Annotated in this window: 232 protein-coding genes, 11 tRNA genes, 3 rRNA genes and 4 pseudogenes (1 of these 250 only partly in view); 118 read left to right on the forward strand and 132 right to left on the reverse strand. The window is 68.9% G+C overall.

The features are described from left to right. The first annotated feature begins 62 nt into the window (after positions 1-62). From LCY71_RS08695 to LCY71_RS08715, 5 genes are read left to right on the forward strand one after another with little or no spacing between them, the layout of a single operon-like run. A complete protein-coding gene (locus LCY71_RS08695; RefSeq protein ID WP_225332766.1) occupies positions 63-1,295 on the forward strand; it encodes a translation initiation factor IF-2 subunit gamma in 1,233 nt (410 codons plus the stop codon). Continuing rightward, a complete protein-coding gene (locus tag LCY71_RS08700; protein WP_225332767.1) occupies positions 1,292-1,663 on the forward strand; it encodes a PIN domain-containing protein in 372 nt (123 codons plus the stop codon). Before LCY71_RS08695 ends, LCY71_RS08700 begins: the two co-directional genes overlap by 4 nt. Before the next feature lies 1 nt (position 1,664). Beyond that, on the forward strand, positions 1,665-2,243 hold the full coding sequence (locus LCY71_RS08705) for a DNA-directed RNA polymerase (protein ID WP_225332768.1): 579 nt from the start codon (positions 1,665-1,667) through the stop codon (positions 2,241-2,243). Next, on the forward strand, positions 2,240-2,440 hold the full coding sequence (gene spt4 / locus LCY71_RS08710) for a transcription elongation factor subunit Spt4 (RefSeq protein ID WP_373325163.1): 201 nt from the start codon (positions 2,240-2,242) through the stop codon (positions 2,438-2,440). The genes LCY71_RS08705 and spt4 overlap by 4 nt, the downstream gene beginning before the upstream one ends. Position 2,441: 1 nt before the next feature. Continuing rightward, a complete protein-coding gene (locus LCY71_RS08715) occupies positions 2,442-3,038 on the forward strand; it encodes a GTP-dependent dephospho-CoA kinase family protein (protein ID WP_225332770.1) in 597 nt (198 codons plus the stop codon). A 14-nt stretch (positions 3,039-3,052) separates the two neighbouring features. On the opposite strand, the gene LCY71_RS08720 is transcribed toward LCY71_RS08715, so the two are convergent. Both LCY71_RS08720 and LCY71_RS08725 read right to left on the reverse strand, forming a co-directional pair. After that, positions 3,053-3,505: a DUF8071 domain-containing protein gene (locus tag LCY71_RS08720; RefSeq protein ID WP_225332771.1), complete on the reverse strand. Its 453-nt coding sequence runs from the start codon at positions 3,503-3,505 to the stop codon at positions 3,053-3,055. Positions 3,506-3,594: 89 nt separating this feature from the next. After that, on the reverse strand, positions 3,595-4,623 hold the full coding sequence (locus tag LCY71_RS08725; protein WP_225332772.1) for a methyltransferase domain-containing protein: 1,029 nt from the start codon (positions 4,621-4,623) through the stop codon (positions 3,595-3,597). Positions 4,624-4,818: 195 nt separating this feature from the next. On the opposite strand from LCY71_RS08725, the gene LCY71_RS08730 reads away from it, so the two are divergent. After that, on the forward strand, positions 4,819-5,379 hold the full coding sequence (locus LCY71_RS08730; RefSeq protein WP_225332773.1) for a TATA-box-binding protein: 561 nt from the start codon (positions 4,819-4,821) through the stop codon (positions 5,377-5,379). A 64-nt stretch (positions 5,380-5,443) separates the two neighbouring features. Here LCY71_RS08730 and LCY71_RS08735 read toward each other — a convergent pair whose 3' ends face one another. Continuing rightward, positions 5,444-5,584, reverse strand: a complete 141-nt coding sequence (locus tag LCY71_RS08735; protein ID WP_225332774.1) for a rubrerythrin-like domain-containing protein — start codon at positions 5,582-5,584, stop codon at positions 5,444-5,446. A 232-nt stretch (positions 5,585-5,816) separates the two neighbouring features. On the opposite strand from LCY71_RS08735, the gene LCY71_RS08740 reads away from it, so the two are divergent. Continuing rightward, the gene (locus LCY71_RS08740) at positions 5,817-5,933 is read left to right on the forward strand and encodes a rubrerythrin-like domain-containing protein (RefSeq protein WP_225332775.1); all 117 of its coding nucleotides are present in this window, start codon (positions 5,817-5,819) and stop codon (positions 5,931-5,933) included. A 32-nt stretch (positions 5,934-5,965) separates the two neighbouring features. After that, positions 5,966-6,337, forward strand: coding sequence for a DUF7473 family protein (locus LCY71_RS08745; RefSeq protein WP_225332776.1), 372 nt, complete (start codon positions 5,966-5,968; stop codon positions 6,335-6,337). A gap of 35 nt (positions 6,338-6,372) precedes the next feature. Here LCY71_RS08745 and LCY71_RS08750 read toward each other — a convergent pair whose 3' ends face one another. The 5 genes from LCY71_RS08750 to LCY71_RS08770 all read right to left on the reverse strand — a co-directional run bounded on the left by LCY71_RS08750 (position 6,373) and on the right by LCY71_RS08770 (position 12,289). Continuing rightward, positions 6,373-6,831 carry a hypothetical protein gene (locus LCY71_RS08750; RefSeq protein WP_225332777.1) on the reverse strand — a complete coding sequence of 153 codons (459 nt, stop codon included), beginning with the start codon at positions 6,829-6,831 and terminating at the stop codon, positions 6,373-6,375. Positions 6,832-6,960: 129 nt separating this feature from the next. Next, a complete protein-coding gene (locus LCY71_RS08755; RefSeq protein WP_225332778.1) occupies positions 6,961-8,367 on the reverse strand; it encodes an ATP-binding protein in 1,407 nt (468 codons plus the stop codon). Between the two features lie 177 nt (positions 8,368-8,544). Next, a complete protein-coding gene (locus LCY71_RS08760; RefSeq protein ID WP_225332779.1) occupies positions 8,545-10,428 on the reverse strand; it encodes a cation:proton antiporter domain-containing protein in 1,884 nt (627 codons plus the stop codon). 82 nt (positions 10,429-10,510) lie between these two features. Continuing rightward, positions 10,511-11,413: an MBL fold metallo-hydrolase gene (locus tag LCY71_RS08765; protein ID WP_225332780.1), complete on the reverse strand. Its 903-nt coding sequence runs from the start codon at positions 11,411-11,413 to the stop codon at positions 10,511-10,513. Positions 11,414-11,446: 33 nt separating this feature from the next. Beyond that, complete coding sequence (locus tag LCY71_RS08770) at positions 11,447-12,289, reverse strand: alpha/beta fold hydrolase (protein ID WP_225332781.1); 843 nt, start codon at positions 12,287-12,289, stop codon at positions 11,447-11,449. A 151-nt stretch (positions 12,290-12,440) separates the two neighbouring features. On the opposite strand from LCY71_RS08770, the gene serS reads away from it, so the two are divergent. Then, positions 12,441-13,823 carry a serine--tRNA ligase gene (serS, locus tag LCY71_RS08775; RefSeq protein ID WP_225332782.1) on the forward strand — a complete coding sequence of 461 codons (1,383 nt, stop codon included), beginning with the start codon at positions 12,441-12,443 and terminating at the stop codon, positions 13,821-13,823. Positions 13,824-13,826: 3 nt separating this feature from the next. Here the strand turns inward: serS and LCY71_RS08780 are convergent, their stop codons facing one another. From LCY71_RS08780 to LCY71_RS08790, 3 genes are all read right to left on the reverse strand, one after another. Next, positions 13,827-14,120 carry a PRC-barrel domain-containing protein gene (locus LCY71_RS08780; protein ID WP_225332783.1) on the reverse strand — a complete coding sequence of 98 codons (294 nt, stop codon included), beginning with the start codon at positions 14,118-14,120 and terminating at the stop codon, positions 13,827-13,829. 78 nt (positions 14,121-14,198) lie between these two features. After that, a complete protein-coding gene (locus tag LCY71_RS08785; RefSeq protein WP_225335897.1) occupies positions 14,199-14,525 on the reverse strand; it encodes a nuclear transport factor 2 family protein in 327 nt (108 codons plus the stop codon). 37 nt (positions 14,526-14,562) lie between these two features. Further along, positions 14,563-16,398 (reverse strand): redoxin domain-containing protein, encoded by a 1,836-nt coding sequence (locus LCY71_RS08790; RefSeq protein WP_225332784.1) that lies wholly within the window; start codon positions 16,396-16,398, stop codon positions 14,563-14,565. 169 nt (positions 16,399-16,567) lie between these two features. On the opposite strand from LCY71_RS08790, the gene LCY71_RS08795 reads away from it, so the two are divergent. Together LCY71_RS08795 and LCY71_RS08800 are read left to right on the forward strand one after the other, a co-directional pair. Next, a complete protein-coding gene (locus tag LCY71_RS08795; protein WP_225332785.1) occupies positions 16,568-17,077 on the forward strand; it encodes a DUF367 family protein in 510 nt (169 codons plus the stop codon). Positions 17,078-17,191: 114 nt separating this feature from the next. After that, positions 17,192-17,398, forward strand: coding sequence for a hypothetical protein (locus tag LCY71_RS08800; protein WP_225332786.1), 207 nt, complete (start codon positions 17,192-17,194; stop codon positions 17,396-17,398). A gap of 91 nt (positions 17,399-17,489) precedes the next feature. Here LCY71_RS08800 and LCY71_RS08805 read toward each other — a convergent pair whose 3' ends face one another. After that, positions 17,490-17,954: a response regulator gene (locus LCY71_RS08805; RefSeq protein ID WP_225332787.1), complete on the reverse strand. Its 465-nt coding sequence runs from the start codon at positions 17,952-17,954 to the stop codon at positions 17,490-17,492. Between the two features lie 205 nt (positions 17,955-18,159). Further along, positions 18,160-19,203 carry an enolase-like domain-containing protein gene (locus tag LCY71_RS08810; protein WP_225332788.1) on the reverse strand — a complete coding sequence of 348 codons (1,044 nt, stop codon included), beginning with the start codon at positions 19,201-19,203 and terminating at the stop codon, positions 18,160-18,162. A 126-nt stretch (positions 19,204-19,329) separates the two neighbouring features. On the opposite strand from LCY71_RS08810, the gene LCY71_RS08815 reads away from it, so the two are divergent. Then, a complete protein-coding gene (locus LCY71_RS08815) occupies positions 19,330-19,479 on the forward strand; it encodes a 50S ribosomal protein L40e (RefSeq protein WP_225332789.1) in 150 nt (49 codons plus the stop codon). 285 nt (positions 19,480-19,764) lie between these two features. Here LCY71_RS08815 and LCY71_RS08820 read toward each other — a convergent pair whose 3' ends face one another. Then, positions 19,765-20,376 (reverse strand): MBL fold metallo-hydrolase, encoded by a 612-nt coding sequence (locus LCY71_RS08820; protein ID WP_225332790.1) that lies wholly within the window; start codon positions 20,374-20,376, stop codon positions 19,765-19,767. 190 nt (positions 20,377-20,566) lie between these two features. Between LCY71_RS08820 and LCY71_RS08825 the strand changes: the two genes are divergently transcribed. From LCY71_RS08825 to hisH, 4 genes are all read left to right on the forward strand, one after another. Continuing rightward, the gene (locus LCY71_RS08825) at positions 20,567-20,749 is read left to right on the forward strand and encodes a DUF5786 family protein (protein ID WP_225332791.1); all 183 of its coding nucleotides are present in this window, start codon (positions 20,567-20,569) and stop codon (positions 20,747-20,749) included. A gap of 79 nt (positions 20,750-20,828) precedes the next feature. Next, a complete protein-coding gene (locus tag LCY71_RS08830) occupies positions 20,829-21,386 on the forward strand; it encodes an endonuclease dU (RefSeq protein WP_225332792.1) in 558 nt (185 codons plus the stop codon). Positions 21,387-21,465: 79 nt separating this feature from the next. Beyond that, positions 21,466-22,053, forward strand: a complete 588-nt coding sequence (locus LCY71_RS08835) for a uracil-DNA glycosylase (protein WP_225332793.1) — start codon at positions 21,466-21,468, stop codon at positions 22,051-22,053. 66 nt (positions 22,054-22,119) lie between these two features. Further along, on the forward strand, positions 22,120-22,767 hold the full coding sequence (gene hisH, locus LCY71_RS08840; RefSeq protein ID WP_225332794.1) for an imidazole glycerol phosphate synthase subunit HisH: 648 nt from the start codon (positions 22,120-22,122) through the stop codon (positions 22,765-22,767). Positions 22,768-22,872: 105 nt separating this feature from the next. Here the strand turns inward: hisH and LCY71_RS08845 are convergent, their stop codons facing one another. After that, on the reverse strand, positions 22,873-23,091 hold the full coding sequence (locus tag LCY71_RS08845; protein ID WP_225332795.1) for a HalOD1 output domain-containing protein: 219 nt from the start codon (positions 23,089-23,091) through the stop codon (positions 22,873-22,875). 5 nt (positions 23,092-23,096) lie between these two features. After that, complete coding sequence (locus LCY71_RS08850) at positions 23,097-23,279, reverse strand: hypothetical protein (RefSeq protein ID WP_225332796.1); 183 nt, start codon at positions 23,277-23,279, stop codon at positions 23,097-23,099. Positions 23,280-23,483: 204 nt separating this feature from the next. Between LCY71_RS08850 and LCY71_RS08855 the strand changes: the two genes are divergently transcribed. Further along, a complete protein-coding gene (locus LCY71_RS08855; protein WP_225332797.1) occupies positions 23,484-24,146 on the forward strand; it encodes a helix-turn-helix domain-containing protein in 663 nt (220 codons plus the stop codon). Between the two features lie 2 nt (positions 24,147-24,148). On the opposite strand, the gene LCY71_RS08860 is transcribed toward LCY71_RS08855, so the two are convergent. Continuing rightward, the gene (locus LCY71_RS08860; RefSeq protein ID WP_225332798.1) at positions 24,149-24,439 is read right to left on the reverse strand and encodes a DUF7344 domain-containing protein; all 291 of its coding nucleotides are present in this window, start codon (positions 24,437-24,439) and stop codon (positions 24,149-24,151) included. A 94-nt stretch (positions 24,440-24,533) separates the two neighbouring features. Beyond that, positions 24,534-24,881, reverse strand: coding sequence for a hypothetical protein (locus tag LCY71_RS08865; protein WP_225332799.1), 348 nt, complete (start codon positions 24,879-24,881; stop codon positions 24,534-24,536). 140 nt (positions 24,882-25,021) lie between these two features. Here LCY71_RS08865 and LCY71_RS08870 point away from each other — a divergent pair, with 140 nt between their 5' ends. After that, on the forward strand, positions 25,022-25,672 hold the full coding sequence (locus LCY71_RS08870; protein ID WP_225332800.1) for a CRISPR-associated protein Cas4: 651 nt from the start codon (positions 25,022-25,024) through the stop codon (positions 25,670-25,672). A gap of 37 nt (positions 25,673-25,709) precedes the next feature. On the opposite strand, the gene LCY71_RS08875 is transcribed toward LCY71_RS08870, so the two are convergent. From LCY71_RS08875 to LCY71_RS08885, 3 genes are all read right to left on the reverse strand, one after another. Then, complete coding sequence (locus LCY71_RS08875) at positions 25,710-26,306, reverse strand: L-threonylcarbamoyladenylate synthase (RefSeq protein WP_225332801.1); 597 nt, start codon at positions 26,304-26,306, stop codon at positions 25,710-25,712. 61 nt (positions 26,307-26,367) lie between these two features. Beyond that, positions 26,368-26,883 carry a redoxin domain-containing protein gene (locus LCY71_RS08880; RefSeq protein WP_225332802.1) on the reverse strand — a complete coding sequence of 172 codons (516 nt, stop codon included), beginning with the start codon at positions 26,881-26,883 and terminating at the stop codon, positions 26,368-26,370. Beyond that, positions 26,883-27,224 (reverse strand): glutathione S-transferase N-terminal domain-containing protein, encoded by a 342-nt coding sequence (locus LCY71_RS08885; RefSeq protein ID WP_373325125.1) that lies wholly within the window; start codon positions 27,222-27,224, stop codon positions 26,883-26,885. The genes LCY71_RS08880 and LCY71_RS08885 overlap by 1 nt, the downstream gene beginning before the upstream one ends. Before the next feature lie 87 nt (positions 27,225-27,311). Here LCY71_RS08885 and LCY71_RS08890 point away from each other — a divergent pair, with 87 nt between their 5' ends. Together LCY71_RS08890 and LCY71_RS08895 are read left to right on the forward strand one after the other, a co-directional pair. Continuing rightward, a complete protein-coding gene (locus LCY71_RS08890; protein WP_225332803.1) occupies positions 27,312-28,727 on the forward strand; it encodes a hemolysin family protein in 1,416 nt (471 codons plus the stop codon). A gap of 105 nt (positions 28,728-28,832) precedes the next feature. Continuing rightward, positions 28,833-29,201: a cupin domain-containing protein gene (locus tag LCY71_RS08895; protein ID WP_225332804.1), complete on the forward strand. Its 369-nt coding sequence runs from the start codon at positions 28,833-28,835 to the stop codon at positions 29,199-29,201. A gap of 1 nt (position 29,202) precedes the next feature. Here LCY71_RS08895 and LCY71_RS08900 read toward each other — a convergent pair whose 3' ends face one another. Further along, positions 29,203-29,409, reverse strand: a complete 207-nt coding sequence (locus LCY71_RS08900) for a DUF8107 family protein (RefSeq protein WP_225332805.1) — start codon at positions 29,407-29,409, stop codon at positions 29,203-29,205. Further along, entirely contained in the window at positions 29,406-29,972 is a 567-nt protein-coding gene (locus tag LCY71_RS08905; protein ID WP_225332806.1) for a S26 family signal peptidase, read from the reverse strand. Before LCY71_RS08905 ends, LCY71_RS08900 begins: the two co-directional genes overlap by 4 nt. Positions 29,973-30,158: 186 nt before the next feature. Between LCY71_RS08905 and LCY71_RS08910 the strand changes: the two genes are divergently transcribed. Continuing rightward, entirely contained in the window at positions 30,159-30,338 is a 180-nt protein-coding gene (locus LCY71_RS08910) for a DUF7535 family protein (RefSeq protein WP_225332807.1), read from the forward strand. On the opposite strand, the gene LCY71_RS08915 is transcribed toward LCY71_RS08910, so the two are convergent. Beyond that, the gene (locus LCY71_RS08915; protein ID WP_225332808.1) at positions 30,335-31,330 is read right to left on the reverse strand and encodes an ornithine cyclodeaminase family protein; all 996 of its coding nucleotides are present in this window, start codon (positions 31,328-31,330) and stop codon (positions 30,335-30,337) included. The two genes, LCY71_RS08910 and LCY71_RS08915, sit on opposite strands and share 4 nt — an antisense overlap. Positions 31,331-31,452: 122 nt before the next feature. Here LCY71_RS08915 and LCY71_RS08920 point away from each other — a divergent pair, with 122 nt between their 5' ends. After that, positions 31,453-31,968, forward strand: coding sequence for a universal stress protein (locus LCY71_RS08920; protein ID WP_225332809.1), 516 nt, complete (start codon positions 31,453-31,455; stop codon positions 31,966-31,968). 942 nt (positions 31,969-32,910) lie between these two features. Here the strand turns inward: LCY71_RS08920 and thsB are convergent. The 10 genes from thsB to ilvA all read right to left on the reverse strand — a co-directional run bounded on the left by thsB (position 32,911) and on the right by ilvA (position 39,764). Further along, positions 32,911-34,584 (reverse strand): thermosome subunit beta, encoded by a 1,674-nt coding sequence (gene thsB / locus LCY71_RS08925; protein ID WP_373325126.1) that lies wholly within the window; start codon positions 34,582-34,584, stop codon positions 32,911-32,913. Between the two features lie 174 nt (positions 34,585-34,758). After that, positions 34,759-35,151 carry a DUF7383 domain-containing protein gene (locus LCY71_RS08930; RefSeq protein ID WP_225332810.1) on the reverse strand — a complete coding sequence of 131 codons (393 nt, stop codon included), beginning with the start codon at positions 35,149-35,151 and terminating at the stop codon, positions 34,759-34,761. Positions 35,152-35,221: 70 nt separating this feature from the next. Continuing rightward, positions 35,222-35,413 (reverse strand): zinc-ribbon domain-containing protein, encoded by a 192-nt coding sequence (locus LCY71_RS08935; protein WP_225332811.1) that lies wholly within the window; start codon positions 35,411-35,413, stop codon positions 35,222-35,224. Between the two features lie 241 nt (positions 35,414-35,654). Continuing rightward, positions 35,655-35,885, reverse strand: a complete 231-nt coding sequence (locus tag LCY71_RS08940; RefSeq protein WP_225332812.1) for a YgaP family membrane protein — start codon at positions 35,883-35,885, stop codon at positions 35,655-35,657. Between the two features lie 525 nt (positions 35,886-36,410). Further along, positions 36,411-36,492: transfer RNA gene (locus LCY71_RS08945), tRNA-Ser, on the reverse strand. A 28-nt stretch (positions 36,493-36,520) separates the two neighbouring features. Further along, the gene (locus LCY71_RS08950; protein ID WP_225335899.1) at positions 36,521-36,724 is read right to left on the reverse strand and encodes a DUF7981 family protein; all 204 of its coding nucleotides are present in this window, start codon (positions 36,722-36,724) and stop codon (positions 36,521-36,523) included. 239 nt (positions 36,725-36,963) lie between these two features. Beyond that, complete coding sequence (locus tag LCY71_RS08955) at positions 36,964-37,434, reverse strand: hypothetical protein (RefSeq protein ID WP_225332813.1); 471 nt, start codon at positions 37,432-37,434, stop codon at positions 36,964-36,966. Between the two features lie 171 nt (positions 37,435-37,605). Continuing rightward, positions 37,606-37,983: a Rid family detoxifying hydrolase gene (locus LCY71_RS08960; protein ID WP_225332814.1), complete on the reverse strand. Its 378-nt coding sequence runs from the start codon at positions 37,981-37,983 to the stop codon at positions 37,606-37,608. 63 nt (positions 37,984-38,046) lie between these two features. Further along, on the reverse strand, positions 38,047-38,502 hold the full coding sequence (locus LCY71_RS08965) for a DUF8162 family protein (RefSeq protein ID WP_225332815.1): 456 nt from the start codon (positions 38,500-38,502) through the stop codon (positions 38,047-38,049). Positions 38,503-38,552: 50 nt separating this feature from the next. Then, positions 38,553-39,764, reverse strand: coding sequence for a threonine ammonia-lyase (ilvA, locus tag LCY71_RS08970; RefSeq protein ID WP_225332816.1), 1,212 nt, complete (start codon positions 39,762-39,764; stop codon positions 38,553-38,555). 315 nt (positions 39,765-40,079) lie between these two features. Between ilvA and LCY71_RS08975 the strand changes: the two genes are divergently transcribed. Beyond that, entirely contained in the window at positions 40,080-41,714 is a 1,635-nt protein-coding gene (locus tag LCY71_RS08975) for a potassium channel family protein (protein ID WP_225332817.1), read from the forward strand. A 156-nt stretch (positions 41,715-41,870) separates the two neighbouring features. Here LCY71_RS08975 and citZ read toward each other — a convergent pair whose 3' ends face one another. Further along, positions 41,871-43,016 carry a citrate synthase gene (gene citZ, locus LCY71_RS08980; protein ID WP_225332818.1) on the reverse strand — a complete coding sequence of 382 codons (1,146 nt, stop codon included), beginning with the start codon at positions 43,014-43,016 and terminating at the stop codon, positions 41,871-41,873. A gap of 234 nt (positions 43,017-43,250) precedes the next feature. Between citZ and LCY71_RS08985 the strand changes: the two genes are divergently transcribed. Next, positions 43,251-44,453 carry a potassium channel family protein gene (locus tag LCY71_RS08985; protein ID WP_225332819.1) on the forward strand — a complete coding sequence of 401 codons (1,203 nt, stop codon included), beginning with the start codon at positions 43,251-43,253 and terminating at the stop codon, positions 44,451-44,453. Between the two features lies 1 nt (position 44,454). Here the strand turns inward: LCY71_RS08985 and LCY71_RS08990 are convergent, their stop codons facing one another. Continuing rightward, positions 44,455-44,712, reverse strand: a complete 258-nt coding sequence (locus tag LCY71_RS08990) for a DUF7536 family protein (protein WP_373325127.1) — start codon at positions 44,710-44,712, stop codon at positions 44,455-44,457. 262 nt (positions 44,713-44,974) lie between these two features. Between LCY71_RS08990 and LCY71_RS08995 the strand changes: the two genes are divergently transcribed. Then, positions 44,975-45,931 (forward strand): succinylglutamate desuccinylase/aspartoacylase family protein, encoded by a 957-nt coding sequence (locus LCY71_RS08995; protein ID WP_225332820.1) that lies wholly within the window; start codon positions 44,975-44,977, stop codon positions 45,929-45,931. A 193-nt stretch (positions 45,932-46,124) separates the two neighbouring features. Here LCY71_RS08995 and LCY71_RS09000 read toward each other — a convergent pair whose 3' ends face one another. Both LCY71_RS09000 and LCY71_RS09005 read right to left on the reverse strand, forming a co-directional pair. Continuing rightward, positions 46,125-46,346: a DUF7511 domain-containing protein gene (locus LCY71_RS09000; protein WP_225332821.1), complete on the reverse strand. Its 222-nt coding sequence runs from the start codon at positions 46,344-46,346 to the stop codon at positions 46,125-46,127. Between the two features lie 191 nt (positions 46,347-46,537). After that, the gene (locus tag LCY71_RS09005; RefSeq protein ID WP_225332822.1) at positions 46,538-47,803 is read right to left on the reverse strand and encodes a tRNA(Ile)(2)-agmatinylcytidine synthase; all 1,266 of its coding nucleotides are present in this window, start codon (positions 47,801-47,803) and stop codon (positions 46,538-46,540) included. Between the two features lie 1,156 nt (positions 47,804-48,959). On the opposite strand from LCY71_RS09005, the gene LCY71_RS09010 reads away from it, so the two are divergent. Next, positions 48,960-49,925, forward strand: coding sequence for a transcriptional regulator (locus LCY71_RS09010; protein WP_225332823.1), 966 nt, complete (start codon positions 48,960-48,962; stop codon positions 49,923-49,925). 184 nt (positions 49,926-50,109) lie between these two features. Beyond that, the gene (locus LCY71_RS21420) at positions 50,110-50,241 is read left to right on the forward strand and encodes a hypothetical protein (RefSeq protein WP_263653990.1); all 132 of its coding nucleotides are present in this window, start codon (positions 50,110-50,112) and stop codon (positions 50,239-50,241) included. A gap of 134 nt (positions 50,242-50,375) precedes the next feature. Here the strand turns inward: LCY71_RS21420 and LCY71_RS09015 are convergent, their stop codons facing one another. The 6 genes from LCY71_RS09015 to LCY71_RS09040 all read right to left on the reverse strand — a co-directional run bounded on the left by LCY71_RS09015 (position 50,376) and on the right by LCY71_RS09040 (position 56,239). Continuing rightward, the gene (locus LCY71_RS09015) at positions 50,376-50,636 is read right to left on the reverse strand and encodes a glutathione S-transferase N-terminal domain-containing protein (RefSeq protein ID WP_225332824.1); all 261 of its coding nucleotides are present in this window, start codon (positions 50,634-50,636) and stop codon (positions 50,376-50,378) included. Between the two features lie 139 nt (positions 50,637-50,775). Further along, the gene (locus tag LCY71_RS09020) at positions 50,776-52,206 is read right to left on the reverse strand and encodes an arylsulfotransferase family protein (RefSeq protein WP_225332825.1); all 1,431 of its coding nucleotides are present in this window, start codon (positions 52,204-52,206) and stop codon (positions 50,776-50,778) included. 46 nt (positions 52,207-52,252) lie between these two features. Continuing rightward, entirely contained in the window at positions 52,253-53,650 is a 1,398-nt protein-coding gene (locus LCY71_RS09025; RefSeq protein ID WP_225332826.1) for an NCS2 family permease, read from the reverse strand. Positions 53,651-53,716: 66 nt separating this feature from the next. After that, a complete protein-coding gene (gene pyrE, locus LCY71_RS09030) occupies positions 53,717-54,256 on the reverse strand; it encodes an orotate phosphoribosyltransferase (protein ID WP_225332827.1) in 540 nt (179 codons plus the stop codon). 75 nt (positions 54,257-54,331) lie between these two features. Then, positions 54,332-55,426: a saccharopine dehydrogenase family protein gene (locus LCY71_RS09035; protein WP_225332828.1), complete on the reverse strand. Its 1,095-nt coding sequence runs from the start codon at positions 55,424-55,426 to the stop codon at positions 54,332-54,334. 120 nt (positions 55,427-55,546) lie between these two features. After that, a complete protein-coding gene (locus LCY71_RS09040; RefSeq protein ID WP_225332829.1) occupies positions 55,547-56,239 on the reverse strand; it encodes a phosphoribosyltransferase in 693 nt (230 codons plus the stop codon). Between the two features lie 214 nt (positions 56,240-56,453). Here LCY71_RS09040 and glmM point away from each other — a divergent pair, with 214 nt between their 5' ends. Further along, positions 56,454-57,812, forward strand: a complete 1,359-nt coding sequence (gene glmM / locus LCY71_RS09045; protein WP_225332830.1) for a phosphoglucosamine mutase — start codon at positions 56,454-56,456, stop codon at positions 57,810-57,812. On the opposite strand, the gene LCY71_RS09050 is transcribed toward glmM, so the two are convergent. From LCY71_RS09050 to LCY71_RS09080, 7 genes are all read right to left on the reverse strand, one after another. Next, entirely contained in the window at positions 57,809-58,954 is a 1,146-nt protein-coding gene (locus LCY71_RS09050; protein WP_225332831.1) for a DUF7118 family protein, read from the reverse strand. The two genes, glmM and LCY71_RS09050, sit on opposite strands and share 4 nt — an antisense overlap. Continuing rightward, entirely contained in the window at positions 58,938-59,303 is a 366-nt protein-coding gene (gene hisI / locus LCY71_RS09055) for a phosphoribosyl-AMP cyclohydrolase (RefSeq protein WP_225332832.1), read from the reverse strand. Before hisI ends, LCY71_RS09050 begins: the two co-directional genes overlap by 17 nt. Before the next feature lie 56 nt (positions 59,304-59,359). After that, positions 59,360-59,764 (reverse strand): hypothetical protein, encoded by a 405-nt coding sequence (locus LCY71_RS09060; RefSeq protein WP_225332833.1) that lies wholly within the window; start codon positions 59,762-59,764, stop codon positions 59,360-59,362. 368 nt (positions 59,765-60,132) lie between these two features. After that, positions 60,133-61,161, reverse strand: coding sequence for an A24 family peptidase (locus LCY71_RS09065; RefSeq protein WP_225332834.1), 1,029 nt, complete (start codon positions 61,159-61,161; stop codon positions 60,133-60,135). Between the two features lie 299 nt (positions 61,162-61,460). Continuing rightward, entirely contained in the window at positions 61,461-61,850 is a 390-nt protein-coding gene (gene fer, locus LCY71_RS09070; RefSeq protein ID WP_225332835.1) for a ferredoxin Fer, read from the reverse strand. A gap of 71 nt (positions 61,851-61,921) precedes the next feature. Continuing rightward, positions 61,922-63,130, reverse strand: coding sequence for an inorganic phosphate transporter (locus LCY71_RS09075; RefSeq protein ID WP_225332836.1), 1,209 nt, complete (start codon positions 63,128-63,130; stop codon positions 61,922-61,924). 136 nt (positions 63,131-63,266) lie between these two features. Next, positions 63,267-63,758 (reverse strand): hypothetical protein, encoded by a 492-nt coding sequence (locus LCY71_RS09080; RefSeq protein WP_225332837.1) that lies wholly within the window; start codon positions 63,756-63,758, stop codon positions 63,267-63,269. A 429-nt stretch (positions 63,759-64,187) separates the two neighbouring features. Between LCY71_RS09080 and hisA the strand changes: the two genes are divergently transcribed. Continuing rightward, the gene (gene hisA / locus LCY71_RS09085) at positions 64,188-64,955 is read left to right on the forward strand and encodes a 1-(5-phosphoribosyl)-5-[(5-phosphoribosylamino)methylideneamino]imidazole-4-carboxamide isomerase (RefSeq protein WP_225332838.1); all 768 of its coding nucleotides are present in this window, start codon (positions 64,188-64,190) and stop codon (positions 64,953-64,955) included. Between the two features lie 4 nt (positions 64,956-64,959). Here the strand turns inward: hisA and LCY71_RS09090 are convergent, their stop codons facing one another. Continuing rightward, complete coding sequence (locus LCY71_RS09090) at positions 64,960-66,033, reverse strand: TrmB family transcriptional regulator (RefSeq protein ID WP_225332839.1); 1,074 nt, start codon at positions 66,031-66,033, stop codon at positions 64,960-64,962. Between the two features lie 122 nt (positions 66,034-66,155). Between LCY71_RS09090 and LCY71_RS09095 the strand changes: the two genes are divergently transcribed. The 3 genes from LCY71_RS09095 to trpY all read left to right on the forward strand — a co-directional run bounded on the left by LCY71_RS09095 (position 66,156) and on the right by trpY (position 68,682). Next, entirely contained in the window at positions 66,156-67,328 is a 1,173-nt protein-coding gene (locus LCY71_RS09095; RefSeq protein WP_225332840.1) for an MFS transporter, read from the forward strand. Positions 67,329-67,576: 248 nt separating this feature from the next. After that, positions 67,577-68,164: an imidazoleglycerol-phosphate dehydratase HisB gene (hisB, locus tag LCY71_RS09100; protein WP_225332841.1), complete on the forward strand. Its 588-nt coding sequence runs from the start codon at positions 67,577-67,579 to the stop codon at positions 68,162-68,164. Further along, the gene (gene trpY / locus LCY71_RS09105; protein ID WP_225332842.1) at positions 68,161-68,682 is read left to right on the forward strand and encodes a TrpY family transcription regulator; all 522 of its coding nucleotides are present in this window, start codon (positions 68,161-68,163) and stop codon (positions 68,680-68,682) included. The genes hisB and trpY overlap by 4 nt, the downstream gene beginning before the upstream one ends. Before the next feature lie 20 nt (positions 68,683-68,702). On the opposite strand, the gene LCY71_RS09110 is transcribed toward trpY, so the two are convergent. Beyond that, positions 68,703-69,155, reverse strand: a complete 453-nt coding sequence (locus tag LCY71_RS09110; RefSeq protein WP_225332843.1) for a hypothetical protein — start codon at positions 69,153-69,155, stop codon at positions 68,703-68,705. A 117-nt stretch (positions 69,156-69,272) separates the two neighbouring features. Between LCY71_RS09110 and LCY71_RS09115 the strand changes: the two genes are divergently transcribed. After that, positions 69,273-70,349 carry a YihY/virulence factor BrkB family protein gene (locus LCY71_RS09115; RefSeq protein WP_225332844.1) on the forward strand — a complete coding sequence of 359 codons (1,077 nt, stop codon included), beginning with the start codon at positions 69,273-69,275 and terminating at the stop codon, positions 70,347-70,349. Beyond that, the gene (locus tag LCY71_RS09120) at positions 70,342-70,956 is read left to right on the forward strand and encodes an IMPACT family protein (RefSeq protein ID WP_225332845.1); all 615 of its coding nucleotides are present in this window, start codon (positions 70,342-70,344) and stop codon (positions 70,954-70,956) included. Before LCY71_RS09115 ends, LCY71_RS09120 begins: the two co-directional genes overlap by 8 nt. A gap of 128 nt (positions 70,957-71,084) precedes the next feature. Here LCY71_RS09120 and upp read toward each other — a convergent pair whose 3' ends face one another. From upp to LCY71_RS09145, 5 genes are all read right to left on the reverse strand, one after another. Further along, positions 71,085-71,759, reverse strand: coding sequence for a uracil phosphoribosyltransferase (upp, locus tag LCY71_RS09125; protein WP_225332846.1), 675 nt, complete (start codon positions 71,757-71,759; stop codon positions 71,085-71,087). A 114-nt stretch (positions 71,760-71,873) separates the two neighbouring features. After that, positions 71,874-74,555, reverse strand: coding sequence for a TRAP transporter permease (locus LCY71_RS09130; protein ID WP_225332847.1), 2,682 nt, complete (start codon positions 74,553-74,555; stop codon positions 71,874-71,876). Then, positions 74,548-75,042, reverse strand: a complete 495-nt coding sequence (locus LCY71_RS09135; RefSeq protein ID WP_225332848.1) for a DUF1850 domain-containing protein — start codon at positions 75,040-75,042, stop codon at positions 74,548-74,550. Before LCY71_RS09135 ends, LCY71_RS09130 begins: the two co-directional genes overlap by 8 nt. Positions 75,043-75,049: 7 nt before the next feature. Beyond that, positions 75,050-76,123 (reverse strand): TAXI family TRAP transporter solute-binding subunit, encoded by a 1,074-nt coding sequence (locus LCY71_RS09140; RefSeq protein WP_225332849.1) that lies wholly within the window; start codon positions 76,121-76,123, stop codon positions 75,050-75,052. Positions 76,124-76,368: 245 nt separating this feature from the next. Next, positions 76,369-77,004: an IS6 family transposase gene (locus tag LCY71_RS09145; protein WP_225332850.1), complete on the reverse strand. Its 636-nt coding sequence runs from the start codon at positions 77,002-77,004 to the stop codon at positions 76,369-76,371. Between the two features lie 143 nt (positions 77,005-77,147). Between LCY71_RS09145 and LCY71_RS09150 the strand changes: the two genes are divergently transcribed. Continuing rightward, positions 77,148-77,855, forward strand: coding sequence for a DUF5828 family protein (locus tag LCY71_RS09150; protein WP_225332851.1), 708 nt, complete (start codon positions 77,148-77,150; stop codon positions 77,853-77,855). A 256-nt stretch (positions 77,856-78,111) separates the two neighbouring features. Continuing rightward, the gene (locus LCY71_RS09155) at positions 78,112-78,900 is read left to right on the forward strand and encodes a hypothetical protein (protein ID WP_225332852.1); all 789 of its coding nucleotides are present in this window, start codon (positions 78,112-78,114) and stop codon (positions 78,898-78,900) included. Between the two features lie 220 nt (positions 78,901-79,120). Here LCY71_RS09155 and LCY71_RS09160 read toward each other — a convergent pair whose 3' ends face one another. Then, positions 79,121-79,579 carry a ferritin-like domain-containing protein gene (locus tag LCY71_RS09160; RefSeq protein ID WP_225332853.1) on the reverse strand — a complete coding sequence of 153 codons (459 nt, stop codon included), beginning with the start codon at positions 79,577-79,579 and terminating at the stop codon, positions 79,121-79,123. A 185-nt stretch (positions 79,580-79,764) separates the two neighbouring features. Between LCY71_RS09160 and LCY71_RS09165 the strand changes: the two genes are divergently transcribed. After that, positions 79,765-80,964 carry an inorganic phosphate transporter gene (locus LCY71_RS09165; RefSeq protein WP_225332854.1) on the forward strand — a complete coding sequence of 400 codons (1,200 nt, stop codon included), beginning with the start codon at positions 79,765-79,767 and terminating at the stop codon, positions 80,962-80,964. Here the strand turns inward: LCY71_RS09165 and LCY71_RS09170 are convergent. Beyond that, positions 80,961-81,656, reverse strand: coding sequence for a type 1 glutamine amidotransferase domain-containing protein (locus LCY71_RS09170; RefSeq protein ID WP_225332855.1), 696 nt, complete (start codon positions 81,654-81,656; stop codon positions 80,961-80,963). The genes LCY71_RS09165 and LCY71_RS09170 overlap by 4 nt on opposite strands. A gap of 95 nt (positions 81,657-81,751) precedes the next feature. Further along, on the reverse strand, positions 81,752-81,961 hold the full coding sequence (locus LCY71_RS09175) for a DUF8007 family protein (RefSeq protein WP_225332856.1): 210 nt from the start codon (positions 81,959-81,961) through the stop codon (positions 81,752-81,754). A 205-nt stretch (positions 81,962-82,166) separates the two neighbouring features. On the opposite strand from LCY71_RS09175, the gene LCY71_RS09180 reads away from it, so the two are divergent. Continuing rightward, complete coding sequence (locus LCY71_RS09180) at positions 82,167-82,832, forward strand: DUF8052 family protein (RefSeq protein WP_225332857.1); 666 nt, start codon at positions 82,167-82,169, stop codon at positions 82,830-82,832. A 54-nt stretch (positions 82,833-82,886) separates the two neighbouring features. On the opposite strand, the gene LCY71_RS09185 is transcribed toward LCY71_RS09180, so the two are convergent. The 3 genes and pseudogenes from LCY71_RS09185 to LCY71_RS09190 all read right to left on the reverse strand — a co-directional run bounded on the left by LCY71_RS09185 (position 82,887) and on the right by LCY71_RS09190 (position 85,534). Continuing rightward, on the reverse strand, positions 82,887-84,683 hold the full coding sequence (locus tag LCY71_RS09185) for a carbon starvation CstA family protein (RefSeq protein ID WP_373325164.1): 1,797 nt from the start codon (positions 84,681-84,683) through the stop codon (positions 82,887-82,889). Between the two features lie 6 nt (positions 84,684-84,689). Continuing rightward, a pseudogene (locus tag LCY71_RS21685) lies at positions 84,690-85,238 on the reverse strand (ArsA family ATPase); the annotation flags it as partial. Then, positions 85,238-85,534 carry a DUF7990 family protein gene (locus tag LCY71_RS09190; protein ID WP_225332859.1) on the reverse strand — a complete coding sequence of 99 codons (297 nt, stop codon included), beginning with the start codon at positions 85,532-85,534 and terminating at the stop codon, positions 85,238-85,240. The pseudogene LCY71_RS21685 and the gene LCY71_RS09190, both read right to left, overlap by 1 nt. Before the next feature lie 179 nt (positions 85,535-85,713). On the opposite strand from LCY71_RS09190, the gene LCY71_RS09195 reads away from it, so the two are divergent. Then, positions 85,714-87,045 carry a CobW family GTP-binding protein gene (locus LCY71_RS09195; protein WP_225332860.1) on the forward strand — a complete coding sequence of 444 codons (1,332 nt, stop codon included), beginning with the start codon at positions 85,714-85,716 and terminating at the stop codon, positions 87,043-87,045. On the opposite strand, the gene LCY71_RS09200 is transcribed toward LCY71_RS09195, so the two are convergent. The 9 genes from LCY71_RS09200 to LCY71_RS09240 all read right to left on the reverse strand — a co-directional run bounded on the left by LCY71_RS09200 (position 87,042) and on the right by LCY71_RS09240 (position 95,254). Next, positions 87,042-87,248: a hypothetical protein gene (locus LCY71_RS09200; RefSeq protein WP_225332861.1), complete on the reverse strand. Its 207-nt coding sequence runs from the start codon at positions 87,246-87,248 to the stop codon at positions 87,042-87,044. The two genes, LCY71_RS09195 and LCY71_RS09200, sit on opposite strands and share 4 nt — an antisense overlap. A gap of 81 nt (positions 87,249-87,329) precedes the next feature. Beyond that, positions 87,330-87,737 carry an SRPBCC family protein gene (locus tag LCY71_RS09205; protein WP_225332862.1) on the reverse strand — a complete coding sequence of 136 codons (408 nt, stop codon included), beginning with the start codon at positions 87,735-87,737 and terminating at the stop codon, positions 87,330-87,332. A gap of 113 nt (positions 87,738-87,850) precedes the next feature. Next, positions 87,851-88,243 (reverse strand): Hsp20/alpha crystallin family protein, encoded by a 393-nt coding sequence (locus tag LCY71_RS09210; protein ID WP_225332863.1) that lies wholly within the window; start codon positions 88,241-88,243, stop codon positions 87,851-87,853. Between the two features lie 88 nt (positions 88,244-88,331). Further along, positions 88,332-89,144: a prephenate dehydratase gene (pheA, locus tag LCY71_RS09215; RefSeq protein ID WP_225332864.1), complete on the reverse strand. Its 813-nt coding sequence runs from the start codon at positions 89,142-89,144 to the stop codon at positions 88,332-88,334. Between the two features lie 64 nt (positions 89,145-89,208). Continuing rightward, the gene (locus tag LCY71_RS09220) at positions 89,209-89,850 is read right to left on the reverse strand and encodes a hypothetical protein (protein WP_225332865.1); all 642 of its coding nucleotides are present in this window, start codon (positions 89,848-89,850) and stop codon (positions 89,209-89,211) included. 229 nt (positions 89,851-90,079) lie between these two features. Further along, positions 90,080-91,492, reverse strand: coding sequence for a dihydrolipoyl dehydrogenase (lpdA, locus tag LCY71_RS09225; protein WP_225332866.1), 1,413 nt, complete (start codon positions 91,490-91,492; stop codon positions 90,080-90,082). Between the two features lie 47 nt (positions 91,493-91,539). After that, a complete protein-coding gene (locus LCY71_RS09230) occupies positions 91,540-93,024 on the reverse strand; it encodes a dihydrolipoamide acetyltransferase family protein (RefSeq protein WP_225332867.1) in 1,485 nt (494 codons plus the stop codon). A gap of 153 nt (positions 93,025-93,177) precedes the next feature. Continuing rightward, on the reverse strand, positions 93,178-94,101 hold the full coding sequence (gene lipA / locus LCY71_RS09235) for a lipoyl synthase (RefSeq protein WP_225332868.1): 924 nt from the start codon (positions 94,099-94,101) through the stop codon (positions 93,178-93,180). A gap of 82 nt (positions 94,102-94,183) precedes the next feature. Continuing rightward, positions 94,184-95,254, reverse strand: a complete 1,071-nt coding sequence (locus LCY71_RS09240) for a trypsin-like peptidase domain-containing protein (protein ID WP_225332869.1) — start codon at positions 95,252-95,254, stop codon at positions 94,184-94,186. A 313-nt stretch (positions 95,255-95,567) separates the two neighbouring features. Here LCY71_RS09240 and LCY71_RS09245 point away from each other — a divergent pair, with 313 nt between their 5' ends. Both LCY71_RS09245 and LCY71_RS09250 read left to right on the forward strand, forming a co-directional pair. Beyond that, complete coding sequence (locus LCY71_RS09245) at positions 95,568-97,949, forward strand: DEAD/DEAH box helicase (protein ID WP_225332870.1); 2,382 nt, start codon at positions 95,568-95,570, stop codon at positions 97,947-97,949. A 175-nt stretch (positions 97,950-98,124) separates the two neighbouring features. Next, entirely contained in the window at positions 98,125-99,876 is a 1,752-nt protein-coding gene (locus LCY71_RS09250; protein ID WP_225332871.1) for a carbohydrate-binding protein, read from the forward strand. Between the two features lie 11 nt (positions 99,877-99,887). Here LCY71_RS09250 and LCY71_RS09255 read toward each other — a convergent pair whose 3' ends face one another. Next, positions 99,888-100,532, reverse strand: coding sequence for an HAD family hydrolase (locus tag LCY71_RS09255; protein WP_225332872.1), 645 nt, complete (start codon positions 100,530-100,532; stop codon positions 99,888-99,890). A 108-nt stretch (positions 100,533-100,640) separates the two neighbouring features. On the opposite strand from LCY71_RS09255, the gene LCY71_RS09260 reads away from it, so the two are divergent. From LCY71_RS09260 to LCY71_RS09280, 5 genes are all read left to right on the forward strand, one after another. Continuing rightward, positions 100,641-100,895, forward strand: a complete 255-nt coding sequence (locus LCY71_RS09260; RefSeq protein WP_225332873.1) for a DUF8028 family protein — start codon at positions 100,641-100,643, stop codon at positions 100,893-100,895. Between the two features lie 271 nt (positions 100,896-101,166). Further along, positions 101,167-101,406 carry a DUF8028 family protein gene (locus LCY71_RS09265; RefSeq protein WP_225332874.1) on the forward strand — a complete coding sequence of 80 codons (240 nt, stop codon included), beginning with the start codon at positions 101,167-101,169 and terminating at the stop codon, positions 101,404-101,406. A gap of 143 nt (positions 101,407-101,549) precedes the next feature. Continuing rightward, positions 101,550-102,287 carry a topoisomerase DNA-binding C4 zinc finger domain-containing protein gene (locus LCY71_RS09270; RefSeq protein ID WP_225332875.1) on the forward strand — a complete coding sequence of 246 codons (738 nt, stop codon included), beginning with the start codon at positions 101,550-101,552 and terminating at the stop codon, positions 102,285-102,287. 96 nt (positions 102,288-102,383) lie between these two features. Next, a complete protein-coding gene (gene endA / locus LCY71_RS09275) occupies positions 102,384-103,385 on the forward strand; it encodes a tRNA-intron lyase (RefSeq protein WP_225332876.1) in 1,002 nt (333 codons plus the stop codon). A 64-nt stretch (positions 103,386-103,449) separates the two neighbouring features. Continuing rightward, complete coding sequence (locus LCY71_RS09280) at positions 103,450-105,078, forward strand: tryptophan--tRNA ligase (RefSeq protein ID WP_225332877.1); 1,629 nt, start codon at positions 103,450-103,452, stop codon at positions 105,076-105,078. 33 nt (positions 105,079-105,111) lie between these two features. Here LCY71_RS09280 and LCY71_RS09285 read toward each other — a convergent pair whose 3' ends face one another. After that, a complete protein-coding gene (locus tag LCY71_RS09285; RefSeq protein ID WP_225332878.1) occupies positions 105,112-105,642 on the reverse strand; it encodes a hypothetical protein in 531 nt (176 codons plus the stop codon). After that, on the reverse strand, positions 105,639-106,223 hold the full coding sequence (locus tag LCY71_RS09290; RefSeq protein WP_225332879.1) for a DUF7344 domain-containing protein: 585 nt from the start codon (positions 106,221-106,223) through the stop codon (positions 105,639-105,641). Before LCY71_RS09290 ends, LCY71_RS09285 begins: the two co-directional genes overlap by 4 nt. A 459-nt stretch (positions 106,224-106,682) precedes the next feature. On the opposite strand from LCY71_RS09290, the gene LCY71_RS09295 reads away from it, so the two are divergent. The 6 genes from LCY71_RS09295 to LCY71_RS09320 all read left to right on the forward strand — a co-directional run bounded on the left by LCY71_RS09295 (position 106,683) and on the right by LCY71_RS09320 (position 113,216). Continuing rightward, positions 106,683-107,225 carry a DUF1102 domain-containing protein gene (locus LCY71_RS09295; RefSeq protein WP_225332880.1) on the forward strand — a complete coding sequence of 181 codons (543 nt, stop codon included), beginning with the start codon at positions 106,683-106,685 and terminating at the stop codon, positions 107,223-107,225. 2 nt (positions 107,226-107,227) lie between these two features. Further along, a complete protein-coding gene (locus LCY71_RS09300) occupies positions 107,228-107,824 on the forward strand; it encodes a hypothetical protein (RefSeq protein ID WP_225332881.1) in 597 nt (198 codons plus the stop codon). Positions 107,825-108,103: 279 nt separating this feature from the next. Continuing rightward, a complete protein-coding gene (locus LCY71_RS09305; protein WP_225332882.1) occupies positions 108,104-109,246 on the forward strand; it encodes a signal peptidase I in 1,143 nt (380 codons plus the stop codon). Between the two features lie 298 nt (positions 109,247-109,544). After that, positions 109,545-111,056, forward strand: a complete 1,512-nt coding sequence (gene pheS, locus LCY71_RS09310; RefSeq protein WP_225335901.1) for a phenylalanine--tRNA ligase subunit alpha — start codon at positions 109,545-109,547, stop codon at positions 111,054-111,056. Continuing rightward, on the forward strand, positions 111,056-112,795 hold the full coding sequence (gene pheT / locus LCY71_RS09315; protein WP_225332883.1) for a phenylalanine--tRNA ligase subunit beta: 1,740 nt from the start codon (positions 111,056-111,058) through the stop codon (positions 112,793-112,795). Before pheS ends, pheT begins: the two co-directional genes overlap by 1 nt. Positions 112,796-113,024: 229 nt before the next feature. After that, positions 113,025-113,216 carry a hypothetical protein gene (locus LCY71_RS09320; RefSeq protein WP_225332884.1) on the forward strand — a complete coding sequence of 64 codons (192 nt, stop codon included), beginning with the start codon at positions 113,025-113,027 and terminating at the stop codon, positions 113,214-113,216. Positions 113,217-113,240: 24 nt separating this feature from the next. Here LCY71_RS09320 and LCY71_RS09325 read toward each other — a convergent pair whose 3' ends face one another. Together LCY71_RS09325 and LCY71_RS09330 are read right to left on the reverse strand one after the other, a co-directional pair. Continuing rightward, positions 113,241-114,296 carry a quinone-dependent dihydroorotate dehydrogenase gene (locus LCY71_RS09325; protein WP_225332885.1) on the reverse strand — a complete coding sequence of 352 codons (1,056 nt, stop codon included), beginning with the start codon at positions 114,294-114,296 and terminating at the stop codon, positions 113,241-113,243. Between the two features lie 51 nt (positions 114,297-114,347). Then, positions 114,348-114,545 (reverse strand): hypothetical protein, encoded by a 198-nt coding sequence (locus LCY71_RS09330; protein WP_006882158.1) that lies wholly within the window; start codon positions 114,543-114,545, stop codon positions 114,348-114,350. A gap of 223 nt (positions 114,546-114,768) precedes the next feature. Between LCY71_RS09330 and LCY71_RS09335 the strand changes: the two genes are divergently transcribed. The 8 genes from LCY71_RS09335 (at position 114,769) to LCY71_RS09370 (ending at position 122,837) form a co-directional block, all read left to right on the forward strand. After that, positions 114,769-115,080 carry a non-histone chromosomal MC1 family protein gene (locus LCY71_RS09335; RefSeq protein WP_225332886.1) on the forward strand — a complete coding sequence of 104 codons (312 nt, stop codon included), beginning with the start codon at positions 114,769-114,771 and terminating at the stop codon, positions 115,078-115,080. Positions 115,081-115,790: 710 nt separating this feature from the next. After that, positions 115,791-117,263: ribosomal RNA gene (locus LCY71_RS09340) — 16S ribosomal RNA — on the forward strand. 112 nt (positions 117,264-117,375) lie between these two features. After that, positions 117,376-117,447 (forward strand) — tRNA-Ala (locus LCY71_RS09345). A gap of 210 nt (positions 117,448-117,657) precedes the next feature. Further along, positions 117,658-120,578, forward strand: a 23S ribosomal RNA gene (locus LCY71_RS09350). A gap of 171 nt (positions 120,579-120,749) precedes the next feature. After that, positions 120,750-120,871, forward strand: a 5S ribosomal RNA gene (gene rrf / locus LCY71_RS09355). The 16S, 23S and 5S rRNA genes sit together here with 1 tRNA gene alongside, the layout of an rRNA operon. A gap of 212 nt (positions 120,872-121,083) precedes the next feature. After that, entirely contained in the window at positions 121,084-121,341 is a 258-nt protein-coding gene (locus LCY71_RS09360) for a DUF5789 family protein (RefSeq protein WP_225332887.1), read from the forward strand. Between the two features lie 111 nt (positions 121,342-121,452). Continuing rightward, positions 121,453-121,528: transfer RNA gene (locus LCY71_RS09365), tRNA-Cys, on the forward strand. 205 nt (positions 121,529-121,733) lie between these two features. Continuing rightward, positions 121,734-122,837, forward strand: coding sequence for a DUF8231 family protein (locus tag LCY71_RS09370; protein WP_225332888.1), 1,104 nt, complete (start codon positions 121,734-121,736; stop codon positions 122,835-122,837). 85 nt (positions 122,838-122,922) lie between these two features. Here the strand turns inward: LCY71_RS09370 and LCY71_RS09375 are convergent, their stop codons facing one another. From LCY71_RS09375 to LCY71_RS09385, 3 genes are all read right to left on the reverse strand, one after another. Continuing rightward, the gene (locus tag LCY71_RS09375) at positions 122,923-123,135 is read right to left on the reverse strand and encodes a DUF8123 family protein (protein WP_225332889.1); all 213 of its coding nucleotides are present in this window, start codon (positions 123,133-123,135) and stop codon (positions 122,923-122,925) included. Between the two features lie 325 nt (positions 123,136-123,460). After that, positions 123,461-123,534, reverse strand: a tRNA-Lys gene (locus LCY71_RS09380). A 40-nt stretch (positions 123,535-123,574) separates the two neighbouring features. Beyond that, entirely contained in the window at positions 123,575-124,564 is a 990-nt protein-coding gene (locus LCY71_RS09385; protein WP_225332890.1) for an NOG1 family protein, read from the reverse strand. Positions 124,565-124,650: 86 nt separating this feature from the next. Between LCY71_RS09385 and LCY71_RS09390 the strand changes: the two genes are divergently transcribed. Together LCY71_RS09390 and LCY71_RS09395 are read left to right on the forward strand one after the other, a co-directional pair. Continuing rightward, complete coding sequence (locus LCY71_RS09390; RefSeq protein WP_225332891.1) at positions 124,651-124,974, forward strand: ASCH domain-containing protein; 324 nt, start codon at positions 124,651-124,653, stop codon at positions 124,972-124,974. A 67-nt stretch (positions 124,975-125,041) separates the two neighbouring features. Further along, positions 125,042-125,404: a DUF5518 domain-containing protein gene (locus LCY71_RS09395; protein ID WP_225332892.1), complete on the forward strand. Its 363-nt coding sequence runs from the start codon at positions 125,042-125,044 to the stop codon at positions 125,402-125,404. A 17-nt stretch (positions 125,405-125,421) separates the two neighbouring features. Here the strand turns inward: LCY71_RS09395 and hisE are convergent, their stop codons facing one another. From hisE to pdxT, 3 genes and pseudogenes are all read right to left on the reverse strand, one after another. Beyond that, positions 125,422-125,721, reverse strand: coding sequence for a phosphoribosyl-ATP diphosphatase (hisE, locus tag LCY71_RS09400; RefSeq protein WP_225332893.1), 300 nt, complete (start codon positions 125,719-125,721; stop codon positions 125,422-125,424). Positions 125,722-125,781: 60 nt separating this feature from the next. Further along, positions 125,782-125,910 (reverse strand): annotated as a pseudogene (locus LCY71_RS09405) (AbrB/MazE/SpoVT family DNA-binding domain-containing protein); the annotation flags it as partial. Between the two features lie 57 nt (positions 125,911-125,967). Next, positions 125,968-126,561, reverse strand: coding sequence for a pyridoxal 5'-phosphate synthase glutaminase subunit PdxT (gene pdxT, locus LCY71_RS09410; RefSeq protein WP_225332895.1), 594 nt, complete (start codon positions 126,559-126,561; stop codon positions 125,968-125,970). Between the two features lie 132 nt (positions 126,562-126,693). Here pdxT and LCY71_RS09415 point away from each other — a divergent pair, with 132 nt between their 5' ends. Next, entirely contained in the window at positions 126,694-127,701 is a 1,008-nt protein-coding gene (locus LCY71_RS09415) for a PrsW family intramembrane metalloprotease (RefSeq protein WP_225332896.1), read from the forward strand. Here LCY71_RS09415 and LCY71_RS09420 read toward each other — a convergent pair. Beyond that, complete coding sequence (locus tag LCY71_RS09420) at positions 127,698-128,276, reverse strand: riboflavin synthase (RefSeq protein ID WP_225332897.1); 579 nt, start codon at positions 128,274-128,276, stop codon at positions 127,698-127,700. The two genes, LCY71_RS09415 and LCY71_RS09420, sit on opposite strands and share 4 nt — an antisense overlap. A 99-nt stretch (positions 128,277-128,375) precedes the next feature. Between LCY71_RS09420 and LCY71_RS09425 the strand changes: the two genes are divergently transcribed. Further along, complete coding sequence (locus LCY71_RS09425) at positions 128,376-128,612, forward strand: DUF7533 family protein (RefSeq protein WP_225332898.1); 237 nt, start codon at positions 128,376-128,378, stop codon at positions 128,610-128,612. A gap of 140 nt (positions 128,613-128,752) precedes the next feature. Here LCY71_RS09425 and LCY71_RS09430 read toward each other — a convergent pair whose 3' ends face one another. After that, positions 128,753-129,439: an RNA ligase partner protein gene (locus LCY71_RS09430; protein ID WP_225332899.1), complete on the reverse strand. Its 687-nt coding sequence runs from the start codon at positions 129,437-129,439 to the stop codon at positions 128,753-128,755. 165 nt (positions 129,440-129,604) lie between these two features. Between LCY71_RS09430 and LCY71_RS09435 the strand changes: the two genes are divergently transcribed. Continuing rightward, positions 129,605-130,729: an RNA ligase gene (locus LCY71_RS09435; protein ID WP_225332900.1), complete on the forward strand. Its 1,125-nt coding sequence runs from the start codon at positions 129,605-129,607 to the stop codon at positions 130,727-130,729. A gap of 104 nt (positions 130,730-130,833) precedes the next feature. Here LCY71_RS09435 and LCY71_RS09440 read toward each other — a convergent pair whose 3' ends face one another. The 3 genes from LCY71_RS09440 to LCY71_RS09450 form a co-directional block, all read right to left on the reverse strand. Continuing rightward, positions 130,834-132,684, reverse strand: a complete 1,851-nt coding sequence (locus LCY71_RS09440; RefSeq protein WP_225332901.1) for a UvrD-helicase domain-containing protein — start codon at positions 132,682-132,684, stop codon at positions 130,834-130,836. Between the two features lie 282 nt (positions 132,685-132,966). Then, positions 132,967-133,266, reverse strand: coding sequence for a DUF7521 family protein (locus tag LCY71_RS09445; RefSeq protein WP_225332902.1), 300 nt, complete (start codon positions 133,264-133,266; stop codon positions 132,967-132,969). A 30-nt stretch (positions 133,267-133,296) separates the two neighbouring features. Then, positions 133,297-133,647, reverse strand: coding sequence for an ArsR/SmtB family transcription factor (locus tag LCY71_RS09450; protein WP_225332903.1), 351 nt, complete (start codon positions 133,645-133,647; stop codon positions 133,297-133,299). A gap of 296 nt (positions 133,648-133,943) precedes the next feature. On the opposite strand from LCY71_RS09450, the gene LCY71_RS09455 reads away from it, so the two are divergent. Beyond that, complete coding sequence (locus LCY71_RS09455; protein WP_225332904.1) at positions 133,944-134,429, forward strand: PadR family transcriptional regulator; 486 nt, start codon at positions 133,944-133,946, stop codon at positions 134,427-134,429. A 291-nt stretch (positions 134,430-134,720) separates the two neighbouring features. On the opposite strand, the gene LCY71_RS09460 is transcribed toward LCY71_RS09455, so the two are convergent. Both LCY71_RS09460 and LCY71_RS09465 read right to left on the reverse strand, forming a co-directional pair. Then, positions 134,721-134,900: an HVO_0416 family zinc finger protein gene (locus tag LCY71_RS09460; protein WP_225332905.1), complete on the reverse strand. Its 180-nt coding sequence runs from the start codon at positions 134,898-134,900 to the stop codon at positions 134,721-134,723. A gap of 558 nt (positions 134,901-135,458) precedes the next feature. After that, positions 135,459-135,531, reverse strand: a tRNA-Val gene (locus LCY71_RS09465). Between the two features lie 86 nt (positions 135,532-135,617). Between LCY71_RS09465 and LCY71_RS09470 the strand changes: the two genes are divergently transcribed. The 3 genes from LCY71_RS09470 (at position 135,618) to LCY71_RS09480 (ending at position 138,736) form a co-directional block, all read left to right on the forward strand. Then, on the forward strand, positions 135,618-136,112 hold the full coding sequence (locus LCY71_RS09470) for a DUF192 domain-containing protein (protein ID WP_225332906.1): 495 nt from the start codon (positions 135,618-135,620) through the stop codon (positions 136,110-136,112). Positions 136,113-136,207: 95 nt separating this feature from the next. Next, positions 136,208-138,160 carry an ABC transporter ATP-binding protein gene (locus tag LCY71_RS09475; protein WP_225332907.1) on the forward strand — a complete coding sequence of 651 codons (1,953 nt, stop codon included), beginning with the start codon at positions 136,208-136,210 and terminating at the stop codon, positions 138,158-138,160. Positions 138,161-138,310: 150 nt separating this feature from the next. Next, positions 138,311-138,736, forward strand: coding sequence for a hypothetical protein (locus LCY71_RS09480; RefSeq protein WP_225332908.1), 426 nt, complete (start codon positions 138,311-138,313; stop codon positions 138,734-138,736). 4 nt (positions 138,737-138,740) lie between these two features. On the opposite strand, the gene LCY71_RS09485 is transcribed toward LCY71_RS09480, so the two are convergent. From LCY71_RS09485 to coxB, 3 genes are read right to left on the reverse strand one after another with little or no spacing between them, the layout of a single operon-like run. After that, positions 138,741-139,010 (reverse strand): cytochrome C oxidase subunit IV family protein, encoded by a 270-nt coding sequence (locus LCY71_RS09485; protein WP_225332909.1) that lies wholly within the window; start codon positions 139,008-139,010, stop codon positions 138,741-138,743. 2 nt (positions 139,011-139,012) lie between these two features. Further along, a complete protein-coding gene (locus LCY71_RS09490; RefSeq protein WP_225332910.1) occupies positions 139,013-141,628 on the reverse strand; it encodes a cbb3-type cytochrome c oxidase subunit I in 2,616 nt (871 codons plus the stop codon). Continuing rightward, the gene (gene coxB / locus LCY71_RS09495; RefSeq protein ID WP_225332911.1) at positions 141,625-142,344 is read right to left on the reverse strand and encodes a cytochrome c oxidase subunit II; all 720 of its coding nucleotides are present in this window, start codon (positions 142,342-142,344) and stop codon (positions 141,625-141,627) included. The genes LCY71_RS09490 and coxB overlap by 4 nt, the downstream gene beginning before the upstream one ends. A gap of 118 nt (positions 142,345-142,462) precedes the next feature. Here coxB and LCY71_RS09500 point away from each other — a divergent pair, with 118 nt between their 5' ends. Both LCY71_RS09500 and LCY71_RS09505 read left to right on the forward strand, forming a co-directional pair. Further along, positions 142,463-142,963: a DUF6789 family protein gene (locus LCY71_RS09500; protein WP_225332912.1), complete on the forward strand. Its 501-nt coding sequence runs from the start codon at positions 142,463-142,465 to the stop codon at positions 142,961-142,963. A 93-nt stretch (positions 142,964-143,056) separates the two neighbouring features. Next, positions 143,057-143,761, forward strand: coding sequence for a creatininase family protein (locus tag LCY71_RS09505; RefSeq protein ID WP_225332913.1), 705 nt, complete (start codon positions 143,057-143,059; stop codon positions 143,759-143,761). Between the two features lie 24 nt (positions 143,762-143,785). Here the strand turns inward: LCY71_RS09505 and LCY71_RS09510 are convergent, their stop codons facing one another. The 3 genes from LCY71_RS09510 to LCY71_RS09520 form a co-directional block, all read right to left on the reverse strand. After that, a complete protein-coding gene (locus LCY71_RS09510) occupies positions 143,786-144,301 on the reverse strand; it encodes a DUF5790 family protein (protein WP_225332914.1) in 516 nt (171 codons plus the stop codon). A 126-nt stretch (positions 144,302-144,427) separates the two neighbouring features. Beyond that, positions 144,428-145,480, reverse strand: coding sequence for a DUF7544 domain-containing protein (locus LCY71_RS09515; RefSeq protein ID WP_225332915.1), 1,053 nt, complete (start codon positions 145,478-145,480; stop codon positions 144,428-144,430). Between the two features lie 77 nt (positions 145,481-145,557). Continuing rightward, positions 145,558-145,911 (reverse strand): dihydroneopterin aldolase family protein, encoded by a 354-nt coding sequence (locus LCY71_RS09520; RefSeq protein WP_225332916.1) that lies wholly within the window; start codon positions 145,909-145,911, stop codon positions 145,558-145,560. Between the two features lie 84 nt (positions 145,912-145,995). On the opposite strand from LCY71_RS09520, the gene azf reads away from it, so the two are divergent. From azf to LCY71_RS09535, 3 genes are all read left to right on the forward strand, one after another. Further along, entirely contained in the window at positions 145,996-146,769 is a 774-nt protein-coding gene (gene azf, locus LCY71_RS09525) for an NAD-dependent glucose-6-phosphate dehydrogenase Azf (protein ID WP_225332917.1), read from the forward strand. Between the two features lie 603 nt (positions 146,770-147,372). Then, entirely contained in the window at positions 147,373-147,750 is a 378-nt protein-coding gene (locus tag LCY71_RS09530; RefSeq protein ID WP_225332918.1) for a hypothetical protein, read from the forward strand. Positions 147,751-147,754: 4 nt separating this feature from the next. Continuing rightward, a complete protein-coding gene (locus tag LCY71_RS09535) occupies positions 147,755-147,907 on the forward strand; it encodes a hypothetical protein (RefSeq protein WP_225332919.1) in 153 nt (50 codons plus the stop codon). Between the two features lie 135 nt (positions 147,908-148,042). Here the strand turns inward: LCY71_RS09535 and LCY71_RS09540 are convergent, their stop codons facing one another. From LCY71_RS09540 to LCY71_RS09550, 3 genes are all read right to left on the reverse strand, one after another. Beyond that, the gene (locus tag LCY71_RS09540) at positions 148,043-148,708 is read right to left on the reverse strand and encodes a DUF309 domain-containing protein (RefSeq protein WP_225332920.1); all 666 of its coding nucleotides are present in this window, start codon (positions 148,706-148,708) and stop codon (positions 148,043-148,045) included. Positions 148,709-148,739: 31 nt separating this feature from the next. Then, positions 148,740-149,408 (reverse strand): HD domain-containing protein, encoded by a 669-nt coding sequence (locus LCY71_RS09545; protein WP_225332921.1) that lies wholly within the window; start codon positions 149,406-149,408, stop codon positions 148,740-148,742. Positions 149,409-149,665: 257 nt separating this feature from the next. Then, positions 149,666-149,738: transfer RNA gene (locus LCY71_RS09550), tRNA-Arg, on the reverse strand. A gap of 278 nt (positions 149,739-150,016) precedes the next feature. Between LCY71_RS09550 and LCY71_RS09555 the strand changes: the two genes are divergently transcribed. The 3 genes from LCY71_RS09555 to LCY71_RS09565 all read left to right on the forward strand — a co-directional run bounded on the left by LCY71_RS09555 (position 150,017) and on the right by LCY71_RS09565 (position 153,078). After that, positions 150,017-151,477 (forward strand): single-stranded DNA binding protein, encoded by a 1,461-nt coding sequence (locus tag LCY71_RS09555; protein ID WP_225332922.1) that lies wholly within the window; start codon positions 150,017-150,019, stop codon positions 151,475-151,477. A 152-nt stretch (positions 151,478-151,629) separates the two neighbouring features. Then, the gene (locus tag LCY71_RS21600) at positions 151,630-152,067 is read left to right on the forward strand and encodes a histone (RefSeq protein ID WP_225332923.1); all 438 of its coding nucleotides are present in this window, start codon (positions 151,630-151,632) and stop codon (positions 152,065-152,067) included. Next, the gene (locus tag LCY71_RS09565; protein WP_225332924.1) at positions 152,068-153,078 is read left to right on the forward strand and encodes a histone deacetylase family protein; all 1,011 of its coding nucleotides are present in this window, start codon (positions 152,068-152,070) and stop codon (positions 153,076-153,078) included. It begins immediately after the preceding gene. 41 nt (positions 153,079-153,119) lie between these two features. Here LCY71_RS09565 and cca read toward each other — a convergent pair whose 3' ends face one another. Beyond that, positions 153,120-154,469, reverse strand: a complete 1,350-nt coding sequence (gene cca, locus LCY71_RS09570) for a CCA tRNA nucleotidyltransferase (protein ID WP_225332925.1) — start codon at positions 154,467-154,469, stop codon at positions 153,120-153,122. 96 nt (positions 154,470-154,565) lie between these two features. Between cca and LCY71_RS09575 the strand changes: the two genes are divergently transcribed. Further along, positions 154,566-154,638 (forward strand) — tRNA-Asn (locus LCY71_RS09575). 232 nt (positions 154,639-154,870) lie between these two features. Beyond that, positions 154,871-154,946: transfer RNA gene (locus LCY71_RS09580), tRNA-Ile, on the forward strand. Between the two features lie 209 nt (positions 154,947-155,155). Here LCY71_RS09580 and LCY71_RS09585 read toward each other — a convergent pair. Then, positions 155,156-156,823: a glycoside hydrolase family 11 protein gene (locus LCY71_RS09585; protein ID WP_225332926.1), complete on the reverse strand. Its 1,668-nt coding sequence runs from the start codon at positions 156,821-156,823 to the stop codon at positions 155,156-155,158. Between the two features lie 368 nt (positions 156,824-157,191). Here LCY71_RS09585 and LCY71_RS09590 point away from each other — a divergent pair, with 368 nt between their 5' ends. From LCY71_RS09590 to LCY71_RS09620, 7 genes are all read left to right on the forward strand, one after another. Continuing rightward, entirely contained in the window at positions 157,192-157,662 is a 471-nt protein-coding gene (locus LCY71_RS09590; RefSeq protein WP_225332927.1) for a hypothetical protein, read from the forward strand. 233 nt (positions 157,663-157,895) lie between these two features. Next, positions 157,896-160,115, forward strand: coding sequence for an AAA domain-containing protein (locus LCY71_RS09595; RefSeq protein ID WP_225332928.1), 2,220 nt, complete (start codon positions 157,896-157,898; stop codon positions 160,113-160,115). Between the two features lie 3 nt (positions 160,116-160,118). Continuing rightward, entirely contained in the window at positions 160,119-160,499 is a 381-nt protein-coding gene (locus LCY71_RS09600; RefSeq protein ID WP_225332929.1) for a hypothetical protein, read from the forward strand. A gap of 89 nt (positions 160,500-160,588) precedes the next feature. Further along, positions 160,589-161,563, forward strand: coding sequence for an endo-1,4-beta-xylanase (locus tag LCY71_RS09605; RefSeq protein WP_225332930.1), 975 nt, complete (start codon positions 160,589-160,591; stop codon positions 161,561-161,563). A 27-nt stretch (positions 161,564-161,590) separates the two neighbouring features. Beyond that, on the forward strand, positions 161,591-162,604 hold the full coding sequence (locus tag LCY71_RS09610) for an alcohol dehydrogenase catalytic domain-containing protein (RefSeq protein ID WP_225332931.1): 1,014 nt from the start codon (positions 161,591-161,593) through the stop codon (positions 162,602-162,604). A 351-nt stretch (positions 162,605-162,955) separates the two neighbouring features. Then, on the forward strand, positions 162,956-163,453 hold the full coding sequence (locus LCY71_RS09615; protein WP_225332932.1) for a GNAT family N-acetyltransferase: 498 nt from the start codon (positions 162,956-162,958) through the stop codon (positions 163,451-163,453). 56 nt (positions 163,454-163,509) lie between these two features. Beyond that, a tRNA-Phe gene (locus LCY71_RS09620) sits at positions 163,510-163,583 on the forward strand. Between the two features lie 215 nt (positions 163,584-163,798). On the opposite strand, the gene LCY71_RS09625 is transcribed toward LCY71_RS09620, so the two are convergent. Next, on the reverse strand, positions 163,799-164,485 hold the full coding sequence (locus LCY71_RS09625) for an SOUL family heme-binding protein (protein WP_225332933.1): 687 nt from the start codon (positions 164,483-164,485) through the stop codon (positions 163,799-163,801). A gap of 181 nt (positions 164,486-164,666) precedes the next feature. On the opposite strand from LCY71_RS09625, the gene LCY71_RS09630 reads away from it, so the two are divergent. Beyond that, on the forward strand, positions 164,667-165,638 hold the full coding sequence (locus tag LCY71_RS09630; RefSeq protein ID WP_225332934.1) for an aldo/keto reductase: 972 nt from the start codon (positions 164,667-164,669) through the stop codon (positions 165,636-165,638). Positions 165,639-165,688: 50 nt separating this feature from the next. On the opposite strand, the gene LCY71_RS09635 is transcribed toward LCY71_RS09630, so the two are convergent. Continuing rightward, the gene (locus LCY71_RS09635) at positions 165,689-165,928 is read right to left on the reverse strand and encodes a hypothetical protein (protein WP_225332935.1); all 240 of its coding nucleotides are present in this window, start codon (positions 165,926-165,928) and stop codon (positions 165,689-165,691) included. Between the two features lie 150 nt (positions 165,929-166,078). Between LCY71_RS09635 and LCY71_RS09640 the strand changes: the two genes are divergently transcribed. Then, entirely contained in the window at positions 166,079-167,893 is a 1,815-nt protein-coding gene (locus tag LCY71_RS09640) for a formate/nitrite transporter family protein (RefSeq protein ID WP_225332936.1), read from the forward strand. 73 nt (positions 167,894-167,966) lie between these two features. Further along, a complete protein-coding gene (locus LCY71_RS09645) occupies positions 167,967-168,662 on the forward strand; it encodes an amphi-Trp domain-containing protein (protein ID WP_225332937.1) in 696 nt (231 codons plus the stop codon). A gap of 242 nt (positions 168,663-168,904) precedes the next feature. Here LCY71_RS09645 and LCY71_RS09650 read toward each other — a convergent pair whose 3' ends face one another. The 5 genes from LCY71_RS09650 to LCY71_RS09670 all read right to left on the reverse strand — a co-directional run bounded on the left by LCY71_RS09650 (position 168,905) and on the right by LCY71_RS09670 (position 174,517). Next, the gene (locus LCY71_RS09650) at positions 168,905-170,332 is read right to left on the reverse strand and encodes a DUF4397 domain-containing protein (RefSeq protein ID WP_225332938.1); all 1,428 of its coding nucleotides are present in this window, start codon (positions 170,330-170,332) and stop codon (positions 168,905-168,907) included. A 381-nt stretch (positions 170,333-170,713) separates the two neighbouring features. Continuing rightward, complete coding sequence (locus LCY71_RS09655; protein WP_225332939.1) at positions 170,714-171,625, reverse strand: universal stress protein; 912 nt, start codon at positions 171,623-171,625, stop codon at positions 170,714-170,716. Positions 171,626-171,787: 162 nt separating this feature from the next. Further along, the gene (locus LCY71_RS09660) at positions 171,788-171,961 is read right to left on the reverse strand and encodes a hypothetical protein (RefSeq protein WP_225332940.1); all 174 of its coding nucleotides are present in this window, start codon (positions 171,959-171,961) and stop codon (positions 171,788-171,790) included. Between the two features lie 102 nt (positions 171,962-172,063). Next, the gene (otsB, locus tag LCY71_RS09665) at positions 172,064-172,906 is read right to left on the reverse strand and encodes a trehalose-phosphatase (protein WP_225332941.1); all 843 of its coding nucleotides are present in this window, start codon (positions 172,904-172,906) and stop codon (positions 172,064-172,066) included. A 39-nt stretch (positions 172,907-172,945) separates the two neighbouring features. Further along, the gene (locus tag LCY71_RS09670) at positions 172,946-174,517 is read right to left on the reverse strand and encodes an alpha,alpha-trehalose-phosphate synthase (UDP-forming) (protein ID WP_225332942.1); all 1,572 of its coding nucleotides are present in this window, start codon (positions 174,515-174,517) and stop codon (positions 172,946-172,948) included. Between the two features lie 306 nt (positions 174,518-174,823). On the opposite strand from LCY71_RS09670, the gene LCY71_RS09675 reads away from it, so the two are divergent. The 5 genes from LCY71_RS09675 (at position 174,824) to LCY71_RS09695 (ending at position 178,608) form a co-directional block, all read left to right on the forward strand. Further along, complete coding sequence (locus tag LCY71_RS09675; protein ID WP_225332943.1) at positions 174,824-175,606, forward strand: lamin tail domain-containing protein; 783 nt, start codon at positions 174,824-174,826, stop codon at positions 175,604-175,606. A 118-nt stretch (positions 175,607-175,724) separates the two neighbouring features. Beyond that, positions 175,725-176,306, forward strand: coding sequence for a hypothetical protein (locus tag LCY71_RS09680; RefSeq protein ID WP_225332944.1), 582 nt, complete (start codon positions 175,725-175,727; stop codon positions 176,304-176,306). Beyond that, positions 176,303-176,935, forward strand: coding sequence for a DUF2238 domain-containing protein (locus LCY71_RS09685; protein WP_225332945.1), 633 nt, complete (start codon positions 176,303-176,305; stop codon positions 176,933-176,935). Before LCY71_RS09680 ends, LCY71_RS09685 begins: the two co-directional genes overlap by 4 nt. 145 nt (positions 176,936-177,080) lie before the next feature. Next, positions 177,081-177,350 carry a hypothetical protein gene (locus LCY71_RS09690; protein ID WP_225332946.1) on the forward strand — a complete coding sequence of 90 codons (270 nt, stop codon included), beginning with the start codon at positions 177,081-177,083 and terminating at the stop codon, positions 177,348-177,350. Between the two features lie 529 nt (positions 177,351-177,879). Continuing rightward, entirely contained in the window at positions 177,880-178,608 is a 729-nt protein-coding gene (locus LCY71_RS09695; RefSeq protein ID WP_225332947.1) for a mechanosensitive ion channel family protein, read from the forward strand. Between the two features lie 51 nt (positions 178,609-178,659). Here the strand turns inward: LCY71_RS09695 and LCY71_RS09700 are convergent, their stop codons facing one another. From LCY71_RS09700 to LCY71_RS09720, 6 genes and pseudogenes are all read right to left on the reverse strand, one after another. Next, positions 178,660-179,580, reverse strand: a complete 921-nt coding sequence (locus LCY71_RS09700; protein WP_263653994.1) for a cation:proton antiporter domain-containing protein — start codon at positions 179,578-179,580, stop codon at positions 178,660-178,662. Next, positions 179,523-179,900, reverse strand: a pseudogene (locus LCY71_RS21435) (cation:proton antiporter); the annotation flags it as partial. The pseudogene LCY71_RS21435 and the gene LCY71_RS09700, both read right to left, overlap by 58 nt. Before the next feature lie 48 nt (positions 179,901-179,948). Continuing rightward, positions 179,949-180,506: a hypothetical protein gene (locus tag LCY71_RS09705; protein WP_225332948.1), complete on the reverse strand. Its 558-nt coding sequence runs from the start codon at positions 180,504-180,506 to the stop codon at positions 179,949-179,951. A gap of 72 nt (positions 180,507-180,578) precedes the next feature. Continuing rightward, positions 180,579-181,334, reverse strand: coding sequence for a hypothetical protein (locus tag LCY71_RS09710; RefSeq protein ID WP_225332949.1), 756 nt, complete (start codon positions 181,332-181,334; stop codon positions 180,579-180,581). A 57-nt stretch (positions 181,335-181,391) separates the two neighbouring features. After that, positions 181,392-182,636, reverse strand: a complete 1,245-nt coding sequence (locus LCY71_RS09715) for a hypothetical protein (protein WP_225332950.1) — start codon at positions 182,634-182,636, stop codon at positions 181,392-181,394. Between the two features lie 71 nt (positions 182,637-182,707). Further along, positions 182,708-183,424, reverse strand: a complete 717-nt coding sequence (locus tag LCY71_RS09720; protein ID WP_225332951.1) for an SDR family NAD(P)-dependent oxidoreductase — start codon at positions 183,422-183,424, stop codon at positions 182,708-182,710. Between the two features lie 101 nt (positions 183,425-183,525). Here LCY71_RS09720 and LCY71_RS09725 point away from each other — a divergent pair, with 101 nt between their 5' ends. Continuing rightward, positions 183,526-185,124 (forward strand): spermidine synthase, encoded by a 1,599-nt coding sequence (locus LCY71_RS09725; protein ID WP_225332952.1) that lies wholly within the window; start codon positions 183,526-183,528, stop codon positions 185,122-185,124. A 98-nt stretch (positions 185,125-185,222) separates the two neighbouring features. Beyond that, positions 185,223-186,209 carry a DUF7972 family membrane protein gene (locus LCY71_RS09730; RefSeq protein ID WP_225332953.1) on the forward strand — a complete coding sequence of 329 codons (987 nt, stop codon included), beginning with the start codon at positions 185,223-185,225 and terminating at the stop codon, positions 186,207-186,209. A 44-nt stretch (positions 186,210-186,253) separates the two neighbouring features. Here the strand turns inward: LCY71_RS09730 and LCY71_RS09735 are convergent, their stop codons facing one another. Beyond that, positions 186,254-187,114: a hypothetical protein gene (locus LCY71_RS09735; protein WP_225332954.1), complete on the reverse strand. Its 861-nt coding sequence runs from the start codon at positions 187,112-187,114 to the stop codon at positions 186,254-186,256. A 51-nt stretch (positions 187,115-187,165) separates the two neighbouring features. Continuing rightward, positions 187,166-187,975 carry an aldo/keto reductase gene (locus LCY71_RS09740; protein WP_225332955.1) on the reverse strand — a complete coding sequence of 270 codons (810 nt, stop codon included), beginning with the start codon at positions 187,973-187,975 and terminating at the stop codon, positions 187,166-187,168. A 114-nt stretch (positions 187,976-188,089) separates the two neighbouring features. Here LCY71_RS09740 and LCY71_RS09745 point away from each other — a divergent pair, with 114 nt between their 5' ends. Continuing rightward, positions 188,090-189,295 carry a hypothetical protein gene (locus LCY71_RS09745; protein WP_225332956.1) on the forward strand — a complete coding sequence of 402 codons (1,206 nt, stop codon included), beginning with the start codon at positions 188,090-188,092 and terminating at the stop codon, positions 189,293-189,295. Positions 189,296-189,307: 12 nt separating this feature from the next. On the opposite strand, the gene LCY71_RS09750 is transcribed toward LCY71_RS09745, so the two are convergent. After that, the gene (locus LCY71_RS09750; protein WP_225332957.1) at positions 189,308-190,072 is read right to left on the reverse strand and encodes a DUF429 domain-containing protein; all 765 of its coding nucleotides are present in this window, start codon (positions 190,070-190,072) and stop codon (positions 189,308-189,310) included. Positions 190,073-190,233: 161 nt separating this feature from the next. On the opposite strand from LCY71_RS09750, the gene LCY71_RS09755 reads away from it, so the two are divergent. Both LCY71_RS09755 and LCY71_RS09760 read left to right on the forward strand, forming a co-directional pair. Next, the gene (locus LCY71_RS09755) at positions 190,234-190,428 is read left to right on the forward strand and encodes a cold-shock protein (RefSeq protein ID WP_225332958.1); all 195 of its coding nucleotides are present in this window, start codon (positions 190,234-190,236) and stop codon (positions 190,426-190,428) included. After that, on the forward strand, positions 190,428-190,622 hold the full coding sequence (locus tag LCY71_RS09760; RefSeq protein ID WP_225332959.1) for a cold-shock protein: 195 nt from the start codon (positions 190,428-190,430) through the stop codon (positions 190,620-190,622). Before LCY71_RS09755 ends, LCY71_RS09760 begins: the two co-directional genes overlap by 1 nt. Positions 190,623-191,146: 524 nt before the next feature. Here LCY71_RS09760 and LCY71_RS09765 read toward each other — a convergent pair. Further along, positions 191,147-192,145 carry a glutathione S-transferase family protein gene (locus LCY71_RS09765; protein ID WP_225332960.1) on the reverse strand — a complete coding sequence of 333 codons (999 nt, stop codon included), beginning with the start codon at positions 192,143-192,145 and terminating at the stop codon, positions 191,147-191,149. 184 nt (positions 192,146-192,329) lie between these two features. On the opposite strand from LCY71_RS09765, the gene LCY71_RS09770 reads away from it, so the two are divergent. The 5 genes from LCY71_RS09770 (at position 192,330) to LCY71_RS09790 (ending at position 195,684) form a co-directional block, all read left to right on the forward strand. Then, complete coding sequence (locus LCY71_RS09770; protein ID WP_225332961.1) at positions 192,330-192,860, forward strand: 50S ribosomal protein L16; 531 nt, start codon at positions 192,330-192,332, stop codon at positions 192,858-192,860. Positions 192,861-193,064: 204 nt separating this feature from the next. Next, positions 193,065-193,928, forward strand: coding sequence for an ATP-grasp domain-containing protein (locus LCY71_RS09775; RefSeq protein WP_225332962.1), 864 nt, complete (start codon positions 193,065-193,067; stop codon positions 193,926-193,928). Between the two features lie 59 nt (positions 193,929-193,987). Next, a complete protein-coding gene (locus LCY71_RS09780) occupies positions 193,988-194,386 on the forward strand; it encodes a hypothetical protein (protein ID WP_225332963.1) in 399 nt (132 codons plus the stop codon). Between the two features lie 73 nt (positions 194,387-194,459). Further along, entirely contained in the window at positions 194,460-194,936 is a 477-nt protein-coding gene (locus LCY71_RS09785; protein WP_225332964.1) for a DUF5683 domain-containing protein, read from the forward strand. A 46-nt stretch (positions 194,937-194,982) separates the two neighbouring features. Beyond that, positions 194,983-195,684, forward strand: a complete 702-nt coding sequence (locus tag LCY71_RS09790) for a hypothetical protein (protein WP_225332965.1) — start codon at positions 194,983-194,985, stop codon at positions 195,682-195,684. A 124-nt stretch (positions 195,685-195,808) separates the two neighbouring features. Here LCY71_RS09790 and LCY71_RS09795 read toward each other — a convergent pair whose 3' ends face one another. Next, entirely contained in the window at positions 195,809-196,204 is a 396-nt protein-coding gene (locus tag LCY71_RS09795; RefSeq protein WP_225332966.1) for an Hsp20/alpha crystallin family protein, read from the reverse strand. A gap of 175 nt (positions 196,205-196,379) precedes the next feature. Here LCY71_RS09795 and gap point away from each other — a divergent pair, with 175 nt between their 5' ends. Both gap and LCY71_RS09805 read left to right on the forward strand, forming a co-directional pair. Further along, a complete protein-coding gene (gap, locus tag LCY71_RS09800) occupies positions 196,380-197,390 on the forward strand; it encodes a type I glyceraldehyde-3-phosphate dehydrogenase (protein WP_225332967.1) in 1,011 nt (336 codons plus the stop codon). 125 nt (positions 197,391-197,515) lie between these two features. Continuing rightward, positions 197,516-198,727 (forward strand): phosphoglycerate kinase, encoded by a 1,212-nt coding sequence (locus LCY71_RS09805; RefSeq protein ID WP_225332968.1) that lies wholly within the window; start codon positions 197,516-197,518, stop codon positions 198,725-198,727. A gap of 17 nt (positions 198,728-198,744) precedes the next feature. On the opposite strand, the gene LCY71_RS09810 is transcribed toward LCY71_RS09805, so the two are convergent. Beyond that, a complete protein-coding gene (locus LCY71_RS09810; protein ID WP_225332969.1) occupies positions 198,745-198,900 on the reverse strand; it encodes a hypothetical protein in 156 nt (51 codons plus the stop codon). 174 nt (positions 198,901-199,074) lie between these two features. On the opposite strand from LCY71_RS09810, the gene LCY71_RS09815 reads away from it, so the two are divergent. After that, positions 199,075-199,563, forward strand: a complete 489-nt coding sequence (locus tag LCY71_RS09815; protein WP_225332970.1) for a metallophosphoesterase — start codon at positions 199,075-199,077, stop codon at positions 199,561-199,563. 141 nt (positions 199,564-199,704) lie between these two features. On the opposite strand, the gene LCY71_RS09820 is transcribed toward LCY71_RS09815, so the two are convergent. Then, positions 199,705-200,775 (reverse strand): type II glyceraldehyde-3-phosphate dehydrogenase, encoded by a 1,071-nt coding sequence (locus LCY71_RS09820; protein ID WP_225332971.1) that lies wholly within the window; start codon positions 200,773-200,775, stop codon positions 199,705-199,707. A 192-nt stretch (positions 200,776-200,967) separates the two neighbouring features. Between LCY71_RS09820 and LCY71_RS09825 the strand changes: the two genes are divergently transcribed. Further along, positions 200,968-201,960 carry an aminopeptidase gene (locus tag LCY71_RS09825; protein ID WP_225332972.1) on the forward strand — a complete coding sequence of 331 codons (993 nt, stop codon included), beginning with the start codon at positions 200,968-200,970 and terminating at the stop codon, positions 201,958-201,960. A gap of 33 nt (positions 201,961-201,993) precedes the next feature. Here LCY71_RS09825 and LCY71_RS09830 read toward each other — a convergent pair whose 3' ends face one another. Then, positions 201,994-203,184, reverse strand: a complete 1,191-nt coding sequence (locus LCY71_RS09830) for a hypothetical protein (RefSeq protein WP_225332973.1) — start codon at positions 203,182-203,184, stop codon at positions 201,994-201,996. Between the two features lie 98 nt (positions 203,185-203,282). Next, a complete protein-coding gene (locus tag LCY71_RS09835; protein ID WP_225332974.1) occupies positions 203,283-204,719 on the reverse strand; it encodes an ArnT family glycosyltransferase in 1,437 nt (478 codons plus the stop codon). Between the two features lie 102 nt (positions 204,720-204,821). On the opposite strand from LCY71_RS09835, the gene LCY71_RS09840 reads away from it, so the two are divergent. Together LCY71_RS09840 and LCY71_RS09845 are read left to right on the forward strand one after the other, a co-directional pair. Then, the gene (locus LCY71_RS09840; protein ID WP_225332975.1) at positions 204,822-205,475 is read left to right on the forward strand and encodes an HVO_0476 family zinc finger protein; all 654 of its coding nucleotides are present in this window, start codon (positions 204,822-204,824) and stop codon (positions 205,473-205,475) included. Beyond that, complete coding sequence (locus tag LCY71_RS09845) at positions 205,475-206,095, forward strand: protein-L-isoaspartate(D-aspartate) O-methyltransferase (protein WP_225332976.1); 621 nt, start codon at positions 205,475-205,477, stop codon at positions 206,093-206,095. The genes LCY71_RS09840 and LCY71_RS09845 overlap by 1 nt, the downstream gene beginning before the upstream one ends. A gap of 12 nt (positions 206,096-206,107) precedes the next feature. Here the strand turns inward: LCY71_RS09845 and LCY71_RS09850 are convergent, their stop codons facing one another. Continuing rightward, positions 206,108-206,275 (reverse strand): hypothetical protein, encoded by a 168-nt coding sequence (locus LCY71_RS09850; RefSeq protein ID WP_225332977.1) that lies wholly within the window; start codon positions 206,273-206,275, stop codon positions 206,108-206,110. A gap of 399 nt (positions 206,276-206,674) precedes the next feature. On the opposite strand from LCY71_RS09850, the gene LCY71_RS09855 reads away from it, so the two are divergent. Then, complete coding sequence (locus tag LCY71_RS09855; protein ID WP_225332978.1) at positions 206,675-207,412, forward strand: protein-L-isoaspartate O-methyltransferase family protein; 738 nt, start codon at positions 206,675-206,677, stop codon at positions 207,410-207,412. Between the two features lie 46 nt (positions 207,413-207,458). On the opposite strand, the gene LCY71_RS09860 is transcribed toward LCY71_RS09855, so the two are convergent. After that, positions 207,459-208,637, reverse strand: a complete 1,179-nt coding sequence (locus LCY71_RS09860) for a tubulin/FtsZ family protein (RefSeq protein ID WP_225332979.1) — start codon at positions 208,635-208,637, stop codon at positions 207,459-207,461. 104 nt (positions 208,638-208,741) lie between these two features. Next, positions 208,742-209,184 (reverse strand): annotated as a pseudogene (locus LCY71_RS09865) (DUF7382 domain-containing protein). A gap of 75 nt (positions 209,185-209,259) precedes the next feature. Between LCY71_RS09865 and LCY71_RS09870 the strand changes: the two are divergent. The 4 genes from LCY71_RS09870 to LCY71_RS09885 all read left to right on the forward strand — a co-directional run bounded on the left by LCY71_RS09870 (position 209,260) and on the right by LCY71_RS09885 (position 212,228). Continuing rightward, positions 209,260-210,297, forward strand: a complete 1,038-nt coding sequence (locus LCY71_RS09870; RefSeq protein ID WP_225332981.1) for an ATP-binding protein — start codon at positions 209,260-209,262, stop codon at positions 210,295-210,297. 63 nt (positions 210,298-210,360) lie between these two features. After that, entirely contained in the window at positions 210,361-210,738 is a 378-nt protein-coding gene (locus tag LCY71_RS09875) for a fluoride efflux transporter FluC (RefSeq protein WP_225332982.1), read from the forward strand. Next, on the forward strand, positions 210,735-211,094 hold the full coding sequence (locus LCY71_RS09880) for a fluoride efflux transporter FluC (RefSeq protein WP_225332983.1): 360 nt from the start codon (positions 210,735-210,737) through the stop codon (positions 211,092-211,094). The genes LCY71_RS09875 and LCY71_RS09880 overlap by 4 nt, the downstream gene beginning before the upstream one ends. Before the next feature lie 30 nt (positions 211,095-211,124). Then, positions 211,125-212,228: an aminotransferase class V-fold PLP-dependent enzyme gene (locus tag LCY71_RS09885; protein WP_225332984.1), complete on the forward strand. Its 1,104-nt coding sequence runs from the start codon at positions 211,125-211,127 to the stop codon at positions 212,226-212,228. An 81-nt stretch (positions 212,229-212,309) separates the two neighbouring features. Here the strand turns inward: LCY71_RS09885 and LCY71_RS09890 are convergent, their stop codons facing one another. The 5 genes from LCY71_RS09890 to LCY71_RS09910 all read right to left on the reverse strand — a co-directional run bounded on the left by LCY71_RS09890 (position 212,310) and on the right by LCY71_RS09910 (position 215,705). Beyond that, positions 212,310-212,615, reverse strand: coding sequence for a helix-turn-helix domain-containing protein (locus LCY71_RS09890; RefSeq protein WP_225332985.1), 306 nt, complete (start codon positions 212,613-212,615; stop codon positions 212,310-212,312). Between the two features lie 81 nt (positions 212,616-212,696). Beyond that, on the reverse strand, positions 212,697-213,347 hold the full coding sequence (locus LCY71_RS09895) for a hypothetical protein (protein WP_225332986.1): 651 nt from the start codon (positions 213,345-213,347) through the stop codon (positions 212,697-212,699). Positions 213,348-213,509: 162 nt separating this feature from the next. Then, positions 213,510-213,582 (reverse strand) — tRNA-Asp (locus LCY71_RS09900). Between the two features lie 41 nt (positions 213,583-213,623). Next, positions 213,624-213,696, reverse strand: a tRNA-Asp gene (locus tag LCY71_RS09905). Between the two features lie 254 nt (positions 213,697-213,950). Further along, positions 213,951-215,705, reverse strand: a complete 1,755-nt coding sequence (locus tag LCY71_RS09910; RefSeq protein WP_225332987.1) for an ABC transporter substrate-binding protein — start codon at positions 215,703-215,705, stop codon at positions 213,951-213,953. 415 nt (positions 215,706-216,120) lie between these two features. On the opposite strand from LCY71_RS09910, the gene LCY71_RS09915 reads away from it, so the two are divergent. The 3 genes in view from LCY71_RS09915 to rpoB are tightly spaced (at most 2 nt apart) and all read left to right on the forward strand, a layout consistent with a single transcriptional unit that may run on beyond the window. Next, on the forward strand, positions 216,121-216,348 hold the full coding sequence (locus LCY71_RS09915) for a DNA-directed RNA polymerase subunit H (protein ID WP_225332988.1): 228 nt from the start codon (positions 216,121-216,123) through the stop codon (positions 216,346-216,348). Further along, positions 216,348-217,910: a DNA-directed RNA polymerase subunit B'' gene (locus LCY71_RS09920; RefSeq protein ID WP_225332989.1), complete on the forward strand. Its 1,563-nt coding sequence runs from the start codon at positions 216,348-216,350 to the stop codon at positions 217,908-217,910. Before LCY71_RS09915 ends, LCY71_RS09920 begins: the two co-directional genes overlap by 1 nt. A gap of 2 nt (positions 217,911-217,912) precedes the next feature. After that, on the forward strand, positions 217,913-218,671 hold the start of the coding sequence (rpoB, locus tag LCY71_RS09925; RefSeq protein WP_225332990.1) for a DNA-directed RNA polymerase subunit B. Its footprint extends 1,092 nt past the window's final position; the window shows 759 of its 1,851 coding nt (coding positions 1-759); it begins with the start codon at positions 217,913-217,915; its stop codon lies beyond the right edge, outside the window.

Consider the following 218,671-nt stretch of genomic DNA (forward strand, 5'->3'; position numbering starts at 1 on the left):
GAGGCAGGAACAGTAGGTTTATCAGGCGCACGGGGCGAAAATCTACCAAGATTACTCTCGAGATGACATCGCACAACCAACCGGAGGTGAACATCGGGCTCGTCGGCCACGTCGACCACGGGAAGACCACGCTGGTCCAGGCCCTGTCGGGCGACTGGACGGACCAGCACTCCGAGGAGATGAAACGCGGCATCTCCATCCGTCTCGGCTACGCGGACGCCACGTTCCGTCGCTGTCCCGAGGCAGAGGAACCGGAGGCGTTCACGGTCGAGGAGACCTGCGGCGAGCACGACGTCGACACCGACGTGCTGCGGACGGTGTCGTTCGTCGACGCGCCCGGCCACGAGACGCTGATGGCGACGATGCTGTCCGGCGCCTCGATCATGGACGGCGCCGTCCTCGTGGTCTCGGCCTCCGAGCCGGTGCCCCAGGCCCAGACCGAAGAGCATCTGATGGCACTGGACATCATCGGCATCGACAACATCGTGATCGCCCAGAACAAGGTCGACCTGGTCGACCAGGAACGGGCCCGCGAGAACTACCAGCAGATCCAGGAGTTCGTCGAGGGGACCGTCGCCGAGGACGCGCCGATCGTCCCGGTCAGTGCCCAGCAGGGCGTCAACATGGACCTCCTGATCGACGCCATCGAGCGGGAGATCCCCACGCCCGACCGGGACCCCGAGGCCGACCCCGAGATGCTCGTCGCCCGCAGCTTCGACATCAACCGTCCGGGCACGACCTGGGAGGACCTCCAGGGCGGCGTGCTGGGCGGATCGCTCACGCAGGGCGTCCTCGAGGCCGACGACGAGATCGAACTCCGCCCCGGCCGCGAGGTCGAGGAGGGCGGCCAGAGCGAGTGGCGCCCCGTCACGACCACCGTCAGGTCGCTGCAGGCCGGCGGCGAGTTCGTCGACGAGGCGACCCCCGGCGGCCTGCTCGGCGTCGGCACCGGCCTCGACCCCTCGATCACGAAGGGCGACGCCCTGGCCGGCCAGGTCGCCGGCCCGCCGGGCACGCTCCCGCCGGTCCACCAGCAGTTCGAGATGGACGTCGAACTGCTCGAGCGGATCGTCGGCGAGGACGGCGGCGAGGTCGAGGAGATCTCCACCGGCGAACCCCTGATGCTGACGATCGGTACCGCGACGACGGTCGGGTCGGTTACCTCCGCGCGCGGCGGCGAGTGCGAGGTCGCGCTCAAGCGGCCGGTCTGCGCCCGCGAGGGTGCCAAGATCGCCATCAACCGGCGCGTCGGCGCCCGCTGGCGGCTCATCGGCGTCGGCACGCTGCGGGGATGATCGTCCTGGACACGAACGCGCTCATGATGCCCGTCGAATGCGACGTCCGCGTGTTCGAGGAACTCCAGCGGCTGGGGTTCTCGGACTACGTGATTCCATCGGCCGTCGAGGCCGAACTCGAGAAGCTCGCCGACGGTGCGGGGGAGGAAGCCGTCGCCGCGAGCGTCGGTCTGGATCTCGCGGATCGCTGTGCCGTCCGGGAGACCGCAGCCGACTACGCGGACGACGCCGTCCTGGAACTGGCGACGGGCACCGACGTCTCCCACGCCGTCACGAACGACCAGCCCCTCAGAGACCGCCTGCTGGATCGTGGCGTTCCAGTAATTGGTTTAAGGGGCCAGAACAAACTCGCCACCACTCAACCATAGCATGTACAAACGGGTACGACTTCGCGACACGGTCGAGGTGCCGCCGGAGCACCTCGCTGACGTGACGCCTGATCTCGTCAAGAAGCTACTGCAGGACAAACTCGAGGGCCGCATGGACGAGGACGTCGGCTCCGTCGTGAGCGTCATCGACGTCCACGACATCGGCGAGGGCGCCGTCCTCCCCGGGGAGGAGGGCGTCTACTTCGACGCCGAGTTCGACGCGCTGACCTTCGACCCCAAGATGCAGGAGGTCGTCGACGGCGAGGTCGTCGAGGTGGTCAACTTCGGCGCCTTCGTGGGCATCGGCCCCGTCGACGGGCTGTTGCACGTCTCGCAGATCTCCGACGAGTACCTCGCCTACGACGAGGAGGGCCAGCAGCTGGCCTCCCGGGAGTCCAACCGGACCCTGGGGGTCGGCGACGCGGTCCGCACGCGCATCGTGACCAAGAGCATCGACGAGCGCAACCCCCGCGACTCGAAGATCGGCCTCACGGCCAAGCAGGTCGGCCTCGGCAAGCACGGCTGGCTCCAGGAGGAGCGCGAGCGGCGCCAGGCCCAGGCGGAAGCCGGTGATACCTGATGGCGAACCGACTGGTCTGTCGCGACTGTCACCGCGTGCAGGACGCTGACGAGGAGGAGGCCTGCGTCGCCTGCGGGTCGACCTCGCTGACGGAGGACTGGGCCGGCTACGTCGTCATCGCCCATCCCGAGGAGTCGGAGATCGCCAGCGAGATGGAAGTCACCGAACCGGGCCAGTACGCGCTGAAAGTCCGCTAACGTGTCCGACGTCGTCCTGGAACTGCCGGGGGAGCTCCGCTCCGAGCTGAAGGCGCCCTTCGGTCCGATCTACACCGACGCCGACGCGCTGCTCGCTGACGCCGGCGAGCCCCTCGTCGCCGTCGGCGACATCGTCACCTACCACCTGCTGGAGGCGGGCCGCGTCCCGTCGGTCGCGTTCGTCGACGAGCGGACCAAGCGGGCAGACGTCGATCCGGAGGTCCGCGAGGCCATCGAGGCCCGGCGGAGCGGAACGAGCGCGAGCGCGGGAGACGACAGGCAAGAGCCGTTCGGCTTCGAGCGCGAGCGAACCGTCGACAACCCGCCGGCGACGCTGACCGCCGACCTGCTCGCGGCGCTCGCCGACGGACTGGCCGAGGGCGACAGGACGCTGATCCGCGTCGACGGCGAGGAGGACCTCGCGACGCTGCCGGCGGTGCTCGCCGTCCCCGAGGGCGGCAGCGTCGTCTACGGCCAGCCCGACGAGGGCATGGTACTCGTCACCGTCGACGCGGAGATCCGCGAGCGCGTCCGGTCGATCGTCGAGCGGATGGACGGGGAGCCGGGCCGCGCGACGGCGATTCTCGACGGATCCTGAGTTCCTATCGGGCGTCAGACCGGTAGCGGCGTCTCGCGCCGCGGCGGCGCCACCGCCCGGAGACCGGCTCCGAGGAGGAAGCCGAGCCCGCCGAAGAGGCCCCCGTACAGGAACGCCATCTCGAGGGGAAACGTGGCCGAGTAGTGGAGCTCGATCGGCGCCGTCGCGTGGTTGACCGCCCAGCCGGCGACCGGGCCGCCGGCCAGGAGCAGCGTCGGTACCAGACCGGCGTCGACGGCCGCGCTCGCGACCGCGAGGCCGACGAGCGCGCCGCCGAAGAGGTAGAACGCGGCGCCCAGCGACCCGTCGTAGGTCGGGAGCGCCTGCTCGATCTCCAGGTACGCGTTCGTCGCCGCCACCCAGCGAGCACTGGCAATTGTCGCCAGCGCGGCGGCGACCACTGCCGGAATCGCCCGCGAGGGGCGGCCGACGAGTAGCGAACGGACGTCTGTTGCGTTCGGTAGCATGCGTGTGACGCGTAGACAGGATGGGAGAAAAGCCTATAGAACGGTCAAACAGCGGTTTCATCGACCGGTCTGACAGCAGTGCGCCGGACTCACCTGAGCACGTGCACGTGCCTGACCAGCGACCGGTGGACCCGGCGCTCGAAGCGGGACTCGACCGTCCAGCCCGCCGCTTCGGCGGCCTCGGTCCAGTTGCGGTCGGCCACGAGGACGCCCCGCGGCGCGACCCTGGCGGCCTCCGCGAGCGCGCCGGCGACGACGTCTGCCAGGTCCCCCTCGATGCGGGACTGGCGACCGTAGGGGGCGTCGAAGACGACGGCGTCGGCCGCGCCGTCGCGCAGCGGGAGGGCGGTGGCGTCGGCCCGCGCGACGTGGAAGTCGTCCACGTACGCGTCGAGGTTCTCGCGTGACCCGCGGACCATCTTCCACTGGGCGTCGGTGCCGACGACGCTGGCGCCGACGAGGCCCGCCTCGACGAGGACGCCGCCGGTGCCGCACATCGGGTCGACGACGCGGCGGCCCTCGCGCGCGCCGGCCACGTTGACCAGCGCGCGGGCCTCCATCGGGTCCATGCTGCCGGGCTGGAAGAAGGGTCGCTCGGTGGGGGCCGGCGCGAAGTCCCGGCGGGTCTCGGCGGCGAGCCAGCCCAGGGCGCAGATGCCGTCGGCGTCGTCGGGGACGTCGCTGGCGTCGCGGACGTCGTCGACCGCGTCCGCTCCGGTGTTCGGGGCGTCGCCCGCGGCGAACAGCGCGCGCAGCTCGTGGTCGGGATCGTCGAGGTCCACGTCGAAGCCGCGGTCGACCAGGACGCTCCCGAGTTCGCGCTCGACGCGCTGGGTGTCGACACCGGCCGTCGAGCGGACGTCGACGGCTCGCACCGCGACGGTGCCCGCGCGGTCGACGGCGGCGGCGTCGAGCGCCGCGCGCGCGCTCGCGACGTCGGAGTCGCAGGTGGCGACGAGTTCGCTCGCGCGGTGGACGTACGCGAGCCGCGGGAACCGCTCCGAGAGGCCGCGTGCCGTCGCCAGACCCGATGCCAGCGCGGTCACGTCGCTGGCGGCGCTCTCGGCTTCCCGGACCGCGAAGGCGTCGTCCTGACCGGCAAGTTCGAGGACGTACACACCCGTGGTGGGGGTGTCGAGGGGTTTCAGCGTGCCGGTGGCCGACGGCGAGACCCCCGTTCGGCCGGCGGCGACCGCCGGGCGCTCCGGCCCCCTCGATCGACGGACGCCGGCGGTGCGACGCCACAGTTTGCCGACCTGTCAGCACGTGCCATCAACCTTTATAAACCTTAAATACGTGCTTTAAGTCGAGACATGGTTGACCCCAAGGAGACAATTAATATCGAAAACGTCGTCGCCTCGACCGGCATCGGCCAGGAACTCGATCTGCAGAGCGTGGCCATGGACCTGGAGGGGGCCGACTACGATCCCGAGCAGTTCCCCGGACTCGTCTACCGCACGCAGGACCCGAAGTCTGCCGCTCTCATCTTCCGCTCCGGCAAGATCGTCTGCACGGGTGCCAAGAGCACCGACGACGTCCACGAGAGCCTGCGGATCGTCTTCGACAAGCTCCGCGATCTGAACATCCAGGTCGACGAGGATCCTGAAATCGTCGTCCAGAACATCGTCACCTCCGCCGACCTGGGGCGGACGCTCAACCTCAACGCCATCGCCATCGGGCTGGGGCTGGAGAACATCGAGTACGAACCCGAGCAGTTCCCCGGACTCGTCTACCGGCTCGACGAGCCGGACGTCGTCGCGCTGCTGTTCGGCTCGGGCAAGCTGGTCATCACGGGCGGGAAGAAGCCCGAGGACGCCGAGGAGGCCGTCGACAAGATCGTCTCCCGGCTCGAGGACCTGGGCCTGCTGGAGTAGTTCCCGGGCGTCCACGCCTCGTCTCTGTTCGACCGTACAGCGCCGCTGCGGGCTCCCCGGCCGTCTAGAGGTCCCGCGAGTCCGTCAGGTTCCTGACTTCCCCGCCGCAGTCCGGGCACACCCGATCGCTCGGCGAGGTGACGCGGGTGCCGCAGCCGACACATTCGAACTCCTCTGACGCCGGACCGTCGACGTTCGATCGCATATCCGATCCGCCGTTCACTGTTCTTCCTGTCAACTTCGGTCCTTGTACACGAAGTACTGTATTATCGAACGATCGTCCACACGACTGCCCTCGTGCGATTCCGGCCTGCGACGCTTTTGAGGGCCGCCGGAGCCGTTCCCGACGCGACTGACGATTTCTGAAATACGGGTGGGAATCTGGACGAACGTGGGAGTTAGATACAGGTAACCCGCCCTCGTATTGGGTGATGACGATGATCGAGTACGAATGCCGGAACTGCGGTGGCGTGACCGAGCGGGGACCGCTGTCGGTGACCTGTCCCAGGTGCGGCGGCCCGCTGCGGCGGCGCGCCGGCGGTGCAGAAGGATAACGGACAAATCGGGGGCCGTCGAAGGCCCGGCCATGGTCGCGCCCCTGCAGGCCGGGCTTCCGGGCCCCGGACTCGTCGCCCTCGTCGTCACGGCGCTGGTCACCTGGCTGTTCTACGCCGTCACGCTCCACCTGGCGGCCACATTCTTCATCGGCGACGTACCGACTCAGCCGGCCGCCGCCGCCGCGGTAGCCCCGGCCGTCGTCTCCCTGCTGCTCCAGCAGTACGCCGGCAGCGGGCTCCTGATCCTCGTGTCCGTCGTGGCGACGGTAGCGGTGGACTTCGCCGCCGTGAGCTACGCGTACCGGCTCGAGTGGCGCTCGACGGCCCCGCTGGTTGCGCTGCATGTCGCGTTCGCGACGATTCTGGGGTACGCGCTGAACAACATCTTCGGGTTCGTCTAGGGCCGGGGGACTGGACGGCGTCGAGCGCGACTCTGTCACCGACGCGCCAGCGCGAGACCGGCGAACGCGACGACCGCCAGCCGTACGCCGACGGCGACGCCGGAGCCGGCCGTCACCGCGACGCCGACGAGCGGGTTCTGGCGGGCGCCGAGGGCGAACACCGCGGCGGCGCTCCCGGCGACGAAGGCGGTCGCGGCCGTCGCGCCGGCCACTGCGGCCGCCCGCACGTCGCCGTCCGGATCGCCGCTGTGCTTCCCCGCCCGGTAGGCGACGCCGAACAGTACTCCGTAGGTGAGGGCGAAGGCGGCGAACCGGCCGCCCAGAGTAGCCTGCGTGAGAACCTGTGGCGACGCCGCGTCCGGGGCGATCTCCAGCACGAGGGGAGAGACGCGCCGCGTGACGCTCGTCGCGAGCGCCACGAGGCCGGCGACGGCCGCGAGACCCGGTATCGGGGCGGTGGTTCCGGCCGACGCACCGTCGGACGGGGCCGTCACACGTATCGCCTCCCGGCGGCGCTGAGAGCGACGCGTCTGGCAGCTATCTGGACGAGGACCATGTGCACCCGCTCAGGTGGGCGCGAAATGAACGTTCCGGCCGGAGAGCTGACGGCCCCGCCGGCCTGGTCAGTGGTCGTGGTCGTGTCCACCGTCGGGCGTCCCGCCCGACGAGGGTCGGCTCGCGCCGCTCGCCTCACCACCGTCGGAGGCGGCCTCCGAGTCGCCCGCGCCGGAGATGTCGCCGCCGGCGACCAGCGCGTCGTGGTCGCCCTCGATCATGTCCATGTTCTTGAGGTTGTCCCGCTCCTCGAAGTCGGCGACGGCGTCCCGGAGGTCCTGCTGGGTGAGCGTGGTCCGCTCCTCGGTCAGGGCGTCGAGCACGGCCTCCCGGAGCACCAGCCGGAGGTCGGAGCCGGTCAGCCCCTCAGTGATCTCGGCCAGTTCCTGGGGCTCGAAGTCGACGATGTCCATCTCCTGGGTGACGACGCGGAGGATGTCCGCGCGCATGTTCCGGTCGGGCTTGGGGAAGTTGACGATCTCGTCGAAGCGGCGCCAGACGGCGGCGTCCAGCTGATCGGGGTGGTTGGTGGCGCCGATCAGGAGCACGTCGTCCTGAATCAGGCTGACCTCGTCGATGGACTTCAGCAGGGTGTTGACGGCGCGCTTGATCGCGGCGTGCTCGTCGGACGAGCGGGTCTTCGCGACGAAGTCGAACTCGTCCATGAAGAGGATGCAGGGCGAGAGCCGCTTGGCCACCTCGAAGGTCTTCTCGACGTTCTTGGCCGTCTCGCCGAGGTACTGCGAGGTGATCATCGACAGCTTCACCTCGACGAACGGGAGGTCGAGGTCGTGGGCCAGCGCGCGGGCGACGCTGGTCTTGCCAGTGCCCGGCGGGCCGACGAACAGGAGCTTGCCGATCTCCCGCAGGCCGATGTCGGCGAGGTAGTCGCGGTGCTCGATGGCCTTGACGATCTTGTGGATCTCGGCCTCCTGGTCGGCCGTGAGGACGAGGTGGTCCATCGTCATCTCGACCTCCTCGGGGGCGCGCACGTCGACGAGGTCGAGCATGCCCTCCTCCTCTTCCTCCTCGTCGAAGGCCTCGTTCAGCAGCGAGTCGATCAGCGCGCGGTCGGCCCGCGCCGGCCGGTTGCGCTCGCGGGCGAGTTCGTAGTCGACGTCCTCGAACTCGTCCCCGTACTCGGCGGCCAGCGCAGGGTTGTCCATCAGGCGATCGGCGTCGGTCCGCTTGAGATACCACTCCTCGGCCATGTCCCGATCGGTGAACTGCAGCGTGCCGGAGAAGTCGTCGCGGTCCGTGAACATCAGCCCCGAGATGGCCTCCCAGGGGCGTTCGAGGCCCGTCGCCTCGGTCGCCGCCGACGCGGTCGGCGACAGCGGCCGCTCGATCTCTCCGTCGCTCCAGAACGCCGCCCGGTAGGCCGGCGGCAGGTCGTCGGGGTCGAGCTCGCGACGCTCGGAGTACACCTGCGTCGTGAGCAGAAACTCGACGACTGCTAGCTCCGGATCACTCATCCCCACATGTGTACTCCCGCAAACGGGATAAGTGACTCGAAGCGTTTCCCGGGACGGAGGCTGCGTGGATTTCCGTCTGCGACCCCGTCCGCAGCCGCCGGTCCCGGTCGACGAGGCCACTCCGTTCCGCGCCGCGGTCGCTCCTCCGAAGGGCGACGCGGCTCCGGCCCGCCGCAGTCAGTCGTTCTCCGGGTTGATCATGGCCATCCCGTCGCGGACGGACTGGCGGCGTCCCAGCAGCGTCACCGTGTCGCCGAGTTCGAGCATCATGTCGGCGGTGGGGACCTCCGTCTGGCCGTCACGGGTGACCAGCGCGACGATGCACGCGTCGGGCAGCTGCGGCCCGAGTTCGCTGATCGGGACGCCGGCCACTTCCGCGTTGGTGACCTCGATCTCCTGGACGTCGCCGGTCCGCCCGACGTCCGTCATCCAGTTGGCGATGGCGGGGCGCTCGATCTGGTTGTCGATGGCCCAGGCCGTCGCCATCGCCGAGGAGATGGTGCTGACGCCGAGGTCCTCGAACGCCTCGACGTTGTCGGGGTTATTCGCCCGGGCGATGATGCGCTCGATGTCGAACTTGGAGTTCGCGAGCTGGGCGACCAGGAGGTTCGCGTCGTCGTCGCCGGTCGCGGCGGCGACGACCTTGGCGTTCTCGGCACCGGCCGACTGCAACACCTCGGTGTCGGTGCCGTCCCCGTGGTGAACGGTGAAGCCCGCGTTGCGGGCGCTCTCTACCACGTCCTCACGCTCTTCGACGATGACGACGTTCTCTCCGCGGTCCTCGAGGCGTTCGGCGAGCGCGCGGCCCACCTTCCCGCCTCCAACGATTATCGTTCGCATTGGTATCACGTCCAGTCGTTCGGCAACGTATCGCGCCAGGCCGCCCTGGAAGACGGCTGTCAGCAGGATCGCGAGGAAGACAGTCCCGAGCAGGATGTTCGCGTGCTCGACCAGTATCGGTTCGTTCAGCTCCTCGGCGGCGGCCTGCAGTTCGACCGCGAACAGCGTCGCGACCGACGCCGGGATGATCCCGCGCGGGCCCATGAAGCTCATGAACGCCCGCTCCTGACGGGTGAACCGGTCACCGACGGTCGAGAGGAAGACGAGAATCGGCCGGAGCACCAGTGCCATCACGGCGACGACGACCAGTCCCGGGATGCCGACCTCGCGGAGAGCCGCGACGTCGAGCAGCGCCGCCAGCGCGATGAAGACGAACGAGAGGACGATCAGGGTGATGTCTCCCTTGAAGTCCTCGATGTCGTCCTCGTAGGGGATGTCGGCGTTCCCGAGCAGGAACCCGGCGACCGCGGCGGCGGCGACGCCGGCCTCGGTGGCCTGTGAGTTCGCCACCGCGTAGGCGACCAGCGCGCCGGCGAACGCCAGTAGCCGGGCGTTGCGCGGGGCGTCGCCCGGCGAGAGGTCGACGTAGCGAAGTAGGTAGTAGACGATAGCCGCCACCATGACGCCGACGAGCAGTCCGACGCCCATCCGCCTGAGGAAGGCGGACACGAACCCCTCGGCGACGGCCTCCGGGTTGACGGTCTTGAAGAAGACGATGGCCATGACCGCCGCGGTGACGTCGTTGACGATGCCTTCCGTCTCCAGCGCGGCGGCGACCCGGTCGCGGACCGGGACGACCGCGAGGATCGGCGTGACCACGGTCGGGCCCGTCGCGACCAGCAGCGCACCGATCGTAAACGAGAGGTTCCACGTGACGTCGAACGCGAACCGGACAGTGACCGCCGTCCCGACGAGCGCGATGACGGCCCCCAGGGTCACCAGGCGGATCGCCGCGGCCGGCGCCTCGCGGATGCGCTCGACCCGCAGGTGGAAGGCCCCCTCGAAGACGATGATCGCGACCGCGAGACCGACGATGGTCTGGAGGCCGACGATCCCGAAGGTGTCGACGGTCACTATCTCCAGTCCGGGTTCTCCCAGAACCAGGCCGGCGGCGATGTAGAAGATGATGCTCGGCGTCCGCAGTCGGGTGGCGACGATCTGCGCCAGAACGCCGATGGCAATGATCCCGGCCACGAGCAACAACAGACTGGTCTCCGCCATCGCGTAGTCCGTAGACCCCCTCCCCAAAAAAGGGCCCCCTCTGCGATCCGTCCGAGCGACACACCGCCCGGTCGCCGCCCGCTCACCCCTCGTCGAGGTAGCGCAGGACTCCGCGGACGTTCAGGGCAACCTCAGCGCGGCCCTTGCGCTCGCCCCAGGCGTCGGGCGTCTCGACCGTCTCCTCGAAGTGCTCGAAGACGTCCTCGTCGTCGTCGAACTCGGTGTGCTTGGCGGTGACGGCTTCGACCCACTCCGTCAGGACGGACTCGTACTCGTCCAGGCGGTCGTCGGTCCGCGCGGGCCCGAAGTGGCCGTACAGCAGCCACTCCGGGTCCATCTCCCGGAGGTCGTGGACGTCGGCCAGCGCCCGGTCGAGGTCGAAGTCCGGCGGCGGGCTCGTCGGGTGCAGCTCGTCGACCGAGGGCGCGTAGATGCCGGCCGCGTCGGCCGTGAAGACGGCGTCCATCCAGGGGGCCTCGAAGACGACCTGGTGGGGCGCGTGGCCCGGCGCGCGGTGGACCACCAGCTCGCGGTCGCCCAGATCGATCCGGTCGCCGTCCTCGAGTTCGACGATGCGGTCCTCGGGGACGGGTCGGGGTTCGGTGTAGAACTCGATCTGGTCGCCCACGGCGGCCTCCGTGCCCTCCCAGAGCCGCGACGGGTCCGCGAGGTGCGGGGCACCGATCCCGTGGACGTACACCGTGGCGTTCGGGCACGCGTCGACGAGAAAGCCCGCGCCGCCGGCGTGGTCGAGGTGGACATGGGTCACCGCCAGCACCTCGATATCGGCCGGATCGAGGCCGACCTCGTCCAGCGCCGCCAGCACGCGCTCGTGGTCGGTCCCGATACCGGTGTCCACGAGCGCCGGCCGCTCGGCGTCGATCACGTACACCGATCCGTACTCCGGGACGTCGTACATTCCGGTGTCGACGTAGTGGAGGTCCGGATCGACTTCCTCGGCCTGGTACACGTCGCCGATTCCCATGTCCCCGGAGAGGGCGGGCGCGGAGAAAAAAGGTCAGGGCGCGACCGCCGTCAGGATCGACTCCGCCTCCTCGACCAGCGTCGAGTAGTGGCCGGCGTCGACGACCGTCAGGTCGGGCTCCGGTAGCTCGCGGACGAACGCTTCCGCGGCGGCGAGGTCGACCGAGGAATCCCGGCGGCCGTGCCACAGGACGGGATCGGCGTCGCCGGGGTCGAACGGCCACTCCTGGGCCAGCAGCGGGTACTCGTGGGCCGGCCCCTTGCCGCCCTGCCGGAACGCCTCCGCGGCGTCCGTGAGGAGCACGTCCCCGGTCAGCGACTCCAGCAGTTCGCGGTCGGGCTCGGAGGCGCCGCGCTCGATGGCGGCCCGGAACCGCGAGCGCCAGTTGCGCGCGAGCCACCCCGTCGCGCCGAACAGTCCGCGCGAGACGCCCGGATACCGCGTCGCGGCCGCCATGCGCCGGTGGCCGTCCGTTGAGTGTTCCAGCGTCGGCGGCGGCCCCGGGCTGCTGACCAGCGCCGTCTCGGCCATCCGGTCGGGTAGCTCCGCGCCGCAGACCGCGGCGTGGGGGCCGCCCGCCGAGAAGCCGACGACGCCGAACCGGTCGATCCCCAGTTCCCGGGCCAGTTCGCAGACGTCGTCGGCCCAGTCGAGCAGATCCCTGTCGGGGTGAAAGTCCGAGCGGCCGAAGCCCGGCCGATCGGGCGCGACGAGCCGCAGGTCCCGCCCCTGTGCGACGTCGTCGAACAGCGACCACAGCAGCCGCGAGCCGGGGTTACCGTGGAAGCAGAACACCGGCCGGCCGTCGGTCCGCCCGTACTCCTCGTAGGCGAGTCGACGGCCGTCCGGGAGCGTCACCGTCCGTGGCTCTGTCACTGGTGTGCGTTCACCTGCCGTCGGCAAATGGGTGTTGGCTCTATCGTGCGGGGACGCTCCCCGCGATCGCCGGTGCCACGGTACGCCGCCGTGTGCGAGACGGCCACGGGGTATCGACACGTTAACCTCGCGCCGTCGAGAACGCTCGCCCATGCTAAGTAGGCAGTTCGTCCGGGAGAACCCCGAGACGGTCCGCGACGCCATCGAGGCCAAGGGCGTCACGGGCGTGGACCTCGACGGGATCCTCGAGATCGACGAGGAGTGGCGCGAGCTGAAGGCGGAGGGCGACGACCTGCGCCACCAGCGCAACGAGGTCTCCAGCCAGATCGGCGAGTACAAGCGCGAGGGCGAGGAGGAGAAGGCCCAGGAGGCCATCGAGCGTTCCCAGGAACTCAAGGAGGAACTCCAGCGGGTCGAGGACCGCGCGGACGAACTGGAGGCCGAACTGGAGGAGCGCCTGCTGGAGATCCCCAACGTTCCCCACGAGTCGGTCCCCTACGGCGAGGGCGAGGCGGACAACGTCGAGCGCTACCGCGAGGGGTTCGACGACCTGCGGGTCGACCCCGACGACGTGATCCCCCACTACGACCTCGGGGAGGAACTGGACGTGCTGGACTTCGAGCGCGGCGCCAAGGTCACCGGCGGCGGCTTCCAGTTCGTCAAGGGCGAGGGCGCGCGCCTGGAGCACGCCCTGATCCAGTTCATGCTGGACGTCCACCGCGAGCAGGACTACGTCGACGTGTTCCCGCCGATCCCCGTCAACAGCGAGTCCATGCGCGGCACCGGCCAGCTCCCGAAGTTCGCCGAGGACGCCTACCGCGTCGGCGACCGGCAGGAGGACGACTACGACGACGACGACCTGTGGCTCTTGCCGACGGCGGAGGTGCCCGTCACCAACATGTACCGCGACGAGATCCTGCTGGACGACGACCTCCCGATCAAACACCAGGCGTTCAGCCCCAACTTCCGCCGGGAGGCCGGCGAGCACGGCACGGAGACCCGCGGCTACGTCCGCGTCCACCAGTTCAACAAGGTCGAACTGGTCAACTTCGTCCGCCCGGAGGAGAGCTACGACCGACTGGAGGGCCTGCTCGACGAGGCGACCGAAGTCCTCGACCGCCTCGAACTGCCCTACCGCGTGCTGGACATGTGCACCGGCGACATGGGTTTCACGCAGGCCAAGAAGTACGACGTCGAGGTGTGGGCCCCCGCCGACGACATGGAGGACGGCCCCGACGTCGGCGGCCGCTGGCTGGAGGTCTCCAGCGTCTCCAACTTCGAGGACTTCCAGGCCCGCCGCGCCGGCATCCACTACCGGCCCGAACAGCACGAGTCGGCCGAGTACCTCCACACGCTCAACGGCTCCGGACTGGCCGTCCCGCGCGTGCTGGTGGCCATCATGGAGTACTACCAGAACGACGACGGCACGATCACCGTCCCCGAGGCGCTGCGCCCGTACATGGGCGGCCAGGAGATCATCGAGGGCCACGAGCCCGTCGGGGAGAGCGCTCTGGGGGAAGGCGACAGCGAGTAGCGCTCACTCGCCCCCGTCGCCGCCGTCGGCGGCCGCCTCGTCGTCGGAACTGGACGGTGCGCGCGTCCGGTCGACCACGAGATAGTCGTCCACGCTCTCGATGCACTCGGCCGGGAGGCGGACGCGCCCGTCGTCGTCGGTCTCGACGGCCTCGAGGGCGTCGTCCGGGTCGACCGTCAGCGTCTCGAGGTCGCCGGTCCGGAGGTTCACGGTCACGTTGTGGACGGTACCGATCGTCTCGCCGTCGGCGGCGAGCACCGGTCTGTCGGAGAGCTTCGTCGCGAGGACCTCTCGCATGTACTCGCCTGCGACCAGAGTGTAATTAAAACATAGGGTTGGATCTAGTGACACTCGGGCGGCAGCGGACTGCTCGGATCACCGCGTGTACGTCCGGATCTCTGCGATTCGCTCGCCGTCGAAGGCGAGAACGTCGACGAACCGCGTAATCTCGTCGCCGTCGGCCGAGAGCAGCCGCCCCTCGACGGCCACGCCGTCCGCGTCCCCGTAGATTCGGTCGATCGGGTGGCTGGTGTCCGTCTGCGGGCGCTCCTCGCGCATGAACCGGACGAACCGCTCGCGGCCTTCGAAGGTACGGTCGGGCCTGACCTGGCGGAAGTCGGGGGCCAGCAGATCCGCGAGCAGGTCGTAGTCGTCCTCGTCGAGCGCCCGGTAGTAGGTGCGGGCCGTCGCCTCGGCGTCCATACCGGTACCAGCGCCGCCGGCCACGAGAAAGCGGCGGTCAGCGGTCGCCCGGCATCCCCCAGCCGTCCGAGCCATCGTCGTCCGCTGATTCGGGTTCGTCGAGGTCGTTCTCGCCCTCGGTGTCGGCCCCGTCCTGATCGCCGCTTCCCTCGTCCCCGTCGAGTTCCTCCGCCGTCGGGATGTCCGCCAGGTCCTCGTCGCTGGCCCCCTTCGGCTCGTCGTCCAGTTCGGGTTCGTCGTCGGCCGGGCCGACCTCCAGCGATCCGGACGCGGCCGGCGGGACGCCGGCGTCGTCCGAGAGGTCGGCGTCCGGGTCCGCGGGGGCGTCGCCCTCCGGCGCGAGGGGATCGGACGCGGCCGCATCGCCGCCGTCGAGTCCGTCGCCGCCGCCCGTCGATCCGCGGTCGGCGGCGGGGTCGTCGACGGCGTCCTCGCCGGCCGCTCCGTCGCCGGCCGCTCCGTCGCCGGCCGTCTCGGGGTCGCCGACTTCGCCTGCGGGCTCGTCTCCCGCGTCGCCGTTCTCGCCGCGCCAGTCGACCGCCTCGGCGGCCGCCTGGCTCTCGGCCAGCTCTTCCGCCAGCGCCTCGAGTTCCTCCTCGTCGACCTCGCCGTCGATGTCGCCGCTGCCCGTCGATTCGGCGTCGTCGCTCTCGTCGTTCCGGTCGTCGTCGCTCGCTGCGCCGCCTTCGCCGGCGGCGCTGTTCGCGCCGTCCGCCTCGACCGCGTCGCCGTCCTCGCCGTTGGGCGGCGCGTCGACCATGCTCGTCGACTCGTCCGCCAGTTCGCCGGGATCGTCGTCACTGGCGGCCAGTTCTGCCTGGATCGCCGCCAGCTCCTCGTCGTCGATCCCGCCGTCTCTGTCCTCGCTGCCGTCGCCGTCCGCGTCGCCGTCGTCGGCCTCGGCCGCCGCGGCGACCGCCTCGTCGATGTCGGCGGCCAGGTCGTCGCCGCCCTCGTCCGGGAGGACGGACTCGTGTTCCCGGTCGGGCTCCCCGTCGGGCGGCCACTCGTCGGGGCCGATCGGATCGCCGATGTCGCGGGCCGTCGCGAGGGGGCGCTCCGCGTCCTGCCGCAGGCTCTGGGCCTCCGCGCCGGCGCCGCTGCCGTACTTGCTCGCGGACTTGGACAGCCAGTCGGCGGCCTGCCACAGCGCGGTCGCCTTCCGCTCGGCCAGGTCGTAGTGGGGCTCGTGGGCGGGGTCGTCGACGAACCGGACGGCGCTGTCGAAGTGGTCTGCGGCCTCCTCGAACTCCTCGCGGGCCCGCCGGAAGTCCGACTCGGCGAGCATCCACTCCGAGTCCGAGAACGAACCCATCGCGCTGGTGAAGGCCCGCCGCCCCTCGGTGTAGTGGGCGTGACCGATCCGGTAGCGGGCGAACGCGGTGTCGTCGCCGCCCGCGTCGGCGATGGCCGCCTTGATCTCCTCGACGGACGGGGTCTCGCCCGGGTCGCTCGTCCGCCAGGCGTAAGCGACGACGCCCTCGGGGTCGACGACGAACACGGCCCGGTCGACGAGCGCCTGGCCGAGGTCGCCCTCCGCGGCGACGCCGTACCGCTCCGCGACCTCGCGGCGCGTGTCGGCGAGCAGCGGCAGGCGCAGGTCGTACTCGTCGGCGAAGGCGGCGTGGCTGTACAGCGTGTCGGGCCCGACGGCCAGCACCGACACGTCCTTCTGCATCGTGAAGAGGTCCAGTTCGTCGAGGTCCGACTCCGCCCCGCAGGCGGGGTTGAAGTCGCCCGGGTAGAAGGCCACGACTACGACGTCGTCGCCGACGTACTCCGAGAGCGCTACACGACGGTGGTCGCCGTCGACCAGCGCTGGCAGCTCGAACCCGGGCGCCTCGTCGCCGTCCTCGATCACTGTCCCGTGCATCGACGTTGTATCACTTAACAGTGTTTGCGTTTCTCAGGCGCGATACCGGCCTCCTGAGCCTTCGCTGCCGACGGTAAGTCCCCGACGAACTTCGCCGCTGTTCAGTGGCGAATATCCCGCTACAGTTACAGTCGGCAGTGTTTTCCGGGGGGACCGACTACGCCGGAGCGTGGAACTGCACGTCCGCTACGAGGGCGACGACGACCCGGAGAAGTGCAGTGCGCGCCGACTCTCGCAGTTCGACCTGGCGGCGCTGCACGAATCGACGCGGTCGACGCCGTCCGGCATCGTCCTCAATCCCTTCGCCGAGCAGGCGCTCTCGCCCGCCGACCGGCGGGGCAGCGGGGCGCGTCACGACCGGCTGGTGGCGCTGGACTGCTCCTGGGAGACCGCCGAACGGGAGGCGTTCGACCTGGAGGGGATCCACCGATCGCTACCCTTCCTCGTGGCCGGCAACCCTGTCAACTTCGGCAACGCCTTCCAGCTGAACACGGCCGAGGCCTTCGCCGGGGCGCTGGCCATCCTCGGCGAGCGCGAGCAGGCCGAGGCGGTTCTGGAGCCGTTCAGCTGGGGCCACACGTTCCTGGAGCTCAACGAGGAGCCCCTCTCTCGGTACGCCGACTGCGCGGACTCGTCTGAGGTCGTCGCGGTGCAGGACGAGTATCTAGCGGAGGAGTGATACGATACCGTCGGCGACACGCGACGCTCTTTTATGAGCGTCGTACACCGGAGCCGGGGATACGGACGGCCCGCCACGCGCCGCTGTTTTCCGGGTTCGGTCCGAACGACCGGTATGGTCGACACAGAGACGCTCCGACAGGTCCTGCCCCACTACGTCGCGATGTTCCTGCTGGTGTTCCTCGTGCTGACGCTGGTCCGGGCGCTCGTGGGCGAGATCGGGTTCTGGGCGGAACTCGTCGTCATCGTCGCCGTCGTCTTCGCCTACCGACCGGTGGTGCAGCGGCTCGACGTCGCACCCGAGGCCTGGGAGCGCCAGTGAGTCTCCGCGCGGCCGTCGATCCTGTAGTAGAAATCGAGCGCACTGACACACTCGAAGGGAACCCGGGACGCCCTTCGACGTGTAACTCGCTTCAGGTTCTACTACAGCCGCCGTCCGCGTCGGGCGCGGGCGGGAGCGACGCGGTCGACAGCCAGAAGTCCGTGAACGCCTCGATCACGTCGGCGAACGCGTCCGGGTCGACGGGTTTGATCAGGCAGGCGTTGGCCTGCTTCCGGTAGGCGTCGATCAGGTCGTCCTCGGACTGGGAACTGGTGAGGACTACCACCGGGATCCGTCGCAGGTCGGGGTCCGCTTTGATCGCCTCGAGGACGGCGTATCCGCTCGTCGCGGGCAGGTTCAGGTCCAGCAGGACGATTCTGGGACGGGGCGCGTCGTCGTACTCGCCGCGCCGGGCCAGCCAGTCCAGCGCCTCGTCGCCGGTCTGGACGACGTGGAGCCGGCCGGGGAGGCCCCGCGTCTCGAAGGCCCGCTCGATCAGGCGGACGTCGCCGTGGTTGTCCTCGACCAGCAGGATGTCCGCGTCCGTCCCCGTCATCGCACTCGACCGTCCTGTGTGGGGTGGGAGCGGAACCCGTTGCTCGCTCGCCCGCTGCGGGGAGGCGACGACCGGCGGACCGCAGTGCGTCCGGGCAGCGTCCTCATGACGCCCTCGTTTGGGCCGTCCCTCACAGGTGACTTTCGGTCACTCGCCCGCCGTCGAGGTGACGGGGCCCGACGGCCGCACCCCCGCCTGCGTCGAGTCACCAGCCGAACCCGGCGCTCTCCGCGGGCGGGTCGAGCGGGCTGGACGGGAGGCCGGACTTCGGCTCGGGGTCGTTGTACGCCATCGGCGCGACGTCGTTGGGTGCGTCGGGGTAGCACAGCGACGCCAGCGCGTGGAGCTGGCCGCGGCCGACGCCCAACTCGAACTGGCCGCCGCCGTACAGGTCGATCCCCTCCCGCTCGCAGTAGTCGATCAGCCCCAGTACCGACTCGACGGTGCCACAGCGGGAGGGCTTCATGTTGAGCCACTCGGGCTCGAAGGGGAGTTCCCGGACGCTCTCGACGCCGGTGATCGGATAGTCCCAGGTGATCCGGTCTCCGTGGCCGTCAAGCACGGGTCGGGTCTCGTCGGTGAGCGCGGGGTCCTCGACCAGCGCCGCCGGGAACCCCTCGACGACGCGGCGGTAGAACTCCGCGCCCGGCTCCACGCTGACCTCGGTCCCCTCGTAGAGCCCCTTCAGATCCACCACGCGGACGGCGTCGGTCGCCGCCAGCGTCCCGATCAGATCCTCGTCCCACGCGGGCGTGGGGTCGAGTTTGAACTCCATCTCCGGGTCGACGTCGAGCCAGCGCTCCACCCGGTCGGCCGTCGGCGGGCCGTCGTCCTCCGGCAGCCGGGTCGAGACGACGAAGCGAACGGTGTCGTACTCGCGGTCCAGCGCCGCCCCCAGCGGCTGGCCGGCCTGCCGCAGCGCCAGGTCCAGCGCCGCGCTCTCGAAGGCCCACCGCCGGTAGTGACGAGAGGTCTCGCGGCTCGGCTGCTCGGGCCACAGGTCGACCTCGTCCAGTCGCTCGGAGAAGCCGTCCAGCGTGTACTCCCCCGCCAGGTCGACGTTCAGGTCCCACAGCGGAACGTGGTCCTCGCGCTCGTAGGTCACGTCCTCGCCCCGTCCGGTCTCGCCGTCCCCGCGCAGCGCGACGGTCGTGGTCGTCCGCGCGAACCCGCTGGAGGTGTCCCGCTCGCGCACGCCCAGTTCGTAGCCCTCAACGCGCAGCGGCAGGTCGGCGACGGCGTCGTACATGCCCCGTGGTTGACCCGCTCGGCAGTTAAGCGCAGGGTCTCGCGGCTCGTGGGTCGCTACGCTCTCCGCTCGCGCTGCCCGACCCGATTCGGAAACGCTTAACCGCGCCGACGGGTACCCACGCGTATGGCCAAGTTCGAGAAAGCGGAAAATCGGCTCCTGACCAAGCAGATCTGCATGCGCTGCAACGCCCGCAACTCCCCGCGGGCCGAGAAGTGCCGGAAGTGCGGCTACAAGAAGCTCCGCCCGAAAGCCGCCGAACCGCGCAGCGCCTGATCCGGTCCGCTTCTCTTCGTCGTTCTCAGTTCCCCAAGTAGCTGTTGCGCTGTCGTCCCTTCGGATCACGTCGTCTACTGCCGTCGCTCCGGTACGAACAACCAGAAAGCCCCTGCCGGCTCGACTCCCGGGCCTCGTTGCGGTCCTCGCTCACTCCGTTCGCTGTGGTCCTTACGTCGTCCGGGTTCGTCGAGCCGGCAGCCCCTTTCAGTCCCGTCCGCCTGGAAAGCCGAACCGGCCGGAGCTTTCTGGCTGTTTCCAGTACGCTCGTTACTGAACCGGTCCTTACTCGTCGGGGTACTTCGGCTCGCGCTTTTCGGCGCGCTCCAGCGCCGTCTCGACGACGTCGCGGACGTCGCCGCTGAAGGTGTCGCCGTGGCCGGAGTACATGTGTTCCACGCTGTCCGGTAGCCGGTCGAGCAGGTCGCGGATGGACTGGATGAGCCGCTCGCGGGACTGGCCGGCCATGTCGGTCCGGCCGAAGCTCCCGTAGTCGAAGGCGCCGTCGTCGTGGACCACGACGTCGCCGGAGAACAGCGTCGATTCGGAGACGTAGGCGACGTGGTCGTCGGCGTGGCCGGGCGTGTAGACGACGTCGAAGTCCTCGTCGCCGATGGCCACCTCGCTGCCGTCGGTCACCGGCTCGTCACGGAGCGGGTGGTCGTCGTAGGCGTACACCGTCGGGTCGAAGGCGTCGACGACGGCGTCCAGTTGCTCGACGTGGTCGCCGTGCTGGTGGGTCAGCACGACCCGGTCGAGGTCGTCGGTGTGCTCGCGGACGGCGTCGACGACGCCGTCGTAGGCACCCGCGTCGACCAGCGTCAGCGTCTCCCCGAGCGCCAGGTAGGCGTTGCAGGTGAACGACTCGGCGTCCTCGGTGACGGTGTGGACCTCCATGTGCGTGGCGTCGGCCGGCCGCCGCTTGTCTCTTCCGGCGAGGGCGACTTCGGACGAACCCGCACTCACCGCTCCGAAAGATGTCAGCGGGTAGTGTCATTCGTCAGACGGATAACGCCCGCGCTGCCCGGGTAACGACGGCCAGAACCGCCGAGTGATTTTTCAGGAAGAATCACGTAGGTGTTCCTGTATGGGGTTCGGGAGCTACGACGAGTCCGAACAGGAAAATCAGGAGTACGACGCCGATCTCGACGACGAGGACGGCGTTACAGCCGCGGAAAACACCCACGACGGCGACGTCGAGTACGAGTTCACCGCCTCGAACGACGAGCTTCTCGACCGTCTGGAGGACATCAAAGACGAGAACACGTGACAGCGACTGCTGTGACCCGTCTCCGGACGTCGCTGGCCACGGGGCCAGCGGCGACCGGCGGACGGGGACGACAGTCCGTATGAAAACCGGGGTGCGCGCCCTCGGCGTGGCAGAGTCGTACAGCGGTCAGACGAGCACCCTCGCAGGCTCGGTCGTCCGGGCGAGCAGAGTCGTCGACGGGTTCGTTTTCGGCGAGTGCACGGTCGGCGGGAGCGACGCGACCGACGCGATCGCGGCGATGGTCGAGCGGCTGGACCGCGAGGACGTGCGCTACCTCGTCGTCTCGGGCGTCGCACCGGCCTGGTTCAACGTGGTCGACCTGCGCGCGCTACACGAGCGGACGGGACTGCCCGTCCTGTCGGTGACCTACGAGGCCAGTCCCGGGTTGGCGGACGCCATCCGCGAGGCGTTCGACGACGAGTCGACGGCGCAGGACCGGATCGAGGCCTACCGGGCCCAGCCCGAGCGCCGGCCCGTGACGGTCAACGACGAGACGGTGTACGTCCGGGCGGTCGGTCTGGCCGACGACGAGGCCGCCGACGTCGTCCGCGGGTTCACGCCCGAGGGCGGCCGGCCGGAGCCGCTGCGCGTGGCGCGGCTGGCGGCGCGCGCAGCCGAGTCGTTCCGCGAGACCTGACCGAGGCCGCAGCCGCGCCGGGAGAGCGGACCGCGACCGAGGCAGCATCCCTTTTGCCGGTCCGCCCCAACGCGGCAGCATGGGTCACATGGACGGTCTCGAGGTCCCCGAGTGCGAGCGCTGTCCGGCGCTCGTCGAGTCCAGATCGCAGATCGTCAACGGCACGGGCCCGGGCGACGCCGACATCCTCTTCGTCGGCGAGGGCCCCGGCGCGCAGGAGGACCAGCAGGGCGAGCCCTTCGTCGGCCGGTCGGGCGACGTCCTCGACGAGGCGCTGCTGGAGGCGGGGCTCGACCGCGAGAACGTGCGCATCACCAACTGCGTGCGCTGTCGGCCGCCGGAGAACCGCGACCCAACGAAGGAGGAGCTGAACAACTGCCGGGGGTATCTGGAGCGGGAGATCGAACTCGTCGACCCCGAGCTGGTCGTCCCGATCGGCAAGGTCCCCTCCGAACACCTGCTGGAGCGGGACGTCGCCGTCACCACTGAGGCGGGCGACCTGGTCGACGCGGAACTGGGCGGGGGGCGCCGGCACGTCCTGATCTCGGTCCACCCGGCGGCGACGCTGTACGACCGCAGCCAGCGCGACGTCTTCTTCGACACCATCGAGGCCGCCGCCGACTACACGGACGAGGAGAGCGGCCAGAAGCAACTCGGCGACTTCTGACGGGGGAGCAGCCGGGAGTTTTGAAGGAAAGGGAAGCCACTTACCCCCGCTGGGCGAAGTGGGCGTATGGCCACGAAGCAGACCGCCGCCGAGGTGGTCGTCGTCGACTACGGGCTGGGGAACCTCCGGAGCGTCACCCGCGGGCTGGAGCGGGCCGACGCCGCCGTCAGGCTCACCGACGACCCCGCCGAGTTCGACGCCGCCGACGGCATCGTCCTCCCCGGGGTGGGAGCCTTCAGCGAGGGCATGGAGAACGCCGGCCCCTTCCGCGACGCGCTCGCCGAGCAGGCCGAGGCGGGCACGCCGCTGTTCGGCATCTGCCTCGGCATGCAGATGCTGCTGACCACCAGCGAGGAGGCCGCCCACGCCGGACAGGGCGACGTCGAGGGGCTGGACCTGATCCCCGGCCGGAACGTCCGCTTCGACGCCGACCAGACCGTCCCGCACATGGGCTGGAACGAACTCGACGTCGAGCGCGACCACCCGATCGTGGAGGGGATCGACGGCGAGTACGCCTACTTCGTCCACTCCTACTACGCCGAGCCCGACGACCCCGACGCCGTGGTCACGACCACCGACTACGGCGTCGAGTTCGCCTCCATCGTCGCCAACGAGCGCGGCAACGTCTTCGGCACGCAGTTCCACCCCGAGAAGTCCGGCGAGACGGGGCTGCGCATCCTCCGTAACTTCGTGGACATCTGCGCCGAGCGGTAGGTATCCGTCGCGCAGACTACGGTCCTCCGAACACGCAGCTACGAGCGAGTTCTTCGTTTCACCCGGCCGTCGGACTGCCGTCTCTCGGTAGTCCCCACCGGCGAGTCAGGCCACTTCGACGGTGACCTCGTCGCCCCCGTCGACGGCGACGACGTGGCCGTCGACGGTGAACTGGAGGGCCCACTCGCCGTCGTGCTCGGCCAGCGCCTCCAGTGCGTCGGTCTCGATGGCCTCGTACAGCGGTCGATCGAGTTCCAGCGGATCGACTCCGTCCGCCTCGGCGAGGGCTTCGATCACTCGCTGAACCACCGTGTCGTCGCCCACCGGTGTCAGTCCTCCTCTGTCTGATCGAGCGCGACCACTATGGCCTCCCAGCTGGTCGACCCGTCCCCGTTGCGACACAGCCAGGGGCCCTCGACGGTCACGCCGTTGTCGTGCGCGATCGTGATGAGACGCGTAAGGGCCTCCTCGAACTCCTCGTCACTCGTCACGGCTGGTATGTCGTCGGTCATGATGGATACGTGGGCGCTCGCGGGCGCGACGAATCGAGGTTGAACGCGGCGTCGGTTCGCGCGACCGGGCGAAATCGATCGTACGTATACGAACCGTCCCACTCGGTTATGAGTACCGACTACCCTGGTACACCATGCCTTTAAATATACCATGGCACGTCATGCAGGCTGTCTTTATGTATGACGTGACGACTCTCCTCCGTAATGAGTGTCATCGCGGACCTCAGAGTCCCCGCCCGGGATTTCACCCTGGGCGAGGTCCTGGCGGTCCACGGCGAGGCGACGGTCACGCTGGAGACGATGGTCCCGATCGGGGAGCGCACCGTGCCGCTGTTCTGGGTCACTGACGAGGCCCGCCCCACCTTCGAGCGCGAGGTCCGCGATCACGAGACGGTCGAGAGCATCCACCAGGTCGAGGTCGAGGATGGAAAGACGCTCTACGCGCTCGAATGGTCCGCCACGGGGGACAGTCTGTTCTCGGCGTTCCTCGACACGGACGCGAGCCTGTTGCACGCCACCGCGGCGTCTGAGTTCTGGCAGTTTCAGGCCAGGTTCCAGACCCACGCGGACCTCGCCGCCTTCAAGCGTCGCTGCGACGAGGCGGACGTCACCGTCGAGGTCAACCGGATCTACAACCCCACGCGTCCCGACAGCGGCCCCCACTACGGCCTGACCGAACCGCAGCGGGAGGCGCTGGTAGAGGCGGTCCGGAAGGGATACTACGCTATCCCGCGTCGCATCTCGACGAAGGCGCTGGCCGAGGAACTGGACATCTCCGACCAGGCGACCACCGAGCGGCTCCGTCGGGCGATCATCACGCTGGTCGAACACACGCTGCTCGCCGTCGAGGAGGAGGTCGACCGGTGACGCTACCGCTCGACCGCTCCCTTCGTCACGATGAACCCGAGGATCGGCCGTAGCTTCGAGTACGCGTCGCCCTGCCGAACGGTATCTGCCTCCCGGTCCCACTCGACGAACTCCGCGTCCGCGAGCATCGGGAGGTGGCAGTGGTGGAGCATGGCCCGTCTCGCCTCGGACTCTCCGTCCTCGCCGGCGTCAGCACACACCGACGCCGGTCGGACCCGATCCTCGGCGAGCAGCGCAACCAATACGTCCCGCCGGTGCTGATCGGCGAGCGCCTCGAAGATCTCGTCGTCCATGCCCGTTCGTTTGGTGTCGCCACTCTTGATCGCTTGCCATTGTGTATCATGCAGGGCGACGAGCGGTCGTGAATCCTCCGAAACGGGCGGAGGCCTAGAGGAAGTCCCGGACGTCGGAGTACCACATGTCGTGCTCGTCGGTGGCGTCGATGGCGGCGGCCACGCGGGCGGCGATGGCGTGCCAGCACAATTGGTCGGGGTCCTCGCGGTCGAGGTTGTACTCGGAGTCGGCGCAGGTGCAGCCGCCGTCCTCGACGACGTACTCGTCCTCGTGACCGACGACCACGGTGAAGTCGCGGTACTCCTTGACCCGCCGTTCGCCGACGGCCTCGATGGCCTGCTGGCCGCGGGTGCCGTGGACGGCCACGATGCGGTCGACTGCCTCGGGGGTGAGCTCGCCCGCGTCCTCGAGTCGTTCGACCCACTCGTCGACCGCGGTCATTGCCCTCGCTAGCGTGAGGACGGCCATAACACCACCGCATCGCGCTCTCGGCGACGCAGGGGCGGTCGTTCGCGGAGCGAGCCGACCGACCCGGGTCGCAGTCCCGACCTTCTTGTACCGGGACGGGACCAGGCCGCCCCATGCACGCCTTCCGAGACCTGGAGGTGGCGGCCTACTGTCCGCGCAAGCTCTACTACCGGCGCCGGGCGGGCGACCCGGCGGTGCCCGACCGCGTGGCCACGGTCAGGGACCTCGCGTTCAGCTACGAGGAGTTGCTCGACACCGACGCGGCGGTCCTGTCGGCGCCGATCGAACCGGACCCCGCCACCTACCGCGACCGACTGGAGCGGGCGCGCAGCGAGCTATCGATCTGGGTGGACCTCGTCGATCCCGCGGCTCGCGACGCCTATCTGGAAGGCCGAGAGGCGCGAGGAATCGCGCACAAGGTGCTGGACGATCCGCCCGTTCCGTCGCTGGCCTTCGCCGGGCGGCCCCCGGAACAGGGGGTCTGGGAGCCCCAGTCGGTGCGGCTGGTCGCGGCGGCCAAGGCGCTGGCCTGGGAGCGCGAGCAGCGCGTCGAGCGCGCCGTCGCCGAGTACCCCGCCCACGGCGTGATCCGGCCGATCGACCTGACGGCGCGGCGGACCGGCGCCTACCGACGCGCGGTCAGGACCGCCGAGTCCGTCGACGGCCCGCCGGCCCGGACCGACGACGAGGCGAAGTGCGACGCCTGCGAGTACCGCGACGAGTGCGGGACCAGAACCAGATCGCTGCAGAGTATGCTCGGGTAGCGACGACCGCGCCGTCGCGCAGCGGCCCCGCTACCCGTCAGGACTGCGGTTGCTCGGCCAGCCATGCGCGGACCTCGTCCGCGACGGCCCCCTCGCGCAGCAGTTCGCCCGCCTCGACGTCGACGACGGTCGAGCCCGTCCCGCCCTCGGTCTCGCCGTCGTCGACGACGGCCGCGGCGCGCTCGCGGATCCGCTCGTCCAGCTCGTCGACGCGGGTCGCCGAGGGGTTCCCGCTGACGTTCGCGCTCGTCGCCGTTATCGGCGTCCCGGCGGCCGCCAGCAGATCCAGCGCGACGTCGTGGTCGGGGACGCGCACCCCGACCTGTTCGCGGCCGGCGGTGAGGACGTCCGGCACGTCGGGGCCGCGTTCGACCACGACCGTCACCGGGCCGGGGAGGAACGCGCGCATGAACCGCTCCTCGCGCTCCGTCGGTTCTGTGTGCTCGACGGCGGCGTCGACGTCGGGCACCGCCAGCGAGATCGGCTTGTCGCGGCTCCGCTCTTTGGCCTCGAAGACTCGCTCGACGGCCGCGGGGTCGAGCGCGTCGGCGCCCAGCCCGTACACCGTCTCGGTCGGAAAGACGACGAGGTCGCCGTCGCGGACGGCCGCGGCGGCGTCGGCGACGTCGGTCATGTGTGAGCGTCGGCCGGCGGGCGAGAAAAGCGTTGTCGAACGGTCCGCCGCGGCGTGCCGCTCAGCGGAACGCCGACTCGACTTCGTCGTAGTCGGGGAGGTCGGGCCACTCCGTGGCGACCCAGGCGTACTCGACCGTGCGGTCGTCGTCGAGCACGAAGACGGCGGGCCGCGGTTCCTCGATCCCTTCCATCCCGTCGAGGTCGTGGGCGATGCCGTAGGCCTCGGCGACGCCGTTGCCGGGATCGGAGAAGAGTTCGACCTCGCCCTCGAGGTCGCGCTCCTCGAGCAGCCGCTCGTGGGCGTAGGGCGTCGAGATAGAGAGCCCGACGACGGTGGCGTCCTCGACCCACCCGCGGTCGCGAACCTCGTTCCAGACGTACGTCGCCGGGAAGGCGCCGTCCATGGGGTGAAAGAGCAGGACGGTCGGGTCGTCCTCGCGCGCGACGACCTCGTCGAGTGAGACGTCTCCCCAGTACTCGTGGTTGACGAGCGGGCGCGTGAAGTCGGGGGCCTCGTCACCCTCCTCGGGGTGATCGGCGGGGCCGAGGTCGACGACGTCGAAGTCGAGGTCCATCAGGCCTCACCTCCCGTTTCCTCGCGCTCGCTTCGCGAGCGCTCACCACCGTCGGAGGTCCGCTCCGACGATGATCGGGATCCGTCGGATCCCTCACCGTACTCGCGGTCCAGATACTCCACGATGTTGCCGCTCTCGCTCATCGTGACGCCGGTGTTCTCGTCGACGATGGCCGGGACCGATCGCTTGCCCGAGATGCGCTTGACGACGTTGCGCTCGGAGTGCATCGGCTCGACGAAGCGGGACTCGTAGTCGAGACCGTACTCCTGTAGCCGTCGGGTGACCCGCTCGCAGAACGGGCAGGCCTGGAGCCGGTAGAACGTGATAGGCGAGTCGCTCATACGGGCGACCCTACGTCTAACGTGGGCGTAAGCCCTTCGGCGGCGGACCAAACGCTTAATTCGGGGCCGACATAAGTTCCCACGCTGATGGCCTTCGATCCCCCACCAGGAGACGAGTTGCTGGTAGCGCCGCCGCTGCAGACGGAGGTCGGCGGCTTCGTCCTCTCCGACGCGCTGATCACGGCCGTCGGGATCGCCGTGATCGCCGTTCTCATCGGTCTCTCGGCTTTCTTCTCCTCCTCGGAAATCGCCATGTTCTCCCTGCCGGCCCACCGGCTGGAGTCGCTCGTCGAGGAGGGCAAGCGGGGAGCGAAGACCCTCAAGAACCTCAAGTCCGATCCCCACCGGTTGCTCGTGACCATTCTGGTCGGCAACAACCTCGTCAACATCGCTATGTCCTCGATCGCGACGGGGCTGCTCGCGATGTACTTCTCGCAGGGCCTCGCCGTCGCCATCTCGACGTTCGGGATCACGGCGATCGTGCTCCTGTTCGGCGAGAGCGCGCCGAAGAGCTACGCCGTCGAGAACACCGAGTCGTGGGCGCTGCGGATCGCGCGGCCGCTGAAGCTGGCCGAGCACGTCCTCCTCCCGCTGATCGTCCTGTTCGACTACCTCACTCGCATCGTCAACAAGATCACCGGCGGCCGGTCGGCCATCGAGACGTCCTACGTCACCCGCGAGGAGATCCAGGACATCATCGAGACCGGGGAACGGGAGGGCGTCCTCGACGAGGACGAACGACAGATGCTCCAGCGGACGCTGCGGTTCAACGACACCATCGCCAAGGAGGTGATGACCCCGCGGCTGGACATGGACGCCATATCGACCGAATCGTCCATCGAAGAGGCCATCGGGGAGTGCATCCACTCCGGGCACGCCCGTCTCCCGGTCTACGAGGGCAGCCTCGACAACGTCATCGGGGTCGTCAACGTCCGCGACCTCGTCCGGGAGCAGAACTACGGCGAGCGCACCGACGCCGACCTCGCGGACCTCATCGAACCGACGCTACACGTTCCCGAGTCCAAGAACGTCGACGACCTGCTGACCGAGATGCGCGACCAGCGCCTCCACATGGTGATCGTCATCGACGAGTTCGGCACCACGGAGGGGCTGGTGACGATGGAGGACCTCACCGAGGAGATCGTCGGCGAGATCCTCGAGGGCGAGGAGGAACAGCCCATCGAGTTCGTCGCCGACGACACCGCCGTCGTCAAGGGCGAGGTCAACATCGAGGAGGTCAACGAGGCCCTGGAGATCGAACTCCCGGAAGGCCAGGAGTTCGAGACCATCGCCGGCTTCATCTTCAACCGCGCGGGCCGCCTGGTCGAGGAGGGCGAGCGCATCGAGTACGACGGCGTCGAGATCCGCGTCGAGGACGTCGAGAACACGCGGATCAAGAAGGCCCGCCTCCAGCGACAGGCCGAGGAGGACGGGGACGAGGCCGAGAGCGAGGCCGCGGACGAATCGGCCCCGGACGCGGACGCCGAAGTCCCGCCCGAGTAGCCGCCGGACCGATCCGGTCGCTTCCGACCGCCGGTTCGCCACGCGACCGGCACGCCGGCCGCGAACGGCACTGAACTTTTACCGGCGACTGTCTATCCGTACGACATGGGATATCGTATCGTGCCGGTCGACGAGATCGATCCGACGCCCGACCGGCCGTCTGTCCAGCGGGCGATCAGCGACGTCGCGGGACTGGACAACGTCGCCGTCAACCTCTACGAGCCCGAACCGGGCGAGCCGATACCGCTGGCCTACCACTACCACGACGAGCAGGAGGAACTGTTCTACGTTCTGGCGGGACGCCTGGTCGTCGAGACGCCGGAGGGCGATCTGGAGGCGACCCGGGGCGAAGTGATCGTGGTCGAACCGGAGAACCCCCAGTACGCCAGGAACCCCGAAGACGCGTCGGAGACGGCGAAGGTCCTGGCGATCGGCGCGCCGAGCGTCGACGACGTCCACGCCTACGAGGAGTGACTCACTGCGTGACGGCGTAGGTGAGCGCGAACACCACGATGGCGCCCGTCGCCACGTTCAGCAGCGAGAACTCGACGGTCCCCAGGAAGCTCAGCCCCCAGACGACGAGGGCGGCGAACGCCGTCGAGAGGACGGCGTTCATCGCCAGCACTACCCGCGGGTCGCCCTCCGATCCTTCCGCGCCCGCGCTGAACCCGTCGTCGCTCATAGCCGTCGAACGCACGGCGCTCCCCTTAGCTCTTTGCCCGCGGACTCGTGGACCGTTGCGCTGACGTCCCCCGGGCCGTCGAGCGCCGGCTGCGGCCAGTCCAGACGGTCGGCCGCGCGCCCGAAACCGGGCAGGACCGTCACGTCACCGTCGATCGCGACAGCGTGAGCGAGGATCCGCTCGCGCTCGACCGGCGGCTCGCCGGCTCGCTGGTCCGTCACCGGATTGGCGTCCCCACGCGTGACGTATCCGTCGGGCGTCCGGTCGACGATCCGGTGGACCACCAGGCCGCCGGGGTCGAGGCCCTCGGAGCGGTAGACGACGACGTCGCCGATCTTCGGGGGACCGGCGACGGCCGCGGGGACCGCCAGGAACCCGTCGCCCGGCGACAGCGCGGGCGCCATGCTCCCGCTGTCGACGTAGCTGATCGGCGTCACCGGCATCGCCAGCCCGGCCGCAGCGAGGACGACCAGCAGGGCGGCCGTGACGCGCCCGACGGCGGACCGCCAGTCGCCATCTCGACGCCGCCGACGCCACGCCCCGCGACGGTGTCGGTCGCTCACATCCCACGTGGTACTCTGGAGGACGATAACTGTTTGCCAGCAAGTACCGTGATCGATGTCGGTCGCGGCCAGCGGCACCCCAGATCGGTACTGCGAGGCCGGCCGCGACTGCGGCGCCGGTCGCGTCCTCACGGAAGCGCGGCGAGAAACGGGGGTTTAAAGCCGGAGCGGCCCCCATATTCGGGCATGTCAGCCGCGTCTGAGGACGACTCCGTACTCCGGACGGTCACGCCGCTCAGTGACGAGCATCTGGACAGCCAGATGGGTGCGTTCGGCTACATCATGGCCGGACTGCTGGTCGTCATCCTGCTGCCCCTGCTACCCGTCGCCGTCCTGATCTGGATCGTCTCGCGCGTGCTGGGCTAGCGGTCGGTCCCGACCAGGCCGAACTGCGTCCCGTCGCCGGCCTCGCTCGCGCGCTCGTAAGCGACGTGCGCGGCGGCCACGTCCTGGACGGCCAGCCCGGTCGAGTCGAAGACGGTGACGCCGTCCTCGGCGGTGCGGCCCTGGACCTGCCCCGCCACGACCGAGCCGAGTTCTGCGTGGACGTCTGCGTCTCCCAGCAGGCCCTCGCTCCACGGTACGTTGATCTCCCCCGAGTGGGTGCACTGCTCGTAGTCGTCGATGACGATCTTCGCCTCCGCGAGCACGGCGTCGTCGATCTCGTGTTTCCCGGGCGCGTCGGCGCCGACGGCGTTGACGTGCGTGCGCTCGCCGACGGCCTCGACGATCGGTTCGCGCACGGGCGTCACGGTCGAGAGGACGTCGCAGGCCGCGGCCTCGTCGATCGACCCGGCGCGGACGTCGAACCGGTCGGAGAAGTGTTCGACGAACGCCCGCGTCGCTTCCTCGCGCTGGTCGGCCACTACGACCGCCTCGATGGGCCGTACGTGCGACACCGCCTCCAGTTGCGTGTACGCCTGGTCGCCCGCGCCGACCAGCCCCATCGACGTCGCGTCCTCGACGGCGAGGTGGTCGGTGGCGACCGCCGACGCAGCGCCGGTGCGTTTCCGCGTCAGAATCGTCCCGTCCATGACCGCCAGCGGGAAGCCGTTCTCCGGATCGGAGTAGATCACCGTCCCCAGCACGGTCGGCAGGTCGTGGTCCGCGGGGTTGTTCGGGTGGACGTTGACCCACTTGACCGCCGCCGCGTCCCAGCCCGCCGTCTCGCGGGCGTCGACGTAGGCCGGCATCGACCGGAAGTCGCCCTCGTACTCCGGGAGGTCGACGTAGGACTTCGCAGGCATGACCGCGTCGCCGCGCGCGTCGGCACCGAAGGCCGCCTCGACGGCCTCGACGACGTCCCCGAGCGGCGTGTGCTCGTCCACCGCCTCGGGACCGAGAAGGAGCGTCTGCATGCCCGATACATCGCGGTGCCGACACTTATAAACTGGCTCCGGTGAAGTTCCGCTTTCGGCCGTTCGTAACTGGAAACTACGACTAACGGGGCGCGGGTCGAATGTATTGATACGTGGTACCAATGTACTCGATACTCATGCCGGTCGACGCCGACGAGACGCGGGCCCTCGCGCAGGCGGAGTCCGTCCGGGAGCTCCCGGGGGCCGAGTCGGCGACCGTCCACGTGATGCACGTGTTCGGCAGCGAGGACCGCGCCGAGTCGACCTCGCCACGACAGCTCGACGCCGGGCGGGCCGTCGCGGAGCGACTCCAGGACCACGGCGTCCCCGTCGAGACGCTCAGCCGCCACGGTGATCCCTCGGAGGAGATCCTCAAGGCCGCCGACGAGGTGGACGCCGACATGATCGTCCTCGGCGGGCGCAAGCGCTCGCCGCTGGGTTCGGTCCTGTTCGGCAGCGTCAGCCAGGAAGTCACGCTCGACTCGACGCGGCCGGTGACGATCACCGGGGGCCTCGAGGACCAGGGCCGCCCGACTCACCGCTGCCCGGACTGCGGCGAGGAGTACTTCACAAGCCCCGCCAGCGACATCGGGAAGTGCCGCAACTGCGGCGGCTCGAAGGTCGAGCCGGTGGCGTGAGAACTGGTTGACATCCTCCTCCGCGTTCACGCGGAGGAATCCCGAGCGGTGGGAGTTTCAGGTTTGTAGTCCAATCATCGGACTACCAGCCCTTTCGGGCGCAGGTCGTCCCACAGCGTCGGACTGGTGGACTGCTGGCCATGCCAACTGGCCGTTACCCCTCTCCTCGACCGTGTACGGCGTTCCAGTGTTGTTTTTGCCACGGGGATGCCAGCAAGCGTCAGCAGAGTTGGGGGTATCGTCTTGCTCGCTTTGAGCAGTCGGCACGTTGGCACACCCGTCGAGGATGTGGCGTTCACCGACTGTTCTTTCGGATACTACCTCGTTACGTGGGCGGACAGGCCGCCTCCGAAGGACGGTTCGGAATCCGCTCCGTTCCGACCGATTCCTACATCACTGGAAGGCGGTCTGTCACTTAAACATCACTGTGGGAAACTCGGGGAGGCGTTCGAACGGTGGTCTCTTTCGAGGAGTGACGGCGCGTATCCACCCCGTGAACGGCGTGGTATTGCGCCTGCTCCGCATATTGCGCCTGCTCCGCATATAACCGCGAAATCGGGAAAGCGACGGTGCGGGCGAGCATCCGGCGGCCTCCGGCCGCCGGTTCGCCGTCAGAGCGGAGCTCTGACGGGCCCTGCGTCGTTGCACTCCGCAGGACACCGGACGCGAGCGGAGCGAGCGTCCGTCCTTTTTTCGCCACCGAACGACTCGCTTCGCTCGTCTTTCGAGCCCTCGTTCGCTTCGCTCACGAGGACCACGTTTTTCAAGGAGCGGTTCGCGCGGAGCGCGAACCCGACGTGGTTCGAAAGACGGCGAAGCCGTCTTTCGTCATCACGAGGGAGCTTCGTTCTCTCGAACGACTGAAAAAGGTGGTCTTGTCTCGCGGGTCGCTACGCTCCCCGCTCGACATTTCCGAGATCGGTCACTTCGTTCCCGATCTCACTACATCATGCCGCCCATGCCGCCGCCCATGCCGCCCATGCCACCGGGGGCGCCACCGGGGCCGCCCTCGTCGCCGTCGCCCTCGGTCGAGAGGTCGCCGGCGGAGATGATGTCGTCGATCTTGAGCACGAGGTTCGCGGCCTCGGCAGCGGAGGAGACGGCCTGAGTCTTGGCGTGAGCCGGTTCGACGACGCCCTCGTCGAGCGTGTCGACGACGTCGCCGGAGAAGACGTTCAGGCCGGCGGAGACGTCGCCGCCCTCGTGGGCGGCCCGCAGGTCCACCAGCGAGTCGATGGAGTCGAGGCCGGCGTTCTCGGCCAGCGTGCGCGGGATGAGCTCCAGCGCGTCGGCGAAGGCCTCGACGGCCAGCTGCTCGCGGCCCTCGACGCCGTCGGCGTAGTCGCGCAGGCGCGAGGCCAGCTCAACCTCGGGGGCGCCGCCGCCGCCGAGGACGCGGCCGTCGGAGACGGTGGAGGCGACGACGTCCAGCGCGTCCTGGACGCCGCGTTCGAGCTCGTCGACGACGTGGTCGGTGGAGGCGCGCAGCAGGAGCGTCACGCCGTGGGTCTCGTCGCCGGTGCCCTCGACGTAGAACAGGTCGCCGGCGTCGTCGCGGCGGATCGAACCCCGACCGAGGTCGGCCTCGCTGGCGGACTCGATGTTGGAGACGATGTTGGCGCCGAGCACCTCACGGAGGAACTCGACGTCGGACTTCTTGGTGCGCTGGACCGCCAGGATGCCCTCCTTGGCGAGGTAGTGCTGGGCCATGTCGTCGATGCCCTTCTGGCAGAAGACGACGTCGGCGCCCGTCGCGGCGATGGAGTCGACCATCTCCTCGAGCTGCTCCTCCTCCTTGTCGAGGAAGTCCTGCAGCTGGCTCGGGTCGTCGACGGACAACTGGGCGTCGACCTCGGTCTCGTCGAGCTCGATGGGCACGTCCAGCAGGAGGACGTCGGCGTCGTCGAAGTCGGTCTCCATCTCCTCGTGGACGGGGTCCTTGTCAACGATGGCGCCCTCGACCAGCTCGGACTCGTCGGCGGCGCGGCCCGTCTGGGTCTCGATGTTGAGGAACTCGAGGTCGGCGACGACGGAGCCGTCCTGGGCCTCGACGGTGACGGCGTTGACGGCGTCGACGACGAGCTGGGCGAGCAGCTCCTTGTTGACCTCGGTGCCCTTGCCGGTCATGGAGGTCTCGGCCACGCGGCGCAGCAGGTCCTCGTCGTCGGGCTCGACGTCGGTGGCGAAGTCGTCGATCTCCTGCTTGGCCTGGGTCGCGGCGAGGTTGAAGCCCTTGATGATCGCCGTCGGGTGGATGTCCTGGTCGATCAGCTCCTCGGCGTTCTTCAGGAGCTCGCCCGCGATGGCGACGGCCGTGGTCGTCCCGTCGCCGGCCTCGTCCTCCTGGGTCTCGGCGACCTCGACGATCATCTCCGCCGTCGGGTTGTCGATGTCCATCTCCGAGAGGATGGTGACGCCGTCGTTCGTGACGGTCACGTCACCGAGCGAGGAGACGAGCATCTTGTCCATGCCCTTCGGGCCGAGCGTCGAGCGTACCGACTCGGCCACCGCCCGTGCGGCGGAGATGTTGTGGGCCTGTGCGTCCTTGTCCTTCATCCGCTGGGAGTCTTCCCCCAGAATGATCATGGGCTGGCCGCCCATCTGGCGCTGGCTCATAGTCGTCCGAAAGTATGAATACGATTCTATATAAAAGTAGGTGGTACGGGGGACGAACCCGCGGCTCCTGCCGAGCGCCATCCGCCGACTAATCGCCCTACGAAACGCGTTCCGCCGATATACTGTGACAGTTGTTGGCACGGCGTGAGTCGGGGGCCGGGTAGGTTTTATAAACTAATCTGCGGGTTCCTTCCAGTTGACCACGACGGTCCCGACGACGAAGCTGTCCCCCGAATCCCGGTCCCGGCGGAACTGCAGCGTGTTCTTGCCCTCCTGGAGGCTGGCTCCCGTAACGGTGTCCATCCAGTACTGCCAGCCGTCGGTCTCGGGGACGTCGAAGCCGGTCAGCGAGTCGCCGTTGATCAGCAACTCGTGATCGTAGCTCCCGGACTCGTAGACCTGCATCTCGACGTAGGCGTCCCGGATGTCGTCGGTCGGCACCTCGAAAATCTCCTGATCGGTGCGGTCGCCGGCGAACGTCGCCCACGGGACGTCGAGAGCCTCCCGGTCGGGGCCGAGGTGCTCCTGAAACGGGACCAGCGCGTAGTTGGCGCGGTGCGTCGCCATACCCCATGCGTCGGACGGACCACACATATATCTCGCCACCGCTGACGGCTCTCGGGGCCCGAGTCGCGCCTCACTGGATCCGGTACACTGCGATCGCGTCGGATCCGCACGCCGGACAGTAGGTGAAGTGAGACGAATGCGGTTCTCCGCAGTGGTGACACTCGACGGCCGAATCCTCCAGCGTCTTCCCGCAGCGGCGACACTCGACGACGGTGTCGTCGCGACGTCGGGTCCCGAGCAACAACCGGACTAGCGCCTGCATGCCTTCCGGTCCACCGATCACTAGGTTAGGCCCCGTGGTTTCGGCGAGTGCGTGGCCCGGAGGTGGCCGTCAGAGCGATTCAAGACAGGCTCCAAGGCGACCATTCTGGTAACTACGACGCCAGTACCTCGCTCCCAGTTCTCGACAGAGTCGCGGTTATCCAACTGATATCTCCGGGACGTCGCCGTCGGGCGACGACCACGGACCGAAGCCGGGACCGACTGCGGCCCGGTGCGGTCGATTACTCCGCCGACTCGGCGCCGGACGAGGTCGTGTCGATCCCCAGCGCGGCGCTGCAGCCGCAGAAGCCAGTCCGCGCGTTGAACAGCAGTCCCGCGCCGGCGACGGTCAGCGCCGCAGCCGTCGTCGTCCGATCGTCCCGGACGGCGCTGATCGCACCGGCGACCAGCCAGACGCCGAGTACGCCCCTGGCGATTCGATCCAGCCGACCGAGGTTGCGCTGTAGCTCCATGCGACCCGCTACGCCTACCTTGATCTTAAACGAGGGTGGCGAGGATTAGCCCCACGCGATGGACGACACTGCCACGCTTGACAGTCTGCAGTAGTTCAGTGATCGTCCCGTATAGGGCTGTGCCTGCTTAGATTTCCCAAATCCCAACTACTACGAGCACCCGGCGGCCGGAGGCCGCCGGTTCACTTCTCGCGAGCGAAGCGAGCGAGAAGGTCGTTTTTCGCCCACGTTTTTACGAGGAGCCTCCCCGCAGGCCGACGTAGTCGGCCGAGGAGAGGTGACGAAGTAAAAAGGTGGTACGCCAGGACTGGGATTTGAACCCAGAGGAAGACGTTCCGGGCGTGTGGCCTCACTTCGTTCGGCCATTCCGGGGCTGCGACTTCTGTCAGAGCAAAGCTCTGACGGCGTCTTGCTCGCTGCGCTCGCAAGACTTCCAGGGCTTCAAATCCCAGCGAAAGCGCACACTCGCTCACGGGTGCCGAGAACACGCTACGCGGTTCTCGGCGGTGTTGTTCGCGAGAGAAGCGCCAGGACTGGGATTTGAACCCAGAATCCCGAAAGGGAACACGCTTTCCAGGCGTGCGCCTTGCCGTTCGGCCATCCTGGCTCGCATTGGATGGTGTGCGGTCGTTCGATTAAGGGCTTTCGCTTCCGAACAGCCGCGGGCGGACGACGTGTACCAGGCCGGTCGCTCCGGCGCCCACGGCGAGGGCAACGCCGAACATCGCCCAGACGCTCACGGTCGCCTCGGTCAGGAGCTGGTACCCCTGCACCAGCACGAGGAAGGAGAGCGCTCCGACGAGCCCCCACAGGAGGCTGTCTTTCGTTCGCCTTTCGATATCTAACATGAATAATGGATTTTAACCTAGGGTCTAATGTAGAGATTGTGTATCCTGGTCAGCAATATATAATAATGTCAGTACTCGTCAAGGGTGGTCTGAGATCGGTCTAGAGAACCACTTATTTGAAGTATATACGAGATGGCTGAAAACACTCCAGATATTATTGTGACTAAACCTGAGGTCATCGTTATTACATCGTAAATATCTGAGCTGTTATTCTGGTGGCTCCTTGCAATTCAACTATTGGTTTCTACAGTGGTTGATAGGCTATCAGTACCCAATTCCACAGGTGTGTCAGTTGGATTCGGTGTAACTCTATCAGGCGTTTCTGTGGAATCTATTTCTCTAACGGTACTTGCTTCCGTTTTAGTAGAGGTGGCTTCACTCACTGACGTATTAATAGCATCTACAGTAACATTGTTTCCATTTATAGTATCGGTAGACATACCAGTTTGAGAAACATCTGTGTCAACTGTGGTAGGGGACGAAGCTATTATCTGCGGGTCTTCATCAGATTCAGGACTCAAAGGAGTCGTCTTATTAATTTCTGGCCGCTGAGTAGAAGTGGTTGGTATTTCTTCTCCAGTTGGGCTTTGGCTATACGGTCGGATAGAGCCGATAGCAATCCCGATCGTCAAGGCGGCGAAGATAATCGATATAACAGCCCAAAACCGCCAGTCAAGCCGTAAGGACATAATGTCTGCCACCACGGGGAAGTCTATCCATGAGCGGTGATACTCCCCGGCCCCTAAAGGGCGTTATCAATACACATACGTTAGAAATGCCTGTCCTCCATGAAAATAGCGTGCCAGGTTATAACAATCGGCCTATTGACCAGACATAAAAAGAAACGACAGGGAGCGACAGATTCTATACAGCTATTTCGTTGCTATTGCCTCGATCTCGACGGCGACGCCCTTGGGGAGTTCGTCGACGCCGACGGCGCTTCGGGCCGGCGGGTCCTCGTCGAAGAAGCACTGGTAGGCGTCGTTCATCTCGTCGAAGTCGTCGATGTCGTCGAGGAAGACCGTCACCTTCAGCACGTCGTCCATGCCCGCGTCGGCGGCGTCGAGGACGGCCGCGACGTTCTCCAGGGCCTGCTCGGTCTGGACGTCGACTGCGGCGTCGTCGAGCAGGTCGCCGTCGGGCGTGAGGGGAATCTGGCCCGCGGTGAACACGAGGTCGTCGGTGGTAGTCGCCTGACTGTACGCGCCGACCGCGGCGGGCGCGGCGTCGGTGCTGACCGTACGCTTCATAGCGGAGAGGCGGCGGCCACGCCCTTAAAATCGCCTTCCCGGTCGCAGTCTGCGACCGGGCGACTACAATGGCAGGTTGGCGAACATGAACGCTAGGGCGACGAGGAAGACGGTTACCGTCGCGACGAGGGCGTACCAGAGGACGCCGGCGGCGAGGACGATCCGGCCGTCCAGTCCGTCGCCGTGGGGCGTCCAGGTTCCTCGCCGGGGCAGGACGCCGACTGCGCCGGCCGCACCGGCGGCCGGGACGAGGACGTTCGAGAGAGCGATACCGACGAGTATCAGTCCCGCCTCGCCGCCATCGATGGCGCCGGACTCGTTGACCAGTACGATTACCACGAGGTAGGCGGCGATCTGAACGGCGATGAGACCGACCCCGACGAGCGGGTAGTTCAGCGTTAGGCGATCAGTCGGCCAAGAGAGCAGCGCGCGGAACCGTTCGGCCGCCAGCAGCGGGGCCATCGCCAGCAGGACGACCGCGGCGAAGAGGAGGACGAAGGGGGCGAGCTGCGAGACCATGGGCGGCGGTCCGAGTCTCGGAGAATAAGTCTTCTCCCCGCCGTTTCAGATCACACGAGTACTTCGACCTCGTAGCCCTCGGACTCCAGCGCGTCGAGCAGGCGGTCGACGTGGTCGGGGCCGCGGGTCTCGAGATCGAGGATCACCTCGGCGTCGTCCATCGCCACGTCCCGCGAGGTGCGGTCGTGCTCGATGCCGTAGATGTTGACCTGCTCGGCCGAGAGGACGCTCACCAGGTCGTCCAGCGTCCCGGGTCGGTCCTCCAGTACCGTGCGGATCTTGAGGTAGCGGCCGGTCTCGACGAGTCCGCGGACGATCACGTTCGTCAGCGTGTTCAGGTCGATGTTGCCGCCCGACAGGAGGGGCACGATCGTCTCGTCGTCCTCGTAGTCGAACTGTCCGGCCAGCAGGGCGGCCAGCGGCACGGCGCCGGCCCCCTCGGCGAGCGTCTTGGCCCGCTCCAGGAGGCGGGTCAGCGCGACGGCGATCTCCGAGTCGGAGACGGTCACGACCTCGTCGACGCGCTCCTCGATCACCGCGAAGGTCTTCTCGCCGACGGTTCGCGTCGCGATGCCGTCGGCGATGGTCTCGACGCGGTCACGCTCGACGCGTCGGCCCTTCCGCAGCGACTCCGCGACGCTGGAGGCGCCTTCGGCCTGGACGCCGACGACGCGGATCGACTCGTCCTTGCCCTTCAGGGCGGTGGCGACGCCGCTGATCAGCCCGCCGCCGCCGATGGGCACGATCACGGTGTCGACCTTGGGCAGGTCCTCGTAGATCTCCAGGCCGATCGTCCCCTGGCCGGCCATCACGTCCCAGTCGTCGAAGGCGTGGACGTACGTCCGACCCTGATCGCGCTCGATCTCGTGGGCGCGCTCGGCCGCCGCGTCGTAGTCCCGCCCGTGGAGGACGACGTTCCCGCCGTAGCTCTCGGTCGCCTGGACCTTCGAGACCGGCGCGTGCTCGGGCATCACGATGGTCGCGTCGACGCCGATTCGCGAGGCCGCCAGCGCCACGCCCTGGGCGTGGTTGCCCGCGCTGGCCGTGACGACGCCGGCCTCGCGCTCCGACTCCGAGAGCGTCTTGATCCGGTTGGTCGCGCCGCGGATCTTGAACGAGCCCGTCCGCTGGAGCAGCTCCAGCTTCAGATGGACGTCTGCGCCCGTCATCGCCGAGAAGGTGTGGGAGTACTCCTGGGTCGTGTGGCGGGCCGTCTCGGCGACCCGGTCCCGGGCCGCCACCACGTCCTCGAACGAGAGCATACACGACCTTGCAGGTCCCGACTTGTATATACTGGCGGCGGGTCCCCACCGGGCTCCCGTGGACACGTCTGTCTCTCTCGTGTGAAAACCGTGAGGGGAACGCATGGAGGATGCGACTGCAAGCGTGATCAGCGCCGGGTTCGACATAAACCTGCGCGGTGTACGGTGAAAGTGAAAGTGCAGGACGGCGCGGTGATGAGCGGGCTGTCAGACGGGCGTCGAACGCGCGTCAGTCGGGATCCGCGCGAGCGGAGCGAGCGCGGCGAGGCGGCCGACAGGCAGAACCGTTTTGTCCGGGCTGACGCTGGAAGGGACATGGACGCCTGGCAGCGGCGGACGGCCCAGTACGTCGCGGGGCTTGCGGGGCTCATGCTGGCGTTCGCCGTCGCGTACGACGCGGGGATGCGCTACGTAGAACACGACCCGAATCCGTTCCTGCGCTCCATGCGGTTCGTCGTCGAGACGTTCACGACGACGGGCTACGGCTCCGAGGCCCCCTGGGAGACCGACGCGATGCGGCTGTTCGTGATGATCATGGACCTGACGGGCGTCGTCGTCATCTTCCTGGCGCTACCCGTGTTCGTCGTGCCGCTGTTCGAGGACGCCATTTCGACGACGGTACCGACGAGCGTCGACGACGACTGCGAGGACCACGTCGTCGTGTGCACGCTCACGCCCCGCGGGGAGACGCTGATCGACGAACTGGACTCGTGGGGCGTCGACCACGTCGTCGTCGAACCCGACCGCGAGCGCGCGGTCGACCACTACGAGGACGGCTACCGGGTGATCCACGCCGATCCGCAGTCGGTCGACGGACTGCGGGCCGCCAACGTCGCCCGGGCCCGGGCGGTCGTCGCCGACGCCTCCGACCAGGCCAACACCAGCACCGTCCTCACGGCGAAGGAGGTCGACGACAGCGTGCGGGTGGTGAGCGTCGTCGAGGAGCCACACCGGGCGACCTACCACGAACTGGCCGGCGCCGACGCCGTCCTCTCGCCGCGGGCCGTCCTCGGTGAGAGCCTCGCCGCCAAGGTGACCACCGGCGTCACCGCCGAGGCCGGCGAGGACGTCGACGTCGGCGAGGACGTCGACCTCGCGGAACTGCTCGTCCACCGCGGGAGCGACCTCGCGGGTCAGACGCTGGCCGAGAGCGACGTCGGCGACGACTCCGGCGTCAACGTCGTCGGCGCGTGGGTCCGCGGCGAGTTCCGAAGCCCGCCCGACCCCGACACTGAACTGACCGGCGGGACCGTCCTGCTGGTCGCCGGCCGCGAGGACCGCCTGAAGCGCCTGCGGGAACTGACCCTGTCGGACGTGCGCTCCGTCCGCAGCGGCCGGACAGTCGTCGTCGGCCACGGCGAGGTGGGCGAGACCGTCGCCGCTCGACTCGACGACGCCGGCCTGCCCTACACCGTGCTCGACCGGACCGACGAACCCGGCGTGGACGTGGTGGGCGACGCCACGGAACCGGCCGCCCAGCGGGAGGCCGGCGTCCCCGAGGCCCAGACGGCCGTCCTCGCCATCCCCGACGACGCCGACGCCGAGTTCGCCACCCTCGTCGCGCGCGACCTCAATCCCGACGTCGAGGTCGTCGCCCGGGCCGAGGCGACCGAGAACGTCCGGAAGATGTACCGCGCCGGCGCCGACTACGTCCTCTCGCTGGCGACCGTCAGCGGCCGCATGCTCGCCTCGACCATCCTCGACGGCGAGGAGGTCGTCTCACCGGACTCCCAGGTCGAGATCGTCAGGACCAGCGCCGACGCCCTCGCCGGACAGACGCTCGGCGACGCCGACGTCCGCGCCCGCACCGGCTGTACCGTCATCGCCGTCGAGCGCGACGGCGCGGTCCTGACCGACGTCGGCCCCGACCTCCGCGTCCGACCCGCCGACGAACTCGTCGTGGCCGGTACCGACGCGGACGTCAATCGCTTCACCGCCACCTTTTCCTAACCACCTTTTTGCTGCGGGGGGTGTCCTCGCGAGCCTTCGGCTCGCTGCGGGCGCCCCCGCTTGCAAAAACGTGGGCGAAAAACGACCTCCGAGGCGCACCGAAGGCGCGCTCGGAGTGAACCGCCGCCTTCGGCGGCGGATGCTTGACGCTCTCTCTTACCGCTCTTCGATCGGCGTGAACTCGACGTCCTCGGGGTCGGGACCGGTGTAGCGGGCCCGCGGGCGGATCAGGCGGTTGTCCTCGATGTACTCCAGGACGTGAGCGATCCAGCCGCCGACGCGGGACATCGCGAAGATGGGGGTGTAGATGTCGATCGGGATGCCCATCTGGTAGTAGGTGGAGGCGGAGTAGAAGTCGACGTTGGGGGCGAGGCCCTTCTCCTCCATCATGTACTCCTCGATGGTGGTGGACATCTCGTACCACTTCGTCGAGCCGGCGGCCTCGCCGAGTTCCTTGGAGCGTTCGCCGAGGATCTTCGCGCGCGGGTCCTTGACGTCGTAGACGCGGTGGCCGAACCCGGAGACGCGCCGGCCCTCGTCGAGCGCGTTCTGGACCCACTCGAGGGGGTCGCTGTCGGCGTCGTCGACCTCCTTGAGCATGCGCATGACGTCCTGGTTGGCGCCGCCGTGCAGCGGGCCCTTCAGGGTCCCGATGGCGGCGGTGACGGAGCTGTGGAGGTCGGACAGCGTCGAGGCGGTCACCATCGCCGAGAACGTCGAGGCGTTGAGGCCGTGGTCGGCGTGGAGCACGAGCGCCATGTCGAACGTCTCCGCGAGGACGTCGTCGGGCACCTCGTCGTTGAGCATGTAGAGGAAGTTCGCGGCGTGGCCGAGGTCCTCGCGGGGGGTGACGGGCTCGTCCCCGTCCCGGAGGCGCGCGAAGGCGGCCAGGATCGTCGGGATCTTGGCGGTGATCCGGCGACCCTTGCGGAGGTTGACGGCCTCGTCGGTAGGGTCGTGGTCGTCGCCGTCGTCGTCGAACGCCGACAGTGTCGAGACGGCGGTCCGCAGCGCTGCCATGGGGTTCTCGTCGGCTTCGGCCAGCGCCCGGACCTGGTCGAGGACGGCGTCGTCGACCTCGCGTTCGGCGGCCATCTGGTCGGCGAACTCCGCGAGCTCCGCCTCGTCGGGGAGGTGGCCGTACCAGAGGAGGTACAGCACTTCCTCGTAGCTCGCGCCGCGCGCCAGGTCCTCGATGGTGTACCCGCGGTAGATGAGCCGGCCCTCGTCGCCGTCGATCCGGCTGAGCGACGATTCAGCGACGAGGACGCCCTCTAGCCCTTTCCTGAGGTCGTCTGACATACCCTTTGATTTTCTACGTGCCCGGAAAAACATTGTCGTTTTACCGGTCGGCTAACGCGCCGGTTCGCCAGCATTTCTGCACGCGCGGGCATAAGTACCGGCAGTAGTCGAACTAAATCCAGACGTTTGTCAAAGATTCATCTATCGGGAACGGACAGTCGGCGTTACCGAACGCCGAACCGGCGGGTAGCGCCAGGGGCCACGCTTTTGAGCGCCGCCGTCCGAGGTCGATGCATGGCCGGCGACGACGTGGCCTACGAGCCGGTGAGCGTGAAGTCGGTGGTCGCCGAGATGAAAGACACCGCCGAACTGCTCATCGACCTCTCGTACTCGGCGGTGCTGCTGGGGAACGACGAGGTCGCGGCCGAGGTGCTCGAACTCGAGGAGCGGATGGACGTCCTCCAGATGCGCGCCCGGATGAGCCTGCTCATGGCCGCGCGCAGCCCGGAGGACGCCGAGGCGCTGGCACCGGTGCTGGGGATGGTCAGCGCCGCGGAGAAGATCTCCGACGCCGCCGGCGACATCGCGAAGGTCGTTCTGGAAGAGGTCGGTCTGCCGGAGGCGATGCGGACGGCCCTCCCCGAGGCCGTCGAGACGGTCGTCCGCGCCACGGTCGTCGAGGGCTCGCGGTTCGCGGGGGAGACCCTGGGCGAACTGAACCTGGAGACGGAGACGGGCGTGCGGGCCATCGCCGTCCGCCGGGCCGGCGAGTGGCTGCTCAACCCCGACGCCGAGACGGCGCTGCGGGCCGACGACGTGGTGCTCTTCCGGGGGCCCGACGACGGCGTCGCCGCCGTCCACGAGGCGGCCACGGGACACGCCTACGAACCCCCGGAACCGCCGGAGAGCGAGCTCTCGGACCTGGAGCGGGCCGTCGACTCCATCGTCCTGATGAAGGACATGGGCGAACTCGCGGTGGACCTGGCCTACGGCGCCGTCCTCTTCGACAGCGAGGAGGTGGCCCGCGAGGTGGTCGAACTGGAGGCCGAGGTCGACGCCCTCCAGTCGCGCTTCGAGGCGTGGACGCTGCGGGCGGCGAGCCGGGTCGAGGACCCCGTCTCGCTGCGGGGGCTGGTCCACCTGGCCCGCTCGACGGAGGTCATCTCCGACGCCGCCCTGGAGATCAGCGAGGGCGTGCTGCGCGGGCTCCCGACCCACCCCGTCGTCGACGAGGCCGTCAGGGAGTCCGACGAGATCGTCTGCCGGGTCACCGTCGCGCCGGGCAGCGCGCTGGACGGGACCACCATCGGCGCCCAGCGGATCAAGGCCCGGACCGGGATGCGCGTGATCGCCGTCCGCCGGACCGACGAGAGCGAGGGCCGGGACTGGGTGGTCTCGCCCGGCGCGGAGACGAAACTGGGCGCCGGCGACGTCGTCCTCGCGAAGGGGACCCGGACCGGCGCCGACCGGTTCTCGGAACTGGCCGGGGACGAGTGATTCACTCCTCGCGTGCGAGCCGGACCGCCGAGACCAGCGTGAACGCCGCCGTCAGCAGCCCGCCCAGCGAGATCGCCAGGACGAACGCGAGCGCCCAGTAGTACGCCGTCGGCCGCTGGGTTCCGGGGATCACGACGAAGAAGGCGAACACGGCCGCCGTCGCGGCGAGTGCGAGCGCGAACCCCCACGCCGCGTTGCGCCGGACGCCCAGTGCACGGACCAGCGCCGCGCGGCCCGACTCCGGTTGTCTCTCTGGCACACGCGGGGCTACGCGGGGGGCCGACAAGGGCGCGTCGATAGCGTCCGACGCGCGTCGGCGGTGCCTGGCCCCCGGTCCGGCTGCCCGGTCGCCCACAGACTGCGCCGGTCCCGGCGAGTCCACTCCCTTCCGTCCGTCGCTTCGCTCCGTCAGTCGTTCGCGGACTCACCGAACATCGCGAACCCTCCGGGTTCGCTCAATTCCGGCGACATCGTTCGCGGACCGAACCGGTAAAGGCCCCGGCACCGAATCCACGGTACATATGGTATCTCTCGGTACGGCGAGTGCCTCGCCGGGTGCGGTCGACACGGGGCGCCTGGAGGTCGGCGAGACCCGGGACGGCAGCCCCGTACGGCTGCCCGTGGCCGTCGTCAACGGGGCCGACGACGGCCGGACGCTCTACATGCAGGCCGCCAGCGACGGGGACGAGCTCAACGGCGTCGGGGTGATCCAGCGGGTCGTCCCCCGGCTGGATCCCCGCGAGCTGGCGGGCACCATCCTGATCGTCGGCATCGTCAACTACCACGCGTTCCAGGTCGCGGAGCATCGCAACCCCATCGACGACACGAAGATGAACCGCGCGTACCCGGGCGACGCGAACGGGACCTCCAGCGAGCGCATCGCGGCGGCCACCTTCGAGGCGGCCACCCGCGCCGACCTGATCCTGGACCTCCACCAGGGGTCGACTTCGCGGATGATCGAGGAGGCCCGCGTCCGGTGTGGCACCCGCCACCGCCTGCACGACGACTGCCTCGAACTCGCCAGGGTGTTCGGCTGCGGCCACATCCTCGACCAGAAGGGGCCCGACGGCCAGCTGGCGCGGGCCGCTCCCGACGAGGGTATCCCGACTATCGACCCCGAACTCGGCGGCTCCGTCGGCTGGGACGAACACTCGATCCAGCAGGGCGTCGAGGGCGTGTTCAACGTCCTGCGGTACTACGGCTTCCTGGCCGGCGACCACTCGCCGGAGCCCCAGCAGCGGGCCACCGGCTTCGACCAGTACGGCGCTCCAGCCGGCGGCCTCGTGGACTTCCGGAAGGACCTGGGTGACCGCGTCGTGCGTGGCGATACCCTGTACGCGATCACGGACGTCTTCGGGACGGAGAAAGCGGAGGTTACCGCCGACTCGCCGGGGATCTTCTGGCGCTGCCGGCGACTGCCGCAGGTCGCCTCCGGGGAGTACGTCTGCTCCGTCGGGACGGACGTAAACACTGTCTAACAGCGATTACAACTTACGCGCACCGCCCGACGGACGGCGTGCTGGGTAGCGATTACGGCTGAACGGGCGTGCTGGGTAGCGATTACGGCTGAACGGGCGTGCTGGGTAGCGGATCGCTGCGGACGGACCGATCGACCGAGAAATCGTCCGCTTCACCCGGTCAGGGCGGGCGGTCAGGACCCTCCTGGACGGCCTATCGCCAGTCAGAGATGGAGACGACGGCGTCCTCGTCGACGGCGAACCAGGAGGTCTCGGCGGTCACCGGGTCGACGTCCTCGCGATAGAAGACGCAGCGGCGCGATCCGTCGGCGCGCTCGTCGACGACGGTGGAGAGCTCTTCGCCGGGGAACTCCTCCTGGGGGAGCGGGGGACTGTCCGGGACGGCGTCGTGATCGGGGTCCTGATTCTGACTCATCACCTGCCTCTTGTCCCTTCCCCTCCATTGTTATCTGGCTCCTACCGGGCCAAATCCGCCGCTTCCACGATTCGAAACGCGTTCAGGCACCCCATATACTGTCGTCTGGAGTATATATTCGTTATTCAACAGTACGTAATTATGGGGCGGCTGACGGCCGGTAGAGCGCCCGCCCGGACCGTAACCGTCGGCTACCGCTCCGGGTGGACGGGCGCGTCGAATCCGCCCCGCACCAGCGGTTTGGCGACGTGCCGGCGCGCCACCGGCGGCACCTCGTACCAGCCGCGTTCGAGGTCGCGGTCGAGGGGACGTTCGGCCCTTTCGTCTCGGTGCGTGCCGCAGTCACGACAGCGGTAGCCCTGGTCGCGCCCGGCGCTGCCCATCGACCGGTCGCAGTCGGGACAGTCCGGCGTGACCCGCTCGGTCGTCACGAGGTCCCGGACGGCGAACTTCTCCAGTTTGAGCGTTCCGTCGCCGACCTCCCCGCAGGCGGTGATCCGGTCGCCGACGCGCAGTGAGCGGACCAGATTGCGAAAGCGCTTCGTCGGCTCGAAGGCCGCGCAGTCCAGGGTCGCCTCGCCGTCCCCTAGCGTCAGGAAGACGTGGCCGCCTTCGCGGGTCGCCGGCGGTTCGACCACCTCGCCGGTGACCCTGCAGGCGCGGCCGTCCGTGACCGCTCCGAGGTCGGCCTCCCGGAGGTGCGCGTCGGTCCCCTGGTTGGTGACGAACGTGTGTGCGCTCGCGACCGGTTCGCTCTCGATGGCCTCCGCGACGGCTCGGCACGCCTCGGGGTCGTCGCCGCGGATCCCGTACAGGATCGGACAGGGCGTCCGCGGGACGCAGACGGGGTAGCCCGACTCGCGGTCGACCGTGTCCCAGACCGCCGGGTAGTGCCGGTCCGCCGCCGCGCGGACCGACGCGGCGTCGACGTCCCGGTCGGTCCCCCACCGGTCGCGCTCCCGGTACGCGATGTGTTCGTGGGTCCAGTCGTCGAACGCCCGCCACGCGCCGACCGCTGCGAGCGCGCCCACCAGGCCCCGGCCGTTACCGGCCGAGACGCGCTCGAACCCCGCCGCGTCGATTCGGTCGGCGGCGTCCGCCGGATCGAGCAGGTCGCGCAGGGCCGACCGAGCGTGGTCGACGGCGGCGTCCGGGACCGCCGCCGGCTCGCAGTCCGCGACGACCGCGCCCGGGTTGGTATTCGGGTCCTCGACCTCGGCCATCGACAGGACGTCCTCGGCGAGGTCGAGCGCCTCCTTCGCTCCGAGCTCGGTGTGGACCGCCAGCGCCGCGTTTCCCCGCGTCTTGTGCTCGACCGCCGGGTTCAGCCGGATCAGGAGCGTACGCTCGACGCGGCCGCCCGCCGACTCGATCCGCTCCGTCAGCGTCGCCGCCGCGTACGTCGTGCACATCCCCCGCTCGCGGGAGTCCGTGTCGTCGATTCCGATGACCGTCACTGTGCGTTCCTCGGGTACGGCCCGACTAACGGGTTTCGTCTAGGGACGTGGCTCGCTGGAATCGATGTAATGACTGCAGACGCCCAGAAAGTCCTCGGCCCGCTCTCTGGAACCACCGGATCGACTGCGAATACCCAGAAAGCCCTCGGACCGCTCTCCTGAACCGCTACTGACGATGCCAGCGAGACGTCGAAAGCCCTCGGCCCGCTCGCGTGTCGTTCGCTTCGCTCACTCCCGCTCGCTCTGACGAGGCCTCGCTACCGCTCGGCTTCGCGGCTCGCGGTCGCTGGGCGACATATCCTCGCTGCGCTCGAATAGTGGTCGCCCAGCGACTCCCCGTCGGCGCGAGCGGCCCTCGCCCTTTCATCCACCAGGAGACAGCTATTGCTCGCGCCGCGAGGGCGCGAGTGGGTGAGACCACCACTCCTCCCCGGTCGCGCCGCGCTCACGGCTTCGCCGTTCGCGCAGCGGTGGCGCGGAGCGCCACCCGGACGGCGCGACACGCGTCCTGACCGCACTGCGGCCGAGAGCGGCCTCCGTGCCGCGTAGCGAGGGACCGAAGATCCCTCGGACCTCGCGGTGCAACCGCGAGAACCCGGGGACGGGCAGGTCTGCGGTTGCAGCTGGCGTCCTGCCGAGCGGAGCGAGGTGGTTCGAGAGAGCGAAGCTCTCTCGTCATGCCGAAAATCTTCGATTTTCGAGCACAGGGCTCGAAAGACGAGCGAAGCGAGTCTTTCGGTGGACGAAAGGGCGAGGCGCGGTCGACGAAGCCCGACCCCGCAAGCACCGCAGCGAACGCAGTGAGCGAGGAGCACAGCGTGGGTCGCGCGAGTCGAGCGGGCCGAGGGCTTTCTGGTGTTCCCTGTTGGGATGGTAGCTCCAGAGACCAGGTCGAGAACAGACGCTCTCTCCGTCTCTCGTCGACTGCTGCTATAGTAGAAATTGAACGCACTGACACACTCGAGGGGCACCCGGGGTGCCCCTCGATGTGTAAATAGTTTCAATTTCTACTATAGCAGAAGGACTTACCTTCCTGAAAACCGTCTTATAAGAATGTACCGGGGGCCGCGTCAAAAACGCGGAGAAGAGGCGCCCTCACGGCGGCGCAATACATATATGCGGGGACCTACTTGTAATCAATAGAGGGATTACCACAATGTCACGGTCGGCACTGGTCGGCAACGTTACGGCCATGCTCGAGGACGCGGGATTCATCGTGAGCGACCGGTGTGCGATCCGACCGAAGAGCTTCGACGTGGCGGCCCGCCGCGGCGAGGACGTGCTGCTGGTGAAGATTCTGGGCAACATCGACGCTTTCGACGCGGGGACCGGCGCGGAGATGCGGCGGCTGGGCACCTACCTGAACGCGACGCCGATGGTCATCGGCCTGCGGACGCGCGACGAGGAGCTGAAGCCGGGCGTGACCTACTTCCGGCATGGCGTACCGGTCCTGTCGCCGGACACGGCGCTGGACCTGTTCGTCGAGGAGGTCCCGCCGTTGATCTACGCCGCGCCGGGCGGCCTGTACGTCAACATCGACAGCGAGGTGCTGGCGGACGCCCGCGAGGAGCGCGACTGGTCGCTGGGTCGGCTGGCCAAGGAGCTGGGCGTCTCCCGGCGGACCGTCTCGAAGTACGAGGACGGCATGGACGCCTCCGTCGAGGTCGCCGCGGAGCTCGAGGAGCTGTTCGACGCGCCGCTGACGGCGCCCGTCGACGTCCTCGACGGCGCCGACGAGGTCCGCGACGAGGCGGAGACGCCCGAAGATCCGGAGGTCGACCCCGAGGACGAACCGATCGTCACCGTGTTCACCCGGATCGGCTACGAGGTCCACCCGACCGACCGGGCGCCGTTCAAGACCGTCTCTGAGACCGACAGCACGCCCGAGCAGTTGCTGACTGGCCACTCCGAGTTCACCAGGACCGCGGAGAAGCGCGCCCGGATCATGTCCTCGGTCGGCACGGTTACGCACACCCGCTCGCTGTACGTCGTCGACGACGCCACCCGGGAGTCCGTCGACGGCACCGCCATCGTCGAGGGCACGGAGATCGAGGACATCGACGACCCCGACGAGCTACGGGACCTGATCATGGACCGCGGCGAGTACGAGGAACCCGCCTGAGGCGGGTGCGTTCGAGTCGCTGTGGCGCGCCGGTCCCTGCGACGTTCTCCCGTCGCCCGTCCGGTGAGCGCCGGCTCCGACACCGAAACCACCCGCGGGCAGCGGCGATGACGGGACTCGACGTCGGCAATCACCAAATATATTTGGGCGAAACGGGATTGGCGGGACTGTTCTGCTATCGCCCGTGGGCGAGTACATCGAGTGTGTCGACTGCGGGTTCGTCCTTCGCGCCGTGAAGGGGGACGAACCGGTTCCCAGACGGGTGGAATCGTGTCCCGAATGTGACGGCACGACGTTCGAGTTCACCGGGGAGTGAGCGGTTGCGGGCAGGCGGTGATCCCCGTTTTCCGAACGCCGCGTCTTCCGCTGACAGTCCAGTTAGCATGTCGATCCGACCGCGAGCGCAGCGGCTATCCGTCGGTGAACGCAGGAAAACCGTATCGAGTAGCCCTATGCGGACGCCTCGTTACCGTACGTCTCCTCGAGGTACTCCACGATGTCGTCGGACTCGGGCATCCCCTCGACGCCGTTGTCCTCGTCGACGAGCACGGGGACGCCCGTCTGGCCCGACACCTCCTCGACCTCGTCGCGCTCGCTGTGAGAACTCGGGACCATGTGAGACTCGTATTCGAGGTCCAGCTCGTCCAGCTTCTGCCTGACTTTCGTGCAGTACGGGCACCCCTCGAGTTCGTACAGTTCCAGATTCGCCATCACTGTAGCGTAGCCGGTGCAGGCCTTTCAGACCACCGGTGCCGTGCGCACGCGGCACACCTCCGGCACGCGACGAACGTCACTCGCTCCCGCTCGCATTTCCGAGGGCGCTCGTTTTACTCGCGCCCTCGCTTTCCCATCAGTCTGCCCGCTCACGGTCGCCGACGCGGTCGGCGGCGCGGTCCCGGAGAGCGCCGAGGCGGCGGCGGACGCCGCGGCGGTGGACGACGAGCTCGGCCAGTCCCCATGGGACGGCCACGGCGGCGCCCACGGTGAGGAAGGCGAAGGACCACCGCGAGAGCCAGATCGGCCGGACGAACGGGGTGATGTGCGACCACCGCTTGATGACCCACGAGAGGCGCTCCTCGCCGGGGAGGCCGTCGACGGCGGCGAGCATGGTCTCCGAGGGCGTGCGGCGGTTGGCGGGGCCGCCCTCGGCACCGCCGTGGACGGTGTAGCTGCCGGTGGCGTTCTGCTCGCGAATGGTCGGTCCGCTGGACTCGTCGCCGGTCCCGATCCGCTCGGCGTCGTAGGGCGCCCAGGGGGCGTGGTACTCCCAGACGACCTCGCCGGCGGGCGTGATCTCGACGACGCGGTGGTGGAGGGTGTCGACGACGAGCGTGTTGCCGTTCGGGAGGCGGTCGGCGTCCCGCGGCCAGTTGAAGCCGTCGACCTCCCAGGTGCGGACCCACTGGCCGCCGCTCTCGGCCGGCGTGCTGTAGGCGTCTTCGGGCACCGAGCCGTTGTCCATCCGGGTGTACTCGACGACGCGGTCGTTCTCGGAGTCGGCCACGAGCATCGTGTCGGTGCCGTTGCGCTGGAGCAGGTCGGGGTTGTGCTGCTCGTAGAGGGTCGAGTGGTCGCCGTCCTCGCCCAGCCGACGGACGACGTCGCCGCTCTCGCGGTCGATCACGATCGACTGGTCGAAGTTCCGCGGACTGGCCAGGTAGCGGCCGTCACCGACCTTCTGGACGTCGTTGACGTGCGTCCAGTCCTCGGCGAAGCCGCCGGCCGTCGAGTTGGGGTAGTGCTCGCGGAAGGTCCACTCCCAGGTAATCTCGTCGCTCTCGAGGTCGTAGACGAAGAGCCGGTCGTCGCTGACGCCGTCCTCGTACTCGCGCATGTTCGCGACCAGCAGCTGGTCGCCGTTGATCAGGTCGACGTCGTGCGTGTCGGCGGCGTCGAGCTGCTGGGTCCAGACCCGCGTGTCGTTGTCGGGGTCGTACTCGAAGACGATGGTGTCGCCCGGGACCGTCGAGGTCACCAGGACGTTGCCGTTCTCGAGGGGGTCGACGTCGTAGAACCAGGTCGCGTTCTCGCCGCTGGGCAGGCGCCACTGGGTGTCGCCCTCGGGACCGGCGGAGACGAGCCGGGCGGGCTTCTTGACGTTGTCCTCGCCCTGGAAGTGGAATCCCTGTACGCTGACGAGCGTGTCGTTGTCCGCCGGTTCGTCGATCGTCCCCGGACCGAGCGTGGTGGGGTCGTGGCCGGCGGCGGTGACAACCGCAGCCAGCAGGCAGACCCCCACCGCGCTACCGAGAAGCAAGCGGAGGGCGCGCCACCGGTTCATCGGGTGGTCCGAGGGGCGGCCACGCTAACCCTCTTGTGGTTCTGGGCTACGCCATCACGTTCGTCCGGAGGACGAAGTAGCCGACGAAGGCGGCGGCCAGCGCCCACTGGCCCAGCAGGACGTCGTCGGCCTCGCCCTGCGCGGCCTTGACGATCGGGTAGGAGATGATGCCGGCGGCGATGCCGTAGGCGATGGAGTAGGTGAGGGGCATCACCATGATGGTCAGCGCCGCGGGCGCGGCGTGGGAGAAGTCGTCCCACTCGATGTCGACGACGTTGCGCATCATCAGGACGGCCACGACCACCAGCGCGATGTGGGAGGCGTACTGGGGGATGGCCGCCGCCAGCGGGACGACGACGAGCGACGCGAGGAAGAGGGCGGCGATCGCCAGGGCCGTCAGGCCGGTTCGGCCGCCCTCCTCGACGCCCGTCGCCGACTCGACGAAGGTCGTCACGGTCGAGGTGCCGAGCATGCCGCCGACGGTGGTACCGACCGCGTCGGCCATCAGCGGCCTGTCGATGTCGGGGAAGTTGCCGTCCTCGTCGAGGAAGCCGCCGGCCTGGCCGACGCCGACCAGCGTCCCGGCGGTGTCGAAGAAGTCCACGAAGAAGAACGTCACCACGACCAGCGCGAAGGTGAAGGCCTCGACGTTCTGGAAACCCTGGATAAACGCGCCGGCCAGCGGCGTGATGTCGTACTGGGCGGAGGGGAGCGACTCCGGCGCGAGCACGCCGCTGGGGACGACGCCGGTGATCGTCAGCCCCCAGCCGGCGAGCGTCGTCAGGACGATGCCCATGATGATTGCACCCCGGATGCCCGCCGCATAGAGGACGAAGGTCAGGAAGAGTCCGAGCACCGAGAGGATGGCCACGGGGTCGCTGGCGACCGTGCCCAGCGTGACGAGCGTCGCCGGGTCGTCGACGACGATTCCCATCGCCTGGAGGCCGATGATCGCCAGGAACAGCCCGATACCGGTCCCGACGGCGAACTTCACGGGCTGGGGGAACAGCTTGATCACGTACTCGCGAGCGCCGACCGCCGTGAGGACGATGAACAGGACCCCCTCGACGACGATGGCAGCCAGCGCCGTCTGCCAGGGGATCCCCATGATCCCGACCACGGTAATCGCGAAGAAGGCGTTCAGTCCCAGCCCGGGCGCGAGCCCGAACGGCCTGTTGGCGTAGAAGGCCATCACCAGCAACGCGATCACCGAGGAGACGATGGTCACGACGGCGATCATCTGGTAGACCTCGCCGGGGGAGTAGTTGGCGAGGGCGATACCGCCCGGCGGGCCGTCCTCGGTCGCGGTCAGGATGTCCGGGTTGACCACCACGATGTAGCTCATCGTGAGGAACGTGGTCAGCCCGGCGCGCAGTTCGGTCCCGACGCTCGTGTCGTGCCCGTCCAGGTCGAAGACGTCGTCTAGCGTGTCCCGTACGGCCATCCGTACCGGTGCCTGACTGCTTGCGACCTTAGTCGTCTCGGTACGGACCGAGACCTATAGTCTCGGCTACTCCTCGGCGGCCAGCAGCTCCGTGGCGGTCACCAGCGACGACAGCTCTAGGCCGTGGTCGGCGAGGTTCTCGGCGGCGCCCTCCTCGCGGTCGACGACCACCAGGACCCGCGACACCTCGGCGCCGGCCTCCCGCAGCGCCTCGGCGGCGTCGACGGCGCTCTGACCCGTCGTCGCGATGTCCTCCAGGATCACGACCTCCTCGCCGTCGATGAGGTCGCCCTCGACGAGGTTGGCCGTGCCGTACTCCTTCTGCTGCTTGCGCGCGATGACGTACGGCGTCCCCGTCTCGACGCTGGTGACCGCCACCAGCGGGACCGCGCCCAGCGCCACGCCGGCCAGCTTCGTCCCGTCCTCGCCCAGCTCCGCCAGCTTCCCCGCGAAGGCCTCGGCGATCAGCGCCAGGCAGTCCGGATTCGTCTCGAAGACGTACTTGTCCACGTAGTAGTCGCTCGTTCCGCCGTGGGACAGCTCGAACTCGCCGTACCGGACGGCGTCGGCGTCCCGCAGCGCCGCGATGAGTTCCTCGTCGGCCATAACCGGAGTCAGCACGACTGGGGGTAAAAGGCGACGGGTTCGGCGGCGAGGGGGTGAGCGTCGGCTCGAAACGGCCTACCGCGACGCGGCCGTCCGCCGCGCCGTGCTCGCCGTCGGGTCGTCGAAGAAGCCCGACGCGCCCTCGACGTCGAAGACGAACTCGGGGCCGAAGGCGCCCGCGGGGGTCCAGTACCCGGAGTCGGCCTCGCCGGCGAGGACGCGCTCGGCCGCGTTCAGCGAGCCCTGAACGGTGACGACGTAGGCGTCCGGCGTCCGAAGGCGGGAGGCGGCGCGTTCGCCGCCGTCCTCGTCCCTGGCCTCGCCCCAGACGAAGACCTCGCCGCGCTCCCGGGCCCGCTCGGAGGGGCCCTCGCGGACCGTGCCGGCGACCCGCTTCAGCGCCGCCTTGACCCGCGGCCGCGCCAGCAACCCTTCGAGCCGCGGGTAGACCCGCAGGGCGGCCCTCGCCGGCCGGGGCACGTGCGCGTACACCTCGACGTTCGGGATTCCGGTCGTGTAGTGGGCCGACGAGACGTCGCCCAGCGGCATCGCGACGCCGGGGCGCTCCCCGCGGCCGAAGTCGATCGTCCGGGTCCGCTCGGTCGGTTCGATCCGCTCCAGTCGGCCGTCCTCGTAGACGTTGCTCTCGGTTTCGGCCCCTTCGATCACCGTCTTCAGGGAGCCGATCGACGGGACCCGGACCGAATCGACCCCGAGCGTCAGGTGCGTCGCCTCCGGGAGCCGGTCGACGAGGTGGGCGGCCAGGCAGTCCATGGGAATCGACGAGAAGCCGACGCTGGGCAGCAGCGTGACCCCGGCGTCGGTCGCCTCGCGGTCGTACTCCCGGACCCGTTCGATGACGGGAATTTCCCCCGTGACGTCGACGTAGTCCGTACCGGTCTCGAGACAGCCCTCCACGAGCGGCAGGGCGGTGTCGGAGAACGGCCCGGCGCAGTTCAGCACGCAGTCGAAGCCGTCGAGCGCCCCGGCCACCGCCACCGGATCCGAGAGGTCGAAGCGCAGTGCCGGCCGGTCGAGCTCCCGCACCTGCTTCTCGAGCTGTTCGCGGTCGTGGCCGGCGAGGGTCACGTCGAGTCCGCGGTCGACGGCCTCGCGGGCGATCAGGTTGCCGACGTAGCCGTAGGAGCCGTACAGGAGCAGCGAGGGCATGCGAGCCCGTAGGTGGCGACGGCGGTTAAGCAGTAGGAGCGGTGACGAGTTCGTGGAGAGTATCGCGCGAGGACGGCGGGCGCGGCGGTGAGTGCACGCCGGCGGCGCGACTGTAGCGGCCTACTCGGTCAGCCGCCAGCCGCCGTCGACGGCGACGACGACGTCGCGGCGCTCCATCTCGGAGAGGACCTCGTCGAGCCGGTCGGGCTGGGCGATCTCCATCTCGATGCGCTCGACGCCGTGGTACTCCCGGAGCAGGCGGCGGACGTCCGCCCGGTCGTGGACCTCGTCGTCGCTCTTCGCCATGACGCCCTCGATCAGTTCGACCATGTCCTCGACGAAGTTCCAGGGGTAGACGACCCAGGTCCACTCGGCGAGGCGCTCGCCGACGAAGTCCGGCTCGTGCTCGCTGGTGTCCAGCAGCTGGAGCGTCGCCGTCCGGACGTCGCCGGGGTCCTGTTCCTCGACGAACTGGACGGCCGTCTGCAGGGACTGGCCCGTGTCAGCGATGTCGTCGACGACGAGGACGTCCTTGCCCTCGACCGACCCCTCGGGCAGCGGGTAGCGCACCTGGGCCTCCTCGCCCGTCTCGGCCGTCCCGACGTAGTGCTCGACCTTCAGGCTCGTCAGGTCGTCCAGCCCGATGAAGTCACAGAGGCACCGACCCCCGAACCAGCCCCCGCGCGCGAGCGCGACGACCACGTCCGGCTCGAAGTCTGCGGCCTTGACGTCGTCCGCCACCGTCCGGCAGAGCCCGTAGATGTACTCCCAGTTGGTGATCGTGCACGCGAACTCGTCCGGTAACTCGCCCATGTTCCCTACCCGGCGACTCGCCGACTTAAGCGTGCGGAAGGCAGCGTGGCGCGACCGGAGGGAGCGCCACGTTACGGGCGAGCGGGAGCCGAGCGGAGTGAGGCGACACGCGAGCCGGCGAGGCCAAACGCGGTAGCGTCCGCCCGTCACGGAGGCCCACACGGCTCCGGGAGGCGGTACCAATAAGCCAGTTCGCGCACGAATCACCACCGAGATGCAAGTGTTCGGGTCCAGTGGCGTCCGGGGCGTGGCGAACGAGGAGCTGACGCCGGCCTACGTCATGCAGATCGCACAGGCCGCTGGCTCCGTGCTGGAGGCCGGGCGCGTTGCGCTCGCGCGGGACACCCGGACGACGGGCCAGCAGTTCGCGAACGCCGCGGCCAGCGGGCTGGCCAGCGTCGGTTGCGACGTCGACCGGCTGGGCGAACTCCCGACGCCGGCCCTGCAGGCCTACTGCGACCGCGAGGGCGTGCCGGGCCTGATGGTGACCGCCTCTCACAACCCGCCGGCGTACAACGGCGTGAAGCTGGTGGGCGCCGACGGCGTCGAACTGGAGCGGGCGACGCTGGATCGGATCGAGGCGGCGCTGACCACCGAGCCCGACCTGGCCGCCTGGGCGGACGTGGGCCGCTCGGAGCGGATCGACGGCGCCAGAGAGGACTACGTCGAGGAAGCGCTGGCCGCGGTCGACCGCGAGGCCGTCGCCGACGCCGGCCTGACCGTGGTCGTGGACCCGGGCCACGGTGCCGGCTGTCACACCAGCCCGGACTTCCTGCGCGAACTCGGCTGCGAGGTCCACACCGTCCACGCCCAGCCCGACGGCACCTTCCCCGGGCGCGACCCCGAGCCCGTGGCCGACAACCTCGCCGCGCTCTGCGACCACGTCATCGCCACGGACGCCGACCTCGGTATCGCCCACGACGGCGACGCCGACCGCGCGATGTTCGTCGACGAGACGGGCGCGGTGATCGACGGCGACGCGGCGCTGGCCGCGCTCGTCGAGGCGGCCGTCGAGCCCGGCGACGCCGTCGTCTCGGCCGTCAACGCCTCCCAGCAGCTCCGGGACGTCGTCGAGGACGCCGGTGCCGACCTGACGCTGACCCAGATCGGTTCGACGAACATCGTCACTCGCGTCCGCGAACTCCAGGCCGAGGGCGAGCACGTCGCCGTCGCCGGCGAGGGCAACGGCGGCGTCATCTTCCCGGACTACCGCATCGCGCGCGACGGCGCCTACACCGCCGCGCGCTTCCTGGAACTGGTCGCCGAGCGGCCCGCCACCGAGGTCGTCGCCGACCACGACCGGTACGTGGCGGTCCGCCAGAGCGTCGGGTACGCCGACGAGAGCGAGCGGGCGGCGATGCTGTCGGCCGTCGAGCGGGTCGCCGAGGAAGCCGTCGCCGACCTGGACACCACCGACGGCTACCGCCTCGAGTACGGCGACGGCTGGGTGCTGGCCCGTCCCTCCGGCACCGAGCCCGTCGTCCGCGTCTACGCCGAGGCCCGCTCCGAGGAGCGGGCGACGGAACTGGCCAACCAGTTCGGCGACGCCGTCCGCGACGCTCGCGGGGACTAGGGCAGCGCCGGCAGCTCGTCCAGCGACGGGAGCTCCGCCAGCGCCGCTTCGATCCGCTCCCGTTCCGCCCGGGCGTCGTTCAGGTCCCGCTCGACGGCGCCGCTCTGTAGCCGCTCGCGCTCGTCGCCCGTCAGCTGCTCGCGAGCGACGGCGCTGTCCCGGAGGTCGGCGTAGTCCTCGCGCCGGGTCAGTTCCCGCACTCGCCGCAGGTCGGGGACGACGTCGGAGGCGAACCGCGCCACCACGGAGATCCGCTCGTCGCACTGCCAGCGGAGCACGTCGGCAGCCGGCGGGGGCCAGCCGACGGTCAGCGGGTCGGCGTCCAGCCGCCGGAGGTACGTCTCCCGCGTGGCCACGTTCCGCTTCAACGTCGCCGGGTCGTCGACGTAGTGGTCGAGCTTCGACCGGGAGTAGTCGGCGTACTCGAGCAGTTGCGGGATCGGTTCGCTCCCGACCGCCCGCGACTGGACGAACTCCCGGAGGTCCTCGGGCGGCTCTGCGAAGGGGACCAGCGGGTACAGCGCCGTCGTCGCGACGAATTCCAGCACCTCGCGGGCGGGCGCGTCGCTTCGGAACTCGCGGAAGGCCTCTCCGACGGCCTCGTCGTAGGCCTCGATCGGTTCTCTGATCCGCTCGACGGGCGCGTCGAGGTCGGCCTCGCCGAGCCGTCGCAGCCGCTCCAGTTCGTCGATCCGGTCGGCCAGCTCGTCCAGCCGCCGCCGGGCGGCCTTCCGGGCCTCTCGGTACTCGGCGCGGGCGTCCTCCCAGTCGTTCAGGGGCTCGGCGGTCGACTCGGCCCCCGCTAGCTCCTCCCGGACGGCCGCGAAGTCGCTCTCCGTGAGCCGGCGCTGCTGGAGGCGGTCGTCGACGTCCTCGAAGGTCGCCCGCTCGGGGAGGTCCTCGTCCAGGTCGTTCGTGAAGTGGGCGATGCGGTCCTGGAACTCGATGAAGCCGGCGAAGTCGCCGTCGCCGGTGGCCCGGTCCTCGTAGCGGTCGAGCGTCTCCCGGAGCGTCTCGCAGGCGTCGCGGAGCGCCCGCAGATCGGCCTCGCCGGCGCTCTCGACGGCCGCGCGTGTCCGCCGACGCTCGTCGTCCGCCCGCCGGAGGCGCTCGGCCGCGTCGCCCTCACTCGTAGACGTCATCGGGGTCGAACACCGTCTCGCCGACGACCTCGCCGTCGACGGTCCGGTGGAAGCAGGAGCGGTAACCGGTGTGACAGGCGCCGCCCTCCTGGTCGACGAGGTACAGCAGGGCGTCGCCGTCGCAGTCGACGCGGACCTCCTCGACGCGCTGGACGTGGCCGCTCGACCCGCCCTTTTTCCAGAGCTCGTCGCGGCTCCGCGAGTAGTAGTGGGCGAAGCCCGTCTCGCGGGTGCGCTCCAGGGCCGCCTCGGAGGCGTAGGCGAGCATCAGCACCTCCCCCGACTCGGCGTCTTGCGCGACGGCGGGCAGCAGGTCCTGTTCGTCGAAGGCGAGATCCACCTCGGACATACGACGGGGAAGACGCGTGGTGCCGATAGGTCTTCTGCTACTCCGATCCCGCTCGATCAGTCCGCCGCGTCGGCGTCCGCCTCGGCCCCCTGCGGGCGCTCGTCCGCGGGCAGGTCGCCCACGCTCGCGACGCCGAACAGCATGCCGACCCAGGCGGTGCCGAGCACGAGCAACTGGACGGCGATCTGCGTGTTCAGGTCCACGCCCAGCGTCGGACCGATGGCCAGCAGCGCCATCGTGGCCGCGTAGGCGGTGAAGGCCATCCGCCAGCGGTTCGTCCGCCACTGGTTCGATCCGGCCCGGAGGTACTGTCCCCACTGTACGTACAGCCCCACTCCCAGCCCGTAGGTGAGCGCCAGCCCCCCGGCCAGCAGCGGATCGGGGACCAGCCACAGATAGGTTCCGACCCCCACGGCCAGGCCGACGACCGTCGACCCCCCGATCGTGAGTGCGCGTCCCATAGCGGAGGGGCCGAGGCCACCGTCAAAGGCGTATCGCTCCCTGGCGGTGGTGAACGCAGTAGCCGCGTTCAGTTACTCCGTTGTAGATGTGAACAGTCAGAAAGCCCCGTCCGATACTGGCTGAGCAATCTACGCTGGGCGGGACTGAAAGGGGCCGGCCGTTCGACGAGCGAGACGAAGCAAGCACCGTCGTTCGAGAGAGCGAAGCTCTCTCGTGATCACGAAAGACGCCGGAGGCGTCTTCCGAACGACAACGGAGTGAGGAGCGCAGCGAGTCGCAGCCGTCGAACGGCCGGGGGCTTTCTGGCTCTCGTACCTTCTCATCACACCGAGCGTGACTACGAGAGCAGCGAGACAGAAATCCAATTCTAGAGAGCGGCGACGGCCTGGAACAGCAGGTCGCCGTAGGTCAGCGAGACGAGCAGGCCGGCGAAGGTGGGGACCAGGAAGGGGATGCCCGGCGAGATCCACACCTCGTCCTCGTCGACGACGACCTCCAGGCCCTCGCGGAGCCGTTCGGGGGTGGTGCCGTAGGCCGAGCCCTCGACGTCGTCGAGGAACGCCGCTGCGCCCCAGGGGTCGTCGGCCGGAGCGTCGGGCCCGACCGCTTCCGCACTGTCCTCGACCGGTTGCCCGCCGTCGGACCTGCGGTCCGACGAGGCCTGGTCTCCGACCAGACCCCCGTCCGCGACGACGCCGTCGCCGGGCGGGTTCGGATCGGCGGGCAGGCTCGCCGGGTCGCGGTAGGTCTCGGGTGCCTCCCGCAGGTCCGCCAGATCACAGCCGCGCCAGGCGAGGTACATCCGGAGGGCGTCGAGGTCCAGCCCGCGGCGGGTGAACCCGTCTGTCGTCTCCAGGAGGACGCCGTACTCCTCGGGGAGGCGGTCCCACCGTAGCGGTCGACCGATCACTATCGGGAGCCCGACGTTCCCCCGAAGCAGGTTCGCGACGGCCACGCCCAGGGGGTAGACAGCGCCGGCGACGACCGTGTTCGACAGGACCGTCAGCGAGAACAGCCCCGCGGGGCTGGGCTCCATCGGCAGCGTCGCCGGGACGAGCGGCAGCTCCGCCGGCGGGTAGTACACCGGGTAGACGGGGAAGAGCAGCGCCAGCACGTAGAAGGCCTTGGCGTCGGCCCCGCCGAAGCTGCCCGTGTACCAGAAGGCGGTGACCAGCGGGACGACGAACCCGACGCCGAGGGCCGCCCGGAGGAAGAAGAGCCGGTCGCCGCCGGCGTAGGCCGCGTAGCCGTCCCAGGCCAGCAGGACGACGGCCAGCGCAGCCAGCGGCACCCAGGTCCGGTTGGGGACCCGACGAGTCTCGACGTCCCGATAGGCGACGTACCCGAAGACCGGCACCGCGAGCAGGCGCAACAGATCCGGCGTCGACGCTAACACGGCTCCAGCATACCGGTGGAGGGAGTTAGCGTTTACGGGCCGGCGGCGGATCAACGACTGCAGTGGGTTCCGATACGCGAGAACGCGGTTTCACGGCTGTCCATGAATTCCAGTCGCCAGGGACGCCGAAAGGCTCGCTTCGCTCGCCTGTCGAGCCCACGCGCACTTCGTTCACGTTGACGCCGGTTGATCGCTCTCACTGGACGAAGAAGCGTCTGGACGGGACGTCTCGGTGGAAAACCGCGGGATGTCAGATTACATCCCGAAGTACTGCGCGATACTGCTACGGAGTGACGTCGTTAAATGACGCGGTTCTGCAGGTAGTCGAGGTGCTTGGCGTTGTAGACGATCTTGACCTCGTCGTCGGCGGCGCTGCCGATGCAGGTCAGGCGAACGTTCTTCTCCTCGACCTCCTCGTCGCTGAGGATCTGCTGCATGTCCATGTCGATGTCGCCTTCGAGGACGATGGCGGCGCAGTTCGCACACGCGCCGGCCCGGCACGAGAAGGGCCAGTCGTAGCCCTGGGCCTCGGCGGCCTCGAGGATGTACTCGCCCTCGTTGACGTCGAGGGTGCCGTAGTCTTCGTCGTCGAGGTCCATGCCGGAGGCCTCCTCGAAGACGTCGTCGTCGTACATGTCCCAGCCCTGATCGTCGACTACTTCGTAGTTGAGGTACTCAACCGTGGGCATCATCCGGCGATTCGCCTCCCTTACTGTTAGACTTTGCTGTTCGATACGAGGTCTGAAAAGCGACGACGGCCTCAGAACGCTGGGACGTACCGGAAGACGGCGTACGCGGCCACGGTCGCGATGACCGGGACGATGTTCTGGGTGACGATGACGCGGGCCGTCGTGGCCGGTTCGAACAGGTCTGCGGCCTTGGGGATGTCCTCGGGGTCCTCCTCGCCGATGGGCCTGTGGTCGCCCGGGTTGGGGGTCGCGGGACCGCCGCCAACCGTGGGGACGTCGTCGGCCTCGGCCTTGAGCGCGCCGGGCGAGACGCTGGGCATCTCCCCGCGGACCGTGTCGGAGATGGTCGTCGTCCGGGTCGCCCGCCCCCAGCCGAGGCCGACGATGCTCATCGTGGCGATGATGACGAAGCTGGCGGGCACCCCCAGCGCCGACAGCACGGTGACGATGGTGGAACTGACCATCGCCACGAGCAGCGCCGCCAGCAGCGGGAGGTCGGTCAGGTCGTTGCCGACGGTGTCCATCGTCCGGCGGGCGATGGTGAACGCGCCGAGGCCGATGGCGCCGCCGCCGAGCAGGATGGCCGGGCCCATCGCCAGCCCGCCGCCTTCGATGCCCACCAGCGGCGCCACCGCGTTGGCGACGTTCGACGCGCCCGCGGAGAAGGCCATGTAACAGCCGATGCCGACGACCAGTGCGGTCCCGACGAACTCTCGCTGGGTCGTGTTCTCGCCCAGTTCCGGGCGCGGGAGCGCGCCGCTGGTGTCCCAGGCCAGCAGCGATCCCTCGGTCTGGGAGATGGCGAACCGCTCGACCAGCGTCGGGTAGAAGTACCGCCCGATCACGCCGCTGACCCAGAAGGCCAGCACCGGCGAGACGAGCCACCACGAGACGATCCGGCTCATCTCGCTCACGTTGAGCGTCCCCTTGGCGACGCCCAGGCCGGCGATGGCGCCGACGGCCGTCATGGACGTGGAGGCGGGCACGCCGACCACGTTCGAGAGGAAGAGGGCGAAGCCGATGAAGAAGAGCACGACGATGCTCACCTCGATGGTGAACTGCGTGGTGACGAGGTTGTTGCCCAGCGTGTCGACCACCTTCCGGCCGATGGTCCACCCGCCGGCCAGCGCGAAGATCGTCATCAGCGCGGCAGCAGTGAACTTCGAGACCGTGCCGGCCCCGACGGCGGGGCCGAACGCGACGCCCGTCGACGACCCGCCGATGTTGAATCCGACGAACACGGCGACGAGGATCCCGACGGCGAGCAACAGCGAAACCATGTTCGACAGAAGAGGCGGTGACGGCTAAAACGTACCGACACGGCGGGATGTGGTATTTGTTACCTCTCCACGACACAGTGCGGCCGCAGGGCGTACAGAAGTGGTATTAAATACCATCGAGGGGTGGCAAATACCATCAGTCCTCGTCCGGCAGCCGGTCGCGCTCCTCGTCGACGGTCTCCTTGACGTCGTCGGCGACCTCCTTCGCGGTCTCGGTGCGCTCCCGGGCGGCGTCGACGGCGTCGGGCGGGTCCGGGACCTCCTCGGCGACGGCTTCGGCGGTCTCCTCCAGGTCCTCCGCCGCCGTCTCGACCTCCTCGGCGGCCTGCTCCAGCTGCTCGGTGGTCTCGGCCACCTGCTTCGCCCCCTGTTCGACTGCCCGGCCCAGTACGACGAACTGCAGGGCACCCAGCAGGACGAACACCGCGACGGCGACGGCGGCGGCGATCTCGACGACCGCCGCCAGTCCCGGCGAGACGGTGACGACGTCCAGCGCGAGGAGCCCGTAGACCGCTACGAGCGCTGCCGTGAGGAGGCCCATGGCCCCGACGAGCCGCCGGTAGGCCGCCTCGCCCCGCCCGAGCATCACGCGTTCGAGCCGCGCCGCCGGTCCCGTGTCCTCTGCCATGGCCGTCGTTTGGTCCCCAGCGCGGGAAAAGGCTACTGGCAGTCCGGGACGGCATCGAATGACTGAATCGGGTGTGGGACGGCCGGCGGTCCCGACTGCTGTACGCACGCCTGCGAGTCGTGACGTGACCGGCCAGCAAGTCCCGCCCGGCCTGGAAAGCCGAATCGGGCGGGATTGAAAGGGGCCGGAGTGTCGGCTCCCGCGGCTCGCTGTCGTTCGAAAGACGGCTCCGGCGTCTTTCGTGATGCCGAGAGAGCCCCGCTCTCTCGAACCACGCTCCAGTAGGTGCTTGCGTCGCCGGGGTTCGTCGACGATCCGGGAGACGTCTGGCTGTTCTCACCGGCTCTGCTGGGACTCGCAACGGCGGCGACAACGTCTCGAACACCTGGCATCGATACGCTTTCACGCGCCGGCGTCGCAGGAGCGCACATGTTCCCGGAGTTTTCGGTGATCCCGGCGGTGGACATGCAGGACGGGCAGGTCGTCCAGCTGGTCGGCGGGGAGCGCGGGACGGAACGGACCTACGGCGACCCGGTCGAGGCGGCCCGGCGGTGGGTCGAGGCGGGCGCGGAGACGCTGCACCTCGTCGACCTCGACGGCGCGTTCGAGGGCGAACGAGCGAACGCGCCGGCCATCGAGGCGATCCTCGACGCTCGCGACCGCTGGGCCGCGGGCGAGGACTCGCCCGCCGGCGAGGCGGTCGAGGTCGACGTGCAACTGGGCGGGGGCATCCGGACCGTCGAGGACGCGACGGGCCTGCTCGACGGCGGCGTCGACCGGGTGATCCTGGGCACGGCGGCCGTCGAGGAGCCCGAGATCGTCGAGCGGATCAGCGAGGACTACCCCGGCGCGGCGATGGTCAGCCTCGACGCGAAGGACGGCGAGGTCGTCGTCTCGGGCTGGACCGAGGGGACGGGTCTGGACCCTGCCGAGGCGGCGGGCCGCTACGAGGACCTCGGCGCCGGCGCCATCCTGTTCACCGACGTCGACGTTGAGGGCCAACTGGAGGGCGTGCGCACCGACCCCGTCCGGCGGGTCGTCGAGGCGGTCGACATTCCGGTCGTGGCCAGCGGCGGCGTGGCGACGATCGACGACGTCCGGGCGCTTCGCGATGCGGGCGCGAGCGCCGTCGTCGTGGGGTCGGCCCTCTACGAGGGGCAGTTCGCGCTCGAAGAAGCGCAGGAAGCCGTGGAATGACGGGTCACTCCCTGTACAGCGTCACCCGCTCGACGGCGTACTCCTCGTAGTAGGGCCCCAGTCCGGAGGTGAGGCCGCCGACGCTGGCGAGGCCGTCGTCGGTCTCGACGACGAACGCGCTCTCGGTGGGGAAGGTGTAAGTCGCCGGTTCGACGAGGCTCTGACGGACCTCCCGGACGCGGACGTCCTCGAAGGCGTGGTCGTCGCCGGACTCGACCTCGATGCCCTCCAGATCCGCCCACAGGTCGTGGCCGGCGGTCTGGTGGAGCGCCGCCGCGGTCACGCCGGTGCGATAGTAGTCGAAGGTGGCGGGGAGCGCGGGCGGTTCGGCGACGAACCGCTGGGTCCCCATCGGCCAGATGTTGCTGACGTAGTTGCCGAAGAAGCCGCTGGCGACCTCCGGCTGGTCGAAGGCGACGGCGTAGTTCTCGCTGCTCCGTCCGCGGAGCATCCCGCTGGAGGCCAGCACGCCGGCGTCGCCGTCGCGGAGGACGAACGCGGGCGGGCGGCCGTCCCAGGTCCGGACGACGGTCGCGTACTCGCCCGGGTCCTCGAAGCCGTCGACCAGCGACTCGGCCGTTGGCCCAGCCAGCAGGCAGTAGACGTCGACGCCGCGGTCGACCGCCGCCGCCAGTTGCTCGCGGACCGCGTCGAACGACTCGGCGGGGACGAGACAGAAGACGTCGTGCTCGGCCCGATCGACGTGGCTCTGGGCGCGCCGGCGCACCGTCCGATGGGACCGGACGACCTCGAAGCCGGGACCGGACCGACTGGGCTCGCTGTAGAGGTCCGCGACCGCCGACTCCAGTTCGGTGACGTGCATCGACAGCGCGTCGACGACCTCCTCCGGCGGGCGGGCCCGCAGCACGGTCGGCGTCTCGCTCTCGTCGACCGTTACCAGCCCCCGATTGGCCAGTTCGCCGGCGATTTCGTAGACGTAGCTCTGGGAGACATCCGCGGCCGCCGAGACCGCCCGCGTGGTCGCCTCGCCCCGTCGAACCACCGCCAGGTACGCGTCGACCTCCTTCTCCGAGAGCCCGAAGGCCGACAGCGCGTCCCGGAGCTGGGACTCGCTCATGTCGGCACAGATTTCTTTTACTATTAGAAAAACTTTTTCCGTCACGGCGGGGAGAGGATGGTGATGACCGCATCGACAGCGCCGGCTGGCGGGCCGACCGAGGCGGACGCGGAGGGGAGCGCGTGACGGCGTCGAACCGGCGCGCCTGGACGGCGGCCATCTTCGCGACGATGGCGCTGACCGGCGCGGCGATGATGGCCCGCGGCCCGATCATCCCGCACCTCGAGACCACGTTCGGCGCTCCGGAGTGGCAACTCGGCCTGATCGCGCCCGCGGGGACGGCCGGCTACCTGGTCGTCATCTCCGTCGTCGGCTTCGGTGCCGGCCACCTCGACCCCCGCAGGTTCGTTCTGGTGGGGATGATCGGCAGCGTCGTCTGCCTGCTGGCGATGGCCGCCGCGCCGCTTCTGGCCGTCTTCCTGCTGGCCGTCCTCGTCCGGGGGACGATGAACGGCGTGGTCCGCGGGCTGAACCGGCCCGTCCTCTCCCACTTCTACCCCGAGAACCGCGGCCGGGTGTACAGCTACTACGACATGACCTGGGCCGCCGGCGCGGTGATCGGTCCGCTGGCGATCGTCGGCGCCGTCGCGCTGGGCAACTGGCGGGTCGCGTACGTCGCCATGGCCGCCGTCATGGCCGCTCTGACCGTCGTCGTCTGGCGCCTCGACGCCCCCGCCGTCGAGACGGAGGAGGAGCCCATCGACTGGGGCGAGGTGCTCGGCCTCCTGCGCCGGCCGGAGATCGTCGCCATGATCGCGGCGATGTTCTTCGCCACTGGCGTCGAGGGCGGCCTGTTCACCTGGCTGCCGACCTACGCCGAGGGCGAGCTCCCGCCGTCGCTGGCCGGCATCACCCTCTCCGTGATGATCGCCGGCTACGTCCCCGGGCGGTTCGTCTACGGGCGACTCGCCGAGCGGCTCGGCTACCTCCCGCTGCTCGTCGGTATCCTCCTCGCGCTCCTGCCGGCGTTCGGGGCCTTCCTCGTCGCGGACGGAACCTGGCTGCTGGCCGCCGTCGCGGCCGTCGGCGCGCTACTCTCCGGCGTCTACCCGCTCCTCCTGTCGTACGCCACCGAGGCCGTCCCGCACCACAGCGGCCCGGTCACGGCACTTGCCGCCGTCTCGTCGTCGCTCGGCGTCGGCATCGTCCCGGCGATCATGGGCGGCGTGATCAGCGGCTCGAACGTCGGCTTCGCCATGCGCCTGCTGCTCGGTCCGATCGCCATCGCGCTTGCCGTCCTCGTCGTCGCCCGCGTGGCCGAGCGCCGCCGCAACCGCGCCGAGGCGACCGCCTGATCCGGACTGTTGCGAACCGTTACCGGATCGACCGCGCGACTCCGCCGCAGTCGCACCGGTAGACCGTTACAACAGTCCGTGTGACGCCGCTCCGCCGGTCGAAGCCCGACGGGGTCGACGCGCCCGCTTCCCCCTAGGATATTGATAGTTCCAGACGAAACGAAGGGGTTGCGCGGACGCCCGCGGCGGTCCCCTGCGAACGTCGGGCGGGCGCAACGGCCAAATACGCGGGCACGCATGGACGAGACATGACTGATCGGACCGCAGCCGTCACCCGCGAGACCGCGGAGACGGCCATCGAGGTGACGCTCGACGTCGACGGGGACGGCGACGCCACCGTGGACACCGGGATCGGCTTCTTCGATCACATGCTGACCTCCTTCGCCACCCACGGCCTGTTCGACCTGACCGTCGACTGCGACGGCGACCTGGAGATCGACGACCACCACACCGTCGAGGACGTGGCGATCTCGCTCGGCGAGGCCCTCGCGGAGGCGCTGGGCGAGAAGCGCGCCATCCGGCGGTTCTCCGACCGCAGGGTCCCGCTAGACGAGGCCGTCGCCGGCGTCGTCGTCGACGTCTCCGGCCGCCCGTACTTCGCGTTCGACGGCGAGTTCTCCCAGGACGCCGTCGGCGGGATGACCAGCCACATGGCCGAGCACTTCTGTCGCTCGCTGGCGACCAACGCCGGCCTGACGCTGCACGTCGAGGTCGACGGCGAGAACGCCCACCACGAGATCGAGGCGCTGTTCAAGGGACTGGCGCGGGCGCTGGACGACGCCACCCGGATCGACGAGCGCCGGTCCGACGTCGCGAGCACGAAAGGCGAGCTATGAGCGACGGCGGCGCCACGTTCGACGAGATCATGGAGAAGTTCTCCGACTCGCCGGGCCAGCAGCGGGTGATCCGCCTGCTGCTGGAGCGGGGCTTCTCCGTCAACGACGAGGGCCGTGTCGTCTCCGGCGGCATCGAGATCCCCTACACGGGCATCGCCCGGGAGGCGGAGGTCGACCGCCGCGTCGTGGACTCGACGACCGAGGCCATCCTCGAGGACGATCAGCTGCGGCGCATCTTCCAGAACATCTCGGCCATCCCGAGCCTGATGGACCTGGCGCCCGTCCTCGACCTGACCGTGCTGACCGTCGCCGTCGACGACGCCGAGGGGTCGGGCATCGTCGCGGCCGTCACCGAGGCCATCGCCGACCGCGACATCACGATCCGACAGGTCATCTCCGAGGACCCCGAGTTCACCGACGAACCCGTCCTGTACGTCATCACCGACCAGGACCTCCCTGGCGGGCTGATCAACGAGATCCGCGAGATGGGGTTCGTGCGGCGGATCGAACTGGAGTGACTGGCTTCTGTCCGGCAGTTCTAGAGCCGCGACATCCCGCCGCGGCTGGCGGTGGTCGCGCCGGTAGCACGGACCACCAGCGTCGTCGCGACGACGAGGGCGGCCGAATACAGCGCCCCGCTGAGCGCGCGGCCGAGCACCGCCGAGAAGGACATGCCCAGTTGTTCGAGTTCCAGGTTCGCGACGACGCCGAACACGAGCGCGACGAGGAACACCGCCGGGACGACGGCCAGTAGCGGTCGGTCGAACCGGTCCGCGCTGAGCGTCGCGAAGACGCCGACGAGGACGATGACGCCGTAGGCCGCGCCCCGGAGGACGGGCGCGGCGACCGCGGCGTCCGCGAAGGAGGTCAGCGAGGCCCCGTCCGCGGCGAACGTGACGGCGAACCGTCCGACTAGGTCCGCACCGACCAGCAGGAGGATGCCGACGGCCAGGGCTGCGGTGGGCGTGAGCGAGTCGCGCGTGGGGCTCATAACAGTCGGGTAGACGGACGCCGGAATAAAGCTAGGTGTTTCCACGGCACTCACCACTCTGGCGCCGCCCCGCGCCTGCAAGCTGGCGGTTTTCCGGCTGGCGACCCAACGGGACGTATGTATCGGCGAGCGCTCGCGCTGGGCAGGGCCGTCCTGGCGGAGGCCCGCGCGGAGCGGCTGACGTTCATGGCCGGGAGCATCGCCTACCACGCGTTCGTCTCGCTGCTGCCGTTCATGCTGGTCGTCCTCCTGCTGGTGTCAACCGTCGAGGACCAGGCCACGGCCGTCGAGGTACTGACCGCCATGGGGACCTACCTCTCCCCGAACGCGAACCAGCTCGTCACGCAGACCGTCCGGGAGGCGACCGAGCAGACCAGCCTGTCGCTGCTCGGCCTCGGCGTGCTCCTGTGGGGCGCGATCAAGATCTTCCGCAGCCTCGACGAGGCCTTCTCCAGCATCTACGACGTCACGACGCAGAAGGGGCTGGTGGACTCGTTCACCGACGCGATCGTCGCGCTGCTTGCGGTCGGGGTCGGCCTCGGCGTCGCGGCCCTGATCGGCACGGTCGTCTCGTTCGACGGCGGGCCGGTCGGCGGCCCCCTGAACCGAATCGTGTCGACGGCGAGCCTCGCCGTCGTCTTCCTGCCGCTGTTCTACCTCTTCCCCGACGAGGACGTCACCGTCCGCGAGGTGCTCCCCGGGACGGCGCTGGCGGCCGTCGGCTGGACGCTCCTGGAGTTCCTCTTCCGGTACTACGTGGCCGTCGCCAGCGTCGGCGAGCGCTACGGCGTGTTCGGGACGATCATCCTGCTCGTGACGTGGCTGTACTTCAGCGGGTTCGTCCTGCTGCTGGGCGCCGCGCTCAACGCCGTCCTGTCCGGCCGGTCGGCGGACGTCTCCGAGAGCGGGTGGGGCGTCAACGAGGAGGCCAGGGCGGCCGCGCCCTTCACGGAGCCGCTGGAGCGAATCGACGCGGGGCTCGACGACGGCGAACCCCTCTCCGCGGCGCTCGACGACGTCGCCGCGGACCTCCCGACGCCCGACGAGCACGAGGTCCGGATCGCCGCGCCGGACCGGCCCGAGGCGCTGGGCGGCGACGAGGTCGAGGGGAACCTCCACTTGCGGTGGGTGTACGGGCGGGACGTCGAGGGCAAGAGCGAAGAGCGAGAGGTCCCAACCGCCGACAGTGACTGACGAGGGATACAGGACCGTCGCCGGGCCCGGGGAGGCCCGGTTCGAGGTGCGGGGCTCGGAGTTCATCGGCCACGTCCGCCCCGCCCGGGACGTCGACGCGGCCGAGTCGTTCGTCGAGCGCGTCGGCGAGGAGTACGCCGACGCGACCCACAACGTCCCCGCCTATCGCGTCCGCGCGGACCCCTTCCGCGAGTACTCGAGCGACGACGGCGAGCCCTCGGGCAGCGCCGGCAAGCCCGCGCTGAACGTCCTCCAGCAGCGGGAAATCGAGAACGTCGTCGCCGTCGTCACGCGCTACTACGGCGGCACAAACCTCGGCGTCGGCGGCCTCGCGCGGGCCTACTCCCGGGCGGTCAAGGAGGGCGTCGACGACGCCGGCGTGACGACCGAGCGCCCGCACGAGCAGTTCACCGTCGCGGTCGACTACGACGACTCGGGCCGCGTCCGGTCGGTCCTGGAGAGCGACGGCGCCGACTTCGAGGCCGCCTACGAGGAGCGAGTCGCCTTCGACGTGCGCGTCCCGGTCGACGACGCGCCCGCGCTCCGGGAGCGTATCGCCAGCGCGACGAGCGGCCGGGCGGAAATCGACGCCGCTGGCGGTGAGTGACGTCGATCGAGCTTCGACTGGAACCGTGATCGCCGCGCCGCCTTCGAACTCTCCAGTTGAAACGAAGGGGTGGGGAGAGCCGCGGCTCGGTGCGGTGACGGTACCGGAGTCTCGCGCCCGCCCCGTACTTAAGTGGTGCGGAACGCGCGGTCGCCGGCGTCGCCGAGGCCGGGGACGATGTAGCCGTCCTCGTCGAGCTTCTCGTCGATGGAGACGGTCAGCAGCTCCGCCTCGGGGAACGCCTCGTTGAGGCGGACCAGTCCGTCCGGGGCGGCGACCGCCGAGAGCACGAACAGGTTCTCCGGCTCGGGGCCCGACAGGATCTCCTCGAGGACGGCCTCCATCGTGCTGCCGGTGGCGAGCATCGGGTCGGCGACGATGACGGTGTCCTCGGGGCGGATCTCGGGCAGCTTCACGTAGTCGACGGAGATGGGGAAGGAGCCGTCCTCGGTCATCCCGGCCTCCTCGTCGCGGCTGGCGGAGATGACGCCCTGGCGCGCCCGCGGGAAGGCCTTCAGCAGGCCCTCGACGAAGGGCGTCGCCGCCCGCAGGACGTTCACGATGACGACGTCGTCGAGCCCCTTGACTCGCTCGCCCATCGTGTCCGTCAGGGGTGTCCGGATCGAGACGTACTCCGTCTCCATCCGGCCGTCGATGATCTCGTACCCGCAGATCCGCCCCAGGCGGACCAGGCCCTTCCGGAACGCGACCTGTTCGGTCTCGACGTCCCGGAGGTTCGATAGCTCGTCTCGCGCAAGCGCGTGCGTCACCACGGACGCTTCGTCGCGGTCCTCGATCGTCATTGTCGGCGGTAGGGCCGGCCGAACGTAAAAACTGTTCGAGGCAGTCGTCCCGTGGGTCGGTGAGACACCGACCGCGCTACCGGTTCGCACGCCCGGGTCGATGTACCCGACCGGTCAGGAGGCCGCGTCGGCCTCGGTTCCCCCGGTCGCCGCCCGCGTCGCCCGGTGGCGGTTGCGCGCCAGCAGCGCGGCGAACAGGACCAGGCCGACGCCCCGCAGCGCGAGGTCGACGGTCAGCGTCACCTCGCCGCCGCCGCCGCCGACGAGTTCCAGCACGTCGTACAGCCCGGAGACCAGCAGCCCGGGCGCCATCAGGAGGATCGAACTGAGCGCGAGCGCGGCCCGCGACCCGCGGCCGACGTCGGTGTAGACGTAGCCGATGACGGTCCCGGCCAGCGCGACCACCCCGAGGAACACCCCGGCGACCGGGATCGCGACCTCTGGGACGACCCAGCCGACGTCACCGAAGTCGGCCAGCCGGGCGACGCGGTGCACGCTCTCGCCGTCGACGGTCACCTCCCGCAGGAGGACGATGCCGGGCGTCAGGACGAACGCGAAGGGCACGATGGCCTTGTTCAGCGACAGCGAGAACGCCTCGATGCCCGTCTGGAACGCGTCCGACTTCGCCACCCCGGAGGCCGCGTAGGCCGCGACGGCCACCGGCGGCGTGATGTCGGCGATGACGCCGAAGTAGAGGATGAACAGGTGCGCCGCCAGCTCGGGGATGCCGAAGCCCGTCAGCGCCGTCCCGAGCATCGAGACGAGGATGATGTAGGTGACGGTGGTCGGCATCCCCATCCCGAGGATGATGGAGGCGACGGCGGTGATCAGCAACAGGAGGACCAGCGAGTCGCCCGCGACGGCGCGGATGAGTGCGACGAGGTTCGGGCCGAGCCCGGAGACGCTGATGACGCCCGGGATGACGCCCGCGGCGGCGACGGCGACGACGACCGGGACCGCCGTCCGCGCGCCCGCGTCCATCGACTTCAGGACGAACCCGGCCAGCCGGGCGAGTTCGTTGTCGCGCAGGGACGGCCGGTCGACGGCCTCGCTGGTGGCCGCGACGGCCTCGTCGACCTGCGGGTCGAGGTTCAACAGCGGCGCGTCGAGGTGCGGCCGCGTCGCGACGGTGACGACGCCGGCCGCGATGGCGTACCAGCCCAGCGTCCCGAGGACGGCCCCGGCGGCCGCCCCGGGCGACGTCGCACCCGTCCCGGCGCCGGTCAGCGCGCCGACGACGCCGACCCCGGTCAGCAGGTGCGCGAGGAACTCCGCGAGGACGATGCCGCCGAGGACGGCTACGAGCCGGCCGCGCGTCTCGTCGCTGTAGGCCGCGACCAGCGAGAGCAGCGCCACGATGGCCAGCACCGTGTACCAGGCAGAGCGGGCCACCGACAGGCGGACGACGATCAGGAAGTACAGCAGCAGGACGATGGGCGCGAGGTAGAACCAGCCCGCGCGCAGGTGGTCGCCGAGGTCGACGAGGTCCTCGGCGGCCAGCCCCCCGATGCCCGTCCGGCCGGCCTCGAAGTGGACCATCACCCAGACGCCGAAGAAGAAGACGACGGCCGGGATGGTCGCCGCGACGATGACGTCAGCGAACGGCGTGGCCGTGTACTGGACGATGAGGAACGCCGCTGCGCCCATCACCGGCGGGAGGATCTGCCCGCCCGACGAGGCGGAGGCCTCGACCCCGCCGGCGAACTCCGGCCGGTAGCCCGACCGCTTCATCAGCGGGATGGTGAAGGCCCCGGTCGTGACCGTGTTGGCGATCGAGGAGCCCGAGATGGTGCCCATGAAGCCGGACGCGAGGATGCTGGCCTTCGCCGGGCCGCCCTTCCGGTCCCCGGTGGCGGCGTAGGCCAGGTCGATGAACCACTGGCCCGCGCCGGACATCTCCAGGAACGCGCCGAAGAGGATGAAGATGTAGATGAACTGCACGGAGACGGTCACCGGGATGCCGAACACGCCGTTCTCCGTGTTGTACCAGAGGTTCTGGATGATCGACGGCCACGAGAGCTCGGGGATCGACAGCACCCCGACGTAGACGGCGTCCTGCGGGATGTAGTGGCCCCAGCGGGCGTAGACGACGAACACCGCGACGATGATCATGAGGTAGAGGCTGATCGCCCGGCGCGTCGCCTCGAGCACCATGAGCACGCCGACGGCGCCCAGCACGAACGCGTAGGAGGTGTCCGCCAGCGGCCCCAGCAGGCCGGCGATCGGCTCCAGGAACGTGAACACCTCGTGGACCGGACGGCCTGCCTCGAGCCCCAGGGCGCGCATCCGCTGGATCTCGTCGAAGTCGGTGATGAAGTACGCCACCGACAGCCCGGTGATCGCGATCAGGAGGTAATCGAGGGGCGTGACCCGCTCCGATTCGGGATCCGCGAGGAACCAGGACAGCGCGCCGCCGAGACCGTCGACGGCGCGCGAGACGGGGTGGTCGCGCCCGAACCTGTCGTGACTGGCCTCGGCCAGCGCCGTCAGCCGCCGCGAGACGAGCCCGTCGCCGGTCGTCGGCGGATACAGCAGGAAAGCCAGCACCAGCGCGAACCCGACGTGGACCGCGTTGAGCTGGAGCAACTGGAGCGTGGCCAGTTCGACCTCGCCGACGACGGGGAGCGTGGCAGCGAACTCGAAGCCCCGCGCGGCGAACCACATCTGGTAGGCCGAAAAGAGGATGCCGATCGACGCGACGGCGACCGCCAGCCACCCGCGGACGCTGCGCTTGCGTTCGATCTCCTGGAGCAGTTCCTCGGTCTCGGCGTCCATCTGCGCGCTGTCGTCACTCATAGCTCTGGAATCGGTCGGTTGCGGCCCCCAGCGCGGAGCGCCGCTCGACGTAGATATCGACGGTCCGGGCGTCGCTCGCGTTCACGAGGTCGTACCTGCGGTCGCCCACGAGCAGGTCGTGCCCGGCGATCCGCCCGGGTTCGACGGTCAGCGTCGTCACGTTGCCGTCGGGGTCGTAGACGAACGTCCCGTTCTCGAGGGTGACGTTCGCGTCGGCGGGCAGGCCCCAGCCGTAGGACTCGAACTCCATGCGGGTCATCTCCAGTCGCTCGCCCCGGACGCGGTAGCCGTCGTAGACGCGTGACTGCTCGACGCTGTGGGTGTACTCGAGGGCGACGCGAGTGCCGTCCTCGACGCTCGACGTCAGGTACCGCTCACCCGTCTCGGCGTCGGCCACGACGAGGACCCGCTCCGCCGGGGCCGCCGCGGCGACGCCGGCCAGCGCGACCAGTACGACCAGGGCGGCGGCGACGCGACTCCGGTCCATCGACGCCCTACTCGCCGAAGTAGGCGGCCGCGCCCTCGTGGAGCTCGATCGACATCCCGTCCTGCGCCGAGTCGGCGCTGATGAAGTCGGTCTTGATCGACAGCTGGTCGGTGTTGTCGAAGATGGCCGCGGTCACTTCCTCGACCGTCTCTGCGGACAGGTCGGCTCTGGTGGCTATCATCGCCTGCACGGCGACCGTCGGGACGTCGTCCTCGACGCCGGAGTAGGTGCCGCCGGGGATCTGGTCGTCGGCGAACCAGGAAGCGGCCTCCTTGACCGCCTCGCGGTTGTCGCCCTCGATCGGGACGATGGTGATGTCGTTGGTGTTGGCCAGGTCCTCGATGGCGCCGACCGGCCAGCCGCCGACGACGAACGCGGCGTCGATGTCACCGTTTCTGAGCTGGTCGGCCGCCTGCGAGAACGAGGCGTTCTGCTCGCTGAAGTCCTCGATGCCGACGGCCTCGAGGATCTGGAGCGCGTTGACCTGGGTCCCGCTGCCGAGGTCGCCGGTGTTGATCGTCGCGCCCTCCAGGTCCGAGAGCGCCTCGATGCCGGTGTCCGCGAGCGTGACGATGGTGATCGTCTCCGGGTACAGCGTCGCCACGCCCACGAGGTTCTCGACGGCGTTGTCCTGGAAGGCCTCGATGCCGGTCCCGTTCTTCGCGAAGTACGCGACGTCGTTCTGGATGAGCGCGAAGTCCGCGTCCCCGCTGGCCAGGCTCCCGACGTTCTCGACGCTCGCGCCCGTCGACTGGACGTTCAGCGTGTAGTCGGTGTTGTCCTCGACGACGGTCTTGAACTCGTTCGACAGCGGGTAGTACGTCCCGCCCTGGCCGCCGGCGTGCCACGAGAGGCGCTGCCCGCCACCGCCACCGCCGCCGTCCTCCTCGGTCGGCGTTTCAGTCCCCTCCCCGGCGGTCGTCTCCGTCTCGCCGTCCATCGCCGTCTCGGTGGGCGTTTCGTCACCGCCGTCACCGCCGTCACCCCCGTCCCCGCCGTCCCCGCCACAGCCGGCCAGCGCGGCGATCCCGGCGATGCTCGCGGTCCGCACGAAGGTTCGTCGAGTCGGTCGGTTGGACATGAACTCTCCCTAATGGATTAGTGCATAAAAGTAAGAGCCGACAAACGGACGTTTGGATCACGTTACGGCCGTTTTTCGCGGAGGAGAGTCCGGTCGACTGGTTGGTTTGTACCGGACAGCGGGGTGAATACCCGATCCACCGTGGCCGAGGACGGTCTCCAGCGCTTGTCTGCGAGTCACGCCGTCGACACGGGACGCCTGCCATCGTGAGAGCGGGAGTCCCCGCGCCACCGCCTGGGTCGTGTTTAGTTAGAAGCATTGTGCCAGCGAGCGAAACTCTGGAGCCAGTTTTCGGCTGTTTCTGGTTCGACGTGGCTGAAGCAATTCGAGAACGACGAGGTTCGGCGCTTGAGTTCTCGAAAAATCCGTTCGATAGTATTCCGATTTCCGTGGCGAGATATCTGAAATCGGAGGCCTGCTCGTTGCAATGCGGTTTGGAGGTGTTGGGCACCATCAACGAGAAATTCGGCTGTTTCGATGTCGTGTTTCTGCTGGAGTTCGCGGAGAAATATTTCGGTGAGAGCGGTGGTCGTCGTCGAAAAAAGCCGGATGTGCAGCAGCTCGTTTCTAGCAGGATCACCGGCGGCGTACAGCCAGAATTGCTGATCGTTGATCCGAATCACGGTTTCGTCGATCGCGATCTGATTCGGCGATTTCCCTGGTTCTGGCTGTAAATCGGCTTTCTGCACCCAATCGTGGATCGCTTTCCGCGACCGATCGACACCCAGGTCCTCGAGCAAATCGACGGTATTCGACAGCGATAGCCCCGCAACGTGCGATCGAATACCCAGCATCATCGCCGGCTCGGGTGTCCGCTCGCGCTCCACAAAACCCAAATCTATCCAGTCGCTACTGCCGTTGAGGCGGGCGATTTCTGCCATGAACCAGCAAGAAATTCTCCCGCCTCACTTTTCACGCTTAACTAAACACGACCACCGCCTGCGGGGTAACATTCAAACCGGTCGATGCCGTACCGGGTGCCAGTGACTGGACACCGCCCGGGGACCGACTACTCAGTTCTACCATGGACGACATAGAGGAGAGCGTCTCGGGTTTCAAGCGCCGCGGCGGCTGGGTCGACGTCGTTGAGCACGGCGAGCGCATCGTGCAGGCACTGAAAGACATCGCCGACGAGGGCATCGAGGGCGTCGACGCGGAGGCGCTGGACGGCTTCGACGAGTGGCGGCCCAAGAGCCACGAGCGCCTCGACGAGGACGTCAACGAGAAGACCGCCGAGCAGGCCAGCGTCGACGAGGGGAAGGGCGAGCAGGCCGGCAAGGACCCCGACGACGACCTCAAGACCGCCGGCGAGAAGCTGGCCGACTCCTACGAGCGCCTCGATGAACCCGACGAGGCCGTCGAGTCCTGGGGTGAGAGCCTCGACTACGTCGCTCGCGCGGCTGACTCGGCCGGCCGGAAGGCGCTGCGCGCCGTCGAGGACACCGTCTACCGGAACGTGATGACCCGCATCGCGCCCTACTACTTCGACAACGACCTCATCAGCGCCAACCTCCAGCGCGTCCAGAGCGACGACCGTCCCGAGTACGTCTTCGAGGTCAACGTCAACGACGACGACCTCAAAGAGCGCGTCTCTAACAGACTGGCCGACTACGAGCAGTCCGTCGAGCGCTGGCACGTCAACACCGAGAAGGCCACCGAGGCCGCCGAAGCCGCCGAGGGCATCGACGTCGTGGAAGAGAGCGAGGAGGAGACAGATGCGAAAACGAACTAAGGCGGGTTTCATCCGGCCGGCGTCGGTTTCGCATCTGCAGGACGCTGAGACGAACTAAGGCGGGTTTCGTCCCGGCGGTATCGGTTCTACGTCAGCGAGACAGCAGGACGAACTGAGGCCGATTCTGTCGAGGAGCGGCGTGTCGGCCCGAAACAAAGAACGCAGAGAGGTCTTTTCAGGCCGAACCCCTACGGCGACCGTCCTGCTACTGGCGACGCTGTAGCTCCCGTTCCGCCGGGTTCGATGCGGTATTCTGGTGACCGCTCTGCTGGTGTTGACTCTGCTGGGGGTGTTGACCGGTCTGATGATGCTGGCCTGTCTGGTGGTGCTGGCCCTGCTGCTGGTGGTGTTGGTTCTGGTCGCCGCCCATTCCGGGCACGGCGTCCTGCACGCGGTCGGTGATGCTTCCCCGGTCACCCTGCTGGCCGCGCTGGCTCTGATGGCCACCGTGCTGGTGCTGCTGGGTGTGCTGACCGGTCTGATGATGTTGACCCTGCTGGTGGCGCTGGCCGGTCTGCTGCTGGTGGTGCTGACCAGTCTGCTGCTGGTGGCCCTGCTGGCGCTGGTTCTGGTCGTCACCCAGTCCGGGTATCGCACCCTGAACCTGATCAGTGACGTTCTGCTGGCTGGTCTGGTGGTGTCGACCCTGCTGGTGCTGACCAGTCTGGTGGTGTTGACCGGTCTGATGGCGTTGACTCTGCTGCTGGTGCTGACCTGTCAGGTGGTGCTGGTTGGACTGGCGGTTCTGCTGATGGCGATGGCCCTGCTGGTGATGCTGACCTGTCTGGTGGTGCTGGCCCTGCTGGTGATGATGGCTCTGCTGACCCGTCTGCTGGTGCTGGTTCTGGTCGCTTCCCAGTCCGGGAACGGCGTCCTCCACGCGCTCGGTGAGTTTCCCCTGATACTGCTGTCGATGCTGGTCCTGGCCGCGCTGGTGGTGCTGTCCCTGCCGACCGTGCTGGCCACGCTGCCACTGGTCGTCGTGCTGGGTCTGGCGGTTCTGGTGTTCGGTGCGTCGCTCTCGGCGGTGCTGGTTGCGTCGTGACATGATAAGTGAGCGCTGTCGCCCGTCGGTTGATCGCTCCGGGCGGGTACGGAGCCCGTCTTGTCAATTGGATTGTGCGTGGAAAGCCAGGCCCCCTGCAGCTGACGGCTACTTAAATCGGGTCGCCGTGTGCTGGACTGTGGTCCGACGGTGGTTCCCGGCGGGCCTGTCGGCCGACGCTCCGACGGAGTGCCCCGCAACCGGAGGCGGGTCGGCGGCGCTACTCGTTGACGGGGTACTCCTTCTGGAAGCCGCGGAACTCGGTACGGTGTGCCTCCTCGTCGGCGAGGATGGTGACGGCGAGGTCCTCCGTGACGGGGTCGTTGGACTCCTGGGCGGCCTCGACCAGCGAGCGGTAGGTCTCGATGGCGTCCTCCTCGGCGTCGAGCACGCCCTCGATGACCGAGAGCACGTCCGTGGAGTCCTCGGGCGGCTGGAGGGAGTCCTGGCTGGCGGAGAACTCCGCGGAGCCGGGGATGGTGGCATCTAGCTGCTTGAGGCGCTGGCCGATCTGCTCGGCGTGGCCGAGTTCCTCCTGGACGTCCGCCTGGAGGCTCTCCTTGATCTCCTCGGCGTGGACGCCGTCGAGCGTGATAGCGTTTGACTGGTAGTTCATCACCGTCTCCAGTTCGTCGAAGTAGGCCTTGTGGAGGAGTTCGACGACGCGGTCTGAGGACATAGCGTACAACTGTTGGAATCCCAACTGGTTATACGTGTTGCTGGCTGGTCCGCGTCGGCGTGGCGGACAGTGCGCGGACGGGCGCGGTGACCGCTATCCCCCCCCGTTTCGAGTGGAGACGGCGACGGACTGCCGCGTCCGCCGACCGGCACGCTAAAGCGGGGGCCCGGACAACCGGGGTGCAGATGGTCGGTGCGAGCACGCTCGCGACGCTTGCCGTCGCGTCGCTGGCCAGCCTGTTCATGGCATGGGCTATCGGCGCGGGGTCGTCTGGGTCGACGCCGTTCGCGCCGGCGGTCGGAGCGAACGCTATCTCCGTGATGCGAGCGGGCTTCTTCGTCGGCATCCTCGGGCTGCTCGGGGCCGTCCTCCAGGGGGCCAACGTCACCGAGGCGGTGGGGGAGGGCCTCGTCCTGTTCCCGGAGGGCGGCGGGCTCTCGGCGGCGGCCGCCATCGTCGCCCTCGTGACCGCGGCGCTGCTGGTCGCCGTGGGCATCTTCACGGGCTATCCCATCGCGACGGCCTTCACCGTCACCGGCGCCGTGGTCGGCGTCGGCCTGGCGATCGGCGGCCGGCCCGCGATCGGGAAGTACGTCGAGATCACGGCGCTGTGGGTCGCCACGCCGTTCGTGGGCGGCGGCACCGCCTACGCGACGGCGAAGCTCCTGCGCCGCGAGGACGTCCCCGAGCGACTGCTCGTACCGGTGCTGGCGGGGCTGGTGGCGGCCATCCTCGCCAACGTCGAGTTCGTCCTGCTGGCCCCGGGCACGGAGCAGGCGTCGATCGCCGTGGCGGTCGCGCGGTGGCTGGAGCTGTCCGGCCTCGCCGCGGTCGCCGCCGTGACTCTCGTCGGTGCCGTCGCCGCGGGGGCGCTGCTCTCCCACGACATCCGGAACGACCCCGAGGCCGGCCAGCGTCACTTCCTGCTCGTGCTGGGCGGCCTCGTCGCCTTCTCCGCCGGCGGGAGCCAGGTCGGGCTGGCGATCGGTCCCCTCCTGCCGGTGCTCGGTCAGGGGCCCGCCGCGGCCGTTCCGATCGCCGGCGTGTTGCTGTTCGGCGGGATCGGGCTGCTGGCCGGGTCGTGGACCGGCGCGCCGCGGATGATCAAGGCGCTCTCACAGGACTACTCCTCGCTGGGACCGCGCCGCTCCATCGCCGCGCTGATCCCCTCGTTCGTCATCGCCCAGACGGCCGTCTTCTTCGGCATCCCCATCTCGTTCAACGAGATCATCGTCTCCGGCATCGTCGGCAGCGGCGCGGCCGCTGGCGGAAGCGCGGTCAGCGGCGAAAAGATCGGCAAGACGGTGCTGGCCTGGATCGGCTCGCTCGTGCTGGCCTTCGCGATCAGCTACGGCGTGATCCTCGCCGTCGAGGCGCTTCTCTAGGCGCTCTTCGGGTGGTCAATTCCGAGTTCCTCCAGCAGTGTCCGCGCCGCGGCGGCAGAGGACTCGGGCCCGCGGCCGGTGATGAGGCTGCCGTCGACCGTGACGGAGGTGTCCTGGTCGAGCTCGGCGTCCCAGTCGCCGCCGGCAGCGACGACCTCGTCCTCGACCCAGTAGGGGAGCTTCCGGCCGTCGGGCATCAGGTCGCGCTCGTCGACGATGCCCTCCTCCCACTCGTTGGGGAAGCCGGTCACCTCGCGGCCCTCGGCCAGCAGGTCTCCCTCGGAGTCGCGGGTAAAGGCGAGGATGCCGACGGCGTGGCAGACGACGAGTGCGAGGGCGTCGCCCTCGACCGCGTCCCGGAGCAGGCGCCGGGCGTGGCGGTCCTGGTTGACGTCCCATTCGGTGCCGTGGCCGCCGGGGAACACGACGGCGTCGTGGCCCTCGACGGACACGTCGGCGATCGGTTCGGGGTCGTTGAGCCGCTCGTCGCTCTCGTGGACCTCGCGGACGCGCTCGGCCGTCTCCTCGCCGACGGTGTCGGGGGCGACCGAGCGCTCGTCGATCACCGGTGGGCTGCCCGTCGGCGTAGCCACCGTGACGTCGACGCCGGCGTCGGTCAGCGTCGTGAGCGGCTCGACACATTCCTCTCCCCAGTACCCTTCTTCGCTGACGACGAATAGTGCGGACGCCATACAGCAGTGGGTCGGGGATCCAGCCTAATATACTGCGGGCTACGGGAAAGCGATGGCGGCACCCAGTTGACTGGAACTGCCGGCGCGGACTGACTTCACCGACCCCAGGCGAGGCGCGTGACCGCGTCGTCGATCCGCGAGGAGACGCGGGAAATCCAGGCGTCCGGCGAGGCGCATTGCATCTCGCGCTCGTCGACCTCGATCCGGTCGCCCTCGAAGGGGTCGTGGCCGCTCTCCTTCTCCTCGACCGCGTCGACGACGACGGTCATGGAACAGCGGCCGCAGGCCTCCGTGTCTTTCGCCATTATTAGTGACGTAATCGCTCGCGACACTAAAAACCATCTGCACGTCGTGAACGGACAGACCGGCCCCGATAGCCGCCGGACCGACCGCGATGGATGGCCGCGGCGGGACCGGAACCACCGACGGGCTTATTTCGTCCCCGCAGTTTCTCACTGACATGCGAGGACGGGGCACACGAGCGGCGAACGGCGGTGATCGACGGCATCCATGAGCGAGAGCGACGAGCCGGCGACCGACTACGGCGCGGACGACTGGGAGGACCCGGCCGACGCCGCGGTACCGAAGTCGGAACTGCCCGACGAGATCGTCGAGAACGTGCCCGACTGGGAGGACCCCTACCTCGACCGGGTGAGCGACCGGTTGATGTACAACTACGACCTGAAGCGAGGCCACGTCCTCCAGGGCGAGACGTGGGACCTCCACGGCGAGATGCGGGTGCTGAACCAGAAGCAGTTCTTCCACCCGGCGCTGTCCTACGGGGACCACGAGTCCGAGGAGTACCTCTACGCCCGCCGGGTCGGCCGGCCGACGGTCGGGGAGCTGGAGCGACTGGTCGAGCTGGGCCACGACCTGGCCGACGAGCGCGTCGACGGCAACGAGGAGCACTTCCGGACGGACTTCACGTTCGTCCTCGTCGCCGACGAACTCCCCGACGACGTCCGCGAGTACGTGGCCGGCCAGCGAGAGCGGACGCTCCTGAAGTTCGGCTACTACGGCCACTACGAGGTGAACCTCGGCGTCGTCGTGCCCGACCGCCGGGCGGTCGCCGCCGGCGAGGCCGCCGACGTCGTCGAGGCCTTCCGGCTCTGGGAGGACGTCTCGAAGCCGGACGAAGGATTCCTCTCGAGGTTCGCGAAGCGGTTCTGGAAGTGACTGGCAGCGGCTGCGCGCGATGCGTTCCGGGCGAAAAACGGGGTGCGGATCGCGTCAGTCGTCGCTCGGTTCGACCGCAGCGCCGCCGAACCGCTCGCGGACCCGCGAGACGTTGTCGTAGCCCTTCTTGACCAGCGCCAGTGCCAGGCTGATCAACACGAGCGCGAGTATCATCTGGACGGCGGCCGACACGAGACCGAGCCCGCTGGCGCCGCCCTGGATGATGTTCTGGTAGAGGTTCTCGTAGAACGCCAGCCAGGCCAGGCCGAGCACGGTGATGGTCACCATGACGGCCATCGGCACGCCAGTGGAGTACAGCTGCTTGTTGTCGTCCCAGTTGGCGAGCCAGACGGTGCCGGTCAGCAGCGCGAGCGCGGCCAGCAGCTGGTTTGCGCCGCCGAACAGGGCCCACAGCATGGCCCACTGGCCGGAGACGATCATGAGGTAGGCCGCGACGATCTGGATCAGCGGGTTGGTGTAGCGCCCGCGGCCGATCTCGCCAAGCGTCGAGCGGAGGCCGCCGCCGACATCGAGACCGGTGCTGGTCTCGCCGGCCGGGAGGCCGACGATCTCCTCCATCATGTACCGCCCGAGGCGGGCGGCCGTGTCAGTCGACGTGAGCAGGAAGCTCACGAGCACCAGTGCCATGAACGGCGCCCCGTAGGCGGCCGGGAGCCCGAGGCTGGTGAGGATGATGCCGCCACCGGTCGCGAAGTTCGGCAGCGCGGCGCCGATGCCACCGGCCGGATCGGGGAACCCGGCCACGGCGAGCGTCGACAGCGCGACGGCCGCCAGCAGGCCCTCGCCGAGCATGCCGCCGTAGCCGATCAGGCGGGCGTCGGACTCCTTGTTGAGCTGCTTGGCGGTCGTTCCGGAGGACACCAGCGAGTGGAAGCCGCTGATGGTCCCGCAGGCGATGGTGATGAACAGCAGGGGGAACAACGGGTACAATCCCGCGGCCTCGACGCCCCAGAACCCGTCGAAGGCGCTGATCGACGGGTCGATGGTCAGCGGCTCCGCGGACGTGCTGAGCAGCGTGCCGACGACGATCGCCAGCAGCGAACCGCCGACCCCGGCGTACAGCAGGAACGACGACAGGTAGTCGCGCGGCTGGAGGAGCACCCAGACCGGCAAGGCGCTCGCGACGGCGGCGTAGATCAGCACGACGGGAACCCAGGCTGCGACGTTGCCGCCGCCCAGCGCCTGGGCCCCGGGGAGCCACGAGCCGTCGCCGCCGAACAGGACGATGACGGCCATGTCCGCGGTCCGCTCGGCGGTCGGCTCGAACAGCGCGAGGGGGTACTGGATCCCGATCCAGACCCCGGCGAACACGCCGGCGACGAACAGCACCGTACCGGGGATGAACGGACCGTTCAGCTGGTAGAGGTACACCCCGAACGCGAGCGCCAGTGCGATGTAGACGAACGACGCCGTCACGGCCTCGGGGTAGGCGTTGAAGACGATCCCCACCACGAGCGCGAACACGGCGACGACGAGGATGATCGTCAGGAACGCGAACCACAGCAGCATGTTCTTGCCGCTCTCGCCGACGTACTCGCCGATGATGTACCCGATCGACTTCCCCTCGTGCCGGAGCGACCCCGACAGCGAGACGAAGTCGTGGACGGCGCCCATCAGCGGGTTCCCGATGGCGACCCACAGGAGGGCGGGCAGCCAGCCCCAGATGGCACCCGCCGTGATCGGACCGACGATCGGCGCGCCCCCGGCGATGCTGGAGAAGTGGTGTCCCAGCAGCACCGGTTTCTTCGCCGGTACGTACTCCTGCCCGTCCTCGTACTTGTGCGCCGGCGTCTCGTTCGCGTCGTCGAGCTCGAGGAACTCGCCGTCCATCACGCGCCGGGGCTCGTTGTTGCCGATGGCGGCCTTCTCGAAGAGGTCGATGCTCTTCTCGCGCTTGTGCATCAGCCGCTCGATCCACCCCTCCAGGAACTCCGGCAGGCCCAGCAGGCGGAGCGTGCTGCCGGTCGGCGAGGTGTCGAACACGACCCGGTCGTAGGGATCGGCGTTTCGCATCACGTCGACGAAGCGGTCGAACAGCGCCGACTCGTAGGCGCCGGGCGTCCGGTGGGCCATCTCCAGCTGCTGGTTGATCTCGTTGACCATCGCCGCCGACACCTGCTCGGAGAGGTCCGACCGGATGCCGTCCAGGTGGCGCTGGACCTCCTCGTCGGGGTCGATCTCCATCGCGTAGAGGCCGTCGATCCCCTCGACTGGCGCCGGGTCGTCGCTGAACTGCTGGTCGAACACGTCTGAGACGGAGTGGGCCGGGTCCGTGGAGACGACCAGCGTCTCCCGGCCCGCCCGGGCGCACTTCAGGCCGTAGGCGCAGGAGACGGTCGTCTTGCCGACCCCGCCCTTGCCGCCGAAGAAGACGAACGGCTCCATCAGAAGTGGTACTGCTGGCCCTTGCGCTCGATGAGCGTCTCCCGGTCCCACAGCCGGCGCTCCCAGGCTTCGAACTCGTCCTCGATGTACGGGAGCAGCTCCGCCGTGTAGTAGGACACCGGCGACGGGATGCCGAAGGCGTCGGGGAAACAGGCCAGCATGAACGCGTCCTCGAGGTCCTCGGCCTCGTTCTCGATCTTCTCGTAGGCGGGGTGGCTGATCATCCCGTGGTACAGCCCGCGGGCCCACTCGCGCAGCGCGCGCTTCGCCCGTTCAATGCGGTCGGCCAGCTCCATCGTGGTACCGCTACACGGTGCCCGCTTGTAAAGTCTCTCACGATTGTCCGTCGACGACACACGGGCGGATCGGCCCCGTCGCCGTCACGTTCGACGCCCGCGAGCGCGTTCCCGTCGGCCGTGCCCGCCGGTCGCACGCGGGGCACGGTTTCAAGTCCGCCGCCGCGAAAGGGCGGTCCATGAGCGAGTCGATTCCGGTCACGCTCCTCTCGGGGAGCCTCGGTGCCGGGAAGACGACCCTGTTGAACCACCTGCTCGCGAACGCCGGCGAGCGGGACCTCGCCGTCCTCGTCAACGACGTGGGCGAGGTCAACGTCGACGCCGAACTCGTCGCGGAGGGCTCGGACCTCGACGTCGGCGGCGGCGTCACGGAGCTCTCGAACGGCTGCATCTGCTGTGAGCTACAGGACGACCTGGAGGCGGCGGTGATCAGGCTGGCACGGAACCGGGAGTTCGACCACCTCGTCGTCGAGGCGTCGGGCATCTCCGAGCCCGGCCCGGTCGCGCGGCTGTTCACGACGGAGTCGCGCGTGGCCGCGCTGTACCGCGTCGACGCGCTGGTCACGGTCCTCGACACGCCGCAGTTCCTCGACGCCTTCGCCGGCGTCCTGGCGAGCGAAGCGAGCCAGGGCTCGGGAGACGAGCGAAGCGAGTCTGCCGGCGTTCCGACGAGTACCGCGAGTCGGGGCTCGACAGGCGAACGGAGTGAGTCTGTCGACGGCGAGCCCGAGCGCCGCGGCGAGGAGGGCGACCGGCCGCTGTCGGACCTGCTCGTCGAGCAGGTGGAACTTGCCAACGTCGTCCTGCTGAACAAGGCCGACGTCTGTAGCGAGGCGGAACTCGACGAGGCCGAGGAGCTGGTCGGCGCGCTCCGGCCGGACGCCGAGACGATCCGGACGGAGTTCTCGCGGGTCGACCCGGACCGGCTGTTCGACCGCGACCTGTTCGACGTCGAGCGCATGAGCGACCTGTCGGGGTGGAAGCGGGCGCTCGACGCCGCGGAGGACGAAGCAGACGACCACGCGGGCCGCGAGGACGACGACGACCACGCGGGCCACAGCCACCCGGACGAGGTGTACGGCGTCACATCCTTCGTCTACCGTCGGCGCCGTCCCTTCCATCCGGAGCGGTTCGCCGAGGCCCTCCGGGAACTCCCCGCGGGCGTCGTCCGATCGAAGGGGACCGCCTGGGTCGCCGGCAACGACTCGCGCGTCGTGATCGGTCACGCCGGGCCGTCGATCCGGGCCGAGAGCCGGGGGCCCTGGATCACGGGCCTGCCCGAGGTCGAGCGGGACCTCTACCGGTCGAACCGACCGGACCTGGAGTGGCACGAGGAGCACGGTGACCGGCAGACGGAACTGGTGTTCATCGGCACCGACTACGACGAAGGGGCGATCCGGAAACGGCTGGACGACGCGCTGGTCACCGACGAGGAGTGGGACGGGACCGACGCGCTGTCGGACCCGTTCCCTGGCGAACAGGACGACCCGACGGTCGTCCGGGAACCCTAACAGGCGCACGACCGCCCGGACGCGCGCTCGAAGCGCATCTCCTCGCCGCAGTCCGGACAGGTCGGTTCGCCCGCCAGGTCGACGTCGCGAATCCGCACGTCGCAGTCGTCGCACCAGTAGGCGCCCTCCGACCCGTCGTCGGGGCGCGGTCTCGCCGCCGAGTCCGAGGCGAGGGCCTCCTTGACCGTGTCGATGAGTCCCATAGTATCGGATAGTTCTGGACAACCGATACTAACGCTGCGGCGGTCGTGCGTGCGGTTCGCACACACCCCGCGACGCCGTCCTCAGAACGCCTCGTCGGCCAGCGTCTCGACGGCGCGTTGGAGTTCGCCGCGGCGCTTCCAGGCGGCGATCCGGTCGGCGAACGGCAGCGGCGCGTTCAGCGAGACGGCCGAGCGCGCGGTGACCTCCGATCCCTCGTTCTTCGGGACCACCGTCACGACGGTCTCGAGGTGGTCGAACGGGCCGACGTCGCCCTCGGCCGTGTACGCCAGCCCGTCTTCCCGCGACTCGAACCGGAGCGGCACGGCCATCCACGGCCCCGTGGCCGTGACGACGGTGCCCTCGTCGGTCTCCTCGACGGCCGAGACGGAGAACGTGCCCTCGGCCTCGACGAGCGCCGCTGGCGAGAGCGCGCGCCTGACCTCGTCGGGCCGGGCCGACACGAACCTCGTCACCTCCACCTCGCGCATACCCGGAGAGTGGCGGCCGCTCACAAAAAAGCTCCCGCGCGAGCGGGGGACGGCCGCGCGAACGCCGGTCGGAAGCGCTGCGAGTACCGGCCGGAACCGACGCCCCGTCGCGGTCAGTTCACGGGGATGTCGGTCCCGTCGGCGTCGGCCTGCTTCTCGAGCCGGACGGACAGCACGCCCCGGTCGTAGTTGGCGGTGGCGTCCGGCTCGACGGGGTCGGGTAGCTGGACGGTCCGGCTGGTGCTCTGGCGGCGTCGCTCGCGCGTGACGAACGTCTCGTCGCCGGCCTCGGCCTCCGTCTCGCGCTCCGCCTGGATGGTCAGTCGCCGGTTCTGGAGGGTGACGTCAATGTCGTCGCTGTCGTAGCCCGGCAGGTCGGCGCGGACGACGAACTCGTCGCCCTCGTCGACGACGTCGACCGCGATGCCGGTCAGGTCCGTTCCGAGGCCGCCACCGAGCGTGTCGAACGCGCGCTCTATCTCCTCGAAGGGGTTCGGTGTCGTCATGTCACTTACAGCTACGCACCGGTCCGCCTTATATTGTCTGCCCGGCGAGGACAGAATCGGCTACCGAGGCCGGAAGCGGACGGCACCGCTACTCGAGGACGGTCTCGGAGTCGTAGGAACCGAGTCGGCGGACCCAGCCCTGCTCGGCGATCTCCTCGATGTCGGCCAGCGCCGACTGGGTGCGCTCCTCGTAGAGACCTGCGGCGACGTCGATGTGGAAGACGTAGTCTCCGAGGCGCTCCCCGCTGGGGCGGGACTCGACGCGGGTGAGGTTGATGTCCCGGTCGGCGAACGGTTCGAGCATCTCCAGCAGGAGGCCGGGGTAGTCGACGTCGGGGTAGACGATGAACGAGGACTTCGACCCCGCCTCCGAGCGCTCCTCGGCGGGCGCGACGACGACGAAGCGGGTCGCGTTCGAGGACTGGTCCTGGATGTCCTCGGCGAGCACCCGCAGGCCCTCGCCCGCGTTGCCGGGGTGGCCGATGCCGGCGAATCTGGGGTCCTCGCGGGCCCGCTCGACGCCGCGCGCCGTCGAGGCCACGGCCTCCAGGTCCGCCTCGGGGTAGTGCTCCTCGAGGTACGACCGGCACTGCGCGAGCGCCTGGGCGTGGCTGGCGACGACCTCGAACGACTCCTCCTGGGCCAGCAGCGCGTGACGGATCGGCGTGATGATCTCCCGGACGACCGCGACCTCGTGGTTCGCGAAGGCGTCCAGGCTCTCAGTCACCGAGCCCTCGATGCTGTTCTCGACGGCCACGACGCCGCGGTCGTACTCGCCGTCGGCGACGGCCTCGACGATGGCCGTGACCGACTCCCGGAACTCGATGTCCTCGTCGTCGGCCACCGCCCGGGCGGCCCGGTGGGAGTAGGTCCCCTCAGGTCCAAGCGTGAGCGTCGTCATACCTGCCGGTACTCCAGTCGCAATGAAAAGCGACCCGGTCGCCGACTATCCGGCCGCGGATCGATCACCGCCGGCGCCGCGGCGTCCGCTGTCGCCGCCGGACGTGCCAGCTGGCGGCGAAGGCGACGACCGCGCCCCAGAAGCCGAGCGCGGCCGCGTGCAGCACGGTCACGTCGTACGCGGACCGCGCGAACGGGTCGTGACCGCCGGTCACCGCCGCGTAGGTCTCGAGGACGCCGGCACCGCCCAGGCCGAGGGCGAACAGCGCGACCGCGACGGCCGTCGCGATGCCGCCGGTGACGAACCCGAGGTAGGTGGCCGCGTCCTCGGCGACGTGGACGCCCAGGGTCTCACGCTGCGTCAGCGGTCCCCGCTCCAGTCGGTACAGCGCCGCGCCCGCGACGACCGTCACGGCCAGGAAGACGAGCCCCCCGCCCAGCGCGCCGAGCGTCGCAACTGTCGGCGTCGCCGCCGCCGGGTCCGTTCCCGGCAGCGCGCTCGCCGTCGACGCGGGATAGAGCCAGTACATCGGGAGCGTCGCCGCGAGCAGGAACAGGATACCGCCGAGTAACGCCAGCTTTCTGGTCGCCGGCCAGTCGAAGTGCGTGTCCCGCTCCCGCCGTCGTTCGTCCGCCGCCGCTCGCTTCCCCACAGCCGTCGCATCGTCCGGATGGTCGGTCGCCATGTCGCGTTCTGTCACCGGCATCGCCGAACTCGGGACATAAGCTTTGCCTATGAACGGCAGTTAGAGCCGTTCTGTCTGTCAAAATGGGATCTTTCCGGGAAGCAGCTGACGGCCACGCTGGGGGCAGCGCCCGAGCTGGTCGTAACTATCCGGGAAAGCGTCGGCGGTCGAATCGGGCCGCTGCGCCGCGGGGCGCGCTCGCGCGCGGCCCCAAGAGAATGTACCCGTTACCGCGCGTGACCGGCCCCAGTCACTGCGTGTGGACGGCGTCGCCGGTCGCGTCGAGGACGGCCTCGCGGACGGCCTCGGAGAGGGTCGGGTGGGTATGGATCGTCCCGGCGACGTCTTCGAGGGTCGCGCCCATCTCGACGGCCAGGGCCAGTTCGGCGATCAGTTCAGAGGCCTCGGGCGCGACGACCTGCGCGCCCAGCAGGAACTCCGTCTCGGCGTCGGCGACGACGCGGACGAACCCGTCGCGCTCGTCGAGCGTCATCGCCCGGCCGCTGGCTCGCATCGGCATCTCGCCGACGATCGGATCGAAACCCGCCTCCTCGGCCTCGGCCTCGGTCATGCCGACGGTACCGACCTCGGGGTCGGTGAACACCGCGGCGGGGATCGCCTGGTGGTCGAGCGCCGCGGGCTCGCCGGCGACGACCTCGGCGGCCACTTCGCCTTCGACCATCGCCGTGTGCGCGAGCATCGGCTCGCCGGCCACGTCGCCGACGGCGAAGACGTGCTCCAGGTCGGTGCGGCCCCGGTCGTCCGTCTCGAGGAACCCGTTCTCGTCGGGCTCCAGGCCCAGCGCGTCCAGCCCCAGTCCGTCGGTGACGGCCTGTCGGCCGACGGCGACCAGCGTCCGGTCGGCCTCGAAGGCCGTCCGCCCGCCGTCCTCGTCCTCCGTGTAGACGACCGCGCCCTCGTCGGCCGCCTCCCACTCCTGGGCGGCCTCGCCGAAGTGGAAGTCCACGCCGAGGTCCTCGGCCCGTTCGCGGACGAGCTTCGCCACGTCGTCCTCGTAGGTCGGCAGCGCCTCGTCCAGCATCTCGACGACGGTCACGTCGGCCCCGAGCTTGGCGTAGACGGTCGACAGCTCCATCCCGATGTAGCCCGCGCCGACGACCAGCAGGCGGTCCGGCACCGACTCCAGGGAGAGCGCGTCCTTCGAGGAGAGGATTCGCTCGCCGTCGAACTCGAAGCCCGGCACCGTGATCGGTCGGCTCCCGGTCGCGACGACGGCGTGCTCGAACTCGATCTCGGCCGGGTCGCCCTCGTCCCGGTCGACCCGGGCCGCGTGCTCGCCGGTGAACGTCGCCGTCCCCTCGATCAGGTCGACGCCCTCGCTCTCGCAGAGGGACTCGACGCCGCGGGTCAGCCGGGTCACGACGCCATCCTTCCACTCGACCATCCCGGTCAGGTCGACGGCGGGGTCGGCGTAGATGCCCATGTGCTCGGCGTCGCCGGCCTCGTGGGCCACGTCGGCCCCGGAGATCAGCGCCTTCGAGGGGATGCAGCCGTAGTTGAGGCAGGTCCCGCCGAACGCGTCTTTCTCGACCAGCGTCGTGTCGACGCCCAGCTGGGCGGCGCGGATGGCGGCGACGTAGCCGCCCGGCCCGCCGCCAACGATCAGCAGTTCCGTTTCCGTCGGTCCGTCTCCGGCAGTCATATCCGGGGCGTCGGACGGCGGCGTGAAAAGTGGCTATGTCTCCGGAACTACTCCAGCAGCAGCCGCGTCGGATCTGCGAGGTAGCCGGTCAGCGCGTCGAGGAACCGGGCCGCCTCGGCGGCGTCGACGACGCGGCGGTCGACGGCCAGCGAGAGCGGGAGCGTCGGCGCGGCGACGACGCCGCTCTCCGGTTCGCCGTCGAGGTCGACGCCGTCGGGGAGGGCGCTGACCGCGACGGGCCGCTCCGTCAGTTCGCCGACGGCCAGGACGGCTGTCTGGGGCGGCCTGATCACCGGATCGGCGTGCTCGCCGCCGGCGTCGGTCACGGTGAACGTCGCCGTCTCGGTCTCCGCCGCGTCGAGGGTCCCTTCGTCGGCGCGCGCCGTCAGGTCCTCGAGTTCCGCGGCCAGCGCCAGCAGGCCCTTCCCGTCGACGTCCTCGACGACCGGGACGGTCCGGTCGGCGTCCGTCGCCGCGGCCACGCCGACGTTGCGGACGCCCTCGTAGACGATCTCCTCGCTCTCGGCGTCGAGCTTGGCGTTGAGAACGGGGTACTCCCGCAGCGCCGCGGCGACGGCCGTCAGCAGAAACGGCATGTCGTTCAGGGTCACGTCGCGCTCCTCGGCCAGCGGGCGCAGGCGCTCACGAGCCCGCACCAGCCCCGGCACGGCGGCGGTGTCGTGGTGGGTCGCGTGGGGGATCTCCCGCCGGGCGCGGGCCAGTCGTTCGCCGACGGCCCGGCGCGCGCCGTCGTAGGGCTCGCGGCGGTCCGGGGCGACGCCCTCGACGGTCCGTCCGGTGACGGTCTCGTCGGCCGTCGCGGCGTTCGGCTCCCCTGCTGCCTCCGCGGACTGCTCGCTCTCGGCGGCCGTTCCCTGCTCGTCGTCCTGGCGGGCCTGCCCCTCGCCGACGCGGCTGACGACCGACGTGGGTCCTGCCCCGCCGTCGTCCGTATCGACGCGGCTGACGACGGCGGTCGGTCCGCCCTCGTCGTCCCCTCCGTCGTCCGCACCGACGCGGCCGACGACGGACGTGGGGCCGTCGTCGGCGCTCCCGTCCCCGGTCGCATCGTCGTCCTCTTCGGCGGCCTCGCGGACGTCCGACTCGGTGATGCGCCCGCTCGGACCGGTCCCCTCGACGGCGGCGATCTCCACGTCCAGCTCCCGCGCCAGCCGGCGGACGTTCGGCGGGGCGAACACGCGCCTGCCCTTCGCGGAGACGGCTCTGGTGGACTCGTCGCCGGTCTCGCCGTCGCCGGCGCCGTCGTCGGACTCGGCCTCGTCGGCGGCCGCCTCGTCGGCGACCTCGATCGCCGCGACGACGTCGCCCTCGGCGACGACATCGCCGGCGTCGGCGCGCAGTTCCCGGACGGTCCCCGCGACGGGCGAGGGGACGTCGACGGCGGCCTTGTCGGTCTCCACCTCGGCGAGCACCTGATCCTCCTCGACGGCGTCGCCGGGGGCGACGCGCCACGCCAGTAGCTCGCCCTCGTCGACTCCCGTCCCCAGGTCGGGGAGCCTGAACTCGAACATGCCTCGCACTGCTACGCCCTCGGTCAAACCGTCTTTGATCGGCCGGCCGAAGAAATCTCTGTGCCGGTCAGTCGCCCGCCCGCGCCCGCTGGCGCGCCTCGGCGGGGTCCTCGCCGTCGAGGACGGCTGTTCGCGGCTCACCTCGTTCGCCGCTCACTGGCTCCGTGCTCGCTCCCTCGCCGCTTCCACGTCGTCGGTCGCGAGCACGCTCTCGACGAATAGCTCGCCCGCACGGTACGACGACCGGACCATCGGCCCGGACGCGCAGTAGAGGAAGCCCAGTTCCTCCTCCGCCACCCGCCGCCAGGTGTCGAAGGCGTCGGGGTGGACGTACTCGCTGACCTCCAGGTGCGAGCGGGAGGGCTGGAGGTACTGGCCCAGCGTCACCACGTCGACGCCGACCTGCCGGAGGTCCGAGAGGGCCTGGTACACCTCGTGGGCGTACTCGCCGACGCCGAGCATGAGGCTGGTCTTGACGTAGCAGTCCGACTCGCGGGCGGCCTGCCGCAGGACGGACAGCGACTGCTCGTAGCCGGCCCGGCGGTCCCGCACGGGCCACTGGAGGCGCTCGACCGTCTCGACGTTGTGGGCGAAGACGTCCGGTTCGGCGTCGAGGACTTTCTGCACCAGATCCTCCTCGCCCTGGAAGTCCGGGACCAGCGCCTCGACGAGGATGCCGGGGTGGCGCTCCTTGATCGCCTCGATGGTCCGGGCGAAGTGGCCCGCGCCCTGGTCGGGGAGGTCGTCGCGGTCGACGGAGGTCAGGACCACGTAGTCGAGGCCGATGTCGGCGACGGCGTCGGCCACCTGCTCGGGTTCGTCCTCGTCCAGCGGGTCCATCCCGCCGGTCTCGACGTCGCAGAAGTTACAGCCCCGCGAGCAGCGGTCGCCCATCAGCATGAAGGTGGCCGTGCCGGGCCCGTCCCGTCCGCTCCAGCACTCTCCCATGTTGGGGCAGTTGGCCTCCTCGCAGACGGTGTGGAGGTCCCGCTCCCGGAGGGACTGCTTGATCTCGGTGAAGCGCTCGCCCGACGGCGGCCGCATCTTCAGCCAGTCGGGCTTGCGAGCGCGACTCATTACCGGGTGGTTCGGACGGAGCGATGAAAAGCGTGCGGTCCCGCGACGGGACGGCGACGCTGAGAGAGCGCCGTCCGTGGCGTCACTCCACGAACTGGATCCCCAACTGCTCGCGCAGGTGGGCGGCGGCGGTCCCGCGGCCGCGGTCGGCCGCCAGCCGGTCGTCGCAGGCGGTGCCGACCTCCCGCAGCCACATCTGCTGGACGCTCACGAGGAAGGCCTCGCCCTCGTGCTCGTAGAACACCGGGCCGCCGGAGTCGCCGGGGACGTTGCGGTACTCGGCCTCGACGCCGTTCCCGCCGAAGTCGACGCACTGCTCCCACCCCTCCTCGACGGCCATCCCGGTCACGCGCCCGGTCGTGTTCCCGCTGGACGTGCCGATCTTCCGCACGGTGTGGTCGCCGGTGAGGAACAGCGCCAGTCCCCACTCGCTCACTCTGCCGCCGATGGGTCGCCGCTCCGAACCGATCAGCTTGATATCGCCGTCGAGTTCGAGTTCCTCCGGCGCGACCATGGCCACGTCGCGGTTCTGGTCGTACCGCACGACCGGACCCAGGTAGCGACCGTTCTGGGTGGTCCGGGAGCCGACGGCGTCCTCCCGATTGCAGGACTCCCAGAGGTGCGCGGCGGTCAGCAGGCGCGGCTCGCCGCCGTCGAAGACGCGACAGCACGCCGTGCCGAAGGCGCCGCCCTCCGCGGCCTCGACGATGACGCCGCCGGGCACCGGGTCGAAGTCGGCGTCGTTGTAGCAGGCGCTGAGACCGCGTTCCAGGGCCTCTTCGACCGACACCGGGATCCCCTCGACGTCCTTGGGGAGGTCGATCTCCGCCTCCGGGCTCGCGAGTTCGACCCCGAGACGGAGGCCCGGACGACCGCCGTACTCGACGTCGCTGCGGACCACCTTCAGCCCGACGACGTCCTCGAGTCCGGACAGCTGTTCGCCGAGCCGCTCGCGGGCTATCCAGACCGTCTCGACATGGGCTTTCCAGGTATCGGGGACCCGGTCTCTGCGCACCGCCTCGTCGCCGGCGAGCAGCGTCGGCACTTGCGCCCCGTTCGAGGACCCGCTCCGGACGGAACAGCCGGCCGTCGAGAGGGTCGCAGCAGATCCGATCGTCGTCAGGAAGGTCCGTCTTCCGAACCGGTCGGCCATCGTCTCAGGGCATACGAGTGTCAGCGACGGACTACTTTCGGTAGTGGTGTCCACTCGCACCCACCCGGCAAGTATCGGCAGGTGACGTCGGCTATCGGCGGCGTCGCCGTCGGAACGGGGTGCTCACGCGGTCCGCACGGCGGGGCGTCGCCGGGGGTCGGTCGGGGCGGCGCGCCGGATGTCAGGTCGAGCGTATAGCGGAGATCGAACGCACTGCCACGCCCGAACGGCATCCGGGGTGCCCTTCGACGTGCGAATAGTTTCAACCTCTACTATAGAAACGCCTATATCGACGCGGTGCCGGGTTCCCGACGTGTCACGCCCCGCCGACAGCGAGCCCTCGGTCGCGGTCGCGGACGTCCTGCCGGAGTTCTCGGACGCCTTCCCCTTCGAGCGGTTCAACGCGATGCAGTCCGAGACGCTGCCGGCGCTGCTGGAGACCGACGAGAACGTCGTCGTCAGCGCGCCCACCGCCAGCGGCAAGACCGCACTGGCCGAGATCGCCATCTGCAAGACGCTGCGCGCCGGCGGCACCGCACTGTTCCTCGCGCCCCTGCGCGCGCTCACCAACGAGAAGGAGAGCGAGTGGGAGCGATTCGAGGACATGGGCTACTCCGTCTACGTCGTCACGGGCGAGCGGGACCTGAACCCGCGCCGCGCCGAGCGGGCCGACGTGCTGGTGATGACCCCGGAGAAGGCCGACTCGGCCACGCGAAAGCACGACTCGCGCCGGTACGGCTTCATCGAGGACGTCGACTGCTGCGTCATCGACGAGGTCCACCTGCTGGACTCCGAGCGCCGCGGGTCCGTGCTCGAGGTCACCGTCTCGCGCCTGCGACGGCTCTGCGATCCACGCGTCGTCGCCCTCTCGGCGACGATGCCCAACGTCGAGGACGTGGCCGCGTGGCTCGACGCGCCGGAGGAGGCCACCTTCTCCTACGGGGAGCAGTACCGGCCCGTCCCGCTGAACGCCGACGTGAAGACCTACAGCCACGGCGAGAACGCCTTCGCCGACAAGTACCGCCGGCTCTACCGCGCGCTGGACCTGGCCGAGCCTCACATCCGCGACGAGGGTCAGGCCCTCGTCTTCGTCTCCTCGCGCCAGGACACCGTCCAGGCCGCGAAGAAGGCCCGCGACGAGATCGCCGAGCGGGACGTCCCGATCGGCGCCCGCGGCGAGTACGACTTCCACACCGACGCCGCCGATCTGGACAACGACACCCTCAGACAGTCCGTGCTGGACGGCGTCGGCTTCCACCACGCCGGCCTCTCGAAGGCCGACAAGGACCGCGTCGAGGACTGGTTCAAGGAGGGCAAGATCCAGCTCCTCTTTTCGACCTCGACGCTGGCCTGGGGGGTCAACCTCCCGGCCCGCTGCGTCGTCATCCGGGACACCAAGATCCACGACCCCCTGGAGGGCGAGGTGGACATGAGCCCGCTGGACGTCCTCCAGATGCTCGGGCGCGCCGGCCGGCCGGGCTACGACGACCAGGGCTACGCCTGGATCGTCTGCGACCGCTCGGACGCCGACAAGTACCGCCGACTGCTCCGGGACGGGACCGACATCGAGTCCCGCCTCGCGGAGGACTTAGACGCCCACCTCAACGCCGAGATCGCCCTCGGGACGCTCCGGGACGTCGAGGACGTGATGGACTGGCTGGAGACGACGTTTTACTACCAGCGCGCGCGTGCCGCCCCGGAGCAGTACGCCGACGAGGGCGACCTCCGGGATCGGGTCAGCGCCACGCTGAAGTCGCTCGTCGACAGCGGGTTCGTCGAGATGGCGGACCTCAGGCTGGAGGGGACGCCGCTGGGTCGGCTGGCATCCAAGTTCTACCTCCGCCTGGACACCGCCGAGCGGTTCAAGGACTGCGCCGACCGCGCCGACGAGGACCCCGAGGCGCTGGACGAGGACCGACTGCTGGCGGTCGTCGCCGGCGCGACGGAGTTCGACAGCGTCAGCGCGCGCTCCGACGAGGAGGACGCGGTGGCCGCCGTCCTCGGCTCCCGCGTCGACGACCTCTCGGCCGGCCAGCGGAAGGTGCTGGCCATCCTCCGCTCGTCGATGTCCGGCACCACGCCGACGGAACTGCAGAGCGACGCCTGGGTGATCAAGCAGAACGCGCTGCGCCTGCTGGCCGCGCTCCGGGCCTTCCTCGACCGCTTCGCCGGCCCGCGGGCGGCCAACCTCGCCCGCCGCGTCGAGGGGCGCGTCGAGAACGGCGTCAGCGCCGACGCAGTGGGACTCACTGCCGTCGACGGCATCGGTCCCGGACGGGCGAGCAACCTCGCAGCCGAGGGCCTGCGAACGCCGGCGGACGTGACCGACGCCGGCGTCTCCGGCCTCCAGTCGGCCGGCATCGGCGAGGGCGTCGCCGAGCGCGTCGTCGAGAACGCCCGCGACCTCCCCGACGTCGTCGTCGAGTGGGGCGACTTCCCCGACGCCATTCCGAGCGGCGAGCGCGAACTCCACGAGGTGACGGTCCGCTCGGTCGCCGGCGGCGCACGCGCGGGGATCAGGGTGACCGTCAACGGCCACGAGATGACGGCCAAGCCCGCCTATCTCGGCGAGGCGACGGTCCCCGCGGCCGCCTTCGGCGGCGACGCCGACGACCTGGAGTTCGCCGTCGAGGTGACGTTCCCGGAACTGCCGCTGCCGCCCGTCGTCGACACGCGGACCGTACGGGTCGAGTGAGTCCGGTCGCGGCCGGCTCCCGGTGCGCGCGGAGAGCGGCGGGAGCCGACCACGAGGGGGTTGGGTTCGGCTGTTTTCGACGTGAATCAATCGGTGAACCATCCGAACGATTTATTGTCCGATGCTCGCTCTCCCCAGTGTCTCGTGGCATCGAGCCACACGGGGTGGAGAGGACATGCACGATCGCGACACGACGGACGACGGCACAGAGTACGGGGAACGGGAGTCTGAGGCGACCAGCGGCGGAAGCTCGCGCCGGCGCTTCCTGAAGGCGAGCACCGCGGCCGCCGCCGGGGCGTTCGCGCTCGGCGCGGGCGTCTCGCCGGCGGCGGCCCGCCGGACCGAGTGCTCCTCGCAGGGCAGCCTCTCGGTCGGGGGCGGCGACTTCCAGGTCATCAACAACGACTGGGGAACCCGGGTGGAGGGCGCGGACATCGACATGTGCGCGTTCGCGAACGACGACGGCTCCTACGGCTACGAGTGGGAGACCCGCTCGGTCGGTGGCTCGCCCAACTACCCGCAGGCCCTGATCGGCACCAAGCCCTGGGGGTCCGACACCGGCGTCGCCGAGTTCCCGATCCGTCGGGGCGACGTCGACCAGCTGGAGATCGAGGTCGATATCGACCAGAGCATCTCCGGCGGCGAGTGGGACCTCGCCGAGGAGTGGTGGCCGATGGAGCAGCCGCCCTCCCGGCAGACCGGGCCCCACGTCCACGAGGTCATGATGGTGCTGGACTGGGGCGGCGGCCACGACCACTACATGGAGGAGCGAAACGTCTGGACCGACCAGTACGGCAACACTGTCGACTACTGGGCGGACTACGACGGCGGCGGGACGAACGCCGACTTCCACATCTTCCGCGTCCGCGGCGGCCTGACCTCGGGCCGGGTCGACCTCACCGAGGTCATCGAGTACCTGAGCCAGCGCCACGGAATCGGCGACGATCTGTGGCTCTCCGGTGTCGAACTCGGCAACGAGTACTGGCAGGGCGCGCAGGGCGACGTCACCTGCGAGCAGTTCGACGTGACGATCAACGGCACCACCTACAGCAGCGGGAGTTCTGGGGGGAGCACCGGCGGCGGGAGCGGCGGCGGCAGCGGCGGAAGCGACGGCGGACGGTCACCCTACGGCGGATCGCCCCACGCCGTCCCCGGCTGGATCCAGGCCGAGGACTTCGACCGCGGCGGCGAGGGGACCGCGTACCACGACGCGACGTCGGGCAACGAGGGCGGCGCGTACCGCTCGACTGACGTCGACGTCGAGTTCTGCGACGAGGGCGGGTACAACGTCGGCTGGATACAGTCCGGCGAGTGGTGGACCTACACCGTCAGCGCCGACGCGTCCGGGACGCACGACCTGCGGGCCCGCGTCGCGTCGAACGACGGGGGCGGCTCCCTGACCGTCGAGGTCGACGGATCGCAGGTCGGCAGCGCCTCGTTCGACGGCACCGGCGGCTGGCAGTCCTGGACCACCGTCCCGCTCGGGGCCGCCGACGTCGCCGCCGGCGAACACGTCGTCCGCGTCCGGGCCGACGACGGCGGCTGGAACCTCAACTGGATCGGGTTCGCCAGCGGCAGCGGGAGCGACGGCGGCAGCAGTGACGGCGACGGTACCGATGGCGGCAGTAGCGACGGTAGCACCGGCGGCGACGGCAGCGGCGGCGGATCGTCGGACCCCGTCGCGACCATCGATGCGAGCAGCGCGTCCGTCGGCGTCGGCGAGCGGATCACGCTCCGCGTGAACGACACGTCCGGGTCCGGGCGCTGGATCGACTCTCTGGAGTGGGACTTCGGCGACGGCACCACGGGCACCGGCTGGTGGCAGAGTCACAGCTACGACGCGGCCGGAACGTACACCGTCGCGCTGACGGCGACGGCCAACACCGGCGAGGCGACCACTCACGAGGTCGCTATCACGGTCTCGTAGCCGCGATCGACCTACACCCGCGAGAAGAGCTGTTCGCGCAGGGCCTCCGGCGCTTCGGCGACCGAATCGGCGGCCGACTCCGCGATGCCGTGTCCGGCCTCGCCGACGCCGAACCCGATCACGGTCATGCCGGCGCGCGACGCGGCCAGCGTCCCGTTCGCGGAGTCCTCGACGGCCACGCAGTCACCGGGATCGACGCCCAGCTCCGCCGCGGCGTGCTCGTAGATTCCCGGCTCCGGCTTGCCGGGACCGTCCAGGTCGGCGGCGCTGATCGTCGCGTCGAACGCGAGCCCGAACCTGTCGAGGACGATCTCGTACCACTCCGGCGGCGACGAGGTCACCATCGCCACCGGGACGCCGGCCTCCCGCAGGTCGTCGACGACCTCGCGGACGCCGGGGGTCAGTCCCACTTTCTCGCCGTAGATGTCCTCGGCGGCGCCCTCGTACAGCGAACAGAACTCGTCGTACTCGACGGCGAGCTCGTAGTCCTCCTCGAGGATGCCGTACAGCTCCTCGTAGTAGACGCCGGTCAGTTCGTCGACCGACACGTCGGCGTCCGGGAGCGCCTCGGGCAGCACCCGCTCGCGCTCCAGTTCGATCCAGTAGTCTTCGGAGTCGACCAGCACTCCGTCCATGTCGAAACAGACCGCGTCCATATCCCCCGCAGGTCGCGGACCGGCATACGCGTGTCGGGTCCTGAATGTGAGTATTGTTGTCGTACGACACTATTAAGCGGACTGGGGTCCTACTGTCCGTCTCCCTCGATGCCGGACAGTAGCGCACTCTACCGTGAGCTGAGTCGCTCGCGAGAGTGGCTCGGGAACGCTGCCAGCCGGGTCTCCGACCGACCGCACGCCGCCCTCGAAGCCGGGGCGTTCTGGCTAGCGATCGCCCTCCCGATCGCGTACCTGCCGATCGTGATCGTCCCCGCGGTCGGCGGCAGTCAGTTCGTTCCCGCCTTGCTGGCGGTCCACGCTCTCTGCGTCGTCCTCGGATCCGATCACACACCGACCGCGTGACGGGCACGGATCGACGACAGGTCCGGGTCCGTCGCCGCGGACGCACCCCCGTCGGGAACCGCTGGGTCGGAACTGAGATACAACGACAGAGTGGTGAATAAAACGTCTCGGAAGGTATGGCTCGGTCTCGCGAAACCGGCGTGAAACGTGAAGAGGTGTCGTAATGCGATAAAACGCGGCAACGGACGGTCGAAACGAGGTGAACTCGAACCAAGGGTCGGCCCACTGTATAGTGGCCCCGCCCCTCCCCTGAATCGAGGAGCGAGTTCCCGTGTCGAGAGAGTCCGCCGCCGAGGGGGCCGCGTCCGGACCCGCAACCGCGCTTCGGCACCTGGCGCTCCATCCAGTCGAGGCGGTTGCCTTCTGGGCGGCGGTCCTCCTTCCGCTCGCCTACCTGGCCCTCCTGTACGGCGGCCTCGGCGCGCGGGAACTCCTGCTCCTCGCGGCCGCGCTCGTCCTCCGCGCGGCCACCCTGGCCCTCGGTCGCGGCTACGACTGCGACCGGGCGTGAGAGCGTGATCGCTGTGGTCGATTTCGCGGCACCCGGGGGGATCGGACCGCCGCGCCACGGCGACCCCGCGGTCGCCCCACTGGGGGTGGGGACAACGCTTTTCGGCCACACGTTGAAGTAGTGGAACGCGCCCAGGCCAGCCCATGCACGACGGAACGCACGTGCTGGCCGGTGAGTGCACGATGGTCTTCGACGGCTCCCGCGAGCGCGAGCAGCGCGGCGACGTGATCGTCTTGGTGAAACCCGACAACACGGTTCTGGTCCACGACGCCGACGGCTACCAACCGGTGGCGTGGCTCACCCGGGCCGACAGCGTGACGGTCGAGGCCGGCACCGTGGTCGCGCGGGACGGCGACGAACTGCTGCGCGTGGTCACCCACGACGAGCACGGGCGCGCCCGGTATCCGGCCAGCGTCGCCGGCGTCCCCGTCGGCGACTGTCCGGACTGTCGCGGGACGCTCGTCCGGGCCGACGGCGCCGTCTCCTGTGCCGGCTGCGACGCCCGCTACGGGCTGCCCGACGACGCCTCGGTGACGGGCCGGCGCTGCGCGGACTGCGACCTCCCGACGGTCCGGGCCGAGCGCGGCCGGGCCTTCGAGGTGTGTCTCGACCGCGATTGCGACTCCCTCGACGAGCGCGTCCGGACGGCCTTCGACCGCGAGTGGGCGTGCCCCGAGTGCGGGAGCGACCTCCGCATCCTCCGGCGAGGCGGACTCATCGCCGGGTGCGAGCGCTACCCCGACTGCGACACCGGCTTCTCGCTGCCCGCGGGCGTGATCATCGACGACTGCGACTGCGGCCTGCCGGTCTTCGAGACCGCGACCGGCTGGCGATGTCTCGACGCCCGTTGCGAACGGGCGCGGGCGGCGGACGCCGACTGACGCGCCGCCGTCTCGCCTCGACTCGTCGCCGCCGGAGCGCGCGCCGGGCCGTCCGCGAACGGAACGCTTTACGCCCGCCCGCGGCGACGCTCACCCATGGATCCGACGCTCGCAGGCGACGTGGTCAGGGCCGGGAGCGAGGGCCGCGAGCGGTTCTACGACTCGCGGGGCTACGGCCGACCCGTCGACGGCGACCTGGAGCTGGCGCCCGTCGAGGCCGCGCACCTGCTGTACCGGGGCGACCTCGATTCGGTCGACGGGATGGACTTCCGGGCCTTCCTCGCCTCGGCGGCCGTCCCCGAGGTGGCCTTCTTCGTCTACAAGGACCTGCGGGACCGGGGCTTCTACCTCTCGCCCGCTCGCGAGGGCTGGGTCGACGACCCTGCGGGGGCCGACTTCGTGGTCTACCCACGGGGGAAGGGCCCCTGGGACGACGCGGTCGCCTACCGCGTTCGCGTCGTCGGCGAGCGCGAGACGGTCCCGGCGGCCGCGCTGGGCGAGTCCGTCCTCGCCGTCGTCGACGAGGAGTCGGAGATCACCTACCTCGAGACCGACCGACGGGCCGTCGACGGGACCAGCGACGCCGACGTTCCGCCGGTCGAGGGCGACCTGCTGGCCGAGCGGGTGCTGTGCTGGGACCCGCCCGCGGACCTCTACGAGCGGGCGTTCTACGGCCAGCGGCTCGGCGACGACGAGACTGTCCAGCTCTCTCTCGTCGAGGCGGCCTACCTCGCCCAGCGGGGCGCCCTCTCGGTCGACGGCGGCGAGGCGGCGCTGCTGGAGCGCGGCCACGAGGTCGAGGGCGACCGGTTCGACCGCCGGCTGGCCGTCTACGCCGACCTGCGCGAGCGCGGCGTCGTCCCCAAGACGGGCTTCAAGTTCGGCGCCGACTTCCGGACCTACGCCGACGTCGAGAGCGCCGACGACCTGGGCCACTCCGAACTGCTGGTGCGCGTCCTCGCAGTCGACCACGAGTTCGCCCCGCGTGACCTGGCGCTGGACGTCCGCCTCGCCCACGGCGTCCGGAAGACGATGACCTTCGCGCTGGTCGGCGACGACGGCATCGACTGGGTCTCCGTCGAGCGGCTGACGCCCTGATCGGTGTGAGGTGTGCGCAAAGCGAACGCTTTTTGCGCGCGTCGGCGCGAGTATCCAGCAATCAATGACGCACGACTCTTCCGACGCCGAGGGGGGCGACTCGCGGCCCCCGTCGGACGCGAGGGCGGACGGCGGTAAGCCGAGCGGCGCGAGGCGAGCCACGTCGGATCTGAGATCCGACGGCGGGACCGAGGCCGCCGGGGCGGACGACGTGGCTCTGGACCCGTGGGGCTCTACCACGGTCGCGGACTACCGGAAGCTGTTCGAGCAGTTCGGCATCGAGGAGTTCGACGAACTGCTCGACGAGGTGCCCGACCCCCACTACCTGATGCGCCGCGGGGTCATCTTCGGCCACCGCGACTACCGGCCGGTCGCCCGGGCGATGCGCGAGGGCGAGGACTTCGCCGCGCTCTCCGGGTTCATGCCCACTGGCGACCCGCACATCGGGCACAAGCTCGTGTTCGACGAGATTATCTGGCACCAGGAGCGGGGCGCCGACGCGCACGGCCTGATCGCCGACCTCGAGGCCCACAGCGCCCGCGGGCTCTCCTGGGACGAGATCGACGAGCACGCGAGGAGCTACGTCCTCTCGCTGCTGGCGCTGGGCTTCGACCCCGAGGACGGCGAGCTGTACCGCCAGTCGGAGAACCGCGCGGTTCAGGACCTGGCCTTCGAGCTCGGCGCCGAGGCCAACTTCTCGGAGCTACAGGCGATCTACGACTTCGACGGCGAGACCGACGTCTCCCACATGCAGAGCGTCGTCACGCAGATGGCCGACATCCTCTATCCCCAGCTAGAGGAGCCCAAGCCGACGGTCATCCCGGTCGGCCCGGACCAGGACCCGCACATGCGGCTCGCCCGGGACCTGGCCGCCCGGATGCGCTACTTCGGCGTCACCGAGGCCTACGCCAGCTTCGAACTCGACGAGGAAGAGCGGCCGCTGGTCGCCGAGGCCTACGAGGCGCTCGGTGCGGACGCCGACGAGGACGACCGGGTCCGCTGCGAGGACGCCGCCGACTGGCTCCGCGAGCACGTCGACCCGGGAGACGCCCGTCAGCGCGCCGTCGAGAAACTCGACAACGCCGGGAAGGAGCCGCTCCGCCCGCGGACGCGCATCCTGAACCGCAACGCCACCGAGGAGGCCTTCGACGCCCTGATCGAGGCCGTCGAGGGCGAGAAGCGCGTCTACGAGGCCCACGTCGACGCCTTCGACCTCTCCCGCGAGGCGGCCGACGAGCTGGCCCGCGAGGTCGAACTCGACCACGGCGGCTACGGCTTCCTGCCGCCGTCGTCGATCTACCACCGCTTCATGACCGGCCTCACGGGCGGCAAGATGTCCTCCTCGATCCCGGCGAGCCACATCAGCCTCATCGACGACCCCGAGGACGGCTACGACAAGGTCATGTCGGCGACCACGGCCGGCCGGGAGACCGCCGAGAAGCAGCGGGAGCTGGGCGGCGAGGCCGAGGAGTGTCCCGTCTACGAGCTGTACGCCTACCTGCTGGCCGGCGACGACGACGAGTTCGCCAGGGAGGTCTACGACGAGTGCGTCGGCGGCGAGCGCCTCTGCGGCGGGTGCAAGGAGCAGGCCGCGGAGCTGATGGAGGAGTTCCTCGAGGAGCACCAGGAGAAGCGCGCCGAGTGGGAGGACCGACTCGACGAACTGGACATCCAGCTCGACTCGGACCGGTAACCGTCGCCGTTCTTCGCGAGCGCCGCCCGACCGTCAGCCGGTCGCCCCTTCGCTACCATCGTCGGTGCGGTCACTCCCGCGTCCGCTGACGCCCCTATTGGGCTCGCCGGTACACTCGACCGTCGCCTCCCTCGTCATCTCGACGCTGGCACCGGACCGGGTGAAGATCGAGAGCTCGACGGTGAACCGCTCGGTCCGCCCGGTCGCCCCGCAGGTGACGTCTGCCGTCAGGGCCGCCGTTTCACCGACCCTGAGCGGCGCCGTCGGCTCCGCCGTCCCGGACGTGGTCGGCTTCGGCGGGATCATCGTCTCGGACCGGACCTCCACCTCGAGCGACGAGATCGTCGTCGGGAAAGTGTTCGTCAGCGTAGCCAGGCGGACGTCCTCGTGGCGCCCGTTACGGAGCGCCTGCCCGTGGAGGTCGACGCGGGGCATCGCCCCGTCGTCGGCGACGACGACCGAGGCGTCCCGCTCGGCGCTCACGCTGGCGAAGCCGCCGGTGCCGGCGGTCGCCGCCAGCGCGAGGACGACGCAGGTCAGCAGTGCGGCCCGGCGTCGGATCATCGATCGACTTCCGGTGGGCTGTCGTGCACCTGGAGGCGCATCTCCGTCCGGTTGTAGTACGTGTGGACGACGGACGCGACGAGGGCCGTCGTGGCGGCGAACAGCCCCCACGCCCCGTCCGTCAGCGGGTGCGCGACGACGTCGAACGCGACGACGCCGAGCAGCACCGTGTTCACGACCCCGAGTCCGAGGTAGAACTGGCTCCACGGGACGTCGCGCCCCGCGACGATCTCCATGTAGACGTCGAGGTCGTCTGCGGCCGGCCCGAGTTCGACGGTTCCCGAGCGGTCGTCGTATTCGACTACGTCCATGTCGTCCATCCGCGGGAGATGGATCTGTTGGAGCGATGTGTAGACCCGCTTTCGCTCGCTCGAGGAGACCTCCGTCACGCTGATCTCGTTCTCCCAGGCCGCGATCCGCTCCGCGAGCTCGCCGAGTGTCGCCGACTCCCCGTTCCGGTAGAGGTACTGGAGCGCGTAGCGTCGGCGGTGGTTGCTGAGTAACTGGAAGCCGTCGTCGTAGGAGACGTCTCCCGTACTCTCGTCGCTTCGAGACCGTGCTTTCGTACCGAGATCGACCATTGGACCACCCCGCCCTAATTATGCTACCGCTAATTACTTAAAATAAACTTCCTGTTCGTAGAAAGTTCGGGACGGTTTCTGACAGCTAACCGGTGTTAGGAACCGGATACGTGTCTGACAGTCGGAAAGAAGGGTCTGCGGCCGCCGATCAAACGGAGCGGGGCCTCTCTTCCGGGTACTCGGCTCCCGTTCAGGACGATCGATACACCGGTCGGTCGCGCTTCCGACTGTCCCGTACGGGTCTCGTCGCGACTTCCGAGGTCCCCGTACGATCGACGTCCAGGGTTCCGGGTACCTCGTACGCTCCGGGGATTCCGTTCCGGGCCGGCCGTACGTTTCACGACCGAGGCACAGGTAAATTGACACAATGGTGGTGGGGTTCGATGGACGACTGCGCACGCCGGGAGGCCCCGACGGCGTCGGGCGTCACCGGGCGTGCTCTAAAGGAAGGTGTCCATCATGGAACGACGCAAATTCATCGCGACTGTTGGATCACTCGCCGCCGGCTCGGCGGCCGCAGTAGGTACTGGCGCGTTCACGAGCGTCACGGCGTCCCGGAACGTCGATGTGAAGGTCGCTAACGACGCGTCCGCGTACCTCCGTCTCGAAGGTACCGGCGGACCCAACACTCACTACGTCACCGAAGACGGGAGCGGCGGCACGCTGACCATCGACCTGTCCTCGGACAACGAGACCAGCGCCGGCGGGCAGGGCGTCAACCTCGACGCCGTCACCCAGATCGACGAGCTGTTCGACGTCGAGAACCAGGGGACCCAGGAGGTCGAGGTCACCATCGACAAGACCGGGGCCAACAGCGACCTCGTCGAGTTCCACGCGTCGAACAGCTACGACGACGAGATCGGCAGCAGCGCCGACAACGGCGTCACGCTCGGCCCCGGCGACAGCGTCACCGTCAGCGTCCAGATCGACACTGAGGGCGAGAACCTGAGCGACGGCGACCAGCTGCTCGACTCGGTGACCTTCAACGCGGACGCGACGTAAACATGGACCGAAGACAGTTCGTGGCCAGTCTCGGCGTGCTCGCCGGCGGCGGCGCGGCCGCGATGGGAACGGGTGCGTTCAGCTCGGTTCAGGCCGAGCGCGACGTGTCTGTGTCCGTCGAGGACGACTCCTCCGCGTACCTCGCCATCCGGCCGACGGACGAGCCCAACGGCAACTACGCCGACGACACGGGCAACGGCGAACTCGCGATCGATCTCACCGGGGACAACGGCAACGTCGGCAACGGCATCGCCGGCGGCGAGGGCCTGAACGCCAACGGCCTCACGAGCATGGCCGACGTCTTCGAGGTCGTCAACCAGGGGACCCAGACGGTCGAACTCGAAGTCACGCCCCTGCTGTTCTACGATCTGGAGTCGTCGGCGTCGAACTTCGACGGCCTGCTCGGCGTGTTCCTCGTGCCGCAGAATCCCGACCGGATCGAGGGCTCTCTCAGCTTCCTCCCGGATTTCGTGGCTGTCAAGGACCTCGACCCCGGTCAGAAGCTCCGGTTCGGCATCGTCGGCGGTGCCATCCCGGAGAGCTCGATCGGATCGGTCGAAATCGACGACGAGGTCGAGTTCAGCGCAACGGAGGTGTGACCGATGAGCGACGACGCTCCCACTCTGAGCGACTACGCGGAGATCGCCGGCGAAACATTCGATCTCTCCGAGGAGGAGAAGCAGGCGATCAGCGAGGAGATCGAGGAGATCTACAACGCCTGACTGCCCCCAGCGAGCGACCGCTCGCCCATCCATTCGTCTTCCCAACCCCCCGAGACGCGAACGCGTCCCCTCGCAACGCCGTCTGCCGCTCACTGATCGGCTCCCTGTCCGTCAACGCACACATTTTTAATCATCGATGGAAACGGTAAAAAGAAAATGGGGCTGGGGTTCCTGCTCGGCCGGATCGCGGAGGCGGTCGTGGTCGTGCTCGTGATCGCCATGATCGCCGGCCAGCTGCTGGGCCAGCCCGCCGTCGTCGGCTACGTCGAGACGGGGAGCATGGCGCCGACGCTCTCGCCCGGCGACGGGTTCGTCGCCGTCCCCGCGGCCCTGGTCGGACCGATCGAGGAGGGCGACGTCGTCACCTTCCGCGCCGAGCGGCTCCACGGCGGCGGGCTCACGACTCACCGCGTGGTCGACGAGACGGACCGCGGGTACGTGACCCGGGGCGACGCGAACCCCTTCACCGACCAGGACGGCGTTGAGCCGCCGGTCAAGGACGATCAGATCGTGGCCGTCGCCTGGCAGCCCGGCGGCGAGGTGCTGGTCCTGCCGGGCGTCAGTGCCGCAGTGACGGGCATTCGGTCCGCCCTGGAGGGGACACAGTCCGTGCTCGCCAGGTTCCTCGGAACCGGTGCCGTACTCGGGACGCAGGGGATCGTGTACCTCCTGTTCGCAGTGACGGGCGCGTACTACGTGGCGAGCGCGCGGTGGGCAGACGGCCCGGGCCGGGACCGGACGCGGGAGCGCGACGGCGACGTCGGCCCCCGGACCATTGCGGCCGTCGGCACGCTCGCCGTCGTGCTGGTCGTCACCGCCGCGATGGTCGGTCCCGCCGGCACCCAGCGGATCGACGTCGTGAGCGCCGAGTTCGAGTCGCCGAGCCCCGACGTGATCGAACGGGGCACTACGGGGACGATCAACTACACGGTGTCGAACGACGCCGCGGTCCCGGCCGTCGTCTACTTCGAGTCGGACGACGGCATCGACGCCGACCCGTCGACGGCGACCGTCCCGGCGCGAGCGACGCAGAACGTGACCCTGTCGGTCACCGCGCCGCCGGAGACCGGCCACTACCGGTACTTCCTGACCGAGCGCCGCTACCTCGCGATTCTACCGTCGTCGCTCATCGGGGCGCTCTACCGGGTCCACCCCTGGTTGCCCGTCGCCGCCGTCGACGCCGTGGCCGGCGGTTCGGTCTACCTCGCGTTCGGCGCCGCCCTGGGCTCGGGACGGGCGCGTGACCGCTCGCGCGAGGGCCGCTCGTGGCTCCGGCGCCTGCGCTCACGCGTGCTGTGAAGGGCTCGATCGGCCGCGACGACGCTGCAGAGCCGTCGTGACGCACAACGCTTTTCAGCGGCCGTCACAACGGTTCGCACATGGCGTCCGAACCCCAGTCAGGTGGCATCGCCGCGAAGCCGTCGCGGAGTCAGGGGTTCGGCTTCTTCTTCGCCCCGTAGGGCCGGTGGACTCCGGGAGACGCGGGAACGCGACCCCGGACGAAACCGCCCTTCGCGGGCGACTTCTCGACACCTGCGAGCGGGAAGTGAGAACCGTTAACTGACGATACCGCGGTACAATGGACAACGACCATCGCATGAAGCTACCACAGGCGCAGGTGGCCCTGCTCCGGGCCGCCGACGCGAACGAGGACAGGCGCATCGCAGACGTGGCCGCGGAGGCCGACGTCAAACCCGAGACGGCGACCGGCGCCGCCTTCGAACTCGAGGACGAAGGGCTCGTCACCGTCTCCGATGAGGCCGTCGAATCCGTCTCGCTGACCGACGAGGGCCGGCAGTACCTCGGCGACGGACTGCCCGAGGTCCGCTTCTACCGGGCCGCGATCGACGCCGGCGCTGCCGACGAACCCGCCGACATGGGCACCGTCATCGGCGGCGCGGGTCTGGAGGGCGACGCCGTCGACATCGCGCTCTCGAACTTCGCCCGGAAGGGGTACGGTCGGATCGACAGCGGCGCCGTCCACGCGGACCCGGATGCGGACCCCGACGGGGATTCCGAGGCACGGGCCCTCGAAGCAGTCGAGGACGGCGACGCGGCCGAGGCGGACTCGGACGCCCTCGACCAGCTGGAACGGCGCGGGCTGATCGAGCGCTCCGAGTCGACCGTCCGCTCGGTCCGGCTGACCGACGACGGCGTGACGGCGCTGATGGAGGGCGTCGAGGCCGCCGAGACCGTCGGCGAGGTGACGCCCGAACTGCTGACCAGCGGCGAGTGGGCGGACGTCGAGTTCGCCGAGTACAACGTCGAGGCCGACGCCGAACCGGTTCAGGGCGGCAAGGAACACGTCCTCCGGCAGACCGCCAACCGCGTCAAGGACGTCCTCGTCGGGATGGGGTTCAAGGAGATGCAGGGCCCCCACGCCGACGCGCAGTTCTGGATCAACGACTGCCTGTTCATGCCCCAGGACCACCCGGCGCGGACTCACTGGGACCAGTTCGCCCTCTCGAATCCCGAGGAGATCGATCACCTCCCCGAGGACCTCGTCGAGCGCGTCCGCTCCGCACACAGGGAGGGCGTCGGCGAGGACGGGGAGGGCTATCACTCGCCGTGGACCGAGGACGTCGCCCGGCGGGTGGACCTGCGCGGGCACACGACCTCGCTGTCGATGCGGTACCTCTCCGGCGAGCAAATCGGCGATCTGGAGCCCCCGGAACGGTACTTCAGCGTCGAGAAGGTGTACCGCAACGACACGCTCGACCCGACGCACCTGCTGGAGTTCTTCCAGATCGAGGGCTGGGTGATGGCCGAGGACCTCTCCGTTCGCGACCTGATGGGGACGTTCACGGAGTTCTACGAGCAGTTCGGCATCACCGACCTGGAGTTCAAGCCCCACTACAACCCCTACACCGAACCGAGCTTCGAGCTGTTCGGCACCCACCCCGAGACGGGCGAGATTGTCGAGGTGGGTAACTCCGGCATCTTCCGCGACGAGGTGCTCGAACCGCTCGGCGTGGACTGCGACGTGATGGCCTGGGGACTCTCCCTGGAGCGGCTGCTCATGCTCATGTACGGCTTCGAGGACATCCGCGACGTGCACGGGACGCTGGCCGACCTCGAACTCCTGCGTTCTGAGGAGGTGGTGTACTGATGCCCGTCGTCGACGTCGACCCCGACGAGCTGCGCCGTCTGACCGGCAAGGCGGAGAAGGACGACGACGAACTCCGCAGCGACCTGTTCTCGCTGGGCCTGGAGTTCGAGGGCCGGACCGAGGACGACGAGTTCCAGCTGGAGTTCGCGCCCGACCGCCTCGACCGCCTCTCCGTCGAGGGCATCGCCCGCTCGCTGCGCTACCACTACGGCGAGGACCGGGGCGTCTATATCCCCAACACGAACGAGCCGGAGTGGACGATCGAGGTAGAGGACCAGCCCGAGGAGCGGCCCTACGTGACGGGCGCTGTCGTCCGGGGGCTCGACCTCGACGAGCGCTCGTTGGAGTCGCTCATCCAACTCCAGGAGAAACTCCACGCGACGATGGGCCGCCAGCGCGCCAAGGGCGCCATCGGCGTCCACGACCTGACGATGCTGAAAGGCGAGGCGGCCGTGGACGGGAGCGGGAAGTCCATCCGCTACACCAGCGTCGACCCCGACGAGGAGCGGTTCGTCCCGCTCGACAGCGACCAGGAGATGACGCCCGCCGAGGTGCTGGAAGAGCACGAGACCGGCGAGAAGTTCGCCGACCTCGTGGCCGAGATGGACCGCGTGCCCGCCATCTACGACGGCATCGGTCTGTTCTCGTTCCCGCCGGTGATCAACGGCCGCCGGACGGAGGTCACCACGGACTCGCGGGACCTCTTCGTCGAGATGACCGGCACCGACCAGTGGACGGTCGACCACATGCTGAACATCGTCTGCTACGCGCTCGAGGCGCGGGGCGGCCAGGTCGAGCGCGTCGAAGTGGAGTACGGGACCGACGCCCCCGGCGACTACGCCGGCCGCACGCTGGACCGGCCCGACTTCGCGGTCAGGACCAAGACGGTCACCCACGACCGGATCGAGTCCGTCCTCGGCGTCGAACTGGATCCCGAGGCGGTCGTCGACTACGCCGAGCGGGCCGGCCTCGACGCAGAGGCCGACGGCACTGGCAGCCTCTACGAGGTGGAGATCCCGCCCTACCGCGTGGACGTCCTCCACCCGCTGGACGTCATCGACGACATCGGGCGCGCGCTCGGGTTCAACGACCTCGAACCGCGCTACCCCGACGTCTCCACGGTCGGCGGCCGTCACGAGCGCTCCCGGCTGGAGGACGCCGCCCGCGACGCGCTGGTCGGCCTGGGCTTCGAGGACCTGCTGAACTTCCACATGATCAGCGAGGAAGAGAACTTCGAGCGGATGAACCTCCCCGCGTCCGGCGAGAGAGAGGGTGACGTCCTCGGCGCCACCGACCCGGTCACCATCCGCGAGCCCTACAGCGAGGACTACACCATGCTCCGGACGTGGGCGCTGCCCTCCATTATGATGGTCCTGGAGAACAACACCCACCGCGCCTACCCGCAGGACCTCGTGGAGATCGGCCTCGCCGCACACGTCGACGAGTCGGAGAACACCGGCGTCGCCGAGCGCCAGACGGTCGCGGGCGCACTCGCTCGCACGGACGCCTCCTACGAGGACGCCAAGGCGCGCCTCCAGGCCATCGCCGAGGCCTTCGGGACGGACCTCGAGACGCCGCCGACCGAGCACCCGACGTTCATCGACGGCCGCGCCGCCGAGGTCGTCCTCGACGGCGAGTCCGTCGGCGTCGTCGGCGAGGTCCACCCGAAGGTGCTCGTCGAGCACGATCTAGAGTTGCCCGTCGCGGCCTTCGAGTTCCGGCTGGACGGGCTAGAGTAGAAATTGAAACTATTTACACATCGAAGGGCATCACGGGTGCCCCTCGAGTGTGTCAGTGCGTTCAATTTCTACTATAGAGTCGGGACCGCGAACGAGCGAAGCGAGTGAGCGGCTTTTTTCGCCCACGTTTTTTGGCCGGGGTTGAGCGCTCGCCTGTGGCGAGCGCGAACCCCCGGTGAAAAAAGGTAGGTTGACAAGACCTATAGCCGTCCGCTCACACCGCTGGCGTATGGCCGACGAATCCGCGCTGGAGCGGTTCTCACGGAAGGGCCGGCGAGTCCTGATCGTCGTGTTCCTCCTCGCAGCGCTCGTGGTTGGCGGCGGGCTCTGGGTGGCGTTCAACGCCGGGCCGCTGGAGGCGACGGCGTACGTGATCCTCTCCTCGATGCTCGTGGGGTTCATCTTCCCGCGGCTGGTCTGACGGGTGCGCCCCAAGAGAAGCGACCTATTCGAGGTCCGCCCCGACGGCGTCCTCGACCGAGTCGAAGCCGTCTCGCTCCAGTAGCTCCAGCAGGCCCTCGTTGATCTCCCGGGCCAGGGAAGGCCCCTCGTAGACGAGGGCAGTGTACAACTGGACGAGCGACGCGCCGGCACGGATCTTCCGGTACGCGCCCTCCGCGGAGGAGACGCCGCCGACGCCGACGACGGGGACGTCGACGCGCTCGGCGACGAACCGGACCATCCGCGTGGCCTCGTCCTCGAGGGGCTTCCCGGAGAGCCCGCCGGTCTCCGCGCGGTTCTCGCTGCGCAGCGAGGCCGGTCGCTCGGTCGTCGTGTTGGTGGCGACGACGCCCTCGAGCTCGTACTCGCGGACGATGGCCAGCGCGTCCTCGACGGCGGGCTCGGGCAGGTCCGGCGAGAGCTTGATCAGGAGAGGGGCGGCGCCCGCGTCCCGCAGCGCCTCGACGATGGCCGCCATCGACTCCCTGTTCTGGAGCTCCTCGAACCCCTGTGAGTTCGGGCAGGAGACGTTGACGACGAAGAAGTCCCCTCCCTCGGCGACGCGCTCGTAGGTGTATCGGTAGTCCGCCGGAGCGTCGGCCCCGCCGACGTGCTCGCTCTTGGCGACGTTGACGCCCACTGGGACCGGCGCGTCGACCCCGGCGAGGCGCTCGCCGACGACGTCGGCGCCGTCGTTGTTCAGGCCCATCCGGTTGATGATGGCGCCGTCCTCGCGGAGGCGGAACATCCGCGGTCGGGGATTGCCGGTCTGGGGCTCGGCCGTCACGCCGCCGACCTCGACGAAACCGAAGCCCAGCGCCGCGAGCGGACCGGGGACCTCGGCGTTCTTGTCGAACCCGGCCGCGACGCCGACGGGGTTGGGGAACTCTCGGTCGAAGGCCTCGACAGCGAGGCGGGGGTCCCGGACGCGGTACCGTCGGGCCATCGCCGACTCGACCGGCGTACCGTCCGATGCGCGGAGCAGGCCGTGGACGATCCCGTGTGCCGTCTCGGCCGGGAGCGAGAAGAGAAGCGGTCGTATCAGATCGTAGCCGTTCATATCAGTCCCCCGACCCCTCGGTCCGTGTGCGCGACGCGGCTGATGGTGCTCTCAGAACTCGTGTTCGACGTCGTCTGGATCGGCCTTTTGAATGATGATCTTGTTGTCCCGGACGCGGACGAACACCTCGTCGCCGATCTCCATGCCCGCGACGGCAAGCTCGTCTTCGTGAATGTTGATGTGGACGTTGTGGTACTCGCCATCTTCGTCTTTGGCGCCACTCGGGCTGAGCTTCTTCTTTCGCACCATCGCGCTATCCTACCCGTGCTTCGCCGCAGGACACACTTAAGTCTACCGTGCGAATCCCGGCGCGTGCGATGGGCCGCTGGCGCGCGCCGTCGACGGCGGGGGAGTTCGCCGATATCGGGCCCGTTCTATTTCTAATATATAATTGTATCGCCCAGACAGGACCCAATCGGGGGGTATTTTTATGTGGGGTCGTGTGTTGAGTTGGCATGGAGCGGTGAAAACCATGGCACGCGACAAGGACAAGCGCAATTTCGCGCTCCGAACCGAGGACGGTGACGAAACGAGCGTCTTCTCCGGTGGGACGCCGCGGCAGGCAGCACTGAAGGCAGCCCGCCGACTGGACCCCGCCGACAGCGAGGAAGACGCGAATCCGGAGGAACTACGCCTCCGTGAGAAGGGAACCCACAAGGTCCACATCTACGAAGGCTGGGCCTGGGAGGAAGAGGCACCCAGCGACAAGCCGGACTGGATGCCGGGCGACATCACCAAGGGCAACGTCTCGAAGCAGGGCGTCGAACACCTGGACGAGATCTAGCCCCGCGAGCGACCTTTCTCGGTCAGCCGACGCCGACCAGCGACGGCACTGTCCCGGGAGACATATCCCTCTCGCGTGGCCACGCATACGTGCGCGGCATCACCCAGTCAGACCCGACGCCCGACGCGAGGGATGACCGACTGGCCTCCGACCGCGCTACATTCTCAGATGACGCGCCACCGCGACGACTTCTGTATCAGCCATCGGGGCGTGTAATCGCATGACGAAGCGGCTACCGAACGTTACGCTTAAGCATCCCAGCGCTTTCCGAACGAGTACGAAGCGGCACGGGACAGACGAACCCCGTCGGGCTTCACCCACCTCCGACCTCCCGGTCGACGAGACGCGTCGGGGGCGATTGCAACCAACTCTCGTCGTGTGGTTCCGACGGGGTCGATCCGACGCCCTTAAGTGAAACAGGGCACTCCGGGTCGAATGCGAACGAAGTCCGGCCGGGCCACCCCGGCCGACACGGACTGACCGGCGTCCCATCGCCGGACGGAAGTCGAAGCCCTTATGAGGGCTTCGACACTACGTTCAAGTCCGAGGAAATGAGGATTCCACCCCTGCGGTCCGCCGTATAGATGGGATCTGATGTTAGCCCTGGTAGTTCGGTGACACTCGGTCGGCGAGTGTCGTCGGACGCTCTTCGATAGCGACCACACCCTTTGGGTGTGATCCCGCCTAACCTCCTGGCTCTGCCGGGAGACATTCCGGTTGATCCTGCCGGAGGCCATTGCTATCGGAGTCCGATTTAGCCATGCTAGTCGCACGGGTTCAGACCCGTGGCAGATAGCTCAGTAACACGTGGCCAAACTGCCCTATGGACGGGAATAACCTCGGGAAACTGAGGCTAATTCCCGATACAGCTCTCACGTTTGAACGCGGAGAGCTGGAAACGCCCCGGCGCCATAGGATGTGGCTGCGGCCGATTAGGTAGACGGTGGGGTAACGGCCCACCGTGCCGATAATCGGTACAGGTTGTGAGAGCAAGAGCCTGGAGACGGTATCTGAGACAAGATACCGGGCCCTACGGGGCGCAGCAGGCGCGAAACCTTTACACTGCACGCCAGTGCGATAAGGGGACTCCGAGTGCGAGGGCATAGCGCCCTCGCTTTTCGACACTGTAGGGTAGTGTCAGAATAAGGGCTGGGCAAGACCGGTGCCAGCCGCCGCGGTAATACCGGCAGCCCGAGTGATGGCCAATCTTATTGGGCCTAAAGCGTCCGTAGCCGGCCGGACAAGTCTGTTGGGAAATCCAGTGGCTCAACCACTGGACGTCCGGCGGAAACTGTTCGGCTTGGGGCCGGAAGACCTGAGGGGTACGTCCGGGGTAGGAGTGAAATCCTATAATCCTGGACGGACCACCGGTGGCGAAAGCGCCTCAGGAGGACGGACCCGACGGTGAGGGACGAAAGCTAGGGTCTCGAACCGGATTAGATACCCGGGTAGTCCTAGCCGTAAACGATGCTCGCTAGGTGTGCCGCAGGCTACGAGCCTGCGCTGTGCCGTAGGGAAGCCGTGAAGCGAGCCGCCTGGGAAGTACGTCTGCAAGGATGAAACTTAAAGGAATTGGCGGGGGAGCACTACAACCGGAGGAGCCTGCGGTTTAATTGGACTCAACGCCGGACATCTCACCAGCACCGACACCGGTCATGACGGTCAGGTTGACGACCTTACCCGACGCCGGTGAGAGGAGGTGCATGGCCGCCGTCAGCTCGTACCGTGAGGCATCCTGTTAAGTCAGGCAACGAGCGAGACCCGCGTCCGTAATTGCCAGCGATACCCTCGTGGTAGTCGGGTACATTACGGAGACCGCCACGGCTAACGTGGAGGAAGGAACGGGCAACGGTAGGTCAGCATGCCCCGAATGTGCTGGGCAACACGCGGGCTACAATGATCGGGACAACGGGTTCCAATACCGAGAGGTAGCGGTAATCCCTGAAACCCGGTCGTAGTTCGGATTGTGGGCTGAAACCCGCCCACATGAAGCTGGATTCGGTAGTAATCGCGTGTCAGAAGCGCGCGGTGAATACGTCCCTGCTCCTTGCACACACCGCCCGTCAAAGCACCCGAGTGAGGTCCGGATGAGGCCTGGATTCCCAGGTCGAATCTGGGCTTCGCAAGGGGGCTTAAGTCGTAACAAGGTAGGCGTAGGGGAATCTGCGCCTGGATCACCTCCTACTGACCGGGACCTGGCCTTCGGGCCAGGCCCACCTTTGGCGGGGCGTCCGAGGACCTCGCCGACCGGGCACCTATGAACTACCAGGGCTAACACCCTGCGAACCTGACGTCGGGCCCATAGCTCAGCGGCAGAGCACCTCCTTTGCAAGGAGGAAGCCCTGGGTTCAAATCCCAGTGGGTCCATGTCACGTGCCCGTTCCGAACCGTGCCCCTTAAGTGGGGCACGGCGTACGATTCGGGTACGGAAGACCGGTGCACCATCCCGTGCAAGCGCGGATGGGAAGGGTCGATGCACGCACCCCTGCAGACCACCTGGGGCGTGTAAATGAAACCGTGTGTACGTGCGATCCAGGCGTCCACTGGACTCGTTCATCGAGTCACAACGTCAAGTATCCGAAGTTGGCTACTATGCCAGCTGGTGGATGGCTCGGCTCGGAAGCCGATGAAGGACGTGCCAAGCTGCGATAAGCCTGAGGGAGCCGCACGGAGGCGAAGAACTCAGGATTTCCGAATGGGAATCCCCACCGCAATTGCTTCGCGCAATGGGGAACGCCGGGAATTGAAACATCTCAGTACCGGCAGGAAGAGAAAGCGCAACGCGATGTCGTCAGTAACCGCGCGTGAACGCGACACAGCCCAAACCGAAGCCCTCACGGGCAATGTGGTGTACGGGCTGGCACTCATCGCCGGAACGCCACCGTGAAGTCTTCTGGAACGAAGCGCGAAACAGGGTGAAAGCCCCGTAACGGTGACAAGTACGGCGTGAGCCAGTTCCCGAGTATCGGGGGTTGGATATCCCTCGTGAACACGGCAGGCATCGACTGCCAAGGCTAAACACTCTCCGAGACCGATAGCGAACAAGTAGCGCGAGCGAACGCTGAAAAGCACCCTCAGAAGGGAGGTGCAACAGGGCCTGAAATCAGTTGGCGATCGAGCGACGGGGCATAGAAGGTCCCGTGCAAAACGACCCGGGCGCGAGCCCGCAGTAGGAAGCACGGGAAGCCGGTGTTCCGTCGTGCGTTTTGAAAAACGAGCCAGGGAGTGTGCCTGTTTGGCGAGTCTAACCCGATCATCGGGGAAGGCATAGGGAAACCGACATGGCCGCAGCATTGCGAGGGCCGCCGTCTTCAAGGGCGGGGAGCCGAACGGGCACGACCCGAAACCGGGTGATCTACGCGTGGGCAAGGTGAAGCGTGCCGAAAGGCGCGTGGAAGCCTGTTAGGGTTGGTGTCTTACAATACCCTCCCGTGACCTACGTGTAGGGGTGAAAGGCCCATCGAACCCGGAAACAGCTGGTTCCGACCGAAACATGTCGAAGCATGACCTCCGCCGAGGTAGTTCGTGGGGTAGAGCGACCGATTGGATGGACCGCCCTCGAGAGAGGTCGGCCATCCTGTCGAACTCCAAACTCACGAACGCTGTCGACGCGGGGAGTCCGGTGCGCGGGGTAAGCCTGTGTACCATGAGGGAGACAACCCAGAGCTGGGTTAAGGTCCCCAAGTGTGGACTAAGTGCGATCGAAGGTGGTCTCGAGCCCTAGACAGCCGGGAGGTGAGCTTAGAAGCAGCTACCCTCCAAGAAAAGCGTAACAGCTTACCGGCCGAGGTTCGAGGCGCCGAAAATGATCGGGGCTCAAGTCCACCACCGAGACCTGGCCACGCCCGTCACAGGGCGATTGCGTAGGTCGGCGCTCTGATTGGGTGGAAGCACGGACGAGAGTTCGTGTGGACCGATCAGTGACGACAATCCTGGCCATAGTAGCAGCGATAGTCGGGTGTGAACCCCGACGGCCTAATGGACAAGGGTTCCTCAGCACTGTCCGTCAGCTGAGGGTTAGCCGGTCCTAAGTCCCACCGTAACTCGAATGGGACGACATGGGAAGCTGGTTAATATTCCAGCGCCACCATGCACTCAAAGCCGACGCCTCGGGGTCAACCGAGCCGGGCCATCGCCCGGTCCAACCGTCCAAGTTCGTGGAAGCCGTAATGGCACGAAGCGAACGAACGGCGGGATAGGGCAACTCGGTTCAACCTGGGGCCCGTGAAAAGGCGAGCATGGTGTCCGTACCGAGATCCGACACAGGTGTCCATGGCGGCGAAAGCCAAGGCCTGTCGGGAGCAACCGGCGTTAGGGAATTCGGCAATCTGGTCCCGTAAGTTCGCGATAAGGGATGCCTGCTCCGGAACGGAGCAGGTCGCAGTGACTCGGGCGCTCCGACTGTCTAGTAACAACATAGGTGACCGCAAATCCGCAAGGACTCGTACGGTCACTGAATCCTGCCCAGTGCGGGTATCTGAACACCTAGTACAATAGGACGAAGGACCCGTCAACGGCGGGGGTAACTATGACCCTCTTAAGGTAGCGTAGTACCTTGCCGCTTCAGTAGCGGCTTGCATGAATGGATTAACGAGAGCGCCGCTGTCCCAACGCTGGGCCCGGTGAACTGTACGTTCCAGTGCGGAGTCTGGAGACCCCCAAGGGGAAGCGAAGACCCTATAGAGCTTTACTGCAGGCTGTCGCTGGGACATGGTCGCTAATGTGCAGGGTAGGTAGGAGACGCTACACAGGTGCGTGCGCCAGCACGTCGCCGAGTCACCCATGAAACACTACCCGTTAGTGACTGTGACCCTCACTCCGGGAGGAAGACACCGATAGCCGGGCAGTTTGACTGGGGCGGTACGCGCTCGAAATGATATCGAGCGCGCCCCAAGGCCATCTCAGCCGGGACGGAGACCCGGCGAAGAGTGCAAGAGCAAAAGATGGCTTGACAGTGTTCTTCCCAACGAGGAACGCTGACGCGAAAGCGTGGTCTAGCGAACCAATCAGCCTGCACGATGCGGGCGATTGATGACAGAAAAGCTACCTTAGGGATAACAGAGTCGTCACTCGCAAGAGCACATATCGACCGAGTGGCTTGCTACCTCGATGTCGGTTCCCTCCATCCTGCCCGTGCAGCAGCGGGCAAGGGTGAGGTTGTTCGCCTATTAAAGGAGGTCGTGAGCTGGGTTTAGACCGTCGTGAGACAGGTCGGCTGCTATCTATTGGGGGTGTCATGGTGCCTGACGGGAACGTTCGTATAGTACGAGAGGAACTACGAACGGTGGCCACTGGTGTACCGGTTGTCCGAGAGGGCAGCTGCCGGGCAGCCACGCCACACGGGGTAAGAGCTGAACGCATCTAAGCTCGAAACCCACCTGGAAAAGAGGCACCGCTGAGGTCACTCGTAGAAGACGAGTTCGATAGACTCGGGATGTACGCGCCGAGGTGACGAGGCGTTCAGTCCGCGAGCACTAACAGACCGAAGCCACCACTCATACCGCATTGTGACTCGAGCGGTGGAGTGAAACCGCTGGAGCGTTCGTCGCTCCAGTCTTTCGCTCCACCGCGAAATGAACGAGTCCAGGCGCAATCTGGATCGCACGTACGCACGGTGTTCGACCACCGACGGTGGTCTTCGATCGCGGTTCGATTCCGCGAGTCGGCGTTCAGGCGGCCACAGCGGCGGGGCAACACCCGTACCCATCCCGAACACGGAAGTTAAGCCCGCCTGCGTTCCGGCGAGTACTGGAGTGCGCGAGCCTCTGGGAAATCCGGTTCGCCGCCTACCACTCATACTTCATCACCCCTCGAACAGCAGCGGCGCTGTTCGGGGGGTTTCGCATTTCGAACCCCGGCCAGTCGCCACGCTGGTCGGGATTTCGCATTTCGACTGCGGGTCCACCGGCGAATCGATTCGATACGCAGGTAGTCCGCATCTGGATTCTATCGTGCCGTGTTAGCGAGTCAACGACTATCTGCGTTTAGAGCGTACTGTCTTCTATGCCCGAGAAGGTCAAACTCAACGAACTCAACGAGGTCTTCGGCCGCTTCCAGTATCCGGTAGTACGCGACGACCTGGCGGCCCAGTTGGACGACGTCGTCCTGCGTTACGCCGATGGCGAGGAGGAACTGCAGGCCGTCCTCGATCGCGTCGACGACCAGAAGTTCGACAGCCGGGACGAGCTCGAGAACTCCATCTACAACGCCCTGCCGACGGAGGCCGTCGGCGAACCCGGACAGTCGGAAGGCGAGGGGTGATCTGGCGGTCGGCACTTCGGTAGCACGCCCGTCCTCCCGGACGTACGCGTCGGCTGACCGGTGATCCGAGACCGCTACGCTTAAGCGAGTCACCCGGTTAGCTGTGAGTGTGCCAAGGTGGCAGAGTCCGGCCTAACGCAGCGGCCTGCAGAGCCGCCCATCGCCGGTTCAAATCCGGCCCTTGGCTTTTCTTGATTCGACCGGACTGAGAGTCGTGTCTGCCGTCAGCGATTCGAAGTGAGCGAGGAGCTTCCGTGTTAGTTTTCGTACGCGCGCACGAGTTCCGAACGCCTCGGTAACCGTACCCCCCTGTTCTGCCGATCAACGATACGACGTCGGAAACTCGGTGGCAAAGGTAATCGTTATAGGTCGCCGCATACGACCGTCGGAGTATGCAACGACGAGCCGCGGCGATATATTTCGTGCTCCTTCTCGTCGTCGGCGTCGGTGCCTACGCGTACATCGACGTCGCCGAGGGGACCCAGCAACCCGAGTTGGAACTCGAGGGAACGACGCTCGCCGAGGGTGACACAACTACTATCGACGGAGTCGAGTACACGGTGTCTTCACTCGGCGTCGAATCCGGCGGTGGCGGTGGTCACGGCGGTGGCGGTGGGGCGTCGCCGACGGCCACTATGGCATGGACGAACGACTCCGCGCAGTTCTCCGCTCAGCTGGCGAACAACGACACTGTCTCGGCCGCGAACGTCGCCTGGGAGGGACAGACCGGTCGCTCCACCGCGGAACTGGACGACGGCTCGACGGTGCAGTTCAACGGTTCGGAGTACAGCGTAGCGACCAACGCGTCGGCCGAGTCGCTGACTCTCGAACAGGCCTCGGGCAACGGTAGCGAGTCCTTCGGCGTCGGCGACACGGTCCAGTATCAGAACAACGCAACGGTGCTGACGCAGGTCTCCGAGGAGAGCGCGACCCTGGCGTGGGGCGATCAGTACCGGGTCAGCATCCCCAACGAGTCGGACGTCTCCTCGCTCACGATGCGCCAGGAGATCAACACGACCCAGCGCCTCCTCGCCGACGACGACGTCTACGACCAGACGGTCACCATCAACGGGACCGAGTACGTCACCTACCGCGAGAACGACAGCAACGTCCCGCTGAACCAGTACCTCCCCGAGCCGACCACGTCAACCATCGAGGAGGGCGACACGGTCCAGTATCAGGGTAACGAGACGACCGTGGCCAACGTGACGACCGAGGCGGCCACGCTCGAGTGGGGTGGCACGCGGACCGAAACCGTCGCGCTTCAGGAGGGCGGTAACGTAACCCTCGCCGGCGGTGGCCAGTACTTCGCCCACTACCCCAATCAGGAGGAAGTCGTCCTCGCTCCGCAGTCGCAGTACGAGAACTACGCCCAGTGGAACAACGAGGTGGACTACTTCCACGAACGGATCAACGGCCTGTGGGGCGTCGCGATCATCGCGCTGATCGGCGCGATCCTCCTGCTCGGGATGGCCCTCATGCCCGTCCGGGGCTGAAAACGACCGTTTTCCGGGCCGATCGGGTGCCGTGCCCGTCTGCTCCGGACTTCTTCGTCTCCGTCACCGGTTCTCGACCGCGCTCTTACTCGCCCATCCAGCTGAGGTACGCCAGTCCGACGCCGACCACCATCGACAGGAGCGCTCCGAGCACCGTGATGACGACGGGTCCGAGGTTCGGGTTAGTAGCCCAGGGCGCGCCGAGCAGCGTCCCGAGTCCCATCAGGACGAGGAAGGCGCCGGCGGCGATGCCAAGCGGTTCGAGTGCGTCGTCGAAGTGGTCCGTGACTGCGTTCATAGTCGTTCGCTCGTCAGTGAACGTGGTAAATCGATTGGTTCCTGTCGGGCGCGGTACGTGGGACTCTCCGTGAAGCGCGCCGGGAGGGACTTGAACCGGAGCCAGACGGTCGGCCTCGCTCCACTCAGCCGCTGCGACTGGCAGGGCTCGAGTCCTTCCTGCCGGTTCACTCACCGCGTCGCTGACGCTCCGCGGTTCGTTGCACGAGCCGGGAGGGACTTGAACCGAGTGGAGACGGTCGGCCTCGCTCCGCTCGGCCGCTGCGACTCCCCGGGTTCAAGTCCTCCATGACCTCTCCGCTCCTCACGTCCGTTCGTCGCAGGAGCGGGCCGGGAGGGACTTGAACCCCCGACCATCTGGTTAAAAGCCAGACGCTCTGCCGAACTGAGCTACCGGCCCTCGTGGTACAGTGCGGGGAGGGCAGGCTAATGACTTACGGTCACTCGCCGTCGAACGGGAGTTCGGGTTCGTAGCCGACGGCGTCGATGGCGGCGTCGAGGACGCCGTCCACGTTGTCGTCTTCGGTGACGCTCATGTAGTGGTCGGCCTCGACATCGGTGGAGCGGTCGGACTTGTTGCAGACGGTCAGGACGGGGACGTCGAAGCGGTCGACGACGTCGTCGCGGAGCTCCAACTGGACCTCGAGGGGGTAGCCACACTCCCCGCTGGCGTCGACGAGAACGAGCACGGCGTCGGCGAGGTGCTCCAGGGCGCTGACGGCCTGGGACTCGATGTCGTTGCGCTCCTCGGGCCGGCGGTCCAGCAGGCCTGGCGTGTCCACGAGCTGGTAGGTGATGTGATCGCGCTCGACGTGGCCGACGTCGATCTGCGTGGTCGTGAACGGGTAGCTGGCGGTGTCCCCGCGGGCGTTGGTGACCGCGTTGACGAACGAGGACTTGCCGACGTTGGGGTAGCCGGCGACGACGATAGCGGGCTCGTCGGGGCGGATGTCGGGGAGGTCACGCAGCGCGTCTCGCGCCTCGGCGACGCCGGCGAGGTCATCTTCGATCTCCTCGACGACGTCGGCGATGCGAGCGAAGGCCTGCTTGCGGAGCTTGCGGGCGGTGTCGGCGTCGCCACGCAGGCGGCCCTGGTACTCGCTCTCGATCTCCTTGGCCTTGCGGGAGGCCCAGGTGACCTCCGAGAGGTGCTGACGCAGGGCGTCGACGCCGCCCTCGCCCTCGACGTTGCTCGTGACGATGGCGTCCGCCAGTTCGACGTAGAAGGGGTGCAGCGTGTCGATGTCTGGCCAGGCGGTGACGGCGTTCTCCAGGTTGTCGGAGACGATGTTGGCGGCCGTCTGGAGCATCGACTGCTGGGCCTCGAGGCCGGACTTCGCGCGGCCGGCGCGGGCGGCCCGCGAGAAGGCCTTGTCGATGACCTCCTCCGACGTCGGCGTGGTGGGGAGATCCTCGAAGGGGTGGCTCATTGGGCGCTGATAGACGGCCTGCCCGTAAAAGCGCGTCCGTTCCCGTCTCGATCAGGCTTTTCCGGGAGCCGGGCGAACGGTGACGTATGGCCGAGATCGACGCGAGCGAGATTCTGCCGAACGAGCACCTCCAGCAGATGGTCGCCGAGGGGCGGGTCACGCAGCTGCACCGCGGCCACCGGTACGCCGATGAGGGCGACGTCTTCGAGATAGAGGGCGAGCGCTTCGAGGTGACCGACGTCACCGACCGCACGCTTGGCAACCTGACCGACGAGGACGCCCAGCGGGAGGGCTCGGAGGATCTGGACGCTTACCGGGAGCGCCTCCGGCGCGTCCACGGCGACTTCGAGTGGGACCCCGAGAGCGACGTCGTCCGGCACCGGTTCGAACCAGTCGCGGGGAGCGACTGACGGCCGGTCGGACCCCGTCGCCGACAGCGCCGACAGGGATATCGGACGCGAGCGCCTATCGGCGGGTATGACAGACTGGCGCGCCGTACTCTGGGGATTCGTCGCCGGCATCGTACTCGGGCTGTTCGCGTTCGCCATCCCGGTGGTCGGCCACGTCGGCGCGGGGCTGATCGCCGGCGGCGTCGCGGGCTACCTGGCCGGGGGCGGGCTCGGGAGCGGCGCCTGGCACGGCTTGCTCGCCGGGGCACTGGACGGGATCGCCCTCGCACTGCTGTTCGCGCCGGTCGGTGCGGTGCTGGGCGGTCTCGGCGCCGGCCCGGTCGGCGGGCTGGTCGGCGGGTTCGGCGTCGTCGCGGTCGGCGTCCTGATCGCACTGGTCTTCGCCGTCGACAGCGCCATCGGGGGCGCAATCGGCGCGCTGTTCGCCTGAGAAGAGCGGCCTGCCGGCTATCGTCGCTCCGCCAATTCTTCACGCAGATCGTCGAGATCCATGTCCTTCATCGCCAGCAGCACGAGCATGTGGTAGACGATGTCGGCGGATTCGTGGGCGATCTCCTCGCGGTCGTCGTCCTTCGCGGCCAGCAGGAGCTCCGTCGTCTCTTCGCCGAGCTTCTCCAGCACGGCGTTCTCGCCCTTCTCGTGGGTGAACAGCGATGCCGTGTAGGAGTCCTCCGGCAGGTCGGCCCTGCGCTGCTCGACGACGTCGAACAACTCCTCGAGAATCTCGTCCGCGTCGGCGTCGGTCATGTCCCCCATTCCGCGAGCGGCGGGCATTAGCGTGGCGACTCTGCACCGGGCGGAGTCCGGTCACCACTCCGGTGCGTCGCCCAGACTACCGTTCGCCTCGCGACTGAGCCCCCGAAGCTCGTCGGCGACGGCGGCGTCCCGCTCCGCTCGGCGTCGATAGCCCTCGGCCAGTCGCTCCGCGTCGCTCGTGCGTATCCGTATCCGATCCATATCTTGTAAACTCCCGGACAATCGTAGCGGCGTGGATTACACTTCCACGCTCTCGAAGAACGCCAGGTCGTGGATTCGGGAGTCCTCGGTGAGCTCGGGGTGGAAGGAAGTGCCGACGACGGGGCCGTCGCGGACGGCGACGGCCTGGTCGTCCCACTCGGCGAGCACCTCGACGTCGTCGTACACCTCGGTGATGACGGGAGCGCGGATGAAGACGGCCGGGAACGGCTCGTCGAGTCCGGTGACGTCCAGCGGGGCCTCGAAGCTGTCCGTCTGGCGGCCGAAGGCGTTGCGCTCGACGGTGACGTCGACGAGGTTGAGGGCGTCGACGCGGTCGTCCTGCGCGTCGGCGCTGGCGACGATGAGGCCGGCGCAGGTCGCCAGCATGGGCTTGCCGGCGTCGACGTGGTCGACGATCTCCTCGGCGATGCCCTCCCGCTGGAGTTGGCGGGAGATGGTCGTTGACTCGCCGCCCGGCAGGAGCAGGACGTCGCAGTCGGGGACCGTCCCCGCGGTCCGGATCTCGTGGACCTCGCTGTCCTCCCCGTGGGCGGCGGCCGCGCGCTCGATGGCGTCGGCGTGCTCGGAGACGTCGCCTTGGACGGCGACGACGCCCGCTGTCAGCGTCATGGCGGTTCCTAGTCGGCCGGGAGCGAAAAAGGGCACGTTCCGACGCGTCGGCCCGCCGAATCGCGGAACGGCGAACCAGCCGCGCCGCGGTCGGTGGCAAACCATTAGGCGGCGGCGTCCTCAGAACTGGCCATGGCACCGAGACGGCGGGACCCCGTCGAGGCCCGCAGCGACGGGAGCGACGACCTCTACGAGGTCGCGGACTGGGAGGTCAGGTCGCGCGTCGACTGGCTCGCCTACTGGCTGTACCGCGCGCTCGTCGTCGTCGCGAAGGGCGTCGTGATCGTAGCGGCGTTCGGCATCCTGCTGGCCCAGTTCGTCCTCGGCGGGCTCGGTGCGGTGACGGATCCCGTCGTCGGCGCCTTCACGCTGCTGTCGGCGGTCCCCGCCCTCCTGCTCGCGGCGTACGTCTGGCACGCGGACGTGACCACCTCGGAGCCCCTGTGGCTGCTGGTCGTCACGTTCCTGCTGGGCGTGCTCCTGGCGGGGTTCGCCGGCGTCGCCAACGAGTACGTCGGGGGACCGATCAGGGACGCCGTGCCGCTGCTGGGGCCGCTGCTCTTCTTCTTCCTCGTGGTGGGGCCCGTTGAGGAGACGGTGAAGCTACTGGCCGTGCGGCTGGTGGCCTACCGGAGCCCGCGGTTCGACGCCGTCATCGACGGGGCGGTGTACGGCGCCGTCGCGGGGCTGGGCTTCGCCACCATCGAGAACGCGCTGTACATCACGCGCACCACGGGCGCGACGATCTCGGCGGCGGACGCCATCGGCCAGGCCGGCGGGATCACGTTCGTCCGCTCGCTGGCGGGGCCGGGCCACGTCATCTACTCGGCGTTCGCCGGCTACTACCTCGGGCTGGCGAAGTTCAACCCCGACGACGCCGGCCCGATCGTGCTTAAGGGACTCCTGATCGCCGCCGTGATCCACGGCACCTACAACACGCTGGCCGGCGTCGCCCCCGCCGTCCTCGTCGGCCTCTACGGGCTGTCGCCGTTCGGCGCGCTGTTCGTGTTCGTGCTCGTCTTCGACGGCCTGTTCGGGCTCGTCCTCCTCCGGAAGCTCTCGGCCTACGAACACGCGTACGTGCAGACCGGGTCGGTCTCGGACGATCTGACGCCCGAGCGCACGGAGTTCGATCCCTAGACCATCCGCTCGACGTACTTCGCGATCACGTCGACTTCCAGGTGGACGGGGTCGCCGACCGCCTTCTCCGAGAGGGTCGTCAGGTCGTAGGTCGTCGGGACGATAGCGACGGCGAAGGCGTCCCCGGTGCGGTCGGCGACGGTCAGGCTGATGCCGTCGACCGTGATCGAGCCCTTCTCGACGACGTACCGCTCCAGGTCGGCCGGCAGCGAGAACCGGAAGCGCCAGTCCTCGCCGACCTCCTCGACGGCCAGCAGTTCCGCTGTACCGTCGACGTGCCCCTGGACGACGTGGCCGTCGAAGCGCCCGTCGGCCGGCATCGCCCGCTCGAGGTTGAGTTCGTCTCCGGTGCCCACCTCCCCTAGGTACGTCCGGTCGACGGTTTCCTCGGCGAGGAACACGGAGAACCACTCGCCGGGCTCGTGGTCCTCGACGGTCAGACAGACGCCGGCCACGCTGATCGAGTCCCCCTCTGACAGGTCCCCGAAGTCGGTCGCGATCCGGAGTCGACGCCCATCGCCGGTCTCCGTCACGTCGGTCACCTCGCCCGTCTCCTCGACGATCCCGGTGAACATACCCCGACCTTGCGATGGGTGTCGCAAAAGGGTTACGAGTAACGAATGTGGAACGTCCGAGCCGGACTGCTTTTGCTCGTCAGTCGCATACTGTCGGCCGTGGCACGAGGCATCCTCGAGACGTTCGGCCTCGCGGGATCCGTCCTGCTGGCTGCGCCGCCGGCGCTGTTCGGCGCCCAGCGGCTGGTCGACGGGGACGCGCTGCTGGGCGGGGGTTTTCTCGCCCTCGCGACGCTGATGATCCTCGTCCCGCAGTACGCGAAGACGCCCGACGACGTCGTCGTCGGGACGGTCGAGCGCGGGGTCGGGTGGATCGTCGACAGCGACGACGAGTAGCGAGGCCGACCACAGGGAGGCCTCGTTAGGGCGAGCGGGAACCGAGCGATGCGAAGCGACACGCGAGCCGTGTGAGCACTCGCTCCCGTCGAGTGCCCGCCACCGCTCACTCGCGGTGGAACGCGACGGCGAAGAGCGACCTAGCGGTCGCCTTCGCCCCGTGCCTTCCACCGCTCGCGCTCCCCCGCGGTCAGGTACTCCTCGAGCAGCGACGGGAAGTTCCGTCCCTTCAGGTAGCGCAGGCCGAAGTCCTCGGCCCAGTTGATGATCCCCTGATCCTCGGTGACGACGCCGGCGTCCAGTTCTCGGGCGAGGATCAGCAGGTCGAAGTCCTCCCGCGAATCTAGGACGCCCTGCCGGAGCGCGTCGCGGTACTCGTCGCGCAGTTCGGAGATGACCTTGTCGACGCCGGTCATGTGGTCGTGGTCCTCCAGCTGCTCGGCGCGGGACTCCTCGGCCTTGCGGACGGCCTTCTCGGAGACGCGCAGGCCGCGGTTGACGCGGTCGGACATCTCGTCGACGAACTCGTAGACCATCTCCGCGGGAATCATCACCTCGAAGCGAGCGGGCGCCTTCGTGATGACCCACGTGTCGAGCTTCTCGAAGACGGCCTCGTCGACGTCGCGGTCCCGGAGCATCGTCGTCAGCTCCTCGTCGATGGAGGGCGGCATGTAGCAGGAGATGTTGTGTGCGAGCTTGGCCTCCGCCACCAGGTCCAGCAGCCGCAGGCAGGCGTCCTCGACGGTTTCCTCGTCCTCGCGGATCTCCGGGGTCAGGAACACGGACGTGTCGAGGACGAACCGCTGTTTCAGCGGATGCTCGGCCATACTCTGGGGATAGTCAACCGCTGCACTAAGGGCCACCGGCGGGAGCGATGGGTCGCCGGTCGGCTGCCGGGGCGGTTACGCGGCATCTCAGTCTCGTCGGGCGCCCGCCGAACCGCCGGACGGCGGACCCGAGCGCTTTTCCGAGACCGTGCCATCAGTTGACACATGGGCCGTGACTGGGCGGCCGTTCTCGACGTCGACGTCGAGCCGGCGGACCTCCGCGAACACGTCGACCTGGCCGATTTCCGGGGGCACGAGTACGAGCTACTGCCCGATCAGCGCCACGGGGTCGAGCGCGGAACGGTCTTCCTCGACGGGGCGGTGGTCCGCGGCTATCCCTCGGTCTCGCGGACGCTCGTGCTGGACCCCGGCCTCACCAACTACTTCGAGGACCGCCTGATCGTCGAGGAGAAACTCGACGGCTCGAACGTCCGGGTCACGCGCGCGCCGGACGAGTGGGCGGAGTCGGTGCTGGCGCTGACCCGAAGCGGCTACGTCTGCCCGTACGCGACGCACCTCGCGGCCGAGTGCGAGGAGATGGGTGACTTCCTCGCGGACCGTCCCGATCACGTCCTCTGCTGTGAACTCGTCGGGGCGGACACGCCCTACACCGATCACGACTACCCGGAGGTCGACGGCGCGGACCTGTTCGTCTTCGACGTCCGCGAGCGGGCGTCGGGCGAGCCCCTGTCCGTCCCGGAGCGCCGTCGGCTCTGCGAGGGGTACGGGCTCCGGCAGGTCCCGGCCTTCGGCACGTACGATTCCGGCGCGGCCGTCGGCGCGGTCCGGCGTGCCGTCGCAGACCTGGACCGGCGCGGTCGGGAGGGCGTCGTGCTGCAGTCGCTGTCCGGCCGTCACCAACTGAAGTACACCACCAGCGCGATCCACCGCTCTGATCTGGCGCACGCCTTCTCCATGCCCTTCGACTACGGCCGCCAGTTCGTGTTCTCGCGGCTGATCCGGGAGGCGTTCCAGACCGTCGAGTTCGAGGACGACGACGAGGCCGCCCGCGAGCGAGCCCGGGCGCTCGGCGAATCGATCCTCCTGCCCATGGTCGAGGCCATCCGAGACGTGCGAGCGGGCGAACCCGTCGGCGAGTCCCACGAGGTGCGCGGCGACCCCGAAGCGATCGAGGACCTCCTGGCGCACTTCCGGGACCAAGGGATCGCCCTCTCCGTGGAGCGCGACGAGCGGACCGACGGCGACCGTGTCGTCGCGTTCACGAAGGTCGCCGAACGGACGCGAGACAAGACTGAGTACTACCTCGCGGGCGGGACGAGAGACGAGTAGCGGAGCGAGAGGCGAACGGCGAAGCGCCGATCACACGGACTGCTGTCGTTCGGTACGACCGCCGGCCGGGCGGCCGACCGGGACCACCGCTACAGCGGTCCGTGTCAGTCCGAGGAGGCGGCCGGCAGCGGCTCCTGGGCCTCGATCAGCAGTTCCTCGGGCGCGACGTCGACGGGCTCGTTCTCCAGCAGGACATCGATCGGCAGCGTCGGCGCGCCGTCGACGAGGTTCTCCATGAGGACGAGGCGCTCGCGGGCGCGGGACATGCCGACGTAGAAGACCCGCCGCTCGTTGTCGGTCAGCGTCGGGACGGGGTCGGTGTGCTTGGTGAACTCGCCGTCGCCGGGGATGGGCACGCCCTTCTGGTCGACGGTCGCGGCCATCTGCTCGACGACCTTCTCGGTGAGGTCGGTGCCGACGAACACGTGGTCGGCCTCCCGACCCTTGGCGGAGTGGATGGTGCCCAGGCGGACGCGGTCGGCGGCCATCCCCCGGTACTCGCCGCGGAAGTACGCCTCGACGGAGCGCTCCTGGAAGTTCGTGACCTTCCGGAGCATGTCGGCGGCCGAGCGCGGGTCCGGGGCGAAGGGCGCGTGCTCGCGGACGACGTCGGGATCGATCTCGATCTCCGCGAGGTCCTCCTCCTCGCTCTCGTCGGCGATGTCGTCGAGTTCGTCGAAGAGGTCGTCGCGCTCGCCGGTGCCGAACGCGGAGTCCATCAGCATGTCGGCCAGGCGACGTGCCTCGAGGACGGTCATCGGCTCGTCCTCGTCCATGGCCTCGATGCCGCTGACGTACTCTCGCAGGCGGTCGGTCCACATCCGCTGGTCGGTCAGGCAGGTGAAGGGGATCCCCTGGCCGATGAACTCGTCCATGAACTGGAACATCTGGTAGCGGGCGCGGAACAGCAACATGACGGTCCCCTCGTCGTCCTCGACCGTGCGCCGGATCTCCCGTACCAGATCCAGCATCGAGGGGTTGGTCATTGGCAGGACCTCGCCGCCCTCCTTGCGCGGGTTGAGGTCCTTCTCCTGTCGCTTGTCGATGTGGCGGACTTCCCTGTTGACGACGTTGAGAATCGACGAGGGGAGACGGTAGGAGTTGGGGAGAATCTCGTCGACGTCGACGTCCTCGTCCAGCAGGAGGTCCGGATCGGCGCCCTGCCAGGCGTAGACGACCTGGTCGTCGTCGCCGGCGATGAGGATCCGCTCCATGTGGGGCTTCCACTCGTCGTAGACCTCGTACTGTAGCGTGGTGATGTCCTGAAACTCGTCGATGACGAGGTAGTCGACGCTGGGGAGCAGCGAGCGCTGCTCGACGCGCTCGAGCATGTCGGCGAACCCGGTCAGGTCGTTCTCGCCCTTGTAGGAGCGCCAGGCGCGGATGGCCTCGGGGACGTCGAGGCGGTCGTCGTCACTGGGCCAGGTCGGCGTGTACTTGTTGCCCGTCTGAGCGTTGTCGTCGATCTCCGGCGGCAGGCGGACCTCCTCGTCGTCCCACTGGAAGGGGACGTCGTACCAGTCGGCGACGTCGCGGCCGGTCCGCTGGAGCCACTGGCTGGTCGCGATGACCTTGTTACCCAGGGTCGTCGAGCGCGCGGAGCGACGACGGGAGCCCTCGTACTCGTCCTCGAACTCCAGGCCGAACTCCTCGCAGAACCCCTCCTTGTCGTCCTCGCCGACGACGTCCCCCCGGGAGAGATTCAGCAGCTCGTAGGCCTTCGCGTGCATCGTGCAGACGTTCCCCTTCAGCGATCGGGGGTTCATGTCGAGGCGCTCGGCCAGCCGCTCGCGAATCTCCGCGGCGGCGGCACGCGTGTAGGAGACGACCAGCACGTCCCTGACCGCGACGTCTTCCTCTGTCAGTAGCTCTTCGACGCGGTCGAGCAGTGCCGTGGTCTTCCCGCTCCCCGGCCCACCGAACAGCCGGACCACCTGTGGGCTCGTGTCAGCCATTGGGCACCTAGACGAGCTACTCACTCATAAACGACGTGCTTTGGGGGCCGGCTCGGCTGAATGCGGGCGTCCGCGGGATTCGGTACCGAGGCGCTCGCTATTGGAGGTCGTCGCTCAGTATGCGGTTCCTCCCTCCGGTCGGAACCGCACGGCTCGCGTGTCACTCCTATCGTCGTTCCCGATCGCATTAACGAGAGCGCGACCGAAGGGAGCGGTCTCGCTACCTCACGGCTCCCTGTGGTCGCCGTTCGGTTTTCCGAGGCCTCACTTCGTTCGGCCTCGCTACCGATACAGCGAGACGTATAACATGCTGAAACCGACGATGTAGGGGATGGTCTCGGCCAGCTGGAAGAACGTCCGGACCAGCTCCGTCGTCTCGCCGGCGCTGAGCTGGGTGACGAGGCTGGAGACGGCGACGGCCATGCTGATGAAGGCGAAGCCGATGAAGGCGTACTGAAGCCGCTCGGAGGGACGCTTGCGGTAGGCCTGGAAGCTGATGAGCGTGATTCCCAGCGTCAGACCGAACACGGCCATCCGCATCAACACGAGCACCCCCCGGGCGAGCGCGACGCCGTCCACCATCGCTTGCATAGGTTTGATCGGGCTACTAAACTACTCGGGGTTCAGTTCGTCCCACAGCTGGCTGAACCGATCCGGGAGGTTCTCCTCGCGGTAGATCCGGACGTGGTACTGGTCCTCCTCCAGCGAGATGACCGTCGACTCGAAGTTCGACTCGTAGACCTTGTAGTGGTTGCCGTCCTCGGCCACGAGGGTCCGGTCGGTCACGAGGTCGTACTCGTCGAGCATCTCTATGCGCCGGTACACCGTGGGGAGGGACAGGTCGCACTCCTCGGCGAGTTCCTTGGCCGACTTGGGTTCGCGGCTGATCGCGGCCAGCACTCGCCGGGCGTGCTGGTCCCCGATCGTGTCGAGAATCTCCTCGATGCTCTGCTCGTCGTCCACTACCCGGTGGTTTTCCTCCCGTCACATAAGCGTTTTCGAGCGTGAATCGACACGTCCGAAGCCGACAGCCCCGTCGAACGAGCAGTCGCTCCTCCTGATCGTCGGTGACCGTGTGAACCCTGCCGGCGGTGTTGTCCTCGCTGGACGGAAACACGCTCTAGAGCGGTTCTACGACATGATAACGAGCTACTGCATCTAGCGCGACCGGGGCTTTTTCACGCCGAGAAAACGCTGAACGGTTTATATGGTACCTGCGGTCATAGGCTTCAGTGCGGATCGACTCCAGGTGAACACGAATGTCCGGGGATCAACTCCGCCGCATGACGGTGGGCGAAACGGTGGGTACAGGCACCGACGAGCGACCGACGGCTCTCGTCGGTAACGACCACGAGGCGCCCGACAGCGGCGGGACCGCACTGACCGACGTGCTGTCCTCGGGCGACGACCCTCTCGACGGAGACGGTTCCGTCGACGAGGGGCTCGTCACGGAAAGTCTGGACGAGATCCTCATCGCGATGATCGCGTCGTCGGCCGACGAGACGCACGGTACCGGACTGATGGACGAACTGGACCGTCTGTTCGACGTCCAGTTGAGTCCGGGAACAGTCTACCCCCGGCTGCACGAGCTCGAATCCGAGGACCTCCTCGAGATGCACGAGCTCGTCCAGACGAAGCAGTACTCGATCGACGACCCGTCGAGTGCGCGCGACCGGGTCGAGCGCGCGGTGCGACAGCACCTCGCTATCGGGCTGTTCCTGCAGGCGTCGCTCGACGCACTCTAACCCCCCATCCAACCCCCCTATCACCCCCATTTCGACCAACCCCATTCCGGTCCTACCCCCCATTTCGGACCACCCCTTCCGGACCACCCCTTCCTGCGAACGCGACGCTGACGACCAGCGTCGGGTCTCACGTCAGCGGAGACACTGACGCGTCGTTATCGGCGAGTGCGCCGTCGCCGTCGCTCCGGAGAGCGCGGCCGCCACGCTTCCGATCGACCGCGGCGGCGAGCTCTTTCGGTGTCACCCGATCAGCCGAAAAATGCCGTCTAACCGCGGCCGCTACCGGATCAGCTATCGTCCCGGTACCCAGCCGCACACCGAGCACTCCGTCGCGCCCTCGTCGTGGAGTCCGCCACAATCCGGGCACTGCTTCTTGTTGTAGCTCTCCTCCCAGCCGGGCGACTCGACGTCGTGGCCGCGCTGAGACAGAAATTCGTCGAACATGTCGTCGGTACTCGGTGCGGAGGCCATACATGCCATGGTATACCACACCAGCGTAAATGTCTGTTGGTACAGGCCAATGGCACCACGTCCCACTCTCGACTGTGCGGCCACTCCTCGCGGGGGACTACCGTCCGGACGCAGCCGTCGCTCTCGGTCAGCTGTTCGGATCGTCACAGCGTCGCGACTATCGGGCGTGAAAACGGAAAGTGGGTGGTGGGTGGGGTGGGTGGGAAGGGGGGGATCGGCACCAGGAATGGTGCCGTACCAGCCTGTGAGGAGTCGCTAATAATAAAGGCATCGGCGACGTTCTCTCCGCTGATAATTGCGAACCGACCCCGCCTCGCTTCCGGTCTCGTCGTGGCGGGGTGGGCGGCGCTCCCGACGCGGGATTCTCCCTGTTCGTCGCAGTGGCCGTCAGAAGAGTGTCCCGGCGTCCTCCCGAGTGAAGCGACGGAGGGCTCGGGAGGGCTTTGCTCTTCCGGCGGATGTGAACCGCGAGGCCTCCCTACGGTCGTCCTCTGGGCTCAAATCCGCCAGCCGCTTGACACACGCGGCGCTCGAAAGCGAGCGCCGCGAGAGTTGCAGTGGGTCCGGGCGGATTTGAACCGCCGACTACTTCCTTGTAAGGGAAGTGTCATAACCACTAGACCACAGACCCGCTACGTGAAGCCAATCGACGGGGAGAAATAACGCTTTCTCTCTGGGGGCGGAACGCTTACCCCGCAGACGTGTGATCGTTCCCGCATGGTACGGCGGTCGACGGCGGCCTTCGCGGTCGTGGTGGGGGTAATCGTGGTCGTCGCGCTTCTCCTGCAGACGGGGCTGTGGATCAGCCTGCTTCCCATCGGCGAGTACGAAGAGACGACGGTGACCGTCGTGGACGGCGACGGCGAACAGCTGGGGTCCGTCGAGGCCCGCGTCGCGGATTCGACGCCCAAGCGGCTCGTCGGTCTCAGTCGAACGGACGATCTCGGTCCGGACGAGGGGATGCTGTTCGTCCACGACGAAGCGGAGCGTCACGCCTACGTCATGCGGGAGATGGCCTTCCCGCTGGACATCGTCTTCGTAGCGGCCAACGGTACGATCACCGAGATCCATCACGCGCCGGTTCCGTCCGGGGGCGGCGACCTCCGGGAGTACCCCGGTCACGGGAAGTACGTCCTCGAAGTCCAGCGGGGCTGGACCAACCGGACGGACACTGCAGTCGGCGACCGCGTGCGTTCGCCCGCCATGGAGTGACGTACGGCCGCAGTCCACCCCGCCAGATTCGCGGCCTTTGGCACTCTCTAGCACGAGGACGACGGCCTTTTTGCCGGCGCGCTCCTGACACGTCCGTGGACATCGACGCCGGGGACGACGACGCCTTCAAGGACGTGCGGGAGCACGTCGACCACCCGATGCGGCGGCTGTTCGCCGAGTACGGCAGCGATAACGCCGGTGCGTTCGCCGTCGGCTTCGTCAGCAGCGTCGCCGCCCGCCTGCTGGACCTGCTCCCGCCGGTGCTGCTCGGCATCGCCATCGACGCGATCTTCCGCGGCGAGCGTCGCTTCGCTCTCGGTCCGATCCCGCTCGATCAGTACGCGTCGGATCCCGAGAGCCAGGTCGTCCTGACGGCGGGGATCGTCGCCGGAGCTTTCCTGCTCGGAGCGGGCTTTCACTGGCTGCGCAACTGGGGCTGGAACGCCTTCGCCCAGCACATCCAGCACGACGTCCGGACCGACACCTACGACAGGATGCAGCGGCTGAACCTCTCCTTCTACTCGGAAAAACAGACGGGCGAGATGATGTCGGTGCTCTCGAACGACGTCAACCGCCTGGAGCGGTTCCTCAACGACGGGATGAACTCGGCGTTCCGGCTGGCCGTGATGGTGCTCGGCATCGCCGCGATCCTCTTTTACTACAACTGGCAGCTGGCCCTCGTCACGATCGTCGTCGTCCCAGCCATCGCCTTCTTCACCTACCGGTTCATCCAGACGATCCAGCCGAAGTACGCCGACGTGCGCTCCTCCGTGGGGCAACTGAACTCCCGGCTGGAGAACAACCTCGGCGGCATCCAGGTGATCAAGACGGCCAACACGGAGGACTTCGAGTCCGAGCGCGTCGAGGACGTCTCCGAGGACTACTTCGACGCCAACTGGGACGCCATCGAGACCCGGATCCGCTTCTTCCCGGGGCTGCGCGTGCTCGCGGGCGCTGGCTTCGTCGTCACGTTCCTCGTCGGCGGCCTGTGGGTCTACGCCGGCGAGGGACCGCTGTTCTTCACCGGCGACCTCACGACGGGGGAGTTCGTGGTCTTCATCCTCCTCTCGCAGCGCTTCATCTGGCCCATGGCGCAGTTCGGACAGATCATCAACATGTACCAGCGGGCCTACGCCTCCGCCGAGCGCGTGTTCGGCCTGATGGACACGCCCAGCCGCATCGAGGAGGCACCCGGCGCCGAACCGCTGGATGTCGTCGAGGGCCGCGTGGAGTACGACGACGTCACCTTCGGTTACGACGGCGGGGGCGGCACGGCCGAGGACAACGTCCTCGCGGACGTCTCCTTCACAGTCGAGGGCGGCGACACCGTCGCGCTGGTCGGCCCCACCGGAGCCGGCAAGTCCACCGTGATGAAGCTCCTCCTGCGGATGTACGACGTCGACGAGGGCGCCGTCAGGATCGACGGCCAGGACGTACGCGAGGTGACCATCCCGAGCCTGCGCGAGTCGATCGGCTACGTCAGCCAGGAGACGTTCCTCTTCTACGGGACGGTCCAGGAGAACATCACCTACGGTGCCTTCGACGCGGACGACGAGGACGTCGTCGAGGCCGCGAAGGCCGCGGAGGCCCACGGATTCATCCAGAACCTCCCGGAGGGCTACGACACGATGGTCGGCGAGCGCGGCGTGAAGCTCTCCGGCGGCCAGCGCCAGCGGGTCGCCATCGCCCGGGCGGTCCTCAAAGACCCCGAGGTCCTCGTGCTGGACGAGGCCACCAGCGACGTCGACACGGAGACGGAGATGCTGATCCAGCGCTCGCTGGACCGGCTGACCGCCGACCGCACGACCTTCGCCATCGCTCACCGCCTCTCGACGATCAAGGGCGCCGACCAGATCGTCGTCCTCGAGGACGGCCGCGTCGTCGAGCGGGGCACGCACGACGAACTCCTGGCCGAGGACGGCCTGTACGCCAACCTCTGGGCCGTCCAGGCCGGCGAGATCGACGAGCTTCCGGAGGAGTTCGTCCGGCGGGCGACCGAACGGCGGTCCCGCGTTGAGACCGACGACGCCGAAGCGGACGACGATTGACGTGAGGTTCCGAGCGGAAGCGAGGTGCCTCATACCGAGCGAGCGGGAGTGAGCGAAGCGAACGACACGCGAGCCGCGAGGCCCGTCTAATACCGTGAACAATGATATCGCATAACAATCATTATTGTCCATCGAATTTAATACAGGAGTATGGCAGCGACGCAGCTGGCGAGCGCGCTCGTCATGGGCGCGCTCGTCGCGATCGTGGTGGCCGCAGTGGTCCGCGGTCGACGGTGGCGGCAGTACGCGCCGCGACCGGACGAGAACGTCGAGGCGCGACCGCTCCCCGGCGGGGCGGCCGAGGACCCCGTCGGGCTCTGGGTCGCGGCGTTCGTCGTGGCCGCGCTCGGAGCGATGGCCGGGGCCGTCGCGCTCGTCTCGACGCCGGACCTCGGGCTCACGTCCGGTCCCGTCCTGATCGGCGCGGCCGGAATCGTCTCGCTGTACCTCCTGAGCGGCGTGTACTTCCTCGCGCGGGAGCGGGGCCACCCGAACTCGCTGGCCGTCGCGGAGACGGCGACCGTCGTCGGCGCGCTCTTCCTCGCGGCCGTCGCCGCCCAGTTGATCGGGGCCTGACCCGTCACGTGATCGAGTAGGCCGCGGCGGCGGTCAGCGCGAGCGCGACGATCAGACCTCCGCCGGCCAGGTACGACACCGCCCGGGGCTCCCAGCGGAGGTGCTGGTAGTAGCCGGCCACCAGCAGCGCCTTGGCCGCCGAGAGGACGAGGATGACCCAGAAGGCCAGCCAGTAGCTGGACTCCAGCAGGCCAGCGTACTCCACTCCGGCCTGGACGGTGGCCAGGACGAACAGGACGCCGAAGATCGCCGTGTACAGTTTCGCGTGGCTCATGGTTACAGGATGTAGAACAGCGGGAACAGGAACAGCCAGACGATGTCGACCAGGTGCCAGTACAGCCCGAAGTACTCGATGGGCGTCTCGTCGCCGAGGTAGGCCCCGTTCCACGCCCGGACGAACATGTACCCGACCATCAGCAGGCCGATGGCGACGTGGGCGCCGTGGAGGCCGGTCGTCAGGTAGAACGTCGACGACGCGATGTTCGTCGTCAGGTCCCAGCCGTTGACGACGTTCTCCGCGCTGCAGCCCCGCAGGCCGCCGTGGCCGGCACACCACTCGACGTGGAACAGGTGGTTCCACTCGACGGCCTTGTTGATCAGGAAGCCGACGCCGAGCGCGAACGTGGCGCCCAGCGACGCGAGCACGCCGCGACGGGAGCCCTTCTCCGCCGCGACCATCGCCAGCACGACGGCGAAGCTGGAGGTCAGCAGCAGGTAGGTGTTGATCAGCCCCGGCATCGTGACGTGGGCGGCCGGGATCAGGTCGTGCCACGCCTGCCAGCCGTAGGCGACCCGGATGAAGGCGTACGAGCCGATGAACGCCCCGAACAGCACGATGTCCGAGGAGAGGAAGATCCACATGCCGAGCTTCGTCTTCTCGACCGTCTCGAAGGGCCACCGCTCGGCGATGGCCGCCTCCGGCGCGAAGAACGGCTCGCGGGCCATCCCCACGAGGCCGCCGAACGTGACCACGCCGCCGATCGCCGCCAGCGCGACGTAGGGAGCGGCCGTCGTTCTGACGCCGGACAGGCCGAGGAACGCGAGGAACCCGCCGACGGAGACGATCAGCGGCCAGTAGCTGGCGTGGCTGGGACCCCCGCCGTGCCCGTGGCCGGCCTCGGTGCCGGTCGCCATCGCGGCGGTCTCGGGGGTGGCGAGCCCTCCGTCACTTGCGGGCTCTCCGCCGCCGTCCGCGGCCGCGTGCCCCCCGCGCCCGGTCCGCTCGGCGACCTCGTCGTCGGTGAGGAACGACAGGCTGCCGCCGGCGTAACTGGGGATCCCGTCGAAGTTCTCCAGGGGCGGCGGCGAGGAGACGGCCCACTCCGCCGAGGTGGCGTACTCCCAGGGCCGGTCGCCGACCTCCTCGCCGCGCCAGTAGCTGACGAAGAGGTTATAGAACATGATCAGCATCGAACCGCCGAGCATGAACGCGCCGACCGTCGCCACGTTGTGCCAGGTCACGTAGGCGACGTCGACGGTTGCCAGGCCGGGGATCGAGACGGTCGTCGAGTGGCCGCCGTACTGGAACACGCGGCGGGGCGTCTCCCAGGCGAGGAACATCGGGAAGTACAGCAGGTTGAAGCCGACGAAGAAGACGGCGAAGTGGACCTTCCCCAGGAACTCGTTGTACATCCTCCCGGTGATCTTGGGGTACCAGTAGTAGAGGCCGCCGAACAGCGCGGTGGCCCCGGCGACCATCACGTAGTGGAAGTGCGCGACGACCCAGTAGGTGCCGCGGAACTGGTAGTCGAGCACGACCGCGCCGAGGAAGACGCCGGTGATCCCGCCGAGGATGAACAGGATCAGGCCGCCGAGGCAGAACAGGAACGGCGTCGCGTATCGGATCTTCCCCTTGATCATTGTGTAGATCAGCGCGAACACCATGAGGTCGAAGGGCAGCGAGATGCCGATGGTGGTCGCCATGAACACCGTCTTTATCTGGAGGTTGATCCCGGTGAGGAACATGTGGTGCATCCAGACGACGAAGCTCTGCAGCGCCACCAGCACCATCGCTAGGATGAACCACTTCCGGCCGACCAGCCGCCGCCCGGTGAACGTCTGGAACACCTCGGCCATCACGCCCAGCGCCGGGAAGAACACGATGTACACCTCGGGGTGGCCGAAGAACCAGAACAGGTGCGCCCACAGCAGCGAGGCGCCGGGGTTGGTCGACCCCGCCGTAATCTCGCCGTCGGCGACCTGGTAGACGAAGTAGTTAGTGCCGAGGACGTGGTCGGCGGCGAGGATCACCAGCGCCGCCAGCAGGGCGGCGAAGGCGAAGAGCATCATCCAGACGGTGAGGTTGATCGACAGCGAGAACAGCGGGAGGTCCCGCATACGGAGCCCCTCCGCGCGCATGCGGTACATCGTCGTCAGGAAGTTCACCGATCCGACGGTGATGCTCGTGACGAACATGACCAGCGCGAGGACGACCGTCGTCGCGCCCAGCGCCTCGCCCGGGATGTAGGCGGGCGTGTTCAGCGGGGCGTACATCGTCCACCCGCCGGAGAACGTCTGGCCCTGGAAGAAGGAGACCCCGAACAGGATGCCCGAGAAGAGGTACAGCCAGTACGACAGCGCGTTCAGTCGCGGGAAGGCCAGGTCGTCGGCGCCGATCTGCAGCGGGACGACGTAGTTGGCGAAACCGAAGGCGAACGGCGAGATGAACCAGAACACCATCAGCAGGCCGTGGGCCGAGACCGCCTGGTTGTAGCCGCTCTCCCCGAGGAAGTCCGCCGCGGGCGACAGCAGTTCGATCCGGAACAGCAGCGCCAGCATGCCGCCGAACACCAGGAAGAACAGCGCGGTGACGAGATAGAGGATCCCGATGTCCTTGTGGTTGGTCGTCTGGAGCCACCGGGTGACCTTCGACCTGGGCGGGAGGTCGCTCACGCCGCCTCACCTCCGTTCGCGCTCTCGTCGTACCACGCCCGGAACCGGTCCGCCTCGACCACGCGGATGTCGGCGTTCATGTACGAGTGGCCGGCACCGCACAGCTCGTAGCACTGGGCACGGTAGGTGCCCGTCTCGCGGGCGACGAACCACGTCCGGGTGTACTGCCCGGGGACGGCGTCGGTCTTCACCCGCAACTCGGGGGCCCCGAAGTTGTGGAACACGTCCGTCGAGGTGACGTTCAGCATCACCATCCGGTTCACCGGGACGGTGAGCGTGGAGTTCGTCTGGCCGTTCGGGTAGGTGAACCGCCAGCCGAACTGGAACCCCTCGACGTCGACCTCCAGGGCGTTCTCCCGGGCCTGCCGGTCGTCGGGTCCCTGCTCGATGTACAGCAGCGTCGTGTACGTCCAGCCGATCAGCGAGAGGACGATGATCGCGCTGATGCCGAAGGAGAGGAACAACTTCCGCCCGCCGCCGCCACCGGTCGGGAGTTCGCCGGGCTCGGGGCGGTCCACGTCGACTCCGTCGCCGTTCCCCGAACCGTCGCGGTACGCGTAGGCGTTGTACACCGTGTACGCGATCACCGCGACGCCGACGAGCGCCCCGAGCGCCAGGAACACCGTGAAGATCCGCTCGAACACGGCCTCCGGCGTCCGCACGTCGCCGGCGTGCAGCGGGATCGCCGTCACGTGATTCGTTACCACTGCACCCATCGTCTGTCATTATTGATAGTACTGTATATTATGCATTATGTATGATTGGATTACATTTGAGGTCCCTCGTCCGAACCTGTGCGGGAACCTTTTATTCATTGGCATGTTATGACGGAGCATGGTTGGATCATCGACACGATACGGCGACGCCGAGGACGAGGAGTTCGACAGCGTCCTCGGCATCGTCGGCGACGGCATCGTCGGCGCCGCTGGCGGGCTGGTCGGGACGGCGCTGATGACCGTCGTCCTCCTGATTGCGGAGTCGCTCGGCGCGTTCGACCGCGAGGCGTTCGCACTGCTGACCAGGCTGGTCGGCCTTGAGGGCGTCGTCCCTGAGGTGCTGTTCGGCTACGTCGTCTTCCTGGGCGGCGGGATGTTCCCCTGGCCGCTACTCTTCGCCTCGCTGGAGCAGTACCTCCCGGGAGAGTGGGAACCCGTCCGGGGCGCCTTCTTCGGGGCCGCCATCTGGACCGGCTTCGTGCTCGCCTTCCACACCGACCAGACCGGACTCTCGCTGGTCCTGTACGTGGTGCTGACGCTCGTGGCGCACCTCGTCTACGGTGCCGGCCTCGGACTCGTCTTCGACTACTTCTCTTCCCGACCGGACTCCATCGTCTAGACCGGTTCGCTTCCCTCTGTGCCTGCCGCCTCTCGCCGTCACCGCTCGCACCGCGAGCGGTACGCTTGTGGCCCCCCGCGCTGATGAACGCGTATGGAGCTACGCGAGGCGACCTGGACCGACGCGGAGGCCGCGGACTCCGACCTCGCGGTCCTACCGGTGGGCAGCACGGAACAGCACGGCCCGCACGCGCCGCTGGGGACGGACGTCGAGACGGCGCGGGCCGTCGCCGAGGCCGGCGTCGACGCCTACGGGGACGAGGCCGTCGTCGCGCCGGCGGTTCCCGTCGGCGTCGCCGAGGAACACCGCCGCTTCGCCGGGACGCTGTGGGTCAGCGAGGACACCTTCCGGGACTACGTCCGCGAGACGGTCGCCAGCCTCGCCCACCACGGCTGGGACCGCGTGGTCGTCGTCAACGGCCACGGCGGCAACGTCGGCCCGCTCCGGGAGGTCTGCGGCCGGATCACCCGCCACGACGACGCCTACGCCGTCCCCTTCACCTGGTTCGACGCGGTCGACGCCCCGGACATGGGCCACGGCGGCCCCGTCGAGACGAGCGCGCTACTGCACGTCAGCGCGGCCGTCCGCGAGGACCGACTGGACGAGGCCGCCGACGGCGCCGCCGAGGGCTGGGGCGAGTGGCAGTCGGGCGTCAACCTGGCCTACGACACGGCGGAGTTCAGCGAGAACGGCACCGTCGGTGACCCGCGCACCGCGAGCGCCGAGCGGGGCGCGGAACTGCTCGACGAGGCAGCCGCGGCGCTGGCCGACCTGCTCGAACGGATCGAGAACCGCTGAGAACCGCCGATCGCGCCCGCGTCGTCAGGCCTCGGCTTCCTCGGCGTCCGCGTCGGCCTCGGCGTCGGCACCCGCGTCCTCGTCTTCGTCGTCCGCCTCCCCGTCGTCGGCCTCCGCCTCTTCGTCGGCCTCGCTCTCGTCGTCGACCTCGTCCTCCAGGTCTTCCAGCGTGCCGCGGAGCTGGGGCACCGTACTCGTCAGCTCGCCGACCTGCTCGCGGGCGTCCTCGACGTCCCCGATCAGGTCCTCGACGTCCGCGATGGCCTCGGCGAGGTCGGCGGCGTCCTCGAAGGCGTCGGCGCGCTCGCCCATCGTGTACCACTTCTTGGCGTCGCGCAGGCTGTCCTCGGCGTCGCCGACGTCCAGCGCCGACCGGAGCGCGTTGAGCACGCCGAGCGTGTTGTCGGCGTCGACCTCCCAGACCTCGTCGGCCTCGGGCAGGGCGGCACGCGCCTCGTCGAGCGAGGCCTCCACGTCCTCGCGCATCTCCGAGGCCGCGTCCTCGAACAGTTCGTCGTCGTCAAGGGTGGACTGGCTCATGTCAGGCGATTCGAGCGGTAGACGGTTAAAAGCACGCCAGAAACTGAAAGTATAACCGCAGGACGGCAGCGGGGCGAAATCGAGGGAATCGAAACCGGTTCCGCGGACGGACGACGCCGACGGTTGTCAGACGGCCGGCCGGTCGGACGGGTCCTCGTCGCTGCGGACGCCGGCTCTGATCTCCGGGATCGGGTCCAGGTCCGCGTCGGCGTCACCGAGCACCAGCAACGCGTAGTAGCGCAGGAACGACTGGAGCGGGACCTGGATCAGCAGGCTGACGACGATCGCGGTCAGCACGCCCAGCGCCGCGACGACGCCGATGCCCGCCCACATGGCGGTGCCGCTCGCGGCGGTCCAGATCCCGAAGCCGACGAGACCGAACGGGATCGCGATCACGAGGGTCGCGAGGAGCGAGACCAGTCCGCCGAGAATGCCGACGCCGATCATCAGAACGACGCTGAAAAAGAGGTACGCCAGGAACTCCTTCCACTCGCGCTTGATCGCGCTCCAGAGCCGACCCCACGCCGAGAGGATGCCCCTGTCCTCCGTGAGCATGATCGGCACGACGAAGACGTTCGTGAACCCGTCGATCGTCCCGACGACCATCGCGAACAGGAACAGGAACGGGATCGCGAGCGCGACCAGACCGAGCCCCACGGGGACGCCGCCGCCCTCGCCGAGCCCGAAGAGGAGCGCACCGACGAGCACCACTCCACCGAGTATCGCCACCGAGACGATTCCCAGGACGATCCGGAACGCCAGCAGCCGGAGTCCGTTCCCGACGTTTCGCCCGAAGTACCGGCGGACGTGAACTTGCTCGCGGAGCAGCGACTCGACGAAGACGAACTGCATCACCTGTCCGATGACGAAGAGGAGCAACGCCAGGACGACCACTGCGGCGACGACCGCCAGTATCAGTTCCCCGGTCAGCCACTCGGGTCCCGCGCCCGGGGCCGGCTGTCCCGCCCCGGCGTCGGGCGGTTGCGATTCGAAGTCTCCGTCCTCGAACCCGCCGGGGGACTGTGCGAGCGACTGTACGTTGCCGAGTCCGCCGCCACCGCCGCCGACGAAGAACATGACGAACGCCAGCTTCAGCCACGTGCCCCAGCTGAAGGGCAGCAGGAACCGCTTCGTGGCGTCGATGGCGTCGTCCACCGAGTCCACTGCTGAGAGGGCCATGTGGGGTGCACCGAGACCACCGAAGTAACGCTTACGGTAACCCTGAAACTAACCGGTCTCCGGCCCGTGCGAGCGACTCAGTCCGCCGCGCGCACGTCCTCGACTGCCATCAGCGGGTATTCCCCGTCCATCCGCATGCTCGTCTCGACGGTCACGCCCTCGTAGTCGATGCGCATCTCCACCTCGGCGAAGCGGCCGGTGAACTCCACGTAGTCGGCGTCCGCCGCGTCGATCGCCTCCCGCAGCGCCTCCTCGCGGATCTCGACCGTCACTGCCTCGCAGTGTGGCTGGTTCTCGATGGCCTCGGCCATCGCCGTCGCGAGCGAATCGGCGCTGTCGAGGCCGATCGGCGTCCCGGCGAACTGGTGGTACAGCGAGCCGAACTTGATCCCCGCCTCGAAGCAGGCGACCTCGGAGTCGGTGGGGTCCATGGGAGCGGGTGGCCCGCGCGAGTGGAAAGCGTATCGGAGCCGAACCGAAGGGTTCGTATCGGGGCTTTCCCACTCTAGATCTGAATGGACGAGCCAGTTCTCCTCACGGGCGCCGGTGGAGCGGTCGGGGAGGCGATTCTGGGTGGGCTCGGGGACGAGTACGAGTGGAAGCTCATGTTCCACAGCCCGCCCCTCGAGGAGCCCGACCACGAGTATCTGGTCGGGGACGTGGCCAACGACGAGGACGTCGCCGCGGCGGTCGAAGGTGTCGGTGCCGTCGTCCACCTCGCGGGCGACCCGCGGAAGACGGCGCCATGGAACTCCGTGCTGACCAACAACATCGACGGCACCCAGAAGATGTACGAGGCCGCCATCGAGGAGGACGTCGACCGGTTCGTCTACGCCTCTTCGAACCACGCTGTCGGCGCCTACGAGACCGACGAGCGGACCCCCGAGATGTACCGTCCCGACGGCGACCTCATGCTGGACGGGTCCGAGCCGTTCCGCCCCGGCAACCTCTACGGCGTCTCCAAGGCCACCGGCGAAATCCTCGGCCGCTACTACCACGACGAGTACGGCCTCACGGTCTGTAACGTCCGCATCGGCAACCTCACCGAGGGCCACCCGCCCATCGACTACGAGCGCGGCCAGGCCATGTGGCTCTCCTACCGCGACTGCGCCCACCTCCACCAGCGCGCCCTGGAGGCCGACTACGAGTTCGAGACCGTCTACGGCATCTCCGACAACGACCGCAAGTACTACTCGCTGGAGCGCGCGAAGGAGGCGCTCGGCTACGAGCCCCGTGACAACTCCGCCGAGTGGGACGGCGACGAGTGCGTGGTCGACTCCGACGCCTAGGACTCGCTCTTCGTGGCTTCGTCGTCAGCAGGCGAGTGCGCACTATATCTGGCGATTTGAAGTATCGGAGAGTGTACCGAAGACCATCTGAGACGACTGCAACCGCTTTCTCCGGCCAGAAAGCCCTCGGCCCACTCACGGTCGCTGGGCGACATATCCTCGCTGCGCTCGGATAGGGGGTCGCCCAGCGACTCCCCTCCGGCGCGAGCACGCCTCGCCCTTTCATCCACCAGGACGCCTCATTCCTCGCGCCACGGAGCGCGAGCGGATGAAACCACCACTCCTCCCCGGATTCGCGGCGTCCGCCGCGAATCACGCGTCCTCCCGCACCGCGGCCGGGAGCGCGCTCCGTCGCGCGACCCGGGGGAGGGCAGGCATGCGATTCGGGCGGGACTGAAAGGGGCGAGTCGGTGGGCGACGGCACGCGAAGCTAGCACTGAAGTGAGCGTAGCGAACGAAGCGCGCAGCGAGCGCACCGAGCCCACCGACTCGGGGCTTTCTGGGTGTTCCCATTCGGTTCGATGAGGTACAACAAGCAAGACGTTTCAATCAAATATAGATATAAGAAAATATAAACAAATCCAAATAATTACTGTATCTAATATGATCGGTGGCGTGTCACAACTGTTCAACGAAGTTCTTGACCTGGTTGAGTACTGGATACCACGAGAAGCGTACGGTCACGAACGTAAGTTCCAGAGCGAATTACAGGACTTCCTTGATGAGCAGTTAAATGAAACGGGTGGAAACGACCCCTTCGCAGCCAATCTTGGTGGGGGTAGCGAACACGTCGTTGCGACCGAACGTGGAAAGAGCTACGCGGATGTCGCAGTCGACGATACAGTTGGGGTTGAGCTCAAAACGAGACCTCACGAACAGCTAGACGAAAAAGCTGCGCGGTCAGATAGAGGACTATCTCGACAATTACCCGTTCGTGATCGTCTGTGCCTGCGGGATCGACGGCACGGACGGCTGGCGTGAACTCATGAACAAGTACCAAGGCCAGCAGGGGATGGGCGTCGGACTTGATGACGGTGGGGAGGTAGCCTTCGTCCACAAGCGCAAGGAAAACTACGGGAAGGACCCGGCGGAGATTAACCGCAACGACGGGGGTCTCTTCAGAGGGGGACTGTTCTGATGTCTGGAAGTAACTCGGCGGACGGTCTTCCAGACTGGATAGTCCTCTCACTGATAGTGCTGTTCCTCGCTGGTGCCGCAGTTGTTCTGTCCTTCTGATCAGGAGCCAGATGAGTAATCCCTAAACAGTTCTCGCTCACTCGAACAGCCCTTCGACGTCCGACTCCCGCGATTCCCGCCGCCGGACGTGCTGTCCGAGCCGCTCGGCGACGAGCGGCCGCCGTTCCGCGTCGCGGACGAACGCGAACAGGAGGCTCACGAACGTGTCGTCTCCGGCCGCGCCGCGCTGGACGGCCCCGCCGACGTCGTCGGCCATCGTGTCGACGCCGCGCTTCGCCAGGTCCTCGCGCGCGTACCTGACCGCCTGCTCGATCGTGTCCTCGTCGTAGCCGTCGGCCTCGGCCAGCGCCTCGGCCGCGACGGCCGTCGACTGGAACCCGAGGTCGTCGTAGCCCAGCGCGACCCCCTCGAAGGTGAGCTCGGGCGGCTCGCTCCGCTCGGCGTGTTCGGGGTCCGCGGCGACCTCGGCGAGGAAGGGCCGGACGTCGTCCAGGTTCACGCCGCGGTAGTCGGCGGGCAGGTCCGCCAGGTACTCTCCGGCGCTCCCGGCCAGCCCCTGCGCGCCCGGCCTGTTGCCCTCGTCGGCGTGGTAGACCACGGCGGACAGCTGGATCAGGCCGTGGAGCAGCCGCTCGTCCTCGCCCTCCGTCAGGTCCAGCCAGCGCTCTTCCCAGGCGTCGTGGGCGGCGTGTCGTCGCCCCTCGTTGTAGACGGCGACGCCTGCTCGGAGGTGGGGACGCATGGCTACGCGTATGGGTTCCGGCCGGAAAAGCTCAGGCTTGCCCCTGCCACTCCGCCGCAAACCGCTCCAGAAACGACTCCAGGAAGGCCGTCCGCTCGGCGGCCAGTTCCTCCCCGCGCCCGGTATGCATGTCCTCGCCGAGGCGCAGCAGCTTCTCGTGGAAGTGACCCACCGTCGTCCCGCCTTCCGGACGATTCCCGGGGCGACCGATCGGATTTCCGCGCGCCCCGCCGTAGGCGAAGGTCCGCGCTAGCCCCACCGCACCGATGGCGTCCAGATTGTCGACATCCCGCAGCACCTCGGTCTCGACCGTCTCCGGGTCGTCGCAGTCCGGTCCGTAGTCGAAGCCGTAGCCGTCGTGGACCGCCACGCAGTGGCAGATCGCGGGGACCTGCTCGTCCGGTACGCCGGCCGCGTCGAGCAGTTCGCGCACCTGCGGCAGGCTCTCCTCCGGATGGGTGTACCCCTCGCCCATCGAGCGATGCAGGTCGTGGACCAGCGCCGCCGCGCCGCCGATCTCGGGATCAGCCCCCTCGGCGTCCGCCAGCCGCAGCCCCAGCGCGAACACCCGCCAGGCGTGGTCGAGCGCGTGCCCGCCGGAATCGCCGGCGACCTCCTCGTGCATCAGCTCCGCGAGTCGCTCGAAGCGCTCCGTGTCTTCGGGGAGCCGTTCGGGCGGTACGTCGACGGGGGCGTCCATGTCAGCGGGGGTGTCGCTACTGCGGAGTCAAGACTTCGGTAGAAACGAACGAATCCTCCAAGCACCGAAAACACCGGCCGCTACCCGGTCAACGCACCGAAAAGGACGTCCGGACGGCGATTTGAACTTGCCGAGACGGTCCTGCTCGTTCGCTTCGCTCACTGCGCGGGCGTGCGACTCGTCTGCTCAAATCTCCTCTTGGAGTTACCTGCAGCGCAGACGGTTCGCTACGCTCACCGATTTGCGCTGCAGGAAAACGTCCGGACGGAGATTTGAACTCCGGTCCCTGGCTCCGCAAGCCAAGAGGATAGTCCACTACCCTATCCGGACTCATCTATCCGTAACGGGGATTGTTGTAAAGGGGTTTCGATTCGACCACCGCAGTGCGACGCCGTGACGCGGTGGGGGAAGGCACGGATTCGTTTCGGACGGGCGACACCTCGTGTCGAACACCGGGATGGTCCGACAGTTTATCCGCGGGGACGAGCGAGTGGACCACGAGCATGTCCGGAGCGAGTCGCGGCCGACTGAAAAGAGCGGGACGGCAGGCCCGCAGTGACACAACGACAACGCTTAAACGCGGCGCAGCATTGCCTAGTGTACGATAAATGGGCGCTATAGAGGACATCTACGCGGATCTCGACACCGACGTCTCGGAGGAGGAGTTCCGCGAGGCCGTCGAGGAGAAGGTCGAGCAGATGGGTGGCCTCGCCGACACCGAGACGGCGGCGATGCTGATCGCCCACGAGCTCTCGGAGAACGAGGTCAACGCGATCGCGGACATCGAGCCGGGGATGCAGGAGGTGAAGTTCCTCGCGAAGGTCGTGGGCGTCGGCGACCTGCGCACGTTCGAGCGCGACGGTGACGGCGAGGAGGAACCCGACGAGGGCCGGGTGATCAACGTCGAGGCCGCAGACGAGACGGGCACGGTTCGGCTGGCGTTCTGGGACGGGCAGGCCCAGGCCATCGCCGACGGCGAGATGGAGGTCGGTCAGGTGCTTCGCATCAAGGGCCGGCCGAAGGAGGGCTACAACGGGCTGGAGGTCTCCGTCGACAAGGCGGAACCGGACGAGGACGCGACGATCGACGTCGAGCCGGGCGAGGGGTCGACCATCGACGCGCTGACGATGGGCCAGTCGGACGTGAACGTCCGCGGGCTGGTGCTGGACACGGACTCCGTGCGGACCTTCGACCGCGACGACGGCAGCGAGGGCCGCGTGGCGAACCTGACCATCGGCGACGAGACGGGCCGCGTCCGGGTGACGCTGTGGGACGAGCGGGCCAACCGCGCCGAGGAGATCGAGTCGGGAACCGCGGTCGAAGTCGTGGACGGCTACGTCCGCGAGCGCGAGGGCAGTCTGGAGTTACACGTCGGCGACCGCGGCGCCGTCGACGAGGTCGACGAGGAGGTCGCCTTCGAGCCCGACGCCGACCCCATCGAGGCCGTCGAGATCGGCGACACGGCCGACATCGCGGGCGTCGTCCGCTCCGCCGACCCCAAGCGCACCTTCGACCGCGACGACGGCAGCGAGGGGCAGGTCCGCAACCTCCGCATCCAGGACGAGACGGGCGACATCCGCGTCGCGCTGTGGGGCGACAAGGCCGACACGGACCTCGCGCCGGGGGACGAACTGCTGGCCGCCGACGTCGAGATCGACGACGGCTGGCAGGACGACAAGGAGGCCTCGGCCAACTGGCAGTCCACGGTGGTCGTGCTGGACGACGCGGCCACGGGCGGCGCGGGGGCGGCGTCGGGCGGCACCGGCGACGCGACCGCGAGCGCCGACGGCGGCGACGCGGGGCTGGACGCCTTCACCGACGAGGGCGGCGACGGCGGAGCCGGTGCGTCCGGCGGTTCCAGCGAGGACGCGGACGCCAGCGACGGATCCGACGACGGCGAGCCCGTGGAGTTCACGGGTACGGTCGTCCAGACCGGCAACCCCGTGGTGCTCGACGACGGCGAGCAGACGATGACCGTCGAGACCGACGCGACGGTCCAGCTCGGCCAGGAAGTGACCGCGCGCGGGACGCTCGACGGCGACCGGCTGGACGCCGACGACGTGTTCTGAGAGCCGCCGGTCGCGACAGCCGTCTGACCGCACGCCGTGGCCGACCATCTCGACGGGCAGCCGCGGCTACGGTGGACATCTGGCCCAGATCCGGGGCACTGTGTGTGAGTAGCAAGGAAACCCTTAAGACCGCGACAGTCCCGGATTTGGGTATGAGCGTCGAGCTACCGTTCGCCCCGGTCGACTCCGTCATCAGACGGAACGCCGGGGGGTTGCGGGTGAGCGCCGAGGCGGCCGAGGAACTGGCCCGTCGCATTCAGGACCGCGGTGCGGAGCTGGCGGAGCAGGCCGCCGAGGCGGCGACCACCGACGGCCGGAAGACGCTGATGCCCCAGGACTTCGGCGTGACCGACGCCCGTGACAAGGACGACCTCGAGTTGCCCATCGCGCCCGTTGATCGCATCGCCCGCCTCGACATCGACGGTCGCTACCGCGTGGCCATGGACGCCCGCGTGGCGCTGGCCGACGTGCTGGAGGAGTACGCCGACGACGTGGCCGCGGCCGCGGCGGAGCTGGCCCGCCACGCCGACCGTCGCACGATCAAGGCCGAGGACGTCGAGGCCTACTTCGAACTCGAGCGGTACTACTGAATGAACTTCGGCTACCGCGAGGTCTGTCTGGACCACGACACGGGCAAGCGCCACCCCGAGAGCCCCGACCGGCTCCGAGCGATCAGGCGCGGCCTCGCGGAGTGTCACGACGTCGAGTACGTCGCTCCGGACGACGCCGACGTGGACCTGATCAAGTCGGTCCACGACCCCGACTACGTCGACGAGGTCAGGGACTTCTGCGAGTCCGGCGGCGGTAACTGGGACGCCGACACGGTGGCCTGCGAGGACACGTGGCCGGCGATCCTGGCCAGCGCCGGCCTCGCCGAGTGGGCCGCCGAGCGCGCGCTGGCCGGCGACGAGGGCAGGGAGACTCCGTTCGCGCTGGGCCGGCCGCCGGGCCATCACGCCGTCGCCGACGACGCCATGGGCTTTTGCTTCGTCAACAACGTCTCCGTCGCGGCGCAGGCGGCCCTCGAATCCAACGCCGACCGCGTCGCAATCGTCGACTGGGACGTCCACCACGGCAACGGCACGCAGGACATCTGGTACGACGACGGCGACGTGCTGTTCGCCTCCCTCCACGAGGAGGGGCTCTACCCCGGCACCGGCGAGGTCCAGGAGACCGGTGAGGGGGACGGCGAGATGCGGACGATCAACGTCCCCTACCCGCCGGGTGCCGACACCACCGACTACCTCGCGGCGGTCGACGAGGTGATCGGCCCCTCGTTCCGCGCGTTCGATCCCGACCTGGTGCTGGTCAGCGCCGGCTTCGACGCTCACCGCCACGACCCCATCTCCCGGATGGAGGTCTCCTCGGAGGGCTACGGCCTGCTGGCCGACCGCGTGCGCTCCATCGCCGACGACTGCGACGCCGGCCTCGCGTTCGTCCTCGAGGGCGGCTACAACCTCGACACCCTCACCGACAGCCTCACCACCGTCCACGAGGTGTTCGATCGGTACTCCCCCTCGACGCCCGACGTAGACGAGGTCAGCGAGGGCGCCCGCGAGGTGCTGGACGAGTTGATCGATCAGGGGTTCGGAGACGACTGAAGATAGGCTCTCTCTGGCTGTTCTAGCGCACTCCGGGGTCGCTACGGTCGAGGATCGAAGTACTCGGCGAACTCCGGCCCGAACGCGTCGGCCAAGTCGGCCACGTCGTCGCCGACGAGGACGTCGTAGCCCGCCTCCAGCGCCGATTCGACGTGAGCGCCCAGCGCGACGTCGAAGAGGGCGTCGCTGCGGAGGAACGCTGCGGCGGCGGCGTACTCCCGGTCGCGCTCGACGACGTAGCGGTCGTCCGCGACGAAGGGACCGTAGGCGTCGCCGTCGGCGTACTTCCCGTAGAACCCCTCCGCGTGGTCGCGGACGTGGACGGGCGGGCCCTCGTGGCGCTCGATCGCCGGGCGCTCGGCGACCGCGAGTTCGGCGAACAGGACGGCCCGGTCGTGGGCCCAGGTGGCCCCCCGGAGCACGTCGAACCCGCGGCGGTCGAGTTCGTCGGTGACACCGCCCAGCGACCGGAAGAGCTGCGGCCAGAGCTGGTCCTCGACGACGTCGGGCGCGTCGAAGACCACCGCGACGGGCGTCGTGCCCCGGTCCGAGATCGCCGCCCGCACCTCGTCGGCGTCCAGCGGGTCGGGCTCGCGGGGCTCGAACAGCGCCTCACGGGGGTCGGCGACGAACTCGCGGGCGTAGTGCTGGAGGCTCGCCAGCCGCTCGGCCGAGAGGACGGCGGCGACGTTGCGCTCGGGGTCGGTCGGGTCGATCACCACCAGCGGGTCGTCGAACTCCGCCCGCCCGTGGTCCTCCGGGTCGAGGCGGACCGGCGGGTGCCAGTCGGCGGCCGCCGCCAGGAACTCGCGGACGCCGCCGTACTCAAGCACCAGCAACTCCGTCAGGAAGCCCGAGAACCCCCGCGTCCGGAGGTCGCTGCCGTAGGCCCCGATCCCCTTCAGGAACTGCTTGCAGACCCGCACCTCGTCGGCCAGCCGGTCGTCCAGTCGTTCTTCGAGGTAGCGCGTATGGAACGGCGTCCGGTCGACCGCGGAGCGGATGTCCGTGGCGTCGTCGAGGTCGTAGCAGGGCACCAGGTCCACGTCGTAGCCCTCGACCTCGCCTTTGACGTAGGGGTGCTCCGCGTACTCTTCGTGGCCCCCGGGGAGGACGGCGTGGCCGACGTCGAGGCCGTACTCCTCCAGTCGCTCGCGGTCCAGGTCGGCCGGGAACGCGACGAACACGTCCACGTCGCGGTCCCCGGACACCCACGTCCCCCGGGCGGTGGAGCCGACCTGGATCACCTCGGCGTCGACCGGCAGGTCGGCCACGGCGGTCTCGGCCCGGTCGATCACCTCCGCGGCGACTCGCTGCAACTCGGCGCGTTCCCAGTCGTCGGGCACGACGCGCTCGCGTACCCGTTCGACGACGACGTCGACCTCGTCCATGAGCGCGGGTTCGCGAGGAACGCGTGAAAGCGTACCGATGGCGGATCGAAGCGAAAGCCCTATTTAGTAACTCCAGCTATCGAAGAATGCGTTCGAGCCGCCGTAGCTCAGCTGGTAGAGCACCACGCTGTTAACGTGGTTGTCCCAGGTTCGAGCCCTGGCGGCGGCGTACTTTTCGGCGCACAACACGACGAGCGTAGCGAGGAGTCTGTGCGCCGAAATACGGTCACGGCAGGCTCGAGCATGCAAGTCGCAGCCCGCGCAGCGAACGGAGTGAGCGAGAAGGACCGTCTTGCACCCGTTCGAGCCCTGGTGGCGGCGCTTTCTGTCGTTCACATCCAGAACATTCGCGCGTCATGAGCGACAGGCTAAAGAACAGGTGCCGTGAATCACGGATTGAAGGGCCCTTAGCTTAGTCTGGTTCAAAGCGATCGGCTCATAACCGATTGAGCGGTGGTTCAAATCCGCCAGGGCCCACTTCTCACGACTCACGCGGTGTTCGCCGTGCGAACGTGCCGCCTGTGGATTCGGTTCTTCCTGATGTGCGTATCGGGCCCGAAAACGAGCGTCGGTAGCGATTCCGCGGCCGACACCGAGTGGCCGGTGGTGGAATCGCTGTCAAGCGACGTGCAAGGACTACCGGGACCGCACCCGGTGTCTCGAAACGGTTCTCCGCCGAGGGCCGATCAGGAGATCGTGACGGTCACTTCGTCGGTCGTCTGCGTGCCGTTGCTGTCGGTCGCGGTCAGGGTGACGGTGTAGGTGCCGGCCGACTGGTAGCGCACGCCGGCGTAGTAGCCGCTAGTGGTGCTTCCGTTGTCGAGGTCCCACTCCAGCGAGGTGATCCAGGAGCCCGGATCGCTGGTGTCGTTGACGTGGAACTGCACCAGGTCGCCGACGCCGGCGGAGGTGGTGCTCGGGGCGATTTCGGCGACGAGGTCGCCGGAGCCGCCGCCGGTGTTACCGCCGGAGTCAGAGCCGTCGTTGCCGCCGGTGTTGTTGTCGCCGCCGGAGTCACTACCATCGTCGCCGCCGGAACTGCCGTCGAGCGAGAGGTCGATGTAGTTGAGGTCCCACCAGGAGTCGGCCATGACGACGCGGATGACCTGCTGGCCGGCGTCGAGCGAGACGCCGGAGGTGGAGACGGTCTCCCATGAGTCCCAGCCGCCGGTGGCACCGAAGTCGACGGAGCCGGAGACGTCCTGACCGTCGACCTCGAGGTGGAACGAGCCGCCGCCGGAGTCGGAGGCGACGAGCGCCTCCAGGGTGTACTCGCCGGCCTGCTCGACGTCGACGGTGTACTCCACCCATTCGCCGGACTCGATGTAGCCGATCGAGTAGCCGCTCCCGCCGGAGTTCGAGGAGATGTCGACGGCTTCACCCGTGCGCATGGCGCCGCCCTCGTTCTCGGACGTGTTGTCGCTGTAGGCGACGCCCGAGCCGCCCTGGTCGTACTCCTCGGCCTGGATGCGACCGGGGACGGCGTGGGGCGTGCCGTCGTAGGGCTGCTGATCGCCGGAGCCGCCCTGGTCGCCGCCGGTGTTGTCGCCGCCACCGCCGGTGTCGCCGCCGCCGGTGGTCCCGATGGTGACGTTGGAGCTACCGGAGCTCTGGTAGCCCTCGGTGGCCATGATCATGTAGTCGTGGCTCCCCATGTTCAGCCCGTGGTTCTCCCAGGCGTCGAAGTGGTTGCCCGTCGTGATCGTACCGCTGGTCCGGGAGTTCTGGCGGATGCTCCAGTACTGCGTGAACGTCGCGGTGCCCTCGATGGAGGGCTTGTTCACGCGCTCGGACGTGTAGATCTCGTAGGTCGACCCGTCGGTGGTATGGGTTCCGTGGAAGGAGTCTCCGGGCTTGTAGCTGCCGTAGTCCTCGATGATGTAGTACTCGACCAGCGGGTTCGTCGTCCACCCGTAGAGGGTCAGATAGGAGTTGCCCTGCGGGTTGTAGTCGGCGTCGTACTGGACGTTCTTGCGGCCGCCGGTCTCCCAGCCCTTGCCGAGCACGAAGTTGCCGACGTTCGACCACTCGACGCTGTAGTTGCCGTCCGGCCCCAGCGTCATCGAGACGGAGCCCTGGTCGTTCTTCCAGAACGAGTAGTAGTACCCGTCGTGGGTCCCGGTCTGGTTCGAGGTAATCGTCTGAGACTGGGCGGACGCCGAACCGGTCGAGGCGGCGGCACCGAGGCCGGTCGCTGCCGTGGCGGCGGCCGACTTCAGGTAGGCCCGGCGGTCCATCGAGTCGAGGACGCCGTCGCGTGGCTCCTCGCTCACTTCCTCGGCGTTCTGTGCGTTCTCTCCCATCGCTGCATCCATCGATTCCCCTGTCGTGTGGTCGTCGTTCGGTCGTTCCATAATACCGACACCACATTAATCATCTCCGAACTATGTTAAATTTCTAACTAGATAAATGAAATATATGTATTGGATTAATTATAATACGGTTTCCGCGGCTTCTCGGGACTGGCTGTCGACGTGGACGCGGGGATCGGCCTTTTCGGAACGTCCAGACGGTCCTCTCTATAGGAGAAGGTGGACGCGACGACACGCTCGAAGGGCTCCCCGGGTGCCCGACGATGTGTGAGTGGCTCCGATTTCCACTGTAGTTGCCTGCGGGGGCTGCGCCGCCATCGGCGGCGTCGCGGGCAGGCGACGGCCCGGCCGGCTGGCGGGTCCGAGCGGCGCACAGAAGACTCATTACGGAGGGATCGGCAGCCCCTCGAATGGAACGGTCCTTCGTCGCGGCGAAGCCCCTCCAGGCGGTCAAACTCGGTGCCGTCGGCGGTGTTCTCCTCCTCGGTGTCGCCGCGTGGTTCGGCGTCTTCGGATCGCAGGGCCAGTTGCTGGTGCTCCTCCTCGGCCCGGTCGTCGGGATAGCAGTCGCCGCGGTGGTGATCGCCGAGGGCGCATACCTCCTCTATCGATGGGCGACAGGCGACGCGTCGGCCGGATCGGTCGTCGCCGACCGTCCGGGATACGCGCTCGTCCGCGGCGTCGAACTCGCGGCAGCCGTCGCCGGACCGACGTTCATCGCCGCCACGTTCGGATCGTTCGGGGACGGGCAGATGCCCGCGCCCGCCGCCATCGGTCTCGCCCTCATCATGGGCGCGGCAGCGGTCGCCGTGGCCGCCGCCGTCCTCTGTCGGTGTCTCGTCGAGCTGTACCTGCACCGTTCGAACCGGACCTCCGTGTGAATCGCCAGTGCGGCCGCCGGCCGGTCCATCAGAACAGATCCAGGACGAACTCGCCGACGTCGACGACGAACTCCGCGGCGTTGGAGAGGCGTCCGCCGTCGTCGGCATCGTCGTCCGGTTCTCCGTCCGTCATCCCTGCGGGGGCATCGCCGGGTCGCACCAAGAACCTGCCGGCCCCGAATCCGTCGCGCCCCGCGAAGGATTATATCGCTGCGGGCGACAACTACGCTCGAATGTCGCTGCTGTTCGAGCACGCCGTCGACCGGTTCTCCCTCGAGGACGCGTCGCTGGTCGCGGCCGATGCGGCGGACCTGGCCGACGGCGGCGACCCGGTCCCCGTTCGCCCTATCGCGGAGTTCGCCGGGTATCACGACTCGCTGACCCATCCCGAGGAGGGGTGGACCTGCATCCCGCTGCACGGGCCCGACGGCGCGGCGCCGACAGACGAGTTCGTGGCGTACACCGACCACGAGGTGCGCGGCCGCCTCTTCCTGATCGAACGCGACGGCGACCTCGAACCGGTCCCCGCCGACGAGTTCGGTGACACCAGGCTGGCCGACCGGATCAGGTTCTGGCACTCCGACTACCTCCCGGAGACGTATCCACCCGGGTACGACGCGCCGATCGACGATCACGAGGAGCCCCGGAACCCGGTGGACGCGGAGCGACTGCTCGACGAGTTCGCCGCGTACGTGGCCGACGAGCGCGATGCGACGCGGGCGGCCAACCGGGAGCGGGCGCGGACCCGCTCGGCGCGCGCCGTCTACCAGCAGGGCGGGTCGGCGATCCCGTCGGTGGTCTGCCTCGGCGAGGACGACGGCGCCTACCGGTTCCGCGTCGACCTCGACCCCGAACTGGAGGGGCGCCGCGACGGGGACTGGGCGTACTTCGTCGAGAGCGAGTTCGGAATCTACCAGGGCAACGAGGTACTGCTCCAGTCCGCCGCCGAGGACGCTCCCGACGCTTTCCCCGTCGCTGCGGAGGTCGAGCGCATCCGCGGCCTGAACCTGTGGCTGACCGTGGACTGGGGCGCCGTCGACGACTCGGCGGCGGCGGGAGCGCACCTCGCGCCCGACCGGGAATTCGGCGTCTCGGAACTGCTCAACCCCGTTCCCTTCGACCGGGAGCGCGAGGCCGTCGAGGCCCTCCGGGAGAGCCAACTGGGCCCCCTCCTCGCGGGCGAACGGCCCGTCTCCTTCTCCAACGGGGCGGCGGCGCGCAGCGAACCCTTCGACGCGGACCTCAATCAGGAGCAGCAACTGGCCGTCGAGTACGCGCTGCTCGCCGACGACCTGTGCTGCGTCCACGGGCCGCCCGGGACCGGCAAGACCCGGACGCTGCTTGAGATCGTCCGGCGCGCGGTCGATGCCGGCGAGGACGTCCTCGTCTGCGCCGACTCCAACCAGGCGCTGGACAACCTCGTCGCCGGCTCCTCGACGCTCGGCGATCCGGACCCGGGATCGCTCCACGCGCACGGTCAGCACGGGAGCGGCGAGTTCACGCTCGACCGCGTGAACGCGAAGCGGTCGGCCCGCGCCGTGGTCCGGGAGGAGTACGGCGACGTCGCGGACAGGGCGGACGTGGTCGCGGCCACGAACAGCAGCGCCGCCACCCTCCCGCGGGAGTTCGACCTGCTGGTGCTCGACGAGGCGACCCAGTCCACCTGCACCGCTTCCTGCATCCCGCTGGCGCGGGCCGACCGGGTCGTTCTGGCCGGCGACCATCGACAGCTCCCGCCGTTCAGCGCCACCGAGGAGCCGCCGGAGTCGAGCTACGGGCTCTCGCTGTTCGAGCACCTCTACGCCGAAGGCGGCGTCTACGAGGGCGTGGGGCTCCAGCTGAAGACTCAGTACCGGATGCACCGCGACGTCGCGCACTTCCCCAACCGGGAGTTCTACGACCGGACGCTGCGCAACGGGCTCGCGATCGATCCGCTGCCGGATCGGCCGCCCATCGAGGGGTACAGCGTCGGCGGCCCGGTCGACGTCGTCGACCACTCCCGGCGTAACGAGACGGAAGCGCGACTGGTCGTCCACCTCGTCGGGGAGCTACTGGGCGACGTCCCGCCGGACGACATCGGGGTCATCACGCCGTACGCCGCGCAGGCGCGGCTCCTCCGGGACCTGCTGGCCGACCACGTCGACCGGGCCGACGCCGTCGCGGTCGACACCGTCGACGCCTTCCAGGGGAGCGAGAAGACGGCCGTGCTCGTCTCGCTGGTCCGCAGCAACGCCGACGGCGACCTCGGCTTCCTCGGCCGTCCCGAGGACGGTCCGCGGCGGCTGAACGTGGCGCTGACGCGGGCGAAGCGCTACTGCGCCGTCGTCGGCGACTTCCACACGCTCCGATACGAGAACGAGGCCAAGTGCGGCGACCTCTACCGGTCGTTCCATGACTACCTCGAGACGACCGGCCGTCTGAACGACGTCGATCCGCAGTTCATCCCGGTCTGAACGGTGACCGATCGACGCCTCCGCGCACACGCTCGGGACGGCCTGCTCGCGCTCTTCGCCCTGGCGGCGCTGCTCGCCCTGCTCGCCCGGCGGAGTGGACTGGGCGCGCTCGCGAACCCGGTGGCCGTGCTGCTCGGCGTCGCGGGCGCCGCCCTGATCGAGGCCGCTTTCCTCCGGTACCCGGAACTCGGCGCGGCCTGGGACCGCCCGCTCGTCCACGTCGGCGGGCTCGTCGTCCTCCTCGCCGGCGCCGCTGCAGCCTACGTGGTCGTCGGCCTCGCGTTCGTCGCCGCCGCCTGCTGGGGGCTGGCGACCTTCCTGCTCCTGCTCGCGGCGGTCGCGATCACCGGCCGAAACCCGCTGGCTCGTCTCTCCGGGCCGTGATACGGTGTCCGGATCGCTCTCGGGTTGCGTCGTAGTCTCATGCACCCGGAACGGCTTTGGCCGCTCCGACGGAGTGTACGGTTCCACAGATGACGCCAGCGCCCCCTCTGCGCGCTGTCGCCGCCGAGCGCGGACTGCACGTCGGGGCCATGATCGGCCCCGGGCCCCTCCGGACCGAGCCGAGACACCGCCGGACCCTCGCCGACGAGTTCGCCGCGGTCACGCCGGGCAGCGCGCTGAAGATGGGACCGCTCCGGCCGTCGCGGGACACGTACGACTTCGGCGACGCCGACGCTGTCGTCGACTTCGGCGTCGCACACGACATGTACGTCCGCGGCCACGCGCTCGTGTGGCACAACCAGAAGCCCGACTGGTTCCAGGCGTGGGACTACACCGACGACCAGTTGCGGGCCTTCCTGCGCGACCATATCCACACGGTCGCCGGCCGCTACCGGGCGACAGTCGACGCCTGGGACGTCGTCAACGAGGCCGTCGCCGACGACGGCTCGCTGCGCGAGACCGTCTGGTCCGACGCGCTGGTCGGGGACTACGTCGCCGACGCGTTCCGCTGGGCTGACGAGGTCACCGACGCCAACCTCTACTACAACGACTACGGGTGCGAGGCGCTCACCGAGAAGGCCGACGCCGTCTACGACCTGCTCGCGGACCTCCTCGACCGCGGCGTGCCGGTCGACGGCGTCGGCCTCCAGCTCCACGCGCTGGGCGAGCGACCCGACCCCGACTCGATCCGGGCGAATGTCGAACGGTTCCGGGACCTCGGGCTCGACGTCCAGATCACCGAGATGGACGTCGCGTTCTCCCGGGACGACGTCCCGGACGACCCGCTCGCGGTCCAGGCCGGCTACTACCGCGCGGTCGCCGAGGTCTGCCCGGAGGCCGGCTGCGACGCGCTCGTCGTCGCCGGCGTCAGCGACGCGAACTCGTGGCTGCGCTCCTTCGCGGACTTCCCCGATCGGTATACCGGCGACCCGCTGCTGTTCGACGAGCGGTACCGGCCCAAGCCCGCCTACGACGCCGTCGTCGAGGCCCTCGCGGAGGACTGATTACGCACGCGTTCCTTCCACCGCCCGATGCGAGCCGCAGCCTTCACCGAACTGATCGGGCCGGACGGCGTGGACGTGATCGACCACGAGACCCCCGTGGCCGGGCCCGGCGAGGCCGTCGTCGACGTCGAGGCCTGCGCGATCAACCGCCACGACCTCTGGATCCTCGAGGGCGACTCGGCGATGGTCGACGCCGACGACCTCCCCTTCGTCACCGGGCTCGACGTCGCCGGCACGGTCCGCGAGGTCGGCGAGGGCGTCTCGGGCGTCGAGCCCGGCGACCGCGTCGTGCTCTGCCCGAACGAGACCTGCGGGACCTGCCGGTTCTGCCGCGAGGGCCCCGAAAATCTCTGCGAGAACTTCTCGCTGTACCACGGCGGGCTCGCGGAGGCCGCCCGCGTCGAGGCCGACCGCCTCATCGCGCTCCCCGACGGCGTGGACACCGCGACCGCCGCCGCGGTCCCGACGGCGTACGTGACCGCGTTCCACATGCTCCGGCGGGCCGACGTCGGCCCCGGCGACCTCGTGTTCGTCCCGGGCGCGACCGGCGGCGTCGGCGTCGCGACCGTCCAGCTCGCCGACGTACTGGGCGCGCGGACCGTCGGGACCTCTTCCTCGGAGTCGAAACTCGACCGCGTCCGCGAACTCGGCCTCGACCACGGGATCCGGTCGACCGACACCGACGAGATCCGCGAGCGCGTGGCGGAGGTCGGCACGCCCGACGCCGTCGTCAACCACCTCGGCGGCGAGTTCACCGAACTCGGCCAGCGGGTCATGCGCCGCGGCGGGACGATGGTCGTCTGCGGGCGGACGGCCGGCGGCACCTCGACGGTCGACGTCGCCGACCTCTTCCTGGGCCACAAGCGCGTCGTCGGCTCGACGATGGGCACGCAGGACGACCTGCGCCGACTCGTCGACCTCGTCGCCGCGGGCCAGTTCGAACCCGTGATCGACGAGACCTACTCGCTCTCCGAGACGGCCGCGGCGTTCGCCGCGATGCAGGACCGCGAGAGCGTCGGGAAACTCGTCGTCGAACCCTGACCTCCCCGTCTGGGGCCGTCTTCGCGGCGCGAAGGACGAACGCGACCGGCGTAGTGTACGGGGATCGCCCTGCGCCGGAAGGGCTTTACACACGTCCGTGATATCGAATCCCGTGATCGACGGCTCCGAGTGTCCGGACTGCGGCGGGCACGTCTCGACGGACGACGGGACGGACTACGCGTGTGACGACTGCGGCGCCGCCTTCGACGTCACCGACCTCTTCCTCCCCTGACGCCGTCGGACGCCGGTGCGCGGTGACGGTCAGCACCAGGGCGTGCCGAGGCTGTTTACAGCGAATCAGGGGACGAAACCGGCGGCAGGGGTTTGTCGGGGCGGATCGTCTGTGCTCGCGTGATCGAGGTTCGCCCGGCGACGCCCGCCGACGTGCCCGCCGTCCAGCGCGTCGCTCGCGCAGGCTGGCACGCGGCCTACGACGATCGGCTGGGCACCGGCGCCGTCGACGCGGTCGTCGACGACTGGTACGCCGACGAGACGGTCCGAAACTACGTGACCGACGACGACGTCAGCTACTTCGTCGCCGAGGACGACGCCGTCGTCGGCTACGCCGCTGGCGGACCCGACCCCGACGTCGACGGTCCGACCGCGCAACTGGGCGCCATCTACGTCCACCCCGACCGCTGGCGGGAGGGGATCGGTAGTCGGTGGCTGGACGCCCTGACCGACCGCCTCGCCGACCGCGGCTTCGAGCGCCTCCGGATCGACGTGCTGGCCGCCAACGACGCCGGCCGCGCCTTCTACGAGCGACGGGGCTTCGAGGTGGTCGACTGCGGTGAGGTTGAACTGGGCGAGGTGGTATGCGACGGAATAACGTATGCAGGCCCCCTCTAATCGGCCGACGGCTATCGAAATCCTTTTTGATACCCTCGCCTTCGACACGAGTGCGCGCCGCCTTAGCTCAGACTGGGAGAGCACTCGACTGAAGATCGAGCTGTCCCCGGTTCAAATCCGGGAGGCGGCATACTTCTGCTGGCGCTCGTGAGCGAGCGCCAGCTGTGTATGTGACCCGACCGCGATTCGAACCCTGGAAGGCACGCGCAACGGGCGGAGCGAGTGAGCACGTCTTCCTCCGGTCCAAATCCGGACGGCGGTACGTTTCTACGGGTGACGCCAGCGGCACGTGTGAGCGGTCGAAACGCAGTCCCGCCCCACAGGAGCACCCCGCCCGGGAATCGATCAGGATCCGCTGTTCGCCTCGACTGCCACGGCGACCTCGTTGCGCCGGAGGAACGGGAGCGTCCAGGGGGCGTCGTACCCCATGAAGAACGGCTCGCCGGCGAGAGGGACGCCGGCCGTCTCGAGCGTCTCCAGCAGCCGTTCGGTTTCGCGAGCGACGCGGGAGTCCGTGGCCCGCCACGAGAACCGCCGGACGGCGAGCGTCCGCTCGGGAACTTCGACGACCGCCACGTCGTCGTCGGTGGGTCGCGGCGCCGAGTCCGCGTCGTACTCCGGGGGGAGGTAGAACGCCATCCGGACCTCGTCCGCACCGCGGTCCCCGCCGGTTTCGACGGGAGCGGTCATCGGAATTGTCCGCCCGGTGCGCTCGACCGTGACCGGCGCAGTCATCTCGATCGTCGTTCCGGTGCCGTCCACCTCGACCGGGGCGGTCATCGATAGTTCCTCGCTGCCCTCGTTCGCGCCGCTGATGTACCGGAACAGCCGACCGAACGCCGCGTTCTCGGAGGGGGCGACCGTCTCGACGAGGACCTGCTCGGGATAGCGGCGGAGTTCGACGTCGTGGACGTGGGTGACGACCGTGTAGGGGACGGTTTCGGTCGCGTGCCGCTGGTAGAGGCTCCAGGCACCGGCGGCTGCCAGCGCTCCCCCGGCCACGCCCGCGACGATAGCGGAGTTCCGGACCATACGAAGGGTTGGGCGGGGAGGTCGATAGGTCTTGCTCCAGGTTGACACTCGAACGCTTCGCGAGTCGGTCGATTCATTCGGGTCCGCCCGTCGAGCGGCCCGCGCAAGCGTATCGAGACCGGAAACCGGCTCAATCGACCGGAAAGCTGGTCTTTACCCGTACGTTGTCCTCCGCTACCGTATGGACACCACACCGCTCGGACGCACGGGCGAGTCGGTCAGCGAGCTCTGTCTCGGTCCGATGTACTTCGGGAGCCGGGTCGACAGGGAGACCTCCTTCGAGTTGCTCGACCGCTACTACGAGGCGGGCGGTCGATTCCTCGACACCGCGAACATCTACGCGACGTGGGTCGACGGGTACGACGAGCCCGAGAGCGAACCGCTCGTCGGCGAGTGGCTCGCTGAACGGGGCGTCCGCGACGAGATGACAGTCGCGACGAAACTGGGCTTCGGATATCAGGAGGTCCCGGCGAGCCTCGATCCCGACCTGATCCACCAGGAGATAGACCGCAGTCTCGACCGCATGGGGATCGACACGATCGACCTGCTCTATGCACACGTCGACGACCCCGACACGCCACAGACCGACGTGATGGCGGCGTTCGGGGAGGCCGTGGACGCGGGGACGGTCCGCCACCTCGGCGCGAGCAACGTTCCGGCGTGGCGCATCGCGCGGGCGAACCGCATCGCCGCCGAGCGCGGTCTGCCGCGGTTCGAGTGTGTCCAGCCTCGCTTCTCGTATCTGATCCCCGACCGGGACGCCGGCTTCGAGGGGCAACTGCCGACGACGGACGAACTCGTCGACTACTGCGACCAGCACGACCTGACGCTGCTGCCGTACTCACCGACGCTGCAGGGGTGTTACGGCCGCGACGACCGCCCGGTTCCAGAGGGGTACGTCCGATCGGAGAACCGCCTGAAACTGCGAGCAATCGAGGACGTCGCCGAGCGCAAGGGCGTGAACGGCAACGCGGTCGCGCTCGCGTGGATGCTCGACCGCGATCAGCCGACGATCCCGGTGCTCGGCGTCAGCACACTCGAACAGCTGGACCAGAACCTCGCGGCCGCCGACCTCTCCTTTACCGACGCCGAGCGCCGACGCCTGAACGGGATCGAGTCGTACGGCTTCGACCAGTGGGACATGCGGGACTGACGCCGGCGGACACGACACGAGGGGACACGACACCCGCCGGACCGCTCCGCTCAGAGAGAGGTCCGCGAAGTCGAGGATCGCGTCCCAGTGGCCCCGGTCCGGAGTGTGCCCGGTCTCTCGCCGGTACTGGAGGTGGTCGCCGGCGGTGTCCGCGGTGAGCGGGCCGTCGCCGGAGCGGAGGCCGCCTCGACCGCGTCGCCGTCGACGGTGACCAGCGGATCGGGCAGGCCGGCCTCGACGGGGAGTTCGGCGGGCGGCGGCGGGTCGATCGGGTCCCCGTGGCGGTCCACGTACCCGAGAGAGACGGTCGTCTGGCAGACGTTGTAGTGGTCCCGGTTCCCGGAAACTGTGCGTTCCGGCCGTGGAGGTCCGCACGCTCGCACGCGGGCGCCACTCACGGAAACCAACTTTCTTTGCCGGTCCGCACCGCCAAGTCGATAATGGCTGATCCCAGCGGTCGCTCGGTGTCGGAGGACTTCCACGAGGAGCCGGGGAACGGCGTCCCGGAGTCGGGCGAGGTCGTACCGGACCGCTTCTCGTCGGACCAGGTCTTTCAGCGGATCGTCGCCGACGCGGAGCACGAGGTCACGTCGGGGGCCCGTGAGCTGTTCTTCAGCGCGCTCGCGGGCGGGTTCGCGATCACGATCACGCTCCTGATGTACGTGGCGCTGTACCCGAAGACCGACAGCGAAGTGGTCGGGGCGCTGCTCTATCCGCTCGGGTTCATCTACATCATCCTCGGCGGCTATCAGCTGTACACCGAGAACACGCTGCCGCCGGTGGCACTGACCCTGGAGCGACTGGCGAGCGTTCCGGCGCTGTTCCGCCACTGGGGCATCGTCGCGGCGGGCAACTTCGCCGGCGGTGCCATCGGCGCGCTGGTCCTGTCGACGGGGTTCGTCCTCGAACCGGCCGCGATGGACTACGCGCTGGAGGTGGCCCGCCACGGCGTGTACGACGTCTCGCGGTGGGAGCTGTTCTTCAAGGGCGTGTTCGCCGGGCTGATCGTGGCGGGCCTCGTCTGGGTGGACTTCGCCGCCCGCGACACGGTCTCGCGGCTGCTCATCGTCTATCTGGCCTTCCTGACCATCCCGCTTGGCGACCTCTTCCACGTTGTCGTCTCCTTCACGGAGGCCACGCTGCTGATGATCCGGGGCGACTTGGGGCTGCTGCTGGCGCTGACGGACTTCGTCATCCCGGTGGGGCTGGGCAACACGATCGGCGGCGTGGTGCTGGTCACCGTCGTCAACTACTACCAGACGAGCGAGCGCCGGCTGGAGTCGGTGCGCTTCGAGGACGTCCGTCGCCTCTCGTTCCGCGAGTGGCTGGTCGGCGGGCTGGCCGGTCGCTCGTACGTCCCGATGGTGGACACCCTCGAGAACATCGTCCGGGACCCAGAGTCCTCGCGCATCCTGGTTCCGATCGCCAACCCGCGGACCGAGTCCGACATCGTCGCCCTCGCCTGCGCCCTCGCGAGCAATCGCGAGGCGGGGATGGTCCACGCGGTCCACATCGTGCAGGCGCCCAAGGAACTGACCCTCGAGGCGGAGGGCGAGGGCCGCGAGCAGATCATCAGCGAGTCCGAGCGGCTCATGGCGGACGTCGAGGCGATCGGCGAGCCGTACGACGTCGAGGTCGAGACGTCCACCATCGTCTCTCCGCGGTCCTTCGAGGAGGTGTTCGACCGCGCCCGGCGCATGAACCCGGACCTCGTCGTCATGGGCTGGTCCGAGGACCAGCTGTGGTCCTCCGCCCGCGCCGAGCGACCCATCGAGGAGCTCACCAACCGGCTCCCCTGTGACTTCCTCGTCGTCAAGGACCGCGGCATGGACTACTCGCGGATCCTGCTGCCGACGGCGGGCGGCCCGGACTCCGAGCTCAGCGCCGACGTCGCGCGGGCCCTGCAGGCGACCGTCGACGCGGAGATCGAGCTGTTGCACGTCGTGGACGGGCCCCACCAGCGCGAGGCCGGCGAGGCGTTCCTGCGGGAGTGGGCCGCGGACAACGGCCTCGAGGACGCGGCCCGCGTCGTCGACGATTCCGGCGACGTCGAGGACGCGATCTGTCGCGAGGCCGCCGACAGCACGATGGTGCTGATCGGCGCGACGGAACAGGGCCTGCTGTCGCGGCTGGTCAGCGACTCGCTGCACTTCAACGTCGTCGACGACGTCGACACCTCGGTCCTGCTGGCGGAGCGCCCGACCGACCGGAGCATCAGCGAGCGGCTGTTCGGCTCGGGACGGCGGGAGCAGTGACTGGCCGGACGGCGCGATGTCCGGCGCGGCGCTCGCCACTACGGTTATACGTCGTGTCAGCGTACTAATGGATATGCCCGGCGACACTCCCTTCGAGTACGAGGCGACCAGGACGGGGGCGGAGGCGGCGACGCTCCTGCGGGAACTGGCGGACGCGTTCGAGGACGGAACGTCGATCGAACTCGCCCACGGCGACCGATCGGTAGCGGTCGACGCGCCCGAGGAACTCTCTCTCGAGATCGAACTCGAACGCGAGGCCGGCGACGGTACGGACGCGCTCGAACTGGAACTGGAGTTCGAGTGGGAGGCCGCAGCGGACGAGTCGGTGGCGGTTGCGACGGCCGAGCGCGACGACGAGAACAGCGGCGTCGACGAGGCAGCGGGCGCGGGTGAAGGGACGGTGACTGAAGCGGACGACGACGGGACGGCGACCGAAGCGGACGACGACGGGGAGGCCGAGGCCGCTCGGGAGGACGCGACCGGAGCGGGCACCGGCGACGAGGGGGCGACGGCCGACCGAGACGGGGGCGGGGCCGGAGCCGGGGACTCGCCGCCGGCCGAGATAACGTCGGGCGGCGAGCTGACGTCGATGGCGCGCTTCCAGGTGTTCCGGGACCGTGCCGACGAGTGGCGCTGGCGGCTCGTCCACCGCAACGGCAACGTCATCGCGACCAGCGGCGAGGGGTACACCAGACGGCGGAACGCAGAGAAGGGGCTCAGGAGCGTCGTGGCGAACGCGCCCGGGGCGGACGTGGAGGACGCCGACTGACGGCCAGACCGCGGGCTTTCAGCGGAGTCCGGCGTCGTCGACCACGTCGTTTCAGGGGCGGAACCGGGCCGTTCGAGACGGTGGACGAGCGTCGTGCGGGTGCTGATAGCGGGCCGAGAGGCGGCGCGGGTCGAGCCCGCGGGACGAGGCCGGACTGCGACGGGAGTCGCAGTCCGATTACCGTCGGCAGACCGACGGGCACCCGGCAGAGGGGCGGTCGGGCACTCTGTCAGCGGGTCCCGCTACAGGATGTCGCCGCCGGTACCGCCGTCGGACCGCTCGCCGCCCTGCGCGTCCTGGACGACGACGAGTTCGAACTCGGCGTCATCGGGCTCCTGCGCCACGTCCTCGCCGGCACCGCCGTCGGTCGCGTTGCCGGCGGTGTCGTTCCCGCCGAGGGCGCCGCCGGTCTGGTTGTCGGCCCCGCCCTCGCCGGGCTGGGGCGCCTCCTCGGGATCGAAGTAGCCGGAGGCGAACCCGGTGTAGACGGTGTTCGCCTCGAGGGTGACGTTGACCTGGCGGACGCCCTGCTGGTCCGTGCCGACGACGCCGTCGGTCGCGTTGCCGGACTCGCCGGCGCCGGTTTCGTTGGCGCCGGTCGCGTTGCCGGGCTGGGTGCCGCCGTCCGCCGCCGCGTCGGCGCTGATGGCGCTGATGCTCACCGGGCCGACGTCGGGGACGGCGTGGAACACCTGCAGGCGGGCGGACTCGCCGCCGGGGTCGCTGACGTCGTCCTCCAGGACGGCCACCTGGAAGCCGCTCTGACCGCCGCCGGCCTGGTCGGTGCCCCCGCCGAGGGCGGCGTCGGACTCGTTGTCGCCGAGGCCGTCACTCTCGTCGGTACCCAGGCCGTCGTCCGTCGTGGCCTCGGCGCCGCCGGCCGCCTCGCTGATCCGGAGCGCGTAGTCGCCCGCCGGCACCTCGACCGTCTGGGACTCGCCGAACGACAGGCTCTCGACGAGTTGCTGACCCTGCCCGGCGCTGTCGCCGGTGCCAGCCGCAGTCTCGTTGCCGCCGAGTTCGGTGTCCGTCTCGTTGCCACCGAGGCCGACGTCGCTCTCGTTGGCGCCGATGCCGGTGTCGGACTCGTTACCGAGGCCAGTGTCCGTCTCGTTGGCGCCGAGGCCGTCGCCCTGTGCGGGGACGGGTCCCTGCGACACCTCGCCGAAGGCGGCGACGGTGTAGGTCGTGTTCTCCTCGACCTCGATCTGGTCCTCGTAGAGAATCGTCTGATCGTCGTCGCCGCCACCGCCGAAGAGGTCGCCGAGCAACCCGCCGAGGGGGCCGCTCTCCGTGGGGACGATCCGTACCTGATACGTACCCGGATCGACCTCGTTGTAGTTGCTCACGTCGCGGAATCCGACGCCTTCGATCTGGATTCCGCCGTCGTCGCCGCCCTCGGTGGCGGTGGCGTTGCCGGCGGTGTCGTTGCCGCCGAGACCGCCGTCGGTCTCGTCGTCGCCGGTCTGGACCCCGCCGCCGGCCGGGTCGATCTGGACGTCGACCTGCGGAGCGTCGGGCGACATGTGCGCGACGCGCACTGCCGATCCCTGCTGTCCGCCGCCCCCGCCGTCCTGGGCCGACACGACCGTGCTTCCGAAGACGCCGGCGACGCCGATCGCACCGGCTCCCTGCACGACTCGCCGTCGGGTGATGTCGATCTCTGTCATTCCGGTATCAGGTAGTGTTCACTGTCACTTTGTTAGTGGCCTCACCAGAACGTAAAGGTAGAGGTACTCTGTAGCCGAATTTGCCGGTTTGATGGAGGAGTTTGTCGTTCGACGTGTCTGTATTTTAACCCTAACAATCTGATCTGGAGCCACACCGGATGACGGGGCTATCGGTACGCAAACCGGTCCGAAGTCGGTCCAATCGTTCCCTTTCCGGCGGCTGTTTCTGTCCGCAGTGAAGCGTATCCTGCGTGAAGCCGGATGGAAACGGGACTGATCTCTCGTCGCGTCGTCGAGCGACGCCGGAAACGGACGATTTCCCGCTCCAGAGACGACGGAGCGAGCGGCAAACCGGACGCCGGGCGGCGGTGCCGACGCCGGTCAGGTCCAGCGACCGAGCGCTCGCCGGAGCAGCGACGTCTCCGACCGCTGCTTCGCGATGATGATCGGCGGCGCCGCGCGCTGGCCGACCGTCTGCGCGACTGATCCGACGACCCGTCGGCGGAGTCGACGTTCCCTGGTCGCGCCGAGCACCACCAGGTCGACGTCTGCCGCCGCTGACACGATTGCCTCGGCGACTGCTACCGCCTCGCACACGCCGGCGTCGACGGGGACGTCCTCGACCATGGTCGTCGCCTCGCGAACGTGCTCCCGGGCCGCCTCGCGGTCCGCCGCTCCGGCGTTCGGTTCGACGTAGGAAACGACGCGCACGGCGGCGTCGTTGGCCCGTGCGACGGCGCCCGCCAGTTCGGCCGCGGCGGCGACGTGCGGGCCGCCGTCGGTCGGCAACAGGACGTCGTCGACCCCGTCGGCGGTCGTGCCGATCCGCTCGACGTAGACGTCGCACGGCGCCCGCCTGACGACCGGATCGACGGTCGTCCCGAGGATGACGTCCGAGGCCCGGGACTGGTATTGCCAACCGAGCAACAGCGCGTCGGCGTCCGCGTCCTCAACGGCCGATAGCACGGCGTCGGAGACGTCGCTGCCCACTAGCAGGCTCCGCTTGACCGGCACCGAGGCGTCCGCCGCGAGCGCGACGGCCTCGTCGAGCACCGCGCGCTGCGCGTCCGCGTACTCCTCCTTGATGCGGTCGTCCGAGAAGAGTATGAACGGCGAGGTCACGTGCTTGTGGACGACGCTCGTCACCCTGATCTGACCGTTCCGGTCCCGTGCGAGGTCGACCGCGGTCCGCATCAACTGCTGGACGTTGAGGGGGTTCGCCACCGCGACGACGAGCGTGTACTCCCGTCCCGCAGCGGGGTCGTCCTCGATGACCCGCTGGGCGCTTCCCATGCCTCGAACGTTTAGTTCGAGCTACAATAAGGCCTTGGGGAACGTTTGCAGTGAGCAACGGCCGGCTCGCGCGGACCGCGACGTCCCCGTGACGAGTGTAGCCGACGCGCCGTGACGAGTGTGGCCGACGCGCCGCGAGCGACGGGGACGCTCCGGCCGCCGTCAGTCGCTCGGCCGCATCTCGAACCCCTCGACCTCCTTGATCTCGGTCGATCCGCAGTTCGGACAGGTCTCCCGGGTCTCGTCGAAGCGTTCGCTGCACTCGACGCACTCGTACCCGACGCCCGGCTCGGTGTCCGGGACCAGCATCTCCTTGACCGTGCCTATGATACCCATGGTAATAGCTAGTGGGTGCAGACGGAAATGGATCTCGCGTGACCGGTCTCCGCGGAACCGGCCGGTCGCGCCAGGCCAGTCCCCGCGGGGCCGGCCGTCGCGTCACGCCGGTATCGGCACCGACTCTGGGTCCGCCCGGAGGAAGGTCGGGCCGTGGTCGGCCAGCCACGTCAGGAAGGCCGCCGCGGCCTCGGGGTCGTCGACGCGGACGTCGGCGCGGGTGGTCCCGCCGCCGACCTTCACGCCGAGGCCGTCGGACAGCGCCGCGAAGGCGTCCTCGTCGGTCCGGTCGTCGCCGACGTACGCCCGCAGCCAGTCCTCGCCGTCGGGCACGAGCTCGTCGGTCAGCCGCTCGACGGCGGCGCCCTTGTCCCACTCGACGTCGGGGCGGATCTCTAGGATGGCCTTGCCCTCGGTGATCCGCAGGTCGTCGCGGCCGCCGGCGGCCTCGCGGACCGCCCGCTCGACGCGCGGGACGTCGCCCGCGTCGGCCGTGCGGTAGTGGACCGTCGCGGTGACGCCCTTGCGCTCGACGAACGCGCCGTCGACGTCCGCCACGCGCTCCTCGACGGCGTCGGTCGCGTCGGCCAGCGCGTTCCGGGCGGCCTCGGCCTCCGGGGCGACGCGGGTCTCCCCGTCGACGCGAAGTTCGAGCCCGTGGTTCCCGGCGTACGCGTCCGCGTCGACGCGCTCGCGGAGGTCCGACAGCTGTCGCCCGCTGACGACGGGCACTGCGACCCCGTCGACGTCGGCGAGGCGGTCGATCGCCTCGGCCGCCGCCGGCGTGATAGCGGCCTCGTCCGGCCGGTCGGTGATCGGCGCCAGCGTCCCGTCGAAGTCGAGCGCGAGCAGCAGGCCGTCGCGGTCGAGCAGCAGGTCGACGACGTCGTGGAGGCGGTCGGCGAGCGGCGGGACCTCGCCCGCGCCGGTCGCGTTCTCACTCATGCCGGCGGTCCCCCGTCGCGTCGGTATTTCGGAGTCCAGTCACGTCAGTAGTTCGTCCGTCGCTTCCCGCTGGTCGCGGATCCGGTCGATCGTCCGGAACTGCGCGCTCAGCCAGGCGTAGACGTCGTTGCCCTCGACGTCGGTCCGGAGGCGCTTCATCCGGTCAGCGCGCTCCTCCGGGGGCGTGGCGAGCGCCTGGCGAACGCCGTCGGCGATCTCCCGCACGTCGTAGGGGTTGACCACGACGCTACCCGCGTCCAGCTGCTCGATGGCGCCAGCCAGCTCCGAGAGGACCAGCGTCCCGGGCTCGTCCCCCTGGGCGGCGACGAACTCCTTGGCGACGAGGTTCATCCCGTCTCGGACGGGGGTCACGACGGCCACGTCGGCCTCGCGGTACAGGGCCGCCAGCGCCTCGCGCGGGAGGTGATCGTCGACGTAGTGAATCGGCTGCCAGTCGTCGGTGCCGAACCGGTCGTTGATCTCGGCGACGCGGGCCTCGACGCGCTCGCGAAGCCGCGCGTACGCGGGGATCTCCTGGCGGCTCATCGACACCTTCTGGACGTAGGTCAGGTCGCCCTGCAGGTCCGGTTCCTCCTCCCAGAGGAGCTCCAGCGCGTCCAGTCGCCGCTCGACGCCCTTCGTGTAGTCCAGCCGCTCGACGCCCAGCGCAATCCGGCGGTCGGTCAGGCCGTGCTCCTCGCTGAACTCGGTCCAGAACTCGTCGCTCTCGTCGGACTCGGCGCGCTCCGCCCACTTCGCCGCATCCGTGCCGATGGGGAACGACCGGACGTAGGTGCGCTGGCCGTCGCGGACGACGCTTCCGCTGTTGCGGTCGACGTCGCCGAGGCCGGCCACCTCGACCCCGTCGAGGAAGTTCCGGCAGTCCGTGTCGGTGTGAAAGCCCAGCAGGTCGTTGGCGAGCAGGCCGTCCACGATCGCCTCGGCCTGCGGGCAGGCCCGGAACACGTCCCAGGACGGCCAGGGGATGTGCCAGAACTGCGCCAGGAAGGCCTCGGGCCGGGCGTCCCGCACCAGCCTGGGTGCCCGCCCGAAGTGGTAGTCGTGGAACCAGACGATGCCGTCGCTCGGGGACCGCCGGATCACCGCATCGGCGAACGTCTCGTTGACGGCCTCGTAGGTCGCCCAGTCGCCCGGCCGGACGTCCACCTTCGAGAGGTCGGCGTGACACACCGGCCACAGCACGCGGTTGCTGTAGCCGCGATAGTACCCCTCGACGTCGTCCTCGTCGAGCCACACGCGCTGGAGCCGATAGGACTCCTCGCCCGGCGGCAGGGCGACCGTGCCGTCCTCGTCGGCCATCTCCCTGTCGGCCTCGCCGTCCCCCCACGCGACCCAGGTGCCCGCCAGCCGCTGCATCAGGGGATCGACGGCCGCCGTGAGACCGCCCGCTGGCGGCTCGACGACGATCTCGCCGTCCTCGTATTCGTGGCTGTAGGGCTGGCGGTTCGAGACGACGATCAGGTCTCCGTCCTCGAGGAGCTCCGAGATCGCACCGTGGACACCGTCTCCACCCTCCCCTGACGGTCGGTCGTCGGTCGACGACTCGTCCCGTCGCCCGGACTGCACATCGTCTGCGTTCGTCCACTTCATGTCCTTCGAACGGAGTCGGCCACGAAGCAAAAACCGGTCGTCGCTTCACGGGTTTCCCGCGACGTAAGGCACTGGCATCTGAGCGCCGTCCTGCGTTACACCGCCGGTACTCGGAGTAAGGCGCGGTTACTCGGCCCATCACGCGACGGCCGCGGTGGGTCGGCGGTCCACAGCGCGGCCCCGGCGGCTCGCCTCGTCGCGCCGGGGCGAGTGCCGGCGTCGTCCCGTCCGTAACCGGTCGTTATCCGGACCGCTCGCGGAGAAGGTGTCGAACAGTTAACCGCTCTCGTCTCCTACGTCGGTCCCATGTCCGAGGACAGCGACCGGCCGGCCTGGCGCGTGACGGCCGATCCCGACCGCATCGAGGCGCTGGCGGCCGAGCACGGCGTGACGCCGGTCCTGACCGACGAACCCGACGGCGGCACCCGCCTCGGCCTGGCGAGCGACCCCGGCGCGGTCGACGGGGAGCGCCTCTCCTGGGCCGCGTTCCGCGACCGGTTCGATCCGGACGAGCACGCCGGGCTCTACCGCGAGGCGGCCACCGTCGCCGCCGACCGGCCCGCCGTGGCGGTCGTCGCCCGCGGATCCCTCTCGGAGCGCGTCGAGGGCGAGGAGAAGCTCGTCGAACCGGAGGAGACGCCGGCCGACCAGCTGGCTGTCGGGGACACGGGCGAGGGCGAACCGGTCGCGTTCGACGCCAACGCGGCCGAGGGAACGGCCGATGCGGACGTGGACCGGACCGAGTCGACGTCCGCCGGCGGCGGCGCGGCGGGCGCGTTCGCCCTCGACGAGATCCACGAGACCGCGTCCGACCCCGCCGACGAGTACCTCGTCTTCCGGAACGAGGCCGACGACCCGCTCGACGTCTCCGGGTGGACCGTCGAGAACGACGCGGGCCGGTCCTACGCGTTCCCGGACGGGACCGTCCTCGATCCGGGAGAGAGCGTCACGCTCTACAGCGGCCGCGGCGCGGACGACGACCACCTCTACTGGGGCGCCGGCGAGGAACTGTGGGACGAGACGGGGGATGTCGTCACCGTGCGGACCGCTGACGGCCGCGAGGTCGTCAGGGAGCCGTACGGGCGGTAGTAGTGAGGTCCGAGCATAGCGAGCGCCCTCGAAAAAGCGGGGGCTGTGACGGTAGTCAGCGTTCCGCGCGCCCGGTAACGGACGCCTGTTTACCCCGCTGGAGTCCCTAAGCGCGGCTATGACATCGTTGACCGGTCTCGTCGACGGTGATCGGGCCAACGCCTGGCTCGCCTGGGGGCTCGTCGCCTTCCTCGCCGTCGCGACGGTCGAGAGCCTGCTGACGGACGCCGCGCTGTGGGGCGCGTTCGCCGCGGTCGTCGCCGCCGTGGCGGTGCTCCCGGCCGTCGTCTACCGGGATCCCGGGCGGATGATCGAGTGGGAGGTGCTCGCGCTCGCGACGCTCCCGGTCGTGGCCCGCTCGTACGGCCTGTTCACGCAGATCGCCACGTACGTCGCCGTGGCGGCGCTGGCGCTGATCGCCGTCGCCGAGATCGACCGCTTCTCCGAGGCCGAGATGGAGCCGTGGTTCGCCGTGACCTTCGTCGCGATGACGACCGCGACCGTCGCGGCCGGCTGGGCCGTCGCGCGGTGGCTCTCGGACCGCTACCTCGGGACCGGGTTCCTGACGAGTTCGACGGCGCTGATGTGGGACCTCGTCGTCGCGACGGCGGTCGGCCTGGCCGCCGGCGCGCTCCTCGAGTACTACGTCCGTCGCTCCGCCTCGTCGGACGCCGGCCCGTCGCCGGAGGTGGGCGCGTGATCCGCGACGCGCTGCCGGACCCGACCGAGGAGCCGCTGCTGGCCGCCGCCCGTGCGCTGCAGGCGGTGCTCGTCGCCGTCGTCGTCTACGCCCTCGTCACGGTCCAGATCGGTCTCGTGTTCAACGGGCTGACGCCCCTGCTCGTCGCGCTGATCCCGGACGCAGTCCGCCGGCGGTACGGCCACCAGATGCATCCAGGGCTGGCCCTGTGGATCGCCGTCGCGGCCACCCTCCACGGCGTCGGGGCGCTGGGTCCCTACCGCGAGTTCGGCTGGTACGATCAGGTCGCGCACTCGGTCTCGGCCGCGCTGGTGGCCGGCGTCGGCTACGCGCTAGTCCGGGCGATCGACCGCCATCACGAGGGCGTCGTCGTCCCGCCGCGCCTGCGGTTCGTGTTCGTCCTCGTGTTCGTCGTCTCCTTCGGCGTCCTCTGGGAGATCGCGGAGTTCGGCTCGGGCGGGCTCGCGAGCCTGCTGGGCGGCGAGGCCGTGCTCGCGCAGTACGGCATCGACGACATCGCCCTCGACCTGCTGTTCAACGCCGTCGGGGGCGTCCTCGTCGCGCTGTGGGGGACGGGTTACTTCGACGGCGTCGCGGCGCTCCTCGGGTGGCAGGTCGACTGGGACTGATTCGGGATCGGCCAGCCGGAGTTTCGGTGATTCCGCCGGCAACGCCGCTCTCCCGCCGTCCACGGTCAGCTTACTCCGAGTTCGTCCGGGTTTCGTTGCAAAGCAGACGCATAACAAAGGGGCGTCCTCCCGTAGCGTTCGATCCATGCAGAGCCAATCCCAGGAGCGGACGAAAGGCGCAGCCGAACAGACGGGACGAGACCCGATCATCATGGCGGGGATCGCCTCCGTCGCGCTGTCGTGGTACTACTTCTACGTTCAGGGCGACCGCCAGAAGGGTATCTTCGTGGGCCTGTGGCCCCCGACGCTGATGGCCTTCGCGAGCTACTTCCGGCAGGCCGAGATCCGGTCGCTGCTCCAGCGCGGCCCCGGCGGCGTCGTCACCCGCGTCCAGGAGATGCTCGAGCAGCAGTAACGGCCCGCAGTCCACTTCTCGACCCCCTCACCGCTGCCCGCCGTTACGGCGGGCTTATGTAACGTCCTACAGTCTCGGTGCCGTCCGTCGAGACGGCGCCGCCCCGTACCAGATCTGTTCTCCACACCCCCGGGCCGCTCGATTCGGGCCGGGAGTCGGACACGGGTACCGGGGGCGCTGTCCCGTCCGAGCGGCCGGCGGTCGCGACCACTTCCTGTCGTAGACGGTGAAATCGTTCACACATCGAAGGACACCCGGGTTCCCTTCGAGTGTGTCAATGCGTACAACTCCTACTGTAGGCCGAGCCAACGAGGACCGTCAGGAAGCCCGCACTCGGCGCTCTGCCTCGCGGTTTCGCGCCGCGGTAGAGCGGCGAGCGTACTGGCCCCACCCGGTTCGACGGATGCTGGCGCTGCTGCTGATACGCTCACCCATCGAGGGCCGTTCACACGGCCGCTACGGCGCTCTCGACGATGTATGTGTGTAGTTAGCATATAACGAATAACGGCCGTACGCTGTTCTAGAACGCATGTACACCACAGTCCTGCAGGCTGACCTCGCCGACCAGGCGAGAGACGCCATTGGCGACGTCCTGGCGTTCCTGCCCCGGCTGATCGGCGCGATCATCATCCTCCTCGTCGGGTGGATCATCGGCCGCGTCGTCTCCGGCATCGTGGAACGGCTCGTCGACGCCGCGCGGGTGGACGAGATGGTCCTCGACACGCCGCTGGGACAGATGCTCGGCGGGACGCAACGCGCGGTCTCGCGGGCGTTCGGGACGCTGGCCAAGTGGTTCGTGTACGCGCTGGCGATCCTGACGGCCGCGGACGTCCTCGCGATCCAGATCCTCTCGCAGTGGATCAACCGCGCGGTGTCGTACCTGCCGGCCTTCGTCGCCGGCCTCCTGATCATCGTGCTCGGGTTCGTCGTCGCCGACTTCGTCGGGGACGCCATCACGCGCACGCGGGCCGCCACGCAGTCGAACTACACGCAGCTGTTCGCCACGGGCACCCGGCTGTTCCTGTACTTCATCGTCATCGTCATCGGCCTCGACACGATGGGCGTCGACGTCAGCATCCTGTACGTGTTCGCCCGGGCGCTCGCGTGGGGCCTCGCAGCGGCCATCGCCATCGGCGTCGGCGTCGCGCTGGGCTGGGGCGGCAAGGACTTCGTCGCCGAGAACATCGACCGCTGGGCCCGCAGCGGCAAGAGCAGCGTGCCGTCCGACGAGGAGGGCGCAGGCTCCTCGCTGGACTGACGCCGTCGGCGGTCGGGCCGCGCCGCCGGTCGATCCCGTCGCGGTCCCCGCTCACCACCACTCGGCGTCGTCGTCGAGCTGACCGTACAGGTGTGTCGGGGGCGTCGCCGTCGCCCCGTGGGTCAGGATCGACCCCGCGACCACGAGCGTGCCGATCGTCCAGGGGACTTCGCTGCCCGTCTCCCGGACGGCCAGGGCCGCGTAGAACAGCGCGGCGATGCCGATGGGGCCGAACCAGCCGACGAACAGCGTCGCGGCGGGCCGGTCCAGCGGCCGGACGACGGGCGCCACGGCGATCAGCACCGGGAGGCGCCGCAGGAGCAGAATCCCGGCGACGAGAGCCACGCCCCGCCAGCCCAGCCCCGCCCAGTCTGAAAGCGGCGCGACGGCGCCGAACAGCACGAACACCGGGACGGTGAACAGGCGGTTGAACACCTCCTGGATCTGCCCCTCTCGCCGCTCGTCGCGCGGCTCGGCCTGCCAGTTGTACGCCAGCGCGGCCGCGAACACCGCCAGGATGCCGTCGGTTCCGAGCAGCTTGACGAACCCGAGCACGAAGGCGGTCAGCGCGAGCGTGAGCGTGAACACGGACGTGTCCTCCATCGCCCCCTGCCTGCTCAGCCAGCGCTCGACGCGACCGACCGCGGCGCCGACCGCGAACCCGATCGCGACGGCCCCGAGGACCTCCCAGCCCAGGGTCACCGCCAGCCAGGAGCGAAGCGTCCCCTCGGAGCCAGCGCCGATGAGGAAGACGGGAAAGAGGACGAACAGGTAGGCGATGCCGTCGTTCCCGCCGGCCTCGGCCGAGAGGAGGTAGCGGAGCCGCGGGGGACCGTCTCCTCGGCGGTCGAGCCCGTGACGATGGTGCTGGCGACGACGGGATCCGTCGGCGTGACGATGGCGCCGACGAGCAGGCCCACCGAGAGCGACACTGGGAGCAACAGGGCGGTCAGCAGGCCGCTGACGAGCCACGTCGCCACCATCCCGACGCCGAGCAGGACCGACAGCGACCGCGCCCGCCGCCGGATGTACGTGGACGGCAGCCGGAGGCCGATGCTCGCGACGGCGATGGCGACCGTCACCCGGGCCAGCCGCTCGACCAGGGCCAGCGGCGGGTCGGCGGCCGACAGGTCGAACAGGGCCAGCCCGTGCGGGCCGGTGACCACTCCGACGGCGACCGCCAGGACGGTCTCCTGCGGGAGGGAGCCGCGGCTCCGGAGGAGGCCGGCTCCGAGGCCCAGCGCGACCGTGAGTCCGCCGACCAGCGCCAGCGCGAGGTTCAGGTCGCGCATCTACCGGAGGCGGGTCCGGTGAACGGATAGTTACGCGCTCCCCAACCGCTACCTCTGATCGGTTCCCGCTTCCGTTTCCCCGAGGAGGTCCCGCAGGCGCGACTCGGAGGCGACCCACGAGCCGAGCGTCAGCCCGTAGACGAGGTGGCCGACGTGGAAGACTAGCCGCTCCGTCCCGTCGAGGTCCTGCCCGAGCACGCGCCCCAGGACGACGCGGGCCCCGAAGACCGACATCGCCAGGCCGTAGAGCGCGCCGAGCGCCGTCCCGCCGGCCTCCCGCGCGGTGTCCGAGGAAGCGCGGCGCTCGAACGCTGGGTAGAGCGCGCCGAAGGCGGCTCCGCCACTGAACCCGTACAGGAGGTGGAGCAGGAGCGCGGGGACGGGGTGGTCGTCCGGGTCGCCGCCGGCGACGTACTGCGCCCAGAACTCGGCGGTCGGCGGGAGCGACCTGGTCGTGGGGATCCGGTAGACCGTCATCACGACGGTCGCGATCAGTCCCCCGACGCCGCCTCGGGCCGTCCAGCGCGCCCGACCGGTGGTCGTCTCGTCCGCCGCCGCTCGGCGCTCCGCGGGACTGCCGGTCTCGTCGAGTGTCGCGCGGCTCATCTACCGTCTCCTCCGGCCGGTACGCCGAAGGGGGCAAGGCCGGCATCTGCCGGGGGTTAAAACGGCCGTCCGCTACACCAGCACGAGCAGGGCGGTGTACCCGCCGGCACCGACGGTGAACGACCAGAAGCGGCTGTCGCGGTGTTCCGGCAGTTCCTCCTTGATCGCGTTGAGCACGACGCTTCCGGCGAGGAACGCGAACATGACCATCAGCGCCTGTTCGCCGACGTCGACGCCGAAGCCCGCGAGCGTCCCGAGCAGGACGGCGCCGGCCAGCACCCACCGACCGATCCGGCGGTACACCTCGCGGTGGTGGTAGCGGAGGCTGGCGTCGTTGACGAAGAAGTGCATTCCCATAGCGACCGCGAACCAGAGCACGCTCCCGGCGCCGCCGAGCTCCCGGTGGACGAGGAGGTAGCCGATCAGGGCGTTGTAGGCGGCGAACGAGGTGACGTGGAACCAGAAGACGGTCGTCGGGAACTCGGTGTCCTCCGGGATCCAGTGACACCGGACGTACCGTTCGAGGCCGTAGAAGACCACGAATCCCAGCAGCGCCACGACGTAGATGTGCCGCTCGGGGAGCAGCCCGAGCAGCGCCGTGTCGCTCCCGACGACCTCCGTGCCGGCGTGCAGTTCCGGGAGGAGGTGGACGAACACGTACGCGACGGAGACGCCGCCCGCCAGCGACAGGAACCGGTCGCGGGCCGTCTCGTCCGAGAACCGGACGGCGGGCGAGACGACGTGCACCCCGGCCAGCGTGAACGCCGCGATCACCACGAACGCGTCGAGCGGCCAGTCGTGTATCGCCTGCGGGACCGGGCCGATCATGCCGCGACTACGTCCCGGCCGTGGAAAACAGTTCCTCGGACCGAAGGGTCCGTCGCCCTACGGCCGATCGTGGAACAGCGCCAGGTGGCGGACGATGGCGCGGTTCTCCAGCCCGCCCGCCAGCGCCCCCGAGAGCACGCCGACGGTGCTGATGAACGCGCCCGTGCGGACCATGTCGACCACGCTGACCGACGGGTCCTCGAGGCTGGGCCAGTTGGCCATCAGGTCCGGCGGGAAGACGACGAACTCGATGACCAGCATGATGCCGGCGACGAGGGCGAACAGCCCGGCCATCGCGCCGAGCAGGATCAGGAAGACGGTGACGTTGACCAGCGCCGTGTGTTCGGTGATCAGGCGGTGGCGCTCGCGCGGAAAGGAGAGGTTCTGGACGAACAGGAGGTACAGCGCTGCGGCGAAGACGCTGACGACCGCGAACAGTCCCGCCGTCGCGTTGTCGAGGTGGAAGCCAACGTCCCACGACTCGGCGCTGAAGACGATGACGAGCGTGGGCGCCACCGCCGCAGTCGCCAGCTTCGGCAGCGACAGCGGGAGCAGCGGTGCCCGGCTGTCGACCAGCGCCCGCGCCACCTGTCGCGGGTTGCGCGCGGCGCTCAGCCCGTGGAAGGCCAGCCGGCGGAGCCGGCCCCGGGGCGACGCCTCCTCGTCGGGCACCTCCGCGGCGATGCGCTCGAGGTGGCGCTCGGCCGTCGCGTCGAACGACGGCACCGACCGCCGGTCCGGGTCGAACCGGAACGGCTCCATCAGGCCGCCGTCGGCGTCGGCGTGGCGGGCGCCGAGGACGTGCCCGACCAGGTGACAGCACAGCGTCGCCGCGTTCCAGCGGACCGCCGGCGCGTCGAGCGCTCGCATCGGCTCGTCGCGCCGCCGGCTCCTGAGTATCCGCGTCGAGACGACCGCGGTCCGCGCCAGCGGCGACGCCAGCCCCGGGACGTACCGGTCCCGGCTGGACGTGACGGTCACGTCCGTGACGACGACGGTCACGTCGTACGGTCCCTCGACCATCCGGTGGGTGGCGTCGTCGAGGAACTCCGAGGCCCGCCGGGACCGGCTGTCGGGGAGCCGGGTCGGCTCCTCGACGTAGAACGCCCAGTCGGCGTCCGTGGCCGACGCCAGTTCCGCCCGCGCGTCCGCGGTCATCCGCTCCGTGAACGAGCGGAGCGCGTCGACGTCGCCGTCCGGCTCGTAGGCGACGAGCACGCCGACGTCGACCTGCGGAGCAGTGGTCCGCTTCTCTCCGTCGACTGCAGTGCCCTGTCCGGCCGCGGAGTCGGGCGATCCCATGGCGTCCGGTTCGGTCGCGCGACGGTTAAACCCGTGCCGGCCGGCGCGCGGTCAGCGTCTGCCGCCGCTCCTCAGAGACTGATCCCGCCGTCGACGGTCAGTACCTGTCCCGCTATCGCCTCCGTCGTCGCGAACGTCCTGGTGACCTCGGCGATCTCCTCGGGCTTCACGAGACGGTCGATCGGCGACGCCTCGACGGTCTCCGGCCGGCGTTCCTCGGCGTACAGCGGCGTGTCCGTCGGCCCGGGTGCGACGGCGTTGGCGAAGACCCCCTCCGAGGTGTACTGCTTGGCCAGCGACTTCGTCAGCCCGATCAGGCCGCTCTTGGCCGCGCCGTAGGCCGCGTCGGTCGGGCTGCCGTCCGTCCCCGCGGTCGAGGAGACGTTCACGATCCAGCCCTCGCCGCGCTCCAGCATGCCCGGAAGTACCGCCCGCGTGCAGTAGACCGCGCCCTCCAGGTTCACCCGCATCGTCCCCTGGACCTGCCCGACGGAGGCGTCCTCGAGCGCCGTCGCGTGCAGCAGGCCCGCGTTGTTGACCAGCACGTCGACGCCGCCGAACTCCGCCTCGGCCGCCTCGATCATCGCTGCGACCGCGTCCGGGTCCGTGACGTCGCAGCCGTGGGTCACGGCCTCGCTGCCCCGGTCGCGGACGTCCTCGGCGACCGACTCCGCGCCCTCTTCGTCGCTGTGGTAGTGGACCACGACGTCGTGGTCGGCCCCGAGTTCCCGCGCGATGGCGCTGCCGATGCCGCCGCTCGCTCCTGTCACCAGTGCCATCCGGCTCATGATACTCCCTCGTGCGCGTCCGGGGGACAAAGAGTCTGGGGCGCGGCGTGAGACCCTGCGAGCGCACACCTTAATGTCACCCCGCTACAACGTCTGCGGCAATGGGTGTCCGCCGCTCTGAACTTCCCGAGGTCCCCGACGTGTCCGGCCCGGAGATGGCAGTGTTCGTCTCGGGCGTCGCCAGCATGGGCCTGGAGATCCTCGCGGGGCGGATGATCGCGCCGCAGTTCGGCAGCAGCATCTACACGTGGGGGACGATCATCGGGGTGTTCCTGGCGGCGCTGAGCTACGGGTACTGGCGCGGGGGCAAGCGGGCGGCCAGCGACGCCTCCGAGCGGCGGATGGCGCGGGTCTTCCTGCTGACGGCGCTGTACGTCGCGCTGCTGATCTTCGCCGGCGACCTGCTGATGCGGTCGACGGTGGGGTTCCCGCTGCCCTCGCGGCTGGCGTCGCTGCCCGCGGTCGTCCTCCTGTTCGGCCCGCCGACGTACCTGCTGGGGTTCGTCAGCCCCTACGCGGCGGAGCTGGTCGAGTCCACCAGCACGGGCGAGGCGTCGGGCCACGTCTACGCGGTGGGGACGGTCGGCAGCATCGTCGGCGCGTTCGGGACGACCTATCTCCTGATCCCGTGGCTGAGCGTCGACCTGATCGGCCTCGTCTTCGGGGGGCTGTCGGTGGTCACCGCGGTCGCGCTGTACGGAACGCCGCTGTCTCGCGAGCCAGTGTTCCGGAGCCTCGGCGTGGGACTCCTGCTGGTCGCCGCCGTCGCCACGGGCGTCGCCGGCGTCGGCGTCGAGGGCGTGACCGTCTACGAGACCCAGACGCCCTACCAGGAGCTGCGGGTCGCCGACCGCGGGGACACCCGGACGCTGTACCTCGACGGTCAGCGCCACAGCGCCATGGACAAATCCGACCCGACGCGGCACGTCTTCACCTACACGCGGTACTTCCACGCCTCGCTGCTGTTCACGGAGGAGGGGGTCGACGAGATCGACCGCGTGCTGTTCGTCGGCGGCGGCGGGTTCACCGGCCCGCGGCGGTTCGCCGCGGAGTACGAGAACGTCACCGTCGACGCCGTCGAACTCGACCCCGAGGTGATCGACGTCGCGGAGGAGTACTTCAGCCTGGAGGAGTCCGAGCGGCTGAACGTCTACCAGGGCGACGGCCGGCGGTTCCTCCGGCAGACCAACCACACCTACGACGTCGTCGTCGTCGACGCCTTCCAGAAGGACAAGGTACCCTTCCACATGACGACGAGGGAGTTCATGTTGCTCGCCAGCAAGCGGATGGACGAGGACGGCGTCTTCTACATGAACCTGATCGCCGCGCCCAGCGGGCCGGGGTCGGAGTTCTACCGCGCGGAGTACCGGACCGCCGAGAGCGTCTATCCGCAGGTGTACGCCTTCCCGACGGTCGAGGCCCCGGTCGTCCAGAACGTCCAGCTCGTAGCCACCAAGCACGACGAGCCCGTTACCCGCGAGGAGCTGCGCCAGCGCGAGGCTCGGCGGGACCTCAGGATCGACCTGAGCGAGGAGGTCGAGGACTACCGGCGGACGAGCCGGACCGGCGACGCGCCCGTACTGCGGGACGACCGCGCCCCCGTCGACCGCCTGCTCGACCCGATGGTCGGCCAGGAGTATGTCGTCGCCGAGACCGGCCCGAACGGGAGCCGGACGACGGCGCCGGGGACGCCCGGGTGAGCCCAGCCATCGCCCCCGCTCGCCGCCGGACGAACGACACCTGACATCGGCCTATCACTTAACCCCCTCCGAGGCCTACTGCGGGGTGTGATCGCCAGATGAGCAAGCCGTGGGCCGAAGACGTCCCGAATCCCGTGACTCGCTGGCTGTTTATCACCGGGAACCGGCTCGGGGTCGCAGCCGTCCTCGCACTGACGTTCGCCGCCCTCGCGGCGCTGCTGATCCGGCTCGGTCTCGTCTACGTCGGCCCGGGGAGCAACCTCTCGACGGCGCTGTCGAGCGGTCTCCTCTCTGGCCTGCTGACGCTGCTCACTGTCGCCCTGTCGATCAACCAGCTCATCCTCTCGCGGCTGTTCGGCTCGGCGGGGAACCTCTCGGACGAGCTCGAGGGCACCCTCGACTACCGGCACACGGTCGAGGACATCGCGGGCGTGGACGTCAGCCCGAACGACCCGAGTGCCTTCCTGGGACTGCTCGCCGACTCCCTGAAGCGTCGCGTCGGGGACTTCCGCCGGGAGGTGGAACGCTCGGCCGTGACTCTCGACGCCGGAGACGACGCCGAGAAGTACGCCGCCGAGGTCGCCGACTACGCCGCCGACCTCGCGACGGCGGACGACATCGCCGACCCGTTCAAGGTGCTGTTGCTCACGCTCGGGACCGACTACGCGGACCACCTCGACACGACGCGGGCGTTCCGGAGCCGGTACGGCGAGGACCTCACCGAGACGGCCGACGACGCCCTCGACGACGCGCTAGAGCTGCTGAAGGCCATCGCGACCATGCGCCAGTTCTTCAAGACGTTGACTCTCCAGCAGGAACTCGCCCGGCTCTCCCGGTCGCTCATCTACACCGGCGTTCCGGCGGTGCTCGCGACCTACTTCTTCTCGCAGGTCTACACCGGCTCGAACGTGCCGCCGGCGATCGATCCGGCGGCGTTGCCCGCCGTCTCCGTGGTCGCGACGGCCGTGATCCTCTCGCCGCTCGCCGTGCTGGTCGCGTCGCTGCTGCGCGTGGCGACGGTGTCCCTGTACACGGTCTCGATCGGGACGTTCGTCCCGCCGGAGACGACCATCGAGGGCGACTGAGCCGCGGGTCGGACCGGCTCACGCCCGGCATCGTCAGGCGTGCTTCACGACGAAGCGGCGCGTGTCCGGGCCGACGTCGTGGACGAAGTCGGCGTCGGCTCCCAGTTCCGGACGACGTCGTCCCGGACCACCTCAGTGACCGTCTCGTCGGCCGGGACCGGAAACCCGACGCCCGCGTCGGCGTCGGCGGCGACGGCCGAGACGACGATGCCCCTGAACGTCCCGTCGCGGTCGCCGCTGTTTTCGACGGTCAGGGCGAGTTCCGTTCCGCTGTCGCCCTCGCTGCTCGCGCGTTGCTCACTCCGCTCGCTCTCGCTCGCTCGATCCGAGGCCTCCCCGTGGTCGGCCTCGCGAACGACGGCCTCCCGCAGGCGGAACTCGGCGGCGCTCCCCAGGTGGTCGAGGACGTCGTCCGGCAGCGACCAGGCGGGCTCGTCGCCCTCGTCGAGGACGAGCAGGCCCCGCTCGGCGGACCGGACGGGCACCGTCACGGCCTGCTGTCGGGTATCGCCGTGGAGGGAGACGTTCGTCACGTCGACGGGCTCGCCGTCCAGCCGCACTCCGAACGACGCCCCGTCGCGCTCGACGGCCGTCTCGGCGACCAGCACCTGAGTCTCAGCCGGCTCCCGTAGCTCGCACCAGGTGTGCGCGTCGATCACCGATCGCTGGACGCTCACCGACTCGACGGTCACGTCGACTGGTCCGTCGGTCGCCGCCGTCTCGCCGAGGTCGAGAACCCCTCCTGGCGCGTCGGCGGCCGTCGCGGTCGCAGCGTCGTCCGTCGCGGTCGCGGCGTCACCGGTCGTCGTCGCGTCCGACGTTCGCGTCGCTTCGCCGGAGCCGTCGTCGAGACAGCCCGCGAGCGGAAGAGCGCCGAGGAGGGCGAGGCACTCGCTGCGATGCATGCCGCTCCGTCTTCCCGGTCCCGGTAAGTGTCTTCTGGGCGAAAGCTCTGGCTACCAGTTCCAGGGCCCGTGATCGGGATCGATGACGCGGTGTTCGCGGTCGATGGCGTCGATGCGGTCGAGGTCCTCCTGGTCCAGTTCTAGGTCGCGCGCTGCGAGGTTCGCCGCCATGTGCTCGCGGCTGCTGGCCTTGGGGATGGCGGCGACGTTGTCCTTCTCCAGTAGCCACGCGAGGCTGACCTGCGCGGGGCTGGCGTCGTGCTTCTCGGCGACCTCCCGGATGGCGGGCTCCTCGAACACCTCGCCTTTCGCCAGGGGGGAGTAGGCCACCAGCCAGTAGTCGTGCTCCTGAGCGTGAGCCACCAGCTCCTCCTGGGGGAGCAGCGGGTGCATCTCGGCTTGGTGGGCCGCCAGCGGCGCGTCGAGGACGTCCGTCGCCTCGTCGATCAGCTCCGGCGTGAAGTTCGAGAGCCCGACGTGGCGGGTCTTCCCCGACTCGTAGGCCTCGTCGTAGGCCGGCAGGACGGCCTCGTGCTCGTAAATTCCGGAGGGCCAGTGGACGTACAGGAGGTCGACCGCGTCGACGCCCAGCCGGTCCAGGCAGCCGTCGATGGCCCCGGGCACCTGGTCGGCGCTGGGCGGGACGTCGTGGTGGACGGTCTTGGTCGCCAGGAAGACGTCCTCGCGGTCGACGCCGGACTGGCGGAGCCCCTCGCCGACGTAGGTCTCGTTCCCGTAGACCTGCGCGGTGTCGACCATTCGGAAGCCGACGTCCAGTGCAGTGCGGACGTTGTCGGTCCACTGCTCGCGGTCGTCGTCGGAGTACGTCCCGAGCCCAAGTCGGGGGAGATCGATCGGCATAGGCTTCGATGGAACAGGACGCCCTTCCATCTACTGGTACTGACAACACTCGATCGACCCCGGCGGTCCGTTTAACGATCCATAACAATGGGTGAACGACCCCTTCCGACGATCATGTCAGACGGCCAGCGACGATCCGATCGACGGACCGTGTTGCAGGCGCTCGGGACGCTGTTCACCGGCGGCGCCGCGGGAGCGGTCGCCGCGCAGTCCAGCGACTCGACCGCCGAGTACGAGGTCCGACAGGGTGACCGGCGGATCCCCGTCGAGCCCTTCTCCGGCGAGGAACCCGTCGAGGACCTGTACGACTACCGCGTTCCGCCGGACCAGACGGGCTACGGCGGGACCAGCACCGATCAGGGGCCGTACTACGAGTCCGCGGGCACGCACGACCTCCAGCAGGAGGACACCACCATCTCCTTCCTCTACGACGGCCCGAACGGCCTGAGTCTCGTCGCCGTTCACGACGCGCCGGGCGGGTCGGGCGGGGCCGTCTCCTGGGATCTGACCGTCGACCCCGCGACGGGGTGGCTCGTCCGGGACGACTTCTACCGCGACCGCCAGTCCGGCGAGATCGCCACCACGAACCACGACCAGTGGTCCGTCGACGGCGGCCAGCACACCGTCGACTGGACCTGGGGCGACAGCGCGACCGACGGGGGCGTGCTCGGCCACCTCGGCGAGGACTTCGAGGTCGCGATCGACCCCAGTTACAACGGAGACGCCGCGCTGTACGGCCAGTACTACGAGGGCGAGGTGACCGACTGGCAGTTCCTCTCCGGCGACCGGTCGAACCCCGATCGGACGTCCCTCTCGCTGGATCAGTCCGTCGTGATCACGAGCCAGGTGACGGCGGAGCAGACGCCGACGGAGACTGAGACCGCGACCGAGACGAAGACTGAGACGGAAACCGAGACGGAGACGGAGACAGACACCGAGACGGAGACGGAGACAGACACCGAGACAGAAACCGAGACGGAAACGGAGACAGACACCGAGACAGAAACCGAGACGGAGACGGAAACCGAGACTGAGGAGGAGAACGAGGAGAAAGCCGAAGAAAAGGCTGAGGAAAAGGCTGAGAAAGCCGAAGAAACGGCTGAAGAAAAAGCTGAGAAGGCTGAGGAGGAAGACGACGACGAGGAAGACGAGGAAGACGACGACGATGACGACGAGGAAGACGAGGAAGACGACGACGATGACGAAGACGACCCGGAGCGCGGCTGGGAGCGAGACGATTTCCCCGGCAAGGGACCGGAGGACAACCCAGGCAAGGGACCGGACGCGGAGATCGGACTCGGACTCGGCTTCGGAAACTGACGGCCGGTGCCCTCACTCCGTGAGGGGCGTCTCCGAGCGGTAGACGAGCCGCTTCGGCAGGCCCCGGTCGTCTACGGGCGGATCCGGCGGAAGCGACCGCAGGCGGCCCGCGCGGGGGAGCGCGGTGTAGGCGAGCAGCGCCGCGTCGAGGACGTCGGCGACGGCCACGTCGCTCCCGCCCGCGGCCTCGGCGGCGGACTGGACCGCGGGCGGGGCGTCGCGGTCGATGGAGGCCAGCGCGCGCATCCGCTCGGCGTACCCGCCGGCGGTGTCGCGGTCGTGCTCGGCGGGGTGGTCCGCGGCGGCCAGGAAGGCCAGTTCCGGGTGGCTGGCGGTCATCACCTCGCGCGCGTCCGGGAACTCCTCCAGCAGGTCGTCGAGGACGCTGACGGCGTCGCGCAGCTCGAACGCGCGACGCGAGAGATCGCGCCCGGTCCGGCGCTCGTGGGCCCGGCTGGCCACGGCGTACCGGCGCTTCCGCGCGGCTTCCCGCACGGGCGGTGAGGCGACCGTCTCGCCGCGCTCGCCCAGCAGCTCCCGGGCCAGCCTGTCGCAGCGACGGGACCCAGCATCGTCGCTCACGACTTCGCCGTTCGCTCCCTCCGAAGGCAGTCCGACCGGCACGTCCAGGACGACGCGTTCGGCGTCCTCGCTGGCGAACCAGAGGTCGCCGACGTCGGCGTGGACCGCGGCGGACGCGTACCCGTCCCGGTCGAAGGCCATCGCCAGCCAGCGGTCACCGCAGTAGTGGGCCCCGACCCAGACGTCGTCTGCCATGCCCGATGAGTGCGCGCCGGTCGACAAAAAGGGCACGGCGGACCGAAACTCGCCGACGGGGCCTCGATCGCTGCGACGGACGCCCGCGAGGCGGTCGTTACGGTCATGGTACCGTGACCCTCACAAGGCCTATATGTCCCCCACCCATCCGATTAGAAGCAATGGCGCAAGGCGAAGTTGACTTCTTCAACGACACTGGCGGTTACGGTTTCATTTCGACTGAGGATGCGGACGACGACGTGTTCTTCCACATGGAAGACGTCGGTGGCCCGGACCTCGAAGAGGGACAGGAAGTGGAGTTCGACATCGAGCAGGCCGACAAGGGCCCCCGCGCGACCAACCTGGAGCGCCTCTAATGGCCTCCGGATCTGTCGACTTCTTCAACGACACGGGCGGTTACGGCTTCATCGAGACCGAGGACGCGGACGACGACGTGTTCTTCCACATGGAAGACGTCGGCGGCCCGGACCTCGAGGAAGGCCAGGAAGTGGAGTTCGACATCGAGCAGGCCGACAAGGGCCCGCGCGCGTCGAACCTCACCCGACTGTAAGTCGGACACTCCTTTCGTACAGGCACACGGCGACCCGGTTTCTTTCGGCGCTACGGTTCGAGTGACGACGCCGGCCGGCGGGTGACTCCGCTCGCCCGCTCCGGTGCGGCCGTCGCTCGTCCAGTCGACGTGACGAGTGACGACCGACAGCGACGCGAACTGTTTACGCTGTAATCGATCGAAAACGCGACGTCAGTGACTCGACACGTGGGAGGAGCGTGAGAAACCGGGTGCCGGGAAATCCAGAGAACGGGGACGCGAGCGAGGGCCGGGTGCGGGCCCTCGCATCGCGTGGCGGTGTCCGCTGTGGGGGTGGCGGTCGGTGGGACGGGGTGGGTGGGGTGGGGAGTGGCCGGGATGTGGTACGCCCGGCAACAGTACAGAGTGGGGGAAGCCAAAAGGTACTGTTGCCTACACGTTTAGGCAGTCGCCGGCGGACGGCCGAACCGTCTGGAGACGGGGTTTCTCGGGTCGGTGAGTGCGGGAGGTCCGGCATCCCCCCGGCGTCGCACACCGCGCTCGCTTCAGGCCAGTTCGAGCAGTGCTTCGGGCGGGTCGCCCGGGAGTTCGTTGCGGTCGTGGGACGCCTCGAAGTCCGGGTCGGGGCCCATCGGGACGATCCGCTTCGGGCTGACGTCGGGGTGGGTCGTGTAGTAGTGCTCCTTGATGTGGTCCATGTTTACCGTCTCGCCGAAGCCCGGCGTCCCGTAGAGGTCCCGGAGGTACGGCCAGAGGTTGTCGTACTCCCGGACGAACTGGTGGTTGCACATGAAATGCGTGTGGTACACCTCGTCGAAGCGCACCAGCGTCGTGAACATGGCGACGTCCGCCTCCGTCGGGCGGTCGCCGGCGAGGTAGCGCCGGTCGGCCAGCACGTCGTCCCAGTGGTCGAGCGCGTCGAACAGTTCCGTGACGGCGCGGTCGTAGGCCTCCTGCGAGTCGGCGAAGCCGGTCCGGTAGACGCCGTTGTTGATCGGCTCGTAGATGTCGTCGACGATCCGGTCGACCTCGTCCCGGTAGCCCTCGGGGTAGAGGTCGACGTCGCGCTCGGCGACGCCGTTCATCTCGGTGTCCAGCATCCGCATGATCTCCTCGGACTCGTTGTTGACGATGGTCTCCTCCTGTCTGTCCCACAGCACCGGCACGGTGACGCGGCCGGTCATGTCGGGGTCGGCCTCCTGGTACACCTCGCGGAGGTAGTCGGCGCCATTGACGGTGTCCTGGGTACAGCTCTCCTTCTCGGGGGCGAACTGCCAGCCGTCGTCGTCGCGGTAGGGGTCGACGACGTTCACCGAAATCGCGTCCTCGAGGCCCTTGATCGCCCGCGTGATGAGGGTCCGGTGGGCCCACGGGCAGGCGTAGGAGACGTAGAGGTGATACCGGCCCGCCTCGGGCTGGAAGCGCGCGTCCGGGTCGTCCTCGATTCGATCCCGGAAGCTCGTCGTCTGGCGTTCGAACTCGCCCTCCTCGTTCGTCGTCTGATAGACGTCCGTCCGCCACTCGCCGTCCACGAGCATGTTCATGGTGTCCACGGCTAGGCGCTGGACGGAGATAAACACCCCAGCGAGGTAACCCCAGTGTCACCGGACCGAGCGCGAGGCGACGGGATTCGACCGCTCGGACCCGGAGTGACACGCCCTCGCACGGCCGGTCGCGGCTTCGACGGGTTTATTTGGTCGCTCGGCCTGGTCTTTTCCAAGAGTATCCATGTCGGACAAGCCAGCCTCGATGTACCGGGAAATCGACAAGCCCGCGTACACCCGACGGGAGTACATCACGGGCATTCCCGGTTCCAAGATCGCACAGCACAAGATGGGGGACAAGGAGACCGACCCCGAGGACTACCCGGTCCAGATCAGCCTCATCGTCGAGGAGGAGGTCCAGATCCGCCACGGCTCACTGGAGGCCTCGCGCCTCTCGGCCAACCGCCACCTGATCAAGGAACTCGGCGAGGGCAACTACAAGATGGTCCTCCGGAAGTTCCCCCACCAGGTCATCCGGGAGAACAAGCAGGCGACCGGCGCCGGCGCCGACCGTGTCTCCGACGGGATGCGACAGGCCTTCGGCAAGATCGTCGGCACCGCCGCCAGGATCGACGCCAACGAGCGCCTCTTCACGGCCTACTGCGACGTGGACCAGGCCGACGCCGTCAAGGAGGCGTTCCGCCGCGCCTACAACAAGATCACGCCCCCGTGCCGGATCAAGGTCGAGCGGGGAGAAGAGCTCCTGATTGCGTAAGTCAATCAGAACTCCCCTTCTCACGCGCTGATCGCCGAGCGATAGCTATTCGCGTCGGCCGGCTACGGCGATTTCCGGTGTTCTCGGCGGCCTGGCGCCGTTTCACGTTTTACCTCGGCGCGGCGTACGCGGGGCTGACTCGCGAGGGGTCCGAGTAGGCCGGCGAGCGGATGACCTTTGTATCGGTCGTTCTAACTCTGCGGCATGCTCCGCCTGGCGGTGGCGACCGACGCGGCGACTTTCGAGCGGATGCGTGAGCCGCTGAGCGAGCGCGGGATCGAGGTCGACTACGTCGAGACCGCGGAGCGGACGCTCCCGCTCGACGGGTCGGCCTTCGGCGAGTACGACGTCGGGTTCGTGTTCCCGCCGCGGCTGGCGGAGGGCGGCGTGGCCGACGCGCTACTCGACGTCCCCTGGGTGAACGGCCGAGAGGCGGTCCTGCGGTCCCGGCACAAGGGCGAGGCGCTGGCGCGCCTGGGGCGAGCGGACGTCCCGACGCCGGAGACAGTGGTCGTCTCCAACCCCGTCGACGAGGCCGACCTCCGGGACGCCTTCCGGCGGTTCGATCCGCCGGTCGTCGTCAAGCCCAACGCGACGACGCGAGGCGTCGGCGTGGCGAAGGCCGCCGATCTGGACTCCTTCCTCGGCGTCTGCGACTACCTCGACCTGGTCCACGACTACCGGGCCACGGGCGATCAGTCCTTCCTCGTTCAGGAGTTCCTCCCCGAGGCCCGCGACTACCGCGCGATGGTGCTGGACGGCCAGTACGTCGGTGCGGTCGAGCGCCGCCTCCCCGACGAGGCTCTCGCCGAGGGCCGGTGGAAGCACAACGTCCACCGCGGTGCCGAGGCGACGGGCGTCGACCTCGACCCCGATCTGCGTCGCCTCACCGAGCTGACCGCCGCGGCGCTCGACGTCGACTTCCTCGGCGTCGACCTGCTGGTCACCGACGACCGCGCGGTGGTCAACGAGACCAACGCGCGCCCGACTATCGACAGCGCGACGAAGTACGCGGACGGGTTCTGGGACGATCTGGCAGCGCTGATCCGCGAGACGGCGGAACGCTGAGCTTCGGGACGCCGATGGTCAGGAAATCTGATATATACCAGGCGACCGTCACCGGGAGTATGGACGGCGATTCGGACCACGCGTCCGTCGGCAACTCCAGGCTCCACTCGGCGACCTGCCGGGACTGCGGGAAGCGGATCAGCGACCGCACCGTGCGCTGCCCGGCGTGCGGCGTTCGGCGGCGGGCGTCGCCGAAGTCGTCGCTGCTCGCGCCGATCGAGTCGAACGCGGTGATCGTGGCGTGCTGTCTCTCCGCGTTCTTTCCCGGACTGGGTCACCTCTCCCTCCGGGAGTTCGGCCGCGGGGCCGGATTCGCGCTCGCGGGTGCTCTCGTCCTCGCGGTGCCGTTCGCCGCCGGGTTCGCCTCCGTCTTCGCGATACCCGTCGCGTTCGCCCTGTGGCTGTCCGCACTCTACGACGCGTACACGCGGGCGGACGGGGCGGCCGCTGGCAAGTAAGCCGCAGCGGTGCGGACGGAAGTGGACCCGCAGTGGCGACAACGCTTAGTCGCCTCCGGGCGTCCATCCCTGTATGTCAGAGCCATCGGCGTCGTCGGACCGCGAACCCGGTCCCGACGAGGTGTACTGCCGGAACTGCGGGTCGATCATCAGCGAGCGGGCCGAGATCTGCCCGGAGTGCGGCGTCCGCCAGCAGCCGCCGCCGCAGTCGCCGATCGAGTCGACGGTCGACTCGGCGCTGGAGGGCGGTAACCCCGTCGTCGCGGCCATCCTCTCCGCGCTGTTCCCCGGCCTCGGACAGATCTACAACCGGGAACTGATGCGGGGCATCGCGTTCATCGTCGGAGCGCTGCTCGCGATGGGGTCGACCATGATCCTCGTAGGCTTCCTGCTGTACCCGGCGATCTGGGTGTACTCGATCTACGACGCGTACACGCGCGCCGAGCGCGGCCCCGACCAGCGCCGCACGGACGACGTGGCCGCGCCTGACCGGCAGCGGCCCGGTGCGCGCGACGAGCGGGACACGACGAGCGGCGACTGGGACGAGTGATCTGAGCCGGCCGTGGACTGAAACCGTTGGCGTCCCAACAGTTCGTATGAGCGATCCCGACCGCGGGCCGAACGTCGACCCGGAGGCAGTCCTGACCGTCTTCGAGGAGATGGACGGGCCGCTGTACGCCTGGGAGGTCGCCGACCAGTTGTCCGTGACGGAGGACGACGTCAGGGTCCAGCTGGACGACATGGCGGAGCGGGGGCTCGTCGAGGGCGACGACGACTTCGCTCCGGGGCAGGTGTGGCGGCTGGGCGACGACGACTCCGCGGGGGCAGCGAGCGGAGGTTCGTCGGACTCGTCCGACGGCGTCGACGCCGACCCCGACGACGAGGAGACGGTGACGGAGACTGAGGCCCAGGCGGTCGAGACGGGCGCGGAGACGGGCGCACGCGAGGCCGAGACGGTCGACTCGCCGCCGCCGGGCCCCCAGGAGGAGGACGTCCTCGAGTACGAGCCGCCGACGTCGGCCATCGAGGCGTTCGACCCGCCGGGGACGCCCGACCAGGCTGAACTGCGGCGCGAGGCGCTGCGGCACGCCTACGCTTACGTGCGCGACCGGGGGCAGGCGGGTCGCGAGCAACTGGTTGCCGACGTCTTCCCGGTGGCGCAGGGCGCCTACGACTCCCCCGACGCCGGCTGGTGGTCGGAGGTCGTCGAGCCGGGGCTGGCGTCGATCCCGGGCGTCGAGCGCGCGGGCGAGGAGTTCTCGTACGTCGGGCGGAGCGAGTACGCGCCCGAGGAGTAGCGAGGTTCTGAGCGCAGCGAGCGGCCTCGATCCGAGCGGCCTCGTGCCGGCGACGGCGCAGTCGCAGGTTCGGACGACGCTGGAGAGTGAAAGAAGTAGAGAAGCCCGTCCCGAGCGCGAACCGCTAGTCCAGACGGATGTCGTTGGCGTCCTCGGCGCGGTCGAAGGTGACCTCGAGGATGCCGTTGTTGTACGTCGCGCTCGCGGAGTGTTCGTCGACGCTGGTCGGCAGGGACAGTCGCTCGCTGTACTGCCGCTGCGTCGCGGTCGCGTCGAGGGTCAGTACCTTGCCGTCGCACTTCAGGTCGATGTCTTCCTTGTCTACGCCCGGCACGTCGGCGACGACCCGAACCTCGTCGTCCGTCTCGTGGACGTCCAGGTGGATGTCGCTCGTCGGCTCCGGCCCACTCCCGCCGCGTTCGATGTGGACGTCCCCGTTCGCGCCCATCACGTCGTTCATCATCCGCTCCAGCTCCCGGAAGAACTCGTCGAAGGGGTCGTCGCGGTCGTCACCTCTCATCCTGAACGGGCCTATGACCAGCCCACGGAATAAACCTTCGGGCGCGGTAACCTCGGCTTACGGCGGCCGGATCGGCGTCAGATGGTTTTCGATTTTGAACGATAATGATTTTTCTCACTCGTTCTGTGGGCACTTCGTAAACACTTTACTCGTGCTGACTGGCCTTCTAGTCGGTATGAGCAGCGATCCCGTTCGCGTCGGTCTCAACGGCTTCGGGCGCATCGGCCGGAACGTCTTCCGTGCCTCTCTCGACAGCGACGCCGTCGAGATCGTCGGCATCAACGACGTCATGGAGGACGAGGAGTTCGAGTACCTCGCGAAGTACGACTCGGTCATGGGTCGCCTGGACGGAGTCGCCCTTGAGGAGGGGACCCTCACCGTCGAGGGGACCGACTTCGAGGCCGGTGTCTTCCACGAGACGGACCCGACCCAGCTCCCCTGGGAGGAACTCGACGTCGACGTGGCCTTCGAGGCGACCGGCATCTTCCGGACGAAGGAGGACGCCAGCCAGCACCTCGACGCCGGCGCCGACAAGGTGGTCATCTCCGCGCCGCCGAAAGGCGACGAGCCCGTCAAGCAGCTCGTCTACGGCGTCAACCACGACGAGTACGACGGCGAGGACGTCGTCTCCAACGCCTCCTGTACGACCAACTCCGTCACGCCCGTCGCCAAGGTGCTCCACGAGGAGTTCGGCATCGAGTCCGGACAGCTGACGACCGTCCACGCCTACACGGGCACCCAGAACCTCGTCGACGGCCCCAACAGCAAGCCCCGCCGTCGCCGCGCCGCCGCGGAGAACATCATTCCCACGTCCACGGGCGCCGCCCAGGCCGCCACCGAGGTCCTGCCCGAACTCGAGGGCAAACTCGACGGCATGGCCATGCGCGTCCCCGTCCCCGACGGCTCCATCACGGAACTGGTCGTCGAGCTCGAGGAGGACGTCACCGAAGGCGACGTCAACGCAGCCTTCGAGGAGGCCGCCGCGGGCGAACTGGAGGGCGTGCTGGGCGTCACCGACGACGAGATCGTCTCCCGCGACGTGCTCGGCCAGCCCTACTCGACGCTGGTCGACCTCGAGAACACCAACGTGGTCGGCGGCCTGACGAAGGTCCTGACCTGGTACGACAACGAGTACGGCTTCGCCAACCGGATGCTCGACGTCGGCGAGTACGTCGCCGAGAACTGAACCGGTCCGTTCCGTCTAGGTTTCTTCACCGTCCGGTGTCGGACGATTCCGCCGCGCTCTCACATCTTACCGGACTCGGATCACGCGGTTTTTTCTCGGGGACGACCGTCGCTTCGACCAGACCTATGGTTTCCTTCCAGACGCTCGACGACCTCGAGGACGGACAGCGCGTCCTCGCTCGCCTCGACCTGAACTCCCCGGTCGAGGACGGCGAGGTGCAGGACAACCGGCGCTTCGAGCGCCACGCGGAGACGGTCCGGGAACTGGCAGACGCCGACCACCGCGTCGCCCTGATGGCCCACCAGGGCCGGCCCGGCCGGGACACCTTCGTCTCGCTGGAGCAGCACGCAGACATCCTCGCGGACCACGCCGGGGTCGACGTCGGCTTCGTCGCCGACACCTTCGGCGACGAGGCGCTCGACGCCATCGAGGGCCTGGAGGCGGGCGACGTCCTCCTGCTTGAGAACACCCGGATGTGCGACGAGGAACTGCCCGAGGAAGAGCCCGAGGTGAAGGCCGAGACCGACTTCGTCCAGACGCTGGCGCCGGCGTTCGACGCCTACGTCAACGACGCCTACTCCGCGGCCCACCGCTCGCACGCCTCCCTCGTGGGCTTCCCGCTGGTCATGGACGCCTACGCCGGCCGCGTCATGGAGACGGAGTACGAGGCCAACACCACCATCGCCGAGAAGGAGTTCGACGGGCGAGTGACGATGGTCGTCGGCGGCACCAAGGCCACCGACGTCATCGACGTGATGACCGCGCTGGACGAGAAGGTCGACGACTTCCTGCTGGGCGGCATCGCCGGCGAGCTGTTCCTCCGGGCCGACGGGTACGCGGTCGGTCGCGACGTCGGCGACATGGACCTGTTCGACGAGCAGTGGGAGGCCAACCAGGACAAGATCGAGTCGATGCTCGCCGAGCACCGCGACCAGATCACCCTGGCCGTGGACCTGGCTTACGAGGACGACGAGGGCGACCGCGCAGAGGTCGCCGTCGAGGACATCGAGGAGAAGGACACGGGCTACCTCGACGTCGGCAGCGAGACAGTGATGACATACTCGCCGATCATCCGCGACTCAGAGGCCGTCTTCGTGAAGGGCGCGCTGGGCATGTTCGAGGACGAGCGCTTCTCCGTCGGCACCGTCGGGGCCCTCGAGGCCATCGCCGAGACCGACTGCTTCTCCGTGGTCGGCGGCGGCGACACCTCCCGCGCGATCGAGATGTACGGCATGAGCGAAGCGGAGTTCGACCACGTCTCCATCGCCGGCGGCGCCTACATCCGCGCGCTGACCGGCGAGTCGCTGGTCGGCGTCGACGTGCTCCTGCAGGACTAGGATCGGCGTTCCAGATCTCAGTTGTTCTTCGTCCGACTGTGACGGACCGCCCAGTCGTCGCCCGACCGCTCCGCCCGAACGGGGCGGCCGTCGCGGCGCGGCTCGATGCGGGCGTGGCGGTCGTCCCAGTCGTCGGTGGTCTCGCCGTCTTCGCGACCCGAAGTGCGGGACATACCCACCGATACGGCCCCGGCAACCTAATTCCTTGTGTTGGATATCGTAAAATACGTACTCGAATTAGAGTAAATCCGCCGGACAGCAAGCGGTACTACGACCTATTGGAATCCGTATGCGACGGCGCGAGGGGACCGCCGGGATTCTTGGCGGTACCGGGCCAACGTCGGCACATGCTGATCGGCATCGTCTCGGACACGCACGACGACCTCGACCTCGTCGAGGCGGCCGTCGACCGGTTCGAGTCCGCGGACGCCGACGCGGTGATCCACTGCGGCGACTTCGTGGCGCCGTTCTCGGCGGCCCCCTTCGACGGCGGCTTCGACTTCTACGCGGTGCGGGGCAACAACGACGGCGAGTGGAGCCTCCAGCCGCAGATCGACGCGTTCGGACGGTACCTCGGCGAGCTGGGCGAACTGACCTTCGACGGTCAGGAGTTCGCCGTCTACCACGGCACCAGCGAGCCCATCGTCGACGCCCTCGTCGAGTGCGGCAGCTACGACTACGTGCTACACGGGCACACCCACGAGCAGGTCCACGAGGAGCGCGACGGCACGGTCCGGATCAATCCCGGGGGCATCGCCATCCCGCCTGCGCCCGAGCCGGCGGAGATCGGCCTTCTGGACACAGGATCCGGTGAAATCGAGTTCGAGCGGCCATAGCGAGGAACCTCGTGGCTCGGATGTGGCCTCGCTCGGGTCGCTCCCGATCGCTATTCGAGGACGTTCCCTGCGGTCACGACCGCGCGGCTCGCGTGTCGCTCGCGTTGCTCACTCCCGCTCGCCGTTTCGAGGTTCCTCGCCTTAGTCGTCCGCGGCGTCAGCCACCCGCGAGGGCTCGTGAGTCACGAGCCCCGATCCGACGCCCAGCGCCTCGTTCGTCCGGCGGACGCTGGTCTCCCGATCGGCCATGTCGGCCACGGCGCGGACGGCGTCGACGTTCTCGGGGACGACGTCGGCCTCCTGGTGGATGGCCTGGAAGAGGCTCAGGTCCGTGCCGCCGGGGCCGTCGCGGCAGGTGATCGACTCGGCCCAGACGCAGTTCTCCCAGACGTCGCCGCGCGGGCGGCCGGCGTCGCCGGTGTAGTCGGTCAGCTTTCCGGCGCCGTCGATGCCGAGGTGTTCGGGCACGACCAGCACCCGCGACTCCTCGGCGAGCAGGTCCCTGACGGCGCGTGCGCTGGGGTCGCCGTCGAGCGTGATCGTGAGCGCGTGGGTGTGCATCAGCGTGGCGGGCACTTTCATCCCCATCGTGTCGACGTCGATGTCGGGGAAGATCGTCTGCAGGTCGGGGCCGTGGTGGGAGGGGATCGAGACGGGGTCGGGCACCGTGTCGTTGATCGGCCCCCGTCCGGTCTGTGCGGGGTCCCCGCCGCGGCGGACCAGCGTGGCGCGGACCTTCCGGACGCCGCACGCCTCGCGCAGCGGCGCGAGCAGGCGGGAGAGGCCGGTCGTGTTACAGGAGACCACGCGGGCGGCGTCCGCGTCCCGGGCGTCCCCGTAGTTCGCGCGGGCGTTGAAGCTCACCGGCGCCACGTCCGGGTCCTCGCCGCCCTGATAGATGGCGGGCGTGCCCAGTTCCTCGTAGATGGAGCGGTTCTGCGCGCCGACGCCGGACGGCGTGGCGTCGACGACCACGTCGCTGGCGCCGACGAGATCCCGTACGTCCCCGTGGACGTCCAGCCCCGCCGCTTCGAACCGATGGCCGCGGTCGTCCGCGGCGTACAGCGGGAACCCGCGGTCGCGGGCTACCTGCGCCTCGTAGTTGGGCGTGCGTTTCGCGACGCCGGCGACCGTCATGTCCGGCTGTGACCGAACGGCGTCCGCGACGCGTTTGCCGATCGTGCCGTAGCCGTTGATGCCCACGCGGAGCATGTACAGCCATTGCACCGAGTCCGGTAAATTCCTTATGATAGATTGTGTAAAATAGTTACTCGCTTCGGAGTAACTTCTGGTCGAACCGCCGTCGGGCCTCGGCATAACGGGCGTCTAACAAACACCCGTCCACGCCCAGTCCGTCGATCGGACGTCACAAGAGCTAATCCGGCGGCGGCCCCATCGCCGGGCATGGACGACTCGCTGCGCGCGCCCGCCGAGACAGCCGTCGAGCAGTGTCTAAACCTCCAGTCCGACGAGTCCTGCGCGGTCGTCACCGACGACGAGCGGCTCCCGATCGGGGAGGCGCTGTACGACGTGGCCGCCGGAATTACGGACGACGCCGTGCTGCTGCGGTACCCGCCCGGCGAGCAGCACGGCGCGGAGCCGCCCGCTCCCGTCGCGGCGGCGATGGCGGACGCCGACGTGGTGCTGGCGCCGACGACCAAGAGTATCAGCCACACCAGAGCCCGCAGTGCCGCCACGGAGGCCGGCGCCCGCGCCGCGACGCTGCCCGGCATCACCGAGGCGGTCTTCCGGACCGGTCTCGACGCCGACTACGAGTCCATCGCCGAGCACTGCCGCGCCGTCCTCGACCAAGTCGGCGACGCCGGGGAGGTCCGGGTCACCTCCCCGCAGGGCACCGACATCACCTTCGAACCCCGCGGCCGCGAGTGGCGACTGGACACCGGCATCGTCCACGAGCCCGGCGACTTCTCGAACCTCCCCGCCGGCGAGGTGTTCGTCAGCCCCGCCACCGCCGACGGCCGCTTCGTCGTCGACGGGACGATGATGCCCCACGGGAAGCTCGAGGGCCGCGAACTCGCCTTCGAGGTCGAGGACGGACAGGTCACCGAGGTCTCCGACGACGCCGTCCGCGAGGAGATCGAAGCGGCGGCGGAGGTCGGCGACGCCGGCGAGGAGACCTCGTCGAGCTCCGGCGCGCAGCGCCGGAACGCCGCCTACAACCTCGCCGAACTCGGCATCGGCACCAACGTCGCCGTCGACGAGCTGGTCGGATCCGTCCTGCTCGACGAGAAGGCCGCCGGCACCGTCCACATCGCCATCGGCGACGACCACGCCATCGGCGGCGACACCGAGGCCCCGATCCACCTCGACGGTATCCTGCGGGAGCCGACCGTCTACGCTGACGGGGAAGAAGTAGAGCTTCCGCGGAGCAAGTGAGCCGCGAAGCCGCAGGCCGGACGGTCGGGGCCGCTACTCCACGAGGTCGAACGCGACGGCGACGGCCGGTTCCCAGTAGACGAACCGGTAGCGACCGGGCGTGAGGTCGGGGCAGACGACGAGCCGATCGGCGTGGGAGTGGTCCGCGACGAGTCCCTCCTCCGTGAGTTCCAGTTCCCACTCGAAGCCCTCGCCCGGTTCGTGGAGGATTCCCTCGTCGGTGTAGCCGACCGGGTCGCTGTCGGTGACGCCCCGGACGTCCTGCCAGCCGTCGTCGGTGTACGCCTGCAAGTTGTACTTGTGGCGGTTGCCGGTTCCCCGCTCCTCGCCGGAGACGTTGGTCATCGAAATCGAGACCGTGTCGCCGTATTCGGCTTCGAGCGCGTCGACCCGCAGCGCGAAGACCGGGTCGCCGTCCCCGGCAGTGGCTTCGCCCCACGCCAACTCGTCCTCGTCGACCCAGCTCCCGAGGCGTTCGAACCCCTCCCGGTCGCAGGTCAGCGGGTCGCGGACGACCGGCGGGTCCCCGTCGGGCCGGACGTAGCCGTCGAGGTCGGCGGGATCGATCGGCCCCTCGGACGCTGTCTCGACCGTCTCCTCGTTGCCCCAACCGTCCGTGATCCGCACAGTCGCCCTGCTCGGCACGGGCCCGTCGACGGTGACCCGCACGATCGCGGCCGGGAAGGTGATGGACTGGGCGCACAGCCGGTCGCCATCGCTGGCGTCCACGGCCCGCGCCGCGAACCGGACGCGCCCGTCCGACACCTCGGCGTCAGAGACCTCGACCTCGCGGTAGCATGCGTCGGGGCCGACGGACTGGACGAGGACGAGCAACGATCGCTCGAAGTCCGTGCCGTCGACGAACGCGCGGACGCGCTCGCGGCGGTCCTCGGGGAGGGCGTCCAGGTCGAGGATCGCGTCGGCTCGCTCCGGTGAACTGATCAGGGTCGTCCGGCCGACGAACTCCTCGCTGTACTCCGGAGACTCGACGGCCGGCCCGAGCTGAATCGACTCGACGTCGGTCAGTTCCGGGTCCGGCGTTCCGCCGTCGGTCGCCGTCGGACCGTCGGTCGCTGATCCGTCGCCGGTCGTAGGGCCTTCGTTCGATCCGTCGCCGGGATCGCCGCCGGACCCACCCGGGTCGTTCCCGCCGACGCAGCCGGCCAGCGCCGTTCCGAACCCGGCGGCCAGACCTAGGAGGCGTCGTCTATCGATCGGGGACATGATCGAGAGGTCGCTACCCGCAGATAAGGCCCTTGTGTAGGCTTCGACGCCGTTCGAAGCGTCCGTCGATCGACACGGTGCTCGCCCCTCGTCGGTCGTCACCGACAGGGCACTGCGTGGACGCCACTGCTGTTCCTGATCACGGCGACGGTGCACTCGGAGGCGTTTGTCGCCGACTCCCCGACCAGCTGCGGGCTCCCGCTGGCGTTCGCCAGCTTTCGCCCCTCCACGGGTACCTCGCCGTACATGAGTACCCGGACCACGTCGGGGCGGTCGAGGTACGTCGGCGGGACGTCGTCGAAGTGCCACTCGCCGACGAAGGCGACCTCCGACGCGTCGTCGACGTCGTGCGCGGCGAGTTCGGCCCCGCCGTCCCGGAACTCCTCGCCTCTGGCCCAGTCGATCTCGCTGTGCCGGTCCGCGCCGGTTCGCCCGAGTTCGAACGCGGCGCCGTAGAACAGCGCCGAGCAGACTAGCGCGACGGCGACCAGTTCGGCGGCCGCGTCGGCCGGGACGGCTTCGCGGGCCGCCAGCCGATCGACGGCGAGCGCGAGCGCCAGCCCGCCGGACAGCGCCAGCGGGGCCAGCAGGGCCCACAGGTAGTAGTCGTGGTACCGCCACCCCCGCGGGAGGAGCACGAGGATGGTGAGGCCGCTGACGAGCCACGAGAGCAGGAGCAGTCGCGGCTCGGTCGGATCCCGTATTGCGGCCACTGCGAGCGCCGCAACCGCGACGAGGCTGAGCGGCACCGTCAGCGACACGGCCGCCTCCAGCGGCGTCGCGAGCGTCAGTTCGTCGCGGAACAGCCAGTCCACCCGGAGCAGGAACCCGGGGTGGTTCCAGACGCTGTAGCTCTCGACGAGGCTGGCGCCGGCCGGCTGGAGGGACTGCACGGCCTCCACGGCGCCGACAGACAGGCCGGTCGCCGCGACGACGCCGCCGGCCCTCGCGAGCGCCCGTCGCCGCAGGTACAGCACCGTCACCGGGAGCGCGACGCTGGCCTCCCAGAGGTGGTTGCCGATCCCGAGCGCTAGCGCGGCCAGGGCCAGCCCGTACCACAGCGCGCCCCCCTCGTCGCGCAGCGCGGCGTACGCGGCGGCGACGGTCAGGAAGATGCCCAGCGCCTCGGGGTACCACCGCGTCGCGAAGCGGGCGAACAGCGGGTGGAGCCAGAGGAGCGCCGCGGCGACGGTCCCCGCTCTCCAGTCGAGCAACTGCCGGCCGATCCCCCACACCAGCAGCGCCGACCCGACCGCGGCCAGCAGCGAGACCACGCGCCCGGCCTCGGTGACGCCCGCGGCGAACAGCGGCGCGCTCAGCCACGCGTAGACGTGGACGCCGGCCCCGGTCTCCAGCGGCGTGAGGTAGGTGTAGGAGGCCAGCCCGTCCTCGACGAGCGCGAACGTCTGGTAGTAGCTCGCTATCTCGACGCCCGCGTGGTCCAGTTCCGGGAGCGGGATCGTCAGCACCGGCGCGAGCACGGCCACCGGGGCGACCGCGACGAGCAGGCCGAGTCGGCGCCGGTCGGAGCGCATACACCCTCGTACGCGAACCACCGAGTTAAGCGACGGACCGGCGCGTGCAACGGGCACCCCGAGGACGACGACCATTTACGTCGGCGCTGAGTAGTCCGAGACATGACTGACGCCACACCGGGCGAGCGCGTCGCGCTCCCGTGCCCGGCGTGTTCGCCGGACCTGGAGACGGTCCATGAGGTGCTGAGCCCGGGCAGCCACGTCACCGTGCGCTGCACGGAGTGCGACCACACGCACAAGGAGCAACTGCCGGAGGAAGAGGAGGTACAGCGGCGCGTCGTCGTCTCCCAGGAGGGCGACTCCTTTACCGCCAGCGTCGACGTCCCCGAGGGAGAGCAACTCGCCGTCGGCGAGGAGTTCCTGCTCGACGCCGAGGAGGCGCTCATGACCGTCCGGATCACCAGCCTGGAGACCGAGGGCGACCGGGTCGAGGAGGCCCCCGTCGAGGACGTCGAGACCATCTGGTCCCGGGCGGTCGGCAACGTCGCCGTCGACGTCACCATGCACCCCAAGGACGGCGCACACGACGAGACGGAGAGCTTCAAGATCCGGGTGCCCGGCGACTACGAGTTCACCGTCGGCGAGACCGACGAGTTCGGCGACAACGAGTTCACCGTCGAGGGCTTTCTCGTCCGCGACGACGCCCACGGCTACGACCGCGACCAGTACGAGATGGACGGCGACGCGGCCGAGGCCAAGGACCTCAAGCGGCTCTACGCCCGGGACGAGCAGACCCGGGCCTGGTCCGCCTGGTGATGGACTTCGCGGCTCGCCGCGGGGAGCTGGTCGAGCGCCTCGCCGAGCGGGTCGACGACGAGGACGTCCTGGCAGCGATGCGCGCGGTCCCCCGCCACGAATTTGTCCCCGAGGACCGCCGCGGGAACGCCTACGCCGACCGCCCGCTCCCCATCGGCGGGGGCCAGACGATCAGCGCGCCCCACATGGTCGCGATGATGGCCGAGCTGCTGGACCTGCGCGAGGGCGACGCCGTGCTGGAAGTGGGCACCGGCTGCGGCTACCACGCCGCCGTCACGGCCGAACTGGTCGGCGACGAGGGCGTCTACACTGTCGAGTACCGCGAATCGCTCGCCGAGGACGCCCGCGAGCGGCTGGCGGACCTGGGCTACGAGGGAATCTCCGTCCGCGTCGGCGACGGCAAGGAGGGGTGGGAAGCGCACGCCCCTTACGACCGGGCGTACCTGACCGCCGCCGCACCGGAGTTCCCTGGTCCCGTCGTCGAGCAGGTCCGTCCCGGGGGGCTGCTGCTCGCGCCCATCGGGACCGGCCGCCAGCGGCTCGTCCGGGCGCGCAAGCGCGCCGACGGCGAACTCGACCGCGACTCGCACGGCGCGGTGCGGTTCGTCAGGCTGCAGTAGGCGGACTTCGGATCAGCACTCCTTCTGGTCGAACTCGACGGATAGATCGTCCGTGACGGTGACGATCAAGGTCTGGTGATAGCACCCCGCCGGGGCCCACGTCGTCGTGAACGGTTCGGTGGACTTCGACTGATCCATCGTCTCGACGGTGACTTCCACCTCGTACGTCCCCGTCTGCACGACGTTCGTGTCACCGGCACGGTAGTGTTCTGTGGGAAAGATTCGATACTCCTCGTGGTACTGGACGCTCTTCGCGGAGAAAAGACCTCCCTGCGATCGGACGACCGTTTCGACCCACACCTCCTCGTCGCGTTCGTTGATCCACTGGACGGAGCCGTATCAGGACGAGAGCGCAGACGTCCCGGCGTAGACGCCGCCGCCACCCACCACTGCTCCGCCCGCGAACGCCAGCAGGTACTTCCTTCGAGTCGCCACGATGGGCGACCGTTGCGTCCGTGACTGGTTTTACTTTCTGGATTGACTTGGCCGTATACATCTGCCCCGTCCCGGAGTTCGAACGCCGAGAGGCGACCCGCAGCGGGACACGTGATTCATATACTTCGCCGTCCAATCGCGACTATGGACCTCGCGGTACTGCGGGACGACCTGGTCGACAGCCTGGAACACGAGAGCAAGGGCATCGTCCAGTCGCCCCGGCTGTCGGACGCCATGCGGACCGTCCCGCGCGAGGCATTCCTCGCCGACGGCCAGGAGGCCTATTCCGACCGGCCCTTCGAGCGCCTCGGAACGCGCGTGCTCTCGCCGAGCACGGTCGCCCGCCTCCTCGAGGCGCTGGACCCCGAGGAGGGCGACGACGTGCTCGTCGTCGGCGCCGGCGTCGGCTACACCGCCGCCGTCATCGCCGAGCTCGTCGGCGAGGCCAACGTCCACGCCATCGACATCACCCGCCGGCTCGTCATGGACGCGCGCTCGAACCTCGCGGCGGCCGGCTACGAGGGCGTCCTCGTCGACCGCCGCGACGGCGCCGACGGCCTCCCGGAGTACGCCCCCTACGACTGCGTCCTGCTCGAAGCCGCAGCCATCGAACCGCCCGCCGCGCTGGTCGACCAGCTGACCGAGGACGGCCGGCTGGTCATGCCGCTCGGGGCCGGCGAGCAGAGCCTCGCCGTCGTCGAACCCGACGGCGTCGCCGAGCGCCTCGGCGGCGTCGCCTTCCAGCCGATGCTCGTCGAGGGCGAGCAGGCGGACACCCCCGAGCGCAACCGCACCCAGCGCGAGGACCGCGAGCGCGCCCGCCGGGCCGCCCAGTCCCGGGCCGGGTGGGAGCAGGAGTGGATCGACTGGGACAGCCGCTGAACCCGAACCGGCCCGCAGTTCCGTCCGTCGTCTCCGCCGACCGCGATCAGATCGGGTCCAGCTCGTTCGCGTCGTCCGTCAGCAGCTCCTCGATTTTATCCTCCCGCGAGCTCGCCTGCTGCTCGATGTCGCCCTTGGCGGAGACGGCCTGGTCCTGGAGGGCGTCGACGCGCGGGACGTCGGTGACGTTCGAGAGCAGCACGACGGCCGACAGCGCGTCGGCGTCCTCGCGGGGGTCGTCGCCGGCCAGCACCTCGACGCTGCCGGCCTCCTGCTCGATCCACTGCCGGGCGTGGCGCAGCCCCTTCTGGGAGAGCTCCCGCGGCGGCCCGGAGACGACGATCAGCGCCCGCTCGGCCGAGGAAACCTCGGCGGGACAGGTGAGCCGCGACTGGACGGCCTGGCGGACCAGCCCGTGGACCTTCATCGCGAGGTCGGTGTCCTCGCCGTCGTGGCCGTTCGTGCTGAACCGGCCCAGCAGTCCCTGGTCCTTGCGGGTCTCGGGTTCCAGTTCAGTCTCGGCGTAGGCGATGGTGCTGAGCCCGCCCGTGGCCATCGTGCGCCGGATGTCGCTGGAGTCCATGGCCGCCTCGGAGACCTGCGAACCGTCCAGTTCGCCCGCCGCGAGCAGCGTCACGATGCGCCGGGCCAGCTCCCAGTTGGTCCGCTCGTAGCCCGCCTCGACGGAGTCGTTGGGGGCGTGCCAGGCGTCGTTGTCGAACAGCAGGAGGTTGTCCGTCGCGTCGGCGAAGGACTGGAGGGCGCGGGCGGCGTTCAGCGACGGGCGACCGCCCTCCGCTGAACCGGGGAGCACGCCCAGCCCGTACACCGGTTCGTCGTAGGTGTCGCCGATGCTCTCCGCGATCACCGCGGCGCCGCCGCTGCCGGTCCCGCCGCCGAGGCCGGCGACCACGAGGAAGGCGTCGGTGGTGTGGATCGGCACGTCGTCGAGCGCCCGCTCGATCTCGGTCCGGTCCCGGCGGGCGACCGCCGAGCCGAGTTCGGGGTCCGCGCCGACGCCGCGGCCCTTGACCTTCTCGTGGGTCTGGCCGATCAGGACCTGCCGGTCCTTCGGGATGCGTTCGAGCCGGGCCAGGTCGACGGACGCGGAGTTGACCGCGAGCACGGACGTCGTCAGCGACCGGCCCGTCTCGGACTCGAACTCGACGAGCCGGTCGGCGATCTTGCCGCCGGCGTTGCCGACGCCGATGACGGTGATCTGCATACCGCGACGGTCCCACCGATATCGATTAACTATGGACCCGTTTACGGGCCGGAGCGGGGGAATAGCCTCGCCTTACCGGCGGTTGCGGGCAGTCACGGACCGTTTCACTCCCGGACCACGAGGATCGCCGTGTTGCCCCGGCGGTCGGTGTAGCCGCCGTTCGCCGGCGGCTTGACGTCGACCTCGAGTTCTCCGTCTCCCTGATTGGGCCCCAGCGACGGGTCCACGGTCACCATCGCCGTCCCCCCGTCGTCGGTCTTCGCCGTCGCCACCCCGCCCATCGTCGCCGTCCGCCCGAGACCACTACCGTCGCATCGGCCACCGGTGACCCGTCCGGTTCGACCACGGTCAGGTCGACTTCCGTCTCCTCCGGCCCGATCACCTCGGGTTCGGGGTCGACGTCGACCTCGGTGACGCTCATCGCGTCCAGCCCGGAGATGGTGTTCATCATGACGCTCAGACTGGCCACGCCCACGACGAGCGCGATGACGAGCCTGATCGGCAGTCCCTCGATGGCGCGGTCGTCACGCCAGAGCTCCTCGAACATGGGTCCGCCTGGCTCCGTCTCCGGGCATAAACCCACGTCCTCATCTGGAAGGGCGAAGGCGGGCCCACCCCCGCCATGGTCGTCCTCGGCCGGACCGACGAACGCGGTGCGAGCGGGCACCTGGGTCGCTACCGGGCCCGGGACGGGAGCGCGGGAGCGCGCGTGTCCATTGACCTGGACCGGCCCCACGCCGTCGCCGTGGTCGGCAAGCGAGGGTCGGGCAAGAGCCACACGCTGGGCGTCCTCGCGGAGGAACTCGCGGCGGCTCCGGGCGTCGCCCCCGTCGTCGTCGACCTGATGGGCGCGTTCCGGACGCTGGCCGCCGACCCCGTCGACGCGAGGGTCGTGGAGCCCCGCGTCGCCGCAGGATCGCTCGGCCCGCGGGCCTGGTGTTCGCTGCTGGATCTGGACCCCGAGAGCGGGCCCGGGTCGCTCGTGTGGCGCGCCGCGGACGAACGCGAGACGCTGGCGGCCATGCGCGAGCACGTAGCCGACGCGGACGCACCGCCGGCGACGCGCCGTGCGGCCGCGAACCACCTTCACCTGGCCGACGCGTGGAGCGCGTTCGACCCCGACGGCCTCGGCGCGGCCGCGCTCGTCGACGGACCGGTCGTGCTGGACTGCGCCGGGCTGGACCGCGCGCCCGCCAACGCCGTCCTCGCGGCCGTCGCAACGCTGCTGTACGAGGCCCGCCTCGCAGACGCCGTCGACGCCCTCCCGTGGCTCCTCGTGGACGAGGCCCACGCAGCCGACGGCGTGGCCGAGGGCGCGCTCCGCCGGCTCCTGACCCGCGGCCGCCAGCCCGGCGTGAGCACCGTCCTCGCCACCCAGCGGCCGGCGGCGCTCCCCGACGTCGCCGTCTCCCAGTCCGACCTGCTGGTCTCCCACCGGCTCACCGACCGCGCCGACCGCGAGGCGCTGCGGGCGGCGCGGCCCGCCTACGTCGCCGGGACCGTCGACGAGCGTCTGCCGAGCGCGACGGGCGAGGCCCTGGTCGTCGACGACGCGACGGAGTCCGCCCACGAGATCAGGGTACGCGAGCGGGAGACGCCCCACGGCGGCGATTCGCCGCGGGCGTCGGCGCTGATCGACGGCAGTGGACGACCGGGCTGAGGCGGCCAGCGCGGCGGTCGCGGACCGCAACCGACGAGTGGGTCGGCGTCCTCGCCGACACCGATGGAACGGTCGCTGCCGACCGGTCGGGCCCGGCGGATCGCGCTGGTCGCCGCCGGCGGCTTCGCCGGCGCGACGAGTCGACACGCCGTCGTCCTCGCGGCCCCGACGCCGGAACTCGGAACGCTGGCCGTCAACGTCGCGGGGAGCTTCGCGCTCGGGATCCTCCTCGACCTGGCCCGGCGGACGGACGCCGTCTCGCGGCGAGCGCGCCTCCTCCTCGGGACGGGCTTTCTCTCCTCCTTTACGACCTACAGCACGTTCGCCGCCGAGACGGCCGCGCTCGCGCCGCGCTGGGCGGTCGCCACCGTCGCCGCGAACTACGCGCTGGGCTTCCTGGCGGTCGTCCTTGCGGGCTTCCTCGGGAGGTGGGCGGCGTGACGGACCTCCTGCTGGTCGGCCTCGGCGGCGTCGCTGGCGCGGTCGCGCGCCACCTCGTGGCCGCCGCCGTCGAGCGAGATCAGTGGGACACGCTGGCCGTGAACGTCCTCGGGAGCTCCCTCCTGGGTGCGCTCGTGGCGGCACCGGCCGGCGAGTCGCTCCTGCTGGCCGCGGGTACCGGGTTCTGCGGTGCCTTCACGACGTTCTCCTCGTTCGCCGTCGACACCGTGTGGCTCGCGGAGACCGGCCGCCTGCGGCGTGCCGCACTCAACGCCGTCGGTACGCTCGCCGCCGCGCTGGTCGCGGTCGCCCTGGGCGGCGCCGTCGGCGTCGCGCTCGGCGCCGTCGCCCCGTGATTGAAGCCCGGAGCGGCCCCACGTGCCCACATGGACCCCGACGAGTTGCGCGCCGACATCCCGGCGCTGGAGCGGTGCACGTACTTCAACACGGGCGCGAGCGGGCCGACGCCCCGGCGCGTCGTCGACGCCGCGACCGACTTCCTGGAACGGCACGCGTTCGAGGGACCCGTCGAGGGTCCCTATCCGATGGCCTGGGACGCTATCGACGCCGCTCGCGAGGTGGTCGCCGGCCACATCGGCGCGGCGCCCGAGGACGTCGCGTTCACCCGCAGCACGGCCGACGGCGTCAACCTCGTGGCGGGCGCAATCGACTGGCAGCCCGGCGACGTGATCGTCCGCACCGACCTGGAGCACCCCGCCGGCATCCTCCCCTGGGAGCGGCTGGCCGACCGGTGCGACGTCGACGTCCGTGTTCTAGAGACCGAGGGCGGGCGACTCGACGTGGACGCGCTGAAAGACGCCGTCGCGGACGCCCGGCTGGTCGTCCTGAGTTCGCTCACCTGGACCCACGGGACGCGCCTGCCCGTCAGCGAGGTCGTCGAGGTCGCACACGACGCCGGCGCGCGAGTGCTCGTCGACGCCGTCCAGTCACCCGGTCAGCACCCGGTGGACGTCAGCGAGTGGGGCGCCGACTTCGTCGCCGGTGCCGGCCACAAGTGGCTGCTAGGCCTCTGGGGCGGCGGGTTCCTGTACGTTGACCCGGCGGCACTCACGGACCTGGACCTCCAGCGGATCGGCTACCGCGGCGTCGAGGACCCCGCCGGCGAGGGCTACGAGTACGTCGCCGGCGCCCGCCGGTTCGAGGTCGGCACCACGTCGCCGGTGCCCTACGTCGCGCTCGCCGAGGCGGTCGAGACCGTCGAGGTGGTGGGGTACGACGCGATCCAGTCCCGCGTCGAGCGGCTCACCGACCGGCTGAAGGACGGTCTCGACAGGGAGATCTACAGCCCGCGCGAGTACGAGTCGGGGCTAGTGACCTTCGCCGCCGAGGACCCCGAGGCGACGGTACAGCGACTCGGCGAGAACGGCGTCGTCGTGCGATCGCTACCCGGACCCGACGCCGTCCGGGCGTCAGTCCACGCGTTCAACACGGCGGCGGACGTCGACCGACTGCTCGACGGCCTCGACTGATCGGCGTCGCTGTCCGTCGGCAGCCAGCCTCGCCCCGCCCTCATCCCCACGTCGCTTCCGCCCTACTGCCCCCGCTCGCCGTCATTCGGCGTCGGTCTCGAAAATGCCTTTCAGCCCCTCGACGCGGTCCGCGAGGTGGTCCATCCCCTCGTTGATCGCCTCGATGCGCTCCGCGATATCGTCGACCGGAACGGCGCCCTCCGGCGTCGGTTCCACCAGCTCGTCGTCCTCCAGCATCCGCAGGGAGTAGCGGACCTTGTGCTCCGGCACGTCCGTCTCCTCGGAGAGCCGGGCGATTCCCATCGGCCCGTGTTCGAGCACGGCCGCGAGCACTGTCAGGTCTCGCGCCTGCTTGTCAACCTGTTCGCCGAGTCGATCCAGTCCCATTGGCCTCGGCCGTGGCTTCCCGCCGGCACCACATAAACGCAACAGGTGTGTGTACGAGGCCCGGCGTTCACCGGTGCGCCGTCACTCGTCGATGGGCGTCCGGCGCAACTCGTCGAGATCGTCCCGCAGCCGCGCCAGTTCCGACTCCAGTTCCTCGCGCCGGTCGATAAGCTCGCTCAGCTCCTCCGTGTTCACCGAGTACTCGCTCTCCAGAGCCACCTCCAGAGCGTCCGTCGTGGCGGCGGCCAGATCGGTCGCCGCGTGCAGCACCTCGGCGGGGGTCCCCCGCGACTCGAACAGCTCGCGGTCGCCCGAGAGGGGTCGGTAGGTCACCATCGGCGACTCCACGCCGCGGTGGTAGGAGACGCTGTACTCGACGTCGGTCACCGGATTCCGGCGGTCCTCGGACAGCTCCGTCCGCACGACGGTGAACGGCTCGGCCAGCGACGGGTACGTCTCCGCGAGGTCACGCAGCCGGTCGGCCGCGGTGACGTCCAGCTGCGCCTCCACGTCGCCGAAGAACTGCGACGAGTCCGCGAGGCTGAAGGCGACGGTGTAGAAGACCGCCTCGTCGTGTTCCGCGAGGTTCCGGATCCGGTCGTACAGCTCCTCGGTGCGGCCCTCGATGGACAGCTTCTCGAGCTCGTCGAGCAGCGCTCGCGTCCCCCGCTCCCGCTCCAGGAACGCCTCGACGATGACTCGCGGCATCTCCTCGCCGTCCACGTCGTCCATGGACGTGGATTCGAGCGACCCCACTAAACAGTTTGCAAGGATGGGGTGACACTCGGCCGCGGGTCACGCTTTCGGGGATTAGATCCCGGAGGCCGCACACCGATTTCGGGACTGTTCGCGACACGCCGACGGCGGTCGCTCACGGTGTTGAAATCGGAGAAGCGCCCGAGGCGGGATTTGAACCCGCGTCACGACCGTGACAGGGTCGTATGATGGGCCACTACACCACCCGGGCATTCGGGTGCGTCGCAGCGTTCGTCACAGCGTTAGTAGAAGCGCCCGAGGCGGGATTTGAACCCGCGTCACGACCGTGACAGGGTCGTATGATGGGCCACTACACCACCCGGGCACGCTGGCACTTCGCTGCACTTCTTCGTATCCGGGTATTCTTATTAAGGCTTTCCAAACGGACCGCCATTGTGTGGCGGTGTCGTGCCTCTCTCCGGGCAGACGGCGGTCCCGTCTGGTCGACGCGGAGTGAGAAAGAGAGTCCGTCGGCGTGGGGCCGACTGATCACCTACGAACGGCAACCGGAAGCTCTGGGTCGGTTGTCGCCGCTGTTCAGCCCTCGTACTGCAGGTCGCCCTCGTGGACCCACCAGAACTAGGGCCACTTGACTTTCCGGTTGGTGGTGCCCTCTTCGGCCACCGTCCACTCGTCGTCAGTTGTCCAGGACTGCTCGAACTTCGAGACCAGTCCCAGGAAGGGCAGTTCGATGTGGTTGTGCCAAGCGGCCTGCTGGACGTACTGGCGCGACTCCTCGTCGGTGGGCTGCTTGGCGATGTTCTCGGTGGTCTGCAGCGGGTTGAGCGTCATCTCGCCGCCGTCGCGGCCGGGGATGCTCTGTTCGGAGTCGGCCTTCTCGCGGTAGTTGTGGCCGCCGCCGATGTCGGTGGCCCACAGCTGGTAGTACAGCGGGAAGTACGGGAACGCCGAGCGCGACCCGCCCGGCAGCCAGTAGAACGACCCCATCGAGAAGTTGCTCTCGGAGTAGCTGCTGAACCAGTCGTTGCTCGGCAGCGTGTTGATGGAGAAGTCGAAACCGAAGTCGTTGAGCTGGCTGACGACCGTCTCGCTCATGGTCGTCCAGTCGTTCCAGCCGGCGGGCGAGTAGTAGTCCCCGCCGACCGTGTCGCCGCCCTCGTCGACCCAGTTGCCGTTGTCCCTGGAGTAGCCGGCCTCCTCCATCAGCTGGGCGGCCGTCTCGGTGTCTTCCGATTCGGGACTGTAGGTCTCGAAGTCGCCGAACCAGTCGCCGAGCCAGCTCTCCTGGTCCTGCGGGGCGATCCCACAGGGAATCGGCGCGGTGAACTTCGTCCGCGGGCCGGCGTTGTCGACCAGCGCCTGGCGGTTGATGGCGTGGGCGACGGCCTGGCGGACCTCGCGCTGGCCGAAGTGCGGATCGTCGTGGTTGAACACGACCCCGTAGCCCCACTTGGCCGGGATGTTGACCTCGACGACGTGGTCCGGGAACTGCTCGGCGATCTCCGGCGGCGTGAACGAGCTCACCGCGCCGTCGACGTGGTCGCCGGCCATGAGCGCCTGATGCTGGGCCGAGCCGCCACCGGTGTTCTCGATGAGATGCGTCTGGAAGTTGACGTTGTCGGCGTTGTAGAACTCAGGGTTGCGCTCGAACTCGAAGGCCTGCTGGTCCTTGCTGACGAACGACCACATGCCGCTGGCGACCGGGTCCTCCCACGCCCACTGGAGGAACTCGGCCTCGTCTGCGTCGAGGAACTCCTCGTGGGTCTCTTTCTTCGTGTCGACGAAGAAGTTCGTCAGCTCGAACTGGATGATCCGCGGGTTCGTCGCCCCGGAGAGCTGGAGGCGTGCGGTCTTCTCGTCGACGATCTCGTAGTCGTCGACGTACCCCCACAGCGAGGTACCGGTCTTCTCGGCCAGCTGCAGTTGCACGTCGAGGTCCTCGGTGGTCCAGTCGTCGCCGTCGTCCCACGTCAGGTCCTCGCGGAACGTCAGCGTGACCTCCTCCCCGTCGATTTCGAGGTCTTCGAGCGCGCCCAGCAGGAACTCGTCGTCGGTGAACGAGTACTTCAGGAACGGCGCGAACACCGCCCGCCCGGCCGGCCAGGCGTAGTTCTGCGTCCCCGAGGTGTTGAAGTGCAGGTCTGCCGGGTTGCCCGTGTACGCGTCGTTGTACGTGGCGTCGTGGACGGTGGTGCCGCCGCCCGACGTCTCGGAGCTCTCGGACGTCTCGGTCCCCCCGGATCCGCTAGATTCGCCGTCGCCGCCGCCGTTGCACCCGGCGAGCGCAGCGATACCGGACGCCCCTGCGACGGAGAGCATTCTCCGTCGACTGACCACGTCGTTGTACCTGTCGTTTCCGTCGTCGGCTGCCATTGCGTGGCGGCAATCTCGATAATAGTTAATAAATACTGTGAGGTGTATAATACTAGTGCTGTAGTACTGTGACAAACGTCGGGCGGCGACATATTAAGGGAGCTCGAACCGGCGTACGATCCTATGTGATCTCAGCAGAATTTCGACTCGCATTGCGAGCGGAATCGGTTCCGGACTCGAGGTCGCGCGGCCGCCGGAACGCGTTGCGAGTCTGGGCGCCGACGAGCGGTGGCCGGCACCCAAACGCCTTTGAGTGAGTTATTCGTATATACGGCCAAGCCGCACCGGCCGGCGGGGGTCGGATAGCCACGGCAGACTTACTTGGTAAGGGTTAAGTGCGCCAGCACTGTATGACCCTGTAGTATCTCGTGACAGCCACCTTCTCCAGCAGCCGGCCACACGCACACGCACACACATGGTAGACGTAAGTAACCACGAACTCGTCCCCGACCACAGCGTCCTCGATCAGGACGCTGTCGAGGACGTCCTCGAGGAGTACAACATCAAGAAAACCGATCTGCCGAAGATCAAACGCACCGACCCGGCGCTGCCGGACGACGCGTCGGTCGGCGACGTGATCGAGGTCACCCGGGACTCCCGGACGGCCGACCAGGCAACCGTGTACCGACTGGTGGTATCCTGATGGACACCAACGACCGCCGCGCAATCTCGCGGGAGTACTTCTCCCGGGAACGGCTCGCGGAGCACCACTTCCGCTCGTTCAACGCCTTCCTGGACCGGGGCATGCAGGAGGTCGTCGACGAGAAGGAGACGATCGACACGGACATCGGAGACAAGGAGGGCGAGGAGCCCGTCTTCGTCGAACTGGGCGACGTCCGCGTCGTCACCCCGCGCGTCCGGGAAGCCGACGGCAGCGAGGAGCTGCTCTATCCCCAGGAGGCCCGCCTCCGGAACATCACCTACGCCGCGCCCGTCTTCATGGAGATGGCGATCGTCAAGGGCGGCGAGGAGGAGGAGGAGCGCGTCGTCGACCAGACCGAGACGAAGATCGGCCGCATGCCGGTCATGGTCGGCTCGGACAAGTGCAACATCGCCGGGTTCTCCGACGAGGAGCTGATCGACATCGGCGAGGACCCCGCCGACCCCGGCGGCTACTTCGTCGTCAACGGCTCCGAGCGGGTCCTGATGACCAGCGAGGACCTCGCGCCGAACAAGATCCTCGCGGAGTACGACACCAAGTACGGCGACGAGGTGCAGGTCGCGAAGACCTTCTCCCAGCGCCGTGGCTACCGCGCGCTGGTGCTGTGCGAGCGGACGCGGGACGGCATCCTCGAGGTCTCCTTCCCGTCGGTCTCGGGCTCGGTCAACTTCGTGACGCTCGTCCGCGCCCTCGGGCTCGAGTCGGACGAGGAGATCGTCCACCGCGTCTCCGAGGACCCGGAGATCGTGAAGTTCATGCTGGAGAACCTGGAGGCCGCCGACGTCCAGACCACCGAGGAGGCCATCGAGACGCTCGGCCAGCGCGTGGCCTCCGGCCAGGGCAAGAACTACCAGCTCAAGCGGGCCAACTACGTCATCGACCGGTACCTCCTCCCGCACCTCCACGAGGAGGGCGTCGACGAGGAGGACGTCCGGATCAACAAGGCCTACTACCTCTGCCGGATGGCCGAGGCCTGCTTCGAGCTCGCGCTGGGCCGCCGCGAGGCCGACGACAAGGACCACTACGCCAACAAGCGCCTGAAGGTCAGCGGCGACCTGATGCGCGACCTCTTCCGGACGGCGCTGAACAAGCTGGCCCGCGACGTGAAGTACCAGCTCGAACGCGCCAACATGCGTAACCGGCAGCTCTCCGTGTCGACGGTGGTCCGGTCGGACGTGCTGACCGAGCGCCTGGAGCATCCGCTGGCGACCGGCAACTGGGTCGGCGGCCGCTCGGGCGTCTCCCAGCTGGTCGACCGCACCGACTACATGGGCGTCCTGTCGCACCTTCGCCGGCTGCGCTCGCCGCTGTCGCGCAGCCAGCCCCACTTCGAGGCCCGCGACCTCCATGCCACCCAGTGGGGGCGCATCTGTCCCTCCGAGACCCCGGAGGGCCCCAACTGCGGCCTCGTCAAGAACTTCGCGCAGGCGATGGAGCTGTCCCAGAACGTCGAGGACGACCAGGAACTGAAGCAGGAACTCGCGGACATGGGGGTCCAGGGGATCCCCGGAATCGACCGGATCGAACAGCCGGCGGACGACTAAGCATGAGTCAGGGACGAGACGCCAAGGTATACGTCAACGGTAGTCTGGTCGGGACCCATCCCGACCCGGAACAGCTCGCAGAACAGATCCGACAGGCGCGCCGACGGGGCGACGTCTCGGAGATGGTCAACGTCTCCGTGCGGGACCGCACGGACGAGGTCATCGTCAACGCCGACGCCGGCCGCGCCCGGCGACCGCTGCTGGTCGTCGAGAACGGCGACCCGCTGATCAGCGAGGAGGAGGTCGAACAGCTCAAGGCCGGCGAACTCGGCTTCGAGGAGCTCGTCGAGCGCGGCGTCGTCGAGTTCATCGACGCCGAAGAGGAGGAGGACATCCTCGTCGCGGTCGACGAGGGCGACCTCGAACCGGGCTCCGACGGCGCCGACCCCGAGGCCTACACCCACCTCGAACTGGACCCGCAGCTGATGTTCGGCATCGGCGCGGGGATGATCCCCTACCCCGAGCACAACGCCTCGCCCCGGATTACGATGGGCGCGGGGATGATGAAGCAGTCGCTCGGGCTCCCGGCGGCGAACTACCGGATCCGCCCGGACACGCGCCAGCACCTGCTGCACTACCCGCAGCTGTCGCTGGTCAAGACCCAGACGACCGAGCAGATCGGCTACGACGACCGACCGGCGGCCCAGAACTTCGTCGTCGCAGTCATGTCCTACGAGGGGTTCAACATCGAGGACGCCCTCGTCATGAACCAAGGCTCGGTCGACCGCGCGCTCGCCCGCTCGCACTTCTTCCGGACCTAC

The sequence above is a fragment of the Halomicrobium urmianum genome, from assembly GCF_020217425.1.
Taxonomy (GTDB): domain Archaea; phylum Halobacteriota; class Halobacteria; order Halobacteriales; family Haloarculaceae; genus Halomicrobium; species Halomicrobium urmianum.

Bases quoted from the DNA above. Each gene is read 5' to 3' on its own strand.
- LCY71_RS08695 (WP_225332766.1), top strand. From the start codon at position 63: ATGACATCGCACAACCAACCGGAGGTGAACATCGGGCTCGTCGGCCAC.
- LCY71_RS08700 (WP_225332767.1), top strand. From the start codon at position 1,292: ATGATCGTCCTGGACACGAACGCGCTCATGATGCCCGTCGAATGCGAC.
- LCY71_RS08705 (WP_225332768.1), top strand. From the start codon at position 1,665: ATGTACAAACGGGTACGACTTCGCGACACGGTCGAGGTGCCGCCGGAG.
- LCY71_RS08720 (WP_225332771.1), bottom strand. From the start codon at position 3,505: ATGCTACCGAACGCAACAGACGTCCGTTCGCTACTCGTCGGCCGCCCC.
- LCY71_RS08730 (WP_225332773.1), top strand. From the start codon at position 4,819: ATGGTTGACCCCAAGGAGACAATTAATATCGAAAACGTCGTCGCCTCG.
- LCY71_RS08735 (WP_225332774.1), bottom strand. From the start codon at position 5,584: ATGCGATCGAACGTCGACGGTCCGGCGTCAGAGGAGTTCGAATGTGTC.
- LCY71_RS08740 (WP_225332775.1), top strand. From the start codon at position 5,817: ATGATCGAGTACGAATGCCGGAACTGCGGTGGCGTGACCGAGCGGGGA.
- LCY71_RS08745 (WP_225332776.1), top strand. From the start codon at position 5,966: ATGGTCGCGCCCCTGCAGGCCGGGCTTCCGGGCCCCGGACTCGTCGCC.
- LCY71_RS08755 (WP_225332778.1), bottom strand. From the start codon at position 8,367: ATGAGTGATCCGGAGCTAGCAGTCGTCGAGTTTCTGCTCACGACGCAG.
- LCY71_RS08760 (WP_225332779.1), bottom strand. From the start codon at position 10,428: ATGGCGGAGACCAGTCTGTTGTTGCTCGTGGCCGGGATCATTGCCATC.
- LCY71_RS08765 (WP_225332780.1), bottom strand. From the start codon at position 11,413: ATGGGAATCGGCGACGTGTACCAGGCCGAGGAAGTCGATCCGGACCTC.
- serS (WP_225332782.1), top strand. From the start codon at position 12,441: ATGCTAAGTAGGCAGTTCGTCCGGGAGAACCCCGAGACGGTCCGCGAC.
- LCY71_RS08780 (WP_225332783.1), bottom strand. From the start codon at position 14,120: ATGCGAGAGGTCCTCGCGACGAAGCTCTCCGACAGACCGGTGCTCGCC.
- LCY71_RS08785 (WP_225335897.1), bottom strand. From the start codon at position 14,525: ATGGACGCCGAGGCGACGGCCCGCACCTACTACCGGGCGCTCGACGAG.
- LCY71_RS08790 (WP_225332784.1), bottom strand. From the start codon at position 16,398: ATGCACGGGACAGTGATCGAGGACGGCGACGAGGCGCCCGGGTTCGAG.
- LCY71_RS08800 (WP_225332786.1), top strand. From the start codon at position 17,192: ATGGTCGACACAGAGACGCTCCGACAGGTCCTGCCCCACTACGTCGCG.
- LCY71_RS08805 (WP_225332787.1), bottom strand. From the start codon at position 17,954: ATGACGGGGACGGACGCGGACATCCTGCTGGTCGAGGACAACCACGGC.
- LCY71_RS08810 (WP_225332788.1), bottom strand. From the start codon at position 19,203: ATGTACGACGCCGTCGCCGACCTGCCGCTGCGCGTTGAGGGCTACGAA.
- LCY71_RS08815 (WP_225332789.1), top strand. From the start codon at position 19,330: ATGGCCAAGTTCGAGAAAGCGGAAAATCGGCTCCTGACCAAGCAGATC.
- LCY71_RS08820 (WP_225332790.1), bottom strand. From the start codon at position 20,376: ATGGAGGTCCACACCGTCACCGAGGACGCCGAGTCGTTCACCTGCAAC.
- LCY71_RS08825 (WP_225332791.1), top strand. From the start codon at position 20,567: ATGGGGTTCGGGAGCTACGACGAGTCCGAACAGGAAAATCAGGAGTAC.
- LCY71_RS08830 (WP_225332792.1), top strand. From the start codon at position 20,829: ATGAAAACCGGGGTGCGCGCCCTCGGCGTGGCAGAGTCGTACAGCGGT.
- LCY71_RS08835 (WP_225332793.1), top strand. From the start codon at position 21,466: ATGGGTCACATGGACGGTCTCGAGGTCCCCGAGTGCGAGCGCTGTCCG.
- hisH (WP_225332794.1), top strand. From the start codon at position 22,120: ATGGCCACGAAGCAGACCGCCGCCGAGGTGGTCGTCGTCGACTACGGG.
- LCY71_RS08850 (WP_225332796.1), bottom strand. From the start codon at position 23,279: ATGACCGACGACATACCAGCCGTGACGAGTGACGAGGAGTTCGAGGAG.
- LCY71_RS08855 (WP_225332797.1), top strand. From the start codon at position 23,484: ATGAGTGTCATCGCGGACCTCAGAGTCCCCGCCCGGGATTTCACCCTG.
- LCY71_RS08860 (WP_225332798.1), bottom strand. From the start codon at position 24,439: ATGGACGACGAGATCTTCGAGGCGCTCGCCGATCAGCACCGGCGGGAC.
- LCY71_RS08865 (WP_225332799.1), bottom strand. From the start codon at position 24,881: ATGACCGCGGTCGACGAGTGGGTCGAACGACTCGAGGACGCGGGCGAG.
- LCY71_RS08870 (WP_225332800.1), top strand. From the start codon at position 25,022: ATGCACGCCTTCCGAGACCTGGAGGTGGCGGCCTACTGTCCGCGCAAG.
- LCY71_RS08875 (WP_225332801.1), bottom strand. From the start codon at position 26,306: ATGACCGACGTCGCCGACGCCGCCGCGGCCGTCCGCGACGGCGACCTC.
- LCY71_RS08880 (WP_225332802.1), bottom strand. From the start codon at position 26,883: ATGGACCTCGACTTCGACGTCGTCGACCTCGGCCCCGCCGATCACCCC.
- LCY71_RS08885 (WP_373325125.1), bottom strand. From the start codon at position 27,224: ATGAGCGACTCGCCTATCACGTTCTACCGGCTCCAGGCCTGCCCGTTC.
- LCY71_RS08890 (WP_225332803.1), top strand. From the start codon at position 27,312: ATGGCCTTCGATCCCCCACCAGGAGACGAGTTGCTGGTAGCGCCGCCG.
- LCY71_RS08895 (WP_225332804.1), top strand. From the start codon at position 28,833: ATGGGATATCGTATCGTGCCGGTCGACGAGATCGATCCGACGCCCGAC.
- LCY71_RS08900 (WP_225332805.1), bottom strand. From the start codon at position 29,409: ATGAGCGACGACGGGTTCAGCGCGGGCGCGGAAGGATCGGAGGGCGAC.
- LCY71_RS08910 (WP_225332807.1), top strand. From the start codon at position 30,159: ATGTCAGCCGCGTCTGAGGACGACTCCGTACTCCGGACGGTCACGCCG.
- LCY71_RS08915 (WP_225332808.1), bottom strand. From the start codon at position 31,330: ATGCAGACGCTCCTTCTCGGTCCCGAGGCGGTGGACGAGCACACGCCG.
- LCY71_RS08920 (WP_225332809.1), top strand. From the start codon at position 31,453: ATGTACTCGATACTCATGCCGGTCGACGCCGACGAGACGCGGGCCCTC.
- thsB (WP_373325126.1), bottom strand. From the start codon at position 34,584: ATGAGCCAGCGCCAGATGGGCGGCCAGCCCATGATCATTCTGGGGGAA.
- LCY71_RS08930 (WP_225332810.1), bottom strand. From the start codon at position 35,151: ATGGCGACGCACCGCGCCAACTACGCGCTGGTCCCGTTTCAGGAGCAC.
- LCY71_RS08935 (WP_225332811.1), bottom strand. From the start codon at position 35,413: ATGCAGGCGCTAGTCCGGTTGTTGCTCGGGACCCGACGTCGCGACGAC.
- LCY71_RS08940 (WP_225332812.1), bottom strand. From the start codon at position 35,885: ATGGAGCTACAGCGCAACCTCGGTCGGCTGGATCGAATCGCCAGGGGC.
- LCY71_RS08960 (WP_225332814.1), bottom strand. From the start codon at position 37,983: ATGAAGCGTACGGTCAGCACCGACGCCGCGCCCGCCGCGGTCGGCGCG.
- LCY71_RS08965 (WP_225332815.1), bottom strand. From the start codon at position 38,502: ATGGTCTCGCAGCTCGCCCCCTTCGTCCTCCTCTTCGCCGCGGTCGTC.
- ilvA (WP_225332816.1), bottom strand. From the start codon at position 39,764: ATGCTCTCGTTCGAGGACGTGGTGGCGGCCCGGGACCGGGTCGCCGAG.
- LCY71_RS08975 (WP_225332817.1), top strand. From the start codon at position 40,080: ATGGACGCCTGGCAGCGGCGGACGGCCCAGTACGTCGCGGGGCTTGCG.
- citZ (WP_225332818.1), bottom strand. From the start codon at position 43,016: ATGTCAGACGACCTCAGGAAAGGGCTAGAGGGCGTCCTCGTCGCTGAA.
- LCY71_RS08985 (WP_225332819.1), top strand. From the start codon at position 43,251: ATGGCCGGCGACGACGTGGCCTACGAGCCGGTGAGCGTGAAGTCGGTG.
- LCY71_RS08995 (WP_225332820.1), top strand. From the start codon at position 44,975: ATGGTATCTCTCGGTACGGCGAGTGCCTCGCCGGGTGCGGTCGACACG.
- LCY71_RS09000 (WP_225332821.1), bottom strand. From the start codon at position 46,346: ATGAGTCAGAATCAGGACCCCGATCACGACGCCGTCCCGGACAGTCCC.
- LCY71_RS09010 (WP_225332823.1), top strand. From the start codon at position 48,960: ATGTCACGGTCGGCACTGGTCGGCAACGTTACGGCCATGCTCGAGGAC.
- LCY71_RS09015 (WP_225332824.1), bottom strand. From the start codon at position 50,636: ATGGCGAATCTGGAACTGTACGAACTCGAGGGGTGCCCGTACTGCACG.
- LCY71_RS09020 (WP_225332825.1), bottom strand. From the start codon at position 52,206: ATGAACCGGTGGCGCGCCCTCCGCTTGCTTCTCGGTAGCGCGGTGGGG.
- LCY71_RS09025 (WP_225332826.1), bottom strand. From the start codon at position 53,650: ATGGCCGTACGGGACACGCTAGACGACGTCTTCGACCTGGACGGGCAC.
- pyrE (WP_225332827.1), bottom strand. From the start codon at position 54,256: ATGGCCGACGAGGAACTCATCGCGGCGCTGCGGGACGCCGACGCCGTC.
- LCY71_RS09035 (WP_225332828.1), bottom strand. From the start codon at position 55,426: ATGCCCTCGCTGCTCCTGTACGGCTCCTACGGCTACGTCGGCAACCTG.
- LCY71_RS09040 (WP_225332829.1), bottom strand. From the start codon at position 56,239: ATGGGCGAGTTACCGGACGAGTTCGCGTGCACGATCACCAACTGGGAG.
- glmM (WP_225332830.1), top strand. From the start codon at position 56,454: ATGCAAGTGTTCGGGTCCAGTGGCGTCCGGGGCGTGGCGAACGAGGAG.
- LCY71_RS09050 (WP_225332831.1), bottom strand. From the start codon at position 58,954: ATGACGTCTACGAGTGAGGGCGACGCGGCCGAGCGCCTCCGGCGGGCG.
- hisI (WP_225332832.1), bottom strand. From the start codon at position 59,303: ATGTCCGAGGTGGATCTCGCCTTCGACGAACAGGACCTGCTGCCCGCC.
- LCY71_RS09060 (WP_225332833.1), bottom strand. From the start codon at position 59,764: ATGGGACGCGCACTCACGATCGGGGGGTCGACGGTCGTCGGCCTGGCC.
- fer (WP_225332835.1), bottom strand. From the start codon at position 61,850: ATGCCCACGGTTGAGTACCTCAACTACGAAGTAGTCGACGATCAGGGC.
- LCY71_RS09075 (WP_225332836.1), bottom strand. From the start codon at position 63,130: ATGGTTTCGCTGTTGCTCGCCGTCGGGATCCTCGTCGCCGTGTTCGTC.
- LCY71_RS09080 (WP_225332837.1), bottom strand. From the start codon at position 63,758: ATGGCAGAGGACACGGGACCGGCGGCGCGGCTCGAACGCGTGATGCTC.
- hisA (WP_225332838.1), top strand. From the start codon at position 64,188: ATGTTCCCGGAGTTTTCGGTGATCCCGGCGGTGGACATGCAGGACGGG.
- LCY71_RS09090 (WP_225332839.1), bottom strand. From the start codon at position 66,033: ATGAGCGAGTCCCAGCTCCGGGACGCGCTGTCGGCCTTCGGGCTCTCG.
- hisB (WP_225332841.1), top strand. From the start codon at position 67,577: ATGACTGATCGGACCGCAGCCGTCACCCGCGAGACCGCGGAGACGGCC.
- trpY (WP_225332842.1), top strand. From the start codon at position 68,161: ATGAGCGACGGCGGCGCCACGTTCGACGAGATCATGGAGAAGTTCTCC.
- LCY71_RS09110 (WP_225332843.1), bottom strand. From the start codon at position 69,155: ATGAGCCCCACGCGCGACTCGCTCACGCCCACCGCAGCCCTGGCCGTC.
- LCY71_RS09115 (WP_225332844.1), top strand. From the start codon at position 69,273: ATGTATCGGCGAGCGCTCGCGCTGGGCAGGGCCGTCCTGGCGGAGGCC.
- upp (WP_225332846.1), bottom strand. From the start codon at position 71,759: ATGACGATCGAGGACCGCGACGAAGCGTCCGTGGTGACGCACGCGCTT.
- LCY71_RS09130 (WP_225332847.1), bottom strand. From the start codon at position 74,555: ATGAGTGACGACAGCGCGCAGATGGACGCCGAGACCGAGGAACTGCTC.
- LCY71_RS09135 (WP_225332848.1), bottom strand. From the start codon at position 75,042: ATGGACCGGAGTCGCGTCGCCGCCGCCCTGGTCGTACTGGTCGCGCTG.
- LCY71_RS09140 (WP_225332849.1), bottom strand. From the start codon at position 76,123: ATGTCCAACCGACCGACTCGACGAACCTTCGTGCGGACCGCGAGCATC.
- LCY71_RS09145 (WP_225332850.1), bottom strand. From the start codon at position 77,004: ATGGCAGAAATCGCCCGCCTCAACGGCAGTAGCGACTGGATAGATTTG.
- LCY71_RS09150 (WP_225332851.1), top strand. From the start codon at position 77,148: ATGGACGACATAGAGGAGAGCGTCTCGGGTTTCAAGCGCCGCGGCGGC.
- LCY71_RS09160 (WP_225332853.1), bottom strand. From the start codon at position 79,579: ATGTCCTCAGACCGCGTCGTCGAACTCCTCCACAAGGCCTACTTCGAC.
- LCY71_RS09165 (WP_225332854.1), top strand. From the start codon at position 79,765: ATGGTCGGTGCGAGCACGCTCGCGACGCTTGCCGTCGCGTCGCTGGCC.
- LCY71_RS09170 (WP_225332855.1), bottom strand. From the start codon at position 81,656: ATGGCGTCCGCACTATTCGTCGTCAGCGAAGAAGGGTACTGGGGAGAG.
- LCY71_RS09175 (WP_225332856.1), bottom strand. From the start codon at position 81,961: ATGGCGAAAGACACGGAGGCCTGCGGCCGCTGTTCCATGACCGTCGTC.
- LCY71_RS09180 (WP_225332857.1), top strand. From the start codon at position 82,167: ATGAGCGAGAGCGACGAGCCGGCGACCGACTACGGCGCGGACGACTGG.
- LCY71_RS09185 (WP_373325164.1), bottom strand. From the start codon at position 84,683: ATGGACGGCGAGTTCCTCGAGCTCGACGACGCGAACGAGACGCCGGCG.
- LCY71_RS09190 (WP_225332859.1), bottom strand. From the start codon at position 85,534: ATGGAGCTGGCCGACCGCATTGAACGGGCGAAGCGCGCGCTGCGCGAG.
- LCY71_RS09195 (WP_225332860.1), top strand. From the start codon at position 85,714: ATGAGCGAGTCGATTCCGGTCACGCTCCTCTCGGGGAGCCTCGGTGCC.
- LCY71_RS09200 (WP_225332861.1), bottom strand. From the start codon at position 87,248: ATGGGACTCATCGACACGGTCAAGGAGGCCCTCGCCTCGGACTCGGCG.
- LCY71_RS09205 (WP_225332862.1), bottom strand. From the start codon at position 87,737: ATGCGCGAGGTGGAGGTGACGAGGTTCGTGTCGGCCCGGCCCGACGAG.
- LCY71_RS09210 (WP_225332863.1), bottom strand. From the start codon at position 88,243: ATGACGACACCGAACCCCTTCGAGGAGATAGAGCGCGCGTTCGACACG.
- pheA (WP_225332864.1), bottom strand. From the start codon at position 89,144: ATGACGACGCTCACGCTTGGACCTGAGGGGACCTACTCCCACCGGGCC.
- LCY71_RS09220 (WP_225332865.1), bottom strand. From the start codon at position 89,850: ATGCCGGTGACAGAACGCGACATGGCGACCGACCATCCGGACGATGCG.
- lpdA (WP_225332866.1), bottom strand. From the start codon at position 91,492: ATGACTGCCGGAGACGGACCGACGGAAACGGAACTGCTGATCGTTGGC.
- LCY71_RS09230 (WP_225332867.1), bottom strand. From the start codon at position 93,024: ATGTTCGAGTTCAGGCTCCCCGACCTGGGGACGGGAGTCGACGAGGGC.
- lipA (WP_225332868.1), bottom strand. From the start codon at position 94,101: ATGAGTCGCGCTCGCAAGCCCGACTGGCTGAAGATGCGGCCGCCGTCG.
- LCY71_RS09240 (WP_225332869.1), bottom strand. From the start codon at position 95,254: ATGGCCGACCGGTTCGGAAGACGGACCTTCCTGACGACGATCGGATCT.
- LCY71_RS09250 (WP_225332871.1), top strand. From the start codon at position 98,125: ATGCACGATCGCGACACGACGGACGACGGCACAGAGTACGGGGAACGG.
- LCY71_RS09255 (WP_225332872.1), bottom strand. From the start codon at position 100,532: ATGGACGCGGTCTGTTTCGACATGGACGGAGTGCTGGTCGACTCCGAA.
- LCY71_RS09260 (WP_225332873.1), top strand. From the start codon at position 100,641: ATGCCGGACAGTAGCGCACTCTACCGTGAGCTGAGTCGCTCGCGAGAG.
- LCY71_RS09270 (WP_225332875.1), top strand. From the start codon at position 101,550: ATGCACGACGGAACGCACGTGCTGGCCGGTGAGTGCACGATGGTCTTC.
- endA (WP_225332876.1), top strand. From the start codon at position 102,384: ATGGATCCGACGCTCGCAGGCGACGTGGTCAGGGCCGGGAGCGAGGGC.
- LCY71_RS09280 (WP_225332877.1), top strand. From the start codon at position 103,450: ATGACGCACGACTCTTCCGACGCCGAGGGGGGCGACTCGCGGCCCCCG.
- LCY71_RS09285 (WP_225332878.1), bottom strand. From the start codon at position 105,642: ATGATCCGACGCCGGGCCGCACTGCTGACCTGCGTCGTCCTCGCGCTG.
- LCY71_RS09290 (WP_225332879.1), bottom strand. From the start codon at position 106,223: ATGGTCGATCTCGGTACGAAAGCACGGTCTCGAAGCGACGAGAGTACG.
- LCY71_RS09295 (WP_225332880.1), top strand. From the start codon at position 106,683: ATGGAACGACGCAAATTCATCGCGACTGTTGGATCACTCGCCGCCGGC.
- LCY71_RS09300 (WP_225332881.1), top strand. From the start codon at position 107,228: ATGGACCGAAGACAGTTCGTGGCCAGTCTCGGCGTGCTCGCCGGCGGC.
- LCY71_RS09305 (WP_225332882.1), top strand. From the start codon at position 108,104: ATGGGGCTGGGGTTCCTGCTCGGCCGGATCGCGGAGGCGGTCGTGGTC.
- pheS (WP_225335901.1), top strand. From the start codon at position 109,545: ATGAAGCTACCACAGGCGCAGGTGGCCCTGCTCCGGGCCGCCGACGCG.
- pheT (WP_225332883.1), top strand. From the start codon at position 111,056: ATGCCCGTCGTCGACGTCGACCCCGACGAGCTGCGCCGTCTGACCGGC.
- LCY71_RS09320 (WP_225332884.1), top strand. From the start codon at position 113,025: ATGGCCGACGAATCCGCGCTGGAGCGGTTCTCACGGAAGGGCCGGCGA.
- LCY71_RS09325 (WP_225332885.1), bottom strand. From the start codon at position 114,296: ATGAACGGCTACGATCTGATACGACCGCTTCTCTTCTCGCTCCCGGCC.
- LCY71_RS09330 (WP_006882158.1), bottom strand. From the start codon at position 114,545: ATGGTGCGAAAGAAGAAGCTCAGCCCGAGTGGCGCCAAAGACGAAGAT.
- LCY71_RS09335 (WP_225332886.1), top strand. From the start codon at position 114,769: ATGGCACGCGACAAGGACAAGCGCAATTTCGCGCTCCGAACCGAGGAC.
- LCY71_RS09360 (WP_225332887.1), top strand. From the start codon at position 121,084: ATGCCCGAGAAGGTCAAACTCAACGAACTCAACGAGGTCTTCGGCCGC.
- LCY71_RS09370 (WP_225332888.1), top strand. From the start codon at position 121,734: ATGCAACGACGAGCCGCGGCGATATATTTCGTGCTCCTTCTCGTCGTC.
- LCY71_RS09375 (WP_225332889.1), bottom strand. From the start codon at position 123,135: ATGAACGCAGTCACGGACCACTTCGACGACGCACTCGAACCGCTTGGC.
- LCY71_RS09385 (WP_225332890.1), bottom strand. From the start codon at position 124,564: ATGAGCCACCCCTTCGAGGATCTCCCCACCACGCCGACGTCGGAGGAG.
- LCY71_RS09390 (WP_225332891.1), top strand. From the start codon at position 124,651: ATGGCCGAGATCGACGCGAGCGAGATTCTGCCGAACGAGCACCTCCAG.
- LCY71_RS09395 (WP_225332892.1), top strand. From the start codon at position 125,042: ATGACAGACTGGCGCGCCGTACTCTGGGGATTCGTCGCCGGCATCGTA.
- hisE (WP_225332893.1), bottom strand. From the start codon at position 125,721: ATGACCGACGCCGACGCGGACGAGATTCTCGAGGAGTTGTTCGACGTC.
- pdxT (WP_225332895.1), bottom strand. From the start codon at position 126,561: ATGACGCTGACAGCGGGCGTCGTCGCCGTCCAAGGCGACGTCTCCGAG.
- LCY71_RS09415 (WP_225332896.1), top strand. From the start codon at position 126,694: ATGGCACCGAGACGGCGGGACCCCGTCGAGGCCCGCAGCGACGGGAGC.
- LCY71_RS09420 (WP_225332897.1), bottom strand. From the start codon at position 128,276: ATGTTCACCGGGATCGTCGAGGAGACGGGCGAGGTGACCGACGTGACG.
- LCY71_RS09430 (WP_225332899.1), bottom strand. From the start codon at position 129,439: ATGGCCGAGCATCCGCTGAAACAGCGGTTCGTCCTCGACACGTCCGTG.
- LCY71_RS09435 (WP_225332900.1), top strand. From the start codon at position 129,605: ATGGGCCGTGACTGGGCGGCCGTTCTCGACGTCGACGTCGAGCCGGCG.
- LCY71_RS09440 (WP_225332901.1), bottom strand. From the start codon at position 132,684: ATGGCTGACACGAGCCCACAGGTGGTCCGGCTGTTCGGTGGGCCGGGG.
- LCY71_RS09445 (WP_225332902.1), bottom strand. From the start codon at position 133,266: ATGGTGGACGGCGTCGCGCTCGCCCGGGGGGTGCTCGTGTTGATGCGG.
- LCY71_RS09455 (WP_225332904.1), top strand. From the start codon at position 133,944: ATGTCCGGGGATCAACTCCGCCGCATGACGGTGGGCGAAACGGTGGGT.
- LCY71_RS09460 (WP_225332905.1), bottom strand. From the start codon at position 134,900: ATGGCCTCCGCACCGAGTACCGACGACATGTTCGACGAATTTCTGTCT.
- LCY71_RS09470 (WP_225332906.1), top strand. From the start codon at position 135,618: ATGGTACGGCGGTCGACGGCGGCCTTCGCGGTCGTGGTGGGGGTAATC.
- LCY71_RS09480 (WP_225332908.1), top strand. From the start codon at position 138,311: ATGGCAGCGACGCAGCTGGCGAGCGCGCTCGTCATGGGCGCGCTCGTC.
- LCY71_RS09485 (WP_225332909.1), bottom strand. From the start codon at position 139,010: ATGAGCCACGCGAAACTGTACACGGCGATCTTCGGCGTCCTGTTCGTC.
- coxB (WP_225332911.1), bottom strand. From the start codon at position 142,344: ATGGGTGCAGTGGTAACGAATCACGTGACGGCGATCCCGCTGCACGCC.
- LCY71_RS09500 (WP_225332912.1), top strand. From the start codon at position 142,463: ATGGTTGGATCATCGACACGATACGGCGACGCCGAGGACGAGGAGTTC.
- LCY71_RS09505 (WP_225332913.1), top strand. From the start codon at position 143,057: ATGGAGCTACGCGAGGCGACCTGGACCGACGCGGAGGCCGCGGACTCC.
- LCY71_RS09510 (WP_225332914.1), bottom strand. From the start codon at position 144,301: ATGAGCCAGTCCACCCTTGACGACGACGAACTGTTCGAGGACGCGGCC.
- LCY71_RS09515 (WP_225332915.1), bottom strand. From the start codon at position 145,480: ATGGCCCTCTCAGCAGTGGACTCGGTGGACGACGCCATCGACGCCACG.
- LCY71_RS09520 (WP_225332916.1), bottom strand. From the start codon at position 145,911: ATGGACCCCACCGACTCCGAGGTCGCCTGCTTCGAGGCGGGGATCAAG.
- azf (WP_225332917.1), top strand. From the start codon at position 145,996: ATGGACGAGCCAGTTCTCCTCACGGGCGCCGGTGGAGCGGTCGGGGAG.
- LCY71_RS09530 (WP_225332918.1), top strand. From the start codon at position 147,373: ATGATCGGTGGCGTGTCACAACTGTTCAACGAAGTTCTTGACCTGGTT.
- LCY71_RS09535 (WP_225332919.1), top strand. From the start codon at position 147,755: ATGAACAAGTACCAAGGCCAGCAGGGGATGGGCGTCGGACTTGATGAC.
- LCY71_RS09540 (WP_225332920.1), bottom strand. From the start codon at position 148,708: ATGCGTCCCCACCTCCGAGCAGGCGTCGCCGTCTACAACGAGGGGCGA.
- LCY71_RS09545 (WP_225332921.1), bottom strand. From the start codon at position 149,408: ATGGACGCCCCCGTCGACGTACCGCCCGAACGGCTCCCCGAAGACACG.
- LCY71_RS09555 (WP_225332922.1), top strand. From the start codon at position 150,017: ATGGGCGCTATAGAGGACATCTACGCGGATCTCGACACCGACGTCTCG.
- LCY71_RS21600 (WP_225332923.1), top strand. From the start codon at position 151,630: ATGAGCGTCGAGCTACCGTTCGCCCCGGTCGACTCCGTCATCAGACGG.
- LCY71_RS09565 (WP_225332924.1), top strand. From the start codon at position 152,068: ATGAACTTCGGCTACCGCGAGGTCTGTCTGGACCACGACACGGGCAAG.
- cca (WP_225332925.1), bottom strand. From the start codon at position 154,469: ATGGACGAGGTCGACGTCGTCGTCGAACGGGTACGCGAGCGCGTCGTG.
- LCY71_RS09585 (WP_225332926.1), bottom strand. From the start codon at position 156,823: ATGGAACGACCGAACGACGACCACACGACAGGGGAATCGATGGATGCA.
- LCY71_RS09590 (WP_225332927.1), top strand. From the start codon at position 157,192: ATGGAACGGTCCTTCGTCGCGGCGAAGCCCCTCCAGGCGGTCAAACTC.
- LCY71_RS09595 (WP_225332928.1), top strand. From the start codon at position 157,896: ATGTCGCTGCTGTTCGAGCACGCCGTCGACCGGTTCTCCCTCGAGGAC.
- LCY71_RS09605 (WP_225332930.1), top strand. From the start codon at position 160,589: ATGACGCCAGCGCCCCCTCTGCGCGCTGTCGCCGCCGAGCGCGGACTG.
- LCY71_RS09610 (WP_225332931.1), top strand. From the start codon at position 161,591: ATGCGAGCCGCAGCCTTCACCGAACTGATCGGGCCGGACGGCGTGGAC.
- LCY71_RS09625 (WP_225332933.1), bottom strand. From the start codon at position 164,485: ATGGTCCGGAACTCCGCTATCGTCGCGGGCGTGGCCGGGGGAGCGCTG.
- LCY71_RS09630 (WP_225332934.1), top strand. From the start codon at position 164,667: ATGGACACCACACCGCTCGGACGCACGGGCGAGTCGGTCAGCGAGCTC.
- LCY71_RS09640 (WP_225332936.1), top strand. From the start codon at position 166,079: ATGGCTGATCCCAGCGGTCGCTCGGTGTCGGAGGACTTCCACGAGGAG.
- LCY71_RS09645 (WP_225332937.1), top strand. From the start codon at position 167,967: ATGCCCGGCGACACTCCCTTCGAGTACGAGGCGACCAGGACGGGGGCG.
- LCY71_RS09650 (WP_225332938.1), bottom strand. From the start codon at position 170,332: ATGACAGAGATCGACATCACCCGACGGCGAGTCGTGCAGGGAGCCGGT.
- LCY71_RS09655 (WP_225332939.1), bottom strand. From the start codon at position 171,625: ATGGGAAGCGCCCAGCGGGTCATCGAGGACGACCCCGCTGCGGGACGG.
- LCY71_RS09660 (WP_225332940.1), bottom strand. From the start codon at position 171,961: ATGGGTATCATAGGCACGGTCAAGGAGATGCTGGTCCCGGACACCGAG.
- otsB (WP_225332941.1), bottom strand. From the start codon at position 172,906: ATGAGTGAGAACGCGACCGGCGCGGGCGAGGTCCCGCCGCTCGCCGAC.
- LCY71_RS09670 (WP_225332942.1), bottom strand. From the start codon at position 174,517: ATGAAGTGGACGAACGCAGACGATGTGCAGTCCGGGCGACGGGACGAG.
- LCY71_RS09675 (WP_225332943.1), top strand. From the start codon at position 174,824: ATGTCCGAGGACAGCGACCGGCCGGCCTGGCGCGTGACGGCCGATCCC.
- LCY71_RS09680 (WP_225332944.1), top strand. From the start codon at position 175,725: ATGACATCGTTGACCGGTCTCGTCGACGGTGATCGGGCCAACGCCTGG.
- LCY71_RS09690 (WP_225332946.1), top strand. From the start codon at position 177,081: ATGCAGAGCCAATCCCAGGAGCGGACGAAAGGCGCAGCCGAACAGACG.
- LCY71_RS09695 (WP_225332947.1), top strand. From the start codon at position 177,880: ATGTACACCACAGTCCTGCAGGCTGACCTCGCCGACCAGGCGAGAGAC.
- LCY71_RS09705 (WP_225332948.1), bottom strand. From the start codon at position 180,506: ATGAGCCGCGCGACACTCGACGAGACCGGCAGTCCCGCGGAGCGCCGA.
- LCY71_RS09710 (WP_225332949.1), bottom strand. From the start codon at position 181,334: ATGATCGGCCCGGTCCCGCAGGCGATACACGACTGGCCGCTCGACGCG.
- LCY71_RS09715 (WP_225332950.1), bottom strand. From the start codon at position 182,636: ATGGGATCGCCCGACTCCGCGGCCGGACAGGGCACTGCAGTCGACGGA.
- LCY71_RS09720 (WP_225332951.1), bottom strand. From the start codon at position 183,424: ATGAGCCGGATGGCACTGGTGACAGGAGCGAGCGGCGGCATCGGCAGC.
- LCY71_RS09725 (WP_225332952.1), top strand. From the start codon at position 183,526: ATGGGTGTCCGCCGCTCTGAACTTCCCGAGGTCCCCGACGTGTCCGGC.
- LCY71_RS09730 (WP_225332953.1), top strand. From the start codon at position 185,223: ATGAGCAAGCCGTGGGCCGAAGACGTCCCGAATCCCGTGACTCGCTGG.
- LCY71_RS09735 (WP_225332954.1), bottom strand. From the start codon at position 187,114: ATGCATCGCAGCGAGTGCCTCGCCCTCCTCGGCGCTCTTCCGCTCGCG.
- LCY71_RS09740 (WP_225332955.1), bottom strand. From the start codon at position 187,975: ATGCCGATCGATCTCCCCCGACTTGGGCTCGGGACGTACTCCGACGAC.
- LCY71_RS09745 (WP_225332956.1), top strand. From the start codon at position 188,090: ATGTCAGACGGCCAGCGACGATCCGATCGACGGACCGTGTTGCAGGCG.
- LCY71_RS09750 (WP_225332957.1), bottom strand. From the start codon at position 190,072: ATGGCAGACGACGTCTGGGTCGGGGCCCACTACTGCGGTGACCGCTGG.
- LCY71_RS09755 (WP_225332958.1), top strand. From the start codon at position 190,234: ATGGCGCAAGGCGAAGTTGACTTCTTCAACGACACTGGCGGTTACGGT.
- LCY71_RS09760 (WP_225332959.1), top strand. From the start codon at position 190,428: ATGGCCTCCGGATCTGTCGACTTCTTCAACGACACGGGCGGTTACGGC.
- LCY71_RS09765 (WP_225332960.1), bottom strand. From the start codon at position 192,145: ATGAACATGCTCGTGGACGGCGAGTGGCGGACGGACGTCTATCAGACG.
- LCY71_RS09770 (WP_225332961.1), top strand. From the start codon at position 192,330: ATGTCGGACAAGCCAGCCTCGATGTACCGGGAAATCGACAAGCCCGCG.
- LCY71_RS09775 (WP_225332962.1), top strand. From the start codon at position 193,065: ATGCTCCGCCTGGCGGTGGCGACCGACGCGGCGACTTTCGAGCGGATG.
- LCY71_RS09780 (WP_225332963.1), top strand. From the start codon at position 193,988: ATGGACGGCGATTCGGACCACGCGTCCGTCGGCAACTCCAGGCTCCAC.
- LCY71_RS09785 (WP_225332964.1), top strand. From the start codon at position 194,460: ATGTCAGAGCCATCGGCGTCGTCGGACCGCGAACCCGGTCCCGACGAG.
- LCY71_RS09790 (WP_225332965.1), top strand. From the start codon at position 194,983: ATGAGCGATCCCGACCGCGGGCCGAACGTCGACCCGGAGGCAGTCCTG.
- LCY71_RS09795 (WP_225332966.1), bottom strand. From the start codon at position 196,204: ATGAGAGGTGACGACCGCGACGACCCCTTCGACGAGTTCTTCCGGGAG.
- gap (WP_225332967.1), top strand. From the start codon at position 196,380: ATGAGCAGCGATCCCGTTCGCGTCGGTCTCAACGGCTTCGGGCGCATC.
- LCY71_RS09805 (WP_225332968.1), top strand. From the start codon at position 197,516: ATGGTTTCCTTCCAGACGCTCGACGACCTCGAGGACGGACAGCGCGTC.
- LCY71_RS09810 (WP_225332969.1), bottom strand. From the start codon at position 198,900: ATGTCCCGCACTTCGGGTCGCGAAGACGGCGAGACCACCGACGACTGG.
- LCY71_RS09815 (WP_225332970.1), top strand. From the start codon at position 199,075: ATGCTGATCGGCATCGTCTCGGACACGCACGACGACCTCGACCTCGTC.
- LCY71_RS09820 (WP_225332971.1), bottom strand. From the start codon at position 200,775: ATGCTCCGCGTGGGCATCAACGGCTACGGCACGATCGGCAAACGCGTC.
- LCY71_RS09825 (WP_225332972.1), top strand. From the start codon at position 200,968: ATGGACGACTCGCTGCGCGCGCCCGCCGAGACAGCCGTCGAGCAGTGT.
- LCY71_RS09830 (WP_225332973.1), bottom strand. From the start codon at position 203,184: ATGTCCCCGATCGATAGACGACGCCTCCTAGGTCTGGCCGCCGGGTTC.
- LCY71_RS09835 (WP_225332974.1), bottom strand. From the start codon at position 204,719: ATGCGCTCCGACCGGCGCCGACTCGGCCTGCTCGTCGCGGTCGCCCCG.
- LCY71_RS09840 (WP_225332975.1), top strand. From the start codon at position 204,822: ATGACTGACGCCACACCGGGCGAGCGCGTCGCGCTCCCGTGCCCGGCG.
- LCY71_RS09845 (WP_225332976.1), top strand. From the start codon at position 205,475: ATGGACTTCGCGGCTCGCCGCGGGGAGCTGGTCGAGCGCCTCGCCGAG.
- LCY71_RS09855 (WP_225332978.1), top strand. From the start codon at position 206,675: ATGGACCTCGCGGTACTGCGGGACGACCTGGTCGACAGCCTGGAACAC.
- LCY71_RS09860 (WP_225332979.1), bottom strand. From the start codon at position 208,637: ATGCAGATCACCGTCATCGGCGTCGGCAACGCCGGCGGCAAGATCGCC.
- LCY71_RS09870 (WP_225332981.1), top strand. From the start codon at position 209,260: ATGGTCGTCCTCGGCCGGACCGACGAACGCGGTGCGAGCGGGCACCTG.
- LCY71_RS09875 (WP_225332982.1), top strand. From the start codon at position 210,361: ATGGAACGGTCGCTGCCGACCGGTCGGGCCCGGCGGATCGCGCTGGTC.
- LCY71_RS09885 (WP_225332984.1), top strand. From the start codon at position 211,125: ATGGACCCCGACGAGTTGCGCGCCGACATCCCGGCGCTGGAGCGGTGC.
- LCY71_RS09890 (WP_225332985.1), bottom strand. From the start codon at position 212,615: ATGGGACTGGATCGACTCGGCGAACAGGTTGACAAGCAGGCGCGAGAC.
- LCY71_RS09895 (WP_225332986.1), bottom strand. From the start codon at position 213,347: ATGGACGACGTGGACGGCGAGGAGATGCCGCGAGTCATCGTCGAGGCG.
- LCY71_RS09910 (WP_225332987.1), bottom strand. From the start codon at position 215,705: ATGGCAGCCGACGACGGAAACGACAGGTACAACGACGTGGTCAGTCGA.
- LCY71_RS09915 (WP_225332988.1), top strand. From the start codon at position 216,121: ATGGTAGACGTAAGTAACCACGAACTCGTCCCCGACCACAGCGTCCTC.
- LCY71_RS09920 (WP_225332989.1), top strand. From the start codon at position 216,348: ATGGACACCAACGACCGCCGCGCAATCTCGCGGGAGTACTTCTCCCGG.